Origin of the sequence: Duganella sp., assembly GCF_039595735.1 — a bacterium.
Taxonomy (GTDB): domain Bacteria; phylum Pseudomonadota; class Gammaproteobacteria; order Burkholderiales; family Burkholderiaceae_D; genus Rugamonas.
On record NZ_JBCNLB010000006.1, the window covers coordinates 1 to 229,167 of the forward strand.

Genomic DNA, 229,167 nt, shown 5'->3' on the forward strand with positions numbered 1-229,167 from the left:
TCGCCAAGCTCGTTGAGCTTCGCTTCGCGCTCCTGGTCGGCAAACAGGCTGTGTTTGATCATCGGAATCACGTCAGAATCATGTCACCGACATCATGCCAGAGTCGGAGCGGTTTTTCGAGGTTCCCCTTGGTTTTGCAATGATTTCGTTCATGCTCTCCGGTGAAGGCTAGGTTAGTTCTATGGAAAAGCTTTTACATCGCTGGAAGTAGCTGTCGGTCCCAGTTCGGCGTTCGGCAGCGCCAAGCCCTTGAATCGCATCAACTTTTTGCCACCGATGCCACGGCAGCAGCTATACTGTTTCGGTATTAGATCGGTCCTTGAGGGCCACGGCGGCAGGGGCGGAAAGACCTGTTACGTTTCTTGGACTTGATGCCCATTGGCTTGCCGGAGCCCCGTTCTGTTAATCCGCAGGTCCCTGGTTCGAGTCCAGGTCGGGGAGCCAGAATATAGAAAAGCCCAATCCTTACAGGTTGGGCTTTTTGCATTTTTGGCACATTTTCCTGCAGAAAGCAGCCGACGGGCGCCGGCTGCCTGGGTGCAGCTTACAGTGCTTTCACCTGCAGGGTCTGATCTGCTGTCTTGATATTGAACAGACGGTCGATATTGGGATGTTTGCCCGGGTTGGCGCGGGCATCCTCGGTGTGCTCGGCATAAATTTTCAGGCCGAGTTCGGCTGCCTCGGGCGTGATCGCGCCGAGCTGGTCGGCCAGCCAGCCATAAACGCGCAGCGAGCCCGCCTGGCCTGGTTTGTTTTCGATCTTGGCCACGGGCGTGCCTGACTGGTCGAGCAGTTCGATGGCCGCCACCGCATCCATGACGGGAAGCAGGGCCAGGTTGTCGGAAAATTTATCGCTGAAGTTTGGTCGTTGCATGAGCTTCTTATAGGTGATCATCGGGTTAAAAACGGTATTTTGTCACAGGTGCTCTCAGTTGGTGATGCCGTGATGGTAGCGTATGATCTTGCTACCAATTCAACGAGGGATTAGACATGAGCGAAAAGAACATCGAAGTCACCATTCTGGAATCCCTGAATCATTTGCTGACCAATCACCCGAGCCTGCTCCCGACGGTATATGACATCGTCCACACCCAGCTGGGCTTGCCGAAGGATCAGTTGCGCTGGCTGTCGGGGCAGAACCGCATCCCGCTGGTCGATATCAATCAGTTTGGCTACGACGAGCAGCTCGGTGTCGAACACGATATCCGCACCAAGTACGGCTTCGAGGGCGATCTCGCGCGCATGTATGCTGAGAACAAGGGCTACCTCGTGCACAAGTGGCACCACTACCTGCCGCTGTACGACCGTTATTTCAGCGCCTATCGCGGCAAGAAGTTGCGCTTTCTCGAAATCGGCGTGAGCAAGGGCGGCAGCCTGCAGATGTGGCGTAAGTATTTTGGCGACGAGGCCATCATCTATGGCGTCGACATCGATCCCAACTGTGCGAAGCTGAATGGCATTGCCGGTCAGGTGCGCATCGGCTCGCAGACCGATATCCAGTTCCTGACGTCGGTGGTGGAGGAGATGGGCGGCGTTGACATCGTGCTCGATGACGGCAGTCACCAGATGGCGCATATTCCGGTGACGCTCAAGGGTCTGTTCCCGAAGGTCAGCGAAGGCGGTCTCTACATGATCGAGGATTTGCATACCGCGTACTGGGACACCTTCGGCGGCGGCTATCGCGCGCCCAGTAACTTCTTCAGCACGATGGTGCAGGACTTGATCGACGACCTCCATCATTGGTATCACATCGACGGGCAGAAGGTGCCGGAAGTCAGCAACTTCTGCCCTGGCCTGCACATCCACGATTCGATGGTGGTGCTGGAAAAGCAGCGCGTGCAAAAGCCATCGCGCTCGCTCATCGTCTGAGCTTGCGCGGCCCGGGGTACGGGACTTATTTGCCGTACGGGTCGATGGTCTTGATGCGGCCGTCTTCGTCGTAGTGCAGCTCGGTCACTTTCACCGAGCGCAGGTGGGTGATGCCTTTGGACAGGCTGCTGTCGTGGTAGTACAGGAACCAGCGGCCTTCGAACTCGACGATCGAATGGTGGGTGGTCCAGCCGATCACCGGCGTCAGGATCTTGCCCTGGTAGGTGAACGGGCCGTACGGGTTGTCGCCCACCGCGTAGCACAGGAAATGGGTGTTGCCGGTCGAGTAGGAGAAGTAGTACTTGCCCTTGTACTTGTGCATCCACGGGCCTTCGAAGTAGCGGCGGTCGTGGTCGCCGGCCAGCAGGGGCTGGCCATTTTCATCCAGAATGACGACGTCGCGCGGGGCTTCGGCAAACTGCTTCATGTCGGCCGTCAGGCGCGCCACGCGCGCGGTCAGCGCCGGCTGCTCGTCCGCCGGCTCTTCGTTCGCCGCGCCATATTCGTTGTTGCGGTACTTCTGCAGTTGCCCGCCCCAGATGCCGCCGAAGTACATATAGTGCTCGCCCTGATCCTCAAACACCGCCGGATCAATCGAATAGCTGCCTTCGATGGCCGCAGGCTCAGGCGTGAACGGGCCTTGCGGCTGGTCGCCCACCGCCACGCCGATCTGGAAGATGCCATCGGCGCGCTTGGCCGGGAAGTACAGGTAGTATTTGCCGTCCTTGTACGCCGCATCCGGTGCCCACATCTGGCGCTCGGCCCATGGCACGTCCTTCACGTGCAGCGCCACGCCGTGGTCGGTGGCGCTGCCATCCGGGTTGTCCATCGACAGCACGTGATAATCCTCCATGCCGAAGTGGTCGCCGTTGTCGTTGAAGGGAATGCCGGCCTCGATATCGTGCGACGGGTAGATGTAGATCTTGCCGTTGAATACGTGCGCCGACGGATCAGCCGTGTAGATGTGGCTCACCAGTGGCTGCGAGATGGCGCGTTGCAGGGCCTGTTCTTCGGCCGGGGTCAGTTGTTCGGACATGGTTGCCTTATGCGGTAGGTTGAGCGCGGCGGGTTTGCAGATCCAGTTCGATCGTGCGTTCCGATGCCTTGTTGATTTCGTAGAAGTAGAGCAGACCGGCGCCCACCAGGAATGGAATCGAGGCGTAGACGCTGATCGACAAACGGATGCCTTCCGCCACGGTTTGCGGCTGCACGGCCTGCGTGCCGTCGTAGCCAAAGCTGGACAGCAGGGCCGCGACCAGTGCGCCGCCGATGCTCAGGCCGGCCTTCAAGCCGAAGATCATGGCCGAGAACAGCAGGGCAGTGGCGCGGCGGTTGTTTTTCCATTCGGAGTAGTCGGCCACGTCGGCAATCATCGCCCACAGCAGCGGGATGGTGATGCCGTAGAAGAAGCCGTGCAGGATTTGCGAACCGAACACCAGGCCGATCGAGGTTGGCGGATACAGGTAGAACGCCAGCATGAACAGGGTGGAGATAAACAGCGTCACACCGTACACGTCGCGCTTGCCAAAGCGGTCGGCCAGCGACTTGGAGAAGCCGATGCCGATGATCATGCAGAGGATGCCGGCGCCATTGAACAGGCTGAAGGCCGAGGTGGCCGGGTCTTCAGGCCACTGGAACTTGGTCAGGCCGATGCTGTTCAGCGCCGCGTTCAGGTGACCGATAAAACTGATGAAGCCGATGTCCTTCAGGAAAGCGGCCAGCGCCGCTTCGCTCAGGTAGTTCTTGAAATAGTAGATGTACAGGCCGCCCTTGAGCGCCAGCGTGACAAACACCAGGATGGTCAGCAGCATCATCACTACCCACGGCTTGTTGCGCAGCAGGTCGGCCACGTCCTGGCCGATGGTGGAGCGCTGGGCGGCGGTCGGCACGATGCGCTCGCGGGTGGTGGCAAAGGTGATCAGGAAGCAGATGGTGCCGGCCACAGCAAAGATGATCATGGTGTTGCGGAAGCCTTCGACCTTGTCGCCGCCGCCCAGGATCAGCACCAATGGCAGCAACAGCACCTGGATGATGAGCTGAGCCACCATCACCGCCACGAAGCGGTAGGACGACAGGCTGTTACGCTCCTGCATGCTGCCGGTCAGCACGCCGCTCAGGGCCGAGTAGGGCAGGTTGTTGGCCGAGTAGATCAGCAGCAGCGCGATGTAGGTCAGGGTGGCGTAGATGATCTTGCCATTGTCGCCCAGGTTGGGCGTACTGAAGGCCAGGATGGCGATCAGGCCAAACGGCACCGAGGTCCACAGCAGCCACGGGCGGAACTTGCCCCAGCGGGTGACGGTGCGGTCGGCCAGCAAGCCCATCAGTGGATTGAAGCAGGCGCCAGCCAGGCCGCCGATGAAGATGATGGTGGCTGCCGCGTTGGCCGAGATCTTGTAGACGTCGGTATAAAAGAAGGCAATGAAGGTCAGCAGCGTCTGGAAGATCAGGTTGGCGGCCAGGTCGCCCAGGCTGTAGCCGATCTTTTCCATGACCGAAAGTTTGCCCGTCGGGCTCAGGTTGGTATGGCTCATCGTGTCTCGATTATTGTTGTGGGCGCCGGGTTGCCGCGGCGATTGTCATGGTAATACCATGGCGTCAATGTGAAAAAGATAGCGCAACCATTTCATTGTCACTTTTCCCGCCGGGGGCGTCAAGCGCGGTATGCGGGATTGGGCGAAAAAAAATTCGCCAAATCAAAAAACTCCCGCTATAATTCTGGCCTCAATTCCCTGATAGCTCAGTCGGTAGAGCGACGGACTGTTAATCCGCAGGTCCCTGGTTCGAGTCCAGGTCGGGGAGCCAGAATTCAGCAGCATGCAAAAAAACCAGCCCTGATCCGGCTGGTTTTTTTGCGTTTTAGCGATGCATTTCAATGTCAAGGGCTTCAAGGCGGTAGTGAGACTGGCTCACACGCATCTCGTAGATATGTTTCAACGTGGATAGCGATGGGTTGTTTCGGATGTTTTCCAGTGCCGGCAAGTGGTCAGCTTTGCATCCGAAATAGACTGCGCTTATTGCCCTGGGATTTATTCTGAACAGGTGGATCGCAGGCTCCGCGAAATTGGAGGTCAGGTGATAGATCTCCGCCTTTACGCTCTCGTCGGCCATGTCCTCGTGCATTTCGTATTCGTTGGGATAGGTGATCCGCATTCTCTTCCGATCGCCGATTTCCTTTTCATCCGTCAGGACTATGCTCGGATGCTCCCGGCAGAGCTTCCTGACTTGCTCATTGTTGTCGCAAATGATCACGTCAGCGTCGCGTAGCCGGACGACTGTCCGCTGTTCCTTCTCGTATATCCATTCGTTGGCCTTGGTGAACAAAACCCCTCTGTGGAACTTCTTCCAGTGGTAGTCGCTCATGGAATCAGGGGCAGAGGATTCCGCTCGGCGGAAGTTCGGGAAGTCGAATCGGTAATCGACCTTCTCTGGAAATTCGTAGACTTCGCCCAAAGGGTCTTTTCCGAATCTGCTTTGCCGGCCGTCTACCACTTTGAGCGAGTCCATGAAGAATGGCTGGGCGAAGTCGAACTCGACCACTACTCCCCTGTGCTGGTCGGCATAATGTGCCCACATCAGGGGGTTGTTGTGATCTTCCGTGAAGGCCAATATCCCTAAGTCGGAAAGATCGGCTTGGATAATCCCCATCAGGTCCATGAGAGTATGCTCATCTGCCTGTTCGGAGGCATGACCATTGCTTTTGTAATACTCGGCTTGGTTTCGGTCCGCGTCACGTACTTGGTCAAGGATTAGGTTTCCCTCGAAGGGGTCGTTAAGCGCTACGGCTGGAGTCGCACGTATCATCGGATTGATGAAGAAGTCACCCCGCAATGGCATGTATTTATAGAGGAATCGGCCCATGGCTTTCCATTTCGTATTTGTCATGGTTAGTTTATTTCAAGAATTATTTCATATTGCTTTTATTTCGGCCACATGGGAATTGGTAGAAGCCAAGGGTTCAGCCGTATGTTAAAAGCAACTTAAACCAGATTGGTTTTTTTGCTTTTCATTCGACATTTTGGCAATTTTCATAATTGCGGTGGCCCCGGCGAATCTGCACAATGCAGCGGCATTATCCTCACATAAGGAAGCCGCATGCGCATCGAATCGATCATTCCTGGGACCACGCCATCTCAACCTGTCGGTGGGAATTCGCGCCGCAGCTTTCTCAAGGCGGCCAGTGGGCTGACGCTAGGCTTCTTCATCCCCGCCGCCAACCGGCTGGCGCAGGCCGATGGCGGGGCAGCGCCGTCCGCACCCAACGCTTTCCTGCGCGTCGCGCCGGATAATACCGTCACCGTGATGGTCAACCGTCTGGAATTTGGTCAGGGCGTGCAGACCGCGCTGCCGATGCTGATCGCGGAAGAACTCGACGTTGAGTGGTCAAAGGTGCGCGCCGAGCTGGCGCCGGCCGGCAATGCTTTCAAGGACCTGGCTTTCGGACTGCAGATGACCGGCGGCTCTATCTCGGTGGCACATTCGTTCACCCAGTATCGCGAAATCGGTGCGCGCGCCCGTGCGATGCTGATCGCCGCCGCGGCAGCTCAATGGCAGGTTCAACCTGGACAATGCGTCACCCGCAACGGCATGGTGCTCGGTCCCGACGGCCGACAAGCCAGCTACGGGGCATTGGCCGACGCGGCCATGCAGCAGCCGGTGCCGGCGAGCGTCCAGCTGAAGGATGCCAAGGATTTCCGGTATATCGGCAAGCCGCTCGGGCGCCTCGATGCGCGCGCCAAGTGCAATGGCCAGCAGCAGTTCGGCATGGACTTCAGTTTGCCGGGCGCGAAAGTGGCGGTGGTCGCCCGGCCGCCCGTGTTTGGCGCAAGGGCGCGCGCGGTCGATGCAACTCGCACCCGGGCCATCAAGGGTGTGATCGATGTGATTGAGGTGCCGACCGACGGCGGCGGGCGCGGTGTGGCGGTGATCGCGGACGGTTATTGGATCGCGAAGAGGGGCCGCGATGCGCTGACCATAGACTGGGATACCAGCGCCGTCGAGAAAGTCGACTCGAAACAGCAGATGGCGAACTACCACGCGCTGGCCCTGACCCCGGGCCTGCCAGCGCGAACGGCTGACGTCAGCCGGCTGGCATCGGCGCCGAAGACGATCTCCGCGACCTATGAGTTCCCTTACCTGGCCCACGCGCCGATGGAGCCGCTGAACTGTGTCGTCGATCTCCAGGCTGATCGCTGTACGGTATGGGCCGGTTCGCAGTTCCAGACCGTCGACCATGGCGCTATCGCGGCCACGGCCGGACTGAAGCCGGAGCAGGTTACGCTCAACACGATGTCGGCTGGCGGCGCGTTCGGGCGCCGCGGCGTGCCCAGCTCCGATTATCTGGTTGAAGCAGTCAATATCGCCAAGGCCTATCAGCGTGGCCCGCTGAAAGTGATCTGGAGCCGCGAAGACGATATCAAGGGCGGCTACTATCGCCCGTCCTATGTCCACAAGGTCGATCTTGGCCTAGACGCCGCGGGCGGCATCCTGGCCTGGGACCATGTGATCATTGGTCAGCCCATCAGTACCGGCACGCTGTTTGAGGCGGCGCTGGTGAAGAATGGGGTCGACACTTCAATGATCGAAGGGGTAGGCGAAACCTATGACGTACCGCTGAACCTGACGGTGCATAACATCAAGGCCAATGTGCCGGTCCTGTGGTGGCGGGCAGCCGGCTCGACCCATACGGCCTTCGTGGTCGAGACGTTGCTGGATGAAGCCGCCCATGCGGCAAAAATCGATCCGGTGGTGTTCCGCCGCAAGCTGCTGGGCCGGAAAAACGGCCGTCATCTGGCCGCGCTCAATCTGGCGGTGGAAAAATCCGGCTACGGCGTGAAAAAATTGGCCAAGGGCCGTGGCTGGGGCGTGGCGCTGCACGGACTGTCCGGCGGCGTGGTCGCCTATGTGGTCGAAGCATCGGTGAAAAATGGCGTGCCCACCCTGCACCGGGTGTCGGCCGCAGTCGACTGCGGGATGGCGGTCAACCCGCTGACGATTGAGGCGCAGATTGAGGGCGCGGTGCTGATGGCGCTCGGCACCACGCTGCCGGGCGCGGCCATTACCCTCAAGGAGGGCGTGGTTGAACAGGGTAACTTTGGCGATTATGCGATGGCGCGCATGGCCGACATGCCGCGCGTGGATGTGTATATTGTGCCATCGGACCAGGCGCCGACCGGCATGGGGGAGGCCGGGTTTCCCCCGCTGGCCCCAGCCTTTGCCAACGCGCTCTTTGGCGTCACCGGCAAACGGCTGCGCAAGTTGCCATTCGACCTGGGCGCAGCCTGATGCCGGTGGCAAGGTTGGGCGAAAAGAACGCACTCATCTAAATCTGACAGAAAACCGCGATTCCTATGGACGAGAAACTTGCCACTCGGTATTCTGAGTGATGTTTCTTCACCAAGATGAATAGAGTAGAGGTAGATTATGAGCAGCGAAAACAGAGCAGTTGTCTACGGCACGGAAGACCTGCTGGAGAGCCTGTGCAAGTCGGTGACCAAAGTGCTGGAAGCCGCGACCCAGAACAAGGTGGTGTACTCCGGCATGGTGCAGCGCATTACCAAGATCGGCCTCAAGCCCGATATCGGTTGCTTCGTGTTGTTTGACGGCGGCTTTACCGGCCTGGTGGTGCTGAACTTTGCTGCCGGCACGGCAATGGAGATCTATGAGCGCTACATGATCAACATGGGCATGCCGAAGTCGGAACTGGCCGGCTCCCACACCTCGGACGAGGTGGCCAACATCATGGGCGAGCTGATGAACCAGATCGTCGGCGACTTCACCGGCAAGGTGCGGCGCGAGCTGCAAACCAACATCACCCAGAACCAACCGAAAATGCTGGTGCTGAACAAGCAGATCGTGCTCAGCGTGGATACCCCGCTGGACCGTCCGGAAATGCGCCGTGTCAGCTTCTATACCGAGAGCGGCAATGTGTTCTACCTGGAACTGGCGATCGACCGCACCGAGTTCATCCGCCTGCACGATTTTGACGCCAGCGAAATCGACGATCCCGACGCCTTGCTGGAACAGCAGCGCGCAGCCAATGCGGCGGCCGCGCCGGCCGCCAGCGCCGGCGGCGGCGATACCGATGCCGACGAACTGCTGCGTTCGCTAGGCATGTAATTTCATCCCCTCACACGGCCAGCCATGCGCTGGCCATGCTGCTTTTTGTGGCAAATTTCCTACAATTGCCATGTCTCCCCAAGGCCCGATGCCGTCCCGGCAAGCTTATCGATATCATCATTTGGTGGTCAGGACGACACACCTAAGCCACTGAATATTCAGTCTTTACATATGCTTAACCGAATTTCCAACCGTTAATCTGGATGCTCTTATATTCAGCTTGCAATACATGGTATCAATCTAAGAGAATATCGCCTTTCAAAAAAGTCAGTGCACTATTGATAGCTACAACAAGCGCTGCACGGCACAAAAGAGAAAGCAGGAGACACTGTTTCTAACTCTTTGCACTACATTTAAATCGGGAAATTGAATGATCAAACTGTCGAAGATGCACAAGCGCGTACTGGCGCTGAGCGCCATTTTGCCTATCGGCTCCGCCCTGGCACAAACTGACGCCGCCACCGCCCAACAGCCACAGCTGGAAACCGTGACCGTGACCGCCCAGCGCCGCGCGGAAAACATCAAGGATGTGCCAGTTTCCGTGACCATGCTGAACAACGAAAAGCTGGACGTGCTGCTGTCCGGCGGTCAGGACATCCGCTTCCTGGCCGGTAAAGTGCCTTCGCTGAACGTGGAATCGTCAAATGGCCGTACCTTCCCGCGCTTCTACATCCGCGGCTACGGCAACACCGACTTCTCGACCTTCGCTTCCCAGCCGGTATCGCTGGTATATGACGACGTAGTGCAGGAAAACGGCATCCTGAAAGGCTTCCCGGTCTTTGACGTGGCTGGCGTGGAAGTGCTGCGCGGCCCGCAGGGCACGCTATTCGGCCGCAACACCCCGGCCGGCGTGGTCAAGTTTGAATCGGCCAAGCCGAGCCTGGAAAAAGTCGAAGGCTACTACAGCCTGTCGTGGGCTTCGCACAACACCACCAACCTGGAAGCGGCTGTGAACGTGCCGCTGTCGAGCGAGTGGGCGATGCGTGTATCGACCCTGCGTCAGCACCGCGACGACTTCGTCGACAACACCTACACCGGCCAGACCAACGCGCTGGAAGGCTACAACGAACACGCCGAGCGCGTGCAGTTCCTGTACAAGCCAAACGCCACTTTCAACGCCCTGTTCAACGTGCACGCCCGTAGCACCGACGGCAGCGCGCGCCTGTTCCGTGCCAACCTGATCAAGAAGGGCACCAACGACTTCGCGGACGGCTACGACTTCACCAAGATCAACACCAACGGCCTGAACTTCCAGAACTTGCGCACCAACGGCGCCAACGCCCGCCTGACCTGGGACCTGGGTTCGGTCAAGCTGTTCTCGATCACCGGCTACGAAGGCGTGGACAACTACTACACCCGCGGCGACATCGATGGCGGCACCCCGACCGGTCCTGGCTTCATTCCATTCCAGGTGCAGACCGCCGGCAGCATGCCTGAGCTGAAGCAGTACAGCCAGGAGTTCCGCGTTGAATCGAAAAACGCCGGCCCGCTGAACTGGCAGGCTGGCGTGTACTACTTCAAGGAAAGCGGCGACGGCGCATCGGATAACTTCGACAGCACCACCCAGCTGCAAACCTCGCACCTGTTGAGCCACCAGAACAACACCGCCTACGCGGCCTTCGGTTCGGTGACCTACGACGTGAACAGCGACTTTTCGGTCCGCGGCGGCCTGCGCTACACCCACGACCAGAAAGACTTCCGTACGGTGGAATCGTGGAACGTGACCCAGATCGGTCCGAAGTCGGTCGACGAGAGCAAGAACAAGGCGAACTGGGACCTGAGCGGCACCTACAAGCTGAACAAGGACGTCAGCGCCTACGCCCGCGTGGCGACCGGCTTCCGCGCGCCGTCGATCGCTGCGGCGTCGGCATCGGTGCCGATCACCGTGGCCGATGCCGAAACCATCACTTCGTATGAAGCCGGCATCAAGGCGGACCTGTTCAACCGCCGCGCCCGCGCGTCCCTGAGCGTGTTCAACTACGATGTAAAAAACCAGCAGCTGACCGTGGTGGGTGGTAACTCCAACGTGACCAAGCTGATCAACGCTGCCAAGACCGTTGGCCGTGGCCTGGAAGGCGAGATCGAAGGTTTCGTGACCCCGGACTTCAAGGTCAGCCTGAGCGGTTCGTACAACTTCACCGAGATCAAGGATCCTAGCCTGTACGTGGCCAAGTGCGCCCAGTGCACCATCACCGATCCGATCGGTGCCAACGGCCTGGTGTCGATCAACGGCAACCCGCTGCCGCAAGCTGCCAAATACATCGTGAACGCTTCGGCGCGCTACAACTTCCCGCTGGCCGACGGCAACCTGTTTGTGCTGACCGACTGGTCGTACCGCAGCAAGATCAACTTCTTCCTGTATGAGTCGAAGGAGTTCACCGGCAAGGAAATGCTGGAAGGCGGCCTGCGCGTGGGTTACAACTGGGATGGCGGCAAGTATGAAGTGGCAGCGTTTGGCCGCAACATCACCAACACCCGTCGTATCATCGGCGGCATCGACTTCAACAACCTGACCGGCTTCGTCAACGAGCCGCGCCAGTTTGGCTTGCAGTTCCGCGGCGGTTTTTAATTAATTGCCGCTCAGCCTAGACAGCTGAAAAAGGGCCGTATATAATGCGGCCTCTTTTCCCTGATAGCTCAGTCGGTAGAGCGACGGACTGTTAATCCGCAGGTCCCTGGTTCGAGTCCAGGTCGGGGAGCCAGAATACAAAGGCCTCGTGCGAAATCACGAGGCCTTTTTCTTTGGTTTATCGTCACGCTGTTTTTTTTAGCTCGGCGAGGCGCAGTTCGGGATTGGCTTCGCTGCCCTCGCTCATTTGTCGCAGTAGCTCAAACAGCGTGAGCAAACGGGATTCGGTGCCGACAAAGCCACGTTCGGCAAGGGTGTCCAGCCATGCGATCGCTTTTTCTGTCGCGGGTGTCACGTCGAACTGCGGCTCGTCTGAACCTTGTTGGTAGAACTTGCGCAGCCAACCATGCTCTGGTTTGGCTCAGGTATTCAGAAAGTCCAAGGCTGCGCCAGCATACGCATCTTGTCCGATATGTTCGCGTAAGCCATAGAGTTCATCTTCCAACGCCTCCGCCAGGTCTGCGGCACCCATGGTGCGGACGTTGGGAGCAATGAATGTGCGTTGCAAGAAGCTGACGATGAGCGGCGCATTGCGCGCGGACAGCAACCGCCATGCTGGGTGGTTGGCGCGCAGGCTTTCAAGAGTGGCGTGGTCGAGTTTCACCGAGGCGTGACATCGTTGTAATAATGTTCAAATTGTAAGCTATATGGCAAGTGATCGGCGGATGTACAAACTTGTAAACTTTGTCGTCTCGAACGCCATTCATCCTACTCAGACAGCCGTAGGAATGCGGCTGGTGTCAGCACCGAGATGCCGCGATAAGGATGCATGTCCGGGAGGTGGTTGTCTCCGCTTACGATGTTGAGCGATTTGGCCTCGACCGCCAATTCCAAGAACTTATTATCCGTTGGGTCTGAGCAATCAGAAATCGTGACGGACACGTTAATGAATTCGCTGCTCCTCGCTAGCATCAGCATGAATTCGCAGCGGCTGGAATCAGGAAAATACCGGTCGAATTTCTTGCGCGCGACCACTTCGGTGAGCTCTGTCCAAGTCGCTTCAGATTGGACAAGCTGGTAGTGTGCGACAGCATGCAGCAACGCTTGGCGGCTTACCGAGGCCGGAATAATTGCAGCGCTGATGAGGACATTGGTATCGAAAACGATATGCGACAAACTACTTTGCGTCATTGACCAGACGGCTTATGTCGGCTTCTGTCAATCCATCCGCCATCGCTTGATGACCAACGCGTGACAGCACGTTGGCCAAGGCGTCCGACGCTTCTTTTCCGTGCAAGGCGCAAGTTCGCGTACGACCTTCATGAATTGGAAAAGTGCCTCTTTAGCATCCCCGTTCGGAGAAATAACGACAGATACTGGACGGCCACGTCTTGTGATGAGCACGGGCTCCCGCTGGGAGGTGTCGATCATTTTGTCAAAATGATTTTGCGCTTCAAGGGAAGTCATTGTTCAAGATTTGGTGAAGCAATGTCTGGGGCCGATTAATATTTTTTCCAGTGTTAATTTTTGAAGTGAATATTTTGATTGGAGAGTAAACTTTCATAGCGGAAAGCTGATGAGAATAGCGGGAAATATTTTCCACTGGATTCCACAGAAGTTCTTTGCGCATCAGGTTCGATGGGCACATAGCGCCACGGACTGTGTTCCGGGATCCAGAACACAGAACAGCCCGGCCTTACAGTTGGGCTTTTGCTTTTCAGCGCAGGAACAGCTGGACTGCAATGGCGACCACGAACGCCATGGTGGTCACTTGCGCGCCGATCAGCCATTTGGCCAAGTGGTCGATCTTGGCGTCGAGCCGATCCAGCTTTGCTTCCGTCCGGTCCATCCTGGCATCTCGGGCATCCATTCTTGCATCATGGCGATCCATTCTGGCATCCTGCAGGTCCATTCTTGCGATCAATACTTGAAACTGGCTGCTAAACGCGCGTTCCAGTCGCTGCGACTCGGCCTCGATTTTTGCGCTCATGCGCCGCTCCAGCGCGTGCAGGCCATCGTTGAATTCGCGGCGCAGCTTTTCTTCGGTCAAAGCGAACTGCACCTGAACAGCCTCAAAGCCGCTGTCCATTCGTTGCCTTAACAGGGCAATATCACATTGCAGATCGGCCACGGCTTTCTCCAATTTCGCAAGGCGGGCTTCATGATCATCATACGCTGATGTGGCGTGCGATTCGTTGGCATAGCTTCCATGATTGGGCTCCTTGAGGGAATCCATTCATTGTTCCGAGGTATGCGCTCACCGCTTTGCGCTGGCTCAATGCAACGGTCGCTCCGCTTTCCGGAAGCCACGCAAGCGGTGGATGACATCTGCAGCTTCTGCGCGCTCAGCGTGGAGTATGATGTAGCGGTGATTGTAGATGTCATTCAACCGGCGTTGGGACAACAATGAACACTATCCCTGAAGAAATCAAGCGGGAGCTTTCCCCTCACGAGCAACTGCAATGGTGGGGGCGCCCGCGCCAAGGTTTGGTACTCAGGCGAGCGGATAGCCTGGCCATTCCGTTTAGCCTGCTCTGGTGCGGCTTTGCCATCTTTGGGGAGTATTCAGCCTTGCACGCCAGCGGAGCGCCTGGATTCTTTGCGCTATGGGGCATTCCCTTCATCTGCATCGGCCTGTATATGGTGTTTGTCCGCTTCCTGGCTGACGCCAGGCAGCGCTCGAACACGTATTACGCGGTATCGAACAAGCGCATTCGAACCTTGCAGCATCCATAGCGGAGGCGGGACGTGATGTCGATCGCCATAATGACATTGGTTGCAGGACTCAGTGCCGCACCGGCAAGCCAGGCAGCGTACACCTTCATTGAAGGCCAACTGCCGGCGAACAGGCAGCCGGATGGGAACTCTATCATCATCGAGGGGGCACAGGAATTGCTGGTCATTGATACCGGCCGCCATCCCGAGCATACGGACAAGATCATCGCCATGGCCACGGCGCGCAATAAGCCGATCACCGCCATCGTCAACACCCACTGGCACCTCGATCATGCCACCGGCAACGCGCGCATCCGTGCCGCTTATCCGGATGCAAAGCTGTATGCGAGCACCGCGGTGGAGGGCGCGCTAAAAGGCTTCCTGATCCGCGGCGTCGATGAGGCCAAGGCCAGTCTGAACGATCCCGCCGTGCCGGAAGCACGCAAAACCGACACGCGGCTTTATCTGAACGCGATCAACGATCCGGCCAACCTGGTTCCCGATCATCCGGTCAACGGGCCGATGACGATCAAGCTGGGCGGGCGCGAGTTGCAGCTACGTCTGGCCCGGCACGCGGCAACGGCGGGCGACGTGTGGGTATATGACCCAGCCGACAAAGCCGTGTTCGTTGGGGACCTGGTGGTGGTGCCGCTGCCGTTCTTTGATACCGGCTGCGCGGAGGGCTGGCGCCAGGCCTTGGCCGAGATCGATCAACTGGATTTCCAGACCCTGGTGCCGGGACACGGGCTGCCGATGGATCATGGCAGCTTCTCCAGCTACCGTCGTGCTTTTGAGGCGTTCACCACCTGCGCCGACGGCAACCAGCCGACGGCCAGCTGCGTCGCGATCTGGCAGCAGCAGGGCGCATCTTTCGTCGCCGCGCACGCGGACCAGAAGTACGTCCAGGCGGCGCTGACCTACTACGTTGACCGGATCATGCGCTCGCCGGCCAGACGCAGCGAATATTGTGGCAAGTGAGGATACCCATGAGCAAATACCTGATTTCTTTCCCCAGCGCGGCGATGGTGGTTCCAGACGATGAATTTGAAGAGGTGGTGCGCACCTCGCATGCCGTGATCGAGGAGGCCAAGGCGGCGGGCGTCTACGTGTTCGGCGGCGGCATTGATGAGAGTGTGGCGCCGGTGCGGGTGGCGGCCGACGGTACGGTCAGCGAGGGCGGTTACCCTTGGGCGCCGACGCTCGACGGCGGCTTCACCGTGCTGGAATTGCCGTCGCGCGAGGACGCCATTGCCTGGGCGGCGCGCATCGCCAAGGCGTGCCGCTGCGATCAGGAACTACGGATCTTCCACTTCGATCCGCTGTCCTGAGCGTTTCCTTATTTCATCATGCGTGCGGCCACTTCCGCCACACGCTTGCCGTAGGCTTTGGCAGTATCCAGATCGCCTTGCGGAATCTCGTCGACACTGGCGTCCGATGGCGATTGCACCAGCAGGCCAACCGAGCCGCCCAGGTTGTTCAGGTCGGTGCGTTGCGCAGCCTTGGTGTTGGCCGGCAGGATGCCCAGGCTGACCCAGATGCCGCCGTGCTGCGAGGCCAGCGTCTGCAGCGAGATCAGCGAGACCTGCTTGTCGCCGTTGAAGCTGGCGCTGTTGGTAAAGCCGCCGAACACCTTGTTCTGCCAGCCGCGCGTGAACCAGACCTTGGAGCTGGCTTCGGCAAACTTCCTGAATTGCCAGCTCGGGCTGCCCATGTAGGTTGGCGTGCCGAAGATGATGGCGTCGGCTGCCGCCAGTTTGTCCCAGCCGCCTTCCGGCAGATTGCCTTCCGCATCAATCGCCAGCAGCTCGCCGCCCGCGCCTTCGCTCACATATTCCGCCACGCGCCTGGTATGGCCGTAGCCGGAATGGTAGACCACAATCGTCTTGCTCATAAAACCTCCGCTTGAATGATGAGCTAAAAGTGTAAAGCAGAGATAGCGGGCTGGTAAGTACGTACTAAAAGGTTAGTGACAGGCTGGGAGATTTCTGCCTGAGCTGTTCCCGCCTTCTTTAGGCTGCCGCCAGCAGGTTTTGCGTGGTTCGTAGATAATCGACGGATATTTTCTTTTGAAAGTGTCCCATGTCGAATTTGTCTGATTTCCCGATTACCGGCAAATGGCCGGCCCAGCATCCTGACCGCCTCCAGCTGTATTCGCTGCCGACGCCGAATGGCGTGAAGGTGTCGATCGCGCTGGAGGAAACCGGGCTGCCGTACGAGCCGCACCTGGTCAGCTTTGACCGCAATGACCAGCTGTCGCCGGAATTCCTGTCGCTGAATCCGAACAACAAGATCCCTGCCATCATCGATCCCAACGGCCCCGGCGGCAAGCCGCTGCCGTTGTGCGAGTCTGGCGCCATTTTGCTGTACATCGCCGACAAAACCGGCCAGCTGATGCCCAAGGACGCCGCCGGCCGTTACGAAACCATTCAATGGGTGATGTTCCAGATGGGCGGCATCGGCCCGATGTTCGGTCAGGTGGGCTTCTTCCACAAGTTTGCCGGCAAGGACTACGAGGACAAGCGTCCGCGTGACCGCTACATCAACGAATCCAAACGCCTGCTGGGGGTGCTGGAGCAGCGCCTGGAAGGCCGGCAGTGGATCATGGGCGACGACTACACGATTGCCGACATCGCCATCTTCCCGTGGGTGCGCAATCTGGTGAATTTCTACGGCGCCGGCGAACTGGTCGAGTTCCATCAATTCAGCAACGTGCAGCGCGTGCTGAACGCTTTCCTCGCGCGTCCGGCCGTGGCCAAGGGACTTGAGATTCCGTCGCGCGGCTGATTAATGACTGGGGGCGCGGCAGGCGGCGTCGCTTTCCCAGCGGCCGGAGCAGATGCGCGAGCGGCACAGCATGCCTTCGATGAGGCCGAGCTGCTTGCAGCGCGCCAGCAGCTGCGCGGTGCTGTCGCCATCCTGACGTTCGACGATGTCGCGCGGGCGTTCCGGCGTGACGGCGGCTGGCTTGCTGGCGTGCGCCACCAGGGCGGTCAATAGAACAATGTCGGTGTCGCCGGCTGGCGCCGCCGGTGGTGTCGCGTGGACTGCCGGCGCTGCCTTCTGCTGCGCGGTGACTGCGCGCGCAAGCGGTCGTGTTGGGGGCGTGGCGGCGCCATTGCTGACGCTCCCGATCGCGCTGGCGGGGCCGCCCGGCGGCCCGTCGCCGCTTTCGGCCATGGCTGGCGATGTCATGTTGACGATCGCCGCAGCTTGCACTGTCTGCGGCAAATGCCCCTGCACCGCCGGCGTTGCCCGCCGCGCCGTGCTGCTGTAATCCTGCCGGAAAGTCTTCGGCGTGATGGTTTTATCGTGCATCATCCACGCCACGCAACACATCAACAGTAGGAGCGCAAACAGGCCGATGGTCCAGCCATCGATGCTCCAGCTGGCTGCGCGTGCCGGGCTTGCCGCCCGCGCGCCATGCTCCAGTTGCGCCAGGATGCGCCCGCTGTCCACCGGCCGCTGCGCGCCGCGACTGCCCATCAGATCTGGTTTTGCCTTGTCCACAATATCTCCCATGCGTTTGATCTGGCCGGAATCGCAGCGTTGCGAACGGCCTACGATGCAGTGTCCGGTCTGTGGCGAGGACCCGTTTTGATGGAGCGCACCATGTTTCTCTTTTCTGTGTTGTTGTTCTTTGTGGTGACGTGTTTTTGTGCCTGGCTGTTGTTGTTTCCCGCTGGTCGTGAGGTGGTGGTGCAGTCGCTAAGCGCGGCCGGGCGCCGTATCGCACAGCGCCTGTGCGGCGGCGTGCAGGACGGCGTGCAGCAGGCGCACGCGCTGGGACGCGAAACCGGCAACGTGCTGCGTCGCCTGCTGCGGTTTCTGAAGCGGCGCTATTTGCTGATGCTGGCGGCGTTGGTGCTGATCACCGTGCCGCCCATGCTGGCGCTGATGCTTGGCGGGCGCGGCATGCTGTCCGGCTTTGACAGCGACACCCAGGCCATCAACGAACAGATTGCCGGTTTGCTGCAGGGCGAGCAGCTCAGTGCGCCGGCGCCTCTGCCGCCGCCAACCTTCACCACGGCCGAAGTGACGCTGGTGCGTCCCATGCTCGACGGCGCCAATCGCAACTGGCAACTGCTTGATCCGGCGTTTGCGCAGCGGCTGCTGTTGGTGTTCAAGATCATGAAGGAGCGGCACGGCTATGACATGGCGATCCTCGAAGGCTATCGCAGTCCGGAACGGCAAAATGCGCTCGCTGCCGCCGGCCCCGGCGTGACCAACGCCAGGGCCTTCCAGAGTTATCACCAGTTCGGGCTGGCGGCCGATTGCGCCTTCCTGCGCGACGGCAAACTGGTGATTTCGGAAAAAGATCCCTGGGCCATGCGCGGCTACCAGTTCTACGGCGCCGCCGCCGAGGCGGCCGGACTGACATGGGGTGGCCGCTGGACCATGATGGATTTCGGCCACGCCGAGCTGCGCACGCCGGGCACGCTAAAGAAATAAGTGAGATTGTTTTTGCGCAAGAAATACCGGCTTTGTTGGTGGCAACATTGATCGGTCCGCCTGCCGCCTGGGCGCTGCTTCTCTTGCCGGACACGATTTATGATGCGCAGAATCTGGACCTTTCTGACCGATCGCCGCCACCTCACCATCATCGGCCTGATGGCGATGGCGGCGTTCTTTTACCTCGGCGCGCAAGTGCTGGAGCTGGCGTTGAGCTGGGCGCTGGTGGCGATTGGCGCGATGCTGGCGCTGGCCGGCGCGGTCTGGTGGTGGCGCTGCTGGCGCGCGCGGCGCGAGTCCCGGCATTTGGGAGAGGCCATCGGTCAGGCCGATGCCGATCCTTCCGCCGCCGAGGTCAAGGCTATCCGCGATAGTATGCTCAGGGCGATAGAGACGATTCGCAGCTCCAAACTGGGCATCGTCTCCGGCGCGCGTGCCTTGTACGAACTGCCCTGGTACATGATCATCGGGAATCCGGCCGCCGGCAAGAGCACCGCCATCGCCAACTCCGGCCTGCAGTTTCCGTTTGCGGATGGGAAGGTGCTGCAGGGCGTGGGCGGCACACGCAACTGCGACTGGTTTTTCACTACCGAGGGCATCCTGCTCGACACGGCGGGGCGCTATTCGGTGCTGGACGAGCATCGCAGTGAATGGCACGGCTTTCTCGACCTGTTGAAGAAGCACCGCCGCCGCGCGCCCATCAACGGCATCATCATCGCGGTCAGCATCGCCGAGCTGCGTGGCGATGATCCCGAAGCCGGCATCAAGCTGGCGCGCAGCCTGCGCAAGCGCGTGCAGGATCTGATCGAGCGGCTGGAGGTGTTTGCACCGGTGTACCTGGTGTTCACCAAGGCCGATCTGATCGCCGGCTTTAGCGAATTCTTCGCGCAGGCCGAGCGCAACGAGCGCGAACGTGTGTGGGGCGCGACCATGCCGTATCAGCGCAAGACCAGCAGCCAGCAGCTGATGGCGTTCTTTGATCACGCCTTCGATGAATTGTGCGATGGCCTGAAAGCCATGAGCGTCGCCATCATGGGACAACAGCGGCGCGAGCGAATGGGGCCGGGCGTATTTACCTTTCCGCTGGAGTTTTCCACGATTCGTACGCCGCTGCGTGCCTTTCTTGTGACGCTGTTTGAAGAAAATCCCTTCCAGTTCAAGCCGGTGTTTCGCGGCTTTTACTTCACCAGCGCACTGCAGGAGGGCATGCCGCTCAGTGAACAATCGCAGCGCGTGGCCAAACGCTTCGCGCTCACGACACCGGATGCGCCACAAGCCAGCGATGCAGGCCATGCAGGCTTCTTCTTGCTGAATCTGTTCCGCAAGGTGATCTTTGCGGATAAGGATCTGGTGTCGCAGTACGCCAGCAAGACCAAGGTGCGTCTGCGTTATGCGGCGTTCTTTTCTGCGGTGCTGCTGCTGGGAGCTGCGCTGGGCGGCTGGAGCTGGGCGTATATCGGCAATCGTCAGTTGGTCGGCAACGTGCAGGCCGATCTCGACAAGGTGATCAAACTGCAGGCCAGGCGAATCGATCTGCAATCGCGGCTGGAGGCGCTGGAAATTATCCAGGACCGTATCCAGCAGCTGGAGAAGTACCGCACCGCGCGCCCATGGTCGCTGCGCATGGGGCTTTATCAGGGGGATGCGTTGGAGCGCAAGCTGCGTGAGGAATACTTCGCCGGCGTGAAGAATGTCATGCTGATGCCGGTGGTCGCCAGTCTGGAGACGCTGCTGTCCGAGATGAATGCGCACGCGGACCAGCTGCAGCCGCGTGGCGTGCCTGTTGCAGCGGTGCCAGGCAAGTTTCAGGAAGCCTCCGCCACCAACGTTGATGACGCCTACAACGCCCTCAAAAGCTATCTGATGCTGGCCGATAAATCACACGCGGAAGCCAGCCACCTGAACGACCAGTTGCCGCGGCATTGGCGCGCCTGGCTGGAAAACAATCGTGGCACCATGCAGCGCGAGCAGATGATCCACAGCGCCGAGCGGCTGATGACCTTTTATCTCGCGCAGATTCCAGATCCCGCCTGGCCGCGCATTGATTTGAAGCTGGCGCTGGTGGATCAGGCGCGCGAGAACCTGCGCCGCGTGGTGCGCGGCATGCCGGCGCGTGAACGTGTTTATGGCGATATCCGCGCCCGTGCCAACACGCGCTTTCCGACGCTGACCGTAGCGCGCATGCTGGGCGAGCAGGATCAGGCAATGGTCACCGGCAGTTATGCCGTGCCGGGCGCCTACACGCGCGAGGCATGGGAAAAATTCGTCAAGGACGCATTTCGCGATGCGGCCAACCGTGAGCTGCAAAGCACCGACTGGGTGCTGAAGACCGCCGCCCGCGATGATCTGACGCTGGAAGGCAGCCCTGAACAAATCCAGAAAGGGCTGACGGATTTATACAAGGCCGACTACGTGCGCGAGTGGCAGAGGTTTGTGCAGGGCCTCAGCGTCGGCAGCCTGAATGGCTTTGATACTGCCGTAACGGCGATGAACCGGTTAGGCGATCCGCAAACTTCGCCCTTGCTGAAACTGATGGGCGCACTGCATGAGCAAACCACATGGGACAATCCATCTGCAATGAGCGCAGAGGTGAAGGAGGCGCAGGCAGGCTTCATCAACTGGATCAAATACAGCCTGCTGCGGCGCTCTCCGGCGCAAGTCAACATCAACCTGCCGGCGGAACGCGTGGCCACATTGGGGCCGGTGGGACGCGAGTTTGCCGGCATCGGCAAGCTGGTGGCGGCCAGGGATAAAGACGCCTCGCTGCTGCGTGCCTACATGGAAGTGCTGTCCAAACTGCGTAGCCGTTTGAACCAGCTGAAGAACCAGGGCGACCCCGGCCCCGGCGCACGTCAATTCATGCAGCAAACGCTGGACGGCAGCGGCTCCGAACTGGCGGATGCGCTGCGCTTTGTGGACGAGCAGATGCTGGTCGGGATGAGCGACGCGCAGAAGCAGTTCATCCGTCCCGTTCTGGTGCGGCCGTTGATGCAGACCTTTGCCGTGTTGATTCCTGCGACGGAAGCGGAAATCAACAAGACGTGGCTGGCGCAGGTGTACGAACCGTTCCAGCAAACGCTGGCGAACAAATATCCGTTCTCGCCCAACGCGCGCGTCGAAGCTGCGGACACGGAAATCGCCCAATTCTTTGGACCGGACGGACTGATCGCCAAATTTGCCACCGCCTCGATGGGCTCACTGGTGCTGCGGCGTGGGAACGTACTGGCGCCCCGCACCTGGGCGGACATGGGCATCGCGTTGTCGCCGCAGACCGTGGCGCGCTTTCCCGGCTGGATAGCACCGCCTGGTACGGGCGGCGCCGCCTCGCCTGCTGCCGCACAGACCATCTTCCAGATCCAGCCCATGCCTGCACCTGGCGCATTGGAATACACGGTGGAGATAGACGGCCAGCAGCTCCGCTACCGCAACACGCCTGCGCAGTGGGCCAATATGGTTCATCCAGGGCCGCAAGGTGTGTCCGGTGCACGCATCACAGCGGTGGCAGCCGATGGGCGCAATGTGGATGTGTTCAGCGAGCCGGGCGAGTCGGGACTCAAGCGCATGATCGACGCCGCAAACAAGCAGAAACGCGACGGCGGCGTGTTTGAACTGCGCTGGACCAGCGGCGGCATCACGGTGGCGATGGGATTGAAGATTATCAGCAGCGCGGCAGTGCCACAGGACCAGGGCTTCCGTGGCATGCGCCTGCCGGAGACAGTGGTAGGCGCGCCGCTGGCTGCGTCTCTGCCATCCGCGCCCGCGCCGTTGACGCCGGCCGGCGGCGGGCCGCCAGCCACGGTGTTGGCGGGGGCCGTGCAATGAAGCGCGGACCGCAGCGGGTGCGTATCGGTTACTTTGGCAAGCTGCCCACGCGCGCTGATTTCATCAAGGCGGCCGACAACCTGGCGCTGGTCAAGCTGCTGGACGACTGGCTGGCTGAAGTCATGAATCTTCTCAGTGCCGATCCGCGCTGGAAGCATAATTACGATGCCTTGCGTCCGCTGCGCTTTGCCTTTGTGGGCACGCGCAGCAAGCGTGCCATTGCCGGCCATCTGGCGGCCAGCAGCGATAGCTCTCATCGCCGCTATCCCTTCCTTAGCATGAGCACGATCGACGTGGAGCAGCCGGCTATTTTTGTGCCACGCAGTCCGATGGTGCTGGCTCCCTTGTGGAACGAGCAGGATGCGCTCGACGCCGAGGTGCTGGAGGCCGACGATCCGGCGGCGGTACTGCAGGCACTGTCCAGCGCTTGCGTCGATGTCAATCCGGCTGATGCACGGCATGAGCGGGAGTTCATCGATTTTCTCGATCGCCACACGATTGCGGCGCTGGAGGCCATGCTGGGTAGCGCCGCGCTACGCCGCACCATCCTTGCCCTCGGCCTGCTGCTGCAGCCGGTACGGCGCAGCGGTGCCGAGCGGCTGGACAAAAGCCTGGTTCTGCCGCTGCCGGCGGCCGCGCATCAGCGCGAGCTGGTGGCGACGTTCTGGATGGACTTGGTCGTGCCGTTTTTGCAGCAGTCGGATTTTGAACTGAGCCTGTTCCTGGCTGAGCTGCGCGGCCAGCCCTCGCTGGTGGTCGGTTTTGGCGGTGCGGCGCCGGAAACACTGGCCGCCATCATCGATCCACACAGCGCGGCCGAACAGCAAATTCATTTCGATTACGCCGGCTGGGTCGATGAACTGATAGCGGGCGACGCTCGCGTACAGAAGCTCTCGGCTTATCTGGAGCAGGGCCAGCTCTCGCTGCGTTCCGTACAGGCGCTATTCCACGAAACCTTTGTCTGAAGGAGTTCCAGCATGCGTAAACTGACGATGATGGTGGTGCTACTGGCCGCAACAGCGGCGATGGCGCAGACGCCGGGCCAGATCGTGGTCAACGGCGCCGTATCCGATGAAGCCAGCAAGGCCGCCTTGCTGGCGCAGTTGCGCGCTCTATACGGTGTCGAGCGGGTAATTGATCAGGTGAGCATTTCGCCGGTGTCGCTGCCGCCAAACTGGAACGGCTATGTGCAGAAGTTGATTGGCCCGCACCTGAAACTAATCAGCAAAGGCGAACTTAAAATCGACGGCACCAATGTCACTGTGCGTGGTGAAGTGGCAAACGAAATGCAGCGGCAGCAGATCGCCAGCGACATTGCCGTCAGTCTTAGTCCCAGCTACACCGTTAACAATGGCCTGCGCGTCAGCGCGGCGGAGCAAGATCTGCTGGATGCCGCACTGGATAAGCGCATTATCGAATTCGATAGCGGCAAGGCGACGCTCACCGCATCCGGCCAGGCCATCCTTGATGAAATGGCGGCAGCGCTGCAGAAGGTCAAGGGGAAGAAGGTGGAGGTGATTGGGCACACTGACAACATTGGCCTACGCGACAGCAACCTGGCCTTGAGCCAGGCGCGCGCTGAGGCAGTGCGAACGTACCTGAGCGGGAAGGGCGTCAAGCCGGAGATGGTGATGGTGTCCGGCCAGGGACCCGATCGTCCCGTAGCCGAAAACACCACCGCGGAGGGGCGTGCGCGCAACCGGCGTATCGAATTCCGCGTGGCGCAGTAAGGCCTAAGGCAGCGTGATAGTGACGTGCGCGGGTGGCGGTGCCAGTTTCACCAGCTCTGAATACGCAGCCAGCGTATCCTGCGTGGAGCCGGACAGCGAAGCCTCCAGACCAATATAGGCAGCCATCGCAATCACGCAGAATACTGCGGATACCGTCCACAGTGGGGTGTTGGTGCGCAGCTTGTGCACAATCTGGTCGGGCCTTTCTGCTTGCGGTGCAAAGCCTTTGCTCTTGCCCTGCATGTGGGCGATTTCGTCGCCCAGGCGCGCGGTCAGGTAGGCCAGCTTGTCGCTCGCGTCCAACGCATACTTGCCGCGGAAGCCGATCAGCAGGCACATATGAAATACCTGCAGCGCTGGCAGCCGTGCGCCGCCCGCGCTGCGTAGTGCTTCCAACCGGTCGAAGAAGTGTTCGCCGGCCAGCTGGTCGCCAAAAATCACCAGCTGCAGCGGACGGCGCTCCCACGCGGTACGCATCGGGAACTGCGAGGACAGAATGATTTCATCCAGCGCTGCGCAGAATGCGTACTTGGCGGCGTCGATATCTTCGCCGTTGGCGCGCAGTTGACGCGCCTCGCGGTCGAATTCCGCCAGGTAGGCGGTGACGGTGTCGAGAAACGGCGCTTCACCCGGCGGCAGGCTGCCGTTCTTCAGCATGAACAGTAGGTAGAAACCTTCCTGCAGCAGATCCAGCAGGGTTTTCACGTGGCCATAGCCGGCCTGGATCTGCTTGCGCTGACCGCCCATCAGCGTGGGAATGGCGCGGCGTTCGACCTGGATGCTCATGCCGTCACCGCAATCAGGTTTAGGCGCAGGTCGCGGATGCCGGATGGCACGTAGATTGAGATCGACTGCGCTTTGAGCATTTGTTCGTACAGCATGCCTTTACCCTCCAGGGCGAAGTAATAGGTGTCTGGTTGAACCGGAATGGCTGCCGGCACTTGCGGCGCGTGCGTCAGCTTCACGCCCGGCATGGCCGACAGCACGCATTTTTCCACGTCATCCGGTGCACCGACCTTGACCCGCAGCGGAACGACTTCCACCAGTTCAAGCGCCGGCAGCGCGGCGCTGACGGCCAGGTACAGGGTGGTGCGCTGGTCGATCTTGCCCGAATCAAGTTTGCCGAGATGGTAGCTGGGCTTGTCCTCGCTGAGCGCAATCGAGAAGTACTTGGTGGAGATGACAGTGTCCAGCAGGTCGCGGATGATGTCGTCCAGCGCCGTGAAGCACGGGGCGGGATCTTCATGCTGATACGCAGGGAGATCGATCAGCGCGTACTGTTTGGAATAAGTCATCATGGCGCCGGCCAGCGACAGCAGGGTTTCGAACAGCCGTTCCGGATGTAGTTGAGGATTGCGCACGTAATGCATCAGGGCGGCGGCAGCGGTGCTGACGGTGTGCAGCAGCCAGAACGAGGATACGTCTCCGGAACGGAATTCGATCACGTTGCGGCTTGGTTCGCGCATATGGCCTTGCAGCGATTGAACCTTGGCTTGCAGCGCATCCAGCAGGCGATCCAGCTGCGCCTTGAGCACCGGCGAGCTGGCGATCGACAAGCCAGGGGGAATGAAGGTCGGATCCGGCTCAAACCCACCGGTGACCATGCGCCGCAGACGCACCACCGGCAGGCTTTCGAATGCGCCCAGCGGCTCCAGGTCCGGCAGCAGCCGTACCGCGCTCTTGAGAAAATCGACATGGGTTTCCACGGCCTGGGTGTACAGATCGGCCATGTCGCGGCTGGTCTGGCGATAACGCACACCATGGTGCTGCTCATCCAGGGCGGCCATATTGCCGCCGCCGGGAGATAGCGAGGGAAGGGCGGCGTACCACGTCACTTCCTGCACGTTGGCTGGAATGCGCGACAAGTCCACCGCTGGCGGCAGCGGTGTGCTGGATGGTGCGTCGATGATTTCTCCGTCGCGAAAGATCAGCGATAAGACGTCCAGCCGCAACTTGCCCGCCTTGAGCGCATCGAGATCCCAACTGAGCGATTGCACGCCCCAAAGATAAGGGTGCAGCGCCTGCACGGTGTGCCGCAAACGCGCTTCGTGATATTGGTCCTGCTGCTGGAAGTGCTGCGGACGCAGGAACAGGCCTTCGCCCCACAGTACCTTGGATGGAATGCTCATGAGGTCTCCCGGTTGATGGACGTTCCATTAGAACGAAAGCGGTGCAGCCGCTGTTTGCGACGGCGCAAGCAAAGAGAAAACAAGACAGCGCTTGCGTAAGCGCAATCAGTGCAAGAAGCATTCGGGAATAATGGCCATCTTCCCGACCCGGTTACGCAAAAGGAGAAACCAATGAGCACTTCAAGAACCTGGCTGCCTTGCGTGGCCAGCCTGCTATTGCTGACAGCCTGCGCGACGGATGGCCCCAGCGTCCGCGCCGAAAAACCACAAGCGGTCACACTCGATCGTGCGCTGCTCGATGCCGACGCCGCACTCGCCGCAGGCCAGGGCGACAAGGCACAGGCCATCCTGAAGTCCGCCGCCGCCAATTATCCCGCCGATAAAACGCCCTGGCTGCACATGGCGCAGATGAAGTTCGATCGCGCCAGCTACGGCGAGGCGATCATCAACGCGATGGAGGCACTGCAGCGCGATCCCAACGACAAGCTGGGTAACAGCATCGTTGCGGTCAGCGGCTTGCGGTTGTCGACCAAAGCGTTGTCGGATCTGAGCCAGCAAAACAACCTGAATGGCTCCTTGCGCTCCGAGGCGCAGGACCTGGCCAGGCTGCTGCGCACCAGCCTTGGTGAAGAGGTGCTGGTGCCGGGTGCGAGCGTGCCGCGCAAGGCGCAGGCACCGGCGCCTGCCAGGAAGGGAGCGGCGGCATCCAACGGCGCATCGCCTAAAACCAGCAACCAGACCAATAACAGCGATCCCTTCGGCGGATTGAAATAAGGAGCTCACATGGCTAATGGCGACAGCATTCAAAAGCGCTTGACCAAGGTGCGTCCACCGCGCGTGCAGATGACTTACGACGTGGAGATTGGCGACGCAATGGAAAACAAGGAGCTGCCCTTCGTGGTCGGGGTGGTGGGGGACTTCGGTGGCAGTTCGGATGTGGAGAAGAAGCGTTTGAAAGAGCGCAAGTTCGTCAACATCGACAGCGGCAATTTCGACGAAGTGCTGGGCGGGGTGGCGCCGGTGGCGCGCTTCCAGGTGCCGAATCAGCTCAACAACGACGACAGCAGCTTCAACGTCGAACTGCGTTTCAAGTCGATGGATGACTTCCGTCCTGAGTCGGTGGTACAGCAGGTGGCGCCGCTGGCCCTGCTGCTGGAGGCGCGTGGCAAGCTGGCCGATCTGCGCAACAAGCTGGCGGGGAACGACAAGCTGGAAGACATCCTGAGCGATGTGCTGAATAACACCGACAAACTGGCCAGCCTGAAAAACGCCAGGGGGAATTGACATGTCAGCTCAACTCAACCAACTGCAGGAAGCTGCAACGGTCGATGGCGCCAGCCTGTTGGACCGGATTGTCGAAGAAAGCAAGGTCGCCAAGTCCAGCGTCGAGCATGAGCGTGCCAAGGACATCATCACTGAGCTGGTGAATCAGGTACTGGACGGCACGGTGGTGGTCTCCAACAATCTGTCGGCCATGCTGGACGCCAGGGTGGCGGAGCTGGACCGCCTGATCTCCAGTCAACTGAGCGCCATCATGCATGCGCCGGCCTTCCAGAAGCTGGAGCAAAGCTGGACCGGCCTGCACTACCTCGTGAAGAATTCGGCCACCGGCCAGGGGCTGAAGATCCGCATGCTCAACGCCACCAAGCGCGAACTGGTGAAAGACTTCCAGTCCGCCCTGGAATTCGACCAGAGCGCCATGTTCAAGAAGATCTACGAAGAGGAATTTGGCACTTTCGGCGGCGCGCCATACGCGGCGCTGCTGGGGGATTTTGAAATCTCGCGTCAGCCCGAGGACATGTACTTTATTGAGCAGATGTCGCATGTGGCGGCAGCGTCTCACGCGCCGTTCATCGCAGCCGCCTCGCCCGAGCTGTTTGGACTGGAAGGCTATGGCGACCTGTCCAGGCCGCGCGACCTGTCGAAAGTGTTCGACACCGTGGAATACGCCAAATGGAAGGCCTTCCGTGAATCCGAAGATGCGCGCTATGTCGGCCTGACGCTGCCGCGTTTCCTCGGCCGCCTGCCATTCAACCCGGTGGATGGCACTACGGTGGAAGGCTTTAATTTTGTCGAGGAAGTCGACGGCACCGACCACCAGAAATACTTGTGGTGCAACGCCGCCTACGCCTTCGGCGCCAGGCTGACCAAGGCTTTTGACGATTTTGGCTGGTGCGCGGCGATTCGCGGCGTCGAGGGCGGCGGCCTGGTGGACGACCTGCCCACCCACACCTTCAAGACTGACGAAGGCGAGGTGGCCCTCAAATGCCCGACCGAAGTCGCCATTACCGACCGTCGTGAGAAGGAACTGAGCGATCTCGGTTTCATCTCGCTGGTTCACTGCAAGAATACTGCTTACGCAGCCTTCTTCGGCGCACAGTCGGCGCAGAAGGCGCGCAAGTACAGCTCGGAGGCCGCCAATGCCAACGCCGTGTTGTCTTCGCAGCTGCAGTACATCTTTGCCGTGTCGCGCATTGCGCACTACATGAAGGCCATGATGCGCGACAAAGTGGGCAGCTTTGCTTCCGCCGCCAACGTCGAAGACTTCCTCAACCGCTGGCTGATGAAGTACGTCCTGCTGGACGATAACGCCAGCCAGGAACAGAAAGCCCAGTTCCCGCTGCGCGAGGCGTCGGTACAGGTGCACGAAGTGGCGGGACGGCCGGGCGTGTTCCGTGCGGTGTCCTTCCTGCGCCCGCACTTCCAGCTGGATGAACTTTCCGTTTCACTCCGTTTGGTCGCGGAGCTGCCACAGTCGACCAACTACTGATCCCCCAACAACCCAGAGGAGCATGCAATGGCAATCGACGTTTATCTGTATATTGATGGCATCAAGGGCGAGTCGAATGACGACCGCCACAAGGACTGGATCGAATGCAAATCCGTCAGCTTTGGTGTGGAGCAGCCCAAGTCCGCCACCGCTTCCACCAGTGGTGGTCATACGGCGGAGCGCTGCGAGCATCGGGACATCGTCATCTCCAAGCTGGCGGATTTGTCTTCTCCGATACTGCTGCAGACCTGTTCGGCCGGCCGCACCATCCCCAAGGCCAAGTTTGAATTCATGCGCGCGGACGCCCAGGGCGAGCGCGTGAAGTACTACGAAATCGAAATCGAGAATGTGCTGATCGGCGCCGTCTCTCCGGCAGTGGAAGAAGGCGACATCCTGAGCGAAGACGTCGCCTTCAAGTTCTCCAAGATCAAGTGGAAGTACACCCAGCAGAAAATCAGCGGCGGCGCCGGTGGCAACACCTCCGGCGGCTGGGACCTGGCCACCAATCGCATTGTCTGATCACTCCCGCGCGCCTGCAGCGGTCTTCGTGGCGAACCGTCGCGGCGCGTTTTAGCCAGGCCGGCCTGGCCTGGCTCTTTTTCGAAAGCACGGCATGAATGGCTTTACTCCCGGCCTGCTGGACCGTTTGCTCGGCGCGGCCTCGCCCCGTGTGTCGCTGGAACAGCTCAAGGACAGCGTGGCACGCGATCTGGAGGACTTGCTGAACACCCGTTGCGCGCTGCCGGAACAACTGATGCGCGCCTATCCCGAATGCGCGCGTTCCATCGCCAACTACGGCCTGGGGGACTTTGCCGGCATGTGCCTGAGCAGCAGCGAAGACCGCGGCCGCGTTTGCGCCGCGCTGAAAGCTGCCATCGAACGGTATGAGCCGCGCCTGCGCAATGTGCAGGCCCGCCTGGAGCACGAACCCGGCACCATCAATCGCGTGCGCTTTGTCATCTACGGCACGCTGGCCGGATTGCCACACACCGAAGCTGTCAGCTTTGACGCGGTGCTGCAACCGTCATCGCTGCATTATTCAATCAATCGCAGCGCACGCGGAGGCCGCAAATGAACCTGAAATCCCTGATCGGCAAGCTGAATGACACCACGCGCCAGGCGGCCACCCGCGCCGCCAGCATTTGCGTCGCGCTGGGACACTACGAAGTCGATATCGAACATCTGCTGCTGGCCTTGCTGGAACAGCCGCGCTGCGACCTTATGCTGATCGCGCAGCAGGCGGGCGTGAATGTGGAAGCGCTGGAAGCGGACCTGCACCAGGAAGTCAGCCAGTTCAAGGGCGGCAGCACGCGTACGCCGGTGTTTTCGCGCTATCTGCCGCTGCTGCTGGAACATGCCTGGCTGATTGCCTCTCTCGCTACGCCGCCCGATCAGATCCGCAGCGGGCACCTGCTGATCGCGCTGCTCAACGAGCCGGAACTGGAGCAGCTGGCACTGCGCGCTTCCCGGCAGTTCGCCAAAATTCCCATCGACGAAGTCAAACATCAACTGGAGAAATACACGCATGGTTCGCAGGAAGAGACGACCGCCGCCCCCGCGACCGCCGCCGCACCGCTTGCCGGCAGCGCGCGCTTGCCGGCGCTGGATCAGTACACCACCAGCCTGACGCAGCTCGCGCGCGACGGCAGGCTTGATCCGGTCATCGGGCGCGAGGCGGAAATCCGACAGGTGGTGGACATCCTGTTGCGCCGCCGGCAGAACAACCCGATCCTGACCGGCGAGGCCGGCGTCGGCAAGACAGCCGTGGTGGAAGGCCTGGCGCTGCGCATCGCGTCGGGCGACGTGCCCTCGGCCCTCAAAGAAATGGAGATCCATACGCTGGACATGGGCCTGCTGCAGGCTGGTGCCAGCGTCAAGGGCGAGTTTGAAAACCGCCTGAAGAACGTCATCGACGAAGTCCGGCAAAGCCCGCGCGCCATCATCCTGTTCATTGATGAAGCCCACACCATCATCGGCGCCGGCGGCACAGCGGGCCAGAACGATGCCGCCAACCTGCTCAAGCCAGCCTTGGCGCGTGGCGAGCTGCGCACGGTTGCCGCGACAACGTGGAGCGAATATAAAAAGTATTTTGAAAAGGATGCGGCGCTGGCGCGGCGCTTCCAGGTCGTCAAGGTGGAGGAGCCAAGCGAAGACATCGCCAGCGCCATGCTGCGCGCGATGGCAGCCTTGATGGAACGGCACTTCGGCGTGCGTATCAGGGACGAAGCAGTGACGGAGGCAGTACGCCTGTCGCATCGCTACATCAGCGGCCGCCAACTGCCCGACAAGGCGGTCAGCGTGCTCGATACGGCTTGCGCGCGCGTAGCGCTGGCGCAAAGCGGCACCCCAGCCTTGCTGGAAGATGCGGCCAGGCAGATGGAACGCATTGCGGTCGAGATAACGGCTCTGCAGCGAGAGGAGGGCGGCATGGCGCAGTATCAGCGCCTGCAGCAGCTGCAGGCTGCGCATGCCGCTTTCATGGAGGAGCATGCCCAGCACACCGAACGCTGGCAACGCGAACAGGCCATTGTCGCCGCCATCCTGCGCCAGCGCGCGGAGGGCAACCGCGACGCCGAGGTGCGCGCGCTGAAGGAGGAGCTCACCGCGCTGCAAGGCGAAACACCGATGGTGCCGCTGGAAGTGGATGGCGCCGCAGTGGCTGCCATTGTCTCCGGCTGGACCGGTATCCCGCTCGGGAAGATGATCAAGGACGAGATCCGCAGTGTGCTGTCCTTGCAGGACGCGCTGCAGGCGCGCATCCTCGGCCAACCGCACGCCATCGCCGTGGTGGCGCAGCGGGTGCGGACTGCGCGCGCCAGCCTCGATGATCCGAACAAGCCGAAAGGCGTGTTCCTGTTTGTTGGCCCCTCCGGCGTCGGCAAGACCGAAACCGCGCTGGCGCTGGCCGATCTGCTCTACGGCGGCGAGCGCAAACTCATCACCATCAACATGAGCGAATATCAGGAAGCGCACAGCGTCTCCGGCCTGAAAGGCTCGCCGCCGGGTTACGTCGGCTACGGACAAGGCGGTGTGCTGACCGAGGCCGTGCGCCGCAATCCCTACAGCGTGGTGCTGCTGGACGAAATAGAAAAAGCCCATCCGGATGTGCTGGAGCTGTTCTTCCAGGTGTTCGACAAGGGCGTGATGGACGATGCGGAAGGGCGTGAGATCGACTTCCGCAACACCATCATCATCGCTACCGCCAACGCCGGTTCGGCCACCATCATGCAGGCTTGCCTGAACAAGGACACGCCGCCATTGCCGGAAGAACTGGAACAGCTGCTGCGCCCCCAGCTGATCAAGCACTTCAAGCCGGCCTTCCTCGGCCGCGTAAAAGTAGCGCCGTACTATCCGATACAGGACGAAGTGCTGGCGCAGATCATCGCACTGAAACTCGCGCGCATCGCCCAGCGCATCCAGCACCACCACCATGCGGACTTCAGCTGGGAGCCGTCGCTGGTGGACGCGGTGCTGGCGCGTTGCACCGAAGTCGATTCCGGCGCCCGCAATGTCGACCATATCCTGAATGGCACGTTGCTGCCCGAGATTGCGCAGGCAGTCCTGGAGAAGATGGCGCAGGAGCAGCCGATCAGCCGCATCAAGGTCGGCGCCAACAGCAAGGGCCAATTCAAATACACCGTCAAATAGGAGAGGTCCATGCTCAGTATCGAACAACTGCTGCAACCGATCAGCGCCGGACAGCGCTGCGGCGAAGATCTGTCCTTCAGCCGCGAAGTGGACGAGGTGGCGCAAGCGCGCCAGCATGACGATCCCACGCTGGACCAGGGAGAATGGGCGACCGTCCTGAAAGAAGCCGACTGGCCGTTCGTGGCCAGCCGCTGCGCCCAACTGATTGCTACACGCAGCAAGGATCTGCGGTTGGCCGCATGGCTGACCGAAGCCCAGGCCAGAACGCGCGGCCTGCGCGGCTTGGGCGAGGGCTATGCGCTGCTGGCCGGATTGTGCGAACGATACTGGACCGATTTGTATCCCTTGGTCGATGACGGCGATTACGACCAGCGCAGCGGCAACCTTTTTTGGCTGCTGACGCGCACTCCGGCACTGGTGCAGGAGTGCGCCGCGCCAGCGCTGGCCGACGCCGAATTCTGCCTCAACGCGCTGAGTCAACTGGAATGCGTGGTAGATACGCAACTAGGCGCAGATGGTCCCGGTTTCACGCCAGCCAGGGAGGCCTTGCAGGCCGTGATCCGCAATCTCGCGCCGCATAGTCATTTTGTCACGGTTGCCGAAGGGGCGGCAGCCACTGTTGGTAGCGTTGCCATGCAACCCGGCGCTGCCTTGCAGGATCGCGCGCAGGCCCTGCAGCAACTGCGCCTGATAGCGGAGTTCTTCCGCCGCACCGAGCCGCACAGCCCGGTCGCTTACCTGGCCGATCGGGCCGCCAGCTGGGGCGAGATGCCGCTGCATGTATGGCTGCGCGCGGTGCTCAAGGACCCTGCCGCCATCGCCGGCGTGGAAGAATTATTGGGGACGCCTCCGACTATGGAATGAATGCTGCGGCGCAGCGCAAATAGTTTCTTTTGAAGCTATAGATTGTGGACAAATAGTGCTAGCATGAACTGGACAATCCAGACTTTTAGCTAGGGAGTCAGCTATGAACAATCTCAAGATCGGTACCCGTCTCGGCTTCGGCTTCTCGCTTATCCTGTTACTGCTGATTGCGATGACCGCGATTGGCCTGCTGCGTCTGAGCGGCGCCAGCGCCATGACCGACGAGATGATCAACGTGAAGATCCGCGACGAACGCCTGATCGCGGAATGGGGCAAGATCATCGAAGTCAATGCCGCCCGCACCACTGGCGCATTCATGGTGCGTGATCCCGCCGACCAGAAAAAGCTGGAAGCCCTGATGGCCGAATCCTCCGGCCGCGCCACCCAGATCCAGGACCAGATCGGCGCCAACATCGACGACGATGATCTCAAGCCAGCCTTCAAACAGGTGCTGGAAACGCGCAAAGCCTACACCGATTTCCGCAAGGCCGTCTTCACCGCCAAGAACGCGGGCGACATGGAAGGCGCCACCAGAATCTACGAAGGCGACATGACCCAGAGCCGCATTCGCTATCTGGCCGCGCTCAAGACCTTCTCCGACAAGCAGGCCGCCTCGCTGGACGAAACGGCGACCCAGATTCAAGAACAATATAAGAGCGGCCGCATGCTGCTGATCATGCTGGGCGTGGCCGCGATTGTGCTGGGCGTGGTGGCCGCATGGTGGATCACGCGCACCATCACACGCCCGATCAATGAGGCCGTGAAGGTGGCGGAGACGGTATCGTCGGGCGACCTGACCAGCGACATCCAGGTCAACAGCAGCGACGAAACCGGCCAGTTGATGAACGCACTGAAAACCATGAACGCCAATCTGGTCAACATCGTCGGCCAGGTACGCAACGGCACCGACTTGATGGCGACAGCGTCCACCGAGATCGCTGCCGGGAATCAGGATCTGTCTTCGCGCACCGAGGAGCAAGCCAGCTCGCTGGAAGAAACCGCGTCGTCGATGGAGGAGCTGACTTCCACGGTGCGCTTCAATGCCGAGAATGCGCGGCAGGCCAATGAGTTGGCGATCAGCGCATCGGAGATTGCCAGCCGTGGCGGTTCGGTGGTGGGCGAGGTGGTCAACACCATGGGCTCGATCAACGATTCGTCGCGCAAGATCGTGGATATTATTTCGGTCATCGACGGCATCGCCTTCCAGACCAATATCCTGGCGCTGAACGCGGCAGTGGAGGCCGCGCGCGCTGGTGAACAGGGGCGCGGCTTTGCGGTGGTGGCATCGGAGGTGCGCAATCTGGCCCAGCGTTCCGCATCGGCCGCCAAGGACATCAAGGGCCTGATCGATGACTCGGTGCAGAAGGTGCAGATGGGCTCAGAGCTGGTCGACAAGGCCGGCCAGACGATGGATGAAATCGTGCAGAGCATCAGCCGCGTGACGCAGATCATGACGCAGATTAGCAATGCCAGCGAAGAGCAGAGCATCGGCATCGCCCAGGTCAATGACGCCATCACGCAAATGGATCAGGTGACGCAGCAGAATGCGGCGCTGGTTGAGCAGGCGGCTGCGGCGGCGGAGTCAATGCAGGAGCAGTCGGCCAAGCTGGCGGATGTGGTCAGCGTGTTCAAGCTCGATCCTGCGTATTCCACGCCTGCTTTGCCGCGGGCTGCGGCGCCGGTGCGTGCCAAGGTGCCGGCGCGCCGTACGCCGGCGGTGGCTGCGCCAAAACCGGCGGCCGCGCCTGCAGCGGCGCCACGCAAGGCCGTCGCCACCGCCAACGAATCGGGCGACTGGGAAGAGTTCTAAGTACAATGGCGGTCTATGAATACCGCCCATCCATCCACGCGGCGCGCAATATGCGCCGCGTGCCTTCGTCCGCAGCAGACCTGCATATGCCGCTGGGTGACTGCGCTGCCTAATCAGGTAGAAGTGCTGATACTTCAACATCCCATGGAAGTCAGCAATGCCAAGAACAGCGCGCGTTTGCTGCATATGAGTTTGTCCAATAGCCGGCTGGAAGTGGGCGAGACGTTTGAGCCGGAGCACCTGCAGTCGCTGCTATCGCCGGACCGCCGCAATGTGCTGCTGTATCCGGAGACGGAGCAGAAGTCCGAACGGTTCGATGCAGCGTGGCTCAACGAGCCGCTGCGCCTGGTGGTGCTGGACGGTACATGGCGCAAGAGCCGCAAAATGCTGTATCTGAATCCGCTGCTGCAAACCTTGCCACGACTGCCGCTGCGCGATACGCCGCCGTCGCACTACCTGATCCGCAAGGCGCATTTGCCGGATCAGCTGTCCACGCTGGAAGCCACGGTGTACGCGCTGGCGCAGCTGGAAAACGATATAAATAAATTCAATCCGCTGATCGACGCCTTCGATGGCTTTGTCGCGCAGCAGGCCAGTTACGTCAGGCGATCAGTTTAAGGCCGGGCGGCAGGGCGTCACCCAGCATGCGTTTTTCGTCGGCCTGGTCGAGCTGCGCGACCTCGCGCACCATGGCGCTCCAGTTGGCCGGCGCGCCGACGGCGTTCAGGCGGCGCAGCACTTCGGCACGCAGGGTTTCGTTGATGTCGCGCGAGCGGTCGCCGGTCATGCGGGCAAGGTGAGATGCGGCGAAGCCAGCCGGCTCCACCTTTTTCCAGTCCAGTGCCAGCACCGCGTCCAGCCATTGTTCGACGGTGGCGGTGTCCACCACATCGTGCGCGCTGCCGTGGAAGGGCTGGCGCGCACCGACGCGGCTCAGGCCCCACAGGAAGCGCCCTTGCGTGGCCTCGGCCTTGGCCAGGCTGGCGGCGCCGTTGCGGGTCTTGTCGGCGGCGGCTTTGCCTGCGGCCTTGGTGGCCTTGTGCAGCTGGCCCAGCATCCACGCGCCGATTTCGGCCTTGTAGTTGCCGGGGATGCGTTCCAGCGATGCGCCCAGGCGCAGCATGTCTTCTTCGCTGCCGTTGACCAGCGTGACGGGACGGCGGCCGCGCTCTGCGGCATCGGCCTGGACGTTGAAGGCAAAATCGTCCAGCACGCGCAGTTGCGCTTCCACGCTTAAGCCGCCAGAGACGCGGCGCCACAGCGTCCACCATTCGGCGCAGACCTGCGCGTCCTTATGGTTTTGTACGCCAGTCTCGAACATGCTCCATAGCTGTTCGATGCGCCATTCGTCGAGCGCGTAGCCGAAGCCCGGGCGCAGGCAGTAGCCGCTCAGGTTGAGCCATGCGCGTTCGTGTTCAGACGAGCGGCGGCGCCCTTTGGCGCGTTCCATCAGGGTGTCGAACAGGCGGCGCAGCACGGGCGTGGTCCAGCTTTCGCGGCTGCCCAGCAGGTGTTCGAGTTGGGCGCGCAGTTGTTTTACTTCCTTGATGTCGACCTGCTGCGCGCGGCTGCCGAAGATGCGGTCGATTTTTTCGATGGCGGCGGCGAGGCCGGCGGGCATAGGCGCTTCATCGGGGGCTTCGGGTGTGGTGTCGCCACGCAGCTGGAATTCCAGCAGCCAGCGTTGCTGGTCTTCTTTGGCGACGCAGTGGACTTCCAGTGTGCCGACTTCGCTCAGCGTGGCAGCCAGTTGGACCGGGATTTCCTTGCGGGCGTCGGCGGCGCTGCTGTCGCGCAGGACGGTGGCGATGGGCGGCAACTGAATGTATTCGTCGGGCTGCAAGTCGACCAAGTCGCCGGCTTGTGGCGCTTCGGCGGTGGCGGAGGCCAGGTGGAAGCGCACCGGCCGGCCAAGACGCAGCGCGAAGCTGCGGCCGGCCAGCAATTGTTCGCGACCTTCGGCGGCGCCGCGCGGCAGGATGCAGATGGCGCGGCGTGGCTTGTCGGCCGGGCCGCTGTCGTCCAGCAGCAGGAAGTAGCTGCGGGCGGAGCCGCCGCCAATCACTGGCGCCTGGCCGGATTGTCCGAGGGCATAGGCGACGCCGCCGCGTGCGACGGCGACGTCGGGATTGTCGTTGTGCAGAACGCGCAGCGGTTGTTGGCGCCAGCCTGCGAGTGCGGCTTCCAGGCGGCGCGCGAGGGCGTCGGCGCGGAAGACGCCGCCGTTCAGCAGCAGGGTGTCCGGGACCGGGACTGTGGTGCTGTCGGCGGGAAGGCCGAGTGCCTCGCGCGCGGCGGCGCCATGCTGGCGCAGAAAGTCTGCAAGATGGCGCGTGATGGCGGCATCGCTGGCGTAGGGCAGGCCGAATTCGACGATGCCGCCGCGCGCGCGTCTGGCTGGCTCCTGCGCTTCGTTCAGCGGGAAGAAGCCGTCCACTACGAGGGCGGCCACTTCATCGCGCGTCAATTCGGCCGAGCGTGAGCCGCCGATCAGCTTCGAGCCTGCGCCCAGCAGTGTGACTGTGGTGCGGTCAGGCGCGTCCGCCGCCAGCAGCAACTCCTTCGCCGCCCGGCAGCGCTCCGCCAACTGCGCCAGCCGGCTGGCCGACAAGCGCGGCTGCGCGCCGCCGGCCGCCGCGCCCATGCGCGATTCGACCAGGTGGGCAAGGGCCAGGTCCATGTTGTCGCCGCCGAGGATCAGGTGGTTGCCGACGCCAATGCGGCTGATGGCCGGCTGGCCTGCGGCGCCGGCGTCGACTTTCATCAGGCTGAAGTCCGTGGTGCCGCCGCCGACATCGCACACCAGCACCAGGCGCGTATCTGCCAGCTGCTCGCCCAACGCATCACGCTGACGATACAGCCAGTCATAAAACGCCGCCTGCGGCTCTTCCAGCAACCGCAACGACGGCAATCCCGCCATGCGCGCCGCTTCCAGCGTCAGCGCTCGCGCTCCCTCATCAAACGAGGCGGGAATGGTTAAGACTATTTGCTGCTTTTCCAGTGGGTGCGCCGCAAAGCGCGCATTCCACGCGGACCGCAAATGCGCCAGATATGAAGCACTGGCCGCCACCGGCGACACCTTGACCACATTGGCCTCCGCGCCCCACGGCAGAATCGGCGCCATGCGATCCACCTGTGGATGCGAGAGCCAACTCTTGGCACTGGCCACCAAACGTCCCGGCACCTGCGCGCCCAGCTTGCGCGCCAGGACGCCAATCACCGCCGGCTCATCGGATGGCCATGGCAACTGCAACTCACCATCCGCCAGCTCGCCATCGGCCGGGTGATAGCGCAAGGACGGCAGCAGCGCCGCCGCACCAATCTCGCCGGGCGCCGTCAGCTGATCGATTTCGAATAACCGAATCTCGCCGCTGCCGGCTTCCGCGTAGGCCATCACCGTATTGGTGGTGCCCAGATCGATGCTGACGACGTACTTGCTCATGTTCAGGCGGCGGAACGAACGTCAAACTCCACCTTCCAGCGCTGGCCATCATTCGCCACAGCGGCCAGTTCCAGCGTGCCGGATTCCGTCGCCATCGCATGCAGGCGCACCTGCACCACGTCGCCGGCCTGACGGCCTTCCGGCGACAGATTCGCCTGAATCTCGTTCATCTCGATCAGCTCATCCGGACCCCAGAAGTCCAGCAGATCGCCAATCTGATCCTGACGTCGCACCGACGAACCAAAAAAGCGGAACTGCACCGGCTCCCCCACCACCAGACCAAACTCCTGATTTGGCAACTCGATCTCGCTGCCTTCCTCCATGCCGAACGGCGCCACGCACAGTGCCTGAATCGGCGGTTCCATGCCGGGAATCGCCGGCATGGCCGATTCGATCGCCACATAGTACGAACGTGCCGTACCACCGCGGATGCGCACACCGCTGCCGCGCCGCACGTAGCTGTAATAAGCCGCGCCGCGCGCTACCGCCAGATCCAGATCGGCGCCGCCCAGCATGCGCGCAGGCTCGGCGCCTTCCAGATACAGCCAGTCGTTGATGGTGCCCATGATGCGCTGCGCCAGCAGGTCCGACTTGAATACGCCTCCGTTGAACAGCACCGCAGTCGGATGCAGGAAGGTCGCATCGGCGTTTTGCTTGCCGGCGTAGCCTTCCAGTTCCGCCGTCGCGCCAACCTGACGCGCCAGGAACGCGGCCAGATGGCGCGTGATGCCGGCATCCTGCGCATACGGCAGGCCAAGCTGCGTCAGGCCCGCACGCTGGCGCACGGCCGGACGCGCCGATGCTTCCACTTGCGGGAAGAAGCCGTCGAGAATAAACGCCGACACTTCTTCGCGCGTCAGCTCGGTGCGGATCGAACCGCCGATCAGTTTCGAGCCACGGCTCGGCACCACGATAGGCCAGGTGGCCACGGTTTCATCGGCCAGCAGCTTTTCCTTGGCAGTGCGGCAGCCATAGGTCAGCGCGCGCATCTGCCATGCATCCAGCTGCGTGCCGTTGGCGGCCAGCTTGCGTGCGACGAGGTGCGCCAGCGCCAGATCCATATTGTCGCCGCCGAGCAGAATGTGGTCGCCCACGGCGATGCGGTGCGGTTCCAGCACGCCATCGCGTTCCAGCACGGCGATCAGCGAAAAGTCGCTGGTGCCGCCGCCCACGTCCACCACCAGGATGATGTCGCCCGGCTTGACCTCCTTGCGCCAGCGGCCTTCGCTACCCTGAATCCAGCTGTACAAGGCCGCCTGCGGCTCTTCCAGCAGGGTGAGATTGGTGTAGCCGGCGGCGCGTGCGGCGTCGGCTGTCAGTTCCCGTGCGCCCGGATCGAAGGATGCGGGAATCGTCACCGTCACGGCCTGCTCGCCAAACGGCGCTTCCGGGTGCGCCTGCTCCCAGGCCTTGCGCAGGTGGGTCAGGTAACGGGTCGAGGCTTCCAGCGGCGACACGCGCTGCACTTCTTCCGGCGCGTCGTTCGGCAGCAGGGCGGAGCGTCGATCCACACCCGGATGGCTCAACCAGCTCTTGGCGCTGGAGACCAGGCGAATCGGCGTGGTGGCGCCACGGCTGCGCGCCATCTCGCCGGCCACGCCGGTCAGTTCCTGCGCGCTTTGCTGCCACGGCAGATTGTTCTCGCCAGGCGCCAGCTCGTCGGCGTGCGGCAGGTAGAGGAAGGAAGGCAGCAGCGGCAGTTCTTCGATCGTGCCCGGTGCGGTCAGCTGCGGGATGGCCAGCACGCCGTGCTGGGTTTTCTCGCCGTCGCTGGTTTGCAGATTCACATACGACAGCGCGCTGTGCGTGGTGCCAAGGTCGATGCCGATGGCGTAACGGGGATCGCTCACAGTTCCACCTCCGCCGGCGCCAGGATGGCGGCGTCGTGCGCTTCCGCCAGTTTCGGCAGGCGCACTTCGGCCGAGCGCCAGCCGCGGTGGCTCAGCGTGCCCTTGAACGGCGCTTTGCCGACCACGTTGCCGGTCAGGCGCACTGCGGCGGCGTCAAAGCCTTCCGGCAGTTCGATGCGGCTGCCTTCGGCTTCGCTGCGCACCGGCTGGATGGTGAAGTGCTCTTTCAGCACCTTGGCGCAGCCTTCATGCACCACGCGCGCGGCGGCGCCGATGTCGGCGTCCGAGTAGGCGGACAGGTTTTCTTGCGTGAAGTCGATCAGGCGGGCTTCGCGCTGGAACAGGGACAGCAGCTGCAGCGCAGCGTCAGGCGTGGCGACACGCAAGGTCACCGGAGCCGGTGCAGGTACTGGGGCTGGAGCAGGCGCCGGGGCGACTGGCGCGGCGGCTGGCTGCGGCGCATCGTCGATGCGGGTCAGGCGGGCCGCGTATTCAGCGTCGGACAGGGCACGGAAGAAAGCGCCGATCGCGATCGAAATCCGGCTGAAGAAAGACGGCAAAGGTTGGCTCGAATTGGTCATGTATTTACTCACTGTGTAAGGTTGCCGAACGCTGCGCCGGGCGCGCGTGGAGGCGAAGCCCGGCATGATACTTGATATTTCTCTTGATATGGCAGTTTGGAGCGCCTAGAATACTGTATGCATATACAGTATTTGGATCCCGCCATGTCCCATGATGAAAACAATCAAGAGCAGGTAATGCTGCCGCCGCCTTCGCTCAAGGCACAAAAAGGGCGCGGCGCGGTGTCGAACATGCAGGGCCGTTACGAACTGAACACCCGCGAAGCCTACGACGACGGCTGGGAGCGGGAAGAGGAGGAGGCCAAACCATGGAAAACCCAGGTCACGGAAGAAATTTGCCGCTCCATCCTCAGCCGCAATGCCTCGCCGGATTTACCCTTCAGTGTATCGCTGAATCCATATCGCGGCTGCGAGCACGGTTGCATTTATTGTTTTGCGCGGCCTACGCACAGCTATCTGGGGCTTTCGCCGGGCATGGAATTCGAGAGCAAGATTTTCGCCAAGGTGAACGCGCCGGAAATGCTGCGCAAGGAACTGGCCAAGCCGGGCTACGAACCGCAATCGATCGCGCTGGGCGTGAACACGGATGCCTACCAGCCTTGCGAGCGTCACCTCAAGCTGACCCGCCGCGTGCTGGAAGTGCTGCACGAGTGCCAGCACCCGGTGGGGCTGATCACCAAGTCCTCGCTGATCGAACGCGATATCGACCTGCTGGCGCCGATGGCGGCCAGGCAGCAGGCCGGGGTGGCCATCACGCTGACCACGCTGGACCCGGCCATCGCCCGCACGCTGGAACCGCGCGCGGCGGCCCCTGCACGGCGCTTGCGCACCATCCGCACGCTGGCCGATGCCGGCATACCGGTGGCGGTCAGCATCGCGCCCATCATTCCCTTCATCACCGAGCCGGATATCGAACGGATACTGGAGGCAGTCAAGGAAGCCGGCGCGGTGAGCGCGCACTACACCGTGCTGCGCCTGCCGTGGGAAGTGGCGCCGCTGTTCAAGGAATGGCTGCAGGCCCACTTCCCGGAACGGGCGCAGCGGGTGATGAACCGCGTCCGCGAAATGCGCGGCGGCAAAGACTACGACAGCAACTTCGACACGCGCATGAAAGGCGAGGGCGTGTGGGCGGAGCTGATCCGGCAGCGCGTGAAGATCGCCAGCGAACGGCTCGGGCTGACAGGACATGGCAGCCGCTTTCTGCGCATGGATGCGTCGCAGTTTGTGCGGCCGCTGGTGGTGCCGCCCTTGGGCGCGCGCGCCAAGGCAGCAGCCGATGCCGGGCAGATGGATTTATTTTAGCGCGGCGAGGTGGCGTTCGATGTCGAACACGTGCTGGTCGTGACGGCCCAGCTCGCGCAGCGCCGTGGCCAGGTGGTTGAGGTAGTCGCTGTTTGGCCCGCTCGGCCCGGCTGAACGGGCGATGTGGGCGGCAATCTCTTGTTCGGAGGCGGCGCCGAGGAAGGCGGTATTGTCCGGCGTGGCGATGTAGACCAGGCCCTCGATGTCATCGCCGTCTTCAAAGACGATCGGGATGGCCAGCCGCAGGTAGCCATTCTTTTCGCGGTGGTCGAGATGAGCGAAGACTTCCGGCGTGATCAGGTAAGCCATGCCGTGGCAGACCGCGCCGGCTTCTTCGATCAGCGTGACCACGCGGCCCGGCGCTTCCGGCGTGCCGCGGTGGTCGTGTGAGCCCTGCCAGAAACGCCGCGTCCAGCCGTTGATGCTGGCCGGGCGGCGTTGCAGGTACGGGAAGTCCGCCTTGTAGATCAAGGAGCCGTAGCCGAACAGCCAAACGCTGTGGTGGCCGTCAAACTTGTCCATCTGTTGATTGATGGCGATGGTGTTCGCAGTCATGATGCTGCATTATAAAACAGCGATAGCGCTATCATCAGGCGGCGCGCTTGACCTCCAGGACTTGTTGCAGATCCGCCAGTTCGCGCACCGTGCCCAGGTGCTGGATGCCCATGTGGCGGAACGCGGCCCTGAGCTGGCTTTCGTGGTGGTTCAGCAGTTCTGCCGTCGAGTCCAGACCCAGCATGCCGCAACCGGCGGTGACCAGTACCACGCGCAAGTCACCACGGCGCGCGCTGGGTGCGGCGGCCTGCAACTCCAGCAGTCGGTCCATCCACACCTTGAGCGTGGACGGCACGGAGAAGTTGTGCATGGGCGCGCCCAGCACCACCAGGTCGGCCTCGTTGAATTCCTGCAGCAGCGAGGCGCTTTGCAAGGCTTCGGCGCGCAGTTCGGCGTTCATGGGAATGTCGGCGTCCCAGCGCTGGCTGATCACTTGCAGCAGCGGTCCGCTGGCGTGGGACAGCGGCGAGGCTGCGAGGTCGCGGTAGAGGACGGTCGCCTGTTCATGGGCCGCCGTCAGCGCCGCCATGGCAGCAGCGGTCATCTGACGCGATGTGGAATGATCGCCCAGGGCGCAGGAGTCGATGTGCAAAATGTTCATCAATAAAGCATACACAATACGAAACCGCTTCCACAATGGATGAATGGCAATTAAATTTTCTAATTTGAAATAAATTGTAAGCTGGTTGAGGTGGCTGCCTCTTATGCGGCCGGCATGTTCCATTCATGGGCAGCGATAAATTCGTGCATAAAAGCAACAAAACTCTCGGCCGCCGGGGACAGCACGCGCACGCTGCGAGTGTAGATGAAGAAGCGCCGCGTCAGGGCGGGCGCTTCCAGGGGGCGGATTTTGAGACCGTACAGCTGCACCATTTTCTCGGCGTAGGGGAGGCAGACGGTAATGCCCTGGCCGGCGTGCACCATGGCCAGCGCGGTGGTCATGAACGTCACCTCGTTGTACGGGCTGAGCGACAGTTCGCGGAAGGAGACGTGCACGTCACGCAGCAGGCGTTCGGTGAACTGGCCTTGCAATGAGATGAAAGGGTAGCGATTCACGTCGTTCCAGCTAATGCGCTTGCGCCGGTCCAGTTCATGACCCTGCGGGTAGACCACCACGAACGGCATCTCGAACAGCGGCTGAGCTTCGATCTCGGCGGTGGCATCGCGCTCGGGGCCGATGCCGAAGTCAGCCTCGCCACTGAACACGCGCGCCGACACCTGCTCCAGCGGGCAGTCGGTCAGGCGCACCTGCACTTCGGGATGGCGCGCGCGGTAGGCCGCAATCGCCTCCGGCAGCATGGTGCAGGAAAGCATTTGTGGCGCTGCCACCCGCACCGAGCCCTGCTTGAGGGCCTTGCGGCTGGCGATGTCGGCCATGGCACGGTCGAGGTCGTGCAGCATCTTGTCGAACAATGGATACAGTTCGCGTCCCAGCTCGGAAAGCTGGGTCTTGCGCGTGGTACGCTCAACCACGCGCACCCCCAGCAGTTGCTCCAGTTCCTTGATCTGGCCGCTCAGCGCCGATTGCGTCACATTCAGGTGGTCGGCGGCCAAGGTGAAGCTGCCGGTCTTGGCCAGCGCCACCAGGGCGCGCATTTGCCGCAGGCTGGGATTCATGAGTAATTCTGATAAATGCGAAGGAAAATACGATTTGTATGATATCTGAAACTGTCATCTAATGCCGGGATTGAATTGGAGACACTATGAAGCTTGCCACCCTCAAAGACGGTAGCCGCGATGGCCGCCTGGTTGTCGTCAGCCGCGACCTCAAGCGTTATCAGCACGTACCGAAAATCTCGTCTACCCTGCAGCATGCGCTGGACAACTGGGAACTGGTGGCGCCGCGCCTGGAGGATGTCTACGCCGCGTTGAACAGCGGCGATGCGGTCGACGCCAAACCGTTTGATCAGCAATACTGCCATTCGCCCCTGCCGCGCGCCTACCAGTGGGCCGATGGCTCGGCCTACATCAACCACGTCGAGCTGGTGCGCAAGGCGCGCAATGCGGAAGTGCCGGCCTCGTTCTACACCGATCCGCTGATGTACCAGGGCGGTTCCGACAGCTTCGTCGGCCCGCGCGACCCGATTTACGCGCTGAGCGAAGACTGGGGCATCGACCTGGAAGCCGAAGTGGCCGTCATCACCGGCGACCTGAAGATGGGCGCCACGCCGGAGCAGGCGGCCAAGGCCATCCGCCTGGTGATGCTGGTCAACGACGTCTCGCTGCGCAACCTGATTCCCAACGAACTGGCCAAAGGCTTCGGCTTCTTCCAGTCCAAACCGGCCAGCGCGTTCTCGCCGGTGGCGGTCACGCCGGATGAGCTCGGCGCCGACTGGGCTGACAACAAATTGCACTTGCCGCTGCTGGTACAACTGAACCAGCAGCCATTCGGCAAGCCCAACGCCGGCGAAGACATGACCTTCAGTTTCGCCCAGTTGGTGGCGCACGCGGCCAGCACGCGCGAGCTGGGCGCCGGCACCATCATCGGTTCCGGCACCGTGTCCAACAAGCAGGGCAGCCTGCACGGTTCCAGCATCGCCAACGGCGGTGTCGGCTATTGCTGCCTGGCGGAAGTGCGGATGTACGAAACCATCGAGACCGGCAAGCCGCAAACGCCGTTCCTCAGGTTTGGCGACAGTGTGCGCATCGAGATGAACGACAAGGACGGCAACAGCATCTTTGGCGCTATTGATCAGATCGTCACCCACTACAAGGAGCGTCACTGATGAAGCTCTACACCTATTTCCGCAGTTCCGCCGCCTACCGCGTGCGGATTGCGCTCAATCTGAAGGGCATCGCCTACGACGCCGTGCCGGTGCATCTGCTGCGCAACGGCGGTGAGCAACTGGGCGATGCCTACCGCGCCGTTAATCCTTCCATGCTGGTGCCGGCGCTGGAAGTGGATGGCGATGTGTTCGGCCAGTCGCTGGCCATCATTGAATATCTGGAGGAGACGCATCCGCAGACGCCGCTGCTGCCGCAAGACGCCATCAGCCGTGCCCGCGTGCGTGCGCTGGCGCTGAGCATCGCGGCGGATGCGCATCCGATCGGCAATTTGCGCGTGCTGAAGTACCTGACCGGCCAGGTTGGCGTGACGGAAGAGGTGAAGCTGGGGTGGCAGCAGCACTGGCTGCGCAGCGGCCTGGCGACGCTGGAGTCGTTGCTGGCCAACGATGCGCGCACCGGCCGCTACTGCCACGGCGACACGCCGACGCTGGCCGATTGCTGTCTGGTGCCGCAGGTGTTCAACGCCCAGCGCTTCAACGTCGACACGACGCCGTACCCGACCGTGATGCGTATCCACCAAGCCTGCGGCGAGCTGCCGGCCTTCCAGCAGGCGCATCCGTCTCAGCAGCCGGACGCCGAGTAGAGCCGTCATTCCGGCGAAAGCCGGAATCCATAGAACGCATGCATTGACACGGCTCAGATGTTCCATGGATTCCGGCCTGCGCCGGAATGACCGATGCTAGCGTTTGAGGGCGGCCTGGGCCAGCGCCAGCGCGCGGTCCAGTGCCTGATCCGGCGCCGTCATCTGATCCGGTTGCACGCCGCTGCCCTCCCAGTTGGCGCGGGTAATCACATTGCTGGCGCGCGTGATCGCCACCGAGGTCTGCAACTGACGCGACACGCGCTGCCTGACGCTCACCCGCGCATCGCCCATCGTGGGCGCACCCACCACCACCGCGCGCTTCACATATTGCTGCAAGTCGTAGGCAAACGCCTCGGCGGCGGCGCTGGTGCGGTCGTTTACCAGCACATACAGCGGCTTCTTGCCGCCGAAACGCTTGCCAGCCACCTCGGCGCTGGTCCAGTATTCCGCCACCACGCGGCCCTCGCGGTCGATCTGGTCGTGCAAATGGATTTGCTTGTCCTTGAAAAAGTAGCTGCGCCTGTCTTCCAGCAGATAGCTGGCGAGCAGGGCGGCCATGGCCTGGCCGTCGCCGCCGGCGTCGCGCACATCGATGATCAAGGCCGCGCAATCGCCGGCCTGCGACATGAAGCGGCCAGCCGCCTCCATTGCCGCGCGGTCCAGTGGCGCAAAACGGCTGATCTGCAGATAACCGATGTTCGCGCCCAGCGTTTCAAACTTGCGCAGGCCGAAGTTATCGGCGGATTGCACCGGCGGCTGCGGGCGCTGGCGCTCGTCGGCCAGATCGTACGGCACGTATTCCAGATAGGTATGACGGTCGGGGGCAATCGCGGCGACGTCGCGCGAGACGCGCGCGGCCAGCGCCCGGGCTGTGGTCTGCTGGTCATACTCGCCGCGCGCCAGACGCTGGCGGATATTGTCAGCCGCCGCCTTGGCGCGCAGCGGGTCCACATGCAGCTCGGTCAGCCGGCGCGCATACTCGTTGACCACGTGGGCGCGCGCCGTGGCGTCAAGCGCCTCGTCGAGGGCTTGCGCGTGGGCGCCCAACGCAGCGCAGAGGGCGGCGGCAATCATCCAGCGTTTCAAATCTTTCCCCATAAGTTACAATCTTACCTTTCCCCGAAAGCTTTTTCTTCAATGACGATCCCGACCACCATTCTGGAGGCGCTCCAGCGCGCCGATGTTTCCTGGCGCCCGCTGCTGCTCAAGGGATTGGAAGCCATGATGGCGGCCACGCCGGACTACCTGCCGCAACTGGCCCAGGACCACTATCTGCCCACCGAACAGCGCCTGTTTGCCGCGTTCGCACTGCCGCTCAATAAGGTGAAGTATGTACTAGTGGGGGAAGGGCCATATCCGCGAGCAGAAAGCGCAACCGGCGTCTGCTTTATGGATGGGGCGGTTGGCAGCCTGTGGTCGGACGAGGTGGGCGGCGGCCTGTCCAAGCCGGTCAACAAAGCCACCTCGCTGCGCAATTTCATGAAGATGCTGCTGGTGGCCGACGGCCAGCTCCCGCTGGAAAACACCGCCGGCGCAGCGATGGCGGCAGTCTCGGCCCAGGCCCGCAGCGGCGCCGGCAGCCACATCCTGACCCTGGCCGAGATGCAGCAAAAGCTGACCGGGCAGGGCTTCCTGCTGCTGAACGCCTCGCTGGTCTTCCGCAGCCACGTTGCTCCAGCGAAAGACGCGAAGGCCTGGCTGCCGTTCTTTGAAACGGTCATGGCCGGCCTGGCCGCGCAAGCGGAGGTCGTGCCCACCATGGTTCTGTGGGGAAAAATCGCTGAACTGCTGAGCAAGTTGCCAGTGATGAAAGATTTCCCCCAAATCACTGCCGAACACCCTTACAACCTTAGCTTTATTGGTAATAAGGATATGCACACCCTGTTCCAGCCCATGCAGTTGCTGAAGGGGGCGACCAGCAAGCTTTATTAAAGTTTGGTATACTTGACTAATTCGATCAACTAATCAGGCTTTGCGATGAGCGAAGCGGTCGATATTTTAACCCAACCGAGGTAGTGATGCGTCTGACCACCAAAGGCCGTTTTGCTGTGACTGCGATGATCGATTTGGCGTTGCGCCAAGGCAAAGGTCCAGTCACGCTGTCCGGCATCAGCCAGCGTCAGGCGATTTCGCTGTCTTACCTGGAGCAGCTGTTTGGCAAGCTGCGCCGCCACGAGATTGTTGAATCGATCCGTGGGCCGGGTGGTGGCTACAGTCTGGCGCGCCGCGCCGACAAGGTCACCGTGGCCGACATCATCATCGCCGTGGATGAGCCGCTGGACGCGACCCAGTGCGGCGGCAAGGAAAATTGCCATGGCGCCGATGCGGCCAGCGGCGCGCGCTGCATGACCCACGAATTGTGGGCCACGCTGAATGAAAAAATGGTTGATTACCTGGATTCCGTATCGCTGCAGGATCTGGTCGATCAACAAAAGCAGAAGAACGCTGAGCAGAACGTGGTGGTCATGCCTCGCAACGGCAACCACGCCGCGCTGTAAGCCCTAACGGAGTAACCAGATGAACGCCCTAGAAAAAAACATCGCTGACGTGAAATTCCAGACCGCGCCGCACTTCCCGATCTACATGGACTACTCGGCCACCACGCCGATCGACCCGCGCGTCGCCGATGCGATGATCCCTTACCTGCGCGAGCAGTTCGGCAATCCGGCCTCGCGCAGCCACATGTACGGCTGGACCGCGGAAAAGGCGGTGGAAGAGGCGCGCGGCCACGTGGCGGCGCTGGTCAATGCCGACCCGCGCGAAATCATCTGGACCTCGGGCGCGACCGAATCGAACAACCTGGCCATCAAGGGGGCGGCGCAGTTCTACAAAACCAAAGGCAAGCACATCATCACCGTGAAGACCGAGCACAAAGCCGTGCTGGACACCGTGCGTGAACTGGAGCGCCAGGGTTTTGAAGCGACCTACCTGGAGCCGCAGGACAACGGCCTGATCACCATCGAGCAACTGACCGCCGCCATCCGTCCGGACACCATCCTGATCTCGGTCATGCTGGTCAATAACGAAATCGGCGTGATCCAGCCGATCGACCAGATCGGTGAACTGTGCCGTTCGAAAGGCATCATCTTCCACTGCGACGCCGCGCAAGCGACCGGCAAGGTGGTGATCGACCTGCAAAAGACCAAGGTCGACCTGATGACCTTCACCGCCCACAAGACCTACGGTCCGAAAGGCGTCGGCGCGCTGTACGTGTGCCGCAAGCCGCGCGTGCGTATCGAAGCGCAAATGCACGGCGGCGGCCACGAGCGCGGCCTGCGTTCGGGCACGCTGCCGACCCACCAGATCGTCGGCATGGGCGAAGCCTTCCGCCTGGCCAAGGTCGAGATGGACAGCGAAATCGCCCGCATCAAGGCGCTGCGCGACCGTCTGGCCCAAGGCCTGCAAGAGATCGAAGAAACCTACATCAACGGCGACATGGAACACCGCGTGCCGCACAACCTGAACGTGAGCTTCAACTACGTTGAGGGGGAATCGCTGATCATGGCCGTGAAAGACCTGGCCGTGTCGTCCGGGTCCGCTTGTACTTCGGCCTCGCTGGAACCATCTTATGTGTTGCGCGCCTTGGGCCGCAGCGACGAACTGGCGCACAGCTCGATCCGTTTCACCATCGGCCGCTTCACCACCGAAGCCGATATCGACTTCGCGATTGAGCTGATGAAGTCCAAGGTCAACAAACTGCGTGAACTGTCGCCGCTGTGGGATATGTTCAAAGAAGGCATCGATATCAATTCGATCCAATGGGCAGCCCACTAAATTATTGAAGATACAGGAGCATCAAAATGGCTTACTCGGATAAAGTACTGGACCACTACGAAAACCCACGCAACGTCGGCGCGTTTGAAAAAGGCGACGACAGCGTCGGCACCGGCATGGTCGGCGCGCCAGCTTGCGGCGACGTGATGAAGCTGCAAATCAAGGTGGGCGCGGATGGCGTGATCGAAGACGCCAAGTTCAAAACCTACGGCTGCGGTTCGGCGATTGCATCAAGCTCGCTGGTGACCGAATGGGTCAAGGGCAAAACCCTGGATCAGGCGCTGGCCATCAAGAACACCCAGATCGCCGAAGAACTGGCCCTGCCGCCAGTGAAGATCCACTGCTCGATCCTGGCGGAAGACGCCATCAAGGCAGCTGTTCAGGACTACCAGAACAAGCACGCAGCAGCATAATCGTCATTCCGGCGTCCGCCGGAACGACAACGGAGAATCAAATGGCAATCACCCTGACCGAAAAAGCAGCGAAACACATCAACCGCTACATCGAACGCCGCGGCAAGGGCATCGGTCTGCGCTTTGGCGTGCGCACCACCGGCTGCTCGGGCATGGCCTACAAGCTGGAATACGTGGACGAAGTGACCGCGGAAGACAGCGTGTTCGAATCGCACGGCGTGAAAGTGTTCGTCGATCCGAAAAGCCTGCCGTACATCGACGGCACGGAACTGGACTTCGCGCGCGAAGGCCTGAACGAAGGCTTCAAGTTCAACAACCCGAACGAGAAAGACGCTTGCGGTTGCGGTGAAAGCTTCCGCGTCTGACACGTCATGCAGAATCACTTTGAACTGTTCAACCTGTCCCAGCAGTTTGCCGTAGACGCGGCGGCGCTCGACAGCGCCTACCGCGACGTGCAGAGCCGCGTCCATCCCGACAAATTCGTCAGCGCCACCGACGCCGAAAAGCGCGTCGCCATGCAATGGGCCACGCGCGCCAACGAAGCCTACCAGACCCTGAAAAATCCGCAGAAGCGCGCGCAGTACCTGTGCGAGCTGAATGGCGTTGATTTGCAGACCGAGTCGAATACGGCCATGCCGATGGCCTTCCTGATGCAGCAGATGGAGTGGCGTGAAGAGCTGGGCGACGCCCGCGCCGCCAAGGATAGCGACGCGCTGGAAGCGCTGGACGGCCAGCTACGCCAGGCCCGCAAGCAGCAGCTGGCGCAGATCGAACAGCACCTCAACGCCGGTGATTTCCAGGCCGCCGCCCAAGGCGTGCGTGCGCTGATGTTCCTCGAAAAATTTGGCGAAGAAGTCCGCTTCGCCTTTGAAGCAATCGAAGCATAACACTCCGGGGTCAGGTCCGCCATTTCTACACGAGCACGGCCGTAAGAGGGCGCTAGCGCTGAGGCCGTGTAGAAATGACGGACCTGACCCCGGATTAAAGGTATTAATACATGGCACTTCTGCAAATTTCCGAACCAGGCATGTCTACTGCACCGCACCAGCACCGGCTGGCGGTCGGGATTGATCTGGGCACCACCAATTCGCTGGTGGCGACTGTGCGCAACAGCATTCCAGAAGTGCTGAACGACGAAGATGGCCGCGCGCTGCTGCCGTCCGTGGTGCGCTACCTGTCGAACGGCCATGCCAACATCGGCTACAAGGCGCAGGCTGCGCAGACCACCGATCCGAAAAATACCATCGTCTCCGTGAAGCGCTTCATGGGCCGCGGCCTGGCGGATATCGCTTACGCCGAGAACCTGCCGTACCAGTTTGTGGATGGTCCCGGTATGGTGCAGCTGAAAACCATCGCCGGCGTAAAGAGTCCGGTGGAAGTGTCGGCACAAATCCTGGCCACGCTGCGCCAGCGCGCCGAGGATTCGCTGGGCGATGATCTGGTGGGTGCGGTCATCACCGTGCCTGCATACTTCGACGACGCACAGCGCCAGGCGACCAAGGATGCCGCGCAGCTGGCCGGCCTGAACGTGCTGCGCCTGCTGAGCGAGCCGACTGCGGCGGCGATCGCCTACGGTCTGGATAACGGTTCGGAAGGCATTTACGCCGTCTACGATCTGGGCGGCGGCACCTTCGATATCTCGATTCTGAAACTGAGCAAGGGCGTGTTTGAAGTGCTGTCCACCGGCGGCGATTCCGCGCTGGGTGGCGACGACTTCGACCACCGCCTGTTCTGCTACATCCATCAGGAAGAAAAACTGGCGCCGCTGTCGGACGAAGACACCGCGCTGCTGATGGTGAAAGCACGCGAAGCCAAAGAACTGCTGTCGACCAAATCCGAAGTGATCGTGGACGCCGCGCTGAAATCGGGAGAGCAGGTGCACATCACCATCACCGCCGAGAAGTTCCAGGAGATCACCAAGCATCTGATCGAAAAGACCATGAAGGCCATCAAGAAAGCGCTGCGCGACGCCAATGTCGATGCGGACGATGTCGATGGCGTGGTCATGGTCGGCGGCGCGACGCGCATGCCGCACGTGCATCGTGCGGTGAGCGAATACTTCCACACCACGCCGCATGCGAACATCGATCCGGACAAGGTGGTGGCGCTGGGTGCGGCGATCCAGGCCAATCTGCTGGCCGGCAACCGCGCGCCGGGCGACGACTGGCTGCTGCTGGATGTGATCCCGCTGTCGCTGGGCATCGAGACCATGGGCGGCCTGGTGGAGAAAATCATCCCGCGTAACTCGACCATCCCATGCGCCCGCGCGCAGGAATTCACCACCTTCAAAGACGGCCAGACCGCGCTGGCGGTACACGTGCTGCAAGGCGAGCGTGAACTGGTGGCCGACTGCCGTTCACTGGCGCGCTTTGAGCTGCGCGGCATTCCGCCGATGGCCGCTGGCGCGGCGCGCATCCGCATCACGTATCAGGTGGACGCGGATGGCCTGCTGTCGGTGTCGGCGCGCGAGCTGCGCTCCGGCGTCGAGTCGTCCATCACCGTCAAGCCGTCGTATGGCCTGGGCGATGACGACGTCGCGCGTATGCTGCAAGACTCGCACGCCTCGGCGGCGGTCGACATGCAGGCGCGCGCGCTGCGTGAAGAACAGGTGGAAGCAGAACGCATTCTGCTGGCCACGCAAGCCGCGCTGGATGAAGACGCCGCGCTGCTGTCGGATGAGGAGCGCAGCGCTGTCGATGCCCTGATGGCCAGGACGCGCGAAGTCGTAGCCCAGTCGCAAACCGGCGCGGCCGATCATCAGGCGGTAAAAGCGGCGGTCGAAGCGCTGGCCCACGGCACCGAAGAATTCGCATCGCGCCGCATGGACCGCAGCGTGCGCAGTGCACTGGCGGGCAAGGCGCTGGATCAAGTAGTGTAACGTCGTCCCGGCGAACGCCGGGCGGTCCGCCGTTGCGGGCCATGCTAAATTAATACAATCGCGTCCCTATGGATTCCCGCTTTCGCGGGAATGACGGGGCCAACAAAAGAGCCTGAACATGCCACAAATCGTATTCCTCCCTCACGCCAAACTGTGCCCGGACGGCGCCGTTGTTGAAGCCCCTGCCGGCAAAACCCTGTGCGACGTCATGCTGGACAATGACATCCACATCGAGCACGCGTGCGAGAAATCCTGCGCCTGCACCACCTGCCACGTGCTGGTGCGCGAGGGCTTCAATTCGCTGAACGAAGCCAGCGAAACCGAAGAGGACCTGCTGGACAAGGCCTGGGGCCTGGAAGCCGTGTCGCGCCTGTCGTGCCAGGCCGTGGTGGCGGATGAGGACCTGGTGATCGAAATTCCGAAGTACACCATCAATCACGCAAGCGAAGGCGGGCACTGATATGAAGTGGACTGACATCACCGCGATTGCGGAAGCGCTGTACGACAAGTACCCGGACGTCGATCCGGCCACCATCCGCTTCACCGATCTGCACAACAAGATCATCGAGCTTGAAGAGTTCGACGACGACAAGTCGCGCGGTGGTGAAAAGGTCCTTGAAGCAGTTCAGCAGGCGTGGATCGATGAAGCAGCCTAAGAAGCCGGTCCAGAAGATCGGCGCCATTGTCACCAGCGCCGACAACATGCCGGAAATCCGCGAAGGGCAGACCGTAGCGCTGCTGCAGGAACTGCACATCCTCACGCGCGACGGCAAGATGAACCAGGACAGCCGCCGCAAGCTGAAACAGGTCTATCACCTGTACCAGTTCATCGAGCCGCTGCTGAAAGAGGTGCTGGAGTCCAAGGACAACGTCACCTTGGTGGACCATGGCGCCGGCAAGTCCTACCTCGGCTTCATCATCTATGACCTGTTCTTCAAGGCGCTGCAAAACTCGCATATCTACGGCATCGAGACGCGCGAAGAGCTGGTGGCGCGTTCACAGGAACTGGCGCAAAAATTCAACTTTCCCGGCATGTCCTTCCTGCCGCTGTCGGTGGCCGAGTCCACCGAATCCAGGCTGCTGCCGGAGCAGATCGACGTCGTCACTGCGCTCCACGCCTGCAACACGGCCACCGATGACGCCATCCAGTTCGCACTGAAGAAGAAGGCCAGGCACATTGTACTGGTGCCGTGCTGCCAGGCCGAAGTGGCTTCGGTGCTGAAGAAAAACAAAGGCCAGTCGCTGGGTAAATCCGCGCTGACCGAAATCTGGCGCCACCCAATTCACACCCGTGAATTCGGCAGCCAGATCACCAACGTGCTGCGTTGCCTGCAGCTGGAAGCGCATGGCTACAGCGTCACCGTGACCGAATTGGTAGGCTGGGAGCACTCGATGAAAAATGAGCTCATCATCGCTACCTACAAAAACCTGCCGCGCAAGCGTCCGGCCGAGCGCCTGAAGGAAGTACTGGAAACCGTGGGCCTGCAAGAGATGAGCGCCCGCTTCTACGCAGAAGAAGAGGTGGCATGATGGAATGGCTCGACCTGCGCAGCGACACCGTTACCCGCCCCAGCGCCGCCATGCGCGCGGCCATGAATGCCGCCGATGTGGGCGATGATGTCTACGGCGACGACCCCACCGTCAATCGCCTGCAGGAATATGCCGCCGATTTGTTCGGCTATGAAGATGCGGTGTTCGCGCCATCCGGCACGCAAAGCAATCTGCTTGCGCTGTTGGCGCACTGCGGCCGTGGTGATGAATACCTGGTTGGCCAGGAGGCGCACACCTACCGCTACGAAGGCGGGGGCGCCGCGGTACTGGGCAGTATCCAGCCGCAGCCGATCATCAATCAGGCCGACGGCAGCATTGCGCTGGCCGATATCGAGTCTTACATCAAGCCGGACGATTTTCACTTCGCGCGAACCAGGCTGCTGGCGCTGGAGAACACCATCAACGGCCGCGTGCTGCCAATGGAGTATGTGCAGCAGGCGACGACACTGGCACATGGGCGCGGCCTGTCGACGCACCTCGACGGCGCGCGTGTTTGCAATGCGGCGGTGAAGCTGGGCGTGAGCCCGCGCGATATCGCCAGGGGCTTTGATTCCATCTCTGTCTGCCTGTCCAAAGGACTGGGCGCGCCGGTGGGTTCGGTCCTGCTGGGCACCAAGCCGTTCATCAAGGAAGCCAAACGCTGGCGCAAGATGCTGGGCGGCGGCATGCGCCAGGCCGGCGTCATCGCGGCCGGCGGCTTGTACGCGCTGGAGCACAACATCCCGCGCCTGCAGGAAGACCACGACAACGCCGCTTACTTCGCCGGCGAACTGGCGAAGATGAAGGGCCTCAAAGTCAGCACCCCGCAGACCAATATCTTCTACGTCGACATTCCGCAGTTCGTCATGCAAGGCCTGAGCGACGTGCTGGAACTGACGCGCATCCGCGTCTCCATGTCGCAGCGCCTGCGTATCGTCACGCATATGGACGCCAGGCGTGAAGACATCGACCGCGCCATCACCGTGTTTGGAGACTTCTTTGGATAACGACGATACCATACGCCTGAACAAGCGCGTGGCCGAAGAACGCGGTTGCTCGCGCCGTGAGGCTGAGCTGTACATCGAAGGCGGTTTCGTCAGCGTGGATGGCGAGATCGTGGAAGAAGTGGGCGCGCGCGTCACGCCGGAGCAGCAGGTCACCATCGCGGCCGACGCCACGCTGCTGGAGATCACGCCGGTCACCATCCTGCTGCACAAGCCTGCCGGCGCGGCGCAGCCGCTGCACCTGCTGAAAGCCGACACCCTCACGCGCACGGCGCCGGGCAAGCGCTTCCTCAAGCGTCACATCACGGGGCAGGAGCAGATGGTGCCACTGGACGCCAAGGCCAGTGGCCTGGTGGTGTTCACGCAGGACTTCCGCGTCAACCGCAAGTTGAGCGAAGACGCGCTGGAACAGGAAATCATCGTTGAAGTCGCGGGCCAGATCATCGAAGGCGGCTTGCAGCAGCTGAATCAGATCAACGGCAAGGTAAGCTGGCAGAACGAAACGCGCCTGCGCTTCGCCATGAAGAATGCCAAGCTGGGATTGATTGAAAAGCTGTGCAAGGAAGTGGGTCTGAAAGTGCTGTCCATGAAGCGCATCCGTGTGGGACGCATCTCCATGGCCAGCCTGCCGGTAGGCGAGTGGCGCTACCTGCAGGATTACGAGAAGTTCTGATTACTTCCCAACTTGCGACAGGATGAAGGCATAAGTATCCGCCGCCTCCGCATCCTGTTGCGCGCGCGTCGAGCCCATGCCGTGGCCGGCGTCAAAATCCACCCGTAACAACACAGGCTTGCCGCTGGCGGTCGCCGTTTGCAGACGCGCGGCCATCTTCGCCGGATGGAAGGGCGCCACGCGTGGATCGGTCACGCCGGTGGTCAGCAGCACGGCCGGATACTTCGTCCCGTCCACCACTTGCTGATAGCTGTCGATGCTCTTCAAAGCCTTGAAGCCGGCGGGATCGGCAATCGCACCCCATTCAGGTTCTTCACCGTAGCCATTCTGCTCCGCCACGTAGCGCAGCGGGTTGTGCCAGCCCACGCCTGATACCACAGCCGCAAACAGGTCCGGACGCTCTTCCAGCGCGCGGCCCATGGTGATGCCGCCGGCTGAACGTCCGCCGATGGCCTGATACGCTGGCGAGGTGTAGCCCTTGGCCTGCATGTCCTCGCACACGGCGATCAGGTCGCGCCAGGTATTCGGCTTGTTTTCCAGTTGGCCGGCGCGATGCCACTCGCGTCCGAACTCGCCGCCGCCGCGCACATTGGCGTAACCGACCACCGCACCCTGATCCACCAGTGCCAGCAGACGGTTGGCAAACGCCGGGGTGTAGGCCGCCGAGCCGTAGCTGCCGTAAGCCGAGATGAAGGCCGGATTTTTACCATCCAGCTTCAAGCCCTTTTTGTAGATCAGGCTATATGGAATCTGCGTGCCATCCTTGGCGGTGGCGAAGCGGCGCTCGGTGGTGTATGCGCTGACGTTGATCGATGGCTTGGGCGTGATGCCGGTGTCGGCCAGTTTGCCATCCGCGCTCACCGACCAGATGGCCGCAGGCTGCAGCCAGCCGGTGAAGATGATCAGGGCCCCCGGCGTATTGCCGTCGGTGTCCAGCGCGCGCAGCGTGCCGTCGAAGGGCAGGGCAATGTCGGCCACTTTGCCGTCGGCGCCCAGGCGTTGCAGCCTGCTGATGCCGCCGTCCATGGCGCGGATGTACAAGCCATCCCTGGCGCGCGTGACGCCTTGCAGCACCAGCGTCGACTCAGGCACCACTTCCTGTGCGCTCGCCAGCGATGGCGCCGACGCCGAGGTTTTCAACAGGCGTCCGCGCGGATGCTGACGATTGGACAGCAGATACAGGTCATCGCCCTGCAGATTGAAGTCGGTCACCTCGTCGGCAAAGTCTGCCGCTTGCCGCCATTTGGCCTTGCCGCGCAAGACGTCCTGCAGCGGCGCGGTGTAGAGTCGCTTCTCCTTGCGTACATCCGCCAGCAACAGCACGGCGACGTCCGATTGCGTGGAGGCGATCACATAAGGCGCCTGGATCTTGTCGTACTGGATGGCTGCATCCAGGCCGCGCTTCATCAGCACGGGATCCCTGGCCGGGTCACCACCCAGTTTATGGAAGCGCACTTGCGAGTCGAGGTAACGCTCGGGCGTGTTCACTTTGCCGGTCAGCTGGTTGTAAAAGAAGCCCGAGCTGTCTGCCAGCCAGCTTGGATCGCCGGCCTGCGTGTCGGGGATGCGTTCTTTCAGCACGGTGCCACTGCGAACGTCCATGATGTGCAGCACCGAGTCCTCGCTGCCGTCCCTGGACAGGCCGTACACCAGCTTGCTGCCGTCCGGCGAAGCGCGCCACCAGTCCAGCGAGACGTGGCTGGTTTTGGTATCGAGCTTGGTCGGATCGACCAGCACGCGGTCCTTGCCGCCTTCGCGCACGAACAGCTTGAAGTTGTTGGACCCGACCGGGCGCTGCAGGTAGAACAGGCGTGCGCCAGCCTTTTGCACGTCGGAGGGGCTGGCGATGTCGCCGGACAGTTGCTGGATGCGCTTCAGCAGTTCCTCGCGCTTGGGCAGCACGTCCAGCACCGCGCGCGCGTGGGCGTTCTGCTGTTTGAGGAAGGGCAGCCAGTCCGGGTCCTTGTCGTTCTCCATCCAGCGATAGCGGTCGGTGATGGTCTCGCCAAAGTAAGTGTCGGTGACGGCTTCGACGCGGGCGACGGGAGCGGGCGGGATGTCGGCGGCGGCGGCCGCGCAGGTGGCGAGCAGCAGCAGCGCGCCGTAAATGGCAGGTTTCATTTTCGGTCCTTCATGGCGGAAAAGCATATTCTGCCATGAAAGATTGTGAAAATTACACTTTTCTTTTCTTTTCCGGCGGCGGCAGCTGAATCAGGCGGGTGCCGGCCAGTTTGTCGTGCAGGAACTGGCGGTCCTTGTCGAACCAGGCCGTCAGCGACCACAGCAGGATGCCGGCAAAAATGGCGCCCAGCGCCTGCCAGCGATGCAGATCCAGCAGCAGCGCCACGATCAGTGCCGGCAGAATCCACATCCAGCTCAGCAGATAGCGCAGCGCTGCCGCGCGCGTGGAGACCGCATTGCCGTTCTTGCACAGCAGCTTCATGCGCCAGGTTTTCATCGCCAGCGTCTGGCCGTCGCGGCTCCACTGGTGGATGAAGTAGCAGCCCAGCACCACGAAGGCCAGCGCCTGCCGCATGTGCTCGACCAGCGGCGTGTGGCTGGCACGGGTGACAAACTCAAATACCAGAAACGGCAGGAACAGCACGGCAAAGCCGAGCAGGGATTCATACACCATCGAAATCAGACGGCGCTTGATGGTCGGGTTATTTGACATCGGCAGGGGCCGGCTGGGCAGGTGGGGTGGGGCCGGTCGGCACCGGCGTCACATTGGAGGCGTTCGGCAGCGGCACGTTTGGATCAGCCGGCGGCACCACCGGCGGCACTACCGGTGTCGCCACGCCGGGCGAGCTGGTCGGCGCCGCCGGCCTGATCGGCGCCACGGTGGCAGCCTTGGCCTGCGCAGGCGTCGGCAGATTGGCCACCTGCTTCTTGGTGGCCGGCTTGGCCGCCAGTTCCTTCTTCTGCTCGTCCGGCAGCTGCTGGTACGATTCCCACGACGTCGATTTTTGCGCCGGGTTCAGCTTTTGCGCGCGGGCATACGCCTGGCGCACCTGGCGGCGCTCTTCCGGCGTCATGCGCACCCACTCGCGCATGCGCTCCTGCACGCGCACCTGCTCATCCGGCTTCATTTTGGCGTAGCGCTTGGCGATGCCCAGCCACTTCTGCTTGCGCACCGGCTCCATGGTGTCCCATTCGCCGGCCAGCGGTTCCAGCGCCTGCTGCTGGGCCGGCGACAAATTCTTCCACAGGACTTTTTCCGGCGCGATGGCAGCCTTGCCGGTGACCGCGGCCACTGGCGCCTTCACCAGTTCCGGCGCATCCGGGCGACTGGCGACCCATGCCGCGCCCGCTGCTGCTACCGCTACCACCGCTGCTCCTGCGCCCAGTCTGGCGCGACCGCTCCATGCCATGCCGTTACTCGCTTTGCGACAGATAAGCGTTGAAGCCGTGGTCCAGATAGGCGTCCAGCGGCAGCTCGTCCGACAGCACCGCGGCGTCGATTTCGGCCAGATCGGCAATGCGCTCCTGCTGCTCGTACTGGTAGATGCCGACCAGGCCGATCACCAGGGCCAGCGCCGGCACCGCCATGCTGACCCGGCCCAGCCAGGCAAACTGCGAGAAGAAGCCGCTGATGCCGCCGCCGGCGACCGCCAGCTCGGCCTTGGTGACGCGCACCGACAGCGGCTGCTCGACGTGGGCTTTCTTGCGGGCGAGCGCCATCTGGCGCGCCTGGGCCAGGCGGTCTGTGGTCGAGGCAGGCAGCTCGTCCAGCTTTTCATTGAGCGCGTGGCGCACTTTGTAAGCGAAGTTCAGATCGTCGGTGTTCATAATTTAATTCCCTTGGCTTGCAGCGCCTCGGCCAGCGCGTGAGTTGCTCGTGAGCAATGCGTTTTGACGCTGCCTTCTGAGCAGCCCATTGCCTCGGCCGTTTCGGCCACATCCATATCCTGCCAGTAACGCATGAGGAAGGCTTCGCGTTGACGCGCGGGCAGTTTTTGCACCTCCGCATCGATGATGGCAAGCACTTGCTGGCGTTCGACCTTGTCGGCGCCCGATTCGGCGGCCTCGGTGCCGGCTTCGGCGGCATACGATTCGAGTATATCAAAGTCCTCATGCTCGTCGCCGGCGGGGCCCATGCCGGAAAACAGGCTGACCCAGCTGTTGCGGACCTTTTCGCGGCGGAAATAGTCGAGGATGGTGGTTTGCAGGATGCGCTGGAACAGCATCGGCAGCTCGGCGGCCGGCTTGTCGCCGTATTTCTCGGCGAGCTTGATCATCGCGTCCTGCACGATATCGAGAGCGGATTCGTCCTTGCGTACTGCGTAGACGGCTTGCTTGAAGGCCCGGCGTTCGACGTTTTCGAGGAAGTCGGATAATTCTTTGTCTGTGGCCATGCGTCGGGATGTTTTGAACTGTGGCGCATGCTAGCAAAAAACCTCCTGTTTTGCATGGTTTTACGTCAAAAACCATCAATTTCCAAATTATCCCTTGCTGAAAAGGGCATGGCAGTGTTACCGTATGGGACGCTTTGAACAACCCCGAAGCTCTATGGTCTGGTCGCAGCAGGCACACAACGCCGCAATCGACACGACGCGCTTTCATTTAGTAGGCAGTTTGCTCTCGCCCACGCCACAAGCGTGAGAGGTATGCAACACCACTACGGAAAACCCGGCCAAACGAGAGTTTGCGCTAGCATCGCTTTGCACGTCACTACGGTTGGCGGAAGAGGCAGTGCGACCGCATAAATAAAGGGAAGCTGGGCAGAGCTGTAGCGGTATTCATACTTCGTCAGGACAGAGCATCCGATCAATCTCCTATGGACCTTGAAAGGAATGTTTCATGAATACCGAAGCATCTAGTTCACAACTTACGGGCGCAGAAATTGTCGTGCGCTGCCTGGCCGAAGAGGGCGTTGAACACGTCTTTGGCTATCCTGGCGGTGCCGTACTTTACATCTACGACGCCATCTTCAAGCAAGACAAATTCCAACACGTTCTGGTACGCCACGAGCAGGCCGCGATCCACGCCGCCGATGCTTACTCGCGCTCCTCGAACAAGGTCGGTGTTGCGCTGGTGACCTCCGGTCCGGGCGTCACCAATGCCGTGACTGGCCTGTCCACCGCCTACATGGATTCCATCCCCATGGTCGTGATCTCGGGCCAGGTGCCCAGCCACGCCATCGGCCAGGATGCCTTCCAGGAATGCGACACCGTCGGCATTACCCGTCCTGTGGTCAAGCACAATTTCCTCGTCAAGGACGTCAAGGACTTGGCAGAGACCATCAAGAAAGCCTTCTTCATCGCCCGCACCGGCCGTCCCGGCCCTGTGCTGGTTGACATTCCGAAGGATATCTCGATGCACAAAACGACCTTCTCGTACCCGAAAGAGGTCGAGATGCGCTCGTACAAACCGGTCGACAAAGGCCATTCCGGCCAGATCCGCAAGGCAGTCCAGCTGCTGCTGCAAGCCGAACGTCCGATGATCTACACCGGCGGCGGCGTGATCCTGGCCAATGCCTCGCCGGAACTGAACAAACTGGTCGACAAGCTGGGCTTCCCGGTCACCAACACGCTGATGGGCCTGGGCGCCTACCGCGCCAGCGACGACAAGTTCGTCGGCATGCCAGGCATGCACGGCACCTACGAAGCCAACATGGCGATGCAGAACTGCGACGTGCTGATCGCCATCGGCGCCCGCTTCGACGACCGCGTGATCGGCAACCCGAAACACTTCGCGACCAATCCGCGCAAGATCATCCACGTCGACATCGACCCATCGTCGATCTCCAAGCGCGTGAAAGTGGACATTCCGATCGTCGGCAACGTCAAGGACGTGCTGATTGAATTCCTGGCCCAGCTGGACGCGGCGGACGCCAAGCCGAACGCCCCTGCGCTGAGCAACTGGTGGAAGCAGATCAACGAATGGCGCGGCAAGGATTGCCTGAAGTACGCCTCGTCCGACCTGGTCATCAAGCCGCAAGCCGTGGTGGAAAAACTGTGGGAAGTGACCAAGGGCGACGCCTTCATCACCTCCGACGTCGGCCAGCACCAGATGTGGGCCGCGCAGTACTACGGCTTCGACAAACCCAAGCGCTGGGTCAACTCGGGCGGCCTGGGCACCATGGGTGTCGGCCTGCCGTACGCCATGGGCGTGCAGATGGCCAATCCGGAGGCCACCGTTGCCTGCATCACCGGCGAAGGCTCGATCCAGATGTGCATCCAGGAACTGGCGACCTGCAAGCAGTACCACCTGACGCCGAAGATCATCATGCTGAACAACCGCTTCCTGGGCATGGTGCGCCAGTGGCAGCAGATCGACTATGGTTCGCGCTACTCGGAATCCTACATGGATTCGCTGCCGAACTTCGAAAAGCTGGCCGAGGCCTATGGCCACGTTGGCATGCGCATTGAAAAACCGGGTGACGTCGATGGCGCGCTGCGCGACGCCTTCGCCATGAAAGACAAGCTGGTCTTCATGAACTTCATTACCGACCAAGGAGAAAACGTCTGGCCGATGGTGAAAGCCGGCAAGGGCCTCTCTGAAATGCTGCTGGGTTCGGAGGATCTCTAAATGCGACACATTATTTCTGTCTTGCTGGAAAACGAAGCCGGCGCGCTGTCGCGCGTGGTGGGCCTGTTCTCGGCCCGTGGCTACAACATCGAAACGCTGACCGTGGCGCCGACCGAGGACCCGACCCTGTCGCGCATGACCATCGTCACCACCGGTTCGGACGACATCATCGAACAGATCACCAAGCACCTGAACCGCCTGATCGAGGTGGTGAAAGTGGTGGACCTGACCGAAGGCCAGCACATCGAGCGCGAACTGATGCTGATCAAAGTGCGCGCGGTGGGCAAGGAACGCGAAGAGATGAAGCGCACTGCCGACATCTTCCGTGGCCGCATCATCGACGTCACCGAAAAGAGCTACACGATTGAACTGACCGGCGCCAAGAGCAAGCTCGATGCGTTTATCGATTCGATCGACCGCGCCTCCATCCTGGAGACGGTCCGTACCGGCGGTTCCGGCATCGGACGCGGCGAACGCATCCTCAAAGTTTAAGCACAGCTTACCCGGCTTCGTGCGCTTAGTACCTCACACTCAAAATACATAGGAATTATCATGAAAGTTTTCTACGACAAAGACGCTGACCTCTCCCTGATCAAAGGCAAAAACGTTGCCATCATCGGTTACGGTTCGCAAGGCCACGCGCATGCACAAAACCTGAGCGACTCGGGCGTCAACGTCACCGTCGGCCTGCGCAAAGGCGGCTCGTCCTGGAACAAGGTTGAGAAAGCCGGCCTGAAAGTGGCGGAAGTGAACGAAGCAGTGAAAGCCGCCGACGTCATCATGATCCTGCTGCCGGACGAAAACATCGCCCAGGTGTACAACGAAAACGTCGCCCCGCACGCCAAGCAAGGCGCAGTGCTGGCCTTCGCCCACGGCTTCAACGTGCACTACGGCCAGGTGCAGCCGCGTGCCGACCTGGACGTCATCATGGTGGCGCCGAAAGCCCCGGGCCACACCGTGCGCGCCACCTACACCCAGGGCGGCGGCGTGCCGCACCTGATCGCTGTCTACCAGGACAAGTCCGGCATTGCCCGCGACATCGCCCTGTCGTACGCATCGGCCAACGGCGGCGGCCGTGCCGGCATCATCGAAACCAACTTCCGCGAAGAGACCGAGACCGACCTGTTCGGCGAACAAGCCGTGCTGTGCGGTGGTGCGGTCGAACTGATCAAAGCTGGCTTCGAGACCCTGGTGGAAGCCGGCTACGCGCCAGAGATGGCCTACTTCGAGTGCCTGCACGAACTGAAGCTGATCGTCGACCTGATCTACGAAGGCGGCATCGCCAACATGAACTACTCGATCTCGAACAACGCCGAATATGGCGAGTACGTGACCGGCCCACGTGTGGTGACCGCGCAGACCAAAGAAGCCATGCGCCAGTGCCTGAAAGACATCCAGACCGGCGAATACGCCAAGTCCTTCATCCTGGAAAACAAAGCCGGTGCGCCGACCCTGATCTCGCGCCGTCGCCTGACCGCCGAGCACCAGATTGAAGAAGTCGGTGCCAAACTGCGCGCCATGATGCCGTGGATCGCCAAAAACAAAATGGTTGACCAGTCGAAGAACTAAACGGTTCCGTCCTCACGCAAAAAAGCCGGCTGGTGCCGGCTTTTTTATTTCTGCAACTGATAAGCAAGAATACCGAGCAGGATCAGGCAGGCGATGCCGAAGACCATGGTGAAGGCGCCGGAAATGACGACCTTGCCTTCGCTGCGGGTGTAGAAGACGGTTGAGCTATAAATGGCTTCTTTTGGCGTTTCCGCCCGGGCGCGGCCCAGCGAGACGATCGGAATGACGAACCTGCCGACGCCGTAGAACACGACCTCGAACAGCAGCGGCATAAAAAATTCCAGAATCGCCATCGCCAGCCTCCATGATGAGGTCGCATAATAGCAAGCTCCCCACCGCCATCAATTAGCCTACCCTTAAACCCCAATTCGGGGTCAGCTCTGACATTCGGACAGCTAGCGCTATCCTTTGATCCAGCTCAATACGCGAAAGTGCCGTCTTTTGCGTATTGAGATAGATCAAAGAATGGGTTCAAGTGTCCGAATGTCAGAGCTGACCCCGAATTTGTTACATATGGTCACTATGTCTTACAGGTATGGTTTGTAAATTCGGGTAAAGTGCGGCTTGTCGTAACTTTAACTTTGGAGCCCGTATGACTATCTTGAAAAACTTCGCTGCCGTTGCTGCCATCTCGTCGATCGCGCTGGCCGCGCACGCCGCTCCGACTGAATCCCTGCCGACTACCGGCACGCTGGTCGTGGTGCCGGCTTATGGCGAAGTCAGGCACGCCAACGACCAGGCCGTCGTTACGCTGGCAATTGAAGAACAGGACAAGGACAAGGCCGCCGCCGCTTCCCGCGTCAACGCAAAAATGAAGCAGGGCCAGGAGATCGTCAAGAAGGAAGATCCGCAAGCCAGCCTGAAAACCCAAGGCTATTACACGTATCCGGTCTATCCGGAAGAGCGCGTGCTGCCAAACGGTCAGCCGGTCAAGCAGCGCCTGCCGACCGCCTGGCGTGTCGGCCAGTATCTGGAAGTGACCACCACCAATCTCGATAAGCTGCCGAAAACCGTGGCCGCCGCCCAGAAAGTGCTGACCCTGAACGGCATCAACTTCGGCCTGACCCCGGAAACGACGAAAAAACTCGACGACCAGCGCATCGCTGCCACGTACAAGAATCTGAACGAGCGCATCGGTTTCATTGCCACCGCCATGGGCCGCAAGGTGGGCGACGCGGTGCTCGATACGGTCGACTTCGAAGGCTCGGGCAATTATGCCGAAGCCCGTCCGGCCGCCGCGCCGATGATGATGCGCATGTCCAAGGCCGCCGATAGCATGGAAGTGGCCGAGCCGAGCTTTGAGCCTGGCGAGACCACGCTGCAAATGCATCTGGTCGGCAAAGTCCGCTTCAAGTAATAACGCCCTTGGCGCCAGTGTTTGAGGTAAAGTTTGTTTTTATCTCAACACTGGAGCCCGCCATGAAATATCTTGCTGCTGCCGCCCTGGCAGTCTGCGTTTTCTCCGCCCAGGCCCAATCGCTGTCCACTGCCGGTACGCTGGTGGTGGTGCCGGCGTTTGGCGAGGTCAAGCGCGCCAATGATCAGGCCATCGCCACGTTCTCGGTAGAAGAGGTCGACAAGGACAAGGCCGCCGCCGCCTCGCGCGTCAATGCCAAGATGAAGCAGGGCCAGGAGATCGTCAAAAAGGCCGATCCCCACGCCGCCCTGAAAACCCAGAATTACTATACCTATCCCGTGTATCCGGAGGAGCCGCCGCTGCAGCCCGGCCAGCCGCGCAAGCCGCGCGTGCCGACCGCCTGGCGCGTGGGCCAGTCGCTGCAGGTGGTGACGCCCAACCTCGACAGCCTGCCCAGGACTGTGGCCGCCGCGCAATCCATTCTCAGTCTGAATAATCTGCACTTCAGCCTGACGCCCGAAACCACCCGCCAGCTGGAAGATCAGCGTATTGCCGCTACTTATCTGAACTTGAATGAGCGCATTACTTCCATCGCCAAGGCCATGGGCCGCAAGGTCAGCGATGCGGTGCTCGACACGGTGGATTTTGAAGGTTCCGGCAATTACGGCAACCGCGTTGAGGTCGGCGGATCGCGCATGGTGGCGATGGCTGCCGCACCGGCGCCGCCGCCCCCAGGCGTGACCGAGCCCAGTTTCGAACCCGGCGAAACTACGCTGTCGATGCGGCTGGTGGGCAAGGTGCGCTTCAAGTAAGCGACCGGCTCCTCTATAATGAGGGCGCAAACCAGATAACCAGAAACGGATCACTATGCCCAACTTCCCCCGCCGCCGTGCCAAGAACAGCGCGGCTCAAGCCAAGCTGCCCAAAACGTCGCGCTTCAGCCGTTTTGCACGCCGCGCCCGCGGAGAGGATCTGGACCGCCCGCGCCATCGCGGTATTTATCTGCTGCCGAATGCCTTTACCACGGCCGCGCTGTTCTGCGGCTTCTACGCCATCGTCATGGCGATGAATCAGAAATTCGAGCACGCCGCCTGGGCCATTTTCATCGCCATGGTGCTGGATGGTCTGGACGGGCGCGTGGCGCGCCTGACCAACACGCAGAGCGAGTTCGGCGCCCAGTACGATTCGCTGTCGGACATGGTGTCGTTCGGCGCCGCGCCGGCGCTGGTGATGTATGAATGGTCGCTGCGCGGCCTGGGCAAGCTGGGTTGGATCGCGGCATTCGTCTACTGCGCCGGGGCCGCGCTGCGCCTGGCGCGCTTCAATACGAATATCGAGGTGGTGGACAAGCGCTACTTCCAAGGCATGCCTTCGCCATCGGCCGCCGCGCTGATGGCCGGTTTCATTTTGATGATCCTGGATCTGGAGATGGACATCTCGGGACTGGAGATGGCCTGGGTATCGTGGGGCATCGCCATCTTCGCCGGCCTGACCATGGTCAGCAATGTGCCGTTCTACAGTTTCAAGGATGTGAATTTCCGCAAGCCGGTGCCTTTCATCGGCGTGTTCCTGATCGCGCTTGGCCTGGCGCTGATCGCGATCAAGCCGGCCGCCACGCTGTGGCCTTTGTTTGCGATCTACGGTTTGTCCGGCTATCTGGTCGCCGCGTGGCGCGCGGCCAAGGGCAAGAAGGTGAGCCTGATCCAGACCGAGATGGACAGCGACGACCCGAGCGAACGCCATTAACCACGGGGCGGTAGGCCCTGAGATTCAAGCAACGCAGCATCAGCCACGGAGCTATCATGAGCAACTCTTCCAACCGCCTTATCATCTTCGACACAACGTTGCGCGACGGCGAGCAATCGCCTGGCGCTTCGATGACCAAGGACGAGAAAGTCCGCATCGCCAAGCAGCTGGAGCGCTTGCGGGTGGACGTCATCGAGGCCGGTTTTGCTGCCGCATCGCCCGGCGACTTTGAATCGATCAAGGCGATTGCCACGGCGGTGCGCGAGTCGACCATCTGTTCGCTGTCGCGCGCCAATGACCGCGACATCGCCCGCGCTGCCGAGGCGCTGCTGCCGGCTGAACGCAAACGCATTCACACTTTCATCGCCACCTCCAAGCTGCACATGGAGGCCAAGCTGCGCATGCTGCCGGAACAGGTGCTGGAGCAGGCCCGCAATGCGGTGCGCTTCGCCCGCCAGCATACGGATGATATTGAATTCAGCCCGGAAGACGGCAGCCGCTCGGATGAGGATTTCCTGTGCCGCGTGCTGGAAGGCGTGATCGCGGAAGGCGCGACCACCATCAATTTCCCGGACACGGTCGGCTACGCGGTGCCGGAGCTGTTTGGCGAAACCATCCGCCGCCTGCGCGAGCGTATTCCCAATTCCGACAAGGCGGTGTGGTCGGTCCACTGTCATAACGACCTTGGCCTGGCGGTGGCGAACTCGCTGGCAGGCGTGGTGATTGGCGGTGCGCGCCAGATCGAGTGCACCATCAACGGTCTCGGTGAGCGCGCCGGCAACACGGCGCTGGAAGAGGTGGTGATGGCACTGCGCACGCGCGGCGGTTACTACAATCTGGAATGCGGCATCGATACCACGCAGATTGTGGCGGCGTCCAAGATGGTGTCGCAGATTACCGGCTTTGCGGTGCAGCCGAATAAGGCCGTGGTGGGCGCGAACGCCTTTGCGCACGCTTCCGGCATCCATCAGGATGGCATGCTGAAGTCGCGCGAGACCTACGAGATCATGCGCGCGGAAGATGTGGGCTGGACCGCGACCAAGATCGTGCTGGGCAAGCTGTCCGGCCGCAACGCCTTCAAGCAGCGCTTGCAGGAGCTGGGCATCGATCTGGAATCTGAGGCGGAGGTCAACGCCGCCTTCGCGCGCTTCAAGGAACTGGCCGACCGCAAGGTCGACATTTTTGACGAGGACATTCTGGCGCTGGTGTCGGACGAGCAACAGTCGCAGGAAAGCGAGTTTTACCGCTTTGTCTCGCTGGAACAGCGTTCGGCCAGCGGCGAGATGCCGACCGCCAAAATCGTGTTCAGCGTCGATGGCGAAGAACACGTCAGCGAAGGCCGCGGCGATGGTCCGGTCGATGCGACCGTCAACGCCATCGAAGGGGAAGTCGGCAGCGGCGCCGAGCTGGTGCTGTTCTCGGTGAATGCCATCAGCACCGGCACGCAGTCGCAGGGCGAAGTGACGATGCGCTTGTCGAAGGAGGGCCGCATCGTCAACGGCGTAGGCGCGGACCCGGACATTATCGTGGCGTCGGCCAAGGCTTACTTGTCGGCGTTGAATAAACTGCATTCGAAAATAGAGCGAGTGAATCCACAACCATGAGTAAAGATTTTGACGTTGTAGCGTTGGGCGAGGCGATGGTGGAGTTCAATCAGGCCAAGTCCAGCGAGCCTTTGTACCGGCAGGGTTTTGGCGGCGACACCTCCAATGCGGTGATTGCCGCCAGCCGTCAGGGCGCGCGCACCGCGTACCTGAGCCGTGTGGGTGAGGATCATTTCGGCCGCATGCTGCTGGATTTGTGGCAGGCCGAAGGTGTGGATGTCAGCGGCGTGGCGCGCGATGCGCAGGCGCCGACTGGTTTGTATTTCGTGAACCACGGCCCGTCGGGCCACGCGTTCAGTTATCTGCGCGCTGGCTCGGCGGCCAGCCGCATGCAGCCGCAGGCCATGGATCTGAGCGCGGCGCAGCGCACGCGCTGGTTCCACGTGTCGGGCATCTCGCAGGCCATTTCGGCCCATGCTTGCGATACCGTGTTTGCGGCAATTGAAGCGGCGCGCGCGGCGGGCGGCAAGGTCAGTTTCGATCCGAACCTGCGCTTGTCCCTGTGGCCCATGGCCCGCGCCCGTGCGACCATTTGCGCGACCATCGCACTGACGGATCTGTTCCTGCCTAGCCTGGATGAAGCGGTGACCCTGGCCGGCACGGATGACGTTCCGTCCATCTTTGCCTGGGCGCGAGCGCACGGTGCACGCACTGTGGTGCTGAAGGCCGGACCATCCGGCGCATGGTACGCGGAGCAGGGCGCCGAGCCGCAATTGGCCGCGTCGCGCGCAGTGCAAGCGGTGGATGCCACCGGCGCCGGCGACTGCTTCGACGGCTCGCTGCTGGCGCGTCTGGCGGCCGGCGACACGCTGGCGGACGCAGTGCGTTACGCGAATGCCAGCGCCGGCCTGTCGACGTTGGGCCATGGCGCGGTGGCGCCGATTCCGACGGCGGCACAAGTACGGGCCGCGCTGGGCTGATACTTCGGTCTGCGCCTAAGCATTGGTGGCGTTGAATAGCTATTCTGGTGTTTTCAACAGGAGGCTTGCCATGACCATCACCTGCTTTATCCGTTACGAGATCGATCCCTTTCAGCGCGAGGCGTTCCGCCGTTATGCCGAGAACTGGGGGCGCATCATTCCGCGCCTTGGCGGGCGCTTGCTGGGGTACTTCCTGCCGCTGGAAGGCACCAACTACGAGGCATGGGGGCTGGTCGGCTTCGACTCGCTGGCCGATTACGAAGCTTATCGCGCACGCTTGCGGGCGGACGGCGAGGCGAAGGACAATTTCGCCTTCGCCCAGCAGCAGCGCTTCATCCTGCGCGAGGAGCGCACTTTTACGGAGGCTGTTTCATGATCGCCGTGATTTTCGAAGTGGTGCCCAGTGTGGACGGGCGCACGGAGTATCTGGAGCGCGCCGCACAACTCGGCCCGATGCTGGGCAACGTCGATGGTTTCATTTCGGTGGAGCGCTTCACCAGCCTCGCGACGCCGGGCAAGATGCTGTCCTTGTCGTTCTGGCGCGATGAAGAAGCGATGCAGGCGTGGCGCCGCCAGGAAGAACACCGTGCCGCACAAGCGGCAGGGCGCGGCGGCGTGTTCGAAGACTACCGCCTGCGCGTGGCTTCCGTCATTCGCGACTATGGCATGAACGACCGCACCCAGGCTCCCGCCGACGCACTGCCTTCCGCAAGCGCGCCGACCAGGCCGGTGAGCGCGTCGTGACGGCCGCGCAGCCGCGCTTTGCGCGCGTAGCCGCGGCGATCGGCGACCCGACGCGGGCGCTGATGCTATCGCGTCTTCTTGACGGTCGCTTTTACACCGCCACCGAACTCGCACAGCACGCTGGCGTGTCCGCGCCCACCGCCTCGCAGCATCTCAAGCTGCTGGCCGACGAAGGCCTGGCCCGTGTGCGCGCGCAAGGCCGTCATCGTTACTACATGCTCGCGGACGGCAACGTCGCCCACGCACTGGAAGCCCTGCTGCGCGTGGCTGACGGCGCGCTGCCTGAAACCACACGCTGGAAAGCGCCGTCGATGCGCAGCCTGCGCCACGCCCGCAGCTGCTACGGCCACCTGGCCGGCGTACTGGGCGTGGACCTGTGCCGCTGCTTCATCGATAACGGCTGGGTGCAGGGCGACGCCCACGAATTCGTGCTCACCGCGACCGGGGCGCAACGCGTGCAAGCGCTGGGCATAACTCTGGAAGCAGCCCCACGCCAGCTATACGGCTGCGTCGACTGGTCCGAACGTCGCGACCACTTCGCCGGCCCCTTGGCGGTCGCGCTGCTGGACAACTTCATCGAACGCGGCTGGCTGCAACGCAGCGATGACACGCGCGCGCTGACGCTGTCCACCAGCGGCAGGAAAGAACTCAGCGCGCTGCTTAGAAGCGGAACTTGACGTAAGCCGCCGGCCCGCTCAAACGCACATTCAGATCGGTATCGTCACGATCGCGCGTCAGGCTGATTTTGCTGGTGCTGTATTCAGCCACCACGCCCACCATGGGCGTCGGATACCACTCCACACCGATCGCGCCGCCGTAGATGTGGCCATGGATCTTGCCGCCGTTTTTCTTGATGCCGGAAGCATCCGCATACACGCGCACATTGTCCGAGATCGCGTGACGCCAGCCCAGTTCCACCAGCGGCGCATAGGCATGCTCGCTCTCCGAATACGCCGCGTTGCCGGCCACGCCATTCAACACGCCGCTGGCCGTGCCGTCGACCCGTGCGCGATAGTAGGCCGCGCCGACGCCCACGCCGAAGACGTCCTTGCCGCCACTGCTGCCGATCCACCATTTATAAGCAAGGTTGGCCAGGTCGAGTTTGAGCTTGGCATCCAGCTTGCCGTTGCCGGTCAGCGGCAGGCCATTGATATTGGTGCTGCCGCTCAAGGTCGGGCTGTAGGTTTTGTCGTAGCGGTAGTAATCGAAGTCCAAACCTTGCGAATCGCCCAGCAGCAGCTGTGCCTTCACGCGCGGCAGCGTAACGTGGTCGGTCTTGTAGGTGCCGGTGTCGATGCGGCCATAATTGGTTTCGCCGTTGTAGTTGATGCGCGGCTCGGTGTAGAAGGCGCCGAGCGAAATGCTGGCGCGGTCCAGCGGGGCCGCTGGTTCGGCCCAGGCAAACGAGCTGGCGGCGCCCAGCGCAAGCGCTGCGGCAATGGAAAGGGCGTGACGGGACATAAGGACTCCTTGGGTTGCAATATTGATGAAATGATCATAGCAACCGCAACCTTCCTTCACCGTCGGCGCACGCCCGCCGTGTGCGTGGGACTGCTCCTACTCCGATTCCCGGATGCGCAGCGACAGCAACGCCGCCAGCAGCATGGACACGCCGCCCAGCATCAGCATCATCACCGCGCTGCCGTGGAACACGTGCGTCAGCAGCAGGCCCAGACTAGCGCCGGACACCACCTGCGGAATCACGATCGACATATTGAACATGCCCATGTACATGCCCATTTTCCTGGCCGGGATCTTGCCGGCCAAAATCGCGTACGGCATCGACAGGGTGCTGGCCCATGCCAGCCCGATGCCCACAAACGGCAGCAGCAGCCAGCCCGGCGCGCTGACGAAGTAGATCGACAGGAAGCTCAACCCGCCCACCGCCATCGCAATCGCGTGCGCGGTGCGGCGGCTGGTGCGGCGCGCGATCACCGGCAGCACGAAGGCAAACGCGATCGAGGCCGCGTTATAGACCGCGCCGCACACGCCCCACCAGCTGGCGCCGTCGTTGTACAGCGCGGAGCTGGTGTCGGTGGCATGGTAGATGTGCTGGGTGACGGTGGCCGTGCCATAAGTCCACATCGAAAACCATGTGAACCAGGTGAAGAACTGCACCGCCGACAGCTGCACCATAATCTTCGGCATATTCAGGTAGTCCTGCACGAAGCCGCGCAGGCCGGAGGACGTGGCGGCCTGCTGCTCCGGCTCCGGATGGTAAGCGCGCATTTGCTCTGGCGGGTACTCCTTGGTGCGCATCACGGTCCACAGCACCGCGCCCAGATACACCGCGCCGCCGATGTAAAACGCGTACAGCACCGAATCCGGCGTCTGCCCGGGCGCGGCGGTGTTGGCAACGTTGAACCAGTGCTGCAGCACATAGGGCAGGGCGGACGCCGCCACCGCACCAACGCCGATGAAGAAGGTCTGCACCGCGTAGCCGGTGGTCAGCTGTTCCTTGGGCAGCAGGTCGCCAACAAAGGCGCGGAACGGCTCCATCGAAATATTGATCGCCACGTCCAGCAGCAGCAGCATGGCCGCGGCCATCCACAGCACCGACGCATTCGGCATGCCGAACATGCCCAGTGTGGCGAGAATGGCGCCGATCAGGAAGTAGGGGCGGCGCCGGCCAAAGCGGCCCCAGGTGCGATCGCTCATGTAGCCGATGACGGGCTGGACCAGCAGGCCGGCCAGCGGCGCGGCGGTCATCAGGTAGCCGATCTTGTCCAGCTCGGCGCCCATGGTTTCAAAGATGCGCGGCACATTGCTTTGCTGGAGCGCGAAGCCGGCCTGAATGCCGAGGAAGCCAAAACTCATGTTCCAGATCGCCCAGAACGACAACCGGGGCTTGCGGACGGGCGCGCGGTCCGGCGCCGCCGCTTGTACTTTTGCGTGCATGTGTGGTCTCCATCTATTTTTTTGTTAGCGTATTATCTACCAAAAAGTAGCTGGGCTACAAAATAGATGGGATTGATTTTGTATTTTGGCTACATCAGCGGCGCCGCGCTTCGCGTTCCTCATCCGGACCATTGACCATGGCCTGGACCACGCCCTGCCGGTTAAATTCCACCGACATCATGGAATTCCACACATCCTGCTCCTTGTAGCGGTACAGCCAGACATCGCCGTCCACGCTGGCATAATGCGTCACCTGTGTCGGGCGGCCGAAGGTGCGCAATATGGTTTCCTTGTTATCCTTGCCCAGCTTGACCGCGGCAAACTTGGCGCTGGTCAGCACTTGTTCATAGGAGCGCAGTCGGCCATCCGGCCCCAACCGCGCCATCCAAGTGTACTGGCCCATGGGTCCATAGGCGTACTCCAGCAAGGTGTCGGCGCCGTCGGCATAGGCATTGGTGGGTTGGCCGAGACGGGTGAGCACGGCCTCGCGGCTGTCGCCGGGCTGCGGCGGCGGACGGCCAAACTGGGCGCAGCCGGCCAGCGACAGCGCCAGAACGGCGCATAACAGGGCTTTTCTCATGATTTCCTCCCGAAAAAGGAGACACGCGGGACTTTTTTCCGCTATACTTCCGGGTCTGGTCTTTCCGACCGGGTTTTATTGTAAATCACGGTGAGCAGGGTTACGACTCCGCGCACCGCATGTTAAAGGTAAATATCATGACCGTAGAAAACATCAACAAAGCAGCGATCATCGCTGACAACGCCCGTGGCCAAAAAGATACCGGCTCCCCAGAAGTGCAAGTTGCTCTGCTGACCGCCCGTATCAACGAACTGAACGCCCACTTCAAAGAGCACACCAAGGATCACCACTCGCGTCGTGGTCTGATCAAGATGGTTAACCGTCGTAAGTCCCTGCTGTCCTACCTGAAGGACAAGGACGCGACCCGTTACCGCGACCTGATCGCTAAACTGGGCCTGCGTAAGTAATTTTTGCGCCGTCCGGCTTAAACAGAATGCCTGCGCCAGTTTGCTGTCGCGGGCATTTTGTCTTTCTGAGCATTAAAAAATTGCCAAGTAGAACGTAGTTGTAACGTTGTAGTAAAGGTGGCGGTAACGCTGCCTGTGGTGAGGTGAACGACAGCTCCTGAAAATCTGTCGGCAAATAGAAAGGGATTACCCATGTTTAATAAAGTTACGAAAACCTTCCAGTACGGTCAACACACCGTCACGCTGGAAACTGGCGAGATCGCTCGTCAGGCCTCCGGCGCGGTGATGGTGTCGATTGAAGACACCGTCGTGCTGGCCACCGTGGTGGCGCGTAAAGACGCGAAACCAGGCCAGGACTTCTTCCCACTGACCGTCGACTACCTGGAGAAAACCTACGCTGCGGGCAAGATCCCTGGCGGTTTCTTCAAGCGTGAAGGTCGTCCTTCGGAAAAAGAAACGCTGACATCCCGCCTGATCGACCGTCCTATCCGTCCTCTGTTCCCAGAGGGCTACATGAACGAAGTGCAAGTGATTGTGCACGTTCTGTCGGTCAATCCAGAAATCGATCCAGACATCGCTTCGATGATCGGTGCTTCGGCCGCGCTGTGCGTGTCGGGCGTGCCGTTCAATGGTCCGATCGGCGCCGCCCGCGTGGGTTACGCCAACGGCCAGTACATCCTGAATCCTACCGTTGAACAACTGAAGACCTCGCAGATGGACCTGGTGGTGGCCGGTACCGAAACCGCCGTCCTGATGGTGGAATCGGAAGCGCAGCAACTGTCGGAAGAAATCATGCTGGGCGCCGTGGTCTACGGCCACGAGCAGATGAAAGTCGTGATCGACGCCATCCACGACCTGGTGCGCGACGGCGGCAAGCCGGAGCAAGAATGGGTTGCCCCAGCCAAGAACGAAGCCCTGATCGGCCGCGTGGCCCACTTCGGTGAAGCCAAGCTGCGCGAGGCTTACCAGACCCGCGACAAGCAAGCCCGTACCGAAAAACTGCGCGCCGCCGCCGCCGAAATCTCGGCCGACCTGGCCGCGGAAGCTGCCGCCGCTGGCGCCGCCGCACCGGACTCGGTTGAAGTCGGCAACATCCTGTTCGAGATGGAATCGAAGATCGTCCGTTCGCAAATCCTCGACGGCGAGCCACGCATCGACGGCCGCGACACCCGCACCGTGCGTCCGATCTCGATCCGCACCTCGGTACTGCCGCGTACCCACGGCTCGGCCCTGTTCACCCGTGGTGAAACCCAGGCCCTGGTGGTCGCGACCCTGGGCACCGCCCGCGATTCGCAGAAGATCGACGCGCTGATGGGCGAGTACACCGACGACTTCATGCTCCACTACAACATGCCACCGTTCGCCACCGGCGAAACCGGCCGCGTCGGTACGCCGAAGCGCCGCGAAGTGGGTCACGGCCGTCTGGCCAAGCGCGCCCTGGTGGCCGCACTGCCATCGCAGGAAGAGTTCAGCTACTCCGTGCGTCTGGTGTCGGAAATCACCGAATCGAACGGTTCGTCGTCGATGGCTTCGGTCTGCGGCGGCTGCCTGGCGCTGATGGATGCCGGCGTGCCGATGAAAGAGCACGTGGCCGGTATCGCCATGGGCCTGATCAAGGAAGGCGGCAAGTTTGCCGTGCTGTCCGACATTCTGGGTGACGAAGACCACCTGGGCGACATGGACTTCAAAGTGGCCGGCACCCGCAACGGTATCACCGCGCTGCAGATGGACATCAAGATCCAGGGCATCACCAAGGAAATCATGCAAGTGGCACTGGCGCAAGCCAAGGAAGGCCGCGAGCACATCCTGGGCGAAATGCAAAAGGCCGTGCCTAGCGTGAAGACCGAGCTGTCGGACTTCGCACCGCGCCTGATCACCATCAAGATCAACCCTGAGAAGATCCGTGACGTGATCGGCAAAGGCGGCGCCGTGATCCGCGCCCTGACCGAAGAGACCGGCACCCAGATCGACATCAGCGACGAAGGCGTGGTCACCATCGCCTCCGTGGACGCTGCTGCCGGCCAGGAAGCCAAGCGTCGCATCGAAGAGCTGACCGCATCGGTTGAAGTAGGCAAGTCCTACGACGGCACCGTGCTCAAGCTGCTGGACTTCGGCGCCATCGTGCAGGTAATGCCAGGCAAAGACGGCCTGCTGCACATCTCGCAGATCGCCAACGAGCGTGTGAACGCTGTGGCCGACTACCTGAAAGAAGGCCAGCAAGTGCGCGTCAAGGTGCTGGAAACCGACGACCGCGGCCGCCTGAAACTGTCGATGAAAGCTGCTGCTGAAGAAGCTGCCGCCGCTGCTGCCAACGCGCAGTAAGCTGGGCTAGCCTCAGCCACGAGCCGCCGGTTGCGCAAGCCCCGGCGGTTTTTTGTTTGAACTTTTAGGATGCCCCTGCTGTCTAACCCGCGTGGAGGACGCCATGAATACTCTTTATGACGAAGATGTAGTCGCGTGGGCCGTGCAACAGGTCCACCTCCTGCGCTCAGGTCTATGGTCCCAACTCGATATCGACAACATTGCGGAGGAGATCGAGGATGTGGGCAAAAGTGAAAAACGCGAGCTGCGTCACCGCTTGGCGATATTGGTGGAGCATCTCATCAAATGGAAATGGCAGCCCAGGCGCCGTGGTTCCAGCTGGATGACGACGATTCGCATCCAGCGTATCGATATCGAGAAACTACTACTAAAAGTCCCCAGCTTGCGTGCTACGTTGGATAAGGAATTAGCCGATGCCGTGTGGCGCGACGCCGTGGTGATGGCGGTGAAACAAGCCGACTGCAAGGGGCTGCCCGACACCAGTCCTTGGACGCTTCAACAGGTGCTGACGAACGATTTTTTTGCCCGATGAGGCTTCATCTGCGGTATCAGGCGCTGATGACTTCCCAAGAGAATGATATGGCGATCAGCTATGAACATGACGTTGCCGCCTGGGCGAAGGAGCAAGTGACGCTGTTGCGTGCTGGGCAGTGGGCGTTGCTGGACGTCGACCATAATACGATGAAAAACCAGCGTGAGGCGATAGCCAAGCTGTTGCAGAAAATGCCAAGCTTGCGCCAAGTGTTGGAAGAGGTGGAATGGGATGAGGATGTCTGGAAGGATGCGCTGGATATCGGCGGCCGCGAGGCCGATCTGGTGGACCTGCCCGCAATCCGCGAGTGGGATTACGAGCAGGTTTTAAAGGATGGTTACTTGCCGTCGTAAGTCACGCGGAAGATGCGGCCGCCGTAGTCGTCGGAGACCAGCAGCGAGCCGTCGGCCAGCGTGACCACGTCCACCGGGCGGCCGACCACGTCGTCGCCACGCAGGAAGCCGTCGATGAAAGCGGTATCGCTCACCTGCTTGTTGCCGTACAGGGTAATCAGGCGGACCGTGTAGCCGATCTTGGTCGAGCGGTTCCACGAGCCATGCTCCGCCACGAAGATGTTGTTGCGATACGCCTCAGGAAACTGTTTTCCGGTGTAGAAGCTCAGCCCCAACGGCGCCACGTGCGGCCCCAGCTTGGCGACCGGCTCGACGAACTCTTCGCAAGTGCGGCCTTTGCCGAACTGCGGATCCGGCACCACGCCGCCGTGGCAGTAGGGGAAGCCGAAGTGCTGGCCGAACTTGGTCAGCACGTTCAGTTCACACGATGGCGTGTTGTCGCCCATCTCGTCGCGGCCGTTATCGGTGAACCACAGCTGCCTGGTGGTTGGATGGAAATCGAAACCCACGGTGTTGCGCACGCCGCGTGCCACTTCTTCCAACTGGCTGCCGTCGGCATTCATGCGGTAGATCTTGGCGCTCTTGGTGTCGTCGGTGTCGCAGACATTGCAGGGCGCGCCGACCGGGATGTACAGCTTGCCATCCGGGCTGGCTTTAATCACTTTCTCGCCATGCCATTTATCGTTGGGCAGGCTGACCTTGACCACTTCGTACGACGGTTTTTGCGCGTAGCGCTTGTCGATATTGTCAAAGCGGATCACGCGGCCGATTTCACCCACGTACAGGGCGCCGTTCAGCAGCGTCACGCCGATCGGATTCTCCAGGCCTTCCGCGATGGTCACTACCTGGGCCGATTGCTTGTCCGCACGCGGCACCAGCGCGTACACTTTGCCGGCCTTGCGCGAACCGACATAGACGATGCCGCTGTCCGACACCACCATGCTGCGCGCCGTCTCCGCACCATCCGCATAGACGCTGATGCGGAAGCCTTTCGGCAGTTTGAAGCCGCTCAGCAAATCGGCGGCCACCGGCTTGGCGGCCGGGGCTGCGGCCGGCGCTGCCGCCAACTTTTTATCAGCATTGGCCGCGATGTAGTCGGCCAGCATGCTGATCTGCGTCGCGCTCAGCGCCGGCGACCATGCCGGCATATTCTTCTCCGGCACGCCTTTGCTGATCACTTTGATGAGATTGGCCTTGGTGGGGGCGCCATGAATCCACGCGTGCTGGCCCAACGTTGGGCCAACCGCACCCTCCATCCTGGTGCCGTGGCAGGCGGCGCAATTGGCTTGATACAGTTGTTCGGCGGTCTGGGCCGGCGCCGCGTGGGCGGCGAACGAAGCGAACGCAATGCCGATGGCGGCGGCTTGCAGAGCGGTCTTGTACATTGATGTCCCCTGATGAGTAATGCCGTCATTGTACAAGTTTCAACCGTGCCTAGGTGCCGGTGCGCTGCCCGGCTGGCGCTGACAGGTGTGCTGCCGGCGCATGCGGGCGCGCCCTGCCGATTGGCGTCACGCTGGCCGAGTGCGCGGACCCGTCCACGGTGAACACGCTCACCAACTCCGCCAGCTGCGACGCCTGGCCTTGCAGCGCGGCCGCCGCTGCCGAGGCTTCCTCCACCAGCGCCGCGTTCTGCTGCGTCACCCCATCCATCTCGATGATGGCGCGGTTGATCTGTTCGATGCCGGCTTCCTGTTCGCTGCTGGCGGCGCTGATCTGCTCCATGATCTCGCTGACGTTGCGGATGCTGCGCACCACTTCTTCCATGGTCTTGCCAGCCTCGTCGACCAGGGCGTTGCCACTGTCGATTTTTTCCACCGACGCGTTAATCAGGTGCTTGATGTCCTTGGCCGCGCTGGCCGAGCGCTGCGCCAGCGTGCGCACTTCCTGTGCCACCACCGCGAAGCCGCGGCCCTGTTCGCCGGCGCGCGCCGCTTCCACCGCGGCGTTCAGCGCCAGGATATTGGTCTGGAAGGCAATGCCATCGATCACGCCGATGATGTCGACGATCTGGCGCGACGAGGCGCTGATCGCTTCCATGGTGGTGACCACGCCGCCGACCACCTCGCCGCCGCGCTCGGCCACGCCGGACGCCCCGGCCGCCAGTTGGTTGGCCTGGCGGGCAAACTCGGTATTTTGCTTGACGGTGGCGGTCAGTTCCTCCATCGAGGATGCGGTCTCTTCCAGCGAGCCGGCCTGCTGCTCGGTGCGCGAGGACAGGTCGAGGTTGCCGCTGGCGATCTGGTCGGAAGCGGTCGCCACAGCATCGGTACTGTTGCGCACTTCGCTGACGATAGCCGCCAGGCGGTCGCGCATGGCGGCGATGCTGTACAGCAGACTGGCGCGGTCGCCGCTGGCCAACTGTACCGGTACGGTCAGGTCGCCGCCGGCAATGCGGTCGGTGATGCTGGCCGCGTAGCCCGGTTCGCCGCCCAGTTGCTTGAGCAGCGAGCGGCTGATCAGCCAGCCCAGCAGCAGCGCCAGGGCGACCGAGGCTGCGCTCAACACGGTAATCATCCAGGCTGAAGCGACGCTGCGGTTGTGGATGGCGACGCCGATTTCATCGATCACCGCCTGCTGGCGGGCCACCAGCTCGCCCATGTGGTTCACGTACGCCTGTCCGGCCGGGATGAATTCGCGTTCCACAATCTGATTGGCCTGGTCCAGATCGCCGGCTGCCTTGGCCGCGAACGCACGCTTGCGGGCGTCCTGGTAGATCTTGCGCTGCGCCAGCGCGGCATCGAACAGGGCCTGGGCCTGGGCGTCATCGAGCAGTTCGGCAATCTGGCGCTGGTTGGCCTCGGCAATTCTGGAATTGGCAGCGATGCCGTCTTCAAACAGCTTTTGCGTGGCGGGATCGTCGGTCTTGGCGGCAGCCAGCGCGCGCTGGACATTGTTTTCGACCAGGGCTTTCCAGGTGCTCACCAGGCGCTCGGTCTTGAGATGGTGGGCCAGCAGGATGTCGGTGTCGGCGGCGGTCTGGCGTATGCTGAGCCAACTGGCGGCCGCCACCGCCAGCAACAGCAGCAGGGTGGCGCCAAAACCGATGGCCAGCCGGTTGCCGACCCGCATATCCGATAATTTCACAGTTCCTCCGTATCTCGCAGGTGTTCAGGGTGGTCATCCTCATTTCGGAGGTTTTATTATTCAAAAGAAATTTAAGTTTCCAAATTTCATTTTAGCACTGTAACAAATTTCTTACCCGGATTTACAAAACTGACAGGCTTGGGTAGGCTGCGCGGCATGTCTACCATTCTCGATTTCGACGTGCCGTTCGACGGCAAACTGCTGAAAGGCGACCATTACGTGGGCCGCGACAGCAATCGGATTTTGTATCTGCACGGCGCCGGCAACAGCACGCGGCGCGGCCATCATTTGCTGCGCGGCGCGCTGCAGCAGCGTGGTCTGGGCAGCGTGTGTTTCGACGCCATTGGCCATGGCGAGACCGGTGGTACGTTTGCGGAATCGTCGGTGGCCAGCCGCACACGGCAGGCGCAGGCGGTGTTGGCTGCCAGCGCGCTGGCGGAGCCGCTGGTGGTATTTGGTTCAAGCATGGGCGCCTACAACGCGATTCGTCTGAGCGAGCAGCATCGCGTCGATGCGCTGGTGCTGATTGTGCCGGGCGTGTACACGCCGTCCGCGTATGAGGTGCCGTTTGGGCCGGAGTTCTCGGCCATCATCCGCCGCGAGCGCAGTTGGGCTGACAGCAATGCGTGGAATATCCTGTCGCGCTTTGAAGGCCGCCTGCTGGTAATCCACGCCGAGCATGACGCGGTGATCCCGCTGGAGATTTCCGAGCGTCTGGTGGACGCCGCGCCTCATGCCGAATCGCGTCAACTGCTCATCGTGCCGGGCGCCGAGCACAATCGCCTGTGGTCACTGCTGGCTGAAACGCCGCAGCACTTCGATGCCGCACTTGATATGGTTACGGCGGTGGTGAATGGCGGAAGGCAGTAGGAGTCGAACTTACGAGGGAGCGGCTGACGCCCCCCACCGGGTTTGAAGCCCGGCCCCATCACCGGATGAGTATGCCTTCCGTTGTTAGTTGCTGCTGTACGACCACGCCGCATTCGGTCGTATCAGGTGGATGTTGCCGACCCGCCGAGTATAGCCGACGCGGTCGAAGAACTCCAATATCTGTATGGCGCGCTTGCGTCCCAGGCCGGTGGCGTCGCGGAACGAGGCGGCGTCCGCGCTGGGCAGCGTCGCCACGATGCGCGCCAGTTCATCCATCCGCTGCGGATGATAAAACAAATCCTTCACTACCTGGTTCAACTCTCCCGTTTTGGAGAGCTTGAGCAGCAGGCGGCGCACTTCAACTTCCGGCATGTCATGGGTGCGCATCAGGTCGCGCACCCATGGTGGATCGAAGCCGCCTGCCAGCAGGGATGCCAGCAAGGGCGCGGCCTGCGCCTGTTCTGCGGCACTGAGCTCCACGCTGTGGCTGGGCAGGTGCAGGCTGCGGCCGCGCTGTTTGATCGCGCCTTCGGCCAGCAGGGTTTCGATCAGCCGGCTCCACAAGCGGTCTTCCATGTCGGGCGAGACGATGCGTTTCAGGCGCCATAGCTCGGGGCCTGCGTCGTCTGGCGCGCGTTGGTGGAACTCCGCCAGCGCGGCAAGGATGCTGACTTGCAGTGCCTGCACTTCGGTCGCAGCGATCAGCAGTGTGTCGCCGCCTTGCAGCGGCACTTCCACCGTGCCTGGCGGCGTGATGATCAGCGATGCCGGCAGTTGCGACAGGCGCACCAGCATCGAAGCCCGCAAACCCAGCGGACCGCGCGCCAGCAGGGCGGAGATGCCGCCGCCGGCTGCGCCGCTGTCGCGGGGGAGTTCGCCGTTGCGGCCAGCGCCGCCAGGCGCGCTGGCGCCGCCATTGTCGCTGCCAGCGATGAAATCGGCCAGCGCACCCAGCCACGCGGTGCGCGTCGCGCTGCGGCGTTTGCGTGCGGGGCCGAACGGGTCGAGCACTATGCCGCCGCCGATGGTGGCGGTGGCCTGCGCATTGCGGATCACGAAGCGGTCGCCCGGCACGGCGTGCACCGGCGCGTCCAGCACCAGCTGCACACGGCCGGTGTGGCCGGGCGCCAGCACCTCATCATCCAGCATCACCACATTGGCAGTGTGATGTGCGGCGCCGAGATGCACGTGCACCGGCGACCAGGGCTTGAGCGTCAGCCCGCAGTCCGGCGTCAGCGTCAGTTCAACGTCCACACGCTGCGAACATTCGGCCAGCGCCGGCGCGACCACCCACGTGCCGCGTGCGATATCCTCCCTGGAGGCGCCACTCAGATTGAGCGCCAGCCGTTGTCCCGCGCGTCCCATCTCCGCCGAACGGTTTTGCGCATGAATGCTGCGCACCCGCACTTGCTGCCCGCCGGGCGCCAACTGCAGCATGTCGCCCACGCGCACACTACCCGCCAGTGCGGTGCCGGTGACGATGGTGCCTTGCCCGGATAGCGTGAATACGCGGTCCACGCCCAGCCGGAACAGGCGGCGTTCGTCGTTGGCCGGCAGCGTGGCAGCCATCTCGCCCAGGTGGCGCAGCAGCGCCTTGACGCCGATGTCGCCCTCCTGCGTGGCATTGGTGCGGAAGATATGCGCGCCGGCGAAATCGGTCGCCGCGAGCAGGGCTTGGATTTCCTGTTCCAGCTGTTCCAGCCGGGTGGCGTCCACGCGGTCGATCTTGGTCATCGCCACCGCGCCGCGCTTCACGCCCAGCAGGCGCAAGATGGCCAGGTGCTCCAGCGTTTGCGGCATGATGCCGTCGTCGGCGGCGATCACCAGCAGCGCGGCGTCGATGCCGGTCACGCCGGCCGCCATGGTGCGGATGAATTTCTCGTGGCCAGGCACGTCGATCACGCCGAGGATGTCATCGCCCAGTGGCGTGTAGGCGTAACCGAGTTCAATCGAAATGCCGCGTGCTTTCTCTTCCTTCAGACGATCGGTATCGACGCCGGTAAGGGCGCGTGTGAGGGTGGTCTTGCCATGGTCGATGTGCCCCGCTGTGCCGACGATCATGCTGTGAGCAGAGACAGTTGTTCGATAAAGCGCTGCTGTTGATGCTCCTGCAGGCAGCGCAGGTCCAGCCAGAGGGCGTCCTGCGCCACGCGGCCGATGACTGGCAGCGGCAGGGCGCGCAGGCGCTGCTCCAGCAAGCCCAGTGCGTTGCTGATACGGCCTGTTGCCGACGGGCGTACCACCAGCCCGTAGCTTGGCAACTGATCGACCGGCAGGGCGCCGCTGCCGATCTGGCTGGTCATCGCTTCGTCGGTGACTTCGTAGTGGGGGCCTAACGCGGCTTGCAGCAGCGGCAGGATGGCTTGCGCTTGCGCGCGCATCGCGGCGGCCGGACGGGTCAGCAACTTGAGAGTGGTCAGGCGCTCGGGCAGGAGATCCGGTGCGCGGTACAGCGCGAGCACCGGCTCCAGCGCGGCCAGTGTCAGTTTGCCGACGCGCAGGGCGCGCTTGAGTGGATTCTTCTTGATCTGCGCGATCAGGTCTTTGCGGCCGACGATGATGCCGCATTGCGGGCCGCCCAGCAGTTTGTCGCCGCTGAAGGTCACCAGGTCGGCGCCGCCTTCGATAGTTTCGCGCACCGTGGTTTCGTGCGGCAGGCCGTATTGTTCCAGGTCGACCAGTGTGCCGCTGCCCAGGTCTACAGCCAGCGGGATGTGGTGCTTCTTCGCCAGCGGCGCCAGCTCGTCCAGCTCTATGCTCTTGGTGAAGCCGGTGATGGCGTAATTGCTGGTGTGGACCTTCATCATCAGCCCGGTTTGCGGGCCGGCGGCTTCGTCGTAGTCCTTCAGGTGCGTGCGGTTGGTGGCGCCGACTTCGCGCAGGATGGCGCCGGCGCGGGTCATCACGTCCGGGATGCGGAAGGCGCCGCCGATTTCCACCAGTTCGCCGCGGGAGACTATCACTTCTTTGTTCAATGCCACGGTGTTCAGCATCAGCAGCACGGCGGCGGCGTTGTTGTTGACGATGGTGGCGGCTTCGGCGCCGGTCAGCTCCAGCAGCAGTTCTTCAATCAGGTTATCGCGGTCGCCGCGTTTGCCGGTGTCGATGTCCCATTCGAGATTCATGGGCCAGCGCATCGCATCAACTACGGCCTGCACCGCGCTGTCGGGCAGCAGGGCGCGGCCAAGGTTGGTGTGCAGGACAGTGCCGGTCAGGTTGAAGACGGGACGCAGTGGCGAGGTGTTTTGTTCGCGCAGGCGGTTGGCCAGCATGGCGAGCAGGGATGGGATGCTGGTGTCCGGGGCGGAGGCCAACGCTGCGGCAGCGCCGCCGTCGCGGGCGGCCAGCAGCATGGCGCGCAGCTCGGCCAGCAACGCACGAGCAGCTTCCAGTGTCTGCACACGGCCGTATTCCGCGATGAGCGCCTCGCAGTCGGTGTCCGACAGGATCAGATGGACGGCGGGCAGGCGGATTGCGCCCCCTGCGCCTGCGCCGTCGGAGGCACCCGCTGGTGCCGGCGCGGCGCTGGTGCCGGCGCTATCGTGGGATGGCGTGCTCATTCGGCGTTGAACCACAAGAGGGGATTGCCGCTGGCGCGGGCATAGCCGGCTTCGCCGACCAGCAGGTCGAGGGCCAGGCTGGCGAGATCGTCGGCCAGCGGGTCGACGTAGAAGTCGTGTTCCTGGTTGAAGATCTTGCGGTAAGTGTTGCAGTCGTCGCAGGTCTCGGCGCGCGCCACCTTGCTTGGATCATTGGCCTTGTTATCCGACTCCAGCTCCTGATCGATGCTCTGGTAAGCCACTTTCGCCGTGCCCTCGCAGCACGAGCACTTCACCCGCACCATGTGCCACTCGCTGGAGCAGCAGCTGCACTGCAAATAGCGATAGCCCTGCGACTGGCCGCCAATCCGGATCACGCTGGCAACAGGATGCGCGCCGCACACCGGGCAAAGCGTATTGGTCACCAGCGGCTGCACACGCGGCGCATCCAGCTGGCTGGCGCGCATGGTCCACATCACTTGCAAAGCCGCAGCCACGAACGGAGCATGCAGCGGATGCACACCCTCCGTCAATTCGGCCAATACCGCATCCGCACAACCCTCCAGCTGCGCCGTATCGAGCGAACGCAACTCCGCCAGCACGACAGCCAACTGCGGCTGGCTCTCCGCCAGCGCATCCAGCTGGTCGAGAATGGCATCAAACACCCGGCGCCAGGTGGCAGGGCGCTGGCCGCTGACCGGCAGCGGCGGCATGTGGTGATCGATGGCCAACTGAATGGTGGCCGCATCCGGCATGGCGAAGGTGTCGGCTGGCAGCGAACGGATCGCCGCCGCCTGCGCGTCCACCAGCGCCGCCATCATATTGAGATAGCCGGCCAGCGTCTCGCCAACCGGAATACCCTTGATTTGATTATTTGCCAACTGCCGCAGGCGCGCCGCGCGCGCAGTAAACAGGCTGCGCGCTTCCGGCAGCAGCAGGCGAGGAATGGCGGTGTGATCGAGCGCCTCGATCTCACCAGGTTCTAACAAGCGTTGTACCAAAAAAAATCTCCCTGAAACAGATCCAGGATGCTCCCCGGCGCAAGGAGCATTCTAAACCTAGTCGCGGCTCTTGCGAACCACTTCCTCAAACCAGCGTGGATGGTGCTTGCGCGCCCACCCGTAGGTGACCGTGCCGCGCACCATGGCGCCGATAGAACCTTTGACCCAGAACGCCGCGTAAATGTGCACGATGATCGAGCAAATCAGCACAAAAGCGCTAAACGCATGCAGCAACGCCGCCAGCCGCACGATCTCGATCGGGAAGTAGAACGAGAAATAGGCACGCCAGATCACAATGCCGGACAACAGCAGGCCCACCATCGAGGCGATCAGCACGAAGAACAGGATCTTCTGGCCGGCGTTGTACATGCCGATCTTCGGCAGCTTGTCTTCGCGGTTGTTGAGCACATCATCCATCTGCCTGAGCCACTGCTTGTCCGCCGCGTCCATGCGGTTGTGGTGCCAGAAGCGCAGCACCAGAATCGCAAACGACACAAACATCACCAGCCCGATGAACGGATGCAGGATGCGGGTCCACTGGCCGCCACCCAGGAACACGGCCATCCACGACGTCGCCGGGTGGAACATGGCCAGCCCGGAGACTGCCAGCAGAATGAAGCAGATCGCCGTGATCCAGTGATTGCTGCGCTCATTCTTGGTGTAGCGCTGGATCAGCGGATTGCCGTCTTTATCGCGGTTGGGTGAGCTCATGGTGCTTCCTCCCTGATACGTTTAGCTTCCGCCACTGCTTCGGCTTCCTCATCCTTGCTTACTTCGTTCGGACCCACGCGCGAGTAGTGGAACCAGCCCGCCAGCGCGGTGATGGCCATGCCGGCCAATGCCAGCGGCTTGGTCAGGCCCTTCCACAAACCGACGGTGGCGCTGATGCTCGGATTCTCGCGCAGGCCGTGGTACAAGGTCGGCTGGTCCGCGTGGTGCAGCACATACATGACGTGCGTGCCGCCGACGCCGGCCGGATCGTACAAGCCGGCCTGCGCAAAGCCGCGCGACTTCAGGTCCGTGATGCGTTCCTCCGCATGCTCCTTCATGTCCTCCTTGGTGCCGAACATGATGGCGCCGGTCGGGCAGGTCTTCACGCACGCAGGTTCCTGGCCGACGGCCACGCGGTCCGAGCACAAGGTGCACTTGTAGGCGCGGCTGTCCTGCTTGGAAATGCGCGGTACATCGAATGGGCAGCCGGCCACGCAGTAGCCGCAACCGATGCAGTTCTCCTGATGGAAATCCACAATGCCGTTGGTGTACTGCACGATGGCGCCCGGTGAAGGGCAGGCCTTCAGGCAGCCCGGATCTTCACAGTGCATGCAGCCGTCCTTGCGAATCAGCCATTCCAGATCGCCCTTCGGATTCTCGTATTCCGAGAAGCGCATGACGGTCCACGATTGCGGCGTCAGGTCCAAAGGATTGTCGTAGACGCCGGTGGTTTCACCCACCTCGTCGCGCAAATCGTTCCACTCCATGCAGGCGGTCTGGCAAGCCTTGCAGCCGATGCACTTGGAAACGTCGATCAGCTTGGCGACCGTGCCGGTCACCGGTGTGCGAGCCACCGGCGTTTGCACCGTCGTTGCCGACATGCGCTTGATATCAAGTGATTGTAATGCCATGATTATCTCCTCCGGCCGTTAAGCTTTTTCCACTTTCACCAGGAACGACTTCGATTCCGGTGTCTGTGAATTGCCGTCGCCCACGACAGGCGTCAGCGTGTTAACCAGGTAGCCCGGTTTAGTGAGCCCCTTGAAGCCAAAGTTGATCGGCAGGCCGACGTGGTGCATCGGTTTGCCATCGATGGTCAACTGCTTGATACGCTTGGTCACCACCGCTTTCGCGATGATGTAGCCGCGTCCCGACGTCACCTTCACGCGGTCGCCGTGCACCACGCCGACTTCCTTGGCCAGCGCTTCGCCAATTTCGACGAACTGCTCCGGCTGAATAATGGAATTCAGGCGCGCATGCTTGGTCCAGAAGTGGAAGTGCTCCGTCAGGCGGTAACTGGTGGCCGCATGCGGGAACTGGTCCTTCTTGCCCAACTTCTTGCGGTCGTTCGGGAACATGCGACCGGCCGGGTTGTTGAAGGCCTTCGGATTGTTCGGATGCAGCGGGTTATGCCCGATCGGCGATTCGAACGGCTCGTAGTGCTCGGGGAACGGCCCCTCCGCCATCGAGTCGCGCGAGAAGAAGCGTGCCACGCCTTCGGCCAGCATAATGAACGGACCCATGCCGTTTTCAGGCGGCTCATCCACTTTGAAGTCCGGTACGTCGTAGCCGCCCCACGCCGTGCCATTCCACGACACCAGCTTGCGGGTTGGATCCCACGGCTTGCCTTTCGGGTCGCAGGACGCGCGGTTGTACAGCACACGGCGGTTGGCCGGCCATGCCCACGCCCAGTTCAGCGTCTGACCGATGCCCGATGGGTCGCTGTTGTCGCGGCGTGCCATCTGGTTGCCGGCAGCGGTCCACGAACCGGCAAAGATCCAGCAACCGCAAGCCGTGCTGCCATCATCACGCAGTTGCGCGAAGCCGGCCAGCTGCTCGTTCTTCTTCAGGATGACTTTGGTCGGGTCCTTCGGATCGGTCAGCTCTTTGAGTGCCTTGCCGTTGTACTCCATCGCCAGTTCTTCCGGACTAGGGAAGGCCGGATTGGCGTAGTTCCAGGTCAGGTTCAGGATAGGATCGGGGAATTTCCCGCCCTCGGTCTGGTAAGCCTTCTTCATGCGCAGGAACAGGCCGGCCATGATTTCCAGATCGCTGCGCGACTGGCCCGGACCTTCGGCGCCTTGCCAGTGCCACTGCAGCACGCGCGAGGAGCTGACCAGCGAGCCGCGTTCTTCCGCGAAGCAGGTGGTCGGCAGGCTGAATACCTCGGTCTGGATTTGCGTCGGATCGACTTTGTGGAAGTCGCCGTGCGGTTTCCAGAACTCGGAGGTCTCGGTCTGCAACGGGTCCATGATCACCAGCCATTTCAGCTTGGACAAAGCATCGGTGGTCTTCTGCTTGTCCGGCGCCGAAGCCAGGATGTTGAAGCCCTGGCAGATATAGCCGGTCATTTTCCCCTGGATCATCAGCTCGAACGCCTGCATCATGTCGTATGGCTTGTCGAGTTTCGGCAGGTAGTTGAAGGCCCAGTTGTTTTCTTCGGTCGCGGCGTCTCCCCACCAGGACTTCATGAAGGAGACCAGGAATTTCTTGGCGTTGCTGTAGTAGCTCAACTGGTTGGGGCGCAGCGGTTTCAAGGCGCGCTTGGCCACATACGCATCCCATTCCTGCTCGGCCTCGCCCGGAAGCGAAAGGTAACCCGGCAGCATATTGGTCAGCAGGCCAAGGTCGGTCAGGCCCTGGATGTTGGAGTGGCCGCGCAGCGCGTTCATGCCGCCGCCGGCGACGCCCATATTCCCGAGCAGCAGCTGCACCATGGCGCCGGTGCGCAGGGTTTCCGCGCCGGTCGAGTGCTGGGTCCAGCCCAGTGCATACAGGATGGTCGCGGCGCGTCCCGGCACCGCGGTCGATGCCAGCAGTTCCGCCACATGATGGAATTTTTCCGGCGGCACGCCGCAGGCTTTCTCCACCATCTCGGGCGTGTAGCGCGAGTAGTGCTTCTTCATCAGCTGGTACACGCAACGCGGATGTTCAAGCGTCGGATCGATCTTGGCAAAGCCGTCTTCACCGAGTTCGTAGTTCCAGCTGCTCTTGTCCGTGTACTTGTTCTTCTCGTCGTCCCAGCCCGAATACAGGCCGTCGTTAAAGGCGAAATCCTCGCGGACGATGAAAGGCATGTCCGTGTAATTACGGACGTACTCGTGCTGGATTTTGTCGTTGGTGAGCAGGTAGTTGATGATACCGCCCAGGAAAACGATGTCCGCACCGGTACGGGTAGGGACGTAATAGTCCGCCACCGAAGCGGTTCGGGTATAGCGCGGATCGACCACAATCAGCTTGGCGCCGCGATGCGCCTTGGCTTCCGTGACCCATTTAAACCCGCAAGGGTGTGCTTCAGCTGCGTTGCCGCCCATGACCAGGATGACATCCGCATTCTTGATATCCACCCAGTGATTCGTCATCGCACCACGTCCAAATGTCGAGGCAAGACCTGCCACCGTCGGACCGTGTCATACGCGTGCTTGATTGTCGAATGGGAGCATGCCGGTGGCACGCATCGTTTTATGGGTTAAATAGCCTACTTCATTGGTACTGGCCGATGCGCACAGCATGCCAGTGGTGGTCCAGCGGTTGACGGTTTTGCCGTCTTCGGTTTTTTCGACGAAGTTGGCGTCACGGTCCGCCTTCATCAATTTGGCGATGCGGTTGAGCGCTTCATCCCACGACATCGGCGTCCATTCGGTGGCGCCGGGCGCGCGGTACTGCGGCGCGAGCAGGCGGTTCGGCGAGTGGATGAAGTCGATCAGGCTGGCGCCTTTCGGACACAGGGTGCCGCGATTGACCGGGTGGTCGGCATCGCCTTCGATGTGGATGATGCTGGCCGAGGCGTTCTTGGCGCCGTCGCCCAGGCCGTACATCAAAAGGCCGCATCCGACGGAGCAGTAGGGGCAGGTGTTGCGGGTTTCGGTGCTGCGCGCCAGCTTGTACTGCCGGACTTCGGCCAGGGCCGTCGCCGGCGCAAAGCCGAGGAGCGCGATGCTCGAACCCGCGATGGTCGCGCCAGTCACCCGAAGGAACTGGCGTCGTGACATCTGGTTCATGGTGTCCTCTCTTGTTGTCTGGTGACCTGCCGAGTTTAGCACCTGCAACTAGCGATTCGCGAGAGTAGATTTGTATTAATTGTTGCTAATCGGCCAGAAACGCCTTTTGGTATAGAGCATTTGATAATGTTGGTTTTATTTATAACAACGTTTCAACTGCTGGTAGTCGTAGAAGTGGCTGGCGGGAGCGATTCTGGCGTGGCTGCAGGCCGGCTTGAAGTCGGTTTCGCGCTCGTTGTACAGCATCCGTACCAGTACACGTCCGGCACTGTTACGGTACAGTTCCCACTGTATATTGGCCGCCATCGGCGCGCTGTACGCGCCGCGCCATGGACTGTTCTGGTAACTGTAAGTTGCGCTGCGCGGCAGCTGTTCGGACAGGCCCGGTATGCTCAGTGCGCTGGCCATGGGGATGACGATTTCGGCGTGGGCGAAGCGCAGTTTGGCGGCGTGCGACAGGTCGCCACGCTCGACGGCGTCGGCCTCGTTGAAGAAATCGTCGACCAGCACAGCGGCCATGCGCCAGGTGATATCGCCGTTTTCCACGATGCCGGGACCTTTTTCGTAAAAGGCCATGGCGTCTTCGGCTTCGGCGTAGACGCTGGCTTCGCCCGGCGGGATGTACTTGGTGAAGTCGGCCTTGAGTTCGTGCCGCATGTCGGCGGCGGCGGCATACAGCGCGTACAGCGACAGCGCGGTATCGGTGGCGCGGCTGGCGTCCAGTGCAGCCATGAATTGCGGCGTGAACAGGCGGGCCAGCGTGGTCTGCGCGGCAGCCTGCAATTGCGGCTGCGCGCGGATGGCGGCTGCACGCGCTTGCAGCTCGCCGCTATCCGCCCAGCGCTGGTAGGCCAGACCTGCCGGGGTATTTTGCTTGTGGAAGTAGAGCGTGTCGCGATCGATGCCGGTATCGAACAAGGTCGCCAGGCCGGGCTGCTGCCGCACCAGCGCGTCGCGGAAGAATTCCGCGCTGTCGACCGCGCGGTCCTTGCCGGAGCTGACCAGCACAATGCGGCGCGAGCTGGCCTCGGCGTCGCGGAACAGGTCTGGCAGACGCGCGAACAGGCGCCGTGCCAGTTGGGTGTGCTCCTCCATGCCTTGTTGCGTCTCGTTGCCATAGCCGATAGCTTCGTTGGCACGCATCATTTGCTCGATGTCCGGCCCGAACTGGCGGCCGAGCGGCGTCAGTCCACCGGTGTCAGCGGCCTGCTGCCACAGGGCGTGCAGTGCTTGCGCGCCTTTCGGGCTGGTGAGGCCGCGCGAACCATGGCGCGCCAGCAGCTGGGTGTAGACTGCTTTGTAGCCGGGCGGCGCCGCTTCGTAGCTGGCGCTGTCCTGCTGCGGCGCGTACGGGGCCTTGGTGGACAGCAGCAGGGACAGTGCGAGATCGAGCATCAGAAGTCCACGCGAACGTTCAAGCTGGCGGTGCGCGGCGCACCGATGTTCAGGTAGTTCTCCTGATAGTAAGTCCAGTATTTGCGGTTGGCGAGGTTGGAGATATTCGCGCGCACGCTGATCATCTTGCCGAAGTAGCGGTGACGATAGTTGAAGCCTGCGTCAAACAGCGTGTAGGCCGGCAGCGTATTGACGTTGGCCGCATCCATCGGCAGCTCGCCCAGATACTGACTGCCGACGTGCAGCGCCAGACCTGGCAGTACTTCGCGCCAGGTCGCTTGAACCGATGCCTGGCGGCGCGGCGCACCGACCGCGCGCTTGCCGCTGTAGCCTGGCGCGGCTTCCTCCAGCGTCGCGTCCAGCAGCATAATGCCGCCTTCGATCGAGACGTTCCTGGCCGCCTGTACCACGGTGTTGAATTCCATGCCCTGATATTTGGTCTGGCCGTCCAGCACATACACGTTGGCGGCGTTGGTGTACTGCGCGCCGCGCTCGATGCGGAACAGCGAGGCTGTGGCGTTCCACCAGCTGCGCTCCGTCTTCACGCCGACTTCCGATTGCTTGCTCTTGATCGGTGCGAAGGTCTGGTTGGCGTTGACGGTGGACGTTGGTGCGTTGGCTGCCTGTTCCAGCGCTTCCACATAACTGGCGTACAGCGTGGTATCTGCGGCGGGCTTGTACATCAGCGCCACGGTCGGTGTAGTCTTGTTGGCAGTATAGCGCGCGGTGAGTGCACCCTTGGTCGAGTAAGCGTTATCTACGAACTGCGTGTAACGCAAACCGCCAACCACCGACCAGTTGTCGCCCAGCTTCAGCGTGTCGCTGGCGAAGATCGCATCCTGGCGCGTGGTCTCGTCACGGTAGGTGCCGCCGCTGTAGTTGATGCCCCAGACATTGATGATGGTCGGCGCGTACAGGTTGCCGGTGCCCAGATAGGTCTTTGGCGTCACCACCGAGGACGTCGATGCCAGATTCTGCGACATCACACCCAGCACCACCTCATTGCTATCGAAACTGCCGTTGACGGTGGCTTGCACCTGGTCGAAATGGTAGCCATGCAGTTCCGAAGTCACGCGGTCCTTGTAATTGCCGGCGTTGCTGGTGATGTAGTACTGGTCCTTCTTGTAAACGCGGGTCGAATCGGAGGTGCGATAGGAAGCATTCGCCACCCACTGCGGCGCGATGCGATATTCGATGCCGGTGGTGGCCAGCGTGTATTCCACATCGCTGCCGGCGCCGACGCTATTCAACCTGCTCTCGCCATCGATCGGCGCTGGAATCCTGTACGCCGGCGCGATGACAATATCCGTACCGCCGACGCTGCGGCGGCGCTGGTAGATCGCATCGTAAGTCAGCGCCAGATCGCTGGTAATGCGCCATTCCAGATTCAGCCCGGCGGCATTGCGCTTGATCGAACCGCTTTCCTGTTTCAGGTCGCCGTCTTCATGCAGCAGGTTCAAACGGTAGCCAAAGCCGCCTTCCTCGCCCAGCCGGCCGCCGGTATCGATATGCTCCTTGATCGCGCCGCCTTCCTGATAACCCATCGCCGCACTGAAACTCTGGCTGGTGGTCGGACGCTTGCTGACGTAGTTGACGATGCCGCCCGGCGAACCGAAACCGTACATATAGCCGGTCAGGCCTTTCAGGGCTTCCACGCTTTCAAACATCTCCAGCGGCATCTCGGTGCCGCGGTTGATATTGGCCAGGCCATTGACCTTGTAGCCATTCAAATCATCCAGGCGCAGGCCGCGCATCTGGATGGTGGCCGGGTGGGTGGAGATCGGCGGCGAAATGGCGGTGACCGAAGCATCGTACTTCAGCACTTCGGAAACGCTGGTGGCCAGGCGGTCTTCGATTTCCTCGCTGGAGACGGCCTTGGTGGAGAAGGGCGTATCCAGTTCCGACTTGCGTCCCAGAGCGCCGCTGCTGACGCTATCGCCAAGCTTTTTCTTTTCGACGGTGGCCTTCACCTCCACCGTGGACAGCGCGCCGCCGGCATCTTCCGCCATCGCGGAGAAATGGAGGGCGCACAGGCCGGCGGCGGCAAGCGCCAGTTGCAGACGGGATGGGGCGAAAGGAGTTTTCGAAGACATGAGAACCTGACGATGGTGAGCTGGTAAAGCCCGCCATCGTATTGGTCCTGTGTTACAGCCCTGTGACGAACAACATTACAAGTTCGTAAGGTTCTGAATATCCGCCAGCGACGGCGGCGAAGCGCCCGCGCCCAGGCAGGCTGCCGCGCCGGCCGCCACCGAGAATTGCAGGTGCTGCAAGGGCGTGGCGCCGGCACGATGCATCATGCTCCACGCCAGTGCAGCGATGCTGGCGTCGCCCGCGCCTACCGTGTCTACCACCGTGATCTTCGGCGCTGGCAGCGACCACGATTGATCTCCAATGTGCAGCGAGGCGCCGGCGCCGCCCTTGGTGTACAGATAGGTTGCCGCCGGATTCCAGCTGCGCAGCGTGGCAAACGCCCCCTCGATATCCTTGGTGCGGAACAGGCCTTCGAGATCCTCTTCCGACACCTTGACCACGTCCGCCAGCTCGGTCATGCGGCGCAGCGTGGCGTCGTAGCGCGCGTCCATCAGCACGCGGTAATTAGGATCGTAGCTGATGCGGATGCCGTCTTGCTTCAGCTGTTCGGCCAGCGCCACCAGCTTACCGGCCAGCGGCTGGCGCGCAAGGCTGATGCCGCCGAAATGCACCCACTTGCAGTGCGCGCGCCAGCCGTCCGGCAGCAGGTTCGCATCGAACTGCAAATCGGCGCTGTCGTCACCGACGAAGAAATAGGCTGGCGGATCAGTGCGATGCACGATCGCCAGCAAAGGAGAGTTCGTGTATCGCTGCAGGAAGCGCAGGTCCAGTCGCGCTGCCTCGCTGGCCTGCCACAGCGCGTCGCCAAAGACATCGCTGCTGATGGCGCCCGCAAATGCGGTGGGCACATCCAGCTTGGCCATGGTGCGCGCCACGTTCCAGGTCGAGCCGCCCACCACGCTGTGCCAGTGCTGCTGCGCGCTGTCCTGCACGATCAGATCAGTGAGCGCTTCGCCCGCTGCCACAAACAGGGGAAAGTTCATCTCAATCCTTTTTCAGCACATTCAGCACTTCATAGCAGGCGCCCATGGTGTGGTAGTCCACTTTGCCGGCCGGGCTTTTCTCGTCAGTCAGCTTGCTGTTGTCGGCGCCGAGGATGCGATACCACGCGCCGTGTTGATGATCGACGAAATGCTCCCAGCTATACGCCCAGATCTTGTCGTACCAGGTCCAGTAGCGTGCTTCGCCAGTGCGGTTGGCCAGCAGGGCGGCGGTGGCCAGGCTCTCGGCCTGCACCCAGAAGTATTTGAGATCGTCGCAAATGCTGCTGTCGGGCGCAAAGCCGTAATAGATGCCGCCGTGCTCGTGGTCCCAGGCCTTGCTCAACGCCGCGTCGAACAGTTCCACCGCGCGTGGCAGCAGCCAGTTCGGATTGTTGGCGAGATGCGCGCCATGACGCTCCAGCAGCAACAGCAGCTTGGCCCATTCGGTCAGGTGGCCCGGCTGATAGCCCCATGGACGGAAGATGTTGCTCTTGTCATGACGGTTGTATTCCGTATCGACGGTCCAGTCGGCGTGATAGTGTTCCCATACCATGTTGTCGGCCAGCGCGGCCTGGCGTACCGCGATGTTATGCGCCAGCGTTTCTGCACGCAGCAGGTAGGCGCGGTCGTTGGTGGCCTCAAATGCGGCGATCAGCGCTTCGCAGGCGTGCATATTCGCGTTCTGCCCGCGATAGCCGTCGAGATGCGACCAGTCTGCGCTGGCTTCGTCGGCGTACAGACCATACCTGGCGTCCCAGAAGCGCTTTTCCATCAGATCGAACGTCTCCGCAATCCAGGGCGCGGCCTGGGTTTCGCCGGCCATCAGCGCGTGGCTGTAAGCCAGCAGCACGAAGGCCAGGCCGTAGCAGTGATTGGTGCCATCGGTGACGCGGCCTTCGCCGTTCTTCCATTCCAGCTGCCACGCATAACCGCCGGTTGCCGGGTTGCGGTGCGCATCGCGCAGGAAGGTCAGCGCGTGGCGCAGGCGCTGCCGATCCTCGCTGTCGCCAAACTGACGCCACGCCATCGCATAGTTAAAGACGAAACGGGTGCTGCTGACCAGATGGCGCGTGTGCGCGTCATAGACCGTGCCGTCGTCCTTGTAGAAGTGATACAGGCCGCCGCTGGGATCAGTGCAGCGGACATCGTAAAAATGCTTGGTGTGGCGGATGTGGTTCAGCAGGGTGGTGCGGGATCGGAAATCAGGGGCCATCTTCAGGTCCGTTTGAAAGTTACCAGGTTCTTGGGGCGCCAGCCGTCAAGCACAGTGCTGGCGCGGATAATTAACTCCACCGGCGAGGTTTTCTCGACCGGTACTTCATGCGGGCCGTTGAGCAGTAATTCCACGCCCAACGCACCCAAAGCTTTTTTATCGATGCGCAGCGTGGTCAGGGGACGGTGCCCCAGCACGGCGGTCGAAATATCGTCGAAGCCGACGATGGCAATATCGTGCGGGACTTTCAGCCCGCGCGCCAGGCAGCAGCGCATGGCGACCAGCGCGGCGCTGTCGTTGTAGCAGAACACCGCGTCCGGCGGATGCGGCAGGTCCAGCAACTGCTCCATCGCTTCCCAGGCGCCGGTCTCCAGATCGACGCCGTCCGGCAGGCCGGCTTCCAGTCGTGGATCGGCCAGAATGCCTTCCTCGAACAGTGCCTGGCGATAGCCGCGTGCGCGCTCGCGGATCGAGTAGTGTCCCAGCGGGCCGGAGATGAAGCCGACGCGTGTGCGGCCGGTATCGATCAGGTGCTTGGTCGCCAGGTAGCCGCCCATCATATTGTCCGGGTTGACCGAACTGTAACCGCGCAGCTTCATATCGATCAGCACCAGCTGCTTGCCGGTCGAGCGCAGGGCGCTCAGCGTTTCCGGCTCAAAGAATCCGGCGCACACAATGCCGTCCGGCGCGTGCATGCGTATCTGGTCGATCAGGCCATCGGCCGGACCTACCGCCATGAAGGACAAGACGATGCCTTGCTTGCGGCAGGCTTCTTCCGCACCGTGCAGCACCGGCGAATAAAATGGGCTGCTGGACGCCGTATTGTGTTGGCGGTGCAGCAGGAAGGTCAGGCGCCGCAAGCGCTTCGGCCGCAGCTTGCAAAAGTCGTAGCCCAGCTCCCGCGCCGTTTCCAGTACCATCTGGCGCGTGGCTTCGGTCAGGCCGGGTTCATTCTTCAAAGCGCGTGAAATCGTCCCCGCCGATACGCCAGCGACTCGGGCGATATCCCTGATCGTTACGTTCGTGCCCATTTTTGTTATGTCTCCCTCGTATGAATGAAGTCTTGCATTAGCGTCTATTGACGGTCAACCGCGACATCGACTTGACCTTTGAGTTTAGCGCAATTTACTAAACACGATGCTTTTAGTGCGGCCTGCGGCTACGCGGGCCGCGTATCTACAATATCTGCGTGTTTAGTGAAAATGGCTAAACTGCGACCAAAAATCGCATGTTGTTTGACCGTGCGGCGGCAACTATGCAGAATCTTTTCATTAATACAAAAACCATCCATACGAGGAGACATCTATGGAACACGTTGCATCCGCAACTGTGCGCTCGCACGGCCATACGGAAGGTGGTAACACCGTCCCGCTGGTGATCATCACGCTGCTGTTCTTCATGTGGGGGCTTCTGACATCGCTAAACGATGTGCTGATTCCGCATCTGAAATCGATTTACACGCTGAACTACGTGCAGGCCATGCTGGTGCAGTTCTGCTTCTTTGGCGCCTACTTCATTGTCTCGCTGCCGGCCGGGATGCTAATCAAGAAAATCGGCTACCAGCGCGGCGCGGTCAGTGGCCTGGTGCTGGCGGCTGCCGGTTGTGCGTTGTTCTTCCCGGCGTCGGTCAGCGGCTACGCCTTATTCCTGCTGGCGTTCTTCGTGCTGGCCAGCGGCATCACCATCCTGCAGGTGGCTGCCAATCCTTTCGTGACGGTGCTCGGTGCCCCGGCCACCGCCTCCAGCCGCCTGACGCTGACCCAGGCCTTCAACTCATTGGGCACCACCATCGCGCCCGCGCTGGGCGGCATGCTGATTCTGTCGGAGGGCGTGACCAGCGTGGTGCGCACCAAGGCGGAAGAAGCGGCAGCGGTGCAGGGACCATATCTGGCGCTGGCAGCTGCGCTGCTGGCACTGGCCATGCTGTTTGCGCTGGTGCGTCTGCCGAAGATCAGCCACGCGGACGACGATGTGGCCACCAGCGTGGAAACCGGCGTGCTGGCGCATCGCCATCTGCTGCTGGGCGCCATCGGCATCTTCCTGTATGTGGGCGGTGAAGTCAGTATTGGCAGCTTCCTGATTAACTTCCTGGGTGACGCCAACGTCGCCAGCCTGCCGGCCGGTGCGGCCGCGCACTACGTCAGCTACTACTGGGGCGGCGCCATGATCGGACGCTTCATCGGCTTTGCGGTGATGCGTTACGTCAGCCCGGGCAAGGCGCTGGCCTTCAACTCGGCCGCTTCCATCATCCTGATCCTGACCGCGATCTTCGGCAGCGGCCAGTTGGCAATGTGGTCGATCATTGCGGTGGGACTGTTCAACTCCATCATGTTCCCGACCATCTTCAGCATGGCGCTGCACAAGCTGGGCAAGCAAACCGGCCAGGGCTCGGGCATCCTGTGCATGGCCATCGTCGGCGGCGCGCTGGTACCGTTCGCACAAGGCCTGCTGGCGGACACCATCGGCCTGCAATGGTCGTTCTTTGTGCCTGCCGCCTGCTACACGTTTATTCTCTACTTCGGCCTCAAATACGCCGGCATGTATAACAACAAGGAGACTGTATGAAGTTGAAACTGGCGATCGCGTTCGCCCTGGCCGCGATGTCGGCGCAGGCGGCGGAACCATGGATGGACAAGTCGCTGAGCGCTGACAAACGCGCGGAGCTGGCTTTGCAGGCGATGACGCAGCAGGAAAAGCTGCGCTGGGTGCTGGGCCACTTTGGTTCGGACTTCGGCAACAAGACCAAGAAGCATCCGGCCGCGCTGCCTTTCTCGGCCGGCTATATCGAGGGCGTGCCGCGTCTCGGCCTGCCGGCGCTGTTTGAGACCGATGCCGGTCTGGGCGTGGCGACGCAGGCCAGCAAGACGCCGCGCGAGCGCACTTCGCTGCCGTCCGGCCTGGCCACCACCGCCACCTGGAACCGCGAGCTGGCCTATCAGGGCGGCGCCATGATAGGCAGGGAAGCGCGTGCTTCCGGCTTCAACGTCATGCTGGCCGGCGGCGTCAACCTGCTGCGCGAGCCGCGCAACGGCCGCAACTTCGAATACGCGGGTGAAGATCCGCTGCTGGCGGGCACCATGGTGGCACAGCAGGTCAAAGGCATCCAGTCGAATAACATCATCGCCACCATGAAGCACTACGCGGTGAACGATCAGGAAACCGGCCGTTTCGTGGTCGATGCGCGGCTGGATGATGCCAGCAACCGCATGTCGGACCTGCTGGCCTTCCAGTTCCTGATGGAGCAGGCCGATCCCGGTTCGGTCATGTGCTCGTACAACCGCCTGAACGGCGTCTACGCCTGCGAGAACGACTATCTGCTCAACCAGGTGCTGAAAAAAGACTGGGGCTACAAAGGCTACGTCATGACCGACTGGGGCGCGACCCACAGCACGGTGGAAGCGGCGAACGCAGGACTGGATCAGCAGTCTGGCTGGGAGTTCGACAAGTCACAATACTTTGGCGGTGCACTGGAAGAGGCGGTGACCAACGGTCACGTCTCGCAGGCGCGCTTCGACAATATGGTGTTCCGCGTGCTGCGTGCCATGTTCGACAAGGGCGTGGTGGATAATCCTGTCGCGGAAGGCGGCGCAATCGATTACGCCGCACACAACCTGGTGAGCCGTGCCGACGCGGAAGAGGGCATGGTCTTGCTGAAGAACGCCGGCAACGTGCTGCCGCTGAAAGCGGGCGCCAAAAAAATCGTCATCATCGGCGCGCATGCGGATGTCGGCGTATTGGCTGGCGGCGGGTCGTCGCTGGTGTATCCGATTGGCGGAAACGCCGTGCCGGGCATTGCACCGACCTCGTGGCCGGGGCCTGTGGTGTATCACCCGTCCTCGCCGATGAAAGCGATTCAGGCACGCGCGCCAGGCGCGCAAGTGATCTTCAACGATGGCCGCGATCCTGCCGCCGCCGCACAAGCTGCCGCCGATGCGGATGTGGTGCTGGTGTTTGCCCAGCAGTGGGTGGGCGAAGCGCTGGACGCGGTGTCGCTGGCGCTGCCGGACAATCAGGATGCACTGATCGGCGCCGTGGCCAGGGCCAATCCGAAAACCGTGGTGGTGCTGGAGACTTCCGGCCCGGTGCTGATGCCATGGGTGGATCAGGCGGCAGGTATCCTGCAGGCCTGGTATCCGGGCACCGCCGGCGGCGAGGCGATTGCGCGCGTGCTGTTTGGTGAAGTGAATCCGTCGGGCCACTTGCCAGCGACGTTCCCGGCATCGGAAAGCCAGCTTCCGCGTCCAAAACTGGATGGCGATCCGAAAAATGAAGCGGTACGTTTCACCGTCAATTATCATGAAGGTGCCGCGGTGGGCTACAAGTGGTTTGACCTCAAGGGCCTGAAGCCACTGTTCCCGTTTGGTCATGGCTTGTCGTACACCCAGTTTGCGTATTCCGGCCTGGCGGCCAATCAGAAGGATGGCAAGCTGTCGGTCAGCTTCAAGGTCACCAACACCGGCGCGGTGAAAGGCAAGGACGTGCCGCAGGTGTATGTGTCGCCGCTCAATGCCAAGTGGGAAGCGCCCAAGCGCCTGGCCGGTTGGGATAAAGTGGAGCTGGCGCCAGGCGAAAGCAAGGAAGTCAGCGTGACGGTTGATCCGCGTCTGCTGGGCGTATTCGACAGCCGCAGCAAAACCTGGCGCATCGCCAAGGGTGGTTACAAGGTGCTGCTGGCGCAGGACGCGGCAGACGCCAAGGCAAGCAGCATCACCGTGCGGCTGCCGCAGCGCACGCTGAACGTAGCAGGTAAATAAACCAAGGAGCGAGACTTGAAACAACTGTACAAATTCTGCGCGGCGGCCATGATGATCGGCGCATGCGGCATCGTTGAAGCGGCACCGGCCGTCAAGGGCGACTTCGTCACGGTCAAGAACACGCACTTCGACCGCAAGGGCAAAGCCTATTACATCGTTGGCGCCAACTTCTGGTACGGCGGCTACCTCGGCGCGGCCAGCGGCGTGGGTGAACGCGCCCGCCTGCTGAAAGAGCTGGATAACATGAAGGCCATCGGCATCAACAACCTGCGCGTGCTGGCGGTGTCCGAGAAGACCGAAATGAAGAGCGCCGTCAGCCCGGCCACCACCAACGCACCGGGCCAGTACGATGAGAACCTGCTGGCCGGCCTGGACTTCCTGATGGCGGAAGTGGCGAAGCGCGACATGACGGTCGTGCTTTACCTGAACAACTTCTGGCAGTGGTCGGGCGGCATGACGCAATACCTGAACTGGTTTGAGGGCACGCCGGCGCTGGATCCGAACGTGACCAAGGACTATGACACCTACATGCAGAAGACCGCAGGCTTCTACCGCAACGCCGCCGCCCAGGCGGAGTACCGCAAGGTCATCGCCAGGATCGTCAAGCGCGTGAACACCATCACCGGCAAGCCTTATAGCGAAGATACGCACATCCTGTCCTGGCAGCTGGCGAATGAGCCGCGTCCAGGCAATGGCAAGGCCACGCCGGAGGAGAAGGCGGTCTACGTCAAGTGGGTGGACGAGGTGGCGGGCTACATCCATAGCCTGGACAAGAACCACCTGGTCAGCAGCGGCAGCGAGGGCCTGGCCGGTTCGGCGCAGGATGCCCAGTTGTACCTCGATGCGCACCGCACCAGGAATATCGACTACCTGACCTATCACCTGTGGCCGAAGAACTGGGGCTGGTTCGATTCCAACAACCCGAGCGGCACCTGGGATAACGCCATCAGCAAGAGCCGCGATTACCTGAATTCGCACATCGAACTGGCCAAGAAGCTGGGCAAGCCGATCGTGCTGGAGGAGTTCGGCCTGGACCGCGACGGCCCGTCGTTCAGCATCAAGGCCACGACCAAGATCCGCGACCGCTTCTATCGTGAAGTATTTGAGATTGTCTCCACCCGCGCAGCCAAGGGCGACCCGATCGCCGGCTTCAACTTCTGGGCATGGGGTGGCGCTGGCCGTGCGGCCAATGCGGACTACTGGTGGAAACCGGGTAACGATTTCGTTGGCGATCCTCCACAAGAGGAGCAGGGCCTGTATTCGGTCTTTGATTCGGACGTGACCTCACTGCTGCTGATCAAAGAGTACGCCGATCGTCTGCAGGCGATCAAGCGATGAAGCGCGCGCTGATCCTGCTGGCGCTGGCCGCCAGCGCAGGCGCCCACGCCCAGAAGTTCGAAGGCCTTGCAGCCACGCCGCAAATGGGCTGGAACAGCTGGAACTCCTTCGCCTGCGACATCAACGAAAAACTGATCCGCGACACGGCGGACGCCATGGTCAAGCTTGGCCTCAAGGATGCCGGCTACGAGTACGTCAACATCGACGACTGCTGGCACGGAAAACGTGACAAGGATGGCGTGATCCATCCCGATGCGGAGCGTTTCCCTTCCGGCATGAAGGCGCTGGCTGATTATGTGCACAGCAAGGGTCTCAAGCTGGGCATCTATTCCGACGTTGGCGCCACCACTTGCGGCGGCCGTCCGGGCAGCCGTGGGCATGAGTACCAGGACGCCATCACCTACGCCGCATGGGGCGTGGACTACATCAAATATGACTGGTGTGACAGCAAGGGCTTGAGCGCGGTTGGCGCCTACACCACCATGCGCGACGCGATCCGCAGCGCGGGCCGGCCGATGTTGTTCAGCATGTGCGAGTGGGGCGACAACAAGCCGTGGGAGTGGGCGGCGGATATTGGCCATTCGTGGCGTACCACCGGTGATATCTATCCGTGCTGGGATTGCGAGCTTAGTCACAGTAACTTCTCGCGCTACGGCGTAATGCGGATTCTCGACAAGCAGGCCGGCTTGCGCAAGTACGCGGGGCCAGGGCACTGGAATGACATGGATATGCTGGAAGTCGGCATGGGCATGACAGAGGATGAGGATCGCGCGCATTTTGCGTTGTGGGCCATGCTGGCGTCGCCGCTGATTCTGGGGAATGACTTGCGCAGCATGCCGGATTCCACGCGCCGCATACTGACCAACAAGGATGTGATCGCGGTCAGCCAGGACAAGCTGGGTATCCCGGCCTGGAAATTCCTGGATGACGGCAAGGTGGAGTACTGGGCCAGGCCGATGGCCGACGGCGAGTGGGCGATGCTGGTGCTGAATCGCGGCGAACAGCCGGTGGCGCTGAGCTATGACTGGAAAGCCCATCTGGTCAGCGATGACGTCAGCAAGCGCGAGGTCGACTTCAAAAAGGCTGTCTACAACTGGCGCGAGGTCTGGGGCGGCAAGTCTGGCGATACATCGCACAAGCTTGAAGCCAAGCTTGCACCGCACAGTGTGCTGTTGTTGCGCCTGAAGGCGCGAGGCTAAACATGAATCGCAAGTTGATGGTGTTGATGGCGCTGGCCTCTGCGGCTGCGCAGGCGGGCAACCAGTGGGGGCCTTTTAATGCGGAGTTTCCGTCTGCCAGCGATGGTTTGCTGAAGAAGGTTTCGCAGGGGGAGATCTTTGGTGCGGCCTCGGTGCAGCCGTTCAGCTTGAGCGGCTGGTTCAAGCCGAGCGAGCCCGCGGCGGGCCGCACGCTGATCGCCGGCGTCACTGGAGCCCAGACAGGGACAGGGTGGTTTTTGTGCAGCGTGGACGGCAAGTTTGGCTTCTGTGGCTATGGCCTTGAAGTCGTCTCGTCGCTGACACTTGCGCCAAACGTCTGGACTCATCTCGCCGCCAGTTACAACGGCAGGCAGATGACGCTCTACGCCAACGGCGCCATCATCGCCCAGCGCGACGTCGCGCTACCCGCCGCGCCAGCGGCTGGCGGGGCGGGTGCGCAAATTTCGCTCGGCCCGCGCAGCAAGGCCTTGACCGGTTATGCTGGCCGTATTGCCGGCTTCGTCGTCACTGGCGCGGCACTGGATGCGGGTGATATTCGCACCGCATCGGCCGCGCCGCCCAAGGATGCGTTAATTAACTTCGAAACCGGCAGCCCATCGTGGCCGATCCAGGTGCGTCAGATGTATGGTCAGCTGGCGCCCCAAGATCCGTGGACGCTGCCGAAATCGGGTTCGCCGCTGCAAGCGCCGGTCGCCAAGCCAGCCTACGCAGGTCCCGCGCTGGCGCAGAACGCGTTTAATCTCTGGACGCTCAAATCCTGGAAGCTGCAAGCCGCACCAGAAGTCCGCGCCAAGCCGGAGCAAATTTCCTCGGCCGGTTTCAATGCAGACGGCTGGTACACCACAACCACGCCTGGTACTGTCCTTACCACACTCGTCGACCGCGGCGTCTACCCTGACCCGGACTATGGCCTGAACAACCTCGCCATTCCCGAGCAACTGAACAAACAGGACTACTGGTATCGCAGCCCGTTCGAACTGCCGGCCGGCTTCAAGGCCGGACAACATCTGTTCGTCACCTTCAAAGGCGTCAACTACGAAGCCGAGGTGTGGATCAATGGCCGTAAACTGGGCGGCATGAAGGGCGCGTTCGTGCGTGGCACCTTTGATATCAGCCCGTACTTGAAGGTCAAAGGCCAGAACGTCATCGCCGTCAAAGTCTCGCCACCGCCACATCCCGGCATCCCGCAGGAAGAATCGATGACCGCAGGTGTCGGAGAAAACGGCGGCACGCTCGCGCAAGATGGTCCGACCTTCATCGCCTCCGAGGGCTGGGACTGGATTCCATCGGTCCGCGACCGCAACACCGGCTTGTGGCAGGACGTCGTGCTGCACGCCACGTACGACCTGAAATTGGGCGACGCCCACATCATCACCGCGCTGCCGAAAGCCGATAACAGCGAGGCGGAAATCAGCATTGAAGTCCCGGTCACCAACCTGTCGCGCAACGCGCAGCGCACCACCGTGCGCGCCACCATCACGCGCCGCGACGGCAGCATGAAGCCGGTCCAGATCAGCAAGGAGGTCACGCTGGCGCCAGGCCAGCAAACCGTCCGTTTCGACAAGCTGACGTTGAAGAATCCAAAACTGTGGTGGCCTAACGGCTACGGCGCCCCCGATCTGCACGAGCTGAAACTGGAAGCGGTGCAGGGCAAGCAGCTGTCCGACGCCAGCAGCACCCGTTTTGGCGTGCGCGCTGTCACCTACGAGCTGTCACTGGTTGACCAGAGCGGCCATCTGCGCCGCGTGGAGGCGGACTTTACGAAAGGCCGCGAACTCGGTGTGCGCATCACCGATGGCCGTCATCAGGCGATCAAGAAACTGGCCGACAATAACTGGGCAACCAGCCTGCGTCCGGAAGCCGACGGCACCGCCGCTATCAAGACCTTGCCCGACACCACGCTCAGTCCTTTCCTGGTCATCAAAGTGAATGGCGTGCGCATCGCTGCGCGCGGCGGCAACTGGGGCACGGAAGACTGGCGCAAGCGCGTCGAGCGCGAGCGCCTGGAGCCATACTTCCGTCTGCATCGCGACGCCAACGTCAACATTATCCGCAACTGGGTGGGGCAGAATACGGAAGAGGCGTTCTTTGATCTGGCCGACGAGTATGGCCTGATGGTGCTGAACGACTTCTGGGCCTCGACGCAGGACTACAACCTGGAGCCGCAGGACGTCAACCTGTTCATGGAGAATGCGCGCGACGTAGTGCAGCGCTACCGCAATCACCCGTCGGTGGTGCTGTGGTTCGGCCGTAATGAAGGTGTGCCGCAGCCAGTGCTGAACGAACAGCTGGAAGCGCTGATCTACAAGCTCGATGGCACGCGCTGGTACACCGGCAGTTCCAACCGCGTGAACTTGCAGAACAGCGGCCCGTATAACTACCAGCCGGCCGCCAGCTATTTCACCGATCACGCCAAGGGCTTCTCGGTGGAGGTGGGCACGCAGTCCTTCCCGACGCTGGAATCGATCAAGGCTGCGGTGCCGGTCAGCGATCAATGGCCGCTGGGAGATACGGTGGCTTATCACGACTGGCATCCGGACGGTAATGGCGGCGTGAAAACCTTCAATCAGGCGATGGAAACCGAATACGGCGCACCTGCTTCGCTGGCGGACTTCGAGCGCAAGGCTCAGTTGATGAACTACGAGAGCCATCGCGCCATCTTTGAAGGCATGAACGCCGGCCTGTGGACGCAAAACTCGGGTCGCATGCTGTGGATGACGCAGCCGGCCTGGCCGAGTACCATGTGGCAGATTCTCAGTCATGACTACGACACGCATGCGGCGTTCTACGGCGTGAAGAGCGCCGCCGAACCGATTCACGTGCAAATGAATCTGCCGGACCATCGGGTGGTGGTGGTCAACAATCCGCAGGCTGCCTTGAACGGCGCGACGCTGACCTGGGTGGCGTGGACGGTGGAGGGCGAGCTGGTAGGCGGGACCAATCTGCCGGTGTCGGCGCCTGCTGGCGGCGTCTCGGCGCCGCTCGATATCGGCCTTGATGCGCTGCTGGCGAAGCATAAGCTGCTGATCGTGCGTTTGAGTTTGCGCGATGCGGGCAACCAAGTGGTTTCGCAGAATATCTATTGGCCGGGTGCGACACCACAGGATCGGCAGGCACTGAACCAGCTGCCGCCAGTGCCGGTGAGCGTAGCCGCGCGTTGGGGCAAGGCGGAGAAGGAGGGCGAGCGTCAGCTGGAGGTCACGCTGCAGAACCGCAACAGCGCGCCGGCGTTGGGCAGCAAGCTGACGTTGTTGAAGGCGGATGGCACGCGCGTGCTGCCAGTCTACTATTCCGACAACTATGTCACGCTGCCGCCGGGCGAGAGCCGCGCAGTGAAGGCGGTCTTCAAGGCGGACGGCGATGTGAAGCTGGAGCTGCGCGGCTGGAATGTGACGCCGCAGTCGCTGGCGGTGGATGGCAAGTCCGGCCTGGCCGGCGACGGCCGGATGTGCAGCCTGACGCCGGAGCCACGCAAGATCGACTATCACTGGATGTCGCGCGAAAAGTGGCAGCGGATGTTTAAAGAAGATGTAGAAGTGGCGGATGCCGGCAATGTGGATCTGCTGTTCGTTGGCGATTCGATTACCGAGGGATGGAATCAGGAGGTCTGGAACAAATCCTTTGGCGGCTGGCGTGCGGCGAACTTTGGCATCGGTGGCGATCATACCGGTAATGTGCTGTGGCGTCTCCAGAACGGCCACGCTGAAAAGCTGCATCCAAAATTGGTGGTGCTGACCATCGGCGTGAACAACCTTGGCTTCTGCGGTGCGACGCCAGCGGAGGCGTTTGAGGGCGTGAAGGCGGTGGTGGCGCAGTTGCGCAAGCTGTATCCGTCATCGCGGATTTTGCTGAATGCGGTGCTGCCGTATGGTCAGTATCCGACCAGCCCACAGCGCTTGCAGGTGATGGAAATGAACCGCATGATCGCGACGCTGGGCGATGGCAAGCAAGTGCTGTATCACGACTACGGCAAGTCTTTCCTGCAGCCGAATGGTGATTTGCCCGCCGACGTGATGCCTGACTTCCTGCATCCTAACGCCAAGGGTTACCAGATCTGGTCCGACGCCATGCTGCCGGATATACGCAAACTGATGGAGTAAGCCATGCGCATTTCCGCCGTCATGCATCGTGTGGTTGCCATCACCGCTGCCGTAGCCTGTTCGCTCGCCGGGGCGGCGCCGATCGTTGCGGCGGACCCGCATGTCGCGCGCATGGGGCGTGCGGAGGTGGCGGCGGACGGCAGTGTGCGTTTCAGTTATCCGGGCGTGAGCTTCTACCTCGGCTTTGAGGGCACGCGCTTGAGCGCGACGGCACAGGCCAGTGGTGATCAGACCTATCTTGATGTGATCGTGGATGGCGTGGCGCGCAAGGTGCGGCTTGCTGCGGGCCGGCAAACGGTGGTGCTGGCGGATGGTCTCGCGACAGGCATACACGCGGTGGAAATCGTCAATCGCTCGGAGACCTGGCAAGGCAGCGCCGCGCTGCAGGCCTTCGAGACGGACGGCACGTGGCAGCCCGCGCCATCGCTGCCGGCGCGCAAGCTGCTCCTGCTGGGCGACTCGGTGACGTGCGGCGCTTCGATCGACCGCGTCGCTGGAGAGAAGTCCGGCGCCTCATGGGCCAATCCACGTGCCAGCTACGGCATGCTGATGGCCCGGCAACTGCACGCTCAGGTACAACTGGTCTGCTATGGCGGGCGCGGCCTGATCCGCACCTGGGAAGGCAAAACCAACGAATTCAATCTGATCGACTATTACGGCATGGCGCTGCCCACGCAGCCAGCCGCCGTGTCATGGGATCAGCAAGACTACCGGCCGGACGCCATTCTGGTCGCCATCGGCACCAACGATATGACGACCGGCATTCCGGAGCGGGAGCAGTACGTGGCGGCCTATGTAAAACTGGTTCGCACGCTGCTGCAAGATCACCCGCAAGCGCAAATCATGCTGACTGAAGGCGGCATCCTGCGTGATGAGAAGCAGGCCGCATTACGCGGCTATATCGCGGAGACTGTGCGGCGCGTGGCGGACAAGCGCGTGCATGCCATCGCGTCCACCGGCTATCCCGGCGATGCCGTTGATGGCCATCCGACCAAAGAGCAGAACGTCAGCATCGTCAACGACCTGCTGCCGCAAGTGCGCGCTGTCATGCACTGGTAAGCAGGTGCCCCAGCGCGGGGGCCAGCAAGACCATCAGCACGCCGCTGAAAATCATGGTCAGGCTGGCGACGGCGCCTTCCTGAGGGCCGATCGAGCGTGCCTTGCTCAAGCCGAAGCCATGTGCCGCCGCGCCATATGGAGCACCTCGCGCGATTCGCATGCGCAGCGGCAGGCGTGCCAACAGAACCTGTCCGAGCAGGATGCCAAACAAGCCAGTGATGATGACAAACACGCCGGTCAGCTGTGCCGAGCCGCCCAGGTGCCGCGTGGCCTCCAGCGCAAATGGCGTCGACACCGAGCGCGCCAGCAGGCTTTGTGCAACGCTGCCGTGCAGACCAAGCAGCCGGTCCAGCAGCAGCGTGCTGCCGAGCGACGCAGCAATGCCGGCCGTGCTGCCGAGCGTCAGCGCCAGCCAGTGGCGTGTCACCAGATCGCGGTATTGGTAGATCGGTAGCGCAAACGCCACCGTCGCCGGGCCGAGTAGCCAGCACAACCAGCGCGTGTCGCCAAAGTAGACAGGGAAGGGCGTGGCTGACAGCTGCACCAACGCGATCAGCACTGCCGATGTGGCGATGGCCGGCGTCAGCCACCAGCGCGGATGGCGGCGATGCAAGGCCTGGTTGGCGTAGAACAGCCCCAAAGTCAGCAGGAAGAACAGCAGCGGCGTCATGCTGCGGCTCCGACGGTATCAGCTGCGCCGAGCGGGCGGCGCAAGCGGCGCTCCTGACGCAACCGGCGCAGCGTGCGGCCACGCTCAAAGCGGCACACCCACTCGACGGTAAAGGCGGTCGCCAGCAGCACGCAAGTGAAGCCGATGCCGATGACAGCAAACAGGCGCAAGCCTTCCGTCTTCAGTAAACCGGTGAACTGCACCACCGACACCACCAGCGGGATAAAGAACAACAGCATATTCGACAACAGCCAGTCCGCGCCATGCTCGATGGCGGCCGGCCGCAGGACGCCGCTCTGCAGCAGCGCGACCATGACGATGAGGCCAACCACGCCGCCTGAGAAGGGTAATCTCAGCCACGCAGACGCCCGATCTGCCGCGTACCACGCCGCGATCAGCCCAAGCACCTGCATCAATGTAAAGACGATACGTTTCATGCTGCCATTCTAGGATAAGCTGATAGCAAAGATAAAATGAATTAAAATTATAAAAATCATTCGAAAATGGAATGCATCATGGACATCCGCGCACTACGTTATTTCGTCGCCGTGGTAGACCATCAAAGCTTCAGCCGCGCCGCGGAAGCGCTGCACGTCACCCAGCCCACGGTCAGCAAAATGATCCAGCAGCTGGAACAGGAGCTCGACCTCGCCCTGCTGGAACGCACCGGCAAGCGCTTCACCCTGACCGACGCTGGCCAGGTCGTGCTGCAACGCGGCCGCGCGCTGCTGGTCATGCACGAAGAAATGGGTGTCGAGCTGGCCGACCTGCAACAACTGCGGCGTGGCGATTTGCGTATTGGCGTCACCCAGCAGGCGCATGCGCCGCTGGCGCCACTGCTGGCTGCCTACCACCGCCGTCACCCGCAGATCGAGCTCAAACTGTTTGAAGGCGGCTCGCAGAACATCGAAACAGACCTGCGCAGCGGCGTGCTGGAAATGGGCACTTTGCTCGACCATCCGGCAAATAGGCACATCTGGCAGGACTTCGACTCCTTCCCGCTGGTGCGCTCGCCCATCTGCCTGCTGGCGCCCAAGGGCTCCGAATGGCATGGCCGCAAGCGCATCAGGTTGCGCGAACTGGCCGACAGCTCCTTCATTTTCTACGGCGAAGGGTTCGCATTAAACGACATCATCGCGGACGCCTGCCTGCGCGCCGGCTTCACGCCGCGTATCAGCAGCCGTAGTGGTCAATGGGATTTTGTGGCATCGCTGGTGCGGCTGGGCGTGGGCATCACGCTGCTGCCCAAAGTCTTCTGCGATACTCTGGAACAGGGGCAGTTCACCATCGCGAAGTTGGAAGAACCGGCCCTGGACTGGAAGCTCATGCTGGCCTGGCGGCGCGGCGGACACCTTTCATTCGCCGCGCGCGCCTGGCTGGAGCTGGTGAGAAGTAAAGCTTAGAAGTTGGCGCCGATGCGGAAGCCGTACATGCGCGGCTCCACATAGTAGGCACGCATAAAGCCGCCGAACGCCGAATCGGTGCTGGTCTTGGCATGTTCGTCCGTCAGGTTACGCACATACAGCTCCGCGTGCCATTTGTCTTCCGGGGCTTCCAGACGTATCGACGCATCCGCCATCGCATACGCCTTCTGGTAACGGCCGATGTGCGCGAAGTCCGAATTGAGCAGATCGAAGTAAGCCTTGTCGCGCCAGTTCACCTTCACGTAAGGCGTCAGCTTGTAGCCGTTCTCCAGCCCGAACTCCTGCGAGAAGTTGATATTGAACTGGTACTTCGGCGTATTCGGCAGGTGATTGCCTTCGATGTTGGCGAGGCGGCGGCCCAGCAGCGTCTTGTCAGGACCGTTGTACACCGCAGGGCAGGCCGGCAAACCGAGTTCAATCCGCACGTCGCACTGGTAGTCGTCGCTGTACGAATTGAAGTCATGTACACTGGTGTTGATGTAAGCGAAGCCGCCGCCGATACGCGCACCGCGCCATGGCTTGTAGTCCCACTCCAGCTCCAGCCCCGGAATGTTTACCTTGCCGACGTTGATGGTGCGCCAGGTTTCATACACATCGCACTTAGGCTGGTCGGCCGGGCAAGGCAGGCCGTTGTCCGGGATGATCTGATTGACGAAATAGGTGCCGGTCAGCTGCATGCCCTTGTACTTCATGAAGAAGGCCGTCGCCGAAAGGCTCAAGCGGTTCTCCAGGAACTTGCCCTTGAAGCCCAGCTCATAGTTGGTGACCGTCTCCGGATCGTAAGGCAGGAAAGTGACCACGCCCGGCTTGCCGTCCGCGCACTTGTGGTAGTTGCAACTGTCGGTCTTGTCGGCAAAGCCGCCGGCCTTGTACCCGGTGGAGATGGAACCATACACCATCTTGTTAGTGTCGATCTGCTTTTGCAGGCCGAGGCGCCAGGTCACCTTGTTCCAGGTCTGCTTGTGATCATTGGACGTTGGTGAACCATACAGGTGATAGGCCGCCACGCTGCCGCCCATGCCAGGCGCCAGATCGGTGCCGTCGTGGACGTGGAAGCCCGGTGTGCCTGGCGTCCCTTGCGAATACCAGCCATTGTAGTAAGCCGGATTGCCGATCCAGTTGGCGCCATACACTTCGCCGCCTTTGTCCTCTTTGCTGTCCACGCTGTAGCGCGCGCCGGCGGTGGCAGTCCACGTCGGCATGAACTGCCAGTCGGCCTGCGCGAAAGCAGCCTTCGCGTCCACCTGGCGGTTGGGCTGATGATACAACACGCTCCCCACGTCGCCGTACGGCTTCTGGATGGTGTTGGTGATTTCGTAGTCGATGTTGTTCCGTTCGTGCATCCAGAACAAGCCAGCCACATATTTCACATTACCCAGTTGCTGCTTCAGCTGCGCCTCGTGCACGGTCGACAGGTAGCGCGAATCCAGCGTGCGGTGGAAAGAATCGGTCAGCGGCCAGGTGCCCCAGTTGCCATCCGCAGTATTCGGATACGCGCCGTTGATCTGGAAAGGGGCGGCGTTCTGCAAGCCTTTATCATCATCAGTGATCTCGTTGCGGCGTTGGTCCGCGATCTGGAATGTGTAGTCGAAGTTGGTGTGGTCGTTGATATTCCAGTTCACACCAGTGCGCAGGGTGCGGATTTTCATGTCGATATGGCCCGGCACGTTGACGTTGATGTCCCACTTGCCCTGATCGGTGCAGGCGTAGCGCGTGCCTGCGCCGGCCTCGCAATCGCGGAAAGCGGCGCCGCCGGCGCTGGAATCCTGGAATTCTTCATACGATGCCTTGGCGGTGACATCGCGGTTGATCTTCAACAGGGCGCTCAGTCGCCCGGCCCATTCATTCTGATTGGTGTAGTACTCGCTCGGACCGATGTAGCGGTTGAACCGCTGGTCGACGTCCGGCTTGCCGTTCGGGACCCAGCCCAGTGCCGGCGCATTGGCTTCGCTGACGTCGCGCGTCTGGTGTGCGTAACCATCGCGTTTCACCTTCATGAAGGTGCCGCGCAGTGCCAGCGCGTCATTGACCACCAGGTTCTGCACCAGATTGATTTGCTTCTTGTTGTAGTTGCCGATGTCCAGATCGGCCTTGCCGTAATTGCCGGTCCAATCAGGCTTCGCTGGAATGACGTTGACGCTGCCGCCGGTGGAGTTACGGCCGAACAGTGTGCCTTGCGGACCGCGCAGCACTTCGACCTGTTCCAGGTCGAACATCAGCGCCTGCGCGCCTTGTGGGCGCGGCGAGTACATGCCGTCCACGTGGAAGCCCACGGCCGGGTCGCCAGTCTCGGTGAAGTTGGTCGAGGTGATGCCGCGGATGGTGATCTGCACCGCCGAATCGAGGCCGGTGTTTTCGATCACCACGTTGGGCATCTCGCCGCTCAGGTCACGCAGGCTGGTGGCGCCTTTGCGGGTCAGCTGGTCCTGGCTGAGCGCCGTCACGGCCAGCGGGGTTTTCAGCAGCGAGGTGGAATAGCGCGTGGCAGTTACTTTCACTTCCGGGATCTGATCCTGATTGGCGGCAGGTGCGGCATCGCTTTCCTGCGCGTGCGATGCCACGCTGATGAAGGCGCAAGCGCTGGCAACGGCGAGACTCATGAGAGTCCGTTTTGAGTGATACATGTGTCGTCTCCTTTTGGTTATTTTGCCAATTTAGTATTTCTCTTCGGCGCCAAAAGGGTCAAACGAATCCAGAAAACGGGCTTCAGTTTCTCTATTTTTACTAAACGGGCATCTTTACAACAGTGACATCAACCTTTTTGTTAAGTTTTGTAAGCGTACCTTGCGTAGTGTTACAGCGCCTCCGCCGAGCCTCGCCCACGGCGTTAGGAAATGTAATTGCCACGCGTGCCATGTTCAATAAAATCAATGGCTTATGTCCGAGTGCGGCGCGAACGCTGTTACGTAAAACGCAAGCTAACATGGTCCCATCGCTGTAATGAAAGGGACATCAATGCCACTCCGTCGCAAGGTCAGAACCGCTCTGCTGCTCGTCATGCTCTCCGCAACAAGCGCCCATGCCGGCATGCTGGTCATCGAAAGCTGGCGTGTGGACGACAAGACGTTGTGGGAGAAGGTACTGATCCCCGCGTTCGAAAAAAACCATCCCGGCATCGAGGTGAAATTTGCGCCCACCGCGCCCACCGAGTACGACTCCAGCCTGGCCGCACGGCTGACTGGCGGCACCGCCGGCGACTTGATCGCCTGCCGTCCGTTTGACGTGTCGCTGTCGCTGTACAAGAAAGGCCATCTTGAAAAACTGGATGGCAAGGCCGGCATGCAGAACTTCCCGGCCACCGCCACCGTGGCGTGGCAGACTGACGATGGCAAGGACACCTTCTGCATGCCGGTGGCCTCCGTAATTCACGGCTTTTTGTACAACAAGAAGATCTTCAAAAAGCACAACCTGCAGCCGCCAAAAACCGTGGATGAGTTCTTTGCGCTGCTGGAGGCGCTGAAAAAAGCCGGCGTCACGCCGCTGGCCCTGGGCACGGCCGATCAATGGGAATCGAGCCAAATGGTTTATACCAATATCGGTCCTAACTTCTGGCGTGGCGAGGAGGGGCGCAAGGCGCTTATCGCCGGCAAGGCCAGGCTGACCGACGCGCCGTTCGTGGAAGCCCTGCAGTTTGAGCAGCGCATGGGCGGCTACCTTGGCCGCGGCGCCAGCGCGCAGACTTATGGCGACAGCCAGAACCAGTTCGCGCTGGGCCGCGCTGCCATCTATCCAACCGGCTCCTGGGATATCTCGTATTTCAGCCAGACGCCAGGACTGGAACTGGGCGCGTTCGCGCCGCCGGTGCGCAAGGCGGGCGATGCCTGCTTCATATCGGATCACATGGACATCGGCATCGGCATCAACAGGAAATCGCGTAACAAGGAGGATGCTTTCAAGTTCCTGGCGTGGGTGGGATCGCAGGAATTTGCGGACATCTACACCAATCGCGTGACCGGCTTTTTCTCGCTGTCGCACCACCTGATTTCGGTGCGCGACCCGGTGGCCAAGCAGATGGCTGAATGGCGTAACAACTGCGCTTCCACCATCCGCTTCAATGCGCAGGTGCTGAATCGCGGGCAGCCCAGCATGGAGAGCGAACTTTGGAATGTTAACGCACAGGTTTTGAACGGCAAGCTGGCGCCGAAGGATGCGGCGCTCCGGCTGCAGAACGGTTTTGCCAAGTGGTACAAACCACAGCAAAAGTAGCGTCACACTGAATCCCTCCCATTGATTACGTGTGATCCAGTTGGCCGGCGCCGGGCGCGGCGCCGGTTTTTTTTGTCCGAATTCTGGAGGTGGTTTTGAAGCATGAAGTAAAGATCTGGCAGTTGCTGCTGTTCCTGACGCCGGCGGTGCTGGTCTACGGCGTATTCAGCGCGCTGCCGCTGGTGCAGACGCTGGGCCAAGGCTTCTTTGTCGCCGACGATAGCGGCCACGCGGCCTTCGCCGGCTTGCAGAACTTCCGCACGGTGCTGCTGGACCCCGACTGGTCGGCTGGTTTCTGGAATGCGATGATCAACAACGCCAGGTTCTTTTGCCTGCATATGCTGCTGCAAAATCCGGTCGGTCTGCTGCTGGCGACCTTGTTCAGCCTGAAGGGATTGCGTGGTGCACGCACTTACCGCACGCTGATCTTTTTGCCGACACTGCTGTCGGTGGTCATCATCGGTTTTATCTGGCAGCTGATCCTTTCGCCGCTGTGGGGCGTGGGCGAAAAGCTGATGGGGTTTGCCGGTCTGGCGGATTTCTTCGCGCCGTGGCTGGGCGAGGAGGAGAGTGCACTCACCGCCATCTCCATGGTCTCGGTATGGCAGTACATCGGCATGCCGATGATGCTGATCTATGCCGCGCTGCTGGCGGTGCCGGATGAAATCGTGGAGGCGGCACACGTGGAGGGCGCCAGTGCCATGCGCATTTTCTGGCAAATCAAACTGCCGCTGATTTATCCAACGCTGGGCCTCGTCACCATCCTCACTTTCGTCGCCAACTTCAACGCGTTTGATCTGATCTATTCCATCAAGGGCGCGCTGGCGGGGCCGAATTATTCGACTGACATCCTCGGCACCCTGTTCTACCGGACGTTCTTTGGTTATCAGGCGCAGGTGGGAAATGCTTATCTTGGTTCGGCGGTTGCCACGCTGATGTTCCTGGTGATACTGGCCGGTGTGGGCGTCTACTTTGTTGGCGTGCAACGCCGCCTGACGAGGTTCGCATTATGAAGAACCGCTTGATGGTACACGGCGCCCTGATGGCGTACACCGTGCTGGCGCTGTTCCCGATTGCGCTGATCCTGATTAACTCGATCAAGACGCGCGAAGCGATCTTCGACGATCCGCTGGCGCTGCCGACCATGGAATCGCTGACCTTTGTCGGCTTTCAGAAGGTGCTGGCCAGCACCAACTTCCTGCTTTACTTCGGCAATAGCCTGATCGTGACGCTGCTGGCGCTGTTCTTCATCCTGCTGTTCGGCGCCATGGCCGCGTGGGCGCTGTCGGAGTACCGTTTCATGGGCAATCGTCTGCTGGCGCTGTTCCTCGCGTTCGGCATCATGATTCCGATCCGGCTTGGCACGGTGTCGATCCTTGAGCTGATGGTCAGGCTGGAGCTGGTGAACACGCTGACGGCGCTGGTGCTGGTGTACACCGCGCAAGGCTTGCCGCTGGCGGTGATGATTCTCTCTGAATTCATGCGTCAGGTGCCGTCCGAACTGAAGGATGCGGCGCGCTGCGACGGCGTCGGAGAGATCAGCATCTTTTTCAAAGTGATTCTGCCGCTGATACGGCCGGCGATGGCGACGGTGGCGGTGTTCACCATGATCCCGGCGTGGAACGACCTGTGGTTCCCGCTGATTCTGGCGCCATCGGATCGCACCAGAACTGTCACGCTGGGTGTGCAGCAGTTTATCGGGCAGTACGTCACAGACTGGAATTCGGTGTTGGCGGCACTGTCGCTGGCGGTGATTCCAATGCTGATTCTCTACGCGCTGTTCTCGCGCCAACTGATACGCGGCCTCACGGCCGGCGCTGTGAAATAAGGAGAAGCCTGTAATGGCAAGTGTAAGTCTGAAAGAGCTGCGCAAATCGTATGACGGCAAGACCGATGTGTTGGCCGGCATCGACCTGGAGATCGCGCATGGCGAATTTGTGGTGCTGGTCGGGCCTTCCGGCTGCGGCAAGTCGACCTTGCTGCGCATGCTGTGCGGCCTCGAAAGCATCACCAGCGGCACCATGCAGATCGGCGAGCGCACGGTCAACCACCTGCCGCCGGCGGAGCGCGGCATCGCCATGGTGTTCCAGAGCTATGCGCTGTATCCGCACATGACGGTGTATCAGAACATGGCGTTCGGCCTCAAGGTCGCCGGCAAGGACAAGGCGGCGATCAAGGCGCAGATCACGCGGGCGGCCGCTACCCTGAAGATCGATCATTTGCTGGAGCGCCTGCCGCGCGAACTGTCCGGCGGACAGCGGCAGCGTGTGGCGATTGGCCGCGCCATTGTGCGCGAGCCGCAGCTGTTCCTGTTCGACGAGCCGCTGTCCAACCTCGATGCGGCACTGCGCGTGCAGACGCGCCTGGAAATCGCCAAACTGCACCGCCAGCTGGACGCCACCATCGTCTACGTTACGCACGATCAGGTGGAGGCGATGACGCTGGGCGACAAGATCGTCGTCATGCACGAGGGACATATCCAGCAGGCCGGTTCGCCGCTGGATTTGTACCAGCAGCCGCGCAACCTGTTCGTGGCCGGATTTATCGGTTCGCCCAGGATGAATTTCATGGCGGGCGAGGTGCTGCAGGCGCACGCCAATGGCGTCACCGCGCTGCTCAATAGCGGTGAGACTGTGCGCGCGGCGGTCGATGGCAGCGGCTTGCGCGTCGGAGAAAAAATCACGCTGGGCCTGCGGGCGGAGCACATCAGCGAATCGCGCAGCGGTTCGGAAGTTTTCACCGGCGAGGTCAGTGTGGTCGAACACCTGGGCGAGGCCAATTACATCTACGCCAGCCGCGCGGGCAGGGAAGACGTAGTAATACGCGGGGATGGCGAACGCCATGTCGCACCGGGACAGTCCATTACCTTCTCGGCCGACAGTACTGCCTTCCACGTGTTTGACGAGAAGGGCGAGGCGCGGCGGCGCCTACGCCCCGGAAACATGGTGTCTGCACCGCGCGGCATGATGCGCAGCGCTTGATATCACAGGAGTTCTTTACTTTTCAAAAAACAGGGAGAATTGAATGAACAAGCCGGTACTGAAGAAAAAAATACTACCTCACCTGATCGCGCTGTCGATCAGCGGCGGCCTGGCCGCGTACAGCCACGCGGCTGAACCTGTGGCGGCGGAGGCGCAAGCGCAAGCCGGCGACGCCGTACCGGCTGCGGAAGCCAACACCGTCGAGGTGCGCGGCATCCGCGAGCGCCTCAAGCGCAATCTGGCGGAGAAGCGCGATGCAGGCAATGTGATTGACACCGTGACGGCCGAAGAAGTGGGCAAGTTCCCGGACAAGAACGTGGCCGATTCGCTGCAGCGCGTGCCGGGCATCTCGGTGGACCGCACCTGGGGCGAGGGCCGCGATATTTTCGTGCGCGGCACCGACAAGAACCTCAACCTCACGCAGCTCAACGGCCAGGCTGTCGCTTCCGGCTACTGGTGGAAGAACGACTCGCAAAGCCGTGGCTTCAACTACGACATCCTGGCGTCGGAACTGGTGGGCAGCATCGACGTGTACAAAAGTCCATCGGCCGATCTGGATGAAGGCTCGATCGGTGGTCTGGTCAACGTCAAGACCCGCAAGCCTTTCCAGCTGAAGTCCTTGGTGGTGCAGGCGTCGGTGGAAGCCACCTACAGCGAACTGCCGAGGAAAACCGACCCGCAGTTCTCCGGCCTTCTGAGCTGGACCAATGAACAGAAAACCTTCGGCGCACTGCTGGCCGTCAGCAAACAGAAACGCACCATGCGCCGCGATGGCCTGGAAAACTTCACCGATTCGACCAAATACAACATCGTTGACCAGAACGGCGCGGTGACGCCGGGCGCATACGCCTCGTGGGGCGGCGGCTCGGCCATCTTCCGTCAGGATCGCGAACGCACCACCGGCAACCTGACCTTGCAGGCGCGCCCGAACGCCAACACCGACATCGCGCTGAACTACATGAATTCCGATATGGACATGGACAACAGCAACCAGAACTACCTGTGGGAAGCAGGCGGTCTGGCGGATGCCAAAGGCAATATCCAGGTCACCAATCCGAAGTTCATCACCACCTCGGACGGCACCAAGGCGCTGGTGGGCGGCACGGTCGGCCCGACCGGCGGCGTGTCGTTTGAACCGATCTTCCGCCAGTCCTATGTGAAGTCGGAAGTGCTGGATCTGGAAGGCACCTATGACGCCGACACCTGGAAGTTCCATGGCCAGGCCGGTACCACCAAGGGTTCGGGTGGCAGCAGCCATGACCGCAATTTCTGGTTTGTCGGGAATACCCGCACCACCTTCAACATCTCGCCGGACACCTATGAGGTGAAGTACCTCGATATGAGTCCGCTGGATCCGACCAAACTCACTCTGCAAAGCGCGCGTGACTGGATCCGCCGCATGGAGACCAAGGAGAACTACGCGCAGGGCGATCTGACGCTGGACCTGAACGGCGACTTCTTCAAATCGATCAAGGTCGGCGCCAAGTTCCGCGACACCACGGTGCAGAACCGCCGCATCATCGGCACCGCGGGCCCGGGCAGCCCAGGCTGGATTTCGTACTCGCTGGCGGATCTGTCGACTGGTCCTTCGCCGCTGCTTAGCCAGGAAGCCGCCACCGCCGGCTCGCTGACGCAATACGCATGGGTGGACGACGGGCTGGCATACTCCAAAGGCTTCCCGATGTACGACAAGGCCATGACGTATGCCGAAGCCAAGGGCGAGTACTACAAGATCAAGGAAAAGATCTACGCCACCTACCTGCGCGCGGACTTTGCGGTGGGCCAGTGGCGCGGCGACTTCGGCGCGCGCGTGGTGAAAACCGACCAGACCTCCGAGGCTTACCAGGACCTGACCGGCAAGGGTAATTATGTGCTGGGCGATGTGAAGCGCAGCTACACCGACGTGCTGCCCAACCTGAACGCGGTCTACAACGTCAGCAAGGATCTGCTGATACGCGGCGCCATTTCGCGCGTCATGGCGCGAAACACCTACAGTGATCTGAGCGCCAGCACCGAGGTCAGTGGTACGACCAACGCCGCCACCGCCGGCAACCCGCTGCTCAAGCCATTCCACGCCAATCAGGGCGAGATCGGCGCCGAGTGGTATTACGCCGATGCGTCGCTGCTGTCGGCCACGCTGTTCGCCAAAAAACTGGACACCTTCATCTACACCCAGACTGCGACCGAAAACGTGGCCGGTGTGACGCGTTCCGTCACCCGGCCGTACAACGCCAACAATGGCGCTACCGTCAACGGCCTGGAGATCCAGTGGCAGCAGGCCTTCAGCAGCGGCTTCGGCGCCATCGTCAACTACACCTTCACCGATGCCAAGACCGGCGCCAATGCGGCCGGCCGCAAGCTGAATGTGATCGGCAATTCGCGCAACCAGGCCAACATCACCGGTTTCTGGGAGAAGAATGGCTACAGCGCGCGCTTGTCGTACAACTACCGCTCCAAGTCCTACGGCGCGCTGGATGAAGGCGGCCAGGATGTGACCAGCGCCTACGGCCAATGGGACGCTTCGGCCAGCTGGGACGTGACGCCGAAAATCTCGCTGTACCTGACGGCGGTGAACATCGGGAATGAAGTCATCCGAACCAATACCACCGACGGTTTGCCGGTCGGCGTGTATGAAAACGGCGCGCGCTACAGCCTCGGTTTGAAAGCCAAGTTCTGACAGTGCTTTCGTTTTGACGCAAGCCCGATTGCCTGTTTGGCATCGGGCTTTTTTACTATTACAATCGTGTCACTATTTCCATTTCAGGATGTTGAGTGATCCGCCTACGTGTTCGTTCCATCTGCGGCCTGCTGGCCGCGTGCCTGCTGGCGCAATCGGCGCAGGCCGCGGCGACTCTGCAGGTGCTGCACTGGTGGACGTCGCCATCGGAACGCAAGGCCGCCAATGCGCTGGCGGCGCGCGCGGCCGACGAGGGCATCGAATGGAAGGACGCCGCCATCCCGGGCGGTGCGGGCCTGGGCGCCGGCAAGGTGCTGAAGAGCCGCGTGCTGGCCGGGGATGCGCCGGAGGTGTCGCAAATGATCGGCGTATCGATTGCCGAGTGGGCGGATCTGGGGCTGCTGCTGGAGATCGACAACGTTGCCAGCGCCGCCAATTGGAACAACGCTTTGTTCCCGACCATACAAACACTGATTACGCACCGCAGGCATGTGGTGGCGGCGCCGGTGGGCATCCACCGCGTCAATACGTTGTTTTACAACCGTGCCTTGTTTGCACAGCTACGCATCGCGCCGCCGCAAAGCTGGGCCGACTTCGAAGCGGCGGCGCACAAGCTGAAGGCGGCCGGCGTGGCGCCATTGGCGCTTAGCAGCGAGGCCTGGCAAGTGGCGACGCTGTTTGAGAACCTGGTGCTGGCCGAGAGCGGGCCGGAGTTCTATCGCCAGCTGTTCGTCAAGCGCGATCCGGCCGCGGCGGCGGACAAGCGCACCGCCGAGGCCTTGCAGCGCCTGCGCATCATCAAAGGCTGGAGCAATGGCCAGATCGACGAACGCTCCTGGCCGGAGGTGGCGCGCCAGTTCGCGCGGCGTGAAGCGGCCATGATGATCATGGGCGACTGGGTCAAGCCCGAGTTGCGCGATCTGGGCATGACGCTGGATGAGGACTTTGCCTGCGGCGCGGCGCCCGGCACCGCCAGGTATCACCTGTACAGCGTGGACAGCTTTACCATGTTCGCCGGCGATTATCGCCACATGGCAGCGCAGGAAAAGATGGCGCGCCTGCTGGTGTCGCCGGCGGTACAGGTGGAATACAACGGATACAAGGGCTCGGTGCCGGTGCGGCGCGACGCCGACCCTGCGCGCATGGATAGCTGCGCGCGTGCTTCATGGTCCGCGTTCGCGCAAGGCGCGTCGGTGCAGGCGCCCAGCCTGGTGCATCGCATGGCGACCGATGAGGCCAGCCGCGACGCCATCATCGCCGAGATACATCGTTATTTTCTGGACGACCGGACGGCACCGGCCGAGGCGCAGCGCCGCCTGGGCGTGTTGTTCCGGCTGTTTAACCTGAGAAGCCAAGGAGCATTCGGTGCGCAAGATACTGATCGTAGACGATGACCAAAAGACCCGCGTCCTGCTCAAGACTTATCTGGAGAAGAATCAGTACGACGTGGTGCTGTCGCATGACGGCGAGAGCTTCCTGGCTGAGCTGCACACGCATGCCGATCAGCTGTCGATGGTGATACTGGACGTGATGCTGCCCGATACCGACGGCTTCGCGCTGTGCAAGCAGGTGCGCCAGCGTTCCAATGTGCCGATCATCATGCTGACCGCCAGCTCGGACGAGACGGACCGCATCGTTGGCCTGGAGCTGGGCGCGGATGATTACATCGCCAAGCCCTACAGCCCGCGCGAACTGCTGGCCCGCATCAAGGCGATCTTGCGGCGTACAGCGGTGGAGACGCCTGCGGTACGCTATTACCGCTTCGTTGGTTTCACGCTGGACCTGAAAGAGCGCAAGGTGGTGGACAGCGCTGGCGCGCCACTGGCGTTGACCGGCCTGGATTTCCAGCTGCTGAAGTATTTTGTCGAGCATCCGGGCGTGATCCTCGATCGCAGTGTGCTGTGCGAGGAGACGCGCGGGCGTGATGCGGGGCCGCTCGATCGTTCGCTGGATGTGCAGATCAGCCGCTTGCGCTTGCGCCTCAACGATGACGGCAAGCAGCCGGCCCTGATCAAGACCGTGCGCGGCGCGGGTTATGTGTTTTCGGCCGAAGTGAGCGTGTCGCATGCTTAAGCGCCTGTGGCCTGCGTCGCTGCTGGGCCGCCTCACGCTGGTGATGGTGGCTGGCGTGCTGGTGACGCAGCTGGCTGCCAATGCCATCTGGTCGGCGCAGCTGCGTTCCAAGGCGCAGGTGGAGGCGCAATCGGCGGCGCAGTATGTGGCGCACAGCGCCTCGGCCGCAATCCGTTTTTACCGCAGCCTGCCGCTCAGCTATCGCGTGCTGGTGATCCAGCAGATGCGCGAGATGGGCGGCACGCGCTTCTTCGTCAATCTGAATCACGCCTATGTGCCGGTCAAGGAGATTGCGCCGCATCCGCTGGCGCATAGCGTGAAGCAGACGCTGGCTGCCGCATTGAAAAACGATCTGCCGCATCTGCCGGCTGCGCGGCTGGCGTTTGCCTGGCCGGATCAACTGGCGGTGTCGGAGGCGGTGCGTCTGAGCGATCTGCCGGATGCGTGGGTACAGCATATCCTGTTGGTCAAGCCGGAGCCGGCGCCGGTACTGGTGATTCAGACCGAGCTTGAACCGGGCAACTGGCTGTACATGGCGGCGCTGATGCCGAATCCATATTTCCTGAGCGGGAACGACCCGTGGGCGTGGGACCGGCTTGCACTGCAAGGTCTTTCGCTGGCGGCGGTGCTGCTGCTTTGCCTGCTGGTGGTGCGCTCGATTACACGCCCGCTGGCGGCGTTGGCGGATGCGGCGGGCGCGTTCGGACAGGGCGAGCACGCGCCGCCGTTGCCGGAGACAGGCAGCCGGGAGTTCATCAAGACGGCGCGCGCGTTCAGCGCGATGCGGGAGCGTATCCAGCGTTATATCGAGGACCGCGAGCGCTTGTTCATCTCGATATCGCACGATTTGCGTACGCCGATCACGCGGCTCAAGCTGCGTTCGGAGTTGCTGGACGACGAGGCGCTGCGCAATGAGTTTGAGGAGGATCTGGACGAGTTGGATATGATGGTGAAGGGCGCTTTGCAGTGTGTGAAGGATAGCGACATTCACGAGAATCCGGCGGAGATCAGGCTGGATGCGCTGCTCGGCCGCCTGGTGCGCAGTGCGCGGCTGGCGGGGCATGAAGTGGGTTATCAGGAATCGGGATTGTCGGTGCGCGGCAAGCCGCTGGCGTTGAAGCGGGCGATCGGCAATCTGCTGGACAATGCGCTGTACTATGGCAAGCGCGCGGAGATCAGCACGCGGTCGGAGCGTGGTGCGGTGGCGATTGCGGTGCGCGATCATGGGCCGGGCGTGCCCGAAGATGCGCTGGCCAGTTTGTTCGATCCGTATGTGCGGCTGGAGCATGGCCGCGAGCAGAATGATACTGGCATGGGGCTGGGCCTCGGCATCGCACGCGGGGTGATCGAGGCGCATGGCGGTCAACTGATATTGGAGAATCACCCGGAGGGCGGCCTGAATGCCACCATCCGGTTGCCAGCATGAGAGAGACGATGAAAATAAAAAGCAAACTATCCGTGGCGGCATTGGCGCTTGCGTGCGCTGCGTCAGCCCAGGCGGCAAACGAAGCCGCGACCGATGCGCAGCACGCCGTCGCAACGCCTGCGGCGCGGGCTCCGGTCAAGATGCGCTGGGAGATATTGCGCAATGAGCTGACCGCGCACGGCTGGCGCACCAAGGCGCGCCTGAGCGTGACGCCGCTGCGTGGCCAATCGCTGCCGGCCCAGGGCTGGTCGCTGTACTTCAATTGCATGGATGGCCTGGTCGCCGGTCCGCTGCCTGGCAATCTGGTACTGGAGCAGGTGGTCGGCGGCAGCTTGTTCCGTGTCCGCCCGGCGGCCGGCTTCAAAGACCTGCCTGCCGGCCGCACGCTGAACATCGATTATGACTACCCGAACCTGGTCATCAAGATGGCGCGCGCACCGGTTGGCCCGTATCTGGTATTCGACGCCGCGCCGGAAGTGGCTTATGCCGTCAACGACTTCCAGCAGCAGCTGCCGACACGCCCTGAGCAGCTTCAGCGCCCGCAAGGCCAGCACGCGCTGGTGACCACGCAAGACGTCTATCGCCGCAATGCCCGTGCCGATGTGCTGCCGGCCAGCGCACTGCCGCCGGTGTTCCCGACACCGCTGCAGCTGAAGGCCGGCGCCGGCCGCGTGCAGCTGGCGCGCGCGCCGCAGGTCATTTCCGGCCCGGGCCTGCAGTACGAAACTGCCTTTGCCCGTGCGCTGTTTGCGCGCTATCTGCCGCATGGCGACAGCAGCCACGCGCCGCTGCCGCTGCGCTTGCGCATCGGCGCCATCGACGGGCAATCGTCGCCGGAAGCGTATGAGCTGAGCGTCAACGGCGACGATGGCATCAACATTACCGGCAACAGTGCGGCCGGCGTGGCGCGCGGCCTGCAATCGCTGCATGACCTGTTGCCGCTGCCATCCGCTGCCGCGCAGATCGAACTGCCGGAGCTGGACGTGATCGACGCGCCGCGCTTCGCCTATCGCGGCTTTCAGCTGGACGTGGCGCGCAATTTCCAGCCCAAGGAGGTGGTGTTCAAGACGCTCGACCTGATGGCAGCCTACAAACTGAACAAGCTGCACTTCCACATCACCGACGATGAGGGCTGGCGGCTGGAGATCGCCGGCCTTCCGGAACTGACCAGCATCGGTGCGGTGCGCGGCCACAGTACCAGGGAGGGCGTGCGCTTGCCGCCCACCTACGGCTCCGGTCCGCGCGCGGACGATCCACATGGCAGCGGTTACTACACGCGCGCTGATTACATCGAGATCTTGCGCTACGCCGCGGCGCGCCACATCGAGGTGATTCCCGAAATCGAAATGCCAGGCCACGCGCGCGCCGCCGTCAAAGCGATGGAAGCGCGCTACCACCGCATGAAGGCGGCCGGCGAGCAGGGTGCCGATCGATATCTGCTCAACGATCTCGACGACCGCTCGGTATATCGTTCGCCGCAGGAATACACCGACCACGTGATCAATCCCGGCCTGGAATCCAGCTACGCCTTCATCGAGCAGGTGGTGGCGGAAGTGGCGGCGCTGCACCGCGAAGCCGGTATGCCGCTCAAGACCATGCACATGGGCGGCGACGAGCTGCCGCACGGCGCATGGGAAAAATCGCCGGTCAGCCGCGCGCTGATGCAAAAGGAAAAACTGGCCGGCACCGCCGATCTGTGGGACTACTTCTATAACCGTGTCGACGGCATCCTGCGCAAGCACGGCATGTTTGCTTCCGGCTGGGAGGAGCTGGGCGCGCGCCGCTCCACGCAGGAGGGCGCGCAGCAGCTGCCGAATCCACGCTTTACGCAGCGCGGCTTTAGTCTCTACGTATGGAATAACACGCCGGGCAATGAGGATTTTGCCTACCGCCTGGCGAATGCCGGCTATGACATCGTGCTGGCGCCGGTCACCAATCTGTATCTCGACATGGCGGCCAATCCGAATCCGGAGGAGCCGGGCGTGAACTGGGGCGCCTACGTGGAGCTGGAGACGGTGTTTGACTTCCAGCCGATCGGCGCCGCCCTGACCGAGGCTGGCCGCCGGCGCATCCGCGGCATCGAGGCCACGCTGTTCTCGGAAACCATCCGCGACGCCAGCCGGCTGGATTACCTGATGATGCCGCGCCTGCTGGCGGTGGCCGAGCGGGCCTGGGCGCCGGATCCGGCGCTGTCGGCCGCCTCGCACCGGGCCGCCTGGTCGAGCTTCGTCAACACGCTGGGCCAGCGCGTGCTGCCGCGCCTCGACCTGGAGCGCGGCGATGTGCGCTATCGCATCGCGCCGCCAGGCATGGTGGTGGAGGGCGGCAAGGTGCTGGTCAACCATGTCCTGCCCGGCCTGACCCTGCGTTACACCACCGATGGCAGCGCGCCCACCGTCCGCAGCAAGCCGGTGACCGGGCCGATCGCCGCCAGGGGCGTGATCCAGGCCGCCGCCTTTGACCGCACCGGCCGCAGCGGGCTGGTGGCGCGCATCGTCAACCACTAGGCCGTTTTTGCCGTCCACTCCCCGTTTTTTGCAGTTCGTCGCAATCCGCGGGAGGCGGGCGGCGGGCCGGGAGTATGATTGTTTGACTAATATCCGAGGATTTTCCCCATGAATAAGCTTCTCCAGTTTGGCCTGCTGTTTGCCGCGTTTTGTGCCCTGTTTGGCCGCGCGGACGCCGCCGATGACACCGAAACCCGCTCGATTCCGATCGACGCGCGCGTGGTGCGCGTCAAACTGGACGGCGTGATCGACCTGAAACTGCGACAGGGCGACGTGCCCTCGCTGCGCCTGATCGGCGAACGGCGCTACCTGGAAAAACTGACCGCGTCGCAAAGCGGCGACACCCTGCATCTGGAAACCGAAGGGCGCGGCGTGAAAGTAGGGCGTTCCACCACCCGCGCCGAGCTGGTGCTGCCGAGCCTGCGCCAGGTGGTGTCGGAAGGCGTGGGCCAGACCGAGATCAACGGCTTCAGCGGGGAGGAACTGGAACTGACCATGGACGGCGCCGGCAGCATGAAGGTGGTGTGTGACTACAAGGCGATCAAGGCCAACCTGGGTGGCGTCGGCAGCATGAACCTGTGGGTGAGCGAGAACGAGCATGTGGATCTGGACTTGCGTGGCGCCGGCTACATCACGCTGGGCGGGCGCGGCAAGCTGCTCAAGGCCAATCTGGGCGGCGTCGGCGGCTTGAATGCGCAGCAGTTCCAGGCCGAATCGGTCAATGTCGAGTTGAGCGGACTGGGCAACGCCACCGTCACCGCCAAGACCAACGCCACCCTGAATCTGAGTGGACTGGGATCAGTCATTGTGTATGGCAAGCCTTTGAATCGTAACGTCAGTGTTGATGGTTTGGGCAAAGTCAGCTGGAAATAATTATGAAAAAAATCATACTAGCGATCGTCATCGCTGTGGGCTTGCAACAAGCCGCGATGGCCGGATTCGCCGAGGGCGCAACCGCGTACAACAATAAAAACTACGCGGTGGCATTGAAAGAGATACGACCGCTGGCCCAGGCCGGCAACGCCGACGCCCAGCATCTGCTGGGGCTGATGTATTACATGGGCCGTGGCGTGCCGCAGGATTACAAGCAGGCGCTGGAATGGCACCGCAAGGCGGCACAGAAGGGCAAGGCCGACGCGCAGTACGTGGTGGGCGCGATGTATTACACCGGCAACGCGGTGATCCAGGACCACAAGCAGGCGGTGGCCTGGTTCCGCCGCGCCGCCGAGCAGGGCCATCCGGATGCGCAACAGGTGCTGGGCCTGATGTATCGCTATCACATCGGCGGCATGCCGCAGGATAACGTGATTGCCTATATGTTATGGAATCTGGCGGCCGCCGGCGGTTCGGTCAATGCGGCCGAGCAGCGTTCGGCCGTCATCAAGACCATGACCCAGGAGCAGATCGAGGAAGGGCAGGCGCTGTCGGCCTCCTGGAAACCGAACACGCCGCTGCCGCAGAAATCGCGTACGGGCGGCGGCTGACGGCCGGAAGTCGTACAATCGCCCTTTACTTACAGAGGGCGAATGATGCGCGCGATTGAAATCACCCACCCCGGCCCGGCCGATGTCCTGAAACCCTGTGAACGGCCGATGCCGGTGGTCAAAGCCGGCGAAGTGTTGATTAAAGTGCATGCCGCCGGCGTCAACCGCCCGGACGTGTTCCAGCGCCTGGGCCATTACGCCCCGCCGCCCGGCGCGTCCGACATCCCCGGCCTGGAAGTGGCCGGCGAAATTGTCGACGGCGACCTCGATTACACCACCCTCGATATTGGCGATCACGTCTGTGCTTTGGTGCAAGGCGGGGGGTATGCCGAGTATGTTGTTGCGCCCGTGCAGCAGATTTTACCGGTCCCAAAAGGCTGGTCCATGCTGGAAGCGGCCACAATTCCGGAAAATTACTTCACAGTCTGGAGCAACGTGTTTGACCGCGCCAAATTGCTTGGCGGTGAGACATTATTAGTGCAGGGCGGCAGCTCCGGCATCGGCGTCACGGCGATACAGCTGGCCTCGGCCATGGGCCATCGCGTGTTTGCCACCGCCGGCTCGGACGACAAGGTGGCGGCCTGCGTGGCGCTCGGCGCAGAACGCGGCATCAACTATAAAACCGAGGATTTCGCCACCGTGGTCAAGTCGCTCACCAACGACCGCGGCGTCGACGTGATACTCGACATGGTGGCCGGAGACTACCTGCCACGCGAGGTTTCCTGCCTTGCCGACGATGGCCGCATCGCCATCATCGCCACCTTGGGCGGCGCCAAATCGACGCTGGACATGGGCCAGGTGCTGCGCCGCCGCCTGACCGTGACCGGCTCCACCTTGCGTCCGCGCTCGGCCGAATTCAAGGGCGCGATCGCCCGTCAATTGAAAGAGCGGGTGTGGCCGATGATGGCCGAACGCAAACTCAAGCCGGTGATCCACACGGTTTTCCCGCTGGAGCAGGCCGCCGCCGCGCATGCGCTCATGGAGAGCAGCAGCCATGTCGGAAAAATCATGTTGCAGGTGATTTGATAGCGATTTCATTGTAAAATGCGTAGTAAATTTACGGTTTTAGCTAGCCGGGGATTTCCTTTGCCTGTTTGACCGGCGCTTTTTGCGCACGGTAAAATGGCGAGTTGATTAATTTTTAGGCTGGCTATGCGTCGCAAACTCGTCATCGGTAACTGGAAAATGAACGGCAACCGCGCCGGTAACTCGGCTCTGTTGTCCGGCATCGTTGCCGGCTTGAACGATTTCGGGGCGGACTGCGCGGTGTGCGTACCCGCGCCCTACCTGGCGCAGTGTCAGGCGGAACTGACCGGCACGCCGGTGGCGTGGGGCGGCCAGGATGTCTCGGTGCACGCCTGCGGGGCGTATACTGGCGAAGTGTCGGCCGCCATGCTGGCGGACTTCGGTTCGACCTACGTGTTGTGCGGTCATTCCGAGCGCCGCGCGTATCATGGCGAGAGCAGTGCGCTGGTGGCGCAGAAGGCCGTGGCGGCGCTGGGCTTGGGCCTGACCGCGGTGGTGTGTGTCGGCGAAACGCTGGAGCAGCGCGAGGCGGGGCAGACGGAAGAGGTGATCTGCGCCCAGCTGCAAGCGGTGCTGGACGTGATCGAGCCGGCGCAGATCAGCAAGCTGGTGCTGGCATATGAGCCGGTCTGGGCCATTGGCACCGGCAAGACCGCAACGCCGCAGATTGCCCAGGATGCGCACCGCTTCCTGCGCGACTGTGTGGCAAAAAAAGACGCGGCAGCGGCGCAAGCCGTGCAGATTCTGTACGGCGGCAGCATGAAGCCGGAGAATGCAAAGGAATTGATGGCGCAGCCGGATATCGACGGCGGCCTGATTGGCGGTGCGGCATTAAAGGCGAGTGATTTCCTCGGGATTATTCAGGCCGTTTAAAGCACTGATTTAAGCAGTAGAAACAAAACGATACAAAACTTTTATTTTGGAATGGAATAACATGGGCAGCTTGTTCAATCTGGTTATCGTAGTGCAGGTGGTATCGGCAATCGCCATTATTGGCCTGGTATTGCTGCAGCATGGCAAGGGCGCCGACATGGGCGCGGCCTTTGGTTCCGGCGCTTCCGGCAGCCTGTTCGGCGCCACCGGCTCTTCGAACTTCATGTCCAAGTCGACCGGCGTGGCGGCGGCGATCTTCTTCAGCGCCACCCTGGCGCTGTCGTACATCACCACCCACCAGACCAACAATGTCAGCGGCGGCGTGATGGATAAAGCCCTGCCGGCCGCACCTGCCGCGCCGGCCGCAGCGCCTGCCGCCGCCCCGGCCGCGCCAGCCGCGCCGGCTGCTTCGACCCCGGCGCCTGCAAACTCGATCCCGAAGTAATATAATCCTGTAGTAAATTCGTCGTTGTTGATATTTTTTTAAGTTGTTTGCTCATTGTTTTGGCAGTATCTTGGCGGTGGCAAAAATAGTTAAAGATTTATCGTGTTTCTTCTTGTTTTGACGCAATACGGGATTAACAACCGCGTGAAAACGAAGTAAAATAACGGCCTTATGCCGACGTGGTGAAATTGGTAGACACGCTATCTTGAGGGGGTAGTGGCGCAAGCTGTACGAGTTCGAGTCTCGTCGTCGGCACCAGAATATAGGCCAGCAAGGGTGGTACCAAGCTGGCTTTTTTACGAGGATGTGTCGTTCGATCCTGGTCTTCAGCAATACGATTGGGGCGAACGTTAAGCGCACCGCAAAACACCGCGATGTGTCCTTTCAACTGACCGTTCAACATAAGCTCATCAATCGTGAACCTCGAAAATTATCTCCCCGTTCTCTTGTTCATCCTCGTCGGTCTCGGCGTAGGTATTGCCCCGCAGGTGCTGGGCCACATCCTGGGGCCGAAAAAGCCTGACGCAGCAAAACTGTCCCCGTATGAATGCGGCTTCGAGGCCTTCGAAGACGCGCGCATGAAATTCGACGTGCGTTACTACCTCGTCGCAATTCTCTTTATTTTGTTCGATCTGGAAACGGCATTCTTCTTCCCTTGGGGCGTATCCATGCGCGAACTGGGCTGGCAGGGTTTCGTGACGATGATGGTGTTCATCGCTGAATTCGTGGTCGGTTTTTGGTATATCTGGAAGAAAGGTGCCCTTGATTGGGAATAAGCCATGGCTATTGAAGGCGTATTAAACGAAGGTTTCATCACCACCTCGGCCGACAAGCTGATCAACTGGGCGCGCACGGGTTCGATGTTCCCGATGACGTTCGGTCTGGCCTGCTGCGCGGTTGAAATGATGCACGTGGGCGCGGCCCGTTACGACATGGACCGCTTCGGCGTGGTGTTCCGTCCATCGCCGCGTCAATCCGACGTGATGATCGTGGCCGGCACGCTGTGCAACAAGATGGCCCCGGCGCTGCGCAAGGTCTACGACCAGATGCCGGAGCCGCGCTGGGTCATCTCGATGGGTTCCTGCGCCAACGGCGGCGGCTACTATCACTACTCCTACTCCGTGGTTCGCGGCTGCGACCGCATCGTGCCGGTCGACGTGTACGTGCCAGGCTGTCCTCCAACTGCTGAAGCCCTGTTGTACGGCATCATGCAGCTGCAGAACAAGATCAAGCGCACCAACACCATCGCACGCTAACGGGGGCGCTACAAGAAATGACTACTCATCTGGAAAAACTCCAAACCGCCCTCGGCACTGCCCTGGGCGATCGCGTTACTACGGTGCTTGCGCTGGGCGAGATCACCGTCACGGTGAAGGCCGCCGACTACTACGGCGTGATGCAGACCCTGCGCGATGACAAGTCGCTGGGCTTCGATCAGGCGATCGACCTGTGCGGCATCGACTACCTGAACTACGGCGACGGCGCCTGGGACGGCCAGCGGTTTGCCGTGGTGGTGCATTTGCTGTCGGTCAAGCACAACTGGCGCGTGCGCGTGCGCGCATTCTGCGCCGACGACGACATGCCGCTGCTGCCATCGATCACGCCGCTGTGGCGCGCCATGAACTGGTACGAGCGCGAAGCGTTCGACATGTACGGCATCCTGTTCGAGAACCACAACGACCTGCGCCGCATCCTGACCGACTACGGTTTCATCGGCCACCCGTTCCGCAAGGACTTCCCGGTGTCGGGCTACGTCGAAATGCGTTACGACCCCGAGCAGAAGCGCGTGATCTACCAGCCGGTCACCATCGAGCCGCGTGAAAACGTGCCGCGCGTGATCCGCGAAGAAAACTACGGGAAGTAAGAACATGGCAGAAATTAAGAACTACACCCTGAACTTCGGTCCGCAGCACCCGGCCGCGCACGGCGTGCTGCGTCTGGTGCTGGAGCTGGACGGCGAGGTGATCCAGCGCGCCGACCCGCACATCGGCCTGCTGCACCGCGGCACCGAAAAGCTGGCGGAACAAAAGACCTACCTGCAGTCGGTGCCGTACATGGACCGTCTGGATTACGTGTCGATGATGTGCAACGAGCACGCCTATGTGATGGCGATCGAGAAGCTGCTGGGCATTGACGTGCCGCTGCGCGCACAGTACATCCGCGTGATGTTCGACGAAATGACCCGCATCCTGAACCACCTGATGTGGCTGGGCGCGCACGCGCTGGACGTCGGCGCCATGGGCCCGTTCCTGTACTGCTTCCGCGACCGCGAAGACCTGTTCGACTGCTACGAAGCGGTGTCGGGCGCGCGCATGCACGCGGCCTACTACCGTCCGGGCGGCGTCTACCGCGACCTGCCGGACAGCATGCCGCAGCACAAGCCATCGATCATCCGTTCGGCCAAGGCCATCGACAAGCTCAACGAAGACCGCCAGGGTTCGATGCTGGACTTCATCGAAGCCTTCACCAACCGCTTCCCGACCTATGTCGACGAATACGAAACCCTGCTGACCGACAACCGTATCTGGAAACAGCGTACCGTCGGCATCGGCGTGGTGGCGCCGGAAGACGCGCTGGCCATGGGCTTCACCGGCGCCATGCTGCGCGGCTCGGGCATCCAGTGGGACCTGCGCAAGCACCAGCCGTACGAAGTGTACGACCTGATGGACTTCGATATCCCGATCGGCACCAACGGCGACTGCTACGACCGCTACCTGGTGCGCGTGGAAGAACTGCGCCAGTCGAACCGCATCATCAAGCAGTGCGTTGAATGGCTGCGCAATAACCCGGGTCCGGTCATGACCAGCAACCGCAAGGTGGCGCCGCCATCGCGCGTGGACATGAAGACCAACATGGAATCGCTGATCCACCACTTCAAGCTGTTCACCGAAGGCTTCCACGTGCCGCCGGGCGAAGCGTACAGCGCGGTGGAACATCCGAAGGGCGAATTCGGCGTCTACCTGATGTCCGACGGCGCCAACAAGCCATACCGCGTGAAACTGCGCGCTCCAGACTACGCACACTTGCAGTCGCTGGATGAAATGGCGCGTGGCCACATGATTGCCGACGCTGTGACCATCATTGGCACGCAAGACATCGTGTTCGGCAGTATTGACCGCTAAGTCCGAGAGGCAAAAGAATGTTGTTATCTGAGCAGTGCTACAAAAAAATCGATCGCGAACTGGCCAAGTACCCAGACGATCAGCGCCAGTCGGCCGTGATGGCCGCGCTGGCCCACGCGCAAGTGGAGCTGGGCTGGGTGTCGCCGGACGTCATGCAGGAACTGGCGGACTACATCCGCATGCCGGCCATCGCCGTGCAGGAAGTCGCGACTTTCTACAATATGTACAACCTGAAGCCGGTCGGCAAGCACAAGATCACCGTGTGCACCAATCTGCCTTGCGCCCTGTCGGGCGGCGAGCGCGCGGCGCACCACCTGAAGCAGAAGCTGGGCATCGACTACCGTGACACCACGGCCGACGGCGCGTTCACGCTGATGGAAGGCGAGTGCATGGGCGCCTGCGGCGACGCACCGGTGCTGCTGGTGAACAATCACCGCATGTGCAGCTTCATGACCAACGATAAAATCGACTCCCTGGTGGAGGAATTGAAGAAATGACGTCACTCCACAACCGTCACATCGATCCAGTCATTCTCGCCGGCCTCGACGGCGAGAATTGGCATTTGGAAGACTACGTCAAGCGCGGCGGCTACAGCGCCCTGCGCCGTATCATCGAAGAAAAAATCACCCCGGAACAAATCATCGCCGACCTGAAAGCGTCGTCGCTGCGCGGCCGTGGTGGCGCGGGTTTCCCTACCGGCCTGAAATGGAGCTTCATGCCGCGCCAGTTCCCGGGCCAGAAGTACCTGGTATGTAACTCAGATGAGGGCGAGCCGGGCACTTTCAAGGACCGCGACATCCTGCGCTACAACCCGCATGCGCTGATCGAAGGCATGGCCATCGGCGCCTACGCCATGGGCATCACGGTCGGCTACAACTACATCCACGGCGAAATCTTCGAGGTGTACACCCGCTTTGAAGAAGCGCTGGAAGAGGCGCGCGCCGCCGGCTTCCTGGGCGACAAGATCATGGGCAGCGAGTTCAGCTTCCAGCTGCACGCGCACCATGGCTATGGCGCTTACATCTGCGGCGAGGAAACCGCGCTGCTGGAATCGCTGGAAGGCAAGAAAGGCCAGCCGCGCTTCAAGCCGCCATTCCCGGCATCGTTCGGCCTGTACGGCAAGCCGACCACCATCAACAACACCGAAACCTTCGCCGCGGTGCCGTTCATCCTGAACATGGGGCCGGAGAAGTACCTGGCGATCGGCCGTCCGAACAATGGCGGCTCGAAGATCTTCTCGATTTCGGGTGACGTTGAGCGTCCGGGCAACTACGAAGTGCCGCTGGGCACGCCGTTCGCCAAATTGCTGGAACTGGCAGGCGGCATGCGCGGCGGCAAAAAGATCAAGGCAGTCATCCCTGGCGGTTCCTCCGCGCCAGTGGTGCGCGGCGAGATCATGATGCAGACCGACCTCGACTACGATTCGATCGCCAAAGCCGGTTCGATGCTGGGTTCGGGCGCGGTCATCGTCATGGACGAGACCCGCTGCATGGTCAAGGCCATGGAGCGCCTGGCGTACTTCTACTTTGAAGAATCGTGCGGCCAGTGCACCCCATGCCGCGAAGGTACGGGCTGGATGTACCGCATGATCCACCGTATCGAAAACGGTCAGGGCCGCCCGTCGGACCTGGACGTGTTGAACTCGGTTTGCGACAACATCCAGGGCCGCACGATTTGCGCGCTGGGCGACGCGGCGGCGATGCCGATGCGTGCGTTCATCAAGCAATTCCGCGAAGAATTTGAACACCACATCGAGCACAAGCAATGCTGCGTGCCCGCTTACATCTAAGCGTCACAGGTAACGATCACCATGGTTGAAATCGAAATAGACGGCAAAAAAGTCGAAGTCCCTGCTGGTAGCATGGTGATGGACGCCGCCAACAAACTGGGAACCTACATTCCGCACTTCTGCTATCACAAGAAATTGTCGATCGCAGCCAACTGCCGTATGTGCCTCGTCGAAGTGGAGAAGGCGCCCAAGCCTTTGCCAGCATGCGCCACGCCGGTCTCGGCGGGCATGATTGTGCGCTCCGCGTCGGACAAGGCCGTACAGGCACAGAAGTCGGTGATGGAGTTCCTGCTGATTAACCACCCGCTGGACTGCCCGATCTGCGATCAGGGCGGCGAGTGCCAGCTGCAAGACTTGGCCGTGGGCTACGGCAAGGGCGATTCGCGCTACGAAGAAGACAAGCGCGTGGTGGCACCGAAGGACGCCGGCCCGCTGGTGTCGATGCAGGAAATGGCGCGTTGCATCCAGTGCACCCGTTGCGTGCGCTTCGGCCAGGAAGTGGCCGGCGTGATGGAGCTGGGCATGATCGGCCGCGGCGAGCACTCGGAAATCACCGCGTTCGTCGGCCAGACCGTGAATTCGGAAATGTCCGGCAACATGATCGACCTGTGCCCGGTGGGCGCACTGACCTCGAAGCCATTCCGCTACAGCGCCCGTACCTGGGAACTGTCGCGCCGCAAATCGGTCTCGCCGCACGACGGCCTGGGCGCCAACCTGATCGTTCAGGTCAAGGGCGGCAAGGTCAAGCGCGTGCTGCCGCTGGAAAACGACGCCGTCAACGAGTGCTGGATTTCCGACAAGGACCGCTTCTCGTACGAAGGCCTGGACACCGCCGACCGCCTGACCCAGCCAATGCTGAAGCAGGGCGGCGAGTGGAAGGAAGTCGATTGGCAGACCGCGCTGGAATACGTGGCGCACGGCCTGAAGAACATCAAGCACGAACACGGCGCCAACGCGCTGGCATCGGTTGCGACCCCGCACTCGACGCTGGAAGAATTGCACCTGCTGCAAAAGCTGACCCGCGCCATGGGCTCGGACAGCGTGGAAACCCGTCTGCGTCAAAGCGATTTCTCGCTGGACGTGACCCCATGGCTGGGCATGTCGATCACCGAATTCGGCGCGCTGAACCGCGCCTTCGTGATCGGCTCGTTCCTGCGCAAGGATCACCCGCTGCTGGCCACCCGTCTGCGTACGGCAGTGAAGGGCGGCGCCAAGCTGTCCATCCTGCACGCGAGCGACGACGACCTGCTGATGAACGTCGCCAACAAGATGATTGTTGCGCCGTCGGAGTGGCTGTCGGCGCTGTCGCAAGTGGTGGTGGCTGTGGCCAAGGCCAAAGAGATCGCCGCCCCTGCCGGCTTCGAAGGCGTGCAAGCGTCGGACGCGGCTGCCGCGATCGCCGCTTCGCTGCTGTCGGGCGAGAACAAGGGCGTGTTCCTGGGCAACGCTGCCACCCAGCACCCACAAGCTGCCGCGCTGCACGCGGCCGCACAGTGGATCGCTGAGCAGACCGGCGCCAAGCTGGGCTACCTGACCGAAGCGGCCAACACCGTCGGTGCCTACATTGCCAACGCCAACGGCGGCAAAGTGCCAGCCTTCACCGAGCCGAAGCAGGCTTACCTGCTGCTGAACGCCGAACCGGAACTGGACGCGTACAACCCGCAAGCCGCTGTCGCCGCGCTGAAAAAAGCCGAGATGGTGGTGGTGATGTCGGCCTACAAGCATGGCCTGGACTACGCCGACGTGCTGCTGCCGGTGTCGCCATTCAGCGAAACCTCGGGCACCTTCGTCAACTGCGAAGGCCGCGCACAAAGCTTCAACGGCACCGTCAAGCCGCTGCTGGAAACCCGTCCGGCATGGAAAGTGCTGCGTGTGCTGGGCAACGTGCTGGGCCTGTCGGGCTTCGACTACGACACCTCGGAAGCGATCCGCGACGAAGTGCTGGGCGCCGGCGTGACCGATGTGTCGGCCAAGCTGAACAACGTGTCCAGGCTGCCGCTGGCTGCCGCCACCGCAGTATCGAGCGGCACCGAACGCATTGCCGACGTCCCGATCTACTTTGCCGACGCCATCGTGCGCCGCGCCGAGTCGCTGCAGAAGATGGCCGACGCGGCTGCGCCGCAAGCGCACCTGTCGAGCGCCCTGGCGCAGCAACTGGGGGTTGCCGCCGGCGACAAGGTCAAAGTCACCCAAGGTTCCGGCAGCGCGATCCTGGTCGCCGCTGTTGACGCCAAACTGCCAGCCAACGCCGTGCGCGTGGCCGCCGCTCACGCGTCGACCGCTGCACTGGGCGGCATGTTCGGTTCCATCACCGTTGAAAAAGCAGGAGAGGTGAAATAATGGCTCTGCCTGAATTCGTCAATACCATCAATTCCCTGGGCGCGAACAGCGTGCTGGCCCCTGTGTGGCCAGCCGTCTGGGCCCTGATCCGCATCGTCGTGGTGCTGCTGCCACTGATGGGTCTGGTTGCCTACCTGACCCTGTGGGAACGCAAGTTCATCGGCTGGATCCAGATCCGCGTCGGCCCGAACCGCGTCGGTCCCGGCGGCCTGCTGCAGCCGATCGCTGACGCGCTGAAACTGTTGTTCAAAGAGATCATCACCCCGGCCAAGGCCAACCCTGGCCTGTTCGTGATCGGTCCGATCATGACCATCATGCCGGCGCTGGCGTGCTGGGCGGTGGTGCCGTTCGGTCCGGAAGCGGTGCTGGCCAACGTCAACGCCGGCCTGCTGCTGCTGATGGCGATCACCTCGATGGAAGTGTACGGCATCATCATCGCCGGCTGGGCCTCGAACTCGAAGTACTCGTTCATGGGCGCAATGCGCGCTTCGGCCCAGATGATTTCGTATGAAATCGCCATGGGCTTCGTGCTGGTGGTGGTGTTGATGGTGTCCGGTTCGCTGAACTTCATCGACATCGTGCAAGGCCAGCAGAAGGGCTACGGCGCCGAGCACGGCCTGAACTTCCTGTCGTGGAACCTGATTCCGCTGCTGCCGCTGTTCGTGGTCTACCTGACCTCCGGCCTGGCCGAGTGCAACCGCCACCCGTTCGACGTGGTGGAAGGCGAATCGGAAATCGTGGCCGGCCACATGGTGGAATACTCGGGCATGGCCTACGCCATGTTCATGCTGGCTGAATACGCCAACATGATTCTGATCGCGGTGCTGGGTTCGATCATGTTCCTGGGCGGCTGGTCGGCACCATTTGCCTTCCTGGAATTCTGGGGCGGTTTCGGCGGCTTCTTCTGGTTGTTCGCGAAAGCGTTCTTCCTGGTGTCCGTCTTCATCTGGGTGCGTGGTACTTTCCCTCGCTACCGTTACGACCAGATCATGCGTCTGGGCTGGAAAGTCTTTATCCCGCTGACGCTGGTGTACCTGGTGTTCGTGGCTGGCTGGATGCAGACGTCCTGGAATATCTGGAAGTAAGGATTAAAGAAAATGGAACGTTTAAAAGATTTCATCGGCAGCTTCATGCTGACCGAGCTGATCAAAGGGATGGCGCTGACGGGCAAGTATATGTTCTCGCGCAAGATCACCGTGCAGTATCCGGAAGAGAAGACCCCGATGTCGCCTCGCTTCCGCGGCCTGCACGCACTGCGCCGCTACCCGAATGGCGAAGAGCGCTGCATCGCCTGCAAACTGTGCGAAGCAGTGTGCCCGGCGATGGCCATCACCATCGAATCGGAACAGCGTGATGACGGCTCGCGCCGCACCACCCGTTACGACATCGACCTGACCAAGTGCATCTTCTGCGGTTTCTGCGAAGAGTCGTGCCCGGTTGATTCGATCGTTGAAACGCATGTGCTGGAATACCACGGCGAAAAACGCGGCGATCTGTACTACACGAAAGAGATGCTGCTGGCCGTTGGCGATCGTTATGAAAACCAGATCGCCGAGGCCCGCGCGGCGGATGCTCCTTATCGCTGACACGGCGCCTGTCCTGACCTCGCCAAGGCGAGGCCACCGGCAGGCACCTACCTGGTCAGGGATTTGATCAACAAACTGTACGTCTCTTGGGTTAGTTATGGAATTTAAAACTGCTTTGTTCTACGTCTTCGCGGCCATCATGGTATTGGCCTCGACGCGCGTAATTACGGCCCGCAATCCGGTGCACGCGGCACTGTTCCTGGTGCTGGCGTTCTTCAACGCCGCCGGCATCTGGATGCTGCTGGAGGCCGAGTTCCTGGCCATCGTGCTGGTGCTGGTCTACGTCGGCGCCGTGATGGTGCTGTTCCTGTTCGTGGTGATGATGCTGGACATCGACACCGACAAGCTGCGCGAAAACTTCTGGGGCTACCTGCCGGTGGCTTCCTTCGTCGGCGTGATCATCGTGCTGGAAATGGCCGCCGTGCTGTGGCGCTCCTTCCTGTCGTTCGACCAGCAGGCTGTTGCAGCCGGCAACATCGGCGGCACCAAGGAATTGGGCATGCTGATTTACACCAAATACATCTACGGCTTTGAAATCGCCGCCGCCATCCTGCTGGTCGCGATCATTGCAGCCGTGGCGCTGACCCTGCGCAAGCGCAAGGACACCAAACACTTCGACCCTGCCGACGCCGTGCGCGTCAAACGCAATGACCGTCTGAAGATCGTCAAGATCGATCCGGTCACCAACCGTGGCGCGGCCGAAACTGAAGTTAAGGAGGCACCATGACTTTATCCCTGGCTCACTACCTCGTTCTGGGCGCGATCCTGTTCGCGATCTCGATCGTTGGTATTTTCCTGAACCGCAAGAACATCATCATCCTGCTGATGGCCATCGAACTGATGCTGCTGGCAGTGAATATGAACTTCATCGCGTTCTCGCATTACCTCGGTGATGCGGCAGGGCAGATCTTTGTCTTCTTTATCCTGACCGTGGCGGCCGCCGAATCGGCAATCGGCCTCGCGATCCTGGTGGTGCTGTTCCGTAATCTGGACACCATCAACGTAGAAGACCTGGACAGCCTGAAGGGCTAATTTAAACCTCTCGAAAAATAACGATCAAGGTTCATCATGGCGGTTACACTTAACCCTAATCTCCTGCTAGTCGTACCACTGGCGCCCCTCGCGGGCGCGGCGGTGGCCGGCCTGCTGGGAACTAAATTCTTCGGCAACGTGGTCGGTCGCAAGACCGCAACCGCGGCGACCATCCTGGGCGTGCTGGTGGCATTCATCATTTCGGCCATGACGCTGAATGACGTCATCAACGGCGCCAGCTTCAACGGCACCATCTATAACTGGATGACGGTGGCCGGCATGAAAATGGAAGTCGGCTTCCAGATCGATTCGCTGTCGGCGATGATGATGTGCGTGGTGACCTTCGTGTCGCTGATGGTGCACATCTACACCATCGGCTACATGGCGGAAGACGAAGGCTACAACCGCTTCTTCTCGTACATCTCGCTGTTCACGTTCTCCATGCTGATGCTGGTCATGTCGAACAACTTCCTGCAGCTGTTCTTCGGCTGGGAAGCAGTGGGTCTGGTGTCCTACCTGCTGATCGGCTTCTGGTACACCCGTCCGACCGCCATCTTCGCCAACATGAAGGCCTTCCTGGTCAACCGTGTGGGTGACTTCGGCTTCATCCTGGGCATCGGCCTGCTGCTGGCTTACGCCGGTTCGATGAACTACCAGGAAGTGTTTGCCAAGCGCGAAGCACTGGCCGCGCTGACCCTGCCGGGCACCGACTGGATGCTGCTGTCGGTGGCCTGCATCTGCCTGTTCATCGGCGCCATGGGTAAATCGGCACAGTTCCCGCTGCACGTCTGGCTGCCAGACTCGATGGAAGGCCCGACCCCGATTTCGGCACTGATTCACGCGGCAACCATGGTGACCGCCGGCATCTTCATGGTGTCGCGCATGTCGCCGCTGTTCGAACTGTCGGACACCGCGCTGTCCTTCATCATCGTGATCGGTTCGATCACCGCGCTGTTCATGGGCTTCCTGGGCATCATCCAGAACGACATCAAGCGCGTGGTCGCTTACTCGACCCTGTCGCAGCTGGGCTACATGACCGTGGCGCTGGGCTGCTCGGCTTACTCGGTGGCGGTGTTCCACCTGATGACCCACGCATTCTTCAAGGCACTGCTGTTCCTCGGCGCCGGTTCGGTCATCATCGGTATGCACCACGACCAGGATATCCGCAACATGGGCGGTCTGCGCAAATACATGCCGATCACCTGGATCACCTCGCTGCTGGGCTCGCTGGCCCTGATCGGTACCCCGTTCTTCTCGGGCTTCTACTCGAAAGACTCGATCATCGAAGCTGTGGCCGAGACCCACATCGCTGGCGCCGGCTTCGCCCACTTTGCGGTGCTGGCTGGCGTGTTCGTGACTGCGTTCTACTCGTTCCGCATGTACTTCCTGGTATTCCACGGCAAGGAGCGCTTCGGTCAGGCGCATGCCCATGATGATCACCATCACGCGCCCGCGGCGGCGGCCCACGACGACCATGGTCACGACGACCACGGCCATGACGATCACGACGACCACGCTCACCACGGCCTGGCCCCAGGCCAGAAGCCGCACGAGTCGCCATTCGTGGTCTGGTTCCCGCTGGTTGCGCTGGCGATCCCGTCGGTCATCATCGGTGCCCTGGCGATCGGTCCCATGCTGTTCGGTGACTTCTTCAAAGGCGTGATCTTCGTCGGTGAAAACCACCACGCCATGGAAGAACTGGCACACGAGTTCCACGGTCCTGTGGCGATGGCGATCCACTCGCTGACTACGCTGCCGCTGTGGCTGGCGATCGCTGGTGTGGCTGCGTCGTACTACTGCTACATGATCAATCCACGCGTACCGGCATGGTTCTACCAGAAGTTCAAGGCCGTACACACCCTGCTGGACAACAAGTACTACATGGACAAGTTCAACGAGACCGTGTTCGCAGGCGGCGCCCGCCTGCTGGGCAACGGCCTGTGGAATGTCGGCGACAAGACCCTGATCGATGGCCTGCTGGTGAACGGCAGCGCCAAACTGGTCGGCTGGTTCTCGACGCTGACCCGCCTGGCGCAGACTGGTTATATCTACCACTATGCGTTCGTCATGATCCTCGGCATTCTGGGGTTCCTGGTCTACTTCCTGCCGTTTTGGCACGCTTAATTAGCTGATACGCAAAGAGATAACGATAACCATGATGTCAACAATATCTTCATTACCTCCGTACCTGAGCCTCTCGATCTGGCTCCCGATTATTTTCGGCCTGATCGTGCTGGCGGTAGGCCGCGACTCCAACGCGGGCTTCACCCGCGTGCTGTCGCTGATTAGCGCGCTGATCAGCTTTGCGGTAACCATCCCGCTGATTACCCACTTTGACAATGCCGCCCACGGCATGCAGTTCGTCGAAAAAGCGCCGTGGATCGAGCGCTTCAACATCTGGTACTCGCTGGGTATCGATGGCCTGTCGCTGTGGTTCGTGCCGCTGACCGCCTTCATCACCGTGATCGTGGTGATCTCGGCATGGCAGGTGATCCAGAAGCGCGTGGCCCAGTACATGGGCGCGTTCCTGATCCTGTCGGGCCTGATGATCGGCGTGTTTGCCGCCATGGACGGCCTGCTGTTCTACTTCTTCTTTGAAGCGACCCTGATCCCGATGTACATCATCATCGGTATCTGGGGCGGCGACAACCGCGTGTATGCGTCGTTCAAGTTCTTCCTGTACACCTTCTTCGGCTCGCTGCTGACGCTGGTTGCCATCGTCTACCTGTACAACGTGACCGGCAGCTGGGATATCCTGCACTGGCACAAGGCGCCGCTGACGATGACGGAGCAGATCTTCATCTTCATCGCCTTCTTCATGGCGTTTGCCGTCAAAGTGCCGATGTTCCCGGTCCACACCTGGCTGCCGGACGTCCACGTGGAAGCGCCAACCGGCGGTTCCGCCGTGCTGGCCGCGATCATGCTGAAACTGGGTGCTTACGGCTTCCTGCGTTTCTCGCTGCCGATCACCCCGGACGCTTCGCACTACCTGTCGGGCTTTGTGATCACCCTGTCGCTGATCGCCGTGATCTACATCGGCCTGGTGGCGCTGGTACAGAAAGACATGAAAAAGCTGGTCGCCTACTCGTCGATCGCGCACATGGGCTTTGTGACCCTGGGCTTCTTCGTGTTCAACAACATGGCAGTGCAGGGCGCCATCATGCAAATGATCTCGCACGGTTTCGTGTCGGGCGCCATGTTCCTGTGCATCGGCGTGCTGTATGACCAGGCCCACTCGCGCCAGATTGCCGACTACGGTGGTGTGGTCAACAAGATGCCGAAGTTTGCCGCTTTCTTCATCCTGTTCTCGATGGCCAACTGCGGCCTGCCAGCGACCTCCGGTTTCGTGGGCGAGTTCATGGTGATCCTGGGCGCCACCCAGTACAACTTCTGGATCGGCCTGCTGGCTGCCACCGCCCTGATCTTTGGCGCAGCGTACTCGCTGTGGATGGCCAAGCGCGTCATCTTCGGCAAAGTGGCCAACCACCACGTGGCGGAGCTGGTCGACCTGAACGGCCGTGAATTCTTCATGCTGGGCATCCTGGCGGTCGCCACGCTGTACATGGGCCTGTACCCAGCCCCATTCACCGACACGATGCAAACCTCGGTCGCTGACCTGCTGGCGCACGTAGCACACAGCAAGCTGCCTTAAGTAGAACGGAAACACATAAATGATTACACCTAATCTTCAAGAAGCAGCAAACGCCGTGAACCTGGTCCCGGCCTACGCCGAGGTCGCGCTGCTGATCGGTGCTTCTGCCATCCTGTTGATCGACATGTTCCTGTCCAAGGCACAACGTTCGATCACCTACGTGCTGTCCCTGCTGACCCTGGTGGTCTGCGCCGGCATCAGCTACGCCGACTTCGCTTCGGGCGCAACGACCTATACCTTCCACGGTATGTTCGTGGCCGATCCGATGGCCAACCTGCTGAAACTGTTCACCTACCTGACTGTCGGCATGACCCTGGTGTATTCGCGCCAGTACGCCGATGACCGCGGCATGCTGAGCGGCAACCTGGGCGGCGAGTTCTACGTGCTGGCGCTGTTCGCCATGCTGGGCCAGCTGATCATGATCTCCGGCTCGAACTTCCTGTCCATCTACCTGGGCGTGGAACTGATGTCGCTGTCGCTGTACGCACTGGTGGCCATGCGCCGCGACAATGTGCGTGCGACCGAAGCGGCGATGAAATACTTCGTGCTGGGCGCGCTGGCTTCCGGTTTCCTGCTGTACGGCATGTCGATGCTGTACGGCGCGACCGGCACGCTGGACATCCGCGGCGTTTCGGCGGCTGTGGCTGCCGGCACCATCAAGCCGACCATCCTGGTGTTCGGTATCGTGTTCCTGGTGGCTGGCCTGGCCTTCAAACTGGGCGCCGTGCCATTCCACATGTGGGTGCCGGACGTCTACGACGGTTCGCCTACCGCCGTGACCCTGCTGCTGGGCGGCGCACCGAAGATCGCCACCTTCGCGATCTGCATCCGCCTGCTGGTGGAAGGCCTGCTGCCGATGGCGTTCGACTGGCAGCAAATGCTGCTGGTGCTGGCTGTGCTGTCGCTGGCGATCGGTAACATCACCGCCATCGCCCAGACCAACATCAAGCGTATGCTGGCTTACTCGACCATCGCCCAGATCGGCTTCGTGCTGCTGGGCCTGCTGTCGGGCGTGGCGGGCACCACCGACCGCACCGGCATCGCAGCGGCTTACAGCGGCGCCATGTACTATGTGATCACCTACGTGCTGACCACCGTCGGCACCTTCGGCACCCTGATGCTGCTGTCGCGCGCCGGTTTCGACGCCGATAACATCAGCGACTTCAAAGGCCTGAGCAAGCGCAGCGGCTGGTTCGCGGTGGTGATGACCATTCTGCTGTTCTCGCTGGCCGGCGTGCCGCCGATGATGGGCTTTGCCGCCAAGTTCGCCGTGCTGAACTCGGTGCTGGGCACCGGCCAGATCTGGCTGACCGTGTTTGCGGTGATGTTCTCGCTGATCGGCGCGTTCTACTACCTGCGCGTGATCAAGCACATCTGGTTCGATGAGCCGGAAGACAACGCGCCGCTGGCTGCCTACGGCGATGTCAAGCTGGTGCTGAGCCTGAACGGTCTGGCCATCGTGGCGCTGGGCGTGCTGCCTGGCCCGCTGCTGGCAGCTTGCCTGTCGGCCATCAAGGTCACCCTGGCTACCTGATGGATATCTCCACCGCCGGCTGGTTGGTGATCGCGATTGCTATCGCGGCTGCCAACCTGCCGTTCTTCAACGACAAGCTGTTCGCCGTCGTGCCGGCCAAATGGCCGGCCAAGCCGCTGTTCATCCGGCTGCTGGAAATGACGGCGCTCTACCTTGTCGTTGGCGCGGTCGGCTTTGCGCTGGAAACCCAGATCGGCGCACGCTTCCCCCAAGGCTGGGAGTTCTACGCGATCTCCGGCTGCATGTTCCTGGTCCTCGGCTTTCCCGGTTTCATCCTCCGCTACCTGCGCAAGGCTCACGGCTGATACACTATCGTTCTTCAACGATGTGGAGCAGCAATGGACAATCTCAAAGAAACGCATGTCGACGGCGAACTGGTCTACGAAGGCCATTTCCTCAAAGTCCAACGCGACACCATTCAACTTCCTGACGGCAAGCGCACCGCGCGTGAATACATCCTGCACCCCGGTGCGGTGGTGATTCTGCCGCTGCTGGACGACGGCACGGTGCTGATGGAGCGCCAGTACCGCTACCCGCTGCGCGATGTGTTTATCGAATTCCCGGCTGGCAAAATCGACAAGGGTGAGGATCCTTTGCTCGCGGCCAAGCGCGAGCTGGAAGAAGAAACCGGCTACACCGGCGGCGAGTGGCAATTCGTTACCAAAATCCACAACGCGATTGCCTATTCGGACGAGCATCTCGACCTGTACCTGGCGCGCGGCCTGAAAGCTGGCGCGGCCAAACTGGATGAAGGCGAGTTCCTGGAGACCTTTACCGCCACCATCGACGAACTGCTGCAATGGGTGCGCGAAGGCAAAATCACCGACGTCAAAACCGTGATCGGCGTGTTCTGGCTGGATAAACTGCGCGCTGGCGACTGGCAGCTATGAAATGGCTGATCGCGCTCTGCAGCCTGTTCGCCGTTACCGGCGTGCAGGCAGCGGAGCGCACGCCATTCCAGATCCGTTGCGAAGACACGATCGCCAAGTCGATCTCGGTGCTGTCGGCCAAGCAGGATGGCTACACCATTAACAACCAGCTGCCGTACCGCGCACTGACCGCACGCACCGGCAGCATGAACCGCAACATGGAAACGCTGGGCCTGACGGTGACGCAAGGCCTGCACAAGGCGCGTGTCGACAGCGGGCCGGTGCTCCAGGACCCGGCCAGCGGTTATGAATGCATCGCGCCGAAGGTGCAGATCGAGTTGTACTACTCGCCGGTGCGGGTATATGTCGGCAACGAGTTCGCGCCCGGTACCTGCGCTTACAAGGAAATCCTGGCGCACGAAATGCGTCACCTGAAGGCGCACATGGATAATCTGGAGCGCGTGCAGAACGTGGTGCGCGAGGCGCTGAACAAACGCTTTGGCGGCCAGCCCTTGTACGCGCCATCGGGCACGGCGCTGTCGGCGCTGCAGCATGAAGTGAACAGCAACTGGTTCAACTTCATCCGCGACGAGTTTGAAAAAGGCAAAGTCGAGCAGGAAAAGATCGACTCGCCGGAAGAATACGCCCGCCTGGGCAAAGCATGTAACGGCGAGATTGCCGCGATCCTCGCGCGCCGCCGAAGATAAAGAAAGTTATGACGAAATATTTTGCATTACTGCCCGCCGCCGGCGTTGGCGCGCGCATGGCGGCAAATGGGCCGAAACAGTATCTGACCGTGGGCGGCAAGCCGATGCTGCGGCATGCGGTGGATGCGTTCCGCGCGTCGCCGCTGGTTGCGCACACCTATGTGGTGGTCAGCCCGGATGACGGCGTGATCGACTCCGTGCTGCCGGCGGATCTGGATGGCGTGACCGTCCTGCGCTGCGGCGGCGCCACGCGCATGGACTCGGTGCTGAACGGGCTGCGCGCGCTGGACGGCCGGCTCGGCGCCGGCGACATGGTCATGGTGCACGACGCCGCGCGTCCCGGCCTGACACCGGCGCTGATTGCGCAGCTGATCGAAGGCGTGGGCGACGATCCGGCCGGCGGCCTGCTGGCCTTGCCGGTGGTGGATACGATGAAGCGCAGCACGCCGGGCGCCGATGGCCTGAGCGTCAGCGCCGCCACCGTGCCGCGCAGCGGATTATGGTCGGCGCAGACGCCGCAGATGTTCAGCTACGCGCTGCTGCTGCGCGCACTGGGCAGCGCGCCGGACGCCAACGCCATCACCGATGACGCCAGCGCGGTCGAAATGCTGGGCTACGCACCGCGGCTGATCGAAGGCCATCCAAGGAATCTGAAAGTAACGCTGCCGGCGGACATCCGCATTGCCGAGATGTACCTGGCTTACAAGGAAGACTGAACATGAACAAACTCCCATTCCGCATCGGCCAGGGCTATGACTGTCACGCGCTGGTGGAAGGCCGCAAGCTGATCATTGGCGGCGTCGACATTCCTCACCACGTCGGTCTGCTCGGCCATTCGGACGCCGACGTGCTGTTGCACGCCATCACCGATTCGATCCTGGGGGCGGCCGCGCTGGGCGACATCGGCAAGCACTTCCCGGATACCGATCCTGAATTCAAAGGCGCCGATTCGCGCAAACTGCTGCGTGAGGCGGCCAGGCGTGTAGTGGCGACCGGCTACAGCATTGGCAACGTGGATTGCACCATCATCGCCCAGCGCCCGCAAATGGCGCCGCACATCATGACCATGCGCGCCAACATCGCGGAAGATCTGGGTGTGGACATCAGCCAGGTCAACGTCAAAGCCAAGACCAACGAAAAGCTGGGCTACCTCGGCCGAGAAGAAGGCATCGCCGCCGAGTCCATCGCGCTGCTGATATCCGCGTAATCGATACCTCGGTGCTTCGCCCCGCTCTGGTTCAAGCTGGCGACAGTGGTTGGCGGCTTCCTTTATTGTCGGTGGATGCGACAGGAAGGCGGGGATGTGGAAACTATTCGGAGTGGCTGTCGGGCTGGCTTTGGTGACACCGCCGGGGGCGCAGAAGTCTGCGACGACCCGCGCGCTCGAGGCCGGCGCCAAGGTGTTGCAGCGGAATCGTCCGGTCGCCGGTTTCGATATTTATCGAGAGCCGCGACCGCAAGATGAAGCTCGATACTGCGCAAACACGCCAGCAGCGCAGCGATCTTCAATCGCTGGCCAAACCACAGTCGGGTGTGGATGATCTCAAGGGTAAATTTGCCCGTCCCACCAGCGACATTCCCGGCGTGACGAGCAAATAGCCGCTACGGCGTTAACAGAGCGCGCAAGCGGTCCTCTGTGCCTGGCAGGCGCTCCAGCCGAGGATAGCGCAGCGAGTCAAAGTACGGAACGCTGACACTGCGTGTCGCCCCATCAGCCTCGATGGTCAGTTCGATGGCGCGCTTGCTGACAGCAGCGTCGCGGATGGCTTGCTTCAGCGCCTCGTCCGAATAGGCCTGTCCCCCAATGGCCGTCAGCCTCGCGCCCAGGCTGATGCCAGCCTTGAAAACCGGCCCTTCCCATGCCACGCTCTTGACTGCACCTTTCTTGCCAATGACCAGACCCAGTGAGGTGGACAGGTCCGTCCCGCCGAGGTCTTTTTCGTATTGGATGAAATAGTCGGTTGGCTGATCGGTGTAGACCAGGCGATAGCCGCTGCGCTTCAGACCATCCAGCAGATGCGTGTCGTCGTGCGCGTTCAGGCGTTGCGTGAAGTAGCCCGCCCAATCGTAAGACGCGATCTTGTTCAGTGTCTTGCACACGTCTTCGAAAATGTAGGTGCTGATGGTGCGCGCATTGTCTCCAGCGCCGAAGAACACGGCGGCGAAGTCCTGCATGCTCTTGCGGTCGCCGGTCAGTTCGCGCAGCAGCATGTCGACATCCAGCCAGAGCATCACGCCCTCCGCGTAGTAGTCCTCGCGGCGTTGCCAGTCGCGCCAGTGCACCGGCTTGGCCGGCATGTAAAGCGCGTCGACGGTACTGTCCTGCAGCGATTTCCATGCGCGGCCGGGACGATTCGCCATCAGCGACGCATCGACCGCCAGCGCATCCAGCGCCTGCTGCACCGCGCGCAGTCCGAGCCGCGGCGTCATGACGTGCGCCCAGAATTCGGTCTGGCCTTCGTATACCCACAACAGACTGCCGCGCATTGGCAGATTCAGGTTAGGGGTCCACAAGTCCGCAGGCTGGCGCGTGCGGCCGTTCCATGAGTGGATGAATTCGTGGGCCACCAGATTTGCCATCAGCGCCTGTTCGCCCGCATCCTGCGCATAGTTGGCGGAGACGTTGATCTCGGTCGATTCCTGGTGTTCGACGCCGCCGCCGGAAATCATCATGTCCGACAGCGACATCAGGAAGTCGAAGTGCCGGTAGTGCTGCGAACGGAATAACTGTGGCACCGCCTTTGCCATCGCGCTGAATTTGGAGATCAGTTCCGGTGGCAGATTCAAGGCCGCCTCGTTATCGCCAAACATATTGAGACGTACTGACGCGGCCAGCTCGATGCTCTTCGTATAGCGGCCCGCGTAGACCGGCGCATCGACCAGGTCTTCAAAGCTGGCGGACCTGAATTGCACGCGGTTGCCGCTGGTTTCAGCCGTCTCCAGCGAGGTCGCAAAGCGGAAGCCATCCGGCATCGTCAACCCGGCCTGCACGTTGATATTGCGGATAAACCAGCCAGCCGGATAGAGCGCCACTTTCTGCCAAGGCAGCATCAGCATATCGCGCGACATCAGCTTGGGGCCAACGGCTGCGGGCAGATACTGGAAGGTGATATCCAGTTCGCGCACGCCAGCCGGCACCTCGACATGGAAAGCATAAGGATTGACGACATCGCGGCGCCATGCGAGCTGCCTGGCGCCAGCCTTGATCGTCAAGCCAGCCAGCGGCGCCGCCTCCTGCGTGGCCGAATGGCTGCCGGTCTCCCACTGCGGATACAGCAATACCATGTTGCCGGCTTTTTGTACCGGAATGATCTCGCGCACGCGGAAGATTTTATGGATGCTGTCGGTGGCATCGACCTGCAGTCTGATTTCGCCTTTGAACGGTATGTCGCGCGGCGCAGCGATGGCGGGCGTGGCTGGCGCAGGCTGTGGCCCAACGCTGGAAAACGCCGGAGCGATGAACGCTGCGGCGACAAGAGCAAGTAGTCTGGTTTTGATCATAAGGCTTGTTTTGCAATATGTGTGCCATATGATAAGCCTTTGATTTCAAGGCTGCGTGACTGTCCGCGTGGCCGCAAGCGGTCACGCGGACGTCCGCTTATGCGGGCCCGCGCAGCAGCAGGCCGGCGATGGCTGCGTCCAGTGTGGTGGTGCCTTTGCGTGGCTGACCTTCGAATTCAATCCAGCCCTGGTTGAAACCGTCCAGCATTTGCATGCGTGGTGTCGGATTCCGCATGCCTTGCGCTATGAACAGCGCTGCCCAATCGTTGCGAGGTACTGCGTGGACGCTCACCTCTTTTTCCAGCAGGCGGCTGAAGCTTGCGGCGATATCGGCGGGACTGATGCGTACCGGTCCTTCCAGCTCCACGACGCGATGACCGGTCCATGTCTGCTGCAGCAGCTCTGCCGCCAGGGCCGAGATATCGGCGCAGGCCACCATCGCTACCGGACGGTCCAGCGGCTGCAGGTAGCTGGCGATAGTGCCGGTCGCGCGTGCCGAGGCCACATCCCACAGGCTGTTTTCGATGAACCAGCCGGCACGCAGGAAAGTCAGCGGCAGCTCCAGCGCGCCCAGCTCACGCTCCATGATGCCCAGTTGATTCAGCAGGTTGGGCCGCGCCGCCTGGGCGCCGATGGTCGATAGCGCGACTACCCGCTCTGGGCGTGCGGCGGCCAGTGCTTCGCGCAAGGCGGCGATGGTGCGGCGCGCTTCGGGGAAGCCCTCGGTCGGATCGAACGTTGGCGGCAGCAGCACGAACACGGCTTCGGCGCCGTTGAAAGCGTGGGTGAGGGCGGCGGCATCATTCAGATCCGCCAGTGCCACCTCGGCGCCGCGCGCCGCCCATGCCGCGCCTTTGGCCGCATCGCGCACCACGGCGCGAACCGGCAAGCCCGCTGCCAGCAGCTGCTTGCCCAGTGCGGAGCCTACCTGCCCAGTGATACCCGTAATTACATACATGATGTTCTCCTTGAAAGTTCGATGGGATGAATTTTGCGGGAAAACCACCTATACTCCGATAGCATGGGATGCATATCATTAATGACTAATTGGCATATATGACATTCGACGAAAGAGCAGTGAATGGCATGCGGGTGCTGACTGCCATCGTGGACAGCGGCAGCTTCGTGCGCGCGGCGGAGGTGCTGGAGATGTCGCAGTCCGGCGTCAGCCGCGCCATTGCCCGGCTGGAGGCGCGGCTCAACATCCGCCTGTTCGACCGCACCACGCGCAAGGTCGCGCTGACCGACGAAGGCCGGCGCTTCTACGCGCAGATCGTCCCGCTGCTGGCGGGATTGGAAGACGCTGTGGCTTCAGCCGGCGAGGGCGCCGTCAAGGTGCGCGGACGTCTGCGGGTGAATACTGATCCGCTGTGGGCGCGCTTGCTGCTCGGCCCCAGGCTGGGCGGCTTCCTCAAACGCCATCCAGAATTGGAACTGGATCTGGTGGCGCGTGATCATCTGGGCGATCTGGTGGGAGATGGATTTGATCTGGCGGTCCGCCTTGGCCAGCCGCAAAGCTCATCGCTGATCGCGCGCAAGCTGATGGACACGCGCGTGCTGACCGTTGCCTCGCCGGGTTACCTGCGCAAGCACGGCACGCCGAAAAAGCCGGCGGATCTGGAAAGCCCGGGCCACACCTGCATCCATTTCCGTAATCCGGCGACCGGCCGGCCGTTCGATTGGGAGTTTCATCGCGGCGGAAAGGTCACCATCGTCCATCCGCACAGCCAGGTGACGCTGAACGAGGCCGGCATGATGGAAAGTCTGCTGATGTCAGGCTACGGCCTGGCCCAAGTGATCGACATCGCGGTCGAGCCGATGGTGCGCAGCGGCGCGCTGGTGCCGGTGCTGACCGCATGGCCGGATGAACGCTTTCCCTTGTATGCGTATTATCCGTCGCGCCATCACCCGCCGGCCAAGACGCTGGCCTTCCTGGAATTCGTCCAGTCTCTGCTACCATGACGGCTTTAAAGGAGTAGATGATGGCGCGGGACAGTTACGCATACCGGCAGGTCGCTGTGGAGTCCACCGAATGGCATGGCAAAGTGGAGATCCACCCCGTCTCCGGCCAGGCCTATGCGACCGACCTGAATGTGCAATGCTCGCGCCGCATGAGCGACACCAGCATCTACCCTTTGGGGACCATCTTCCTGGTCAACGCCAAGTTGACCGACCGCCTTGGCGGGCCGCAGTACCTGTATGTCTGGCACGGCGACGAGATCAAGGCCTTGTCGGACAGCGAGGCCGAGGTCTTCCTCGGCGCTTACCGGCGCGTGCGGCTTTAATGCACTGCGTGTAGTTTCACGGCAGGCTTCTCGGCGTCACGCGCCCACAGCAGGGCGATGGCCGCTGTTACCACCGCCAGCACGCCGCCCACCACCATCGCGCTCGATACGCCCAGATGATCGACTGCCAGGCCGCCCACCAGCGCGCCGCTGGACAAGCCGATCTGCGCGGTGGTGACAAAGACCGCGCCACCGCTTTCCATGGCATGCGGCGCGGCCTGGAAGATCCAGGTCTGCACCGACATCGGCATCATGCCAAATGCAATTCCCCAAACCACCACCAGCAGCGCCGCGCCAATCAGGCCGGTGCCCAGCAAGGGCAGGGCAAGGGTGGAAATGCCCATCACCACACCGGTGGCGATCAAGCCGGCACGCACGCTGCGCGCCAGAATTTTGCCGGCGATGACATTACCGGCCAGACCGGCCGCGCCGTACACCAGCAGCAGGATGCTGATGGTTTTGGCATCCAGATGCGCGACCTGCGCAAGGAAGGGCGTGATATAGGTGTAGGCCGCGAACTGGCCGATAAAAATCAGCAGGGTGATGAAGATGCCCAGCCGCGCCTTCGGCACGCGCAGCAGCTCAGGCAACTGGCTGAACCTGATCGACTCTTTCGCCGGCAGCGATGGCAGCAGACGCATTTGCGTCAGCACCACCAGCAGCGCCACCAGCGCGCCGGCGTGGAAGGCGACGCGCCAGCCGAACAATTCACCCACCAGCGCGCCCGCCGGCACACCGGCCACAGTGCCGATCGAGACGCCGGCGAAAATCATCGACAGCGCTTTCGGCTCCATCCCCTGTGGCACAAGGCGCGTGCTCAAGGCCGGGCCGAGCGCCCAGAAGCCGCCCACACCCACGCCCAGCAGGGCGCGGCCAAACAGCACCAGCGGGAAGGAATGCGAGAACGCAACGATCAGGTTAGACAGCAGCATGGTGCCGGTCAGGCCCCACAGCACGAAGCGGCGGTCGGCGCGGCCGATGCCGACCGTGACCAGGATGGCAGCCACGGCGGCCACCAGGCCGGGCACGGTGACCATCATGCCGGCCACGCCCTCGGTCACGCCCAGTTCGGCGGCGATGGCGGGCAATAGGCCGACCGGCAGGAATTCGGTCGTCACCAGGGCGAAGGCGCCAATGGCGATGGAAAGGACGCCGGGCCATGAAGCGCGGGGAGCTGCAGCGGGTAGTTCAACCGGCTCGACAGCTTGGGTATTGGTGTTGTTTTGCATAACGGAATCCTTGTAGCGGTAAAAATGCTTGAGTTTTTTACTGGTCGGTTCATAATGTCGTCTGCGAGATGCTTTGTCAATGAATTTTTAACCGAATGGTATGAAAGAGAGAAAAATCGGCCGCCCGCGCACCTTCGATGCGGACAATGCGCTGGAAAAGGCTATGAAAGTTTTCTGGGAGAAAGGTTACGAAGGCAGTTCACTGCCGGAGCTGACCGAGGCCATGGGCATGAACCGGCCCAGCCTGTACGCCGTGTTTGGCAACAAGGAGAACCTGTTCCGGCTGGCGCTGGAGCGTTATGGCGCCACCCATGATCCGCTGTTTGACGCCGCGCTGGAGAAAAGCACCGCGCGCGAGGTGGTTGAGCATTTCCTGCGCGGTAACGCCAATGCCCAGACCGAAGAAGAGGCGCCGCACGGCTGCCTGGTCATCAATGGCGCGCTGGCGTGCAGCGACGATGCGCTGCCGATTCGCAACTCCCTGATCGAACGGCGGGCGGCGGCGGAAGTGCGGCTGCGCGCGCGCTTTGAGCGGGCCAAGCAGGACGGTGACTTGCCGGCCGATTTCTGCGCCAGCCAGATGGCGCGCTACGTCATGACGATCTCCAACGGCATGGCCGTGCAAGCCGCCGCCGGCGCCACGCGCCAGCAACTGCAGGAAGTGGTCGACCAGGTCCTGCGCGGCTGGCCGAAATAATCCGGGGTCAGGTCCGCCATTTCTACACGGCCTCAACCGTAGCGACCGCTACGGTTGAGGCCGTGTAGAAATGGCGGACCTGACCCCGGAGTTTGACCCCGGAGTTAGTCGGTGCTGTCGTCGTCGTCGTCTTCGGTGTCGGCGGCGCCGGCTTTGATGGTTTGGGTGCGGGCGGTGTCGACTGCCGCTTTCAGTTTGCCAGCGTTGCTCATGAACTGGTCGACGCTGCGGTCGTCACTGTGCCGTACTTCCGGCGGCAGCAGGACTGACATGTAGAGCTCGTCCGCCGCGCGGCCGGTGCTTTGCAGGTTGGCCAGCACCATCAGCCCCGAACCCGCCAGCAGCATGACGGTCGCGGTGATCAGGAAGCGGCGCGGGTGGTGCGGTTTGATGGTCAGCAGGTGGAAGAACACCATGCCGCAGGCGATCGCCAGCGTCACCAGGTTGCCGTAGCGCGTCAGCGATTCGGCCGACCAGGCATAGGCCAGCACCGAGCTGCCGGCGCGCCACAATCCCACGGCCGCCAGGGCGCTGCCCAGAATGAACAGGTGGCGCCCCATGCGCGCATGGCTGCCGAACAGGCGGTTGGCCAGCGCCCATACGCCGGCCCACAGCAGGCCGGCCGCCAGGCTGGAGGCCAGCACCAGCAGGTAGCGGATCAGGGCGAACGGTTCGACGTCCGACAGCCACGTCTCCAGGCAGGAGAACACGGCGATCAGTACCAGGCCGATGGTGGCCGGCGTCGCCCCTTCCCAGCCGTGCATGGTGGTGTCGGCGATTTCCGGCGCCACCGGGAAGTCGTACGGCCGCACGCGCAGCCGTGTGTGACCGAGGCGTACCACGGTGTTGCCGTCCAGCGTGATGCTGCTCTGGCGGCGGCCTTTGTAGACGCTGCCGTTCTTGCTGCCGAGGTCGCGCAAAACGACCTGATTGTGCTCGTCCAGTTCCACCACGGCGTGGCTGGCGGCGCTGTGGGCGTCGTCCAGGATGACTTCGTTGTCGTAGCTGCGGCCGATGCGGATCGGCAGTTGAGCGACCTTGTGACGGTGTAGCACGTCGCCATTGCGGGCGAGGATTTCGACGAAGTAGGGGGCTTTCATTTCGCGCCTCCTTTCTTCGGTTTCTGCTGCGCCAGCGACAGCGATTCAAGGAACACGCGCGACAGACGCAGGCCGTTTTCATACGAGACCCCGCGCGCATCGAGCCGGCTTTGCAGACTCATCAGGCCCTGGTCGGTGCTGGCGGTCAGCAGCGCGAAGTCGTACAGGCCGGCGAATTTGCGGTAGGCGCGCACGCACAGCACGGCGCGCAGCGGCAGGTCTTTGTTTTTGACGAAGTCTTCGGTGCAGTTGGGGCCGGTCAGGCGCGAGTCCTTGTTGCTGCCGAAGTGTTCGTTCTTGAAGGAGGCGCTGGCCAGTTGGGCGAAGCGCAGTTTGTCGAGGCCGGCGCTGCGCAGGAACTGGTGGCGGATGCTGATCTGCCCGGTCTGCAGCGAGCCGCTGACGAAGATCGCCGATTCCATCGCGCAGCTGGCGTCGTCCACCGTGAACGGCTTGTCGGCCTTGACGTTGGAGCGGCCCCAGCAGCGCATCTGCTCCGATTCGCGCACCGGCACCTGGTAGGGGCCCATCGGCTTCAGGCTCAGCGGGCTGGCCAGCAATTGGTTGACCATCGCGGACTGGTGGCTCAGCAACTGGCCGGCCACCACCGCGGTGAAGTCGGCCGGCGCTTTTTGCTGGGCTTCGACTTTTTTCAGCAGGTCCTGGGCGTAACGGGCCGGCACCAGGAAGCTGACCAGCTCGCCGTCGAGGCGCTTGGAGACGTTGACGCCGGCCACCGAACCGTCCGCCGTCACGCTCGGGCCGCCGCTCATGCCGGAGTTGATCGGGCCGGTGAACATCAGCTGGTCGTAGAAGCTGCGCGCGATGACGCCGTTGTAGGCGCCTTCCGAAATCGCGAAACCGAGGTCAAGCGGGTTGCCCATCGAGTACAGGTACTGGCCCTGGGTCAGGCGCGCCAGTTGTTCGGGCATCTTGAAGAAGCCGGTACCGTTGCGGTTGACCCGCAGCACAGCCAGGTCGTGCAGCACGTCGACCGCCAGCAGTTCGACATTGCCGCGCTGGCCGCTGGTGTCCACCCATTCACCGACGTAGGTGTCGGGATCGAGCGCGAATTGCGAGACCACGTGGTAGTTGGTCAGCACCAGGTTGCTGGTGCCGATCAAAAAGCCGGAACCGACCGAGGACTGCGTGCGGCCGCTTTTCAGCAGCGAGCGCACTTGCAAGATGTCGTGCTTGGCGGCGGCGTACAGGTGCTGGGCGGCGCTGGAGGGCGGCGGCAGCGGCGCGCTGTCGGCGCTGGCTGCGGCGTCGGCGCCGGTGCCCGCAGCAGATGACGGCGCCGCGCCAGACGGGCTGGCGGTCGCGGCGGGCGTGGCGGGTGTGGTGTTGCGGGCGGCGTGCGGTGCGGGCGCAGCCGCCGTGGCTGCCTTGGCGCCATGCGGCGCCGGGGCGGCCGCTTGCTGTGCGGCGGCAGGGTCTGCGGCGGAGGCCGCGCTGGCAACGCCGGCGCAGGCCCAGGTTAAAGCAAGAATGCGGGCGAGCTTGATGACTTTCATGCAGTCCTTAAAACGTTACTACCTTACAGCGCGCCATCCTCCACCGGCGCCGGGGTCAGCGGCGTCATCATGTGGCCCAGCTTGGCGGCCTTGGTATCCAGATAATACTGGTTGAAGGCATTGCGGTTGACCAGCAGCGGAACCCGCTCGGCAACCTCAACACCCAATTTGGTCATGGCATCGATCTTACGCGGATTATTGGTCATCAGGCGTAAGCTTTTGACGTTGAATTGTTCCAGCATCGGTTTCACCAGGCCGTAGGTGCGCTGGTCGGGCTTGAAGCCCAGCTGTTCATTGGCTTGCACCGTGTCGGCGCCGGCCTCCTGCAGCCGGTACGCGCGGATCTTGTTGACCAGGCCAATGCCGCGGCCTTCCTGGCGCAGGTACAGCAGCACGCCGCGGCCTTCGTCGGCAATCTTCTTGAGGGCGCCTTCGAGCTGGGCGCCGCAGTCGCAACGTTGCGAGAACAGCACGTCGCCGGTCAGGCATTCCGAGTGTACGCGCGCCAGCACCGGCGCGCCATTGCCGATGTCGCCCAGCACCATGGCCAGGTGCTCCTTGCCGGTGGCTTTTTCCACGAAGGCGTGCAGGGTGAACTGGGCCCATGGGGTCGGCAAGGCGCAGGAAGTGACGTAATTCAGTTCGTCCGTGGAGGTGAGTTCTGCGCTGTGCGACATGGTTTTGCTCTTTATTCTGTTCATAACTAGGTAAAAAAGGCGCGCCGGGCTGTTCCAACAGACCCGGCGCGCCCTTCATGATACCAAAACTGGCAGAAATTTATTTTGGGCCAGCCTCTAGCTTTTCAAGCCTTACTGCTGAGGCAGGTCGAACACCAGCAATTCGGCGTCTTCCGCCTGTTCCAGCGTCACCAGCGCCTCATCGGTGATTTTCAGGGCGTCGCCGGCTTTCAGATGCACGCCGTTGACCGTCACCGCGCCGCGAATCAGGTGCACATACGCGATGCGGCCCGGTTTCAGCTCATGGGTCAGGCGGTCGCCCTCGGCCATGATGGAGGCGTAGATCTCGGCTTTCTGGTGGATCAGCACCGAACCATTGCGGCCATCGTTCGAGGCGATCAGGGCCAGCTTGCCTTGTTTGCTCTCCGGCGTGAAGTGTTTCTCTTCGTAGCTGGGCGGGATGCCGATCTGGTCAGGCTGGATCCAGATTTGCAGGAAATGCACCTGCTGCGTGCGGTCGCCGTTGAACTCGCTGTGACGCACGCCGGTGCCGGCGCTCATGCGCTGGACGTCGCCGTAGTGCAGCACCGAGCCGGTGCCCATGCTGTCCTTGTGCTCCAGCGCGCCGCTCAGCACGTAGGAGATAATCTCCATGTCGCGGTGACCGTGGGTGCCGAAGCCCTGGCCGCCCATGACCTTGTCTTCGTTGATCACCAGCAGCGGGCCGAAGCCGACGTGCTCAGGATCGTGATAATGGCCAAACGAGAAGCTGTGTTTGGAATCCAGCCAGCCGTGGTTGGCTTTGCCGCGGGAATCAGAATGACGTACTTGCAACATGGTAAGCTCCTTTGAATGTGCGATAATTTTGAAAGCGATGAACACATTGTAGGCCCCCGTTTCAAAATAAAAAAACGGAAAAATTACCCCTCTACTATCGAAAAATTCGAATGCTCAGATTAAGCCTGGAAGCCCTGCAAATCGTGGACGCCATTGACCGGCGCGGTTCCTTCTCCGCCGCCGGCAAGGAGCTGCACCGCGTGCCCTCGACGATTTCCTACACCGTCAGCAAGCTGGAGGATGATCTCGGCGTGCAGGTCTTCGAGCGCAACGGGCCGCGGGTGGAACTGACCGCCGCCGGCGCCGAACTGCTGAAAGAGGGCCGCTACCTGCTGAAAGCGGCGCAAGACCTGGAACACCGTGTGCGCCGCGTGGCCTCCGGCTGGGAGACCGAGCTGGCGGTGGCCATGGATTCCATGTTCTCGCCGTGCCTGTTCCATGCCGACGTGCCGGCCTTCTACGAGGTGGCCCGGCAGACCCGCCTGCGCATCGTGCAGGAAGCCCTGTCCGGCACCTGGGAAGCCCTGCTGGACCGCCGCGTTGACCTGCTGGTGGGCGCGGCCGGCGACGGCCCGGCCGGCGGCGGCTACATCTCCGAACCGATCGGCAAGGTCGATTTCGTGTTTGCGGTGGCACCCTCGCACCCGCTGGCGGATGTTCAGGACAAACTGGGGCGCAGCCATTTGCAGCACCACCGCGCCATCAGTGTGGCCGATTCGGCGCGCCAGATGGCGCCGCGCACGGTGGGTTTGTTGCTGGGCCAAGACACGCTGACCGTGCCTGACATGAAGACCAAATTCCAGTACCAGCTGGCCGGCATGGGCTTCGGCTTCCTGCCGGAGCCGTGCGCGCGCGCCGCCATCGCCGCCGGCCTGCTGGTGGAAAAGCAGGTGGAGGAGCCGAAGCCGGCCGAAACCTTCTATCTCGCCTGGCGCAGCGGCGAAAACGGCGCGGCGCTCAACTGGTGGCTGAACCGCATGCGCCAGCCGGGCCTGTTCGAGCGTTTGCTCTCCCATCTGCCGCATCATAATATTGACTAAGGCCAATAGTTTCGGAGTACCATAGCAGGATAATTGCCGTCTCCCGCTGGAACCTTTCCATGACTGTAACGACTGCCACGTCACCTGTTTTTCTGCATCCCCTGGCCGACCGCACCGGCAGTCCGGCGGCGTTGCTGTTTGACGCAGCGCGCCTGCCGGCCGGAGCGGCGCAGCCGCCGATGAATCTGCTTGAAGAAGTGGCCGCCGGCAGCATGAACTGCTATTACCGCGCGGGCGCCAGCCAGGACCTCAACCAGGCGCTGGCGCAGGCCGGCTGGAAGGCGCTGCCGGATGACAAGCTGCAGCGCGCCGACGACGAGCTGCCCAAGGAATTGCCGCCCGCAGTGCAATGGATCGCCGGCCAGTGGTTCATGGCGCCGCCGGCCAAGGCAGTTGGCACCCAAGCGGCCTCGCGCGCGCTGGCGCTGCAGCTGGTGCAACTGGTGTCGGCCGATGCCGATACCCACGAAATCGAAGCGCTGCTGCGACAGGATCCCACGCTGTCCTATCACCTGCTGCGGCTGGTGAATTCGCTGGGCATGGGCACCGGCCGCCGCGTCACCAGTTTTTCGCAAGCCATCCTGATCCTGGGCCGCTCGCAGCTGCGGCGCTGGCTGAACCTGATGCTGTTCTCGTCGCGCGAGGGCGATCCGCGCTCGGCCATGCTGCTGTCGCGGGTGGCGGTGCGGGCGCGGTCGATGGAATTGCTGTCCAAGGCCAGCGGCGAGGACAAGCAGCACCAGGAGCAAGCCTTCATGGTTGGCATGTTCTCCTTGCTGGGCGTGCTGTTTGGCATGCCGCTGGAAGAGGTGCTGAAGCCGCTGACCATCAGCGAATCCGTGCAGCAGGCCTTGCTGTCGCGGCAGGGCGAGATGGGGCAGTTGCTGTGCGTGGTGGAAGCCGCCGAGCGCGCGGATGAGCAGGCGCTGGCCGGCTGCCTGCAGGTCGATACCGACACCTACAACCGGATCGCCGTCGACGCCCATTTATGGATGCAAAGCGTGGCGGCGGGTAAGGCAGGTAGCCCCCATGCGTGAAGCGATCGAGCGTTGCCTCGCCCTGAGCCGCCAAGCCCGGAGTGAACAAGGCGACGCGCTGGCGCAAACGCTGACCGCACTGGATGCGGCACTGATCGAAGTTCAATCATCCCTGAAACCGGCCGACATGCCGGCGCTGGACGCCTCGCTGGCGCTCGACCTCACCGGCTACGTGACCGCGTGGAGCCAGGGTGCGGAGCGGATGTTTGGCTACACCGCGGCCGAAGTGATCGGCCAGCACGTGCTGTTCCTGTACGCCGAGGACGATGAGGAAGGCAATATCGCGGAACTGTTCTTCGACCACCATCCCGGCGAGGCCGCTGCCCGCACCGAGGTGCGCCGGCGCAAGAAGAACGGCGAAATCATCTGGGTCCACCTCGACATCGCACTGCGCCACGAAGATGGCGAGCCGGTCGGCATGCTGGTGCGGCTGTCGCAAGCCAACCAGGCGCTGTCGGACCTGGACAAGGTCAACCTGCATGCGCGCATCATCGAGGACAGCGAGCAGGGCGTGCTGATTACCGATGCCCATGAGCGCATCGTCTCCATCAATTCCTCCTTCACCCGGATCACCGGCTACACCCCGGCCGAATCGATCGGCAAGACCCCGGACCTGCTGCGCTCGGGCGTGCACGACGCCGACTTCCGCGCCAAGGTGCGCGCGGCCATGCAGGGCGGCGGGCCGTGGCGCGGCGAGATCATCGGCAAACGCAAGAATGGCGAATTGTTCCCGCAGTCGGTCACCATCAGCGCGGTGCGCGACCAGAGCGGCAAGATCAGTCATACCTTCTCGCTGTTTTCGGACATCAGCGTGCACAAGGACGCCGAGGCGCGCATGCAGCGCATGGCCAACTACGACCCGCTGACCGGCCTGCCCAATCTGTGCCTGCTGTCGCAGCTGGTGGGGCAGGCGCTGACCGAAACCAAGCGCACTGGCGAGCACGGCGCGATCCTGGTGGTGGAAATCACCCGCGTGGGCGCCATCAGCGACACGCTGGGTCACGAAATCGGCAACGAGCTGGTGTGCGAAATCGGCCGCATCTTCCGCAACTCGCTGCGCGAAGGCGATGTGCTGGCGCGGCTTGACGGCCATCGCTTTGCCATCGCGCTGCTGCACGTGGAAAAGCGCGAACACGCCGGCATCGTGGCGCAGAAGCTGCTGGCGGCCTTGTCGTCGCCGATCGCGATCGCCGCGCACAACCTGCAGGTTGGCGCGCACATCGGCATCACTTCCTACAGCGAGGATGGGGTCGACGTGGCCACGCTGATCCGCTGCGCGGACGTGGCGGTGGCCAAGGCGGCACAGAGCATTGAATCCAACTTCCTGTTCTACAGCGAAGAGATGAACCAGCGCGCCAAGGAGCACTTGCGCATCGAGAGCGAACTGCGGCAGGCGCTGCGCAACAACGAGCTGCAGCTGTACTACCAGCCCAAGGTGAGCTTGCGCAGCGGCCGCATCGTCGGCGCCGAGGCGCTGCTGCGCTGGCGCCACCCGGTGCGCGGGCTGGTCTCGCCGGGCGTGTTCATTCCGGTGGCGGAAGAGACCGGGCTGATCCTCGACCTTGGCACCTGGGTGCTGGAAGAAGCGTGCCGGCAGGTGCGCGAGTGGCGCGACGCCAACCTGATCATGCCGCCGATTGCCGTCAACCTGTCGGCACGTCAGTTTGATCATGAGCTGCCCAGGCGGATTGCGGCGGTGCTGGAAAAACACCAGGTGCAGCCGGACCAGATCAACCTGGAAATCACGGAAAGCTTGCTGGTGCGCGGCACCGACAAGGTGATCGCCATCATGAACCAGCTGGTGGCGATGGGCATGGCGCTGGCGCTGGACGACTTTGGCACCGGCTATTCCAGCCTGGCCTACCTGAAGAAATTCCCGATCAGCACCCTCAAGATCGACCGCGCTTTCGTGATCGGCTTGCCGTATGAAGAAAACGATTGCGCCATCGCCCGTGCCATCGTCACCATGGCGCAGCAGTTGCGGCAGGAAATCGTGGCCGAAGGCGTGGAGACGGCCGAGCAGATGGCCTTCCTGCGCGAGCTGGGCTGCGACCAATTGCAGGGCTATCTGTTCAGCCAGCCGGTGCCGGCCGCCGAGTTTGCGGCCATGCTGAGGGAAGGCAAGCGCCTTGCATTCAATACCCGCTGAACCAAGCTGATCGCCAGGACACCGGGCGCTGCGTCATGCGGGAGGACAGTGCGCCCAGCAGTGCATGGAAGAGGGCCGCGCCGAGTTTATAATTGACTAAGCTTTGCTTCCCCTGATGTCAGCCGCTGCCGCGGCCCCTTTTCCTTTGGAGACTGCCATGAAAAAACGGACTTTCCTGGTGCGCACCGCCGCCACCCTGGCCCTGGCCTGTGCAGGTCTGATGCTGAACGGTTGCACCACCACCACCGGCGCGGCCAAGCCCAGCAGCGCCGCCGTCAAGACCGAGATCGAGCAAGGTGCATACAATACGCTGGAGAGGCTGTACAAAGAGGTCAAAGGCTCGCGCGAGCTGGTGCACAAGGCCAATGGCGTGCTGGTGTTCCCGAACGTGGTGGCGGCCGGGCTGGTGGTGGGCGGCGAGTACGGCAAGGGCGTGCTGCGCACCGGCGGCGCGGTGGCCGATTATTACAGCGTGGCGTCAGTATCGGTCGGCTTCCAGGCTGGTGCGCAGTCCAAGGCAGTGGTACTGTTATTCATGAGCCGCGAGGCGCTGGACAAATTCCGCAACGGCAAAGGCTGGACGGCGGGGGTGGATGGTTCGGTGGCGCTGATCAAAGTGGGCGCCAATGGCGAAATCGACACCAACACCGCCAATAATCCGGTACAGGCATTCGTCTTAACCAATGCCGGCCTGATGGCCAACCTGAACCTGGAAGGCACCAAAATCACCAAACTCAATTTATAAGGCAATAATGACTCGTCACATCCTGGACCAAGCCCGTATCCATCCTGCCGCGCTGGCGCAGATCGGTAGTTATCATCGCGACCTGATCGCTGAAGTGGAAGCCGCCATTGCCGCCCACAAGGTGGTGGTGGTTGGCATGGGCTTGAATCCTTTTCCGGCCAAGGCGCGCAAGCTGCTGGATGCGCAAGGCATCCAGTACCAATACCTCAGCTATGGTAATTATTTTTCCAGCTGGCGTCCGCGCCTGGCGCTCAAGTTATGGAGCGGCTGGCCGACTTTCCCGATGATTTTCGTGAACGGCGTATTGATCGGCGGCGCCACCGATCTGCAAAAACTGATCGCCAGCGGCGAACTGGCGCGCCTGCTGGGCAGATGATGCAGCCGCTGCCCCTGCGCCTGCATCCCGGCGACGACCTGCGGGCCGCGGTGGTGGCGGCGCTGCTGGCCAGCGGTCATCAGGCCGGCTTCGTGTTGCAGGGCATCGGCAGCCTGAGCGTGGCGCAATTGCGTTACGCGGGGCAGCCGGAGCCTGGCGAACTACGTGGCGACCTGGAGATACTGACGTTGGCTGGCTCGCTGTCCGCGGATGGGGCGCACCTGCACATGTCGGTGTCCGACGCCCAAGGCCGCGTGTATGGCGGGCATGTCGGGACGGGCTGCATCGTGCGCACCACGGCGGAACTGCTGCTGGCTTTATTGCCGGGGCAGCGCTTCACACGCGAGCATGACGCGCGCACCGGCTATCCTGAACTGAAAGTAGGCTAATCAGGCGCGACTTCGTCATTGAGCTTTTCGGTCAGCGCCTTGAGTGGCGGCGGCGCCTCGTCCAGATGGTAGCGCACGCAGTGCGACTGGCCATCCTGGTCCACTTCCAGATCGTATTGAAAATCCCAGGATTTGGGGGCTCCCTTCACCAGCTTGGGCTGCAGCGCGAAAAAATCGCTGGCGCGCAGCAGTTGTTCCAGCTCGCTGGCTTGCTGCGGCGGCAACTGCGCCAGATCGACCGTGCGCGTCTGCGCACCGGCCGGTCCGGTGAAGCCTCCTGTACATCGCAGAATCAAACGCATGGTGCTTCCTTTATGCCGTGACGCCGACGACCTTCCATGCCGCCTGCACCGCGTGCTGTTCCGCCGAGTCTGCGCCATAGAGCAGGGCGGCCGCCTGCGCGGTGGCCTTGGCCATGTCGGCAAACGTGGCGTTGGGCGTCAACAGCGACAGTGCCTTGTACCAGATCGGCGCGGCCTTGTCCCAGGAATTGCCCTTGAGCGCGATGGCGGCCGCGTAAAACGCATGGTTGGGGATGCCGGAATTGGTATGGACGTCGCCGTTTTCCACATATCCTGCCATAGTTTTCGGCTGGTCGTCGCCGGACCAGGTGAGCTCCTTGTTGCCGGGATCGGCCATCGAGCGCAGCGCCTTGCCGACTTCCGCCGTCATGATGCCGGCGCCGATCAGCCAATCGGCCTGCTCGACGTTCTGCTTCAGCGTCCACTGCTTGACCACGCTGCCAAACACGTCCGAAATCGATTCATTCAGCGCGCCGCTCTGATCCTGATACACCAGGCCGCCCGGCACCGCGTATTGGGTGACGCCGTGGGTGAGCTCGTGGGCGATCACATCGATGGCGCCGGTGAAGCCCAGGAACAGCTTGCCGTCGCCATCGCCGTACACCATCTGCTGGCCGTTCCAGAAGGCGTTATTGAACTTGACCTGATAGTGCACGGTCGAATCCAGGCGCAGGCCCTTGCCGTCGATGGAATTGCGCTTCAGCACCTCGCGGAAGAAATCGTAGGTAGCGCCGGCGCCGTCGTAGGCCTGGTCGACGGCCACGTCGTTGGACGGCTTGCCATCCTCGCTGCGCACCAGCTTGCCGGGCAGGGCGGACTTGTTCTGGGCGTCGTAGACCGAGCGGCGCTTTTCGCCGGCCACCACCGCCAGCCCCATCACCACCGGCGCCACCGAGCGCTGACCGCGCAAATGGGCGGAGATTTCAGCCTGATCCAGCAGGCAGTCGCGTTCGCAGGCATCGGGCGTGGCTTGCGCCAGCTTGCGCAGCATCTTGGGCGGAATAATGAAACAGGTGCAATCCTGTGGATGCGCGGCCATGACCTTCTCCTAAAACAATGCAATAACGTATTTATACACGGATTCGCATTGCCGGGACGTCACTATTGCCGCTGGGCCTGGCGGAGAGGATCGAGCAGGCTGCGCAGGTTGTTATGGTCGATTTCATACATCAGCGCGATGAGCGTGCCGAGTTCGCCGGCTGGAAAGCCCTCGCGGGCAAACCAGCCGAGATAATGGCCCGGCAAATCCGCAATCTTGCGTCCCTTGTACTTCCCATAAGGCATTTCCCGCGTCAGCAGCAGGGCTAGTTTTTCAGAGTTCATGGCCAAATTCTAGCGCTTAAGCAATTCGGGGTCAGCTCTGGCATTCGGACAGCTAGCGCTATCCTTTGATCCAGCTCAATACGCGAAAGTGCCCTCTTTTGCGTATTGAGATAGATCAAAGAATGGGTTCAACTGTCCGAATGTCAGAGCTGACCCCGAATCGATCATTGCGCGGTGGGCAAAGATGTTTTGGATTTTGAAGGCTTTTTCCTCCTAGGCTTAGCCACGATACTGCATGCATCAACTTTTCAGGAGTGAAGTTATGCCTATTGCACTGCTTGCGCTGACTATCAGCGCGTTTGCTATCGGGACTACCGAGTTTGTTATCGTCGGTTTGCTGCCGACTGTCGCCGCCGATCTGGGCGTGAATCTGCCGTCGGCAGGGTTGCTGGTCAGCCTGTATGCCATGGGCGTGGCCATCGGGGCGCCGGTGTTGACGGCGCTGACCGGCAAGGTGCCGCGTAAGTTGCTGCTGGTGTCGCTGATGGTGTTGTTCACCCTCGGCAATCTGTTGGCGTGGAAGGCGCCCAGCTATGAGTCGCTGGTGATGGCGCGGATTCTGACCGGGCTGGCCCACGGCGTGTTCTTCTCGATCGGCTCGACCATCGCCACTTCGCTGGTGCCGAAAGAGAAGGCGGCCAGCGCGATCGCCATCATGTTCACCGGCCTGACGGTGGCGCTGGTCACCGGTGTGCCGCTCGGTACGTTCATCGGTCAGCACTTCGGCTGGCGCGAAACTTTCCTGGCCGTGTCGGCGCTGGGCGTGCTGGCGATCCTCGGCAGCGCGATCTTTGTGCCGTCGACCATTCAGCATAACAAGCCGGCTTCGCTGATGCAGCAGGTGAAGGTGCTGGCTGAGCCGCGTCTGCTGCTGGTGTATGCGATGACCGCCATCGGTTATGGCGGTTCGTTCACCGCTTTCACTTTCCTGGCGCCGATCCTGACCGAGATCACTGGCTTCAGCGTGAACGCCGTTGGTCTGGTGATGCTGGTGTACGGTGTATCGGTCGCGGTGGGGAATATCTGGGGCGGCAAGCTGGCCGACAAGCGCGGTCCGGTGGGCGCTTTGAAGATCATTTTCCTCGGCCTGGCCGCTGTACTGTTTGTGTTGACTTTCACTGCGCCGTATAAATGGCTGGTGCTGGCAACTGTACTGGTGTGGGGCGCCATGGCCTTCGGTAACGTGGCGGGCTTGCAGGTGTATGTGGTGCAGCAGGCGGAACTTTATACGCCGCGCGCTGTTGATGTGGCCTCGGGCCTGAATATCGCCGCGTTCAACCTTGGTATCGCCGGCGGCGCCTGGGGCGGCGGCCTGATCGTCGAGCATCTGGGGCTGGTGCACACGGGCTGGATCGGTGCGCTGGTGGTGCTGGGCGCCTTCGGCCTGACTGCGCTGAGCGGTCGTCTGGATCGCCTGAATCCACGTCCGGCCAACGCCAACGGCGACAAGGCTATCCACGCTGTGGCGCATTGATTGAGGTATATTGGCGGCGATTTGAATCATTCGCCGCCTATATCTCATGTCCGCAGTCTCTTTGTTTTCCCTCGTCTTTGCCTATTTTTCCCTGCTGCTTGTGGTGGCATGGCGCACCTCCCGCAACGCCAATAACGACAGCTTCTTCATCGGTAACAAGCGCAGCAACTGGGTGCTGGTGGCATTCGGCATGGTGGGCACGACGCTGAGCGGCGTGACGTTCATCAGTGTGCCGGGCGCGGTCGGCCGCGATGGTTTCGGCTACCTGCAGGTGATACTGGGCTATGTGCTCGGTTATATCGCTGTCGCCTATATTCTGCTGCCGCTGTATTACCGCCTCAAGCTGACTTCCATCTATACGTATCTTGAGCAGCGTCTCGGCCCCCGTTCCTACCAGGGCGGTGCGGCCTTTTTCATCATCTCGCGTACGCTGAGCGCTTCGGCGCGGCTTTATCTGGTGGTGAATATCCTGCAGCTCACCATCCTCGATAGCATGGGCGTGCCGTTCTGGCTGACCACCACCGTCATCCTCGCCATGATCCTGCTGTACACCTACGAGGGCGGCGTGAAGACCATCGTCTGGACCGATACGCTGCAGACCACTGGCATGGTGCTTGGCCTGCTGATCTGCGCCGGCTGGCTGCTGCACGCAATGCATCTTGGCCCGCTGGAGAGTATCGCGCAGATGCAGGCGCACGGCCTGACCAGGGTGGTCACCACCGCGGTCGACAGCCCGGCCTATTTCTGGAAGCAGGTGCTGGCGGGTTTTTTCATCGTGCTGGCCATGACCGGCATGGACCAGGAGACCATGCAGAAGAACATTTCGGTCGAAACCCTGCGCGATTCGCAAAAGAATATGCTGCTGCTCACCACTGTACTGACCGCTGTACTGGTACTGTTCATGTACCTTGGCGGGCTGCTGTACCTGTACGCTCCCACGGTCGGTGTCACGGCCAGCGGCGACAAGATCTTCCCCACTGTAGTGATGGCGCATATGCCGGCTGTACTGCAACTGATTTTCTTCATCGGCCTGATTTCGGCATTGTTCCCCAGCGCCGACGGCGCCATGACCGCGCTGACGTCTTCGTTCAGCATCGATATTCTTGGCGTGCAGCGCCGCACGGACCTGACGGAGCAGGCGCGGATACGCTTGCGCCACCGTGTCCATCTGGCTTTTTGCGCGATCTTCCTGGCGCTGGTGCTGGTGTTTAAATGGGTGGACAACGCCAGCATGGTCGGCCTGGTGCTGAAGCTGACCGGCTATACCTACGGCCCGCTGCTTGGCCTGTTTGCCTTCGGCATCCTGACCAGACGCGCACTGCGCGACCGCTGGGCGCCGCTGGTGGCGCTGGCCGGGCCGGTGATTTGTTATGTCATTGATTGCAATCAGGAAATGCTGTTCGGGACCTATCGCATGGGGCTGGAGCTGCTACTCTTGAATGGTCTGCTGGTTTTTGCCGGCCTATTGCTGATCTCGAAAAAGCAGTATCATCCTTGCAAATAACGCAACCACTGGAGTGTTAATGAGCCAATCACCGTTTTCTTATGTCCGTAGGGGCTTCGCCTTTTTCTGGCGCGCGCTGGATGCCAGCCGCCGCACGGTCCTCAATCTGATTTTCCTGTTGCTGGTGCTGGTGCTGCTGTACGCGATCTTCGGTGGCGGTGCGAAGCCGCTGCAGCCCAAGACTACGCTGGTGCTGGATCTGAAGGGGCAGCTGGTCGAGCAATCCAGCGTGAATGCACGCGATGCGCTGGTGACCAATCTGCGCGGCGGCGAGGTGCACAAGATGATTCAGCTGCGCGATGTGCTGGCGGTGCTGGACCAGGCGGCCAAAGATCCCGACGTTGGCGCCGCCGTGCTGCTGACCGACGAGCTGCAAGGCGCCGGTCAGGCCTCGCTGCGCGAAGTGGCCAGCGCCATTGACCGTTTCAAGGCGTCCGGCAAGCAGGTGGTGGCCTGGGGTTCAAGCTATGACCAGCGCCAGTATCTGCTGGCCGCGCATGCCAATGAAGTCTATCTGCATCCGATGGGCATGGTGCTGATCGAGGGCTTTGGCCGCTATCGCAATTACTACCGTGATGCGCTCGACAAGCTGGGCGTCACGGTGAATCTGCTGCGCGTCGGCACCTACAAGAGCTTCGCTGAACCTTACATCGCCAACGGTCCTTCGCAGGCGGCCAGCGAGGCCGAGTCGTATCTGAACAGCGCTCTGTGGGCTTCATACACGGATAACGTGGAGAAGGCGCGCAAGCTGCCGCAGGGCCAGATCATGAAGACCATCAACGACCTGCCGGCGCAAGTGGCGGCGGTGAACGGCGACCTGGCCAAGCTGTCGCTGTCGACCAAGTTTGTGGACGGCCTGAAAACCAAGGATGAGCTGCGCCAGATGATGATCAAGCGCGGCGCCCCGGATGCCGAGGGCAAGAGCTTCCGTCAGGTCAGCTTCGATGATTACCTGGCGCGCGTGCCGCGCAAGCTGACCGGCGATGCCGTCGGCGTGATCGTGGCGCAGGGTGAAATCAGCGATGGCAGCGCCGGTCCGGGCTCCATCGGCGGCGATTCGACTTCCAAGCTGATTCGCCTGGCGCGCGAGGACGACAGCATCAAGGCTGTGGTGCTGCGCATCGATTCGCCTGGCGGCAGTGCGTTTGCCTCGGAGCTGATCCGCCGCGAGCTGGAACTGACGCGCGCCGCCGGCAAGCCGGTGGTGGTCTCGATGGGGAATGTGGCGGCTTCCGGCGGCTACTGGATTTCGATGTCGTCCGATGAGGTGATCGCGGAGCCGAACACCATCACCGGTTCGATCGGCGTGTTTGCCATCCTGCCGACCGCCGACAAGGTGATCGACAAGCTGGGCATCCACACCGCAGGTCAGCCGACCACCTGGCTGGGCGACGCGGGCAATCCGCTGCGTCCACTGGACCCGCGTCTGGGTCAGCTGATCCAGGGCAGCATCAATCATATTTACGCGGAGTTCACCACCAAGGCCGCAGCAGCGCGCAAGACCACGCCGGAGAAGATTGATGAAGTGGCGCAGGGCCGTGTGTGGACTGGTGCGCAGGCCAAGGATCGTGGTCTGGTCGACCGTCTGGGCAGCTTTGGCGATGCGCTGAAGTCCGCCGCCGCGCGCGCCAAGCTGCCGGCCGATTATCGCGTGGTGTACGTGGAGCGCGAGATCAGCAAGTTTGACCGCCTGGTCGAGATGGTGGGGGGCGGCACGGCGCAAGCGGTAGCCAACGCCGTGGCGGCGCAGCTGAAGCTGGGCGCCACCGCCACTACCGGCCTGCCGCCAGCTGCGGCCGCCGGCATCGCGAATGATTTCGGCTGGCTGTCGGACATCACGGCGCAGAAGAAACCATTCACCGCGATTACGCACTGCCTCTGCGAATCGCCATAGCGGTCCTTCCCGCCTTCGCGGGAGCGGCGTTACGCCAGCGGCAGCGTCACTTCGAAGCAGCTGCGCCCATCTTTCATGAGGGCGCAGCGCGCTTCGCCACCATGGCGGCGGGCGATCTGCCGCACCAGCGCCAGGCCAAGTCCGGCGCCAGTATTGTCCAGGGTCCCGCGCCGGCGGAAGAAGGGCTCGAATACACGCTCGAATTCCGGGTCCGGCACGCCTGGCCCCTTATCCCATACACGTAAAGTCGCTATGCCGTTCGCGCTGGTGATCTGCACATTCGCCGGCGGCACGCCGTGGCGGTGCGCGTTCTCCAGCAGGTTGCGCAGCAAGCGACGCAACAGACGCGGATCGCCTTTTACCATGGCCGATTCCCCATCCAGCTGGGCGTCGTCGTAGCGCGCGCATTCTTCCGCCGCCAGCGCCAGCAGGTCCAGTTCTTCCGTATCCGTGTTTTCCGGGATGGCGCCAAGCCGGCTGGCCAGCAGGATTTCATCCAGCAGGTGGTTCAGTTCCGCGATGTCCTGCTCCAGCCCCGCGCGGCGCTTTGGATCGATACCTTCCGGGATCAGCTCCAGTGCCAGGCGAATGCGCGCCAGCGGCGTGCGCAGTTCGTGCGAGGCATTGGCCAGCAGCGTTTTGTGCGCGCCCACCAGCTGTTCGATCTGATCGGCCGCGCGGTTGAAGCTTTGCGCGAGCCGCGCCACCTCGTCCTTGCCTTCCACCGGCACGCGCGCCGTCAGGTCGCCGGCGCCGAGTTTTTCCACGCCCATTTGCAGGCGTTCCAGCCGTTTGGTCAGGTGGCGCACCAGCGGGAAAGCGGCGATGCCCAGACCCAGCGCCAACAGCAGCAAGGCGTTGTGCAGCATGGCTTTGGGGCGCGTGAAGCCGAGCGGTTCGCTGGACAGCAGCTTGCGGCCGTCCGGCAGGCGCACGAAGGATTCCGGCGGCGGGCCAGTCATGCCCTGGCGGCGCCAGTGGCGCGCGGGGATTTGTTCGCCCACCACGGCCAGCGGACGCCAGTCGCGCGTGTACAGCGTCATGTGGGCGTTGAGGCCCGCAGCCACGCGGGCGAGGGCGGCTTGCTGGTCTTCGGGTGGCGCATCGGCTGGCGCCAGCACGTTCTGTATCACCTGCGCCAGCGTATTGTTGGAGCGCTCCAGCGGGCTGCCGGTGCGGTTCCAGATCATCACTACCGCAAACGCGAACAACACGAGGATGAACAGCAGTGCGACATAAAAGCGGAAGTAGAGGCGGGGCAGCATCAGTCTTGTACCTTGGCGAACAGGTAGCCGGCGCCGCGCACGGTGATGATGCGGCGCGGCTTTTTGGGATCGTCTTCCACGGCGGCGCGGATGCGCGACATGTGGACGTCGATCGAGCGGTCGAAGGCTTCCAGCGGTTCGCCTTTCAGCAGGTCCATCAGCGCGTCGCGCGACAGCACGCGGCCGGCGTGTCTGGCCAGGACCAGCAGCAGGTCGAACTGGTAGGCGGTCAGCTCGCACGGCACGCCGTCCAGGCGGGCCGCATGGGCCGCCGGATCGATCTCCAGGCGGCCGAAGCGCAGGAATTCGTCGCTTGCCGGTGCGCTGCCTGGGCCGCTGGTGCCGCGCGGCGCATCCAGGTGGCGCAGGTCGACGCGGCGGCGCAGGATGGCGCGCAGGCGCGCCAGCAGCTCGCGCGGTTCGAAAGGCTTGGGCAGGTAGTCGTCGGCGCCGATCTCCAGCCCGACGATGCGGTCGATGGCGTCGCCGCGCGCGGTCAGCATCAGCACCGGCACGTCGGAACTGGTGCGCAGTTTGCGGCACACGTCCAGGCCGTCCATATCGGGCAGCATCAGGTCGAGGATCACGGCGTCGATTTCAGCGGCGGCGATGTGCTCCATGGCGCCACCGCCGGTGGGCGCGTGGGTAACGCGAAAACCCGCCTGGGTCAGATACTCGGTGAGCATCTCGGCCAGGCGGGGATCGTCTTCAACTAAAAGGATACGGTCTGCAGTGTTCATGCGGTTTATTTTATTACATGCCGCGGAACCGGCGTCCATGGCTCAGGTGCTCGGCCAGCTTCTTGCGCTGCTCCGGCGTCAACGTGTCGCCGACGTCCGCCACCAGCTGGATCAGGCGTTTGGATGCCTGGTCGGCAAGCGCCATGCCCTGCTGTCGCGTGGCTTCCAGGGCGGCGCGGTCGATGGTCGGCGCGCTGGCTTGCTCCAGTAGTCTTTTATGCAATGCGTGCAGCTGTGCGTGCATGGGCTTGAGGTCATCCATGGCGGCTTTCACCAGCGGATCGATCTTGGCCTTCTGTGCATCGGTGGCTTGCACTTCGGCGTACAGGCGGCCGATGTGCGAGCGGTGGCCTTCGCCGTGACGGTCGACGGCGTAGGCGCCGACGCCCACGGCCAGCGTGGAGCCCAGCAGGAAAGCGGCGATGGTCTGGCGGTTGAAGATGTTCATGGTGTCGGTCCTCGTTAAGTTGACGGTGAACCCAGTATGCGAGGGGCACGTTGAGCAGCGATGTCGCGCTGGTAAAGATATGTAAAGCCAGATTAACGAAAAGTGAGCAAAGTCCTTGATTTGTAGCGAGTTTGTATCGCCGTGGCGTCGCCCACAGACATCGCCAAATGCTTATGCTAGAGTCCACGCATTGATCGCCATGGTGTGTTTGCCATGGATACGCACGCCTACAAAAAGGATAACGATGGACTCGCAAGCCAAGCCTGTTTCGAACGCCAACCCACCTAAGCGCAGCCGCAAGATACTGGGCAGCGTGATTGCCGTTGCCGCCATGGCGGGGCTGGGTGGTTTGGCCTGGTATCTGACCCATCAGCCTGCGACGCCTGCCGGCGGCGCCAGTGCGCAGGGTCCGGGCGGGCCTGGCCCCGGCGGTCCCGGTGGGCCGGGCGGCGGCCGCCGCGCGCCGGCCACCACGGTCGGTGTGGCAACGGCGGAGAAGGGCGATATCCCGGTCACGCTGGAAGCGCTGGGCACTGTCACGGCGGCGGCCACCACCACCGTGCGTGCGCAGGTGTCGGGGATTCTGCAGAGCGTGCTGTTTAAAGAAGGGCAGATGGTCAAGGCCGGGCAGGTGCTGGCGCAGATCGATCCGCGCCAGTTCGAGATGGCGCTGATGCAGGCCACCGGCAATCGCCAGCGCGATGAAGCGCAACTGGAAAACGCCAGGCTGACCCTGAACCGCTACCGCACCTTGCTGAGCCAGGATTCGATCGCCCGCCAGGACGTGGATACGCAGGCGGCGCTGGTCAAGCAGCTGGAAGGTACGGTGATGACCGACAAGGCGGCCGAAGGCACGGCCAAGCTGAATCTGGGCTATACCAAAGTGGTGGCGCCGATCTCCGGCCGCGTGGGTTTGCGCGCGGTTGATATCGGCAACCTGGTGAGCTCCGGCGATGCCAACGGCCTTGCCACGATTACCCAGCTGTCACCGATCGATGTCGAGTTCTCGATCCCACAGGACAGCGTGCCAGACGTGGCGCAGCGCGCCAACGATGGCGCCGTGCTGCCGGCGCTGGCGCTGGACCGCACCCGCACCAATACGCTGGACAGCGGCAAGTTCTACGCGCTGGATAACCAGATCGATACGCAGACCGGCACCGTCAAGGCCAAGGCACGTTTCGCCAACGCCAAGTCCTCGCTGTTCCCCAGCCAGTTTGTGAACGTGCGCCTGGAACTGCGCACCATCAAGGATGCCATCATGGTGCCGGTGACGGCTCTGCGCCACGGTAACAACGGCGATTTCGTCTACGTGCTGAGGGAAGACAAGACCGTCACCGTGCGCCCGGTCAAGCGCGGCGCGGCCACCGTGGATAAAGTGCAGATCAGCGAAGGTCTGCAACTGGGCGAGCAGGTAATTACCGAAGGTGCGGACCGCCTGAAAGAGGGCGCGAAAGTGACCTTGCCAGGGCAGGGCGGCAGGGGCGAGCATGGCGCCGGCGGCTGGAAGGGCAAGCGCGATGGCGCCGGCGACGCAGCGGCGCCGGGCGGTGAGCATCACCGCCGCAACAAGGAAGGCGCCGCAAAACAATGAGTCCATCCGCACCATTCATCCAGCGGCCGGTAGCGACTTCGCTGCTGATGCTGGCGATCGTCCTGGCGGGTATCGTCGGCTTCAAGTTCCTGCCGTTGTCGGCGCTGCCGCAGGTGGACTTCCCGACCATCCAGGTGCAAACGCTGTACCCCGGCGGCAGTCCCGAAGTGATGGGGCAGACCGTGACCGCGCCGCTGGAACGCCAGTTCGGCCAGATGGCCGGCCTGCAGCGCATGAGTTCTACCAGCGCCGCCGGCGTGTCCATCATCACCCTGCAGTTTTCGCTGGGCCAGTCGCTGGATGTGGCCGAGCAGGAAGTGCAGGCCGCCATCAATGCCGGCAACTCGCTGCTGCCGACCGACCTGCCGGCGCCCCCCATCTACGCCAAGGTCAACCCGGCCGACGCACCGGTGCTGACGCTGGCCATCACCTCCGACACCATGCCGCTGACCGAGGTGCAGAACATCGTCAACACGCGCCTGGCGCTGAAGATCAGCCAGGTGTCCGGCGTCGGCCTGGTGACCCTGAGCGGCGGTCAGCGTCCTGCCGTGCGCATTCAGGCCGATACCAATGCGCTGGCCTCATATGGCCTTGGCCTGGATACGCTGCGCACCGCCATCACCGCCGCCAACGCCAACGGCGCCAAGGGCAGCTTCGATGGACCGACCCGCGCCTACAGCATCAATGCCAACGATCAGCTGGTCACCGCCAAGGATTACCGGCAGCTGATCCTGGCCTACAAGAACGGTGCGCCGGTGCGCCTGACCGACGTGGCGCAGGTGGTGGACAGTGCCGAGAACGTGGAGCTGGGCGCATGGTCCGGCACCAAACAGGCCATCATTCTCAACGTGCAGCGCCAGCCCGGCGCCAACGTGATCGCCACCGTGGATGGCATCAAGGCGCGCCTGCCGGAGCTGCAAGCCAGCCTGCCGAGCGCCATGCACGTGGAAGTGCTGAGCGACCGCACCAACGGCATCCGCGCGTCGGTCGAACACGTGGAGATGGAGCTGGTGCTGGCCGTGGTGCTGGTGGTGCTGGTGATCTTCGCCTTCCTGCATAGCTTGCGCGCCACCGTGATTGCCAGCCTGTCGGTGCCGATCTCGCTGATCGGCACCTGCGGCGTGATGTACTTGTTGGGCTATAGCCTGAACAACCTGTCGCTGATGGCGCTGACCATCGCCACCGGCTTCGTGGTGGATGACGCCATCGTCATGATCGAGAACATCGCCCGCTATATCGAGGAGGGCGAGACGCCGATGGCCGCCGCGCTGAAGGGCGCCAAGCAGATCGGCTTCACCATCATCTCGCTGACGGTGTCGCTGATTGCCGTGCTGATTCCGCTGCTGTTCATGGGCGACGTGGTGGGCCGCCTGTTCCGCGAATTCGCGATCTCGCTGGCGATCACCATCCTGATTTCCGCCGTGGTGTCGCTGACGCTGGTGCCGATGATGACGGCACGCTGGCTGAAAAGCCACGCCGACGAAAAACCGAGCCGTTTCGCGCAACGCTTCCAGCAGTTCTTCGACTGGGTGATCGGCCATTACGATACCTCGCTGACCTGGGTGATCAAGCATAGCGGCCTGACGTTGCTGGTGGCGCTGGGCACCTTGCTGTTGACGGTGCTGCTGTATGTGGTGATTCCAAAAGGCCTGTTCCCGACCCAGGACACCGGGCAGCTGCAGGCGCGCCTTGAAACCGGCAAGGCCGTCTCTTACGAGAAGATGGCGGCCCTGCAGCAGCAGGCGGCCAAGGTGATCCTGGAAGATCCGGATGTGAACAACCTCAGTTCCGTGGTCGGGGTGGATGCCGCCAACAACACCATGCTGCATACTGGCAGCATGCTGATTAACCTGAAGCAGAAGCGCACCGGCAGTCAGCAGGAAACCATGGACCGCCTGCGCGCACGCGTTGCCGAGATCCCTGGCCTGACGCTGTACCTGCAGCCGACCCAGGACCTGACCATCGACGCTGAAACCGGCCCGACCCAGTTCCGTGTATCGATCGAGGGCGCCGACAACGCCACTGTGAACGAATGGGCCACCAAGCTGGCGGCGCAGATGCGCACCAAGAGCCAGGTCCGCAACGTAGTGTCCGATGTAGGCGCCAGCGCCAATGCGGCTTATGTGACCGTGGACCGCGACACGGCCTCGCGCCTGTCGGTCACCGCCGCCTCCATCGATGACGCGCTGTACAGCGCGTTTGGTCAGCGCATCGTCTCGACCATCTTCACCGAGACCAACCAGTACCGCGTGATTCTGGAGGCGCGCCGCGACGATATCACCACGCCGGCCGATCTGGGCAACCTGCAGTTGCGCACCGGCTCAGGCAAACCGACGCCGCTGTCGGCGGTGGCCACGGTGAGCGAGCGTCCGGCGCCGCTGCAGATCACCCACGTGGCGCAGTATCCTGCCACCACGCTGGGCTTCGATACCGCGCCGGGCGTGTCGCTCGGCACGGCGGTGGACAGCATCCGCGAAGCGGCTGCCGAGATCAAGTTCCCGCCATCGGTGACCATGACTTTCCTCGGCGCTGCTGGCGCGTATCAGAACTCGCTGTCGAATCAGCTATGGCTGATCCTGGCCGCCGTGATCTGCGTGTATATCGTGCTGGGCGTGCTGTATGAAAGCTATATTCACCCGCTGACCATTCTGTCGACGCTGCCGTCGGCCGGCGTGGGTGCCTTGCTGGCGCTGCTGGTCACCGGGCAGGGCCTGGGGGTGATCGGCATCATCGGCATCATTCTGCTGATCGGCATTGTCAAGAAGAACGCCATCATGATGATCGACTTCGCCATCGAGGCCGAACGCGAGGAAGGCAAACCGCCGCGCGAGGCAATTCATCAAGCCGCGCTGCTGCGCTTCCGGCCGATTCTCATGACCACGCTGGCCGCGCTGTTTGCCGCCGTGCCGCTGATGTTCGGCTGGGGCGAAGGGGCGGAACTGCGCCGGCCGTTGGGCCTGGCGATCTTCGGCGGCTTGATCGTCAGCCAGATGCTGACGCTGTTCACCACGCCGGTGATCTACCTCGGCTTCGACAGCCTGGGACGCCGCCTGCGCCGCAAGCCGGCGGCGGCGGGCAATCCGACTGAAGGTGGTGCGCTGTGAACCTGTCCTCGCCCTTCGTCAAGCGCCCGATCGCCACCGTCCTGTTGACGGTTGGCGTGGCGCTGGCCGGGATCGGCGCGTTCTTCGTGCTGCCGGTGGCGCCGTTGCCGCAGGTGGACTTCCCGGTCATCACGGTGAATGCCACGCTGCCGGGCGCCAGTCCCGACACCATGGCTACCAGCGTCTCGACCCCGCTGGAGCGCCACCTCGGCACCATCGCCGGGGTGAACGAAATGACCTCGCAGTCCAGCACCAGCAGCTCCAACGTCACCTTGCAGTTTGATTTGAACCGCAACGTCGATTCGGTGGCGCGCGAGGTGCAGGCGGCGATCAATGCCAGCCGGGTGGACCTGCCAGCCACGCTGCGCAGCAATCCGACCTATCGCAAAGCCAACACTTCGGGCGCGCCGATCATGATCCTGGCGCTGACTTCCAGGACCCGCACGCCGGGCCAGATTTACGACTCGGTCTCCAACATCGTGCTGCAACGCCTGTCGCAAGTGACCGGCGTGGGCGACGTGGAGCTGGGCGGCAGCTCGCTGCCTGCGGTGCGGGTGGAACTGAATCCGTATGCACTGAACCGGCAAGGCCTGTCGATGGAGGACGTGCGCGCCGCCATCCAGGCCACCAATGCCAACCGTCCGCGCGGCGCCATTCAGGGCGAAGGGCGCCGCCTGCAGATCTATTCCGAGTCGGCCAATGCCATCGGCGGCCGCAACGCGTCGGATTACCGCAACCTGATCGTCGGCTTCCGCAACGGCACACCGATACGCCTGCAGGACGTGGCGGAAGTAGTGGACGGGGTCGAGGATCAGAACAATCTGGGCCTGTTCAACGGCCAGCAGGCCATCATTGTGCTGCTGCGACCCCAGGCCGGCGCCAACGTGATTGAAACGGTGGACAGCGTGCGCGCGCAGCTGCCCACCCTGCAGGCGCAGCTGCCGCCCGATGTAACGATCCAGGTGGCCAGCGACAGCACCAATTCGATCCGCTCCTCGCTGCATGAAATCGAGGTCACGCTGATTATCTCGATTCTGCTGGTGGTGCTGGTGGTGAGTGTGTTCCTGCGCAACGTGCGGGCCACCATCGTGCCCACCGTGGCCACCATCGTATCGCTGCTCGGCACTTTCGGCGTGATGTATTTGCTGGGTTTCAGCCTGAATAACCTGTCGCTGATGGCGCTGACGGTGGCCACCGGCTTTGTGGTCGATGATGCCATCGTGGTGCTGGAAAATACCACCCGCCATATCGAAGCCGGCATGGACCGCTTTGCGGCCGCGCTGCTGGGCGCGCGCGAGGTGGGCTTCACGGTGCTGTCGATCAGCCTTTCGCTGATTGCCGTATTCATTCCGCTGTTGTTCATGGGCGGCCAGTTTGGCGCCTTGTTCAAGGAGTTTGCGATCACGCTGTCGGCGGCGGTGATGATTTCGCTGGTGATCTCGCTCACCACCACGCCCATGATGTGCGCCTGGTTGCTGTCGCCGGACGCGCATCAGGCCAAACCGCCCGGCCGCGTGGCGCGCTTTTTCGAACGCGGATTCGACATCATTCACAAAGGCTATGAACATAGCCTGGACTGGGCGTTGGGCAGCGTGTGGCTGGTGATGCTGAGCCTCGTGTTTGTGGTTGGCCTGAATTTTTACCTGTTTGCGGCGATTCCGAAAGGCGGCTTCCCGCAGCAGGACACGGGCCAGATCAACGGCGGCATCCGCGCCGACCAGAGCATCTCGTTCCAGGCCATGCAGGGCAAGCTGCGCCAGCTGGTGAACATCATCAAGGAAGACCCTGACGTGGCCACGGTGGTCGGCTTTACCGGCGGCCGGCGTGCCGGCGGCGGCTTCATGTTCATCAACCTGAAGCCGGCCAATGAGCGCAAGGTAGCGGGGCAGGCGGTGATTGCGCGCCTGCGGCCCAAGCTGGCCAAGGTCACCGGCGTGAGCCTGTTCCTCAGCCCCGTGCAGGATTTGCGCTCGGGCGGACGCGCGGCCAACGCCAACTTCCAGTACACGCTGAAGAGTGATAACCAGGCCGACCTGAAAAAATGGGCGTCCCGTCTGGCGGAAGCGATGAAGGGGCAGAAGGCTTTGACCGACGTTGACTCCGACCAGGCCGATAACGGTGTGGAGACTTTTGTCACCATCGACAAGGAAAGCGCGGCGCGCCTGGGCATTTCGACCCGGGACGTGGATAACGCGCTGTACGACAGCTTCGGCCAGCGGCAGGTGGCCACCATCTACGATGAGCTGAACCAGTATCACGTGATCATGGAAGTGCCGCGTTCCTCCGCCAGGAGCCCTGCGGCCCTGAATGATGTTTATGTGCCGTCGAAAGGACTGCCGTCGCCAACGGCCGCCAATCCGACCGGCGCGCCGACCGTCACCACGGCGGCCAGCACCACAGGCGCAAGCGGCACAGCGGCCGGCAGCACCAGCGCGGCCGGTGCCAGCACCGCCACTGCGGCCAATGTCGCGGCGCCGGCGGTCAAGGATGCGTCGTCCGGCTCTGCGCTGAGCACCGCGGCCACCACCATGGTGCCGTTGTCCACGCTGGCGTCGTTTGCCGAAAGTTCCGCACCCACTTCCATCAACCATCAGGACGGCGAGCTGGCCACCACCATCGCCTTCAACCTGGCCGAGGGCTACAGCCTGTCCGACGCGGCAGAGCAGATCAAGGCGGCAGAGGCGGAAATCGCCATGCCGAACAATGTGCGCGGCGGCTTCGCCGGCTCCGCCAAGGCGGCGCAGGACAGCAACAAGTCCTTGCCGCTGCTGATCCTGGCCGCCATCGTGGTGATCTACATTGTGCTGGGCATCCTGTACGAAAGCCTGGTACATCCGGTCACCGTGCTGACCACGCTGCCGTCGGCCGGCGTGGGCGCGGTATTGGCGCTGCTGATCTTCAAGATGGAGTTCTCGACGATCGCGCTGATCGGCATCTTCCTGCTGATCGGCATCGTCAAGAAGAACGCCATTCTGATCATCGACTTTGCGCTGGAGGCCGAGCGGGCACGCGGGCTGTCGCCGCGTGAAGCGGTGCGCGAAGCCTGCCTGTTGCGCTTCCGTCCGATCCTGATGACCACCGTGGCCGCCGCGCTGGGCGCGCTGCCGCTGGCGATTGGTTTCGGTGAAGGCTCGGAACTGCGCCAGCCGCTGGGCGTGGCCATCATCGGCGGCTTGATCGCCAGCCAGTGCCTGACTTTGCTGACCACGCCCGTCGTCTACATCCTGATGGACAAGCTGCGCCGCCGCAGCCCGTCCGAACAACAACTGAGCCGCATTCATAGCGACGAATCGCCGATTACACCATGAGCAAATACGCACCATCTCCCCGTTACTCCCTGCTTGCGTTGGCGCTGCTGACGGCGTGCTCGGTCACGCCGACCTACAAGACGCCGGACACGCCGCAGCCCGCAGCCTACAAGGAAACCGCGAGCGATGCCGACAAGGCGGCCGCCGGCTGGGCCGCCGCCGCGCCAGCCGACATGCTGGAACGCGGCCCGTGGTGGCAGCTGTTTGGTGATCCGCTGCTGAACCAGCTGGCCGAAACCATCGAGGTGAACAACCAGAACGTGGCGGCCGCCGTGGCGTCCTACGCGCAGGCGCGGGCGCTGGTGGCCGAGCAGCGCGCCTCGCTGTTCCCGAGCGTGGACCTGAACGGCAGCGCCACCCGCACCGGTGGCGGCGGCAATACCCAGACCGCCAACCAGTACCGCGCCAACATCGGCGCCAGCTGGGAGCCGGACGTATGGGGCAGGCTGCGCGCCGGGGTCGGCAACGCCAGCGCCAGCCTGCAGGCCAGCGCCGCCGACCTGGCCGCAGCGCGCCTGTCGGCGCAGGGCGAACTGGCCACCAACTACTTCTCGCTGCGCCAGACCGACGCCGAGAAAGCGCTGCTGGATGCCACCGTCGAAGGTTACGAGCGGGTGCTGCAGATTACGCAGAACCGCTTTGACGCCGGCATCGCCGCCAAGTCCGATCTGCTGCAGGCGCAAACCCAGTTGGCCAGCGCCCGCATTGACCAGATCACGCTGGTGCGCCAGCGCGCCACGCTGGAACACGCCATTGCGGTCCTGCTGGGCAAGGCGGCCAGCGACTTCACGCTGGCGCCGGCCGAGTGGAAAGCGGTGGTGCCCGACGTGCCGGCCGGCGTGCCATCGACGCTGCTGCAGCGCCGTCCCGATATTGCCGCCGCCGAGCGCCGGGTGGCGGCCGCCAACGAGCAAATCGGCATCGCCCGCAGCGCCTACTTTCCGAGCCTGAACCTGACCGGCTCCTATGGCTACGGCGCGGCATCCACCGGCGGCTTGTTCAACGCCTCCAACAATTTGTGGTCGCTCGGCCTGTCGGCGGCGCAGACGCTGTTCGACGCCGGCGCCACCAAGGCCCGCGTCAGCGGCGCCGAGGCGGCGCGCGACCAGGCCATCGCCAACTACCGCCAGACGGTGCTGAGCGCATTTGCCGACGTCGAGAACCAGCTGGCCGCCACCCGCACGCTGGCGCAGCAGCAGGACTTGCGCAAGGCGGCATCGGAAGCGGCCGACCAGGTCGAGGTGCAGATGCTGAACCGCTATCGCGCCGGGCAGGTCAGCTATAGCGACGTGGTGACGGCGCAGCAGACCGCACTTACCGCGCGCCGCGCGCTGGTGCAGGCGCAGGCCGACCGCCAGACCACGGCAATCGCACTGATCCAGTCGCTGGGCGGAGGCTGGCACGCTGCCGCCCAATAGGAGTAAGATAAGGGGAGATGATAAACCTTGATTTTTCCTCCCCTCCCGCCGTAACCCAGATTGCGGCCTCTGCTATTCCGGTGGTGGGAATCGGCGCGTCGGCCGGCGGGCTGGCGCCGCTGGGGGAATTCCTGGCCAGCCTGCCCCCCGCCAGCGGCTTCGCCTTTGTGATTGTGCAGCATCTCGGCGCGGACCACCCCGGGCTGCTGGTGGAAGTGCTGGCGCCGATGACGCCGATGCCGGTGCGGGAACTGACGGACAGCATGAGCTTGCAGGCCGACCATGTGTACGTCATCCCGCCCGAGCGCGATATCGCTTTTGAGCGCGGCCGTTTTGCCGTGCTGCCGGCCTCCGGCGCCCGCGGCCACCGCCTGCCCATCGATTACTTTTTCCGCGCGCTGGCGCAGCAATGCCGCCAGCGCGCGGTCGGGCTGCTATTGTCCGGCATGGGGGCGGACGGCACCGGCGGCCTGGCGGCGATCCGCGAGGCCGGTGGGCTGACGCTGGCGCAGCTGCCCTCATCGGCGCAGTTCGAGGCCATGCCGGCCAGCGCCATCAAGGCCGGGGTGGTCGACATCGTCGCCTTGCCAGGGCAGATGGCGGAACACATCCTGCGCTGGTGGCGGCTGGAGGGCGCGCTGCTGCCGTCGCTGCCGGCCGAGCGTGAACGCGAAGGCTTGCGCCAGCTGTTCCAGCTGCTGCGCCAGCAGAGCGGCGCCGATTTTTCCGACTATAAGCTGAGCACGGTGCTGCGGCGCGTCGACCGCCGCATGAAGCTGCATCAATGCGCCACGCTGGACGACTACCTGGCCTTGCTGCGCGCCAATCCCGGTGAGGTCGAGCTGCTGTTCAAGGAGTTGCTGATCGGCGTGACCCAGTTTTTCCGCGATCCTGCCGTGTGGGAGCAGCTGACCACGGTGGTGCTGCCGCCGCTGCTGGCAGCCCATCCGCAGGGCGGCCAGTTCAAGGCCTGGGTGCCGGCCTGCTCGACCGGCGAGGAAGCCTACACCCTGGCCATCGCCTTCCGCGAGGCGGCGGCGGCGCTGGCGCGGCCGTCCAGCTACACGCTGCAGATTTTCGCCACCGACCTCGATGGCGATGCGATCGAACGCGCGCGCCAGGGCGTGTTTGGCACCGAGATCCGCGAACAGGTGCCGGCGGCGCTGTTGGCGCGCTACTTTCTGCCGACCGAGCAGGGCGGCTATCGTTTCGCCAAGGATCTGCGCAGCAGCATCATCTTTGCGCGGCAAAACCTGATTGCCGACCCCCCCTTCACCAAGCTCGATATCCTGTGCTGCCGCAATCTGCTGATTTACTTCACGCCCAAGCTGCAACAGCGGCTGCTGCCGCTGTTTCATTACGCGCTCAAGCCGGGCGGCCTGCTGGTGCTGGGCAGCGCCGATTCGCCGGGCCAGTTCCACGCCTTGTTCACGCCATGCCAGCCGTCGAGCCGGATCTTCCGCCGGACGGCTGCGCTGGTTGATAGTCCCGGCCATTATTTTGTGGCGCCCGCCGATGGCGCCACGCCCACCTCCACCAGCGTATCCCGGGTCCCCATGAGCCTTCCCCTGCAACATCAGATCGAGCAGCAACTGCTGCAAAAGCACACGCCGGCCGCCGTGCTGGTCAATGCCGACGGCGACATCCTGTATATACACGGCCGCACCGGCGCGTTCCTGGAGCCGGCCGCAGGCAAGGCCAACTGGAACATCCATGCGATGGCGCGCGACGGCCTGCGCCACCTGGTGGCCGAGTTGCTGCAGGGCGCAGGCGCCGGCGGCAGCGCCTCCGCCGAGGCCAGCCTGCCGGGCGAGAATGGCAAGGCCAGCCACCTGCTCGATCTGCGCGCCGAAGCGATGAGCGGGCCTGGCCTGGAAGGCAGCGTGCTGCTGACGTTTGTGCTGCGCCCGGCGTTGCCCGCGCGCCGCCGCAGCCGCTCGGGCAACAGCCAGGTGCAGGAACTGGAGCAGCAGCTGGCGCAGGCCAGGCTGGAGGTGCAGACCATCCGCGACGAGATGCAGAGTTCGCGCGAGGAACTGCGCTCGGCCAACGAGGAACTGCAATCGACCAACGAAGAGCTGCAGTCGACCAACGAAGAGCTGGTCACTTCCAAGGAAGAGATGCAATCGCTGAACGAGGAGCTGCATACCGTCAACGCCGAGCTGCAGTCCAAGGTGGACGATTTGTCGGTGGCCAATGCCGACATGAAGAATCTGCTCAACAGCACCGATATTGCCACCATCTTCCTCGACGCGGAAATGCGCATCCGCCGCTTCACCGACCGTGCCACGCAAATCTACAAGCTGATCGCCTCCGACCTGCAGCGGCCGCTGGGCGATATCAACAACGACCTTGAATACCCGGACCTGGAGCGGGATGCGCGCGAAGTCCAGCGCTCGCTGGTGTTCTGCGAACGCCAGATTCCCACCCGCAGCGGGCGCTGGTTCTCGGTGCGCATCATGCCTTACCGGACGGTCGACAACGTGATCGACGGCGTGGTGCTCACCTTCGTCAATATCACCGAGTTCAAGCAGCTGGAGGCGCGCCTGCGCGCCATGCAGGAGCAGAGGAGCGGCGATGTCGGGCCGGCGCCGCGCTGACGCAGGCGCGCCGGCCGCGCCGTCGGAGGACAGCGAGGCCCTGCGCGAATGGCACCGGCGCCAGGCCAGCCAGATCGAGCTCGACCTGCAGCAGCATGGGCAGGCGGCGCTGGAGCTGGAGCGCGACCTGGCGGCGGCGGACCGCGTGCACTACGCCACCCTGTATGAGCAGGCGCCGGCCGGCTATCTGTCGCTTGACGCCGAGGGCCGCATCGTGCGCCTCAACCAGGCGGCGGCGGAACTGCTGGCCCAGCGGCGCGACGATCTGGGCGGGCTGCCGCTGGAGCGCCTGGTGGCGGGTTCGGCGCGTGCGCGCCTGCGCCAGTTTGTGGCCGCCCTGTTTGCCGGCGGCACGCGGGCGGTGCTGGAGCTGCCGTTGGCGGCCGGCCATGGCCGGGCCGGGCGCCCGATCCGGATTGAAGCCAATTTCGACGCGGTGGCGCAGCGGTGCCGCATGATACTGACCGACATCGGCAGCGCCGGCCGCCGCGAGGCCGCCCGCCAGTGCGCCTTTGAGGTGCTGGACCATATTGGCGAGGGGGTGCTGGTGTGCGACAGCCTGCAGCGCATCGTCATGGTCAATCCGGCGTTCACGCGGCTGACCGGCTATCCGGGCGAGGATGCGCTGGGCCGCAGCCCCGGCTTTCTGCTGCATGCCGGGTCCGGCGGCGGGGAGCAGCACGACGCGGCATTGCAGGCACTGCGCGGCGGCAGCCGCTGGCAGGGAGAACTGCAGGGGCGGCGCCGTGACGGCAGCCTGTACATGGCGGCGTTGTCGATCACGGCAGTGTATGGCGAGGACGGCGCGGCCGCCTATTTTATCGGCGTGTTCTCCGACATCAGCGCGCGCCACCAGGCGGCGGCGGCGCTGCGCCAGCTGTCGGACGAACTGGACGCGCGGGTCGTGGCGCGCACCGCCGAGCTGGCGGCAGCAAACCGGTCGCTGCTGCGGGAAGTGGCCCGGCACAAGCGCACCGCCGCGCAGCTGCAGCGCTCGCGCGAACAGCTGGGCAGGCTGGCGGCGCACCAAGAGACGGTGCGCGAGGAGGAGCGCCGCCGCATCGCGCGCGACGTCCATGACGAGCTGGGACAAAACCTGCTGGCGCTGCGCATCGATGTCAGCCACCTGCAGGCGCGCGCCGGCGCGGGGCGCTTGCGGCGGCGCGTCGACGTGGCGCTGGAAAACCTGGACAGCACGATCCGCAGCGTGCGCGGCATCATGAACGAGCTGCGTCCGGCGGTGCTGGATCTGGGACTGCTGGCGGCGCTGGAGTGGCAGGTGCAGGAGTTCCGCCGGCGCAGCGGCCTGGCCTGCACGCTGCTGCTGCCGGCGGAAGACGATTGCGCGCCGATCGCGCCGCCGATGGCGGTGGCCTTGTTCCGCTGCGTGCAGGAAGCCCTGAGCAATGTGCGCCGCCATGCCGCTGCCAGCCGGGTCGCGATTGCGCTGGCGGTGGGCGGCGGCCGCCTGACCCTCAGCGTGGCCGACGACGGCGTCGGCCTCGCGCCTGGCGGCGCCGCCGCCCGCGGCGGGCACGATGCGTTTGGCCTGATCAGCATGGCGCAGCGGGTGGCCGCGCTGGGCGGCAGCATGGCGCTGGACACCCCGCCGGCGGGGCGCGGCTGTAGGCTGGTGCTGAGCTTCGATCTATAATACCGGCGCCGTTACTCAACCGGGGTCATATCTTGTTAAAATACCTACTCCTTCCCGCCGCAGTGCTGTGCGCCACGAGCGCGCAAGCCGACGAAGGCCAATGGCAGCCGTACCAGCTGCCGCAACTGAAATCCGAGCTGAAACGGGTGGGCGTCGCCATCCCGGCGGAGAAGCTGGCCGATTTGTCGAAACATCCGATGAGCGCCATTGTGTCGCTGGGCGGTTGCTCGGCGTCGTTCGTGTCGGACGCCGGCCTGGTGGTCACCAATCACCACTGCGCCTATGGCGCCATCCAGCGCAACGCGACCCCGGAGCATAATTACATCGCCAACGGCTTCCTGGCCAAGACCCGCGCCGAAGAGCTGCCGGGCGGCCCGAACACGCTGGTGTACGTGACCGACAAGGTGGAAAACGTCACCAGCCGCGTGCTGAAGGACATCACGCCCGCCATGAGCGGCAAGCAGCGCAGCGCGGCCGTGGACAAAGCCATCAAGGCGCTGATCGCGGAATGCGAGAGCGACAAATTCTATCGCTGCTCGGTGCCGGCCTTCCATCGCGGCCTTGAATACTACCGCATCCGCCAGATGATGATCCGCGACGTGCGCCTGGTGTATGCGCCGGCCAATTCGCTGGGCGACTTTGGCGGCGACATCGACAACTACGAATGGCCGCGCCACGTCGGCGACTATTCCTTCCTGCGCGCCTACGTCGGCAAGGATGGCCGCCCGGCCGATCCGTCGCCGGACAACGTGCCGTATCACTCGAAGGACTTCCTGGTGGTGTCGGCTGCGGGTCTGAAGAATGGCGATCCGGTGCTGCTGGCCGGTTATCCGGGCCGCACCAGCCGCTACAAGCTGCCGTCGGAAATCCGCTACGCGCGCGATGCCGCCTACCCGGCCAAGGCCGCGGAGATCCAGTCGGACCTCGACGTCATTGCCGCCAGCACCAGGAGCAGCGAAGCCGCCGCCGTGCGCTACGCCAGCGTGGTCAAGAGCCTGAACAACGTGATGAAGAAAACGCGCGGGCTGATGGACGGCTTTGCGCGCAAGGACATCGCCGCCATCAAGGACGTGCAGGACGCGGAATTCCGCGCATGGTACGGCAAGCAGGCCAACGCCGCCAGGGCGCTGCTGCCCGAGCTGGATAAGCTGATCGCCGCCGACATCGCCCTGAGCGACGAAGAATTCGGCTACAGCGTCGCCACCAGCAGCGACTTGCTGAAGACTGGCACCGCCCTGTACCGCCTGGCGCAGGAAAACGCCAAGCCGGACGCGGAACGCGAAACCGGCTACCAGCAGCGCGATCTGACCTTCATCAAGGCCCGCTTGAACCGGTTGGAGCAGTCCTACGTCAGCGGTGTCGATCAGGCGCGCTTTGCCGCCGCCCTGCAGCGCTATGCCGCCTTGCCGAAGTCGATGCACGTGACCGATCTGGACGCGCTGCTGCCGGCAGTCGATGCCGTGCCGGCGCTGTACGCGCAATCGCAGCTGGGCGATACCGCGCAGCGTCTGGCGTGGGTGGGCAAGGATGCCGCCGCCATCAGCGCTTCGGACGATGCCTTCCTCAAGCTGGCGGTGAAGATCGACGGCGTCACCCAGTCGCTGAAGGAGCGCCGCAAGGAACTGGACGGTAATCTGGAACGGGTGATCCCGCAATACATGGCAGCCGTTATCGCCTGGAAGAAGACGCAGGGCAAGCCGGTGTATCCGGATGCGAATTCGACCCTGCGTGTAACGTATGGCACCGTGTCGCCGTACTCGCCGAAGGACGGCATCACCAAAGGCCCGTTCACCACCATCGAAGGCATCGTGGAGAAGAACACCGGCAAGGAGCCGTTCAACACGCCGGCCAAGCTGCTGGAAGCCATCAAGGCCAAGCGCTACGGCCAGTTCAGGGACCCGGTCCTCGGCACCGTGCCGGTCGACTTCCTGACCAGCGCCGATACCACCGGCGGCAATTCCGGTTCGGCGGTGATGAACAAGAACGGCGAGTTGGTCGGTCTGAATTTCGATTCGACCTACGAGTCCATCACCAAGGACTGGTACTTCGACAGCGCCATCACCCGCGCCATCCACATGGATATCCGGTATATGCTGTGGGTGATGAAAGAAGTCGACCATGCCGACAACGTGCTTAAAGAACTGACGATCAAACGATGAACACGCTGACGCTCCTGCTGGGGTATGTGAATATGCCGCTGCACCTGGCAGTATTTGCCACGACGCCGCTGGAGCTGCTGTCGTTCATCCTGTCGGTGGCGACGGTGTGGCTGAACATCCGCCAGAGCCATTGGGCCTGGCTGCTGGCCATCATCTCGTCCGCCACCTACGGGCTGGTGTTCTTTGGCTCGCGCCTGTACGGCGACATGGGCCTGCAACTGGTGTTCATCACCGTTTCCTTCTACGGCTGGTATCAATGGCTGCATGGCGACGACAGCCACGACAGACTGCCGGTCACCACGCTCGATGCGCGCGGCCGCTGGGCCGCCGCTGTCGCCTGGCTGGCGGGCTTTGTGCTGCTGGCCTGGTTCCTCAAGACTTACACTGATACTGACGTGCCGAATTCGGACGGCTTCCTCACCGCCGGTTCGCTGGTGGGGCAGCTGCTGCTGTCGCGTAAAAAGATCGAGAACTGGCACGTCTGGATCATCGTCGACATCCTGTACGTGGCGCTGTACCTGCACAAGCACCTGATGTTGACGGCAATCCTGTATGCCGTGTTTGTCGGCATGGCGGTGATCGGCCTGCGTGCCTGGAGCGGGGATAGTGGCGCCGGCGGCCGCCGTCTGGCGCTGGAATGAAACGCATCGCCATCCTCGGCACGGAAGCATCCGGCAAGAGCACGCTGGCGGCGGCGCTGGCGGAACGCTACGGCACCGTGTGGGTGCCCGAATACCTGCGGGAGTTTGTCGACATGGAAGGGCGCGTGCCGGTGGCGTCGGATCAGATCCACATCGCGCGCATGCAGCTGGTGCGCGAAGCCGCTGCGGCGCCACACGCCACGCGCTATCTGTTTTGCGACACCACACCGCTGATGACCGCTGTCTACAGCATTCACTACTTTGGCGGCATCGACGATCAACTGGCCGTGCTGGCCAGCACCCATACAAGCGATTACGACCTGACGCTGGTGGCGGCACCCGACATGCCGTGGGAAGCCGATGGACTGATGCGCGATAACGATGAGGTTCGCCAGACCATCAACCGCATCCTGCTGGAAGAACTGGCGGCACGCGGGATTTCCTACGTGCCGGTTGGCGGCAGCGTTGAACAGCGCGTCGCCGTGGTGGCGGACGCGCTGGCCAGGCTTTAAAGGTCGAACTGGGCCGAGACGCGGAAAGTGCGCGAGGCGCCCGGCATCAGATAGCCACCCAGATCCGGCGTCACATCGCGCCAGTAGAACTTATCGAACGCATTGTCGATGCCGGCGCGGAAAGTGGTGCCGACATTGCCGATGCGGGTGGCGTACGACGCGCTCAGGTTCACCACATGGTAGCTTGGGACGAACACCGTGTTGGCCGCGTCGAAGGCTTTCTTGCCCGAGTACTGCCAGTTGGCGCCAACCTTCAGGCCTGCCACCTGAGGCACCGCATAATCCGCGTACACCGATGACTTGAACGCGGCGACGTCGGTCACGCGCTTGCCGTCCAGCTCAGCCGAACCGGTGTCGCGCTGCTGGGTGTTGAGCGCGGTGGCCGATACGCCCACCGTCAGGTCAGGCGTGGCGCGGCCGTTCAATGCCACTTCCAGGCCGCGATTCTGGGCTTCGCCATTACGCACATAGAATTTGGCGGCATCGGTGTACTCCAGGCCTTTGCGGATCTGGAACAGCGCCATGCTGGCGCTCAGGTCCGGGCGGATGTCCGCTTTTACGCCCACTTCCACCTGTTTCGATTTGCCCGGGGCCAGCGCGCGGCGCTGATTCTCGGTGCCGATAGGCGCCACGCCGCCATGCTCCAGGCCTTGCGACCAGGAGGCGTAGGTCGCCACGTTGGGGCGTACGTTGTAGACCAGCGCCACATTCGGCAGCCAGAAGCCGGCGTCGGTGTGGGCGTAAGGCAGCACCACGCCGTTGTCATCCTTGCCCACGTATTCATCGCGCTTGACCTTCACGTAGCGCGCGCCGGCGTGCAGCTTGAGCTGCTGGTTCAGGCTGAGGATGTCCTGCGCGAACAGGGCGCGTTCGTTGTCGCGGCGGCGTTCGGAGACCGGGCCGCTGTCGCCCTGCGCAGGTTCCACCACCACTGGATGGTAGATATTGCTGACGCCCGACAGGTCATACAAATAGTCGCCCCATTTCTCGCTGTTCTTGAAGAAGGAGATGCCGGCGGTGACTTCGTGCTTGATGCCTCCCGCGGCATAGCGGCCTTGCAGCAGCGCCTGCGCGGTCAGCGGCGATTTTTTCTCGCCCTTGCTGATGTAGTTGTAGACGTCGTAGTCGCCGTTGCCGCAGTAGCCCGGATACAGTTCCTGCGCGGTGCAGCCGTAAGGGAAGGCGGTGTAGTCGTCGCGCTTGAAGTGGTGCTGGTTGGCGCTCAGGGTGGCGGTCCATTCCGGAGAGAGCATGTATTCGAAGCGCACGGCGACGTTGCTGCTGGTGGTTTCCACCGGGCGGCTCCACGGCTGGTCGTTCAGCAGCACGTCCGGATCCACCTGCGGCAGGCTGACATTGTTCAGCAGCTGATAGCCGGGCGCGGTGATCTGCGATTTGCGCTGGTAGTCGGCGTCGATCTGCAGCAGCGCCTGTGGCGAGATGCGCCAGTCGACGGCGCCCGAGATGAATTTGCGGTTGCCGTCCGCGCCCTTGATGTAGGAGCGCAGGCGCTCGGCGGCAGCGTTGATGCGGTAGCCGAAGTCGCTGTTGTCGAAGCGGCCGCCCAGGTCGACGGCGCCGTACAGCGTGCCGCGTTCGCGCGTTTCCAGCACCACGGTGCGCAGCGGCGTGTCGGTCGGGCGCTTGGTGACGTAGTTGACGATGCCGCCCGGCGCCGACACGCCAGCCTGCAGGCCGGACAGGCCTTTCAGCACTTCCAGGCGTTCCTTATTCTCCAGCGGGATCTGGGTGTCGCCGGGGATGGCCATGCCGTCCTTGCGGTAGCTCGACGCGTTATCGAGCTTGAAGCCGCGGATCGAGAACTGCTCGGCATAGCCGACCGCGTTGTAGGCGTCGCTCAGGCTGGCGTCGAATTTGGCGGCGTCGGTGGTGGAGCGGATTTGCAGGTCCAGCATCTGCTGCGCTGTCAGCACGCTGACCGAGGCTGGCGTTTCCAGCAGCGGCGCGTTGGAGAAACCGGCAACGGAAGCCGAAGCGGCGCGGGTCTTGGCGGCCGTGACAACGACTTCCTGCATGGTCTGGTCGGCTTCCTCGGCATGGAGCACGCCGGAGGTCATCTGTAAAACCGCCAATGCGATGGCGGACACTGCAAAGTTTGGTGTGGACATATCTGCTCTCTACTTGTTCGGCTGGGAGCCGGCGAAGAGAGCCATCAAAGGAGGGGAGAACCACATTTGCGCTTTCCTTCGCTGGCATTATCCAGATCAGGTACGAAGGGTATCTCTCACCCGGAAACGACGTTCCCAGGACCCCTAGCGAGGCGTTAGTGTAACACACATGCCATTAACTCCGGGGTCAGGTCCGCCATTTCTACACGGCCTCAACAGCGCAGCTGTTGAGGCCGTGTAGAAATGGCGGACCTGACCCCGGAGTTGTGCGCCGTGTTTTGCGCGGCGTCGCTACACTTCGGACTTGCGCCGTCGGGCGCCGATGAAAGGGTGTGAATGAAGCAGTCGTATCAAGAGGGGAGCTGGTTTGCCGTGCCATTGCTGGACGGCGGCTACGGATGGGGTCTGGTGGCGCGGCTGTCGCCCGGCAGTAAAATCATGCTCGCATATCTGTTCGGCCCTAAACTGCCACGCTTGCCGACGGTGGAAGAGCTGAACACCTTGCGCCCGCAGGATGCGGTCAAGGTGCTGCGTTGTGGCGACATGGCGCTGGCCAGCGGCCACTGGCGCGTGCTGGGCGAGATCGATCACTTCGATCCCGCCAGGTGGCCGGTGCCGCAATTCCTGCGCCGCGCCGATGCGCTCAAGCGCGCCTGGCGCGTGACTTACTCCGATGTGGACCCCAGCCGCTCGGAGCGCGAGGAGTCTGTACCCTACGATACACAAGGACTGGAAGCCGATTCGCTGTACGGCTACGGCTCCACCGAGCTATTGCTGACCAAGCTGCTGGAAGCGCCGGATCATCCCATCAATCAGCAGCGCAGTTGACATTCCAGGCCGCGTATTCGCCGCGGCTCTTGCGCACGGCCACGCGCACACGCGTGTCGCGGTCGCTCTCAAACACCATGCCCACCATCTGCGGCGCGCCATTGGCGGGCGGCGCCGGCTCGATGGCGCTGAGGCGGAAGGTCAGCGCGCGCTGACGGGCGCAGCCCGAATTGCCGGCAAAAAGCAGGCGCGCCCGCTCCAGCAAGGCGCGGTGCTGGCGCAGCAGCGCCGCCACGTCGTCGCCTGAAACGGCCGGGTCCATTTTCACCGTGTATTGCGCGGCCGTGCAGATCACCTTGGGCGTGGCCAGCCACACATACCATTCCGGCGCGGCCGCCGATGGCGTCCAGCGCTGGCCCTTGGGGGCCTTGGCGTCGTAGAGGTAGCTGGTGCGCACCTGACGGCACAGTTCCGGCGTGTGATGGCGCGGCGCCGAATCCACGCGCGCAATCACCTGCCAGGCCTCGCCGCGGCGGCGCTGGATGTCGAAGGCGGGGGCGAACAGCGAAGCGCCGCCGCCCACGCGCGCCGGCACATGCTCGCGGTAGTATTCATCGAAGGAGTTGCGTTCTTCGCTGGTGGGCTCGCGCGTCTGCAGCGCCGGCGCGAGCGGGCTGGCCGCATGCGCCGCGCTGGCGGCTGCGAGGGCAATGGCGAAGGCCCTGCCGGCGCCGGGCAGCGCGGCATGCGGGAGCAGGCGCCCCATCACAGCGCCTTCATCACGATCTGGATTTGCAGGCCGCCGCCGTCGCGGTTGCGCACATGCAGTTCGGCGTTGTGGCGGCTCATCACGCGTTCGACGATGGCCAGCCCCAGGCCGGCGCCATTGGCCTGGCCGCGCGCCGTGTCCAGCCGCGTGAAGGGCTTGAGCAGCTGCTCGATCTGGTCGGCCGGCACGCCGGTGCCCTGATCCTGCACTTCGATGATCACGCGCTTGGAGGTATGCATGCCTTTGACGCTGCACTTGATGTCGATTTCGGTGTATTCCTGGCCTGGCGTCTTGCCGTAGCGGCGCGCGTTCTCGATCAGGTTATTGATGACGCGCTTGATGTCGGTGGCATTGCCCATGGCGTGGGCGCCCGGCGCAATGTCGGTATGGATGCGCACATCCGGCAGGCGTGAGGCCTCGTGCGCGGTATCGCTCAGCAGCTCGCTGATATCGACATTGATAAAGCTGGAAGCCTCGGTCGGTTTGGCGTAGTCGAGGAACTGGCCGATGATGGCGTCCATCTGGCCGATATCGGACTGCATGCCTTCGCGCGCCTCCTGCGACAAGTTGGCCATCTCCAGCTCCAGCTGCATGCGCGCCAGCGGCGTGCGCAGGTCGTGCGAGATGCCGGCCAGGATCACCGCGCGGTCAGATTCAACTTGTTGAAGATCGTCGACCATCTGGTTGAAGCTGCGGTTGGCCTCCATGATTTCGAGCGGGCCTTTTTCCGGCAGCGGGGCGGGGCGCTTGCCCTGTGCGAAATCGCGGGTGGCTTGCGTCAGGCGCCGCAGCGGCAGGTTGATCAGGCTGGAAATGAAGGCGGCGCCCAGCAGCGACACCACCGACACCACGCTGGCCCAGCCCAGCCACTGGATGCCGGTCAGGCCGCGGATGCGCTCGCGCTCCAGCATCAGCCAGTACTGGTCATCGTCGATATTGAAACTGACCCAGAAGCCGGCCACGCCGTTTACCTTGGACGAGAAGCGCGTGTCGGCGCCCAGCTTGGCCTTTACCAGCTTTTCGATGTCCGGCATCAGCGCATTGCTGGCCGGCGGTTCGACCTTGTCGTCTTCCTCCAGCGGGAACACGCGGATGCCCTCGTTGGATACCAGTTCGAACAGCAGCTCGCGCCGCAGTTCGGGCGCGGAGTGGGTCAGGGCGGCGTGGGTGATGGTGACCACCGAGATCACCTGCGAGGAGATCTGCTGTACCTGCGGTTCATGCTGCACCACGCTGATCATGCCGACCCACGCCGTCATGCTGGTGGTGGTGAGGGCGCCCAGCAGGAAGAAGGTGCGCCAGAATAAGCCGCTTTTCAGGCTGGCCAGGCGTAAGGAAAACTTCATACGTGTTCGCGCAGCTTAGCGCGGCTGGCCCTCCGGAATAAACACGTAGCCCAGGCCCCATACGGTCTGGATGTACAGCGGGCTGGATGGATCCGGTTCGATCAGCTTGCGCAGACGAGAAATCTGCACGTCCAGGCTGCGGTCGAACACTTCGTATTCGCGGCCGCGCGCCAGTTCCATCAGTTTCTCGCGCGAGAGCGGCTGGCGCGCATGGCGCGCAAACACCTTCAGCACCGAGAATTCGCCGGTGGTCAGCGGCACGGTCTCGCCGTTTTTCTTCAGCGTGCGGGTGCCCAGGTCGAGCACGAACTGGCCGAATTCAAAGGTCTGCGGGGTTTCCGACGGCGCGCCGGGAATTTCGTCCGGGCCGCGGCGGCGCAGCACGGCGCCGATGCGGGCCACCAGTTCGCGCGGGTTGAATGGCTTGGGCAGGTAGTCGTCGGCGCCCATTTCCAGGCCGACGATGCGGTCCACGTCTTCGCCTTTGGCGGTCAGCATGATGATCGGGGTCTGGTCGCCGGCGCCGCGCAGGCGGCGGCAGATCGACAGGCCGTCTTCGCCCGGCAGCATCAGGTCCAGCACCAGCAGGTCATAGCGCTCGCGCAGCCACAGCTTGTTCATGGCAGTCGCGCTTTCAGCGGTGAAGACGTTGAAGCCTTGCTCGGTCAGGTAGCGGCGCAGCAGATCGCGCAGGCGAACGTCGTCGTCGACCACCATGATTTTGGCCGCGTGGCCTTGTGCGTTGGCGGTGTTGTTGCCGGATTCAGTCGTTGTGCTAGTCATTTGGCTGCCAGATTTGTCTTATTCATGTTGCTATGGTAACGTCATATTCGTCCTGCGAAAACGCGTGTAGGATAACCCATTACAAATTATTACAAACTTTACCCAAAACGCCTTACCCCCTTGGTCAAAGCATCATACACTGCGGGCATAGATTCAGCTTTTTAGGAACGCCATGTTCATCGATCACAAAAAAATATCTGCGGCAGCTAGCGCATCTTTTTGCGTTCGATCGGTTTTGGCTTCCGCGCTGGTGTGCTGCGGTCTGACCGCCGGCGTGGCGCAGGCCGACGGCGGCGAAGGTCCGCAACGCCGCGAGCCGCCGCAGCATCAGCAGGGCGGTCAGCGCAACGAACAGCGGTATGACAGCCGCCAGCTCGATCCGCGCAGCTACGAGGCGCGCGCCGAGGAACAGCGCCGTGCCATGCAGGAAGCCAGCCGCAATGCGGAAATCAATCGCCGCGTCGGCCGCATGACGCCGGACGAGCGCCGCGACCTGCGCCGCCAGATCAACGAAGTGGGTCAGGATCTGTACGCCAATCCGCCGCGCCGTTAATTGTCAGGCAATTAAAGATATTAAATTGGCATAATTGTTATGTGAATGGTATTGATTTGTATCAATAACTTCACAGTTGTGCTGCTTTCGGCATCAAAAATCCTTTCTTTTGCATGGTCTGCGTGTAATATTAATTTATTACACGCAACGCCTTTCGGCCCGAGCGTGCCGTTTGGAGGAAGACCGTGGTTCAAGACGTTGCATCCGCAGCGCTAGCCGCCGACCGGGAGCCAGAAGCTCCGGGTCCCGGCTTGCCCATAGGCTTGGGCAAGCAAGCGGACGGCATTTACATCGATCTGAGCATGAGCAAATCGGCGCTGGTCGCCGCGGTTTCGCACGTCTTTCAGTCGGGCTGGTATTTCACCGGCCTCGATTATCCGGCGTTGATCAATGCGCTGTATGGCGTTGGGCCGGACCTCGGTGCGCAGCAGGCGATGCGCGTGGCCGATGATGTGCGCCTCTTTGACGGCAACCGGCTGGCGCTGTACAAGGCGCCCAAGATGAGTCTTTCCTACGCCGAGTACTATTTCCAGCAGTTGTACCAGGAAGAGATGACGCTGCCCGACGGCACCGTGATTCCGGAACGCCCGGTGTCTCTCGATATCGACGAATTCATTGCCGATATGTGGAACAAGGGTATCCGCTTTGGCATCGACGTGGCGGCGGTGAAGGCGGCCATGGCGTCCACCAAGCCCGAACGCATCACCTTTGCCACGGACCTGGAGCCGGAGAAGGGACAGGACGCCACCGTGGTCGAAGTCTCTTCCGATCTGCATCGCAGCGATGCTCCCAAGGCGCGTGCCGACGGCCGCATCGACCTGCAAAGCTTCCAGAACCGCTTCCCGCAGATCAAGGCCGACATGCGGCTGCTGAAAAAGCTGCCGGCGGTGCCCGGACTGCCGGGCTTTGATCTGGCGGGACGCAAGACCGACCCCGAGCCGCCCAAGGATCTGACGCTGCGCTTTCTGGCCGGCGAAGGTACGGAAGTCAAAATGTTTGAGGATGGCGAGTACCTGGTCTCTACGCGCGAAGGCTTCCTGAGCGTGGATTCCAAATCCAACCGCATTTCCATCACCGATAAAATCGTCAGCCTGGAAGGCGTGAGCGGCCGCACCACCGGCAACCTGCAACTGGCCGGCGCCTACGAAGAATATGGCGACGTGCAGGAGCAGCGCGAAGTCACCGGCAGCGACATCACGGTACACGGCAACGTCTACGGCAATATCAACTCGCGCGGCGGCACGGTGGTGCTGGACAAGAACCTGGTAAGCGGCAGCGTGCATAACGCCGCCGGCAATATCAATATCGCGGGCGTGGCGTCCAATTCGGTGATCTATGCCGCTAACGGCGCCGTCACCATCGAGCGCGCGGAGAACTGCGTCATCTCCGGCAGCAAGGTGAAAATAGGGGAAGCCTCCAACTGCGAGATCATCGGCGACGAAATCCTGATCGAGGTTGCCGAAGGCTGCGCGGTGGCGGGCCGCAACGTGGAAATGGAAAGCGCCGGCCCGCGCCGCCGTACCGAGATGGTGATCTACGTGCTGGTAAAGGACGTGACCCAGTTCGACCAGGAGATCGCGGAGCTGGACCAGCGCGTGGCCGCATTCGCCCAGGCCAACGAGGCCAGTCAGCAGGAGATCGATCGCCTGTCCACGCTGCCGGACGTGCGGCGCTATCTGGCCCTGGCGGCCAAGCTGCGCACCCAGGAGCTGGTGCTGACGCCGGAACAGGGGCAGCACCTGAAAAAGATCGCCGGCGCGGTGGCGGAAGAGATGAAGGCCCTGCAAAAGCTGCAGCAGGATTTGCAGGCCGGCCAGACGCAGTACAAGCTGCTGAGCGAGCGGCTGCTGCGCGTGATCGAGCAAAAGGTGGAGGCGGCCGGCATCGCCCGCTGCGGCCTGCACATGGTCAGCGGCGAGACCATGGTGCGCACCATGCCATTTGCCGCCGACACCGCGGCCCTGCGTCAGCTGCCGCCCAAGGATCTGAAGGCGCGCCTGCGCGGCACGCCCAGCGGCGGCGAGTTGTTGTTTGCCGATGCAGCTGGTTCGCTGGACTGGCACCTGAACCCGCGCCTGCGGCCTGCGTCCCCTTGAAGCGGCTGGCGCAAGCCCGGCGTAACATGCTAATCTTGGGCTAATATCAAAAAGTGAAGGGCACTGGCGCTGGCGGGCCAACCCGACGTACATCTTCCTGGGGATTGCACTGTGTCAGACGACGCTACGGCGCTGGAACAAACTGCGGAAGGCGATCTGCCTGCAGCGATCGTCAAGCGGGCGGACGGCATTTACTTTGCAGCCGATGCCTCTGCCGTGGCCTGTCTGTCGGCGGTCAGCCAGATTTTCCTCAGCAGTGCTTACTTTGCCGGCCTTGATTACGCGGTCTTCAGCAAGGTGCTGTACAACGTCGGCCCCGATCTGCCGGAACGTCTGCGCGACAAGCCGCTGCTGCGCTTTGCCGACAGCATAGAATCTTTCAATGCGGCGCGCCGCGCCCTGTACAAGACGGTCAAGATCATCAACGGCGAGGCCGAATACTATTTCGAGCCGGTGTTCTTTGAGGTGCCGGACCTGCCGCCGCAACCGGCCCGCCTGAACTTCGATGAATTCGTCTCCGACATGTGGGTCAAGGGCATCCGATTCGGCATCGATGCGCCTGCGGTGCGCGACGTGATTGCCACCGGGCGGCTGGCGCGCATCATCGTCGCCCGGCGCCTGAATGCCATGCCGGGCAAGGACGCTTCCATCGTGGAAGTGTCGCAGGATATCCATCGCAGCAATGCCCCCAAGGAGAAAGGCGATGGCCGGCTGGATTGGCAAACCTTCCAGAACCGCTTCCCGCAGGTGAAGCCCCACGTCAAGCTGCTGCGCAAGGTGCCGCGCACGCCGGGTGTGCGCGGTTTTGAGTTATCCGGCCTGGTGCTGGAGCCGCCGGTGCCCAAGGATATCGAGTTGACCAGCGTTGCCGGCGAGGGCACGGTGATCGAGAACCTGCGCGGCGGCGAGTTTCTGGTGTCCGCCGTTGAAGGCTTTCTTAGCGTGGACCCGGGCAGCAAGCGCCTGTCGATCGGCCCCAAGATCATCAGCCGCGAAGGCGTGAGTGCGCGCACCACCGGCAACCTGCAGCTGACCGGCGAGTACGAGGAATTTGGCGACGTGCAGGAGCAGCGCGTGGTGGAGGGCGGGAACATCACCATCCACGGCGACGTGTTCGGAAAGATTGTCTCGCGCGGCGGCGATATCGTATTGAGCAAGAACCTGATGGGCGGCAGCGCCACCAATGCCGACGGCGGGATCCGCGTGCAGGGCGTGGCCTCCGGCGCGTTGCTGCAGACCAGGCGCGGCGAGGTAGCGTTGGCGCGCGCGGAAAGCTGCATCATCTCCGGCGGCCGGGTGGTGATCGGGGAAGCCAGCAATTGCGAAATCATGGCGGACGAAGTGGTCATCAAGGTGGCCGAGGGCTGCGCCATCGCTGCCCGCAAGATCGAGATCGTGCACGCCGGGCCGCGCAAGCAGAATGAGATGCTGCTGTATGCGCTGGTGCCGGATACCGCGAAATTCGACAAGAAAATCGCTGAACTGCAGCCCAGGGTGCAGCACGCCGCGCGCGAAGCGGACCTGCGCAAAGCCGAGATGGATGCGATCACCAGCCAGACCGAGGTACGCAACTACCTGACGTTGGCCAACCGTGTGCGCAAACGCGAGGTGACGCTGACGCCGGAGCAGGAGACGCTGTTCCACAAGATGGCGGAAGCGGTCGGCCCGTCGCTGCGGCGGGTGGCCAAGATTTCGCTGGCGATGAAAGCGGCCCAGGCGCAGCAGGAGCAGGCGCAGGAAGAGGTCAACCAGGTGATCCGTCAGAAGAAGGCCATGCAGCGCGGCTCGCGTTGCGTGGTGGAGCTGCTGACCGGCGACGTGCTGCTGCGGACCATGAGCTTTGTGCCGGGCGAGCCGCCGCCGTACGACCGGCCGGCCAAGGAAGTGAAAGCCAAGGTGCGCACCGCCGCAACTGGCATGGCGGTGCTGCACAGCGGTCACGTGGGGCCGATCAACTGGGCGCCGTACGTCGAGGACTAGCGTCTAATCGCGGCGCAGCGCCGCCACCAGCGCGCGCGCGTAAGCGGGAAGGGCAGCTGCGTCGCGCACACAGATCAGCAGCTTGCGGTCGGCCCAATCATCGCTCAGCTTCACGATGCGCAGATCGTCCGGGTTGCGCCTGGCCGCCGCCTCGGGCAGGATGGCCAGGCCGGCGCCGCTGGCGGCCATGCGGCACACCGCTTCAAAGCTGCGCAGCCTGATCTTGCAGTGCAGCCGTCTTCCCAGTCGCGCTGCCTGCTCGGCCGCGTGCTGCTGCAGGGCGCTGTCGCCGGCCAGGCCGATGAAGTCATGTTCCAGCGCGTCGGCAAATGCCATGCGGCGCTTGTGGCCGAGCGCATGCGCCAGTGGATGGCTGCGCGCCATTACCAGCACCAGCGGGTCGTCGCGGAAAGGGAAGCTTTGCAGCGCCGCCCGATCCACCGCATCCGAGATGATGCCGATATCGGCGGCGCCGTCCGCCACAGCCTGCACGATTTCGCGGCTCAGGCGTTCCTCCAGATTGATGCTCAACTGCGGATGCGCCATCAGGAAGGCCGCCAGCGCGTCCGGCAGGAATTCCGTCATGGCCGAGGTGTTGCAGAGCAGGCGCACCTGCCCCTTCAGACCGGTGGCAAACTGCGCCAGGTCGGCCTGCATGTCATCCACCTGACGCAGGATGGTGCGCGCATGCTGCAACAGTGTGCGTCCGGCCTCGGTCGGCTCGGCGCCGCGACGGCCGCGTTGCAGCAGTGGTACATTCAGCGCGTCCTCCATGCCGCGCACGCGCGCGCTGGCCGATGGCAGGGCCAGATGCGCCAGCTGTGCACCAGCCGTAATGCTGCCGCTTTCGGCGATATGGATGAACAGCTTGAGGTCGGTCAAGTCGAAGCGCATAGCCTATGGTTTTTACGAAGTCTGCCTCAGTATATTCCAGATTTTCAGCGGCGCGCCTGTGCGGCACACTGGCCGGCATGGATACCTTGTTTATCGCATTTGTTTTCATGTTGGCCGGTCTGGTTAAAGGCGTGACGGGCATGGGCCTGCCAACGGTTGCGGTGGCCCTGCTGACGTTGCGCATGGCGCCGCTGGAGGCGGCGGCACTGCTGATTGTGCCTTCGGCTATCACGAATGTATGGCAACTGGCGGCGGGGCCGGCGCTGTACCCGTTATGGCTGCGCTTCCGCTGGCTGCTGCTGGCAGTATGCGCCGGCACCGCAAGCGCGCCGCTGCTGGGCGCCGCAGCATGGAGTGGTACTGTGCTTGGACTGGCGCTGCTGGGTTACGGCGTGCTGGGGCTGACCGGCTGGTGCATGCAGGTCGCGCCTTCCGTTGAACGCTGGAGCGGTCCGCTGGCAGGCGCAGCCACCGGCATCATGGCCGGCGTCACCGGTGTGTTTGTGATGCCGGTCGCGCCTTATCTGCAAGCGCTGGATCTGGAAAAGGATGATCTGATCCAGGCCATGGGCATGGCCTTCACCGTCTCCACGCTGGCGCTGGCGGCGATGCTGGCGGCGCGTGGCGAGTGGCATGCATCGGCCGCCGGCCAGTCGCTGCTGGCGCTGATGCCCGCCATCGCCGGCATGCAGTTGGGGCAGTGGCTGCGCGGCCGCATGCAACCGGCCGTGTTCCGGCGCTGCTTCTTTATCGCCTTGCTGGCGCTGGGCGCGCACCAGCTGCTTATAAAATAATCTTGCCGCGCAATTGCTTGCGTTCGCCGTCGCGCGCCTTGCCTTCCAGCCGGCGCCGCTGCGAACTCAATGTCGGCCTGGTGGCGCGGCGCACGGTGGGCAGCACGGCCACGCTGTCCACCATCTCCTGCAGCCGGCGCAAGGCGTCCTGCTTGTTGGCGCCGAGGCTGCGCGACTGCTGCGCTTTCATCACGATCACACCTTCGCGCGTGATGCGGCTGTCGCGCAATGCCAGCAGACGCTCCTTGATATGGTCGGGCAGCGAGGAAGCAGCGATGTCAAAGCGCACATGCACGGCGTTCGACACCTTGTTCACGTTTTGCCCGCCCGGTCCCTGGGCGCGGATGGCACTGAATTCCACTTCGTCTGGATTGATGATGTTCATGTGGCGATTGTAGCAAACACGCGCCACCCTTCCGGGAAGGTTGACGCTAGTCAACGCCCGGGGAAGGAGGCGCGGTTAGGATGGCACTTGCTGTTCTCCGAACGAAAGGATCATCATGTCTTCTTCGATAACGCAAGCCGCCACCGAGGCGCGCCAGTACCTGGTCTTCCGGCTGGGCGGTCTCGATTACGCCCTGGATTTCAACAAGGTGCAGGAGTTGCGGCCCTTGCAGGCGCTGGAGCGCTTTTCGTCGGACGGGGAAATCGTCAGCGGCGTGGTGGTCTCGCGCGGGGTGATCATGCCGATCGTTGACATGCGTATCGCTTTTGGTCCGCGTCCGCCGCAGCATGATCCGCTGACGGATGTGATCATCCTCAAGCTGTCCAGTTGCGTGATGGGGATGGTGGTGGATGGCGTGACGGACATCGTCGCGCTGAAGCCGGAGCAGATCGCGCCGATCGCCGGCGCCGGCGGCATCGATTACCTGGTCGGCCTGGTGGAAACGGAAGGGCGCCGCCTGATTGTGGTCGACATCGATAAGCTGATGTCGATCCGCAAAGTGCAGTTCGGCGCCCGGCAGGCTGCTTAGACGATGGCTTCCAGCTGCTCCTGCAGCTCCAGCCATTGGCCTTCCAGCTCGCCCAGGTCCTTGGTGAAGAAGGCCTGATCGGCCAGCAGCTGCTTCAACTTGGCCTTGTTGGCCGCATCGTAGATCGATTCCTCGCCCAGCTGGGCATCCACATCCGCTTTTTGCGCCGTGCGCTTGGCGATCTGCTCGTCCAGGCGCTTGATCTTTTGTTCGATCGGCTTGCGCAGCGCGGACAGGCGCTGACGGTCTTCCGCCTCCTTGCGCTTTTGCTCCTTGCTGTTGACGGCAGGCGCAGGCGCCGCGGCTTTCGGCGGCGCCACTGGCGATTGCACCGGGAAGGCGGTCTTGTTGTCCTTGCCCGCTGCCGGCAGCACGTCGGTGCCTTTACCCAGCTTGGTCTGGAACAGCCAGTCCTTGTAGTCATCCAGGTCGCCATCGAACGGCTGCAGCTTGCCATCCGCGACGATGATGAACTGGTCGGTGGTGGCGCGCAGCAGGTGGCGATCGTGCGATACCACCACCAGCGTGCCTTCGAACTGCGCCAGCGCTTCGGTCAGGGCTTCGCGGGTTTCCAGGTCCAGGTGGTTGGTTGGTTCGTCCAGCAGCAGCAGGTTGGGGCGCTGCCACACGATCAGGGCCAGCGCCAGACGCGCTTTCTCGCCGCCGGAGAACGGCGCGATCTTTTCGGTCACCATGGTCCCCGGGAAGTTGAAGCCGCCGAGGAAGTTGCGCAGTTCCTGCTCGCGCGTGGTCGGTGCAATCTTCATCAGGTGCCACAGCGGTGATTCGTCGTGGCGCAGCATCTCCACCTGGTGCTGGGCGAAGTAGCCGATGTTCAGGCCCTTGCCGGTGGTGGATTCGCCGGTCAGCGGTGCCAGCTCGCCGGCGATGGTCTTGATCAGCGTCGATTTACCGGCGCCGTTCACACCCAGCAGCCCGATACGCTGGCCGATCTGCAGCGAGAAGTTGATGCCGCGGACGATGGTTTTCTCGGTGACGTCGCCGGTTTTTTCGTCTTCGCTGCGGTAGCCGGCGTCCACATCCTCCATCACCAGCAGCGGATTCGGCGCGTTCAGCGGCTCGCGGAATTCAAAGGAGAATTCCGCGGCGGCGCGCAGGGGAGCCAGTTCTTCCATCTTGGCCAGCGCCTTCATGCGGCTCTGGGCCTGGCGGGCCTTGGATGCCTTGGCCTTGAAGCGTTCGATGAAGGACTCCAGGTGGGCGCGTTTGCGCTGCTGCTTTTCCAGCGCGCCGGCGGCCAGCGCCATCTGCGCTGCACGCTGGCGTTCAAACGCCGAGTAATTGCCCGAATAGCGTTTCAGCTTGCGCTCATCGATGTGCACGATGACGTTGACGATTTCGTCGAGGAAGTCGCGGTCGTGGGAGATGATGATCAGCGTGCCGGTATAGCGTTTCAGCCAGTCTTCCAGCCAGATGATGGCGTCCAGGTCCAGGTGGTTGGTTGGTTCGTCCAGCAGCAGCAGGTCGGAAGGGCACATCAGCGCCTGTGCCAGGTTCAAGCGCATGCGCCAGCCGCCGGAGAAGCTGGCCACCGGCTGCTGCATCTGGTCCAGCGAGAAGCCAAGGCCCAGCAGCAGTTGTTCGCCGCGCGACTGCACGGTGTAGGCGTCGGCATCAGCCAGCGCGCTGTAGATTTCACCGATGGCGATACCGTTTTCGGTGGATTCCGGTTCGGCTTCCAGGCGTTCGAGTTCGGCCTGCAGCTTGCGCAGGTTGACGTCGCCGTCAATCGCATAATCGAGGGCGGCGCGTTCCAGCGGCGGGGTTTCCTGCGCCACGTAAGCGACGCGCCACTTGGCCGGGAAATCGATATTGCCCTGGTCCGGGTGCAGCTCGCCGCGCATCATGGCGAACAGACTGGATTTGCCGGCGCCATTGGCGCCGATCAGACCAATCTTGTCGCCGGGGTTGAGTGTGACGTCGACTTGTTCCAGCAGCGGCTTCACGCCGCGCATCAGGCTAACTTGGGTAAAGCGAATCATGTTTAAATTTTGAGTTGGTCGGCCGTCAGCAGGAAGACCATGTCGTCGCCGTTGCTGGTGGTGAGCCAGGTGAGTCCCAGTTCGCCGAAAGCAGCTTCCGCGAATTCTTTTTCATTGCCGATTTCGACGATCAGCAGGCCGTCGTCGGTCAGGCGCTCCGCGGCGCCGGCCACGATACGGCGCACGATGTCCATGCCGTCCTTGCCGCCATCCAGCGCCAGTTCCGGCTCGGCGCGGTATTCCATCGGCAGCTTGCTCATCGAGGACGAGTTCACATACGGCGGATTGGTGATGATCAGGTCATATTTTTTGGCCGGCACGTTGGCGTACAGGTCGGACTGGATCAGCGTCAGGCGGTCTTCCAGCTCATAGGTGGCGACGTTGCGCCTGGCGACTTCCAGCGCGTCGGCCGAAATGTCCACCGCGTCGACCTGCGCATCCGGGAAGGCGTCCGCCATCATGATGGCGAGGCAGCCGGATCCCGTGCACAGTTCCAGGATGTTGGACACATTCTCAGGCTCGTTGACCCACGGCGCGAAGTATTCCGGAATCAGCTCCGCGATGAAGGAGCGCGGCACGATGGTGCGCTCGTCCACGTAGAACTTGTAGGTGCCCAGCCACGCTTCGTTGGTGATGTAGGCCGCCGGCACGCGTTCATTGACGCGGCGGTCCAGCACCGCCATCACCGACGCCACTTCTTCCGGCAGCAGCTTCGCATCCAGGAAAGGATCGAGGCGGTCCAGCGGCAGCTTGAGCGTATGCAGGATCAGGTAAGCTGCTTCGTCAAACGCTTCCGCGCTGCCGTGGCCGAAGAACAGCTGGGCGGTGTTGAAGCGGGTGACGGCATAGCGCAACAGGTCGCGCGGCGTGGTGAATGGAGTGGTGGTCATGATTTTTTATGTGAGCAGGTTTTCCAGCGTGCGGCGATAGATGTTCTTCAGCGGATCGACGAAACGCAGTTCGATATGCTCATCGATCTTGTGGATGCTGGCATTCGGGGGGCCGAATTCTATCACCTGAGGGCAGATCTGCGCGATAAAGCGGCCGTCCGAGGTGCCGCCGGTGGTCGACAGTTCGGTGTCCACGCCGGTTTCCGACTTGATGGCGGACGACAGCGCATCGCTCAGCGTGCCGCGCGGGGTCAGGAATGGCAGGCCGCTCAGGGCCCATTTCAGGTCGTAGTGCAGATTATGCTTGTCCAGGATGGCGTGCACGCGGCGCTTCAGGTCCTCGTGCGTGCTGGCGGTGGAGAAGCGGAAGTTGAAGTCGATGACCATCTCGCCCGGGATGACGTTGTTGGCGCCGGTGCCGGCGTGGATGTTCGACATCTGCCAGGAAGTCGGCAGGTAGTACTCGTTGCCGTGGTCCCAGACTTCGGCCGCCAGTTCGGCCAGGGCCGGCGCGCCCAGGTGGATCGGGTTCTTGGCCAGCTGAGGGTAGGCGATGTGGCCTTGCACGCCCTTGATGGTCAGTTTGCCCGACAGTGAGCCGCGGCGGCCGTTCTTGATCATGTCGCCCAGCGTTTCATCGGAGGTGGGTTCGCCGACGATGCAGTAGTCCAGCGTTTCGCCGCGCTCTTTCAGCATATTGCAGACGATGACCGTGCCGTCGGTGGCAGGACCTTCTTCATCGCTGGTGATGAGGAAGGCGATCGAGCCTTTGTGGTCGGCGTGTTTGGCGATGAACTCTTCGCAGGCCACCACAAAGGCGGCGATGGAGGTCTTCATGTCGGCCGCGCCGCGGCCATACAGCTTGCCGTCGCGGTGGGTCGGGGTGAAGGGCTGCGAGCGCCATTGTTCGACCGGGCCGGTGGGCACCACGTCGGTGTGGCCGGCGAATACCATCACCGGCGAAGTGGTGCCGCGGCGCGCCCAAAGATTGGTCACGCCATTCGATATGATGGTTTCGCAATTAAAGCCGAGAGGGGTCAGCAGGTCGATCAGGTGCTGCTGGCAGCCCTTGTCGTCTGGTGTGACGGAGGACAGGGAGATCAGCTTTTCGGTCAGCGCCAGGGTCTTGGAAGGAGTCATATCAGCTATTGAAGATTTGTTGGTACTGCGCCTCGGAGAAGCCGACCGAGAACGTGCCGCTCTTGTCCAGCACCGGGCGCTTGATCACGGAAGGATTTTCCAGCATCAGCGTGATGGCTGCTTCGTCGTCGACGATGGACGCCTTGCGTTCGTCGGACAGGGCGCGCCAGGTGGTGCCCTTGCGGTTCACCAGCACATCGCGCGACAGGTGCTTAAGCCAGCCGGCGACGATCTCGCGCGTCAGGCCGTGCTTTTTGAAGTCGTGAAAAACAAAATCCTGCTGCTGGTCGGCCAGCCAGGTGCGCGCTTTTTTGACGGTATCGCAGTTAGGGATGCCGTAGACGGTAATGGTCATGATAAGTCGGGAAAGTTAGACCCGGTAGGATACCACGCCACGCGACAGGGCCCATAGTTGTAACGTAGGAAACAAAAATACCGTTCCGCGCCCTATGTCGCCAATGGTGATAATTGGTTAGATTGGAAATGTATATAGTATGTCATTATTTCCGTGCAACATTCCTTTTATATTTTTGAAAGTGAAATATGAAATTTTTGGATTTGACGGTAAAAATGGCTGCGCAGACTCTTCTTTTATTTGGCGTTGCATGCAGCGCTCAAGCAAATCCCGGACAGTTCGTCGCCAAGCAATTTACGGAAGCTTTGGGGCGCGCACCGGATGCGGGCGGGTGGCAAACCCATATGAACTACATTGCTGCTAACGGATGCACACGCAGCACTTTGAATAGCATTTCGGACTCGATCTTTTCGAGTTCTGAATACGCAGCGCGGGGCTATGATAATTACGAGAAAGTGCTGACAGTGTATCGCGCGGTCGGCAGTCGAGAACCCGATCCAAGCGGCTTCAATTATTGGCTGACCTATTTAAACAATGGCAATAGTCTGGTATCGATGGTGGATTTTTTCTATCAGCAGATTGATGCCGCTACAGTCACCAAAATGTGCAGTACGCTGGGCTATGGCTGGGGCGTTGGCTCAACGCTGGATAACACCACGATTCCTGTTAAGGGTAGTGGCATTACTACGCTGGCCGCGCTAAAAACCGCATTGCAGAATGCCGTATCGGGAACAACGGTCTACTTAGCCCAACGCGCCGTCATCGCGACGAGCGAACAGATTCGCGTGCCATCGGGTGTGACTTTGGCAACCACTGGATTGCCGCCACAAAGCCAATACGCGAAGCAAGCGCGTATTGTTCGCACCAGTGCATTTGGCACTCAACCAGGTGATTCAGGTTTGGTGCACCTGCTGCCGGGTGCCAAGCTTCACTCGGTCTGGGTCAGCGGCCAAGGTCAGAATTTTAGTAGTGACTCCCAGAAAAACGACAAGGTCACTGTATTCATGCAGGGCGGTACTGGCACATTGGTGAGTAATTCCCGCATCGATAACGCATCTGGCTGGACGCAAGTCCTTGCTCATCATTTCGATGGGCTCGCCTGCTCCATGACTGTCACGAGCAACCTGCTGACCGGCTATGCAAACAATCATCAGGCGAAGTTGACCGATGGTATTTCGGGAAACTGCGAGAATCTTTCTATCAGCTACAACGATGTGGTTGATGCCAGCGATGTAGGGGTGATTCTGTTTGCTTCCTCTACTGCGGCAGGCCCGATGACTCAGGCCAGCCAAGTGCATCACAATACGGTGGTCTCGGCCGGCGTGCCCGCAATTGGCGCCCTGATGATGGATGCCCGTATCGCTTATGAGGTCGTCGGCACCCAGTCGTTTGCCGGCGCTTCCTTCAACAATAATACCTTCTTTGCGGCACCTGATAGCCATTTTGATATTGGACTGGTAGTAGGCAGCATCCCATCGTACGAGGAGTCCCCTGCGAACATGGCCAGCGGTGGCAGCTTTACCTCCAATACCACGGGTGGTATTGCCACGCCTATGCAAATCGGTATCTCCGTGGACGGCATGTGGAACGCGCAGGTATCGTCGAATACGGTGGTGCGTGCAGTCCCGTTGACTGCTTCTGGCACCAGCTTGCCGTTTAGTTTTACATGTGCCACGCCCGGTGCTATCGTCGTTCACCCAGTTCACGGGACCGGAACGATTCAAGGGCCGCAGATCAATGGTTCGAATCACAACTGCGCCAAGCACTGATCTTGATGAATGAGGCCTCGCCTGGCGTGGCCTTGCCGGCGTATTGCGCCAGATAGGCCGGCGCGCCACCAGCGTTGAATCTTTAAGGCTACCGAAGCGGGTGGTCAGATCGTGGCCACTTTCCAGCAGATTCACGGCGGCTGCCGCTGGTGGAAGCGTAAATTCTGGGGCGCCTATCGCGTGGCGCGTGGCGCCAGGATCGCCGCTGGCGGTTCGTTGACGCTGGTGCCGGGCTTTCAGGGGGCGCTTCCCAGTGAGACCTCCGTGCTGGAGGGCGCGATCAATGCCGCGCTGGAATCGCTGGCGCGCGGGCTGGCGCTGGAAATGTCGCCAGTGCGCGTGAATACAGTGTCGCCGGTGATGATTGTCACGCCATTGTGGTCCGGCATGAGCGATGAGGTGCACGTGGCCAAATTTGAAGCCGTACTGCGCGCCTGCTGGCGCAGCGCATGGGGCACCCGGTAGCCGGTCAACGCCATCGTCTACCTGGTCACTACGCCCTTGCCACCGGTTCCACCGTGCCGGTGGATGGCGGCGGCGCGATGGCCTGAGCGGAGCTTCTTTCGGCCTTCAACAGGTAGACCTTGTGCACGCCATCCTTGCCCTTGATGCTGACGCCGTCGCGCTCCTCGTAACTGAACAAATCCCTGGTCAGCGCGTAGGTTTGCGACGACACCTGGATGTAGCCTATCTTCCCGTGCGACTCCATGCGCGCGGCCATGTTCACCACATCGCCCCAGACATCGTAGACCTGGCGCGATTGGCCAATCGCGCCGGCGACGACGTCGCCGGATGAGATGCCGATGCGTAGCTCGATGCCATCGATATCGCGCACGATCGACATCAGCTTCTGACTGAACGCCACCAGCTTGCGCGCATGATCGGGGTCCGCCGCAGGTATCCCGGAAGCCACCATGAAAGCGTCGCCAATGGTTTTGATTTTGGTGAGGCCGAACTCCTCCACGCACTGGTCGAAACGCGCGAAGATATCCGACAGCATGGCCACCAGCACCTCCGGCGCCAGCTTTGCCGCCAGCGGCGTGAAGCCGGCGATGTCGGCAAACAGGATGGAGCAATTGGCGTGGCGCTCGGCGAAGGTCTGGCCGGTGGACAGCAAGCGTTCTGCGATACTTCGCGGGAACATGCCGCCGACAAGTTCGACGAAACGGTTGTGCGCCCGATGCAGCTGCGCTTCCATGCGATGAATGTCGCCAAAAAAGACATTCACCACGGCGTACAGCACACCCATGGCGATCACACTGTTGAACCATTCCCCCACCGCGCGGACGCTGGCGGGCAGCGCAAGTGCGGTGTCGAATGCAAAGTTGGTGCTGGAGAGCAGAGCCACGGTGAGCAGGCACAGGATCGGCAAGCTATGACGCAGCAAAGGCTGTTCATTCTTCAGCAAAAGAATCGAGCCGATCGCCTGCGGAATCAGGTATAGCTGGATGGAGCGCGGCACCGCCATGTCGGGAACGTCGACAAACAGCGCCATGCCCACCACGACCGTGTACAGGGCCGCATTCAGCAGCAGGGTGGTGGCGAGCAGCCGGCCGTCGCGCAGACACTTTAGCGCCGCAAAGCCGGCTGCCAGCAGGCAGAGGTCCATGGCCACCAGCGGCCAGTTGGCGTGCAGGCTGAAATAGGCGCACCAGATTAAACCCATTGCCACCAGCACCCAACTGGTGGTCAACAGGATCAGGCGCGATCGTCTTTCGTGCAGTGTGTGCTGATCCTGGAACTCCATGAACAGTGTCGCATTGTTGATTACGGCTGTCATGCGTTCCCCGGGGAGGGGTCAGGTGTTCAGCGTGAATTCGGTAAAGGAGGCTTCGCTGGCTGATGCGGGTTTGGCTTCTGGCTCGTCGGCTCTGGCCAGTTTGCTGTCCGGGCCATTATTCAGGAGCCACAGCAGGTTGGTGGCGGAGTCGGCGTTGGCCAGGGCTTCGTCCTGGCTGACCAGGCCATCCTGCACCAGCTTGAGCAAGGCTTGCTCGAACGATTGCGAGCCAGGCGACATGCTTTTTTCCATCGCTTCCTTGATCTGGCTGATTTCGCCTTTCTCGATCAGGTCCGCGATGTAGCGGGTGTTGACCATCACTTCCACCGCCGCCGAGCGCGTGCCGCCATTGACCGAGCGGACCAGCCGCTGCGAGACGATGGCCTTGATGGTGCTCGACAAATCCTGCAGCAGCGCCGCGCGGTTTTCGATCGGATAGAAGCTGATGATGCGGTTGAGCGCGTTGTAGCTGTTGTTGGCGTGCAGGGTGGCCAGCACCAGGTGGCCGGACTGCGCGTAGGCCAGCGCCGCCGCCATGGTTTCCTTGTCGCGGATCTCGCCAATCAGGATGCAGTCCGGCGCCTGGCGCATGGAGTTGCGCAGGGCGGTGTGGAAGTCCTTGGCGTCGCTGCCGATCTCGCGCTGGTTGACGATGGATTTCTTATTGCGGAACAGGTACTCGATCGGATCTTCCAGCGTCAGGATATGGCCGGAGCGCAGTTCGTTGCGGTGATCCAGCATCGAGGCGATGGTGGTCGATTTGCCGGAGCCGGTGGAACCCACCAGCAGCAGCAAACCGCGCTTTTCCATGATCAGGTCCGCCAGCGCCGGCGGCAGCTGCAAATCGGCCAGCAATGGAATCGTCGCGGGGACAAAACGGAAGACAGCGGAGATGGTGCCGCGCTGCTTGAACGCGGAAAGGCGGAAGCGTCCCAGATTCGGCACCGACACGCCCATGTTCAATTCATTGGTGCTTGCCAGTTCTTCCATCTGCTCCGGCGTGGCGATTTCCGCCAGCAGGGCATGGATGTTTTCCGGCTCCAGCTTTTGCTGGTTGATCGGGATGAGATTCCCGTTGATCTTGATGTGCACCGGAGAATTCACCGCGAAGAACATGTCCGACGCGTTCTTTTCCTTCATCAGTTGGAACAAGCGGTCCATGGCCATGGTGGTTCTCCGGTGTTTTACATCAGATTATACGCCGCGCAGCAGTTCGTTGATGCTGGTCTTGGAGCGGGTCTGCGCGTCCACGCGCTTGACGATCACCGCGCAGTACAGCGAGTACTTGCCATCGTCCGAAGGCAGCGAGCCCGAAACCACCACGGAGCCGGCAGGCACGCGGCCGTAGGTCACTTCGCCGGTGGCGCGGTCGTAGATCTTGGTCGACTGGCCGATGTACACGCCCATCGAAATTACCGAGTTCTCTTCCACGATCACACCTTCAACGATTTCCGAACGTGCGCCGATGAAGCAGTTGTCTTCGATGATGGTCGGATTGGCTTGCATAGGTTCCAGCACGCCGCCGATGCCGACGCCGCCCGACAGGTGGACGTTCTTGCCGATCTGCGCGCACGAACCGACGGTGGCCCAGGTATCGACCATCGCGCCTTCATCGACGTAGGCGCCGATGTTGACGTAGGAAGGCATCAGCACCACGTTCCTGGCGATGAAGGAACCACGGCGGGCAACCGCCGGCGGCACCACGCGGAAGCCGCCCTTGGCGAAATCGTCGGCGGTGTAGTTGGCGAACTTGGTCGGTACTTTATCGTAGAACTGCATGGTGCCGTCCGATGGCAGGACCACGTTGTTCTCCAGGCGGAACGACAGCAGCACGGCTTTCTTGACCCACTGGTTCACCACCCAGGTGCCGGTGGCTTTGTCGGCCACGCGGATGGTGCCTGCGTCCAGGCCGGCCAGCACGTGGTTGACGGCGTCGCGCAGCTCGGCGGAGCCGTTGGCCGGGTTGATGTTCGCGCGGTCTTCCCAGGCGGTTTCGATGATGTTCTGGAGTTGTTGGCTCATGATGGACTCGTAATGACTCGGTAATTTAAAGGGACTTGCAGAATTGGACGATGCGCTGTGCGGCTTCCAGGCCTTCCGCCGTTTCGGCGACCAGCGCCATGCGGATGCGGTTGCGGCCCGGATTAATGCCATGCGCTTCACGCGCCAGGTAGCTGCCCGGCAGTACGGTGACATTATATTCGGCGTACAGGCGCTGGGCGAACTCGGTGTCGGACAAGCCGGTACGGCTGACGTCCGCCCACAGATAGAAGCCGGCGTCCGGCAGTTCCACGTCCAGCACTTCCTTCAGCAAGGGCGTGATGGCGTTGAACTTGGCGCGGTATTGTTCGCGGTTTTCTTCGACATGGGTCTCGTCGTTCCACGCCGCGATCGACGCAGCTTGCACGGAGAGGCTCATGGCGCCGCCGTGATAGGTGCGGTACAACAGGAATTTCTTCAGGACGTCGGCATCGCCGGCGACGAAGCCGGAACGCATGCCCGGCACGTTGGAGCGCTTGGACAGGCTGCTGAACACGACCAGGCGCGCATATGGCTTGTCGATGGTGGCCAGGCCCAGCTGGTGGGCCGCTTCCATCGCGCCCAGCGGCGGTTGCTGGCCGTGGTAGATCTCGGAATAGCACTCGTCAGCGGCGATCACGAAGTTGTAGCGCTCCGACAGCGCAAACAGGTTTTCCCAGTCGGTCAGGGACAGCACGGCGCCGGTCGGATTGCCGGGCGAGCAGACGAACAGCAGCGCCACGCGCTGCCATACTTCTTCCGGAATGCTGTCGTAGTCGCAGCCGAAGTTGCGGGCCGGGTCGGAGTTGACGAAGTACGGCTCGGCGCCGGCCAGGTAGGCCGCGCCTTCGTAAATCTGATAGAACGGATTCGGGCTCACCACCAGTGATTTGGCGTCCTTGTCGATGACCGCCTGCGCCAGCGCGAACAGCGCCTCGCGCGAACCGTTCACCGGCAGCACCTGCGTGGCCGGATTCAGCTTCGGCAGGTTGTAGCGGCGCTCCAGCCAGCCGGCGATCGCGTTGCGCATCTCCGGCGAGCCGATGGTGGTGGGATAAACGGCCAGGCCGCCGAGATGATCGACCAGCGCCTGTTCAATGAATTTTGGCGTAGGATGCTTGGGTTCACCCATGCCCAGGCTAATGGCTTTATGCTGCGGGCTGGGAGTAACTTGCTCAAACAGCAGGCGCAGTTTTTCGAACGGGTAGGGGTGCAGCTTGTCGAGAAGTGGATTCATAGTCCTTGATTATAGCGCTTACACGCCTGCCCGGTCATCCATGCTAAATTATTAAACTAATCGAATTGTTAATGATGGGCGGGGCTATGGCGCAAAACGAGATCGCACTGGAAGCGGAGGTCAGCCGCAGAGTCATGGGGGCACGGCTGGCTATCGGGCTGTTACAGGGGCTGCTGCTGTATTGGCTGTACGCCTCGGCGCGCGACGTCGCCTGGCCGGCGACCGCGCCGTTTGCCATGGTGCCGCTGACCGCCGTGCTGTTGATCCTGCCGGTGCTGCTGGTCTCCTGCCTGGGCCACCTGAAGCCGCGCCAGGCCGTGGTCTGGCTGCTGGTCGCGCTGGCGGTGCTGCTGGCATTCTCGCTGCACGACGCCTGGCGCGACCAGAATACCCAGCCGCTGTTGAGCAACTGGGAGCATAAGCCCATCTATTCGCCGTCGGTATTGATGGTGTTCTTCAGCGCCGTATTCTTCTTTATCGCGCATACGCTGGTGCTGGCCGGCGCGCAGGAGGGCAGGCGCATCGCCAGCTATAACACCTACTTTGAAACGGGATGGAAGCTGGCTATACAACTGTTGTTTTCTGCATTCTTTGTCGGCGCCTTGTTCTTCGTGCTGTTGATGGGATCCCAGCTGTTCATGCTGGTGAAGCTGAAGTTCCTGCAGGAGCTGCTGCGCGAATCGTGGTTCAACGTGCCGGTGATCTGCACCGCGTTTTCCTGCGCCATGCACGTGACGGACGTGCGGCCGGCCATCGTGCGTGGCATCCGCACCCTGCTGCTGGTGCTGATGTCGTGGATACTTCCGGTGGCGGTGGTGCTGGTGACCGGCTTTATCTGTTCGCTGCCTTTCACCGGGCTGTCCGCGCTGTGGGAGACGCGCCACGCCACCTCGGTGCTGCTGGGCGCCGCCGCAGTGCTGCTGGTGCTGATCAATGCCGCCTTCCAGAATGGCGAGGCGATCGTGGCGCTGCCGCTGCGCGTGGGTGCGCGCACGGCGGCCATGCTGATCCTGCCGGTGACGCTGATCGGCATGTATGCGCTTGGGCTGCGGGTGGCGCAGTACGGCTGGACTTCCGACCGGGTGATCGCCGCCGCCTGTTTGCTGGTCGCCGCTTTTTATGCGGTCGGCTACCTGTGGGCGGCGTCTCAGTACGACACCTGGCTCATGCCGGTCAGTACAGTCAATGTGTGGGCCGCGTTCCTGGTGCTGGCTGTGCTGCTGGCGCTATTTACGCCGATCGCCGATCCGGCGCGCATCGGCGTGAACAGCCAGATGGCGCGGCTGGCCAAGGGCAAGACCGCTGCCGCCGATTTCGATTTCCGCTACCTGCGCTTTGAGGGCGGCCGCTACGGCCGCGCCGCGCTGGAAGAGCTGAAGCAGCGCCGCACCGGCGCGGATGCGGCGGTACTGGCACGCGAGGCGGCGGCCATGCTGGCGCTGGATGACAGGGACCGGTGGAAGCAGCCCACGCGCGCCACCGCGCCGGTTTCGGTGGCGGACAATCTGACCGTGTGGCCATCCGGCGCGCAACTGCCGGCCAGCTTCCTGGCGCAGAAATGGGAGACCATGCAGGATCACCTCAAGCCCGATTGTCTGAGCAAGCGGGAAGGGAAGTGCGATGCCTTCCTGATCGATGCGGATGGTGACGGCAAGCCCGAAGTGCTGCTGATCGAACGGCAGCATGCTGGCGGCGGCCAGGTGTTCGCGGAAAGTGCCGATGGCAGCTGGAAGGTGGCCGCCAATCTCGCCTACAGCGACATCAGCTGCAAGCCGCTGGTGGAAAAACTGCGGAAAGGCGAGTTCACGCTGGCGACGCCGCGCTTCAAGGAGTTGCAGGTCGGTGGCCGCCGGGTTGAGTTGAACCAGACCGTCGCGCCGGAAGACAAGGCCTGCGACAAGATCAGGTAGCGCCGCCCTGCAGCGGGCAGGCCTGCATGTCTTCGCCAAGGCGGCGCACCAGTTCACTGCGCAGCTGCTGCAGGCCGCTGATGCGCTGATCGATATCGGTCAGCTTGCGTTCCATGGCGGCGCGCAACTGCGGCGCGGACGCCCCCGGCTCTGCCAGCAGCGGCAGGTCGGCTTCGATTTCGCTCAGCGTGAAGCCCAGCGTTTGCGCCAGCCGGATGTAACGCAGCCAGTCCACGGCCTCCGGCGGATAGTCGCGATAGCCGTTGGCGCTGCGGCGCGCGCGCAGCAGACCGCGTTTCTCGTAGAAGCGCAGGGTATCGCGGCTCAGGCCTGTGGCGCCGGCGATTTCTCCGATTTGCATGCATGATCTCCAAAAACTGCTTGACCCTGGAGTGTACTCCAGCCTTTAGCATGGCTGCATGAAAACTACCACCTTCCGCAAAATCGTCCTGGGCAGCGCGATCTATGATTTGATCGTGACTGCGCCTTTCGCCACGCCGTGGAGCTTCGCCTACGCCCACGAGCATCTGGCTGTCATCAACCAGGCCCTGGGCGGCACGCCGCTGCCGGCCTTCACGCCATTCCATGTGCTGTTTGCCTGCCTGCTGGGCAGCGTGGTGCTGGTGTGGTCGGTGCTGCGCGTCAGCGACCCGCAGGCACGCTACGGCCGTTTCGACGGCGTCGCCCGCTTCCTGTTCACCACCTGGATGGGCTGGACGCTGGCCGTCACCGGCGCGCCGCTGCTCTGGCTCTTCATCGTCCCGGAATTCGCCTGGGGCGTGGCGCAGTGGCTGCCGGTACGCTCTCCGCCAGAAAATCGATGAAGGCGCGCACGCGGGCTGGCTGCTGCTGGCGGCTGGGGTAATACGCGTACAGATCGGCCGAGGGCAGGGTGTAGTCCGGCAGGACCACCTGCAGGCGTCCGCTGTCGAGATACTTGGCCGCGTCCCATTCGGAGCGCAGCAGGATGCCGTGGCCGTCCAGCGCCCAGCCCAGCACCACGTCGCCGTCGTTGCTGGACAGGCTGCCGTGGACTTTTACCGATTCGTGCTTGCGGCCTTTTTGCAGTTTCCATGTGCTGTAGGTGTCGTCGTTCTGGCGATGCAGGATGCAGCGGTGCTGCGCCAGATCCTGCGGCGTGCGCGGCACGCCGTTGCGCTTTAAATAGGCCGGGGAGGCGCACAGGTAGCGGTGATTGGACAATATCCTGCGCGCGCCCAGCCGCGTGTCCGGCAGCTCGCCAAAGCGTATCCCCAGGTCGTAGGCATCTTCCACCAGGTTGATGGCGCGGTCGGTCAGCTGCAGCTGCACTTCAACGTCCGGGTAGCGCCGTGCAAATGCCGACACCAGCGGCGCGATGGTGGTGCGGCCGAAGCCCAGCGTGGCATTCACGCGCAGCAGCCCCTTGGGCGCGGCGCGGCTGCTGGATACCGATTCCTCCATGTCGCGGATATCGGCCAGGATGCGCGTGGCTTGTGCCAGATAGGTTTCGCCTTCGCTGGTCAGGCTGACGCGGCGCGTGGTGCGGTTCAGCAGGCGCACGCCCAGGCGCTGCTCCATCAGCATCAGCCGCTTGGTGACGGCCGGCGGTGTCAGCCCCAGTTCGCGCGCGGTGGCGGCCAGGCTGCCCAGCTTGGCCAGCTTGACGAAGAAAGACAGCTCGGAGACGATATCGTTATTCACTTAAAGTTAATAAAGGAATTAATTTCAGTAAATTATACGACTATCTTTCAAGAGTAAGCTGGCATCCATTGTTCAACGGAGACCGCACCATGAAAATCGTCGAAATTCGCGAAAAGACCATCCCGATCAGCTCCCCGATCCGCAATGCCTACATCGATTTCAGCAAAATGACGCTGAGCCTCGTGGCGGTGATCACGGACGTGATCCGCGACGGCAAGCCGGTGGTCGGCTATGGCTTCAACTCGAATGGCCGTTACGGGCAGGGCAAGTTGATGCGCGAGCGCTTCATTCCGCGCATTCTGGAAGCCGACCCGTTGTCGCTGCTGAATGCAGAAGGCACCAACATCGATCCACACAAGGTGTGGGACTGCATGTTCACCAACGAGAAGCCGGGCGGCCATGGCGAGCGTTCGGTTGCCATCGGCACCATCGACATGGCGATCTGGGATGCCGTGGCCAAGATCGAGCGCAAGCCGTTGTTCCAGTTGCTGGCAGAGCGCTACGGCAGCGGCACGCCGGAGCGAAAGGTGTTTGTGTACGCGGCCGGTGGCTATTACTATCCGGGCCAGAGCCACGATGCGCTGAAAGATGAAATGCGCAGTTACATCGATCGCGGCTACACGGTGGTCAAGAAGAAAATCGGCGGCGCCTCGCTGGACGAGGATCTGCGCCGCATCGATTCCATTCTCAGTGTGCTGGGCGACGGCCAGAAGCTGGCGGTCGACGCGAATGGGCGCTTCGATCTCGATACCGCCATCAAATACGCCAAGGCGCTGTCGCAGTACGATCTGTTCTGGTACGAGGAGGCCGGCGACCCGCTCGACTTTGAACTGCAGGCCACGCTGCGCAATTACTATGACAAGCCGATGGCAACCGGCGAGAACCTGTTCTCGATGCAGGATGCGCGTAACCTGATCCGCTATGGCGGCATGCGCGCGGATCGCGACTGGCTGCAGTTCGACTGCGCCTTGAGCTACGGCCTGGTGGAATACCTGCGTACGCTGGACATGCTGCATCAGCACGGCTGGTCGCGCACCCGCTGCATTCCGCATGGCGGCCACCAGATGTCGCTGAATATCGCGGCTGGCCTGGGCCTGGGCGGCAACGAGTCGTATCCCGATCTGTTCCAGCCTTTCGGCGGCTTCCCGGACGGCGTGCAGGTCGATAACGGCTATATCACCATGCCGGACCTGGCGGGCATCGGCTTTGAGGGCAAGTCGAATTTATACAGCGAGATGGCTGCCCTCTGCGCCTGATTACAGCATCGCCAGCACTTCGGCCGTGCTGCGCACGCGGCCGAGGATAGGGAAGATGTTTTGCACCGCGAACCGATGCATCTCCGCCTTGATGCTGGACATGGCATCTTCCGCAAATACCAGCGCGTAGCCCAGATCCTGGGCAGCGCGCGCGGTCGACTCCACGCCGAAGTTGGTCGCAATGCCGCCAAGGATGATAGTGCGGATGCCACGGCGGCGCAATTGCTGATCAAGCGAGGTGCCATGGAAGGCACCCCACTGGCGTTTGTCGATCAGGATATCGGCATCCTGCTGGCCGGCCGCTGCGACGATTTGCCACGCTTCCGGCGGCAGCGGCGGGGCGGATGGATCGCGGCCGACGGAAATGTCCGCTGGCTGCTGCTGCAGTTCATTCACCAGTACACGCACGTAGACCACGGTGCCGCCGTTGCGGCGCAAAGCTTCGGCCAGCCTCGCACTGTTTTCCACCACCTGTTGCGATGCATGCGGCGCCAGCGTGCGCGCTACGTTGCTGTGTTGAAGATCGATTAATACCAATGCGGTGCTGATTGCCTCCATGGTGTGCTCCTAAAAATGTGAGGGTATCCTCATATATTGTAGCTTATAATGTGAGGATGTCCTCAGATATCGCAAAAACTCCGCGGCGCAAGCCGCAGCAGCAGCGCGGCGAACAGCGCGTGGCCTCCATGCTGGACGCTGCCGCCGCCGAATTCGCCCAAGCCGGCTTCGATGCCGCCACCATGACGGCGATTGCCGAACGATCCGGCTCGTCCATCGGCGCGCTGTATCAATACTTTCCCAACAAGCTGGCGCTGGCGCGTGCCTTGCGAGAGCAGTATGGCGAAGAGATGGCGCAGCGCTGGAGTGGCCTGATTGCCGATGCGGCGCAGTTGAGCGTTACCTCGCTGGTCGACCGCGTGTTTGACCTGATGATCGGTTTTTTTGAGGAGCGCCCGGCCTACTTTACGCTGCTGAATGCCACGCTCGGCTATCAGCGCAATGCGGACTCACGCCAGCGGTTGCGCGCGCAGTTTGGCGCAGCTTTGCGAGAGAAGAGACCGCAAATGGGAGAGGATGAAGCGCTACGTACCGCCAACGTGGCGCTGCAAATCGTGAAAGGGCTTAATCCGCTGTATGCGCAGGCGACTGCGGCGGAGCGCCGGGAATTGGTGGCGGAGTTCAAGCTGGCGCTGGTGGCCTACCTGAAAACCCGCCTGCACAAGTAATCAGGCAGCCTTGGCCAGCGTCTGCGGGCCGCTCCATACCTGCTGCGCCACGCGCATCATATTGCGGCCGAGGACCAGTTCCGCTTCTTTTTCGCTCATGCCGGTTCTGCGCAGCGCGGCCGGCAGGGCGCGCCAGACTTCCGGCGGCGTGAAGCTGGGCGGCTTGTCCATGCTGTAGCCGGCGGAGGCGGGCCACCAATGACCGGGATCGAATTCTCCGGGCGGCGTGTCATCCAGGCCTGGCTGCTGGAAGCAGATGTCCAGACCAATACCGGCATGCTGCACGCCCACCAGGTCGGCAATGTAGGCGGCATGGCGCGCCACGTCGTCCGCGGTTGGCTGCGCGCTGCCAAGGAAGAAGGACAGGCCGGAGACGCACACCACGCCGCCGGTAGCGGCGCAGGCGCGTATCTGCTCGTCGGTGACATTGCGGCCATGTTGCACCAGCGTGTAGGGATTGGCATGGCTGAAGATGACCGGCTGCGATGAGGCGCCCATGATCTCCAGGCTGCACAGGCGGCCGGCGTGGGAGCAGTCCATCAGGATGCCGTTGTCGTTAACCGCCTGCACCATGCGGTGGCCCAGCGGCGTAAGGCCACGCGCCACGTCGTGGCAGCCGTCGGCCACGCTGTTGTTGCGGTTGTAGGCGAAGTGAATCTGACGCACGCCCAATTGCGCGTACAAGGCCACCATGTCCGGCTGATCCAGCAAGGGCATGGAACCTTCAAGGTCGAAGGTGATCGCCATGCGGCCATCGGCCGCGGCCTGGATGATGTCGTCCACGCTGGAGACCAGCACGTAGCATTCGGGATCGGCCGCGATGGTGGCGCGATAGCCGGCGATAACCGACATCACCTGCGATATCGGGTTCATGTCCGCGCCAACGTTCAGCGACACGTAATTGACCCCGGCCGCGTGCAGGCGGCGTACCGGCGTGAAGTCTGCCAGCGGATGTTGCGGCAGGCAGGCGTGTGCGTCCCAGTTGATCATGATGGTCAGTGTGATTAAAAAGGCTATATTCCCACGAAAGCCCGCGCGGGGCAAATTTGCCGCATGCTTTATACTGGCGGCTTTTCATCCGCACCACGAAGGCCGACATGTCTTTCTCCACGCTGGGCCTCGCTCCCTCGCTGCTCAACGCCGTTACCGAAATCGGTTACCAGGAACCGACCGCGATCCAGCGCGCCGCCATTCCCGCCATCCTGCGCGGAGGCGATGTGCTGGGCGCAGCGCAAACCGGTTCCGGCAAGACTGCCGCTTTCGCGCTGCCGCTGCTGCAATCGCTGCTGGAAAAGCGCAAGTGGCCGCGCAAGCTGCATGGCCTGGTATTGGTGCCGACACGTGAGCTGGCGGCGCAAGTGGGAGAGGCGATCAACAAGCTGGCCGCGCATCTGAACGAGCCGGTGAAGGTGGTGGTGGTGTTTGGCGGCGTGTCGATCAACCCGCAGATGCTGGCGCTGCGCGGCGGCGCCGATATCGTGGTGGCGACAGCGGGCCGCTTGCTGGATCTGATCGACCATAACGCGCTGCATATCTCGAACACGCAAGTGCTGGTGCTGGACGAAGCCGATCGCCTGCTGGACATGGGCTTTAGCGAAGAGCTGAACGAGATTCTGGAGCAGTTGCCCAAGCAGCGCCAGAACCTGTTTTTCTCCGCGACCTTCCCGCCGGCGGTGCAAGCGCTGGCGGATAGCTTGCTGCACCAACCGGCGCGCATCGAAGTGCTGGCGGAACCCGAGAGCAAACCGGATATCCAGCAGCGCGCCATTTCGGTCGATGTGCCGCGCCGTACCATGCTGCTCAAACACCTGATCCTGGAGCACAAATGGCGCGGTGTGATGGTGTTTGTCGCCACCAAATATGCGTCCGACCACGTGGCGGAGAAGTTGAACCGCAACGGCATTCGCGCCGCATCTTTCCACGGCGAGTTAAGCCAGGGCGCACGCACGGATGCACTGGCCGATTTCAAGGCTGGCCGTCTGCAGGTGCTGGTGGCGACCGACGTGGCGGCGCGTGGCATTGATGTGGCGCGCCTGCCGGCGGTGGTGAACTACGATCTGCCGCGATCCGCTGTCGATTACACCCACCGTATCGGCCGTACCGGCCGCGCAGGCCTGAGCGGCGTTGCCATCAGTTTTGTCACCGCCGAGGCGGAGCAGCATTTCCGCCTGATCGAGAAGCGCCAGGGCGGGCGCGTGCCGCGCGAGATCATTGCCGGCTTTGAACCGACTGAAGCCGCTGCGCCGTCCAACGGCGTGACCGATACCGTCAACGGCGGCATCAAGGGCAAGCGCAAGAGCAAAAAGGACAAGCTGCGCGAAGCCGCTGCCGCAGCTGCGGCAGACGGCAAGTAATCAGACAGCGCTCTCGCGGAACTGACGCCGGTATTCTGACGGCGATGTGTGCAGCGTGGCGCGGAAGTGCTGGCGCAGCGACAGCGCCGACCCGAAGCCCGCTTCCTGCGCCACGATTTCAATCGAAGCGTCGCTGGTCTCCAGCAATCCCTGCGCGTGCGCCACGCGCTGGTTGAGCAGCCACTGTTTGAACGAAGTGCCGGTCGCATCGCGGAAGTGGCGGGTAAAATTGCGCCGGCTCATGGCGGCGCGCGCGGCCAGCGCGTCAATGCTGTGGTGATCGGCCAGATGCAGATTCACCCATTCCAGTACCTGGGCAAAGCGGTCGTCGCTGCCACTGACCGGCACCGGACGTTCGATGAACTGCGCCTGTCCGCCCTGACGGTGCGGCGCCACAACCAGCTGGCGCGCGACACGGTTGGCTGCTTCCGCTCCGCATAATTCGCGCAGCAGGTGCAGGCAGCAATCCAGTCCGGCAGCCACGCCGGCAGAAGTCAATACCTCGTCATCGACATACAACACTTCGCGGTCCACCGTGACGGCAGGGAAGCGCTCGGCCAGCGTCTGCGCGAACGACCAGTGGGTGGTGGCGCTGCGGCCATTGAGCAGACCTGCTTCCGCCAAAGGGAAAGCGCCCAGACACAGGCCGACGATGCGGGCGCCGCGCCGCTGTGCACGCCGCAGCGCCTCCAGCAACGGGGCTGGTGCCGGCCGGCAGTCGTCATGCCAGGTCGGCACAATCACGATATCGGCGCGGCTCATCGCTTGCAAGCCGTAAGGGACGTTGATATCGAAGCCGGCAGTGGTGCGCAGCGGCGAAGGGTCGGGGGAGCAGATCTTCAGGTCGAATACTTCCTCGTCCCTGAAGACCATGCCGGGCACGGACAGGTGGAAGGGCGTGATGTCGTCAAACGCGACGACGGCGATCTTGTATCGGGCATTCATGGCCCGATTATATCGGAGGTATGCCTTTGGGCCACTGTTTCAGTATTGCGCGCGGGCGCACAATGCCTCTCACCGCAACCCACTCAGGAGAACCAGCATGCGCCGTGCCTTGATCGTCATTGATGTGCAAAATGAATACTTCACAGGGAAAATGAAGATTGAATATCCGCCGGTCGATGACAGCCTGGCGAATATCACCCGGGCGATGGACGCCGCCCGCGCTGCCGGGATTCCGGTGGTGATGGTGCAACACGATGCGCCCGAGCAGTCGCCGATCTTTGCCAAGGGTTCGGATGGCTGGCAGCTGCATCCGGAGATGAGGGGGCGCTCCTACAGCCACTTGATCAACAAGGCTTATGCCAGCGTGTTCACCGGCACCGATCTGGCACAATGGATCGCGGACAATGGCGTGGATACGCTGACCATCGTCGGCTATATGACGCACAACTGCGATGCATCCACCATCTACGAGGCGGCGCACAAGGGATTGGCCGTGGAGTTTCTGTCAGACGCCAGCGGCTCGCCGTCGTATGAGAACGCGGCCGGCAAGGCCAGTGCGGAAGAGATCCACCGGGTTTACAGCACGGTGTTCCATTCCAGCTTTGCCGCCGTGGCCAGCACCGGGCAGTGGATTGCGGCTGTGCGGGAAGGGAAGGCGCTGGAGCGGGACAATATCTTCATGTCGGTCCAGCGCACGCTGAAGTAAGGCTTAGCCGCCCGTGCGCTTGGGTTTGTGGCCAAGCCTGGTCAGCTCGGCCATCACGCGTTCGCAATGGTCGCCCTGGATTTCAAGTACGCCATCCTTGACCGTGCCGCCCGAGCCGCAGGCGCCGCGCAGTTGCTTGCCCAGTGCGGCCAGTGCCTCGGCAGCCAGCGGCAGGCCGCGCACCAGGGTCACGGTCTTGCCGCCGCGCCCCTTGGATTCGCGCGAGACTTTGACATTGCCATCGCCAACCGGCCTGGCTTTGGCGGCGGATTTGCACACGCAATCCGCCAGCGGCTTGCGGCAGTCGGGGCACATGCGTCCCGTTTCGGTGGAGTAGACCAGGGCCATGGCTTAATCCTTCAGCATGCGCGGCATCAGCACCTGGAAAAAGCGCTTCTGATCGGAGCTGAGACAGACGCGCGCGTTGGGCGTGCCGGCTTGCTCGCGGGTGTAGCCTTCGTTATCGACGACGATGCGCAGCGGCGACAGCGGGCACACGGACGGATCGATCATCCACGCCACCGGCACTACGTCGAACAGCGACGGCATGTTGCTGGACCAGGGTTGGTAGGCGTTGATCCATTGGTGGTAGAGCAGGGCCAGTTGATCGGTGACGGCGGAGCCATGGCCCAGCAGGGCGTTGCGCTCCACTTCATCCAGGCGGATCTGGGTCGAGTCGAGCGGCATCATGACGATCGCCACACCGGAGGTGAACAGCTTTTGCGCGGCGCCGATGTCCGAGACGATGTTGTATTCCTTGTCCACTGGCCGCTGCGGCACATATTGCGATTTGCTGTAGCCGATTCGCACCGAACCGCCCATCAGCGCCACTTGCCTGACCTTGCCGAAGGCGGCGGCGTCACGCTGGATGGCGGCGCCGACGTTGGTCAGCGGGCCGAGGGCCAGCAGGGTGATCTGGCCGGGGTTGCGGTTGAACTGGTCGAGCATGAAGTCAACCGCGTCGACCTTGGCTGGCAGCTTGCCGCGCTGGGCGTAACGCGCTTGCGTGAATGGCTGCGGGTTGTCCCTGGTGGGAATGCCTTGTGCGATCGGGATCTGGCTGTGGCCCGTCTCGCGCAGCATGCGTTCCAGCAGTTGCGCGCGCAGGGCGGTGTCGCCCCATGCGGTGGTAATGCCGACGATTTCAATGTCCGGGCTTTGCAGCAGCAGGCCGAGGGCGAAGGCGTCGTCGATGTCGTCGCCGATGTCCATGTCGACGATGACCTTTTGCGGCGCGGCGTGCGCCAGCATTGCGCACGACAGCGCGAATACGGAAAACAGCCCGCGCAAGTGGCGGGAAAGGGAGGAGGCCATGTCTATCCTTGATGCGTTGGAAGCCGAATTTTACAGGAAGCTGGCTTTCCTCAGCGTGGCAGGGACGATGCGGCGATGGGCCGGCGCGACGAAGAACATGTAGACGCGTCCCAGCGTGTTGTTGATGTGAACCACAGTGCTGACGGCGACCTTGTGCTGCGTCTTGCAGACGGAGAGTTCGACTTTAAGATGCTTGTCGGCGTCTCCGAGGATGACTTCCTGTTCGCTCAGGTAGCGGATGCTGAAGATGCCGACACGGTCGCCAACCTGGTAGGCGCTTGCTGGCTTGGCCGGATCGATGGCGTTCAGCAGGCCGAGGTCTTTCAGACCAACCAGCCTGACGATGCGGTTGCGCAGCGCCATGGCGCGGTTGACCCAGCGCGGTGTGGTCGCAGCTACTTTCAGGTAGGCCTCCAGCGCGGACAGCTGGTTCGGCTGGGTGTCCAGAGTGTAGCAGTCATGGAAGTCGGCGCCGGGCAGGCGCCGGGCGATCTCGCTTTGCTGCGGGATGATCGAGGCGGTGATGGCCATGGTTGTTATGTCTTGTTTGTTATCAGGGCGATGCGGCGTTTGATGCGTTGGGCTTCGGCGGTGTCGCCGGCTTGTTCTGCGCGCATGGCCTGGACGCCCAGCCAGGCGAGCAGGGGGCGGCGCCAGCCTTGGGCGGAGGCGGTTTCCACGGCGTCTGCCAGGATTTGCGGATTGGCGCGGCCGGTGCGCAGCAGTACGCCGCTGGCGACCAGACGGGAAAGCGGATCGGTGATGGCTTGAACCGCGCTCACCACGGCCGTATCGCTGGTCGCCGCAGCCACCGCCCGATGCTGCTCCGGCAGCAGCGCGATGTCCGCTGCGCCCGCTGCCGGCTCGGTGGCGGCCGTTGCCGTTGCTGGCGCCGAGGCCACGGCGTTGCCGGCGGCGGGCGGCTGTGCGGAGGCGGCGAGCCGCCCGCCGAGGTAGGCGGCGTAAACGCGGTCGGCCGGGCTGGCGTCTTGGGAGAGCTTGTCGTAGCCGGGGCAGTCTTCAAACACCAGCGAAGCGACGCGCGCGGCGCAGCGTATCAGTTCTGCGCGGATGATCAGGTCTACCTTGCCGGTACTGGCCAGCGCTTCGCGCGCGCGGGCGGCTTCGGCGTTTTCCACGCGCGTATTGCCGGCCATGTAGGCGGTTGTCGCGCGCTCGATGCTGCTGTGCGCATTCAGCTGCCAATCCGGCACCGGCGGATTATTGCCGCAGCCGGCCAGCAGCAGGGCCGCAATAGCGATGGTCTTCCTCATGGCAGCTTGATCTCCGTATCCCGCTTGAACGGCCATTTGCGATTGATTTCATTCACCAGCTGTTCCACCCGGCGCAAACTGCTTTCCACCTCGCCGCGCAGCGCGCCCAGGTCCGCCGTGGCTTCCTTGGTATTGGACGCTACCGCCTGCGCTTCGACCAGCACCGCATCCATCTTCTTGAGCGAATTGCGCGCATCCGCCAGCAAGCCATTCAGCTGGATGATGGTGCCTTGCTGGCCGAATACCCGTTCGTCCGCATGGCCGATCAGGCTATCCGCCTTGACCGCCAGCGCGTTCACCGTCACCAGCAGCTTGTTGGCGCGCTCCGCCAACTGCTGCGCGTTCTTGTCGTCGCCGGCGATCAGGCCCATAGCTCCGTGCGGACCATTCAGCTTGCCGGTGACGCCGGCCACATTCGCCAGCGATGCCGCCAATGCCGAATTCTCCGCCGTCAGGTCGTTCAGGTTTTGCAGCAGGTCGCGGGCGGCAG

Annotated in this window: 205 protein-coding genes, 4 tRNA genes, 3 pseudogenes and 1 riboswitch (1 of these 213 only partly in view); of the genes and pseudogenes, 131 read left to right on the forward strand and 81 right to left on the reverse strand. The window is 62.3% G+C overall.

All coding sequences use genetic code 11. The features are described 5' to 3' along the window. Positions 1-544 precede the first annotated feature (544 nt). Complete coding sequence (locus ABDW57_RS13030) at positions 545-874, reverse strand: DUF2322 family protein (protein ID WP_343730867.1); 330 nt, start codon at positions 872-874, stop codon at positions 545-547. 116 nt (positions 875-990) lie between these two features. Between ABDW57_RS13030 and ABDW57_RS13035 the strand changes: the two genes are divergently transcribed. Beyond that, positions 991-1,869 carry a class I SAM-dependent methyltransferase gene (locus tag ABDW57_RS13035; RefSeq protein ID WP_343730626.1) on the forward strand — a complete coding sequence of 293 codons (879 nt, stop codon included), beginning with the start codon at positions 991-993 and terminating at the stop codon, positions 1,867-1,869. A 25-nt stretch (positions 1,870-1,894) separates the two neighbouring features. Here ABDW57_RS13035 and ABDW57_RS13040 read toward each other — a convergent pair whose 3' ends face one another. Further along, positions 1,895-2,905, reverse strand: a complete 1,011-nt coding sequence (locus tag ABDW57_RS13040; protein ID WP_343730627.1) for a glycoside hydrolase family 43 protein — start codon at positions 2,903-2,905, stop codon at positions 1,895-1,897. Positions 2,906-2,912: 7 nt separating this feature from the next. After that, complete coding sequence (locus ABDW57_RS13045) at positions 2,913-4,400, reverse strand: glycoside-pentoside-hexuronide (GPH):cation symporter (protein ID WP_343730628.1); 1,488 nt, start codon at positions 4,398-4,400, stop codon at positions 2,913-2,915. Between the two features lie 195 nt (positions 4,401-4,595). On the opposite strand from ABDW57_RS13045, the gene ABDW57_RS13050 reads away from it, so the two are divergent. Next, positions 4,596-4,671, forward strand: a tRNA-Asn gene (locus ABDW57_RS13050). A 54-nt stretch (positions 4,672-4,725) separates the two neighbouring features. On the opposite strand, the gene ABDW57_RS13055 is transcribed toward ABDW57_RS13050, so the two are convergent. Next, entirely contained in the window at positions 4,726-5,751 is a 1,026-nt protein-coding gene (locus tag ABDW57_RS13055) for a DUF2971 domain-containing protein (protein WP_343730629.1), read from the reverse strand. Positions 5,752-5,961: 210 nt separating this feature from the next. Here ABDW57_RS13055 and ABDW57_RS13060 point away from each other — a divergent pair, with 210 nt between their 5' ends. The 4 genes from ABDW57_RS13060 (at position 5,962) to ABDW57_RS13075 (ending at position 11,687) form a co-directional block, all read left to right on the forward strand. After that, entirely contained in the window at positions 5,962-8,151 is a 2,190-nt protein-coding gene (locus ABDW57_RS13060; protein WP_343730630.1) for a xanthine dehydrogenase family protein molybdopterin-binding subunit, read from the forward strand. A gap of 138 nt (positions 8,152-8,289) precedes the next feature. Further along, positions 8,290-8,985 (forward strand): DUF3334 family protein, encoded by a 696-nt coding sequence (locus ABDW57_RS13065; RefSeq protein ID WP_343730631.1) that lies wholly within the window; start codon positions 8,290-8,292, stop codon positions 8,983-8,985. Positions 8,986-9,355: 370 nt separating this feature from the next. Then, positions 9,356-11,554: a TonB-dependent receptor gene (locus ABDW57_RS13070; RefSeq protein ID WP_343730632.1), complete on the forward strand. Its 2,199-nt coding sequence runs from the start codon at positions 9,356-9,358 to the stop codon at positions 11,552-11,554. A 57-nt stretch (positions 11,555-11,611) separates the two neighbouring features. Then, positions 11,612-11,687 (forward strand) — tRNA-Asn (locus ABDW57_RS13075). A gap of 60 nt (positions 11,688-11,747) precedes the next feature. On the opposite strand, the pseudogene ABDW57_RS13080 reads toward ABDW57_RS13075, so the two are convergent. From ABDW57_RS13080 to ABDW57_RS13090, 3 genes and pseudogenes are all read right to left on the reverse strand, one after another. Then, positions 11,748-12,218 (reverse strand): annotated as a pseudogene (locus ABDW57_RS13080) (DUF3375 family protein); the annotation flags it as partial. Between the two features lie 104 nt (positions 12,219-12,322). Further along, the gene (locus tag ABDW57_RS13085; RefSeq protein WP_343730633.1) at positions 12,323-12,730 is read right to left on the reverse strand and encodes a putative toxin-antitoxin system toxin component, PIN family; all 408 of its coding nucleotides are present in this window, start codon (positions 12,728-12,730) and stop codon (positions 12,323-12,325) included. Positions 12,731-13,271: 541 nt separating this feature from the next. After that, positions 13,272-13,790 (reverse strand): hypothetical protein, encoded by a 519-nt coding sequence (locus ABDW57_RS13090; protein ID WP_343730634.1) that lies wholly within the window; start codon positions 13,788-13,790, stop codon positions 13,272-13,274. A 170-nt stretch (positions 13,791-13,960) separates the two neighbouring features. Between ABDW57_RS13090 and ABDW57_RS13095 the strand changes: the two genes are divergently transcribed. From ABDW57_RS13095 to ABDW57_RS13105, 3 genes are read left to right on the forward strand one after another with little or no spacing between them, the layout of a single operon-like run. Beyond that, complete coding sequence (locus tag ABDW57_RS13095; protein WP_343730635.1) at positions 13,961-14,290, forward strand: hypothetical protein; 330 nt, start codon at positions 13,961-13,963, stop codon at positions 14,288-14,290. 15 nt (positions 14,291-14,305) lie between these two features. Then, entirely contained in the window at positions 14,306-15,247 is a 942-nt protein-coding gene (locus ABDW57_RS13100; protein ID WP_343730636.1) for an MBL fold metallo-hydrolase, read from the forward strand. 8 nt (positions 15,248-15,255) lie between these two features. Further along, positions 15,256-15,597 carry a transcription initiation protein gene (locus ABDW57_RS13105; protein WP_343730637.1) on the forward strand — a complete coding sequence of 114 codons (342 nt, stop codon included), beginning with the start codon at positions 15,256-15,258 and terminating at the stop codon, positions 15,595-15,597. An 8-nt stretch (positions 15,598-15,605) separates the two neighbouring features. Here ABDW57_RS13105 and ABDW57_RS13110 read toward each other — a convergent pair whose 3' ends face one another. Continuing rightward, a complete protein-coding gene (locus ABDW57_RS13110; protein WP_343730638.1) occupies positions 15,606-16,160 on the reverse strand; it encodes a flavodoxin family protein in 555 nt (184 codons plus the stop codon). 188 nt (positions 16,161-16,348) lie between these two features. Between ABDW57_RS13110 and ABDW57_RS13115 the strand changes: the two genes are divergently transcribed. Beyond that, positions 16,349-17,053 carry a glutathione S-transferase N-terminal domain-containing protein gene (locus ABDW57_RS13115; RefSeq protein WP_343730639.1) on the forward strand — a complete coding sequence of 235 codons (705 nt, stop codon included), beginning with the start codon at positions 16,349-16,351 and terminating at the stop codon, positions 17,051-17,053. On the opposite strand, the gene ABDW57_RS13120 is transcribed toward ABDW57_RS13115, so the two are convergent. Continuing rightward, positions 17,054-17,776, reverse strand: a complete 723-nt coding sequence (locus ABDW57_RS13120) for a hypothetical protein (protein WP_343730640.1) — start codon at positions 17,774-17,776, stop codon at positions 17,054-17,056. A gap of 102 nt (positions 17,777-17,878) precedes the next feature. Between ABDW57_RS13120 and ABDW57_RS13125 the strand changes: the two genes are divergently transcribed. From ABDW57_RS13125 to ABDW57_RS13140, 4 genes are all read left to right on the forward strand, one after another. Continuing rightward, complete coding sequence (locus ABDW57_RS13125) at positions 17,879-18,718, forward strand: M15 family metallopeptidase (protein ID WP_343730641.1); 840 nt, start codon at positions 17,879-17,881, stop codon at positions 18,716-18,718. 102 nt (positions 18,719-18,820) lie between these two features. Continuing rightward, on the forward strand, positions 18,821-22,540 hold the full coding sequence (tssM, locus tag ABDW57_RS13130) for a type VI secretion system membrane subunit TssM (RefSeq protein ID WP_343730868.1): 3,720 nt from the start codon (positions 18,821-18,823) through the stop codon (positions 22,538-22,540). Further along, positions 22,537-23,505 carry a type VI secretion system-associated protein TagF gene (tagF, locus tag ABDW57_RS13135; protein ID WP_343730642.1) on the forward strand — a complete coding sequence of 323 codons (969 nt, stop codon included), beginning with the start codon at positions 22,537-22,539 and terminating at the stop codon, positions 23,503-23,505. Before tssM ends, tagF begins: the two co-directional genes overlap by 4 nt. Before the next feature lie 12 nt (positions 23,506-23,517). Further along, the gene (locus ABDW57_RS13140; protein ID WP_343730643.1) at positions 23,518-24,270 is read left to right on the forward strand and encodes an OmpA family protein; all 753 of its coding nucleotides are present in this window, start codon (positions 23,518-23,520) and stop codon (positions 24,268-24,270) included. Positions 24,271-24,273: 3 nt separating this feature from the next. On the opposite strand, the gene icmH is transcribed toward ABDW57_RS13140, so the two are convergent. Beyond that, positions 24,274-25,056 carry a type IVB secretion system protein IcmH/DotU gene (icmH, locus tag ABDW57_RS13145; protein ID WP_343730644.1) on the reverse strand — a complete coding sequence of 261 codons (783 nt, stop codon included), beginning with the start codon at positions 25,054-25,056 and terminating at the stop codon, positions 24,274-24,276. Next, a complete protein-coding gene (gene tssK, locus ABDW57_RS13150; protein WP_343730645.1) occupies positions 25,053-26,399 on the reverse strand; it encodes a type VI secretion system baseplate subunit TssK in 1,347 nt (448 codons plus the stop codon). The genes icmH and tssK overlap by 4 nt, the downstream gene beginning before the upstream one ends. Before the next feature lie 171 nt (positions 26,400-26,570). Between tssK and ABDW57_RS13155 the strand changes: the two genes are divergently transcribed. From ABDW57_RS13155 to ABDW57_RS13195, 9 genes are all read left to right on the forward strand, one after another. Next, the gene (locus tag ABDW57_RS13155; protein WP_343730646.1) at positions 26,571-27,173 is read left to right on the forward strand and encodes a hypothetical protein; all 603 of its coding nucleotides are present in this window, start codon (positions 26,571-26,573) and stop codon (positions 27,171-27,173) included. 9 nt (positions 27,174-27,182) lie between these two features. Continuing rightward, a complete protein-coding gene (tssB, locus tag ABDW57_RS13160; protein ID WP_343730647.1) occupies positions 27,183-27,683 on the forward strand; it encodes a type VI secretion system contractile sheath small subunit in 501 nt (166 codons plus the stop codon). A 1-nt stretch (position 27,684) separates the two neighbouring features. Next, entirely contained in the window at positions 27,685-29,169 is a 1,485-nt protein-coding gene (gene tssC, locus ABDW57_RS13165; protein WP_343730648.1) for a type VI secretion system contractile sheath large subunit, read from the forward strand. A 27-nt stretch (positions 29,170-29,196) separates the two neighbouring features. Beyond that, a complete protein-coding gene (locus tag ABDW57_RS13170) occupies positions 29,197-29,688 on the forward strand; it encodes a type VI secretion system tube protein Hcp (RefSeq protein ID WP_343730649.1) in 492 nt (163 codons plus the stop codon). 94 nt (positions 29,689-29,782) lie between these two features. Further along, positions 29,783-30,244 (forward strand): type VI secretion system baseplate subunit TssE, encoded by a 462-nt coding sequence (tssE, locus tag ABDW57_RS13175; protein WP_343730650.1) that lies wholly within the window; start codon positions 29,783-29,785, stop codon positions 30,242-30,244. Next, positions 30,241-32,817, forward strand: a complete 2,577-nt coding sequence (gene tssH, locus ABDW57_RS13180) for a type VI secretion system ATPase TssH (protein ID WP_343730651.1) — start codon at positions 30,241-30,243, stop codon at positions 32,815-32,817. Before tssE ends, tssH begins: the two co-directional genes overlap by 4 nt. A gap of 9 nt (positions 32,818-32,826) precedes the next feature. Then, on the forward strand, positions 32,827-33,681 hold the full coding sequence (tssA, locus tag ABDW57_RS13185) for a type VI secretion system protein TssA (protein ID WP_343730652.1): 855 nt from the start codon (positions 32,827-32,829) through the stop codon (positions 33,679-33,681). A gap of 103 nt (positions 33,682-33,784) precedes the next feature. Continuing rightward, positions 33,785-35,491: a methyl-accepting chemotaxis protein gene (locus tag ABDW57_RS13190; protein WP_343730653.1), complete on the forward strand. Its 1,707-nt coding sequence runs from the start codon at positions 33,785-33,787 to the stop codon at positions 35,489-35,491. A 15-nt stretch (positions 35,492-35,506) separates the two neighbouring features. Next, entirely contained in the window at positions 35,507-36,109 is a 603-nt protein-coding gene (locus ABDW57_RS13195) for a tRNA-uridine aminocarboxypropyltransferase (RefSeq protein WP_343730654.1), read from the forward strand. Here the strand turns inward: ABDW57_RS13195 and ABDW57_RS13200 are convergent. From ABDW57_RS13200 to ABDW57_RS13210, 3 genes are read right to left on the reverse strand one after another with little or no spacing between them, the layout of a single operon-like run. Further along, complete coding sequence (locus tag ABDW57_RS13200; RefSeq protein ID WP_343730655.1) at positions 36,093-38,933, reverse strand: Hsp70 family protein; 2,841 nt, start codon at positions 38,931-38,933, stop codon at positions 36,093-36,095. The two genes, ABDW57_RS13195 and ABDW57_RS13200, sit on opposite strands and share 17 nt — an antisense overlap. Positions 38,934-38,935: 2 nt before the next feature. Then, positions 38,936-40,783 (reverse strand): Hsp70 family protein, encoded by a 1,848-nt coding sequence (locus ABDW57_RS13205; protein WP_343730656.1) that lies wholly within the window; start codon positions 40,781-40,783, stop codon positions 38,936-38,938. Continuing rightward, entirely contained in the window at positions 40,780-41,364 is a 585-nt protein-coding gene (locus tag ABDW57_RS13210; protein WP_343730657.1) for a DUF2760 domain-containing protein, read from the reverse strand. The genes ABDW57_RS13205 and ABDW57_RS13210 overlap by 4 nt, the downstream gene beginning before the upstream one ends. Positions 41,365-41,508: 144 nt before the next feature. Between ABDW57_RS13210 and ABDW57_RS13215 the strand changes: the two genes are divergently transcribed. After that, positions 41,509-42,666 carry a PA0069 family radical SAM protein gene (locus ABDW57_RS13215; RefSeq protein ID WP_343730658.1) on the forward strand — a complete coding sequence of 386 codons (1,158 nt, stop codon included), beginning with the start codon at positions 41,509-41,511 and terminating at the stop codon, positions 42,664-42,666. Here the strand turns inward: ABDW57_RS13215 and ABDW57_RS13220 are convergent. The 3 genes from ABDW57_RS13220 to ABDW57_RS13230 all read right to left on the reverse strand — a co-directional run bounded on the left by ABDW57_RS13220 (position 42,658) and on the right by ABDW57_RS13230 (position 44,838). Further along, entirely contained in the window at positions 42,658-43,221 is a 564-nt protein-coding gene (locus ABDW57_RS13220) for a gamma-glutamylcyclotransferase (RefSeq protein WP_343730659.1), read from the reverse strand. The two genes, ABDW57_RS13215 and ABDW57_RS13220, sit on opposite strands and share 9 nt — an antisense overlap. Before the next feature lie 34 nt (positions 43,222-43,255). After that, complete coding sequence (locus tag ABDW57_RS13225) at positions 43,256-43,822, reverse strand: NAD(P)H-dependent oxidoreductase (protein ID WP_343730660.1); 567 nt, start codon at positions 43,820-43,822, stop codon at positions 43,256-43,258. A 101-nt stretch (positions 43,823-43,923) separates the two neighbouring features. Further along, complete coding sequence (locus ABDW57_RS13230) at positions 43,924-44,838, reverse strand: LysR family transcriptional regulator (protein ID WP_343730661.1); 915 nt, start codon at positions 44,836-44,838, stop codon at positions 43,924-43,926. A gap of 86 nt (positions 44,839-44,924) precedes the next feature. Here ABDW57_RS13230 and ABDW57_RS13235 point away from each other — a divergent pair, with 86 nt between their 5' ends. Together ABDW57_RS13235 and maiA are read left to right on the forward strand one after the other, a co-directional pair. Then, positions 44,925-45,947, forward strand: a complete 1,023-nt coding sequence (locus ABDW57_RS13235; RefSeq protein ID WP_343730662.1) for a fumarylacetoacetate hydrolase family protein — start codon at positions 44,925-44,927, stop codon at positions 45,945-45,947. After that, the gene (maiA, locus tag ABDW57_RS13240; RefSeq protein ID WP_343730663.1) at positions 45,947-46,591 is read left to right on the forward strand and encodes a maleylacetoacetate isomerase; all 645 of its coding nucleotides are present in this window, start codon (positions 45,947-45,949) and stop codon (positions 46,589-46,591) included. Before ABDW57_RS13235 ends, maiA begins: the two co-directional genes overlap by 1 nt. A gap of 96 nt (positions 46,592-46,687) precedes the next feature. On the opposite strand, the gene ABDW57_RS13245 is transcribed toward maiA, so the two are convergent. Then, a complete protein-coding gene (locus ABDW57_RS13245; RefSeq protein WP_343730664.1) occupies positions 46,688-47,689 on the reverse strand; it encodes a S41 family peptidase in 1,002 nt (333 codons plus the stop codon). Positions 47,690-47,728: 39 nt separating this feature from the next. On the opposite strand from ABDW57_RS13245, the gene ABDW57_RS13250 reads away from it, so the two are divergent. From ABDW57_RS13250 to ABDW57_RS13305, 12 genes are all read left to right on the forward strand, one after another. After that, entirely contained in the window at positions 47,729-48,523 is a 795-nt protein-coding gene (locus ABDW57_RS13250; protein ID WP_343730665.1) for a uracil-DNA glycosylase, read from the forward strand. 86 nt (positions 48,524-48,609) lie between these two features. After that, positions 48,610-49,089, forward strand: a complete 480-nt coding sequence (gene iscR / locus ABDW57_RS13255; protein WP_155467688.1) for a Fe-S cluster assembly transcriptional regulator IscR — start codon at positions 48,610-48,612, stop codon at positions 49,087-49,089. A 19-nt stretch (positions 49,090-49,108) separates the two neighbouring features. Then, complete coding sequence (locus ABDW57_RS13260) at positions 49,109-50,365, forward strand: IscS subfamily cysteine desulfurase (RefSeq protein ID WP_343730666.1); 1,257 nt, start codon at positions 49,109-49,111, stop codon at positions 50,363-50,365. A 26-nt stretch (positions 50,366-50,391) separates the two neighbouring features. Then, a complete protein-coding gene (gene iscU, locus ABDW57_RS13265) occupies positions 50,392-50,778 on the forward strand; it encodes a Fe-S cluster assembly scaffold IscU (RefSeq protein WP_176644842.1) in 387 nt (128 codons plus the stop codon). Positions 50,779-50,819: 41 nt separating this feature from the next. Continuing rightward, positions 50,820-51,143 carry an iron-sulfur cluster assembly protein IscA gene (gene iscA, locus ABDW57_RS13270; RefSeq protein WP_155467696.1) on the forward strand — a complete coding sequence of 108 codons (324 nt, stop codon included), beginning with the start codon at positions 50,820-50,822 and terminating at the stop codon, positions 51,141-51,143. Positions 51,144-51,149: 6 nt separating this feature from the next. Further along, positions 51,150-51,665 carry a Fe-S protein assembly co-chaperone HscB gene (hscB, locus tag ABDW57_RS13275; protein ID WP_343730667.1) on the forward strand — a complete coding sequence of 172 codons (516 nt, stop codon included), beginning with the start codon at positions 51,150-51,152 and terminating at the stop codon, positions 51,663-51,665. A gap of 110 nt (positions 51,666-51,775) precedes the next feature. Beyond that, positions 51,776-53,656, forward strand: a complete 1,881-nt coding sequence (gene hscA, locus ABDW57_RS13280) for a Fe-S protein assembly chaperone HscA (protein ID WP_343730668.1) — start codon at positions 51,776-51,778, stop codon at positions 53,654-53,656. A 118-nt stretch (positions 53,657-53,774) separates the two neighbouring features. Next, the gene (gene fdx / locus ABDW57_RS13285; protein ID WP_155467712.1) at positions 53,775-54,116 is read left to right on the forward strand and encodes an ISC system 2Fe-2S type ferredoxin; all 342 of its coding nucleotides are present in this window, start codon (positions 53,775-53,777) and stop codon (positions 54,114-54,116) included. 1 nt (position 54,117) lies between these two features. Next, the gene (gene iscX / locus ABDW57_RS13290; RefSeq protein ID WP_343730669.1) at positions 54,118-54,312 is read left to right on the forward strand and encodes a Fe-S cluster assembly protein IscX; all 195 of its coding nucleotides are present in this window, start codon (positions 54,118-54,120) and stop codon (positions 54,310-54,312) included. A 46-nt stretch (positions 54,313-54,358) separates the two neighbouring features. Further along, positions 54,359-55,186 (forward strand): SAM-dependent methyltransferase, encoded by an 828-nt coding sequence (locus ABDW57_RS13295; protein WP_343730869.1) that lies wholly within the window; start codon positions 54,359-54,361, stop codon positions 55,184-55,186. Then, positions 55,183-56,193, forward strand: coding sequence for a low-specificity L-threonine aldolase (gene ltaE / locus ABDW57_RS13300; RefSeq protein ID WP_343730670.1), 1,011 nt, complete (start codon positions 55,183-55,185; stop codon positions 56,191-56,193). Before ABDW57_RS13295 ends, ltaE begins: the two co-directional genes overlap by 4 nt. Then, positions 56,186-56,863 (forward strand): RNA pseudouridine synthase, encoded by a 678-nt coding sequence (locus ABDW57_RS13305; protein ID WP_343730671.1) that lies wholly within the window; start codon positions 56,186-56,188, stop codon positions 56,861-56,863. The genes ltaE and ABDW57_RS13305 overlap by 8 nt, the downstream gene beginning before the upstream one ends. Here the strand turns inward: ABDW57_RS13305 and ABDW57_RS13310 are convergent, their stop codons facing one another. From ABDW57_RS13310 to ABDW57_RS13330, 5 genes are read right to left on the reverse strand one after another with little or no spacing between them, the layout of a single operon-like run. After that, on the reverse strand, positions 56,864-58,984 hold the full coding sequence (locus ABDW57_RS13310; RefSeq protein ID WP_343730672.1) for a prolyl oligopeptidase family serine peptidase: 2,121 nt from the start codon (positions 58,982-58,984) through the stop codon (positions 56,864-56,866). Between the two features lie 52 nt (positions 58,985-59,036). Then, the gene (locus tag ABDW57_RS13315) at positions 59,037-59,537 is read right to left on the reverse strand and encodes an RDD family protein (RefSeq protein ID WP_343730673.1); all 501 of its coding nucleotides are present in this window, start codon (positions 59,535-59,537) and stop codon (positions 59,037-59,039) included. Continuing rightward, positions 59,527-60,234, reverse strand: coding sequence for a DUF3106 domain-containing protein (locus tag ABDW57_RS13320; RefSeq protein ID WP_343730674.1), 708 nt, complete (start codon positions 60,232-60,234; stop codon positions 59,527-59,529). The genes ABDW57_RS13315 and ABDW57_RS13320 overlap by 11 nt, the downstream gene beginning before the upstream one ends. A 4-nt stretch (positions 60,235-60,238) precedes the next feature. Continuing rightward, positions 60,239-60,652 carry a DUF3619 family protein gene (locus tag ABDW57_RS13325; protein WP_343730675.1) on the reverse strand — a complete coding sequence of 138 codons (414 nt, stop codon included), beginning with the start codon at positions 60,650-60,652 and terminating at the stop codon, positions 60,239-60,241. Next, entirely contained in the window at positions 60,649-61,218 is a 570-nt protein-coding gene (locus ABDW57_RS13330; protein ID WP_343730676.1) for an RNA polymerase sigma factor, read from the reverse strand. Before ABDW57_RS13330 ends, ABDW57_RS13325 begins: the two co-directional genes overlap by 4 nt. Before the next feature lie 445 nt (positions 61,219-61,663). On the opposite strand from ABDW57_RS13330, the gene ABDW57_RS13335 reads away from it, so the two are divergent. From ABDW57_RS13335 to ilvC, 3 genes are read left to right on the forward strand one after another with little or no spacing between them, the layout of a single operon-like run. Then, entirely contained in the window at positions 61,664-63,394 is a 1,731-nt protein-coding gene (locus ABDW57_RS13335) for an acetolactate synthase 3 catalytic subunit (protein ID WP_343730677.1), read from the forward strand. Further along, positions 63,395-63,886: an acetolactate synthase small subunit gene (ilvN, locus tag ABDW57_RS13340; protein WP_155467747.1), complete on the forward strand. Its 492-nt coding sequence runs from the start codon at positions 63,395-63,397 to the stop codon at positions 63,884-63,886. A gap of 60 nt (positions 63,887-63,946) precedes the next feature. After that, positions 63,947-64,963: a ketol-acid reductoisomerase gene (gene ilvC / locus ABDW57_RS13345; RefSeq protein WP_343730678.1), complete on the forward strand. Its 1,017-nt coding sequence runs from the start codon at positions 63,947-63,949 to the stop codon at positions 64,961-64,963. Positions 64,964-65,007: 44 nt separating this feature from the next. On the opposite strand, the gene ABDW57_RS13350 is transcribed toward ilvC, so the two are convergent. Next, positions 65,008-65,256 (reverse strand): hypothetical protein, encoded by a 249-nt coding sequence (locus ABDW57_RS13350; protein WP_343730679.1) that lies wholly within the window; start codon positions 65,254-65,256, stop codon positions 65,008-65,010. A gap of 299 nt (positions 65,257-65,555) precedes the next feature. Between ABDW57_RS13350 and ABDW57_RS13355 the strand changes: the two genes are divergently transcribed. The 8 genes from ABDW57_RS13355 to ABDW57_RS13390 all read left to right on the forward strand — a co-directional run bounded on the left by ABDW57_RS13355 (position 65,556) and on the right by ABDW57_RS13390 (position 72,011). Beyond that, on the forward strand, positions 65,556-66,320 hold the full coding sequence (locus tag ABDW57_RS13355; RefSeq protein WP_343730680.1) for an SIMPL domain-containing protein: 765 nt from the start codon (positions 65,556-65,558) through the stop codon (positions 66,318-66,320). A 62-nt stretch (positions 66,321-66,382) separates the two neighbouring features. Continuing rightward, on the forward strand, positions 66,383-67,132 hold the full coding sequence (locus tag ABDW57_RS13360) for an SIMPL domain-containing protein (protein ID WP_343730681.1): 750 nt from the start codon (positions 66,383-66,385) through the stop codon (positions 67,130-67,132). 55 nt (positions 67,133-67,187) lie between these two features. After that, complete coding sequence (gene pssA, locus ABDW57_RS13365) at positions 67,188-68,066, forward strand: CDP-diacylglycerol--serine O-phosphatidyltransferase (protein ID WP_343730682.1); 879 nt, start codon at positions 67,188-67,190, stop codon at positions 68,064-68,066. A gap of 56 nt (positions 68,067-68,122) precedes the next feature. Continuing rightward, positions 68,123-69,670 (forward strand): 2-isopropylmalate synthase, encoded by a 1,548-nt coding sequence (locus tag ABDW57_RS13370; protein WP_343730683.1) that lies wholly within the window; start codon positions 68,123-68,125, stop codon positions 69,668-69,670. Next, on the forward strand, positions 69,667-70,590 hold the full coding sequence (locus ABDW57_RS13375) for a sugar kinase (protein ID WP_343730684.1): 924 nt from the start codon (positions 69,667-69,669) through the stop codon (positions 70,588-70,590). The genes ABDW57_RS13370 and ABDW57_RS13375 overlap by 4 nt, the downstream gene beginning before the upstream one ends. 70 nt (positions 70,591-70,660) lie before the next feature. Continuing rightward, positions 70,661-70,966 (forward strand): NIPSNAP family protein, encoded by a 306-nt coding sequence (locus ABDW57_RS13380; protein WP_343730685.1) that lies wholly within the window; start codon positions 70,661-70,663, stop codon positions 70,964-70,966. Further along, positions 70,963-71,334, forward strand: a complete 372-nt coding sequence (locus tag ABDW57_RS13385; protein WP_343730686.1) for an antibiotic biosynthesis monooxygenase — start codon at positions 70,963-70,965, stop codon at positions 71,332-71,334. Before ABDW57_RS13380 ends, ABDW57_RS13385 begins: the two co-directional genes overlap by 4 nt. Next, entirely contained in the window at positions 71,331-72,011 is a 681-nt protein-coding gene (locus ABDW57_RS13390; protein WP_343730687.1) for a winged helix-turn-helix domain-containing protein, read from the forward strand. Before ABDW57_RS13385 ends, ABDW57_RS13390 begins: the two co-directional genes overlap by 4 nt. Here ABDW57_RS13390 and ABDW57_RS13395 read toward each other — a convergent pair. The 3 genes from ABDW57_RS13395 to ABDW57_RS13405 all read right to left on the reverse strand — a co-directional run bounded on the left by ABDW57_RS13395 (position 71,995) and on the right by ABDW57_RS13405 (position 74,812). Beyond that, positions 71,995-72,795, reverse strand: a complete 801-nt coding sequence (locus ABDW57_RS13395) for a hypothetical protein (protein WP_343730688.1) — start codon at positions 72,793-72,795, stop codon at positions 71,995-71,997. The genes ABDW57_RS13390 and ABDW57_RS13395 overlap by 17 nt on opposite strands. A 96-nt stretch (positions 72,796-72,891) precedes the next feature. Beyond that, positions 72,892-74,232: an MFS transporter gene (locus ABDW57_RS13400; protein WP_343730689.1), complete on the reverse strand. Its 1,341-nt coding sequence runs from the start codon at positions 74,230-74,232 to the stop codon at positions 72,892-72,894. A 94-nt stretch (positions 74,233-74,326) separates the two neighbouring features. Beyond that, positions 74,327-74,812 (reverse strand): hypothetical protein, encoded by a 486-nt coding sequence (locus ABDW57_RS13405; protein WP_343730690.1) that lies wholly within the window; start codon positions 74,810-74,812, stop codon positions 74,327-74,329. A gap of 137 nt (positions 74,813-74,949) precedes the next feature. Here ABDW57_RS13405 and rpsO point away from each other — a divergent pair, with 137 nt between their 5' ends. The 4 genes from rpsO to ABDW57_RS13425 all read left to right on the forward strand — a co-directional run bounded on the left by rpsO (position 74,950) and on the right by ABDW57_RS13425 (position 78,426). Next, entirely contained in the window at positions 74,950-75,219 is a 270-nt protein-coding gene (gene rpsO / locus ABDW57_RS13410; protein WP_155467775.1) for a 30S ribosomal protein S15, read from the forward strand. A gap of 192 nt (positions 75,220-75,411) precedes the next feature. Next, positions 75,412-77,541 carry a polyribonucleotide nucleotidyltransferase gene (gene pnp / locus ABDW57_RS13415; RefSeq protein ID WP_343730691.1) on the forward strand — a complete coding sequence of 710 codons (2,130 nt, stop codon included), beginning with the start codon at positions 75,412-75,414 and terminating at the stop codon, positions 77,539-77,541. Between the two features lie 103 nt (positions 77,542-77,644). Continuing rightward, entirely contained in the window at positions 77,645-78,073 is a 429-nt protein-coding gene (locus ABDW57_RS13420) for a DUF29 domain-containing protein (protein WP_343730692.1), read from the forward strand. Positions 78,074-78,120: 47 nt separating this feature from the next. Then, a complete protein-coding gene (locus tag ABDW57_RS13425; RefSeq protein ID WP_343730693.1) occupies positions 78,121-78,426 on the forward strand; it encodes a DUF29 family protein in 306 nt (101 codons plus the stop codon). Here the strand turns inward: ABDW57_RS13425 and ABDW57_RS13430 are convergent. Together ABDW57_RS13430 and ABDW57_RS13435 are read right to left on the reverse strand one after the other, a co-directional pair. Next, positions 78,411-79,811 (reverse strand): c-type cytochrome, encoded by a 1,401-nt coding sequence (locus ABDW57_RS13430; RefSeq protein ID WP_343730694.1) that lies wholly within the window; start codon positions 79,809-79,811, stop codon positions 78,411-78,413. The two genes, ABDW57_RS13425 and ABDW57_RS13430, sit on opposite strands and share 16 nt — an antisense overlap. 49 nt (positions 79,812-79,860) lie before the next feature. Beyond that, positions 79,861-81,513: a methyl-accepting chemotaxis protein gene (locus ABDW57_RS13435; protein ID WP_343730695.1), complete on the reverse strand. Its 1,653-nt coding sequence runs from the start codon at positions 81,511-81,513 to the stop codon at positions 79,861-79,863. A 156-nt stretch (positions 81,514-81,669) separates the two neighbouring features. On the opposite strand from ABDW57_RS13435, the gene ABDW57_RS13440 reads away from it, so the two are divergent. After that, on the forward strand, positions 81,670-82,383 hold the full coding sequence (locus tag ABDW57_RS13440; protein WP_343730696.1) for an alpha/beta hydrolase: 714 nt from the start codon (positions 81,670-81,672) through the stop codon (positions 82,381-82,383). Here ABDW57_RS13440 and ABDW57_RS13445 read toward each other — a convergent pair. The 12 genes from ABDW57_RS13445 to ABDW57_RS13500 form a co-directional block, all read right to left on the reverse strand. After that, positions 82,368-82,463: transfer RNA gene (locus ABDW57_RS13445), tRNA-Sec, on the reverse strand. The two genes, ABDW57_RS13440 and ABDW57_RS13445, sit on opposite strands and share 16 nt — an antisense overlap. A 4-nt stretch (positions 82,464-82,467) precedes the next feature. After that, positions 82,468-84,444: a selenocysteine-specific translation elongation factor gene (gene selB, locus ABDW57_RS13450; protein ID WP_343730697.1), complete on the reverse strand. Its 1,977-nt coding sequence runs from the start codon at positions 84,442-84,444 to the stop codon at positions 82,468-82,470. Next, positions 84,441-85,943, reverse strand: coding sequence for an L-seryl-tRNA(Sec) selenium transferase (gene selA, locus ABDW57_RS13455; protein ID WP_343730698.1), 1,503 nt, complete (start codon positions 85,941-85,943; stop codon positions 84,441-84,443). Before selA ends, selB begins: the two co-directional genes overlap by 4 nt. Continuing rightward, the gene (gene fdhE / locus ABDW57_RS13460; RefSeq protein WP_343730699.1) at positions 85,940-86,923 is read right to left on the reverse strand and encodes a formate dehydrogenase accessory protein FdhE; all 984 of its coding nucleotides are present in this window, start codon (positions 86,921-86,923) and stop codon (positions 85,940-85,942) included. Before fdhE ends, selA begins: the two co-directional genes overlap by 4 nt. 57 nt (positions 86,924-86,980) lie before the next feature. Then, positions 86,981-87,634 (reverse strand): formate dehydrogenase subunit gamma, encoded by a 654-nt coding sequence (locus ABDW57_RS13465; RefSeq protein WP_343730700.1) that lies wholly within the window; start codon positions 87,632-87,634, stop codon positions 86,981-86,983. Beyond that, positions 87,631-88,545: a formate dehydrogenase subunit beta gene (gene fdxH / locus ABDW57_RS13470; RefSeq protein WP_176644799.1), complete on the reverse strand. Its 915-nt coding sequence runs from the start codon at positions 88,543-88,545 to the stop codon at positions 87,631-87,633. Before fdxH ends, ABDW57_RS13465 begins: the two co-directional genes overlap by 4 nt. A gap of 18 nt (positions 88,546-88,563) precedes the next feature. Then, positions 88,564-91,635, reverse strand: a complete 3,072-nt coding sequence (gene fdnG, locus ABDW57_RS13475; RefSeq protein WP_343730701.1) for a formate dehydrogenase-N subunit alpha — start codon at positions 91,633-91,635, stop codon at positions 88,564-88,566. Between the two features lie 135 nt (positions 91,636-91,770). Beyond that, the gene (locus ABDW57_RS13480) at positions 91,771-93,030 is read right to left on the reverse strand and encodes a histidine phosphatase family protein (RefSeq protein ID WP_343730702.1); all 1,260 of its coding nucleotides are present in this window, start codon (positions 93,028-93,030) and stop codon (positions 91,771-91,773) included. Next, positions 93,030-95,123: a TonB-dependent siderophore receptor gene (locus tag ABDW57_RS13485; RefSeq protein WP_343730703.1), complete on the reverse strand. Its 2,094-nt coding sequence runs from the start codon at positions 95,121-95,123 to the stop codon at positions 93,030-93,032. Before ABDW57_RS13485 ends, ABDW57_RS13480 begins: the two co-directional genes overlap by 1 nt. Positions 95,124-95,198: 75 nt before the next feature. Beyond that, complete coding sequence (locus ABDW57_RS13490) at positions 95,199-96,107, reverse strand: carbohydrate kinase (protein ID WP_343730704.1); 909 nt, start codon at positions 96,105-96,107, stop codon at positions 95,199-95,201. Between the two features lies 1 nt (position 96,108). After that, positions 96,109-97,320, reverse strand: a complete 1,212-nt coding sequence (locus ABDW57_RS13495) for an AGE family epimerase/isomerase (protein ID WP_343730705.1) — start codon at positions 97,318-97,320, stop codon at positions 96,109-96,111. A gap of 2 nt (positions 97,321-97,322) precedes the next feature. After that, on the reverse strand, positions 97,323-98,351 hold the full coding sequence (locus ABDW57_RS13500; protein WP_343730706.1) for a LacI family DNA-binding transcriptional regulator: 1,029 nt from the start codon (positions 98,349-98,351) through the stop codon (positions 97,323-97,325). A 274-nt stretch (positions 98,352-98,625) separates the two neighbouring features. On the opposite strand from ABDW57_RS13500, the gene ABDW57_RS13505 reads away from it, so the two are divergent. Genes ABDW57_RS13505 through axe2C form a run of 6 tightly spaced genes read left to right on the forward strand, consistent with a single transcriptional unit; the run spans position 98,626 to position 109,791 of the window. After that, positions 98,626-99,885, forward strand: a complete 1,260-nt coding sequence (locus ABDW57_RS13505) for a sugar MFS transporter (protein WP_343730707.1) — start codon at positions 98,626-98,628, stop codon at positions 99,883-99,885. Next, the gene (locus tag ABDW57_RS13510; RefSeq protein ID WP_343730708.1) at positions 99,882-102,074 is read left to right on the forward strand and encodes a glycoside hydrolase family 3 C-terminal domain-containing protein; all 2,193 of its coding nucleotides are present in this window, start codon (positions 99,882-99,884) and stop codon (positions 102,072-102,074) included. Before ABDW57_RS13505 ends, ABDW57_RS13510 begins: the two co-directional genes overlap by 4 nt. A 15-nt stretch (positions 102,075-102,089) precedes the next feature. Beyond that, complete coding sequence (locus ABDW57_RS13515) at positions 102,090-103,412, forward strand: cellulase family glycosylhydrolase (RefSeq protein ID WP_343730709.1); 1,323 nt, start codon at positions 102,090-102,092, stop codon at positions 103,410-103,412. Beyond that, the gene (locus tag ABDW57_RS13520; RefSeq protein WP_343730710.1) at positions 103,409-104,611 is read left to right on the forward strand and encodes a glycoside hydrolase family 27 protein; all 1,203 of its coding nucleotides are present in this window, start codon (positions 103,409-103,411) and stop codon (positions 104,609-104,611) included. The genes ABDW57_RS13515 and ABDW57_RS13520 overlap by 4 nt, the downstream gene beginning before the upstream one ends. Before the next feature lie 2 nt (positions 104,612-104,613). Next, a complete protein-coding gene (locus ABDW57_RS13525; RefSeq protein WP_343730711.1) occupies positions 104,614-108,732 on the forward strand; it encodes a GDSL-type esterase/lipase family protein in 4,119 nt (1,372 codons plus the stop codon). Between the two features lie 3 nt (positions 108,733-108,735). Then, positions 108,736-109,791, forward strand: a complete 1,056-nt coding sequence (gene axe2C, locus ABDW57_RS13530) for a bifunctional acetylxylan esterase/glucomannan deacetylase AxeC2 (RefSeq protein ID WP_343730712.1) — start codon at positions 108,736-108,738, stop codon at positions 109,789-109,791. Here the strand turns inward: axe2C and ABDW57_RS13535 are convergent. Next, a complete protein-coding gene (locus ABDW57_RS13535; protein ID WP_343730713.1) occupies positions 109,778-110,461 on the reverse strand; it encodes an LrgB family protein in 684 nt (227 codons plus the stop codon). The two genes, axe2C and ABDW57_RS13535, sit on opposite strands and share 14 nt — an antisense overlap. Then, positions 110,458-110,898 (reverse strand): CidA/LrgA family protein, encoded by a 441-nt coding sequence (locus ABDW57_RS13540; protein ID WP_343730714.1) that lies wholly within the window; start codon positions 110,896-110,898, stop codon positions 110,458-110,460. The genes ABDW57_RS13535 and ABDW57_RS13540 overlap by 4 nt, the downstream gene beginning before the upstream one ends. Before the next feature lie 78 nt (positions 110,899-110,976). Between ABDW57_RS13540 and ABDW57_RS13545 the strand changes: the two genes are divergently transcribed. Then, positions 110,977-111,864 (forward strand): LysR substrate-binding domain-containing protein, encoded by an 888-nt coding sequence (locus ABDW57_RS13545; protein WP_343730715.1) that lies wholly within the window; start codon positions 110,977-110,979, stop codon positions 111,862-111,864. Here the strand turns inward: ABDW57_RS13545 and ABDW57_RS13550 are convergent. Beyond that, the gene (locus tag ABDW57_RS13550) at positions 111,861-114,485 is read right to left on the reverse strand and encodes a TonB-dependent receptor (RefSeq protein ID WP_343730716.1); all 2,625 of its coding nucleotides are present in this window, start codon (positions 114,483-114,485) and stop codon (positions 111,861-111,863) included. The two genes, ABDW57_RS13545 and ABDW57_RS13550, sit on opposite strands and share 4 nt — an antisense overlap. A gap of 355 nt (positions 114,486-114,840) precedes the next feature. Here ABDW57_RS13550 and ABDW57_RS13555 point away from each other — a divergent pair, with 355 nt between their 5' ends. The 35 genes from ABDW57_RS13555 to ABDW57_RS13725 all read left to right on the forward strand — a co-directional run bounded on the left by ABDW57_RS13555 (position 114,841) and on the right by ABDW57_RS13725 (position 149,813). Then, positions 114,841-116,091 (forward strand): ABC transporter substrate-binding protein, encoded by a 1,251-nt coding sequence (locus tag ABDW57_RS13555; protein ID WP_343730717.1) that lies wholly within the window; start codon positions 114,841-114,843, stop codon positions 116,089-116,091. 95 nt (positions 116,092-116,186) lie between these two features. Then, a complete protein-coding gene (locus ABDW57_RS13560) occupies positions 116,187-117,104 on the forward strand; it encodes a sugar ABC transporter permease (RefSeq protein WP_343730718.1) in 918 nt (305 codons plus the stop codon). After that, on the forward strand, positions 117,101-117,919 hold the full coding sequence (locus ABDW57_RS13565) for a carbohydrate ABC transporter permease (RefSeq protein WP_343730719.1): 819 nt from the start codon (positions 117,101-117,103) through the stop codon (positions 117,917-117,919). The genes ABDW57_RS13560 and ABDW57_RS13565 overlap by 4 nt, the downstream gene beginning before the upstream one ends. 13 nt (positions 117,920-117,932) lie before the next feature. Then, positions 117,933-119,072 carry a sn-glycerol-3-phosphate ABC transporter ATP-binding protein UgpC gene (gene ugpC / locus ABDW57_RS13570; protein ID WP_343730720.1) on the forward strand — a complete coding sequence of 380 codons (1,140 nt, stop codon included), beginning with the start codon at positions 117,933-117,935 and terminating at the stop codon, positions 119,070-119,072. A gap of 43 nt (positions 119,073-119,115) precedes the next feature. Continuing rightward, a complete protein-coding gene (locus tag ABDW57_RS13575; RefSeq protein WP_343730721.1) occupies positions 119,116-121,749 on the forward strand; it encodes a TonB-dependent receptor in 2,634 nt (877 codons plus the stop codon). A 95-nt stretch (positions 121,750-121,844) separates the two neighbouring features. After that, complete coding sequence (locus tag ABDW57_RS13580; RefSeq protein WP_343730722.1) at positions 121,845-123,143, forward strand: ABC transporter substrate-binding protein; 1,299 nt, start codon at positions 121,845-121,847, stop codon at positions 123,141-123,143. Continuing rightward, on the forward strand, positions 123,115-123,822 hold the full coding sequence (locus ABDW57_RS13585; RefSeq protein WP_343730723.1) for a response regulator transcription factor: 708 nt from the start codon (positions 123,115-123,117) through the stop codon (positions 123,820-123,822). Before ABDW57_RS13580 ends, ABDW57_RS13585 begins: the two co-directional genes overlap by 29 nt. Then, positions 123,815-125,248 carry an ATP-binding protein gene (locus ABDW57_RS13590; protein WP_343730724.1) on the forward strand — a complete coding sequence of 478 codons (1,434 nt, stop codon included), beginning with the start codon at positions 123,815-123,817 and terminating at the stop codon, positions 125,246-125,248. The genes ABDW57_RS13585 and ABDW57_RS13590 overlap by 8 nt, the downstream gene beginning before the upstream one ends. 8 nt (positions 125,249-125,256) lie before the next feature. Further along, positions 125,257-127,755 (forward strand): family 20 glycosylhydrolase, encoded by a 2,499-nt coding sequence (locus ABDW57_RS13595; RefSeq protein WP_343730725.1) that lies wholly within the window; start codon positions 125,257-125,259, stop codon positions 127,753-127,755. A 108-nt stretch (positions 127,756-127,863) separates the two neighbouring features. Further along, positions 127,864-128,628, forward strand: coding sequence for a DUF2807 domain-containing protein (locus ABDW57_RS13600; RefSeq protein ID WP_343730726.1), 765 nt, complete (start codon positions 127,864-127,866; stop codon positions 128,626-128,628). 2 nt (positions 128,629-128,630) lie between these two features. Further along, positions 128,631-129,239, forward strand: coding sequence for a tetratricopeptide repeat protein (locus tag ABDW57_RS13605; protein ID WP_343730727.1), 609 nt, complete (start codon positions 128,631-128,633; stop codon positions 129,237-129,239). A gap of 45 nt (positions 129,240-129,284) precedes the next feature. Beyond that, positions 129,285-130,265: an NAD(P)H-quinone oxidoreductase gene (locus ABDW57_RS13610; protein WP_343730870.1), complete on the forward strand. Its 981-nt coding sequence runs from the start codon at positions 129,285-129,287 to the stop codon at positions 130,263-130,265. A gap of 126 nt (positions 130,266-130,391) precedes the next feature. Then, positions 130,392-131,138 (forward strand): triose-phosphate isomerase, encoded by a 747-nt coding sequence (gene tpiA, locus ABDW57_RS13615; protein ID WP_343730728.1) that lies wholly within the window; start codon positions 130,392-130,394, stop codon positions 131,136-131,138. Between the two features lie 61 nt (positions 131,139-131,199). After that, positions 131,200-131,583, forward strand: coding sequence for a preprotein translocase subunit SecG (gene secG, locus ABDW57_RS13620; protein ID WP_343730729.1), 384 nt, complete (start codon positions 131,200-131,202; stop codon positions 131,581-131,583). A 173-nt stretch (positions 131,584-131,756) separates the two neighbouring features. After that, positions 131,757-131,841 (forward strand) — tRNA-Leu (locus ABDW57_RS13625). A gap of 158 nt (positions 131,842-131,999) precedes the next feature. Further along, positions 132,000-132,359: an NADH-quinone oxidoreductase subunit A gene (locus tag ABDW57_RS13630; protein ID WP_072780614.1), complete on the forward strand. Its 360-nt coding sequence runs from the start codon at positions 132,000-132,002 to the stop codon at positions 132,357-132,359. 3 nt (positions 132,360-132,362) lie between these two features. After that, positions 132,363-132,839, forward strand: coding sequence for an NADH-quinone oxidoreductase subunit B (locus ABDW57_RS13635; protein ID WP_008450353.1), 477 nt, complete (start codon positions 132,363-132,365; stop codon positions 132,837-132,839). Between the two features lie 17 nt (positions 132,840-132,856). Then, positions 132,857-133,447: an NADH-quinone oxidoreductase subunit C gene (locus ABDW57_RS13640; protein ID WP_343730730.1), complete on the forward strand. Its 591-nt coding sequence runs from the start codon at positions 132,857-132,859 to the stop codon at positions 133,445-133,447. Positions 133,448-133,451: 4 nt separating this feature from the next. Then, positions 133,452-134,705 (forward strand): NADH-quinone oxidoreductase subunit D, encoded by a 1,254-nt coding sequence (locus ABDW57_RS13645; RefSeq protein ID WP_176644772.1) that lies wholly within the window; start codon positions 133,452-133,454, stop codon positions 134,703-134,705. 17 nt (positions 134,706-134,722) lie between these two features. Next, on the forward strand, positions 134,723-135,202 hold the full coding sequence (gene nuoE / locus ABDW57_RS13650) for an NADH-quinone oxidoreductase subunit NuoE (protein ID WP_343730731.1): 480 nt from the start codon (positions 134,723-134,725) through the stop codon (positions 135,200-135,202). After that, entirely contained in the window at positions 135,199-136,494 is a 1,296-nt protein-coding gene (gene nuoF, locus ABDW57_RS13655) for an NADH-quinone oxidoreductase subunit NuoF (protein WP_343730732.1), read from the forward strand. The genes nuoE and nuoF overlap by 4 nt, the downstream gene beginning before the upstream one ends. Positions 136,495-136,515: 21 nt before the next feature. Then, a complete protein-coding gene (gene nuoG / locus ABDW57_RS13660) occupies positions 136,516-138,834 on the forward strand; it encodes an NADH-quinone oxidoreductase subunit NuoG (RefSeq protein WP_343730733.1) in 2,319 nt (772 codons plus the stop codon). Next, positions 138,834-139,919 carry an NADH-quinone oxidoreductase subunit NuoH gene (nuoH, locus tag ABDW57_RS13665; RefSeq protein ID WP_343730734.1) on the forward strand — a complete coding sequence of 362 codons (1,086 nt, stop codon included), beginning with the start codon at positions 138,834-138,836 and terminating at the stop codon, positions 139,917-139,919. The genes nuoG and nuoH overlap by 1 nt, the downstream gene beginning before the upstream one ends. Before the next feature lie 12 nt (positions 139,920-139,931). Then, the gene (nuoI, locus tag ABDW57_RS13670; protein WP_019920325.1) at positions 139,932-140,420 is read left to right on the forward strand and encodes an NADH-quinone oxidoreductase subunit NuoI; all 489 of its coding nucleotides are present in this window, start codon (positions 139,932-139,934) and stop codon (positions 140,418-140,420) included. 97 nt (positions 140,421-140,517) lie between these two features. Further along, the gene (locus ABDW57_RS13675) at positions 140,518-141,147 is read left to right on the forward strand and encodes an NADH-quinone oxidoreductase subunit J (RefSeq protein ID WP_343730735.1); all 630 of its coding nucleotides are present in this window, start codon (positions 140,518-140,520) and stop codon (positions 141,145-141,147) included. Further along, a complete protein-coding gene (gene nuoK / locus ABDW57_RS13680) occupies positions 141,144-141,452 on the forward strand; it encodes an NADH-quinone oxidoreductase subunit NuoK (protein WP_072780604.1) in 309 nt (102 codons plus the stop codon). The genes ABDW57_RS13675 and nuoK overlap by 4 nt, the downstream gene beginning before the upstream one ends. A 36-nt stretch (positions 141,453-141,488) precedes the next feature. Further along, the gene (gene nuoL, locus ABDW57_RS13685) at positions 141,489-143,576 is read left to right on the forward strand and encodes an NADH-quinone oxidoreductase subunit L (protein WP_343730736.1); all 2,088 of its coding nucleotides are present in this window, start codon (positions 141,489-141,491) and stop codon (positions 143,574-143,576) included. A gap of 31 nt (positions 143,577-143,607) precedes the next feature. Further along, entirely contained in the window at positions 143,608-145,104 is a 1,497-nt protein-coding gene (locus tag ABDW57_RS13690; protein WP_343730737.1) for an NADH-quinone oxidoreductase subunit M, read from the forward strand. Positions 145,105-145,123: 19 nt separating this feature from the next. Beyond that, on the forward strand, positions 145,124-146,638 hold the full coding sequence (gene nuoN / locus ABDW57_RS13695; RefSeq protein WP_343730738.1) for an NADH-quinone oxidoreductase subunit NuoN: 1,515 nt from the start codon (positions 145,124-145,126) through the stop codon (positions 146,636-146,638). Then, a complete protein-coding gene (locus ABDW57_RS13700; RefSeq protein ID WP_343730739.1) occupies positions 146,638-146,943 on the forward strand; it encodes a DUF2818 family protein in 306 nt (101 codons plus the stop codon). The genes nuoN and ABDW57_RS13700 overlap by 1 nt, the downstream gene beginning before the upstream one ends. Positions 146,944-146,976: 33 nt before the next feature. Continuing rightward, positions 146,977-147,528 carry an NUDIX hydrolase gene (locus tag ABDW57_RS13705; protein WP_343730740.1) on the forward strand — a complete coding sequence of 184 codons (552 nt, stop codon included), beginning with the start codon at positions 146,977-146,979 and terminating at the stop codon, positions 147,526-147,528. Beyond that, positions 147,525-148,214, forward strand: a complete 690-nt coding sequence (locus ABDW57_RS13710; protein WP_343730741.1) for a hypothetical protein — start codon at positions 147,525-147,527, stop codon at positions 148,212-148,214. The genes ABDW57_RS13705 and ABDW57_RS13710 overlap by 4 nt, the downstream gene beginning before the upstream one ends. Before the next feature lie 8 nt (positions 148,215-148,222). Beyond that, entirely contained in the window at positions 148,223-148,930 is a 708-nt protein-coding gene (ispD, locus tag ABDW57_RS13715) for a 2-C-methyl-D-erythritol 4-phosphate cytidylyltransferase (RefSeq protein WP_343730742.1), read from the forward strand. Positions 148,931-148,932: 2 nt separating this feature from the next. Continuing rightward, positions 148,933-149,421, forward strand: a complete 489-nt coding sequence (ispF, locus tag ABDW57_RS13720; protein ID WP_343730743.1) for a 2-C-methyl-D-erythritol 2,4-cyclodiphosphate synthase — start codon at positions 148,933-148,935, stop codon at positions 149,419-149,421. A gap of 254 nt (positions 149,422-149,675) precedes the next feature. After that, on the forward strand, positions 149,676-149,813 hold the full coding sequence (locus ABDW57_RS13725) for a hypothetical protein (RefSeq protein ID WP_343730744.1): 138 nt from the start codon (positions 149,676-149,678) through the stop codon (positions 149,811-149,813). 3 nt (positions 149,814-149,816) lie between these two features. Here ABDW57_RS13725 and ABDW57_RS13730 read toward each other — a convergent pair whose 3' ends face one another. Together ABDW57_RS13730 and ABDW57_RS13735 are read right to left on the reverse strand one after the other, a co-directional pair. Beyond that, complete coding sequence (locus ABDW57_RS13730) at positions 149,817-151,715, reverse strand: peptidase M61 (protein ID WP_343730745.1); 1,899 nt, start codon at positions 151,713-151,715, stop codon at positions 149,817-149,819. Positions 151,716-151,812: 97 nt separating this feature from the next. Then, positions 151,813-152,673 carry an NAD(P)H-binding protein gene (locus ABDW57_RS13735; protein ID WP_343730746.1) on the reverse strand — a complete coding sequence of 287 codons (861 nt, stop codon included), beginning with the start codon at positions 152,671-152,673 and terminating at the stop codon, positions 151,813-151,815. 98 nt (positions 152,674-152,771) lie between these two features. Between ABDW57_RS13735 and ABDW57_RS13740 the strand changes: the two genes are divergently transcribed. Next, on the forward strand, positions 152,772-153,677 hold the full coding sequence (locus ABDW57_RS13740; RefSeq protein ID WP_343730747.1) for a LysR family transcriptional regulator: 906 nt from the start codon (positions 152,772-152,774) through the stop codon (positions 153,675-153,677). A 17-nt stretch (positions 153,678-153,694) separates the two neighbouring features. Continuing rightward, positions 153,695-154,000 (forward strand): hypothetical protein, encoded by a 306-nt coding sequence (locus ABDW57_RS13745; RefSeq protein WP_343730748.1) that lies wholly within the window; start codon positions 153,695-153,697, stop codon positions 153,998-154,000. On the opposite strand, the gene ABDW57_RS13750 is transcribed toward ABDW57_RS13745, so the two are convergent. Continuing rightward, positions 153,997-155,229: an MFS transporter gene (locus ABDW57_RS13750; protein WP_343730749.1), complete on the reverse strand. Its 1,233-nt coding sequence runs from the start codon at positions 155,227-155,229 to the stop codon at positions 153,997-153,999. The two genes, ABDW57_RS13745 and ABDW57_RS13750, sit on opposite strands and share 4 nt — an antisense overlap. A gap of 100 nt (positions 155,230-155,329) precedes the next feature. On the opposite strand from ABDW57_RS13750, the gene ABDW57_RS13755 reads away from it, so the two are divergent. Beyond that, entirely contained in the window at positions 155,330-155,926 is a 597-nt protein-coding gene (locus tag ABDW57_RS13755; protein ID WP_343730750.1) for a TetR/AcrR family transcriptional regulator, read from the forward strand. A gap of 104 nt (positions 155,927-156,030) precedes the next feature. Here the strand turns inward: ABDW57_RS13755 and ABDW57_RS13760 are convergent, their stop codons facing one another. The 4 genes from ABDW57_RS13760 to ABDW57_RS13775 form a co-directional block, all read right to left on the reverse strand. Next, positions 156,031-157,026, reverse strand: a complete 996-nt coding sequence (locus ABDW57_RS13760) for an FHA domain-containing protein (RefSeq protein WP_343730751.1) — start codon at positions 157,024-157,026, stop codon at positions 156,031-156,033. Then, complete coding sequence (locus tag ABDW57_RS13765) at positions 157,023-158,543, reverse strand: serine protease (RefSeq protein WP_343730752.1); 1,521 nt, start codon at positions 158,541-158,543, stop codon at positions 157,023-157,025. The genes ABDW57_RS13760 and ABDW57_RS13765 overlap by 4 nt, the downstream gene beginning before the upstream one ends. Positions 158,544-158,566: 23 nt before the next feature. Next, positions 158,567-159,220 carry a GTP cyclohydrolase II gene (ribA, locus tag ABDW57_RS13770; RefSeq protein WP_343730753.1) on the reverse strand — a complete coding sequence of 218 codons (654 nt, stop codon included), beginning with the start codon at positions 159,218-159,220 and terminating at the stop codon, positions 158,567-158,569. Between the two features lie 132 nt (positions 159,221-159,352). Further along, positions 159,353-160,057, reverse strand: a complete 705-nt coding sequence (locus ABDW57_RS13775; RefSeq protein ID WP_343730754.1) for a pirin family protein — start codon at positions 160,055-160,057, stop codon at positions 159,353-159,355. A 110-nt stretch (positions 160,058-160,167) separates the two neighbouring features. Here ABDW57_RS13775 and ABDW57_RS13780 point away from each other — a divergent pair, with 110 nt between their 5' ends. The 6 genes from ABDW57_RS13780 (at position 160,168) to ABDW57_RS13805 (ending at position 165,793) form a co-directional block, all read left to right on the forward strand. Further along, positions 160,168-161,097, forward strand: coding sequence for a LysR substrate-binding domain-containing protein (locus ABDW57_RS13780; RefSeq protein WP_343730755.1), 930 nt, complete (start codon positions 160,168-160,170; stop codon positions 161,095-161,097). Between the two features lie 59 nt (positions 161,098-161,156). Next, positions 161,157-162,134, forward strand: a complete 978-nt coding sequence (locus ABDW57_RS13785) for an HDOD domain-containing protein (RefSeq protein WP_343730756.1) — start codon at positions 161,157-161,159, stop codon at positions 162,132-162,134. Then, positions 162,127-164,283 (forward strand): EAL domain-containing protein, encoded by a 2,157-nt coding sequence (locus tag ABDW57_RS13790; protein WP_343730757.1) that lies wholly within the window; start codon positions 162,127-162,129, stop codon positions 164,281-164,283. The genes ABDW57_RS13785 and ABDW57_RS13790 overlap by 8 nt, the downstream gene beginning before the upstream one ends. Before the next feature lie 157 nt (positions 164,284-164,440). After that, positions 164,441-165,028, forward strand: coding sequence for a YSC84-related protein (locus tag ABDW57_RS13795; protein WP_343730758.1), 588 nt, complete (start codon positions 164,441-164,443; stop codon positions 165,026-165,028). Between the two features lie 7 nt (positions 165,029-165,035). Beyond that, positions 165,036-165,404: a glutaredoxin gene (locus tag ABDW57_RS13800; RefSeq protein ID WP_343730759.1), complete on the forward strand. Its 369-nt coding sequence runs from the start codon at positions 165,036-165,038 to the stop codon at positions 165,402-165,404. After that, on the forward strand, positions 165,404-165,793 hold the full coding sequence (locus tag ABDW57_RS13805) for a PPC domain-containing DNA-binding protein (protein WP_343730871.1): 390 nt from the start codon (positions 165,404-165,406) through the stop codon (positions 165,791-165,793). Before ABDW57_RS13800 ends, ABDW57_RS13805 begins: the two co-directional genes overlap by 1 nt. On the opposite strand, the gene ABDW57_RS13810 is transcribed toward ABDW57_RS13805, so the two are convergent. The 3 genes from ABDW57_RS13810 to ABDW57_RS13820 all read right to left on the reverse strand — a co-directional run bounded on the left by ABDW57_RS13810 (position 165,790) and on the right by ABDW57_RS13820 (position 167,418). Then, positions 165,790-166,095, reverse strand: coding sequence for a protealysin inhibitor emfourin (locus ABDW57_RS13810; RefSeq protein WP_343730760.1), 306 nt, complete (start codon positions 166,093-166,095; stop codon positions 165,790-165,792). The two genes, ABDW57_RS13805 and ABDW57_RS13810, sit on opposite strands and share 4 nt — an antisense overlap. Before the next feature lie 10 nt (positions 166,096-166,105). Further along, the gene (locus tag ABDW57_RS13815) at positions 166,106-167,134 is read right to left on the reverse strand and encodes a M4 family metallopeptidase (RefSeq protein ID WP_343730761.1); all 1,029 of its coding nucleotides are present in this window, start codon (positions 167,132-167,134) and stop codon (positions 166,106-166,108) included. 62 nt (positions 167,135-167,196) lie between these two features. Then, positions 167,197-167,418, reverse strand: a complete 222-nt coding sequence (locus ABDW57_RS13820) for a DUF3820 family protein (protein WP_343730762.1) — start codon at positions 167,416-167,418, stop codon at positions 167,197-167,199. A 262-nt stretch (positions 167,419-167,680) separates the two neighbouring features. Here ABDW57_RS13820 and ABDW57_RS13825 point away from each other — a divergent pair, with 262 nt between their 5' ends. The 3 genes from ABDW57_RS13825 to sppA are packed head-to-tail and all read left to right on the forward strand — an operon-like array spanning position 167,681 to position 172,290. Next, positions 167,681-168,892 carry an MFS transporter gene (locus tag ABDW57_RS13825; protein ID WP_343730763.1) on the forward strand — a complete coding sequence of 404 codons (1,212 nt, stop codon included), beginning with the start codon at positions 167,681-167,683 and terminating at the stop codon, positions 168,890-168,892. Between the two features lie 46 nt (positions 168,893-168,938). Further along, on the forward strand, positions 168,939-170,396 hold the full coding sequence (locus ABDW57_RS13830) for a sodium:solute symporter (protein WP_343730764.1): 1,458 nt from the start codon (positions 168,939-168,941) through the stop codon (positions 170,394-170,396). Between the two features lie 19 nt (positions 170,397-170,415). Then, positions 170,416-172,290 (forward strand): signal peptide peptidase SppA, encoded by a 1,875-nt coding sequence (gene sppA, locus ABDW57_RS13835; RefSeq protein WP_343730765.1) that lies wholly within the window; start codon positions 170,416-170,418, stop codon positions 172,288-172,290. A gap of 29 nt (positions 172,291-172,319) precedes the next feature. Here sppA and ABDW57_RS13840 read toward each other — a convergent pair whose 3' ends face one another. From ABDW57_RS13840 to ABDW57_RS13850, 3 genes are read right to left on the reverse strand one after another with little or no spacing between them, the layout of a single operon-like run. Then, on the reverse strand, positions 172,320-173,555 hold the full coding sequence (locus tag ABDW57_RS13840; protein WP_343730766.1) for a HAMP domain-containing sensor histidine kinase: 1,236 nt from the start codon (positions 173,553-173,555) through the stop codon (positions 172,320-172,322). Further along, a complete protein-coding gene (locus ABDW57_RS13845; protein ID WP_343730767.1) occupies positions 173,555-174,295 on the reverse strand; it encodes a response regulator transcription factor in 741 nt (246 codons plus the stop codon). Before ABDW57_RS13845 ends, ABDW57_RS13840 begins: the two co-directional genes overlap by 1 nt. A gap of 13 nt (positions 174,296-174,308) precedes the next feature. Then, entirely contained in the window at positions 174,309-174,743 is a 435-nt protein-coding gene (locus ABDW57_RS13850; RefSeq protein ID WP_343730768.1) for a Spy/CpxP family protein refolding chaperone, read from the reverse strand. A gap of 244 nt (positions 174,744-174,987) precedes the next feature. On the opposite strand from ABDW57_RS13850, the gene ABDW57_RS13855 reads away from it, so the two are divergent. The 9 genes from ABDW57_RS13855 to ABDW57_RS13895 are packed head-to-tail and all read left to right on the forward strand — an operon-like array spanning position 174,988 to position 191,730. Then, the gene (locus ABDW57_RS13855) at positions 174,988-176,334 is read left to right on the forward strand and encodes an MdtA/MuxA family multidrug efflux RND transporter periplasmic adaptor subunit (protein ID WP_343730769.1); all 1,347 of its coding nucleotides are present in this window, start codon (positions 174,988-174,990) and stop codon (positions 176,332-176,334) included. Further along, positions 176,331-179,438, forward strand: a complete 3,108-nt coding sequence (locus ABDW57_RS13860; RefSeq protein ID WP_343730770.1) for an efflux RND transporter permease subunit — start codon at positions 176,331-176,333, stop codon at positions 179,436-179,438. The genes ABDW57_RS13855 and ABDW57_RS13860 overlap by 4 nt, the downstream gene beginning before the upstream one ends. Next, on the forward strand, positions 179,435-182,746 hold the full coding sequence (locus ABDW57_RS13865) for an efflux RND transporter permease subunit (RefSeq protein ID WP_343730771.1): 3,312 nt from the start codon (positions 179,435-179,437) through the stop codon (positions 182,744-182,746). Before ABDW57_RS13860 ends, ABDW57_RS13865 begins: the two co-directional genes overlap by 4 nt. After that, positions 182,743-184,164, forward strand: a complete 1,422-nt coding sequence (locus tag ABDW57_RS13870) for an efflux transporter outer membrane subunit (protein WP_343730772.1) — start codon at positions 182,743-182,745, stop codon at positions 184,162-184,164. The genes ABDW57_RS13865 and ABDW57_RS13870 overlap by 4 nt, the downstream gene beginning before the upstream one ends. A gap of 17 nt (positions 184,165-184,181) precedes the next feature. Beyond that, positions 184,182-186,764: a chemotaxis protein CheB gene (locus tag ABDW57_RS13875; RefSeq protein WP_343730773.1), complete on the forward strand. Its 2,583-nt coding sequence runs from the start codon at positions 184,182-184,184 to the stop codon at positions 186,762-186,764. Beyond that, positions 186,742-188,418 carry a PAS domain-containing protein gene (locus ABDW57_RS13880; RefSeq protein ID WP_343730774.1) on the forward strand — a complete coding sequence of 559 codons (1,677 nt, stop codon included), beginning with the start codon at positions 186,742-186,744 and terminating at the stop codon, positions 188,416-188,418. Before ABDW57_RS13875 ends, ABDW57_RS13880 begins: the two co-directional genes overlap by 23 nt. A gap of 32 nt (positions 188,419-188,450) precedes the next feature. After that, on the forward strand, positions 188,451-190,577 hold the full coding sequence (locus tag ABDW57_RS13885; RefSeq protein WP_343730775.1) for a S46 family peptidase: 2,127 nt from the start codon (positions 188,451-188,453) through the stop codon (positions 190,575-190,577). Positions 190,578-190,609: 32 nt separating this feature from the next. Then, complete coding sequence (pnuC, locus tag ABDW57_RS13890; RefSeq protein WP_343730872.1) at positions 190,610-191,218, forward strand: nicotinamide riboside transporter PnuC; 609 nt, start codon at positions 190,610-190,612, stop codon at positions 191,216-191,218. Further along, positions 191,215-191,730: an ATP-binding protein gene (locus ABDW57_RS13895; RefSeq protein ID WP_343730776.1), complete on the forward strand. Its 516-nt coding sequence runs from the start codon at positions 191,215-191,217 to the stop codon at positions 191,728-191,730. Before pnuC ends, ABDW57_RS13895 begins: the two co-directional genes overlap by 4 nt. Here ABDW57_RS13895 and ABDW57_RS13900 read toward each other — a convergent pair. Then, positions 191,727-193,859 carry a TonB-dependent siderophore receptor gene (locus ABDW57_RS13900; protein ID WP_343730777.1) on the reverse strand — a complete coding sequence of 711 codons (2,133 nt, stop codon included), beginning with the start codon at positions 193,857-193,859 and terminating at the stop codon, positions 191,727-191,729. The two genes, ABDW57_RS13895 and ABDW57_RS13900, sit on opposite strands and share 4 nt — an antisense overlap. A gap of 56 nt (positions 193,860-193,915) precedes the next feature. Next, positions 193,916-194,015, reverse strand: a riboswitch (TPP riboswitch). A 180-nt stretch (positions 194,016-194,195) separates the two neighbouring features. On the opposite strand from ABDW57_RS13900, the gene ABDW57_RS13905 reads away from it, so the two are divergent. Beyond that, positions 194,196-194,687: an Imm26 family immunity protein gene (locus ABDW57_RS13905; protein WP_343730778.1), complete on the forward strand. Its 492-nt coding sequence runs from the start codon at positions 194,196-194,198 to the stop codon at positions 194,685-194,687. Here ABDW57_RS13905 and ABDW57_RS13910 read toward each other — a convergent pair. From ABDW57_RS13910 to ompR, 3 genes are read right to left on the reverse strand one after another with little or no spacing between them, the layout of a single operon-like run. Next, on the reverse strand, positions 194,668-195,393 hold the full coding sequence (locus ABDW57_RS13910) for a hypothetical protein (RefSeq protein ID WP_343730779.1): 726 nt from the start codon (positions 195,391-195,393) through the stop codon (positions 194,668-194,670). The genes ABDW57_RS13905 and ABDW57_RS13910 overlap by 20 nt on opposite strands. Next, a complete protein-coding gene (locus tag ABDW57_RS13915; RefSeq protein ID WP_343730780.1) occupies positions 195,393-196,742 on the reverse strand; it encodes an ATP-binding protein in 1,350 nt (449 codons plus the stop codon). The genes ABDW57_RS13910 and ABDW57_RS13915 overlap by 1 nt, the downstream gene beginning before the upstream one ends. A 15-nt stretch (positions 196,743-196,757) precedes the next feature. Then, positions 196,758-197,525, reverse strand: a complete 768-nt coding sequence (gene ompR / locus ABDW57_RS13920; RefSeq protein ID WP_343730781.1) for a two-component system response regulator OmpR — start codon at positions 197,523-197,525, stop codon at positions 196,758-196,760. A gap of 235 nt (positions 197,526-197,760) precedes the next feature. Between ompR and ABDW57_RS13925 the strand changes: the two genes are divergently transcribed. The 3 genes from ABDW57_RS13925 (at position 197,761) to ABDW57_RS13935 (ending at position 202,154) form a co-directional block, all read left to right on the forward strand. Further along, positions 197,761-198,078, forward strand: a complete 318-nt coding sequence (locus ABDW57_RS13925) for a hypothetical protein (RefSeq protein WP_343730782.1) — start codon at positions 197,761-197,763, stop codon at positions 198,076-198,078. Between the two features lie 251 nt (positions 198,079-198,329). Continuing rightward, complete coding sequence (locus ABDW57_RS13930; protein ID WP_343730783.1) at positions 198,330-200,174, forward strand: FapA family protein; 1,845 nt, start codon at positions 198,330-198,332, stop codon at positions 200,172-200,174. A gap of 111 nt (positions 200,175-200,285) precedes the next feature. Then, positions 200,286-202,154 (forward strand): flagellar assembly protein A, encoded by a 1,869-nt coding sequence (locus ABDW57_RS13935; protein WP_343730784.1) that lies wholly within the window; start codon positions 200,286-200,288, stop codon positions 202,152-202,154. A gap of 3 nt (positions 202,155-202,157) precedes the next feature. Here ABDW57_RS13935 and ABDW57_RS13940 read toward each other — a convergent pair whose 3' ends face one another. Next, positions 202,158-203,048: a LysR substrate-binding domain-containing protein gene (locus tag ABDW57_RS13940; protein WP_343730785.1), complete on the reverse strand. Its 891-nt coding sequence runs from the start codon at positions 203,046-203,048 to the stop codon at positions 202,158-202,160. Between the two features lie 107 nt (positions 203,049-203,155). Here ABDW57_RS13940 and ABDW57_RS13945 point away from each other — a divergent pair, with 107 nt between their 5' ends. Beyond that, on the forward strand, positions 203,156-203,842 hold the full coding sequence (locus ABDW57_RS13945) for a sulfite exporter TauE/SafE family protein (protein WP_343730786.1): 687 nt from the start codon (positions 203,156-203,158) through the stop codon (positions 203,840-203,842). Here the strand turns inward: ABDW57_RS13945 and arfB are convergent. Further along, positions 203,832-204,227, reverse strand: coding sequence for an alternative ribosome rescue aminoacyl-tRNA hydrolase ArfB (arfB, locus tag ABDW57_RS13950; RefSeq protein WP_343730787.1), 396 nt, complete (start codon positions 204,225-204,227; stop codon positions 203,832-203,834). The genes ABDW57_RS13945 and arfB overlap by 11 nt on opposite strands. A 115-nt stretch (positions 204,228-204,342) precedes the next feature. On the opposite strand from arfB, the gene ABDW57_RS13955 reads away from it, so the two are divergent. Beyond that, positions 204,343-204,816, forward strand: coding sequence for a chemotaxis protein CheW (locus ABDW57_RS13955; protein WP_343730788.1), 474 nt, complete (start codon positions 204,343-204,345; stop codon positions 204,814-204,816). Here ABDW57_RS13955 and ABDW57_RS13960 read toward each other — a convergent pair. Genes ABDW57_RS13960 through ABDW57_RS13975 form a run of 4 tightly spaced genes read right to left on the reverse strand, consistent with a single transcriptional unit; the run spans position 204,813 to position 209,204 of the window. Further along, entirely contained in the window at positions 204,813-206,819 is a 2,007-nt protein-coding gene (locus tag ABDW57_RS13960) for an ATP-binding cassette domain-containing protein (RefSeq protein ID WP_343730789.1), read from the reverse strand. The genes ABDW57_RS13955 and ABDW57_RS13960 overlap by 4 nt on opposite strands. A gap of 2 nt (positions 206,820-206,821) precedes the next feature. Further along, positions 206,822-207,709, reverse strand: coding sequence for a 50S ribosomal protein L3 N(5)-glutamine methyltransferase (gene prmB / locus ABDW57_RS13965; RefSeq protein WP_343730790.1), 888 nt, complete (start codon positions 207,707-207,709; stop codon positions 206,822-206,824). A 6-nt stretch (positions 207,710-207,715) separates the two neighbouring features. Continuing rightward, complete coding sequence (dapE, locus tag ABDW57_RS13970; RefSeq protein ID WP_343730791.1) at positions 207,716-208,849, reverse strand: succinyl-diaminopimelate desuccinylase; 1,134 nt, start codon at positions 208,847-208,849, stop codon at positions 207,716-207,718. 1 nt (position 208,850) lies between these two features. Then, positions 208,851-209,204 (reverse strand): ArsC family reductase, encoded by a 354-nt coding sequence (locus ABDW57_RS13975; protein ID WP_343730792.1) that lies wholly within the window; start codon positions 209,202-209,204, stop codon positions 208,851-208,853. Between the two features lie 188 nt (positions 209,205-209,392). Here ABDW57_RS13975 and ABDW57_RS13980 point away from each other — a divergent pair, with 188 nt between their 5' ends. Both ABDW57_RS13980 and ABDW57_RS13985 read left to right on the forward strand, forming a co-directional pair. Then, positions 209,393-210,973 (forward strand): DUF4214 domain-containing protein, encoded by a 1,581-nt coding sequence (locus tag ABDW57_RS13980; RefSeq protein ID WP_343730793.1) that lies wholly within the window; start codon positions 209,393-209,395, stop codon positions 210,971-210,973. A gap of 134 nt (positions 210,974-211,107) precedes the next feature. Next, positions 211,108-211,524 (forward strand): annotated as a pseudogene (locus tag ABDW57_RS13985) (SDR family oxidoreductase); the annotation flags it as partial. A 35-nt stretch (positions 211,525-211,559) separates the two neighbouring features. Here the strand turns inward: ABDW57_RS13985 and ABDW57_RS13990 are convergent. The 4 genes and pseudogenes from ABDW57_RS13990 to dapC form a co-directional block, all read right to left on the reverse strand. Next, positions 211,560-212,753: pseudogene (locus tag ABDW57_RS13990) on the reverse strand (adenylate/guanylate cyclase domain-containing protein); the annotation flags it as partial. Positions 212,754-212,771: 18 nt separating this feature from the next. Further along, positions 212,772-213,920: a PilT/PilU family type 4a pilus ATPase gene (locus tag ABDW57_RS13995; RefSeq protein WP_343730794.1), complete on the reverse strand. Its 1,149-nt coding sequence runs from the start codon at positions 213,918-213,920 to the stop codon at positions 212,772-212,774. Positions 213,921-213,947: 27 nt separating this feature from the next. After that, on the reverse strand, positions 213,948-214,775 hold the full coding sequence (dapD, locus tag ABDW57_RS14000; protein ID WP_343730795.1) for a 2,3,4,5-tetrahydropyridine-2,6-dicarboxylate N-succinyltransferase: 828 nt from the start codon (positions 214,773-214,775) through the stop codon (positions 213,948-213,950). A 25-nt stretch (positions 214,776-214,800) separates the two neighbouring features. After that, complete coding sequence (dapC, locus tag ABDW57_RS14005; RefSeq protein ID WP_343730796.1) at positions 214,801-216,009, reverse strand: succinyldiaminopimelate transaminase; 1,209 nt, start codon at positions 216,007-216,009, stop codon at positions 214,801-214,803. A gap of 71 nt (positions 216,010-216,080) precedes the next feature. Here dapC and ABDW57_RS14010 point away from each other — a divergent pair, with 71 nt between their 5' ends. Next, complete coding sequence (locus tag ABDW57_RS14010; RefSeq protein ID WP_343730797.1) at positions 216,081-217,919, forward strand: DUF4153 domain-containing protein; 1,839 nt, start codon at positions 216,081-216,083, stop codon at positions 217,917-217,919. On the opposite strand, the gene ABDW57_RS14015 is transcribed toward ABDW57_RS14010, so the two are convergent. Further along, positions 217,912-218,280, reverse strand: coding sequence for a MerR family transcriptional regulator (locus ABDW57_RS14015; RefSeq protein WP_343730798.1), 369 nt, complete (start codon positions 218,278-218,280; stop codon positions 217,912-217,914). The two genes, ABDW57_RS14010 and ABDW57_RS14015, sit on opposite strands and share 8 nt — an antisense overlap. 58 nt (positions 218,281-218,338) lie before the next feature. On the opposite strand from ABDW57_RS14015, the gene ABDW57_RS14020 reads away from it, so the two are divergent. Next, on the forward strand, positions 218,339-218,743 hold the full coding sequence (locus ABDW57_RS14020; protein ID WP_343730799.1) for a hypothetical protein: 405 nt from the start codon (positions 218,339-218,341) through the stop codon (positions 218,741-218,743). On the opposite strand, the gene ABDW57_RS14025 is transcribed toward ABDW57_RS14020, so the two are convergent. Beyond that, positions 218,673-219,602, reverse strand: a complete 930-nt coding sequence (locus tag ABDW57_RS14025) for a LysR family transcriptional regulator (protein ID WP_343730800.1) — start codon at positions 219,600-219,602, stop codon at positions 218,673-218,675. The genes ABDW57_RS14020 and ABDW57_RS14025 overlap by 71 nt on opposite strands. 89 nt (positions 219,603-219,691) lie before the next feature. Here ABDW57_RS14025 and ABDW57_RS14030 point away from each other — a divergent pair, with 89 nt between their 5' ends. Next, positions 219,692-220,858 carry a mandelate racemase/muconate lactonizing enzyme family protein gene (locus ABDW57_RS14030; protein ID WP_343730801.1) on the forward strand — a complete coding sequence of 389 codons (1,167 nt, stop codon included), beginning with the start codon at positions 219,692-219,694 and terminating at the stop codon, positions 220,856-220,858. Here ABDW57_RS14030 and ABDW57_RS14035 read toward each other — a convergent pair whose 3' ends face one another. Continuing rightward, positions 220,859-221,416 (reverse strand): hydrolase, encoded by a 558-nt coding sequence (locus tag ABDW57_RS14035; RefSeq protein WP_343730802.1) that lies wholly within the window; start codon positions 221,414-221,416, stop codon positions 220,859-220,861. It abuts the gene before it with no gap. 56 nt (positions 221,417-221,472) lie between these two features. Here ABDW57_RS14035 and ABDW57_RS14040 point away from each other — a divergent pair, with 56 nt between their 5' ends. Further along, on the forward strand, positions 221,473-222,084 hold the full coding sequence (locus tag ABDW57_RS14040; RefSeq protein ID WP_343730803.1) for a TetR/AcrR family transcriptional regulator: 612 nt from the start codon (positions 221,473-221,475) through the stop codon (positions 222,082-222,084). Here the strand turns inward: ABDW57_RS14040 and ABDW57_RS14045 are convergent, their stop codons facing one another. Beyond that, positions 222,085-223,074, reverse strand: a complete 990-nt coding sequence (locus ABDW57_RS14045) for a membrane dipeptidase (RefSeq protein WP_343730804.1) — start codon at positions 223,072-223,074, stop codon at positions 222,085-222,087. It lies immediately after the preceding gene. 107 nt (positions 223,075-223,181) lie between these two features. Between ABDW57_RS14045 and ABDW57_RS14050 the strand changes: the two genes are divergently transcribed. Further along, on the forward strand, positions 223,182-224,438 hold the full coding sequence (locus tag ABDW57_RS14050) for a DEAD/DEAH box helicase (protein WP_343730805.1): 1,257 nt from the start codon (positions 223,182-223,184) through the stop codon (positions 224,436-224,438). Here the strand turns inward: ABDW57_RS14050 and ABDW57_RS14055 are convergent, their stop codons facing one another. After that, entirely contained in the window at positions 224,439-225,383 is a 945-nt protein-coding gene (locus tag ABDW57_RS14055) for a helix-turn-helix domain-containing protein (protein ID WP_343730806.1), read from the reverse strand. 97 nt (positions 225,384-225,480) lie between these two features. Here ABDW57_RS14055 and ABDW57_RS14060 point away from each other — a divergent pair, with 97 nt between their 5' ends. After that, a complete protein-coding gene (locus tag ABDW57_RS14060; RefSeq protein ID WP_343730807.1) occupies positions 225,481-226,089 on the forward strand; it encodes a cysteine hydrolase family protein in 609 nt (202 codons plus the stop codon). 3 nt (positions 226,090-226,092) lie between these two features. On the opposite strand, the gene ABDW57_RS14065 is transcribed toward ABDW57_RS14060, so the two are convergent. The 5 genes in view from ABDW57_RS14065 to ABDW57_RS14085 are tightly spaced (at most 30 nt apart) and all read right to left on the reverse strand, a layout consistent with a single transcriptional unit that may run on beyond the window. After that, entirely contained in the window at positions 226,093-226,437 is a 345-nt protein-coding gene (locus tag ABDW57_RS14065) for a translation initiation factor Sui1 (RefSeq protein WP_343730808.1), read from the reverse strand. Between the two features lie 3 nt (positions 226,438-226,440). Then, complete coding sequence (locus tag ABDW57_RS14070) at positions 226,441-227,403, reverse strand: nucleoside hydrolase (RefSeq protein WP_343730809.1); 963 nt, start codon at positions 227,401-227,403, stop codon at positions 226,441-226,443. 30 nt (positions 227,404-227,433) lie between these two features. Further along, positions 227,434-227,934, reverse strand: coding sequence for a DUF2867 domain-containing protein (locus ABDW57_RS14075; RefSeq protein WP_343730810.1), 501 nt, complete (start codon positions 227,932-227,934; stop codon positions 227,434-227,436). Positions 227,935-227,939: 5 nt separating this feature from the next. Beyond that, the gene (locus tag ABDW57_RS14080; protein WP_343730811.1) at positions 227,940-228,677 is read right to left on the reverse strand and encodes a hypothetical protein; all 738 of its coding nucleotides are present in this window, start codon (positions 228,675-228,677) and stop codon (positions 227,940-227,942) included. Next, on the reverse strand, positions 228,674-229,167 hold the 3' portion of the coding sequence (locus ABDW57_RS14085; RefSeq protein WP_343730812.1) for an MlaD family protein. 454 nt of this gene lie beyond the right edge of the window; the window shows 494 of its 948 coding nt (coding positions 455-948); its start codon lies beyond the right edge, outside the window; it ends in the stop codon at positions 228,674-228,676. The genes ABDW57_RS14080 and ABDW57_RS14085 overlap by 4 nt, the downstream gene beginning before the upstream one ends.

Coding starts and splice junctions, on each gene's coding strand:
- ABDW57_RS13030 (WP_343730867.1), bottom strand. CDS start 874: ATGCAACGACCAAACTTCAGCGATAAATTTTCCGACAACCTGGCCCTG.
- ABDW57_RS13035 (WP_343730626.1), top strand. CDS start 991: ATGAGCGAAAAGAACATCGAAGTCACCATTCTGGAATCCCTGAATCAT.
- ABDW57_RS13040 (WP_343730627.1), bottom strand. CDS start 2,905: ATGTCCGAACAACTGACCCCGGCCGAAGAACAGGCCCTGCAACGCGCC.
- ABDW57_RS13045 (WP_343730628.1), bottom strand. CDS start 4,400: ATGAGCCATACCAACCTGAGCCCGACGGGCAAACTTTCGGTCATGGAA.
- ABDW57_RS13055 (WP_343730629.1), bottom strand. CDS start 5,751: ATGACAAATACGAAATGGAAAGCCATGGGCCGATTCCTCTATAAATAC.
- ABDW57_RS13060 (WP_343730630.1), top strand. CDS start 5,962: ATGCGCATCGAATCGATCATTCCTGGGACCACGCCATCTCAACCTGTC.
- ABDW57_RS13065 (WP_343730631.1), top strand. CDS start 8,290: ATGAGCAGCGAAAACAGAGCAGTTGTCTACGGCACGGAAGACCTGCTG.
- ABDW57_RS13070 (WP_343730632.1), top strand. CDS start 9,356: ATGATCAAACTGTCGAAGATGCACAAGCGCGTACTGGCGCTGAGCGCC.
- ABDW57_RS13090 (WP_343730634.1), bottom strand. CDS start 13,790: ATGGATTCCCTCAAGGAGCCCAATCATGGAAGCTATGCCAACGAATCG.
- ABDW57_RS13095 (WP_343730635.1), top strand. CDS start 13,961: ATGAACACTATCCCTGAAGAAATCAAGCGGGAGCTTTCCCCTCACGAG.
- ABDW57_RS13100 (WP_343730636.1), top strand. CDS start 14,306: ATGTCGATCGCCATAATGACATTGGTTGCAGGACTCAGTGCCGCACCG.
- ABDW57_RS13105 (WP_343730637.1), top strand. CDS start 15,256: ATGAGCAAATACCTGATTTCTTTCCCCAGCGCGGCGATGGTGGTTCCA.
- ABDW57_RS13110 (WP_343730638.1), bottom strand. CDS start 16,160: ATGAGCAAGACGATTGTGGTCTACCATTCCGGCTACGGCCATACCAGG.
- ABDW57_RS13115 (WP_343730639.1), top strand. CDS start 16,349: ATGTCGAATTTGTCTGATTTCCCGATTACCGGCAAATGGCCGGCCCAG.
- ABDW57_RS13125 (WP_343730641.1), top strand. CDS start 17,879: ATGTTTCTCTTTTCTGTGTTGTTGTTCTTTGTGGTGACGTGTTTTTGT.
- tssM (WP_343730868.1), top strand. CDS start 18,821: ATGCGCAGAATCTGGACCTTTCTGACCGATCGCCGCCACCTCACCATC.
- tagF (WP_343730642.1), top strand. CDS start 22,537: ATGAAGCGCGGACCGCAGCGGGTGCGTATCGGTTACTTTGGCAAGCTG.
- ABDW57_RS13140 (WP_343730643.1), top strand. CDS start 23,518: ATGCGTAAACTGACGATGATGGTGGTGCTACTGGCCGCAACAGCGGCG.
- icmH (WP_343730644.1), bottom strand. CDS start 25,056: ATGAGCATCCAGGTCGAACGCCGCGCCATTCCCACGCTGATGGGCGGT.
- tssK (WP_343730645.1), bottom strand. CDS start 26,399: ATGAGCATTCCATCCAAGGTACTGTGGGGCGAAGGCCTGTTCCTGCGT.
- ABDW57_RS13155 (WP_343730646.1), top strand. CDS start 26,571: ATGAGCACTTCAAGAACCTGGCTGCCTTGCGTGGCCAGCCTGCTATTG.
- tssB (WP_343730647.1), top strand. CDS start 27,183: ATGGCTAATGGCGACAGCATTCAAAAGCGCTTGACCAAGGTGCGTCCA.
- tssC (WP_343730648.1), top strand. CDS start 27,685: ATGTCAGCTCAACTCAACCAACTGCAGGAAGCTGCAACGGTCGATGGC.
- ABDW57_RS13170 (WP_343730649.1), top strand. CDS start 29,197: ATGGCAATCGACGTTTATCTGTATATTGATGGCATCAAGGGCGAGTCG.
- tssE (WP_343730650.1), top strand. CDS start 29,783: ATGAATGGCTTTACTCCCGGCCTGCTGGACCGTTTGCTCGGCGCGGCC.
- tssH (WP_343730651.1), top strand. CDS start 30,241: ATGAACCTGAAATCCCTGATCGGCAAGCTGAATGACACCACGCGCCAG.
- tssA (WP_343730652.1), top strand. CDS start 32,827: ATGCTCAGTATCGAACAACTGCTGCAACCGATCAGCGCCGGACAGCGC.
- ABDW57_RS13190 (WP_343730653.1), top strand. CDS start 33,785: ATGAACAATCTCAAGATCGGTACCCGTCTCGGCTTCGGCTTCTCGCTT.
- ABDW57_RS13195 (WP_343730654.1), top strand. CDS start 35,507: ATGAATACCGCCCATCCATCCACGCGGCGCGCAATATGCGCCGCGTGC.
- ABDW57_RS13200 (WP_343730655.1), bottom strand. CDS start 38,933: ATGAGCAAGTACGTCGTCAGCATCGATCTGGGCACCACCAATACGGTG.
- ABDW57_RS13210 (WP_343730657.1), bottom strand. CDS start 41,364: ATGACCAATTCGAGCCAACCTTTGCCGTCTTTCTTCAGCCGGATTTCG.
- ABDW57_RS13215 (WP_343730658.1), top strand. CDS start 41,509: ATGTCCCATGATGAAAACAATCAAGAGCAGGTAATGCTGCCGCCGCCT.
- ABDW57_RS13220 (WP_343730659.1), bottom strand. CDS start 43,221: ATGACTGCGAACACCATCGCCATCAATCAACAGATGGACAAGTTTGAC.
- ABDW57_RS13225 (WP_343730660.1), bottom strand. CDS start 43,822: ATGAACATTTTGCACATCGACTCCTGCGCCCTGGGCGATCATTCCACA.
- ABDW57_RS13230 (WP_343730661.1), bottom strand. CDS start 44,838: ATGAATCCCAGCCTGCGGCAAATGCGCGCCCTGGTGGCGCTGGCCAAG.
- ABDW57_RS13235 (WP_343730662.1), top strand. CDS start 44,925: ATGAAGCTTGCCACCCTCAAAGACGGTAGCCGCGATGGCCGCCTGGTT.
- maiA (WP_343730663.1), top strand. CDS start 45,947: ATGAAGCTCTACACCTATTTCCGCAGTTCCGCCGCCTACCGCGTGCGG.
- ABDW57_RS13245 (WP_343730664.1), bottom strand. CDS start 47,689: ATGGGGAAAGATTTGAAACGCTGGATGATTGCCGCCGCCCTCTGCGCT.
- ABDW57_RS13250 (WP_343730665.1), top strand. CDS start 47,729: ATGACGATCCCGACCACCATTCTGGAGGCGCTCCAGCGCGCCGATGTT.
- iscR (WP_155467688.1), top strand. CDS start 48,610: ATGCGTCTGACCACCAAAGGCCGTTTTGCTGTGACTGCGATGATCGAT.
- ABDW57_RS13260 (WP_343730666.1), top strand. CDS start 49,109: ATGAACGCCCTAGAAAAAAACATCGCTGACGTGAAATTCCAGACCGCG.
- iscU (WP_176644842.1), top strand. CDS start 50,392: ATGGCTTACTCGGATAAAGTACTGGACCACTACGAAAACCCACGCAAC.
- iscA (WP_155467696.1), top strand. CDS start 50,820: ATGGCAATCACCCTGACCGAAAAAGCAGCGAAACACATCAACCGCTAC.
- hscB (WP_343730667.1), top strand. CDS start 51,150: ATGCAGAATCACTTTGAACTGTTCAACCTGTCCCAGCAGTTTGCCGTA.
- hscA (WP_343730668.1), top strand. CDS start 51,776: ATGGCACTTCTGCAAATTTCCGAACCAGGCATGTCTACTGCACCGCAC.
- fdx (WP_155467712.1), top strand. CDS start 53,775: ATGCCACAAATCGTATTCCTCCCTCACGCCAAACTGTGCCCGGACGGC.
- iscX (WP_343730669.1), top strand. CDS start 54,118: ATGAAGTGGACTGACATCACCGCGATTGCGGAAGCGCTGTACGACAAG.
- ABDW57_RS13295 (WP_343730869.1), top strand. CDS start 54,359: ATGCCGGAAATCCGCGAAGGGCAGACCGTAGCGCTGCTGCAGGAACTG.
- ltaE (WP_343730670.1), top strand. CDS start 55,183: ATGATGGAATGGCTCGACCTGCGCAGCGACACCGTTACCCGCCCCAGC.
- ABDW57_RS13310 (WP_343730672.1), bottom strand. CDS start 58,984: ATGAAACCTGCCATTTACGGCGCGCTGCTGCTGCTCGCCACCTGCGCG.
- ABDW57_RS13315 (WP_343730673.1), bottom strand. CDS start 59,537: ATGTCAAATAACCCGACCATCAAGCGCCGTCTGATTTCGATGGTGTAT.
- ABDW57_RS13320 (WP_343730674.1), bottom strand. CDS start 60,234: ATGGCATGGAGCGGTCGCGCCAGACTGGGCGCAGGAGCAGCGGTGGTA.
- ABDW57_RS13325 (WP_343730675.1), bottom strand. CDS start 60,652: ATGAACACCGACGATCTGAACTTCGCTTACAAAGTGCGCCACGCGCTC.
- ABDW57_RS13330 (WP_343730676.1), bottom strand. CDS start 61,218: ATGGCCACAGACAAAGAATTATCCGACTTCCTCGAAAACGTCGAACGC.
- ABDW57_RS13335 (WP_343730677.1), top strand. CDS start 61,664: ATGAATACCGAAGCATCTAGTTCACAACTTACGGGCGCAGAAATTGTC.
- ilvN (WP_155467747.1), top strand. CDS start 63,395: ATGCGACACATTATTTCTGTCTTGCTGGAAAACGAAGCCGGCGCGCTG.
- ilvC (WP_343730678.1), top strand. CDS start 63,947: ATGAAAGTTTTCTACGACAAAGACGCTGACCTCTCCCTGATCAAAGGC.
- ABDW57_RS13350 (WP_343730679.1), bottom strand. CDS start 65,256: ATGGCGATTCTGGAATTTTTTATGCCGCTGCTGTTCGAGGTCGTGTTC.
- ABDW57_RS13355 (WP_343730680.1), top strand. CDS start 65,556: ATGACTATCTTGAAAAACTTCGCTGCCGTTGCTGCCATCTCGTCGATC.
- ABDW57_RS13360 (WP_343730681.1), top strand. CDS start 66,383: ATGAAATATCTTGCTGCTGCCGCCCTGGCAGTCTGCGTTTTCTCCGCC.
- pssA (WP_343730682.1), top strand. CDS start 67,188: ATGCCCAACTTCCCCCGCCGCCGTGCCAAGAACAGCGCGGCTCAAGCC.
- ABDW57_RS13370 (WP_343730683.1), top strand. CDS start 68,123: ATGAGCAACTCTTCCAACCGCCTTATCATCTTCGACACAACGTTGCGC.
- ABDW57_RS13375 (WP_343730684.1), top strand. CDS start 69,667: ATGAGTAAAGATTTTGACGTTGTAGCGTTGGGCGAGGCGATGGTGGAG.
- ABDW57_RS13380 (WP_343730685.1), top strand. CDS start 70,661: ATGACCATCACCTGCTTTATCCGTTACGAGATCGATCCCTTTCAGCGC.
- ABDW57_RS13385 (WP_343730686.1), top strand. CDS start 70,963: ATGATCGCCGTGATTTTCGAAGTGGTGCCCAGTGTGGACGGGCGCACG.
- ABDW57_RS13395 (WP_343730688.1), bottom strand. CDS start 72,795: ATGTCCCGTCACGCCCTTTCCATTGCCGCAGCGCTTGCGCTGGGCGCC.
- ABDW57_RS13400 (WP_343730689.1), bottom strand. CDS start 74,232: ATGCACGCAAAAGTACAAGCGGCGGCGCCGGACCGCGCGCCCGTCCGC.
- ABDW57_RS13405 (WP_343730690.1), bottom strand. CDS start 74,812: ATGAGAAAAGCCCTGTTATGCGCCGTTCTGGCGCTGTCGCTGGCCGGC.
- rpsO (WP_155467775.1), top strand. CDS start 74,950: ATGACCGTAGAAAACATCAACAAAGCAGCGATCATCGCTGACAACGCC.
- pnp (WP_343730691.1), top strand. CDS start 75,412: ATGTTTAATAAAGTTACGAAAACCTTCCAGTACGGTCAACACACCGTC.
- ABDW57_RS13420 (WP_343730692.1), top strand. CDS start 77,645: ATGAATACTCTTTATGACGAAGATGTAGTCGCGTGGGCCGTGCAACAG.
- ABDW57_RS13425 (WP_343730693.1), top strand. CDS start 78,121: ATGGCGATCAGCTATGAACATGACGTTGCCGCCTGGGCGAAGGAGCAA.
- ABDW57_RS13430 (WP_343730694.1), bottom strand. CDS start 79,811: ATGTACAAGACCGCTCTGCAAGCCGCCGCCATCGGCATTGCGTTCGCT.
- ABDW57_RS13440 (WP_343730696.1), top strand. CDS start 81,670: ATGTCTACCATTCTCGATTTCGACGTGCCGTTCGACGGCAAACTGCTG.
- selB (WP_343730697.1), bottom strand. CDS start 84,444: ATGATCGTCGGCACAGCGGGGCACATCGACCATGGCAAGACCACCCTC.
- selA (WP_343730698.1), bottom strand. CDS start 85,943: ATGAGCACGCCATCCCACGATAGCGCCGGCACCAGCGCCGCGCCGGCA.
- ABDW57_RS13465 (WP_343730700.1), bottom strand. CDS start 87,634: ATGAGCTCACCCAACCGCGATAAAGACGGCAATCCGCTGATCCAGCGC.
- fdxH (WP_176644799.1), bottom strand. CDS start 88,545: ATGGCATTACAATCACTTGATATCAAGCGCATGTCGGCAACGACGGTG.
- ABDW57_RS13480 (WP_343730702.1), bottom strand. CDS start 93,030: ATGCTCGATCTCGCACTGTCCCTGCTGCTGTCCACCAAGGCCCCGTAC.
- ABDW57_RS13485 (WP_343730703.1), bottom strand. CDS start 95,123: ATGTCTTCGAAAACTCCTTTCGCCCCATCCCGTCTGCAACTGGCGCTT.
- ABDW57_RS13490 (WP_343730704.1), bottom strand. CDS start 96,107: ATGAACTTTCCCCTGTTTGTGGCAGCGGGCGAAGCGCTCACTGATCTG.
- ABDW57_RS13495 (WP_343730705.1), bottom strand. CDS start 97,320: ATGGCCCCTGATTTCCGATCCCGCACCACCCTGCTGAACCACATCCGC.
- ABDW57_RS13500 (WP_343730706.1), bottom strand. CDS start 98,351: ATGGGCACGAACGTAACGATCAGGGATATCGCCCGAGTCGCTGGCGTA.
- ABDW57_RS13505 (WP_343730707.1), top strand. CDS start 98,626: ATGGAACACGTTGCATCCGCAACTGTGCGCTCGCACGGCCATACGGAA.
- ABDW57_RS13510 (WP_343730708.1), top strand. CDS start 99,882: ATGAAGTTGAAACTGGCGATCGCGTTCGCCCTGGCCGCGATGTCGGCG.
- ABDW57_RS13520 (WP_343730710.1), top strand. CDS start 103,409: ATGAAGCGCGCGCTGATCCTGCTGGCGCTGGCCGCCAGCGCAGGCGCC.
- ABDW57_RS13525 (WP_343730711.1), top strand. CDS start 104,614: ATGAATCGCAAGTTGATGGTGTTGATGGCGCTGGCCTCTGCGGCTGCG.
- axe2C (WP_343730712.1), top strand. CDS start 108,736: ATGCGCATTTCCGCCGTCATGCATCGTGTGGTTGCCATCACCGCTGCC.
- ABDW57_RS13535 (WP_343730713.1), bottom strand. CDS start 110,461: ATGACGCCGCTGCTGTTCTTCCTGCTGACTTTGGGGCTGTTCTACGCC.
- ABDW57_RS13540 (WP_343730714.1), bottom strand. CDS start 110,898: ATGAAACGTATCGTCTTTACATTGATGCAGGTGCTTGGGCTGATCGCG.
- ABDW57_RS13545 (WP_343730715.1), top strand. CDS start 110,977: ATGGACATCCGCGCACTACGTTATTTCGTCGCCGTGGTAGACCATCAA.
- ABDW57_RS13550 (WP_343730716.1), bottom strand. CDS start 114,485: ATGAGTCTCGCCGTTGCCAGCGCTTGCGCCTTCATCAGCGTGGCATCG.
- ABDW57_RS13555 (WP_343730717.1), top strand. CDS start 114,841: ATGCCACTCCGTCGCAAGGTCAGAACCGCTCTGCTGCTCGTCATGCTC.
- ABDW57_RS13565 (WP_343730719.1), top strand. CDS start 117,101: ATGAAGAACCGCTTGATGGTACACGGCGCCCTGATGGCGTACACCGTG.
- ugpC (WP_343730720.1), top strand. CDS start 117,933: ATGGCAAGTGTAAGTCTGAAAGAGCTGCGCAAATCGTATGACGGCAAG.
- ABDW57_RS13575 (WP_343730721.1), top strand. CDS start 119,116: ATGAACAAGCCGGTACTGAAGAAAAAAATACTACCTCACCTGATCGCG.
- ABDW57_RS13590 (WP_343730724.1), top strand. CDS start 123,815: ATGCTTAAGCGCCTGTGGCCTGCGTCGCTGCTGGGCCGCCTCACGCTG.
- ABDW57_RS13595 (WP_343730725.1), top strand. CDS start 125,257: ATGAAAATAAAAAGCAAACTATCCGTGGCGGCATTGGCGCTTGCGTGC.
- ABDW57_RS13600 (WP_343730726.1), top strand. CDS start 127,864: ATGAATAAGCTTCTCCAGTTTGGCCTGCTGTTTGCCGCGTTTTGTGCC.
- ABDW57_RS13605 (WP_343730727.1), top strand. CDS start 128,631: ATGAAAAAAATCATACTAGCGATCGTCATCGCTGTGGGCTTGCAACAA.
- ABDW57_RS13610 (WP_343730870.1), top strand. CDS start 129,285: ATGCGCGCGATTGAAATCACCCACCCCGGCCCGGCCGATGTCCTGAAA.
- tpiA (WP_343730728.1), top strand. CDS start 130,392: ATGCGTCGCAAACTCGTCATCGGTAACTGGAAAATGAACGGCAACCGC.
- secG (WP_343730729.1), top strand. CDS start 131,200: ATGGGCAGCTTGTTCAATCTGGTTATCGTAGTGCAGGTGGTATCGGCA.
- ABDW57_RS13635 (WP_008450353.1), top strand. CDS start 132,363: ATGGCTATTGAAGGCGTATTAAACGAAGGTTTCATCACCACCTCGGCC.
- ABDW57_RS13640 (WP_343730730.1), top strand. CDS start 132,857: ATGACTACTCATCTGGAAAAACTCCAAACCGCCCTCGGCACTGCCCTG.
- ABDW57_RS13645 (WP_176644772.1), top strand. CDS start 133,452: ATGGCAGAAATTAAGAACTACACCCTGAACTTCGGTCCGCAGCACCCG.
- nuoE (WP_343730731.1), top strand. CDS start 134,723: ATGTTGTTATCTGAGCAGTGCTACAAAAAAATCGATCGCGAACTGGCC.
- nuoF (WP_343730732.1), top strand. CDS start 135,199: ATGACGTCACTCCACAACCGTCACATCGATCCAGTCATTCTCGCCGGC.
- nuoG (WP_343730733.1), top strand. CDS start 136,516: ATGGTTGAAATCGAAATAGACGGCAAAAAAGTCGAAGTCCCTGCTGGT.
- nuoH (WP_343730734.1), top strand. CDS start 138,834: ATGGCTCTGCCTGAATTCGTCAATACCATCAATTCCCTGGGCGCGAAC.
- nuoI (WP_019920325.1), top strand. CDS start 139,932: ATGGAACGTTTAAAAGATTTCATCGGCAGCTTCATGCTGACCGAGCTG.
- ABDW57_RS13675 (WP_343730735.1), top strand. CDS start 140,518: ATGGAATTTAAAACTGCTTTGTTCTACGTCTTCGCGGCCATCATGGTA.
- nuoK (WP_072780604.1), top strand. CDS start 141,144: ATGACTTTATCCCTGGCTCACTACCTCGTTCTGGGCGCGATCCTGTTC.
- nuoL (WP_343730736.1), top strand. CDS start 141,489: ATGGCGGTTACACTTAACCCTAATCTCCTGCTAGTCGTACCACTGGCG.
- ABDW57_RS13690 (WP_343730737.1), top strand. CDS start 143,608: ATGATGTCAACAATATCTTCATTACCTCCGTACCTGAGCCTCTCGATC.
- nuoN (WP_343730738.1), top strand. CDS start 145,124: ATGATTACACCTAATCTTCAAGAAGCAGCAAACGCCGTGAACCTGGTC.
- ABDW57_RS13700 (WP_343730739.1), top strand. CDS start 146,638: ATGGATATCTCCACCGCCGGCTGGTTGGTGATCGCGATTGCTATCGCG.
- ABDW57_RS13705 (WP_343730740.1), top strand. CDS start 146,977: ATGGACAATCTCAAAGAAACGCATGTCGACGGCGAACTGGTCTACGAA.
- ABDW57_RS13710 (WP_343730741.1), top strand. CDS start 147,525: ATGAAATGGCTGATCGCGCTCTGCAGCCTGTTCGCCGTTACCGGCGTG.
- ispD (WP_343730742.1), top strand. CDS start 148,223: ATGACGAAATATTTTGCATTACTGCCCGCCGCCGGCGTTGGCGCGCGC.
- ispF (WP_343730743.1), top strand. CDS start 148,933: ATGAACAAACTCCCATTCCGCATCGGCCAGGGCTATGACTGTCACGCG.
- ABDW57_RS13725 (WP_343730744.1), top strand. CDS start 149,676: ATGAAGCTCGATACTGCGCAAACACGCCAGCAGCGCAGCGATCTTCAA.
- ABDW57_RS13730 (WP_343730745.1), bottom strand. CDS start 151,715: ATGATCAAAACCAGACTACTTGCTCTTGTCGCCGCAGCGTTCATCGCT.
- ABDW57_RS13735 (WP_343730746.1), bottom strand. CDS start 152,673: ATGTATGTAATTACGGGTATCACTGGGCAGGTAGGCTCCGCACTGGGC.
- ABDW57_RS13740 (WP_343730747.1), top strand. CDS start 152,772: ATGACATTCGACGAAAGAGCAGTGAATGGCATGCGGGTGCTGACTGCC.
- ABDW57_RS13745 (WP_343730748.1), top strand. CDS start 153,695: ATGATGGCGCGGGACAGTTACGCATACCGGCAGGTCGCTGTGGAGTCC.
- ABDW57_RS13750 (WP_343730749.1), bottom strand. CDS start 155,229: ATGCAAAACAACACCAATACCCAAGCTGTCGAGCCGGTTGAACTACCC.
- ABDW57_RS13755 (WP_343730750.1), top strand. CDS start 155,330: ATGAAAGAGAGAAAAATCGGCCGCCCGCGCACCTTCGATGCGGACAAT.
- ABDW57_RS13760 (WP_343730751.1), bottom strand. CDS start 157,026: ATGAAAGCCCCCTACTTCGTCGAAATCCTCGCCCGCAATGGCGACGTG.
- ABDW57_RS13765 (WP_343730752.1), bottom strand. CDS start 158,543: ATGAAAGTCATCAAGCTCGCCCGCATTCTTGCTTTAACCTGGGCCTGC.
- ribA (WP_343730753.1), bottom strand. CDS start 159,220: ATGTCGCACAGCGCAGAACTCACCTCCACGGACGAACTGAATTACGTC.
- ABDW57_RS13775 (WP_343730754.1), bottom strand. CDS start 160,057: ATGTTGCAAGTACGTCATTCTGATTCCCGCGGCAAAGCCAACCACGGC.
- ABDW57_RS13780 (WP_343730755.1), top strand. CDS start 160,168: ATGCTCAGATTAAGCCTGGAAGCCCTGCAAATCGTGGACGCCATTGAC.
- ABDW57_RS13785 (WP_343730756.1), top strand. CDS start 161,157: ATGACTGTAACGACTGCCACGTCACCTGTTTTTCTGCATCCCCTGGCC.
- ABDW57_RS13790 (WP_343730757.1), top strand. CDS start 162,127: ATGCGTGAAGCGATCGAGCGTTGCCTCGCCCTGAGCCGCCAAGCCCGG.
- ABDW57_RS13795 (WP_343730758.1), top strand. CDS start 164,441: ATGAAAAAACGGACTTTCCTGGTGCGCACCGCCGCCACCCTGGCCCTG.
- ABDW57_RS13800 (WP_343730759.1), top strand. CDS start 165,036: ATGACTCGTCACATCCTGGACCAAGCCCGTATCCATCCTGCCGCGCTG.
- ABDW57_RS13805 (WP_343730871.1), top strand. CDS start 165,404: ATGCAGCCGCTGCCCCTGCGCCTGCATCCCGGCGACGACCTGCGGGCC.
- ABDW57_RS13810 (WP_343730760.1), bottom strand. CDS start 166,095: ATGCGTTTGATTCTGCGATGTACAGGAGGCTTCACCGGACCGGCCGGT.
- ABDW57_RS13815 (WP_343730761.1), bottom strand. CDS start 167,134: ATGGCCGCGCATCCACAGGATTGCACCTGTTTCATTATTCCGCCCAAG.
- ABDW57_RS13820 (WP_343730762.1), bottom strand. CDS start 167,418: ATGAACTCTGAAAAACTAGCCCTGCTGCTGACGCGGGAAATGCCTTAT.
- ABDW57_RS13825 (WP_343730763.1), top strand. CDS start 167,681: ATGCCTATTGCACTGCTTGCGCTGACTATCAGCGCGTTTGCTATCGGG.
- ABDW57_RS13830 (WP_343730764.1), top strand. CDS start 168,939: ATGTCCGCAGTCTCTTTGTTTTCCCTCGTCTTTGCCTATTTTTCCCTG.
- sppA (WP_343730765.1), top strand. CDS start 170,416: ATGAGCCAATCACCGTTTTCTTATGTCCGTAGGGGCTTCGCCTTTTTC.
- ABDW57_RS13840 (WP_343730766.1), bottom strand. CDS start 173,555: ATGCTGCCCCGCCTCTACTTCCGCTTTTATGTCGCACTGCTGTTCATC.
- ABDW57_RS13845 (WP_343730767.1), bottom strand. CDS start 174,295: ATGAACACTGCAGACCGTATCCTTTTAGTTGAAGACGATCCCCGCCTG.
- ABDW57_RS13850 (WP_343730768.1), bottom strand. CDS start 174,743: ATGAACATCTTCAACCGCCAGACCATCGCCGCTTTCCTGCTGGGCTCC.
- ABDW57_RS13855 (WP_343730769.1), top strand. CDS start 174,988: ATGGACTCGCAAGCCAAGCCTGTTTCGAACGCCAACCCACCTAAGCGC.
- ABDW57_RS13860 (WP_343730770.1), top strand. CDS start 176,331: ATGAGTCCATCCGCACCATTCATCCAGCGGCCGGTAGCGACTTCGCTG.
- ABDW57_RS13870 (WP_343730772.1), top strand. CDS start 182,743: ATGAGCAAATACGCACCATCTCCCCGTTACTCCCTGCTTGCGTTGGCG.
- ABDW57_RS13875 (WP_343730773.1), top strand. CDS start 184,182: ATGATAAACCTTGATTTTTCCTCCCCTCCCGCCGTAACCCAGATTGCG.
- ABDW57_RS13880 (WP_343730774.1), top strand. CDS start 186,742: ATGTCGGGCCGGCGCCGCGCTGACGCAGGCGCGCCGGCCGCGCCGTCG.
- pnuC (WP_343730872.1), top strand. CDS start 190,610: ATGCCGCTGCACCTGGCAGTATTTGCCACGACGCCGCTGGAGCTGCTG.
- ABDW57_RS13895 (WP_343730776.1), top strand. CDS start 191,215: ATGAAACGCATCGCCATCCTCGGCACGGAAGCATCCGGCAAGAGCACG.
- ABDW57_RS13900 (WP_343730777.1), bottom strand. CDS start 193,859: ATGTCCACACCAAACTTTGCAGTGTCCGCCATCGCATTGGCGGTTTTA.
- ABDW57_RS13905 (WP_343730778.1), top strand. CDS start 194,196: ATGAAGCAGTCGTATCAAGAGGGGAGCTGGTTTGCCGTGCCATTGCTG.
- ABDW57_RS13910 (WP_343730779.1), bottom strand. CDS start 195,393: ATGGGGCGCCTGCTCCCGCATGCCGCGCTGCCCGGCGCCGGCAGGGCC.
- ABDW57_RS13915 (WP_343730780.1), bottom strand. CDS start 196,742: ATGAAGTTTTCCTTACGCCTGGCCAGCCTGAAAAGCGGCTTATTCTGG.
- ompR (WP_343730781.1), bottom strand. CDS start 197,525: ATGACTAGCACAACGACTGAATCCGGCAACAACACCGCCAACGCACAA.
- ABDW57_RS13940 (WP_343730785.1), bottom strand. CDS start 203,048: ATGCGCTTCGACTTGACCGACCTCAAGCTGTTCATCCATATCGCCGAA.
- ABDW57_RS13945 (WP_343730786.1), top strand. CDS start 203,156: ATGTTGGCCGGTCTGGTTAAAGGCGTGACGGGCATGGGCCTGCCAACG.
- arfB (WP_343730787.1), bottom strand. CDS start 204,227: ATGAACATCATCAATCCAGACGAAGTGGAATTCAGTGCCATCCGCGCC.
- ABDW57_RS13955 (WP_343730788.1), top strand. CDS start 204,343: ATGTCTTCTTCGATAACGCAAGCCGCCACCGAGGCGCGCCAGTACCTG.
- ABDW57_RS13960 (WP_343730789.1), bottom strand. CDS start 206,819: ATGATTCGCTTTACCCAAGTTAGCCTGATGCGCGGCGTGAAGCCGCTG.
- prmB (WP_343730790.1), bottom strand. CDS start 207,709: ATGACCACCACTCCATTCACCACGCCGCGCGACCTGTTGCGCTATGCC.
- dapE (WP_343730791.1), bottom strand. CDS start 208,849: ATGACTCCTTCCAAGACCCTGGCGCTGACCGAAAAGCTGATCTCCCTG.
- ABDW57_RS13975 (WP_343730792.1), bottom strand. CDS start 209,204: ATGACCATTACCGTCTACGGCATCCCTAACTGCGATACCGTCAAAAAA.
- ABDW57_RS13980 (WP_343730793.1), top strand. CDS start 209,393: ATGAAATTTTTGGATTTGACGGTAAAAATGGCTGCGCAGACTCTTCTT.
- ABDW57_RS13995 (WP_343730794.1), bottom strand. CDS start 213,920: ATGGCCATGGACCGCTTGTTCCAACTGATGAAGGAAAAGAACGCGTCG.
- dapD (WP_343730795.1), bottom strand. CDS start 214,775: ATGAGCCAACAACTCCAGAACATCATCGAAACCGCCTGGGAAGACCGC.
- dapC (WP_343730796.1), bottom strand. CDS start 216,009: ATGAATCCACTTCTCGACAAGCTGCACCCCTACCCGTTCGAAAAACTG.
- ABDW57_RS14010 (WP_343730797.1), top strand. CDS start 216,081: ATGATGGGCGGGGCTATGGCGCAAAACGAGATCGCACTGGAAGCGGAG.
- ABDW57_RS14015 (WP_343730798.1), bottom strand. CDS start 218,280: ATGCAAATCGGAGAAATCGCCGGCGCCACAGGCCTGAGCCGCGATACC.
- ABDW57_RS14020 (WP_343730799.1), top strand. CDS start 218,339: ATGAAAACTACCACCTTCCGCAAAATCGTCCTGGGCAGCGCGATCTAT.
- ABDW57_RS14030 (WP_343730801.1), top strand. CDS start 219,692: ATGAAAATCGTCGAAATTCGCGAAAAGACCATCCCGATCAGCTCCCCG.
- ABDW57_RS14035 (WP_343730802.1), bottom strand. CDS start 221,416: ATGGAGGCAATCAGCACCGCATTGGTATTAATCGATCTTCAACACAGC.
- ABDW57_RS14040 (WP_343730803.1), top strand. CDS start 221,473: ATGTCCTCAGATATCGCAAAAACTCCGCGGCGCAAGCCGCAGCAGCAG.
- ABDW57_RS14045 (WP_343730804.1), bottom strand. CDS start 223,074: ATGATCAACTGGGACGCACACGCCTGCCTGCCGCAACATCCGCTGGCA.
- ABDW57_RS14050 (WP_343730805.1), top strand. CDS start 223,182: ATGTCTTTCTCCACGCTGGGCCTCGCTCCCTCGCTGCTCAACGCCGTT.
- ABDW57_RS14055 (WP_343730806.1), bottom strand. CDS start 225,383: ATGAATGCCCGATACAAGATCGCCGTCGTCGCGTTTGACGACATCACG.
- ABDW57_RS14060 (WP_343730807.1), top strand. CDS start 225,481: ATGCGCCGTGCCTTGATCGTCATTGATGTGCAAAATGAATACTTCACA.
- ABDW57_RS14065 (WP_343730808.1), bottom strand. CDS start 226,437: ATGGCCCTGGTCTACTCCACCGAAACGGGACGCATGTGCCCCGACTGC.
- ABDW57_RS14070 (WP_343730809.1), bottom strand. CDS start 227,403: ATGGCCTCCTCCCTTTCCCGCCACTTGCGCGGGCTGTTTTCCGTATTC.
- ABDW57_RS14075 (WP_343730810.1), bottom strand. CDS start 227,934: ATGGCCATCACCGCCTCGATCATCCCGCAGCAAAGCGAGATCGCCCGG.
- ABDW57_RS14080 (WP_343730811.1), bottom strand. CDS start 228,677: ATGAGGAAGACCATCGCTATTGCGGCCCTGCTGCTGGCCGGCTGCGGC.